We start from the raw sequence: 206,814 nt of genomic DNA, 5'->3' as shown, positions 1-206,814 counted from the left end.
AGGTGCAGGTCAGGCTCGCACCCGGCGCGAGGTCACCGGTGGGGCAGGTCACCGTGACGGCCGGACCGGCCGGGGCGACGAGCTGGTCCGCCACCGTGATGTTGTGCAGGGTCACGGTGCCGGTGTTCTTCACCACGAAGCTGAAGGTGATCTGGTCACCGACGCCGGCCTTGGCGTCATTGTTCGCATCCGTGGTCAGGGCCGCGGACTTCACCAGCGACAAGCCGGTCGACGTCGGGGTCGGAGTCGTCGTCTGGGACTGGTTCGACGGCACATCCGTCCCACCAGGCGTCAGGCCGTGCGCGGTCGCGGTGTTGGCCACCGACCCGGCGTCGACGTCGGCCTGCGTCACCGTGTAGGCGCTGGAGGTGCAGGTCAGGCTCGCACCCGGCGCGAGGTCACCGGTGGGGCAGGTCACCGTGACGGCCGGACCGGCCGGGGCGACGAGCTGGTCCGCCACCGTGATGTTGTGCAGGGTCACGGTGCCGGTGTTCTTCACCACGAAGCTGAACGTGATCTCGTCAGCCACGCCGGCCTTGCCATCGTTGTTCGCATCCGTGGTCAGGGCCGCGGACTTCACCAACGTCAGACCCGTCGAGGTGGGCGTCGGCGTCGTCGTGCCGGACGGGTTCGACGGCACATCCGTCCCACCAGGCGTCAGGCCATGGGCGGTCGCGGTGTTGGCCACCGACCCGGCATCCACATCAGCCTGCGTCACCGTGTAGGCGCTGGAGGTGCAGGTCAGGCTGGCGCCGGGGGCCAGGTCGCCGGTGGGGCAGGTGACCGTCACCGAAGGACCCGCTGGGGCGACCAGCTGGTCCGCCACCGTCACGTTGTGCAGCGTGATCGTGCCGGTGTTCTTCACCACGAAGCTGAACGTGATCCGGTCAGCCACGCCGGCCTTGCCATCGTTGTTCGCATCCGTGGTCAGAGCCGCGGACTTCACCAACGTCAGACCCGTCGAGGTGGGCGTCGGCGTCGTCGTGCCGGACGGGTTCGACGGCACGTCCGTGCCACCCGGGGTCAGGCCATGGGCGGTCGCGGTGTTCGCCACCGAACCAGCGTCGACGTCAGACTGGGTCACCGTGTAGGCCGAGCTGGTGCACGTGACCGAGGCGCCCGGGGCCAGGTTCCCCGACGGGCAGGTCACCGTCACCGCGGGACCGGCCGGGGCGACCAGCTGGTCCGCGACGGTGATGTTGTGCAACGTGATCGTGCCGGTGTTCTTCACGAGGAACGAGAACGTGATCCGGTCACCCACCCCGGCCTTGCCGTCGTTGTTCGCATCCGTGGTCAGAGCCGCGGACTTCACCAGGGACAGGCCCGTGCCTGTCGGGGTCGGGGTGGTGGTGCCCGAGGGGTTAGACGGCACGTCAGTGCCACCCGGGGTCAGGCCGTGCGCGGTCGCCGTGTTCGCGACCGACCCGGCATCCACATCCGCCTGCGTCACCGTGTACACCGAGCTCGTACAGGTCACCGACGCACCCGGTGCCAGGTCACCGGCCGGGCAGGTCACCGTCACCGCGGGACCGGCGGGGGCGACCAGCTGGTCCGCGACCGTGATGTTGTGCAACGTGATCGTGCCGGTGTTCTTCACCACGAAGCTGAACGTGATCCGGTCACCGACGCCGGCCTTGCCGTCATTGTTTGCATCCGTGGTCAGCGCTGCCGACTTCACCAGCGACAGGCCCGGACTCGCCGGCGGCACGGTCACCGTGCACTTGGGGTCCGTCGAGCCAGTAGCACAGTTCGTGTTCGGATTCGAGGACACGATCGTGTTGGTCAACGGGGCGGACGTCGAGGTCGCCGTGCTCTTCACCGTCACCGAGTAGGTGATCGTCGCCGTCGCCCCAGCAGCGAGCGCCCCACTCCAGCTGAGCACGGGGGCCGTGTAGGAAACGGTGCCGCTCGATGCCGTCGCGTTGCTGTTGTACGTCGCGTTGGCGAGGACGTTCGTGAGGTCGTCCGTGAAGGTGGCCGGGTTGGAGGAGGTCCAGTCCGCCGTTCCGGTGTTCTTCACCGCGACGGTGTACGTGACGGTATCCCCTGGTCCGTACATCGACTTGTCAGCCGTTTTCGTGAACGCCAGCGAGCAGGCGGAGGCCGGAGAGGCGATCGTGAAGGTAGCGGTGCCGGATGAGACGCCGATCGGCCCGTCGGTGGCCCCCCCGGGAATGGTCGTCACCGCGTTCGCCACGTCGGGTGCGGTGGTTCCGGTCGTGACACAGGTCTTGGGCACCGTCGTCTTGAAGCAGACCTGCATCGGGTCGCCGTTGTAGTTGAGGGTCACGGTCGGCTTCGCCGTTGCGTCGGCATTCAGAAGCTTGACCGATACCGTCAGCGAGGTCGTCGTCCCGGAATAGGGGATGGAGGAGAGGTCGACGACTTGTTGGGTGTTGCTCAGGGTGACGCCGGTAAAGCCGGGCAACGGGTTCCCGTTCGCGTCGGACACGGTGAAGGTCGCGCCCGTGTACTGGCTCGACGTGAGACCGCTGATGGTGAAGTTCTTCCACCCGGTGACGTGGTTCGAGCCGCCATCACAGTAGTAGGCAGCGGGCCTGACGCTCACGCTTCCCGTTGAGGTTGTACAGGGGGCACCAGTCTTCTCATTGAAGAACTGCAGGACACCGGCGTCGCCGTCCTCGACGAGGCACCCCGGGAAGCTGCTCACCGAGCTGATCGTGTAGGCCGAGACACCGATCGGTGTGCCGCCGTTCAGCGTGGTCGAGGTCGGGTTGGTGAACCCAGAACAAGACCCACCCGACCCACCATTGAGTGACCAGTCCCAGCAGGTGTAGGTCGTGACTGCGGTGCTTTGGTTGTTGTAGGCCATGAAGACCTTGGTCCCGCTCACATACACGCCGCCGGGGCCTGCGGAGCTGTTGTTGAGGTATCCGACCCAGCCGCTCGCCTGCTGCGGGTAGGACTGGCTCATCACCTGTCCGGAGGTGTTCCAGCATGTCCAGGCGTTCGCCGTCCCGGGCGCCGTTTGGAGGCAGGCGCCGGTCACGCTCCCGGAGCTGTTGAGCACCGGCGCCATCGCCGCACTTCCGCCGCTGGAGACGGTCGTCTTGATCGGCGTGAAGCACGCCGAGTTGGTCACCGTGTTGTAACAGCCGAGGTAGACGCTGCCGTCCGCCGGGTTGAACGTCGTCGCCCAGACGTACGTCGACGAGCCGAAGGTCTGGACGTTGCCGCTGTATCCGAGGAACGCCAACGACGTGGTTCCCTGGCTCCACGGGAACAGCTGGAAGGAGGGCGGCGTGCAAGCCGCCTTCGTGGTGACATCGAAGCAGTCGAGGAAGCCGGAGGAGTCGAGGAAGTAGAGCTTGCTGCCGATGATCCCCAGGCCCACGTTGTTGGTGGTGTAGATCCCGCCGCCGGCGTTGCTCGTGCCGTTGGTGTAGTTGAGGTAGAACCCACACGAGGTATTCGTCGTGGTGTCGAAGCATGCCATGCCGTAGGTCTTGGTTCCGCTGATCGAGGCCGCGAACCAGATCTTCCCGGTAGCCGGATCCAGGTAGCTCCAGTTGTAGGTGCCGGTGACCAGGTCGCCGCATCCGTTGGTGGTGCAGGGGGAGCTACCCGACGTGGACTGGATGTTGCCGCCTCCGCCAGAGAAACCCGGACACTGTGCACCCGAGATCAGGTTGTAGCAGTCGAGCTGGCGGCCAGCGCCGCCTCCCGCGCTCGGCGTGAAGTGGTGGTGGTTGAGGTAGACGTTGCCGTTGTAGGTCAGAGCCTGCCAGCCGTCGCCACCTGTCGTGCTGGTCTTGAAGCTCGAGGTCGGGGCGCCGAACGGGCTCGTCGCTCCGGTCGTCCCCGGCCCGACGCTGCCTGTCGCGCCCACGGCGTTGACCCCGGACGCGGGCTGCGTCGTGGTGTAGCTGGCACCTCCGTTGGTGGAGTACTGCCCCGTCATGCCCGGCGGGACCTGGAGCGAGCCGGGGACGTAGGCCTGGTCACCGGTGATCGGGTCGGTGATGTTCGCGTTCACCGACGTGCTCTGCGTGTTGGAGTAGTTGAGCACCCACTGGAGGGTGTCGCCGGGGTTGGCGGTCCCCGAAGCCCCGCCCGCCACGGCCGTGCTGCCGTTGGTCAGGTCCTTGCCAGTCTTCGTCAGCGTCCCGAGCCCCGTCGTTGCGGCGCTGGCGCTGCTCGCCGTGGCGATCGCAACCCCACTGAAGACCAGGGCCATCGCAACCAGAGCGCTGATCAGCGAGAACCGGCCATCAGTCCCCCAACGGAAGAGCCGAGAGTGATGATGCGCAGAGTGGGAACGCGGCACGCGAGACCTCCAGGACGATCGCGCCAGCACGGATGGCGCAATGGATGGCGAGCCGTGACAGCCGGCCCAAGTGAGAGACGGGTCAGTCGCGCAAAGATGACGCGACCTCGGTGAGAAACTTTTCGGCGCCCGTTCCTCGCCACGCGGCATACGGCAGACTGACGGGGTGACCACGACGGAAGGCCGGCGCGAGCTCACCGTCGGCATGGGCGCAGGCGGCCTGGCCACCGCCGACATGGTGCTCAACATCGGTCCGCAGCACCCCGCGACGCACGGCGTCCTGCGGCTGCGGATCGTGGTCGACGGGGAGCGGATCGTCTCGGCCGAGCCCATCGTCGGCTACATGCACCGCGGTGCCGAGAAGCTGTTCGAGGTCCGCGACTACCGCCAGATCATCGTCCTGGCCAACCGGCACGACTGGCTGTCGGCGTTCTCATCCGAGCTGGGCGTGGTGCTCGGCGTCGAGCGGATGCTGGGCATGGAGGTGCCCGAGCGGGCCGTCTGGGCGCGCACGCTGCTGGCCGAGCTCAACCGGGTCCTCAACCACCTGATGTTCCTGGGCTCCTACCCGCTCGAGCTCGGCGCCATCACGCCGATCTTCTACGCGTTCCGCGAGCGCGAGGAGCTCCAAGCGGTCATGGAGGAGGCGTCCGGCGGGCGGATGCACTACATGTTCAACCGCGTCGGCGGGCTGAAGGAGGACCTCCCAGCCGGCTGGCTCGACCGCGTCGCGTATGCCGTACAGGCAGTCCGTGGGCGGCTCCCCGACCTCGAGGCGCTGATCGTCGGCAACGAGATCCTCGAGGCGCGGACGCGCGGCGTCGGCATCGTGACGCCGGAAACCATTGCGGCGTATGGGGTTTCGGGTCCCATCGCGCGTGCGGCGGGGGTCGACATGGACCTCCGGCGCGACGAGCCCTACCTCGCTTATGGCGAGCTGTTCGCGGACAGCGGTCCCGGTCGAGTGGTGACCCGCACGGCCGGCGACTGCCTGGCGCGCCTGGAGGTGCTGCTCGAGCAGGTGCACGTCAGCCTCGACCTCGCCGAGGCCTGCCTCGACCGGTTGCGGACGCTCCCGCAGGGCCCGGTGAACGTCAAGCTCCCCAAGGTGCTCAAGGTCCCCGAGGGCGACCTCTACACCGCGACCGAGAACCCGCTGGGCTTCAACGGCTACTACCTGGTGTCCCGCGGGGAGAAGACCCCGTGGCGGCTCAAGCTGCGCTCCGCGTCGTTCAACAACGTGGCGGTGCTGGCGGAGGTGCTGCCCGGCAACCTCATCGCCGACATGGTCGCGATCCTCGGCTCGATGTTCTTCGTGGTCGGCGACGTCGACAAGTAGGGGTGCAGTCACCAGACGGGTCGAGGTATTCGCCGACCCGGATCCGGTAGCGGATTACCTCGAACCGGCGGAGTCGTTCGGTGGGTCGACGCGGCACATCCGCTGGGTGAGCATGCCGGCACCCGCGAGCACCAGCGACGAAGCGGTGAGGGCGAGCAGCCGCCACAGCAGCGCGCGGTAGCCGGGCAGGTCGACATCGGCCAGGGCATGCGCCACCTGTGCGGCATACCAGCCCAGCACGGCCGACCCCGTCAGTGCGGCCGCCTGGGCGAGCACCAGCGTGCGGGCGGCGCGGATCGGGCTGAGCGTCTTGCGGGCCTCGCCCCGCAGGAAGCGGCGCACCGGCAGCCCGGCCCCGATGACCAGGATCGCCATGGCGACGATCAGCACCGAGGAGACCCATGAGGCCGGTCCGAGGAGGTGCCCCGCGTTGAGGTAGAACCGCCAGCCGATCCAGGAGAGCAGGCCGACCACGAGGGCGAGCGCCGCGAGCTGTGACCAGCGCAGGCCGCGGCCGTCGTTCACCACGGGCCCTCCAGGAGGTCGACGTCGGGTCCGGGCCGGACGCCGGACACGTCCATGCCGCTGACGAGGTCGGCGACCCGGCGGACCTGGCCCTCGACGCGCAGCACGGCCTCGCTGTCCGCCCGCAGCCACGGCACCAGCACGAAGCCGCGCTCGTGCGCCCGAGGGTGGGGCAGGGTGAGCGTGGGGCTGTCCATCACGACGTCGGTGTCGAAGACCGGGTCGCCGTACTGGATCAGGTCGAGGTCGAGCGTCCGCGGGCCCCAGTGCACCTCGCGGGTGCGTCCGTGGGCCCGCTCGATGTCGTGCAGCCCGGCCAGCAGCGACGAGGGCGCCAGGTGGGTCGTGCCCGTCACCACCGCGTTGAGGAAGACCGGCTGCTCGGGTCCACCGACGGGGTCGGTCTCGACGGGGGCCGAGACCTCGATGATGTCGATCAGGCCGTAGAGAGAGATCGCGGCGTCGTGGAGGGTCTCGACCGAGTCGCCGACGTTGGAGCCCATCGCGATGACCACGTGGGACTGCCGCTCCCTCGTCACCCGGACCTGCACGTCGGTGAACGGGTGCCCCACCGGGGCCTCCGGCTTGTGCACCACGACCTCGACCGCTTCGACGAGCGGCCTGGCCAGCACCCGGTCGGCGATCCGCGAGGCGAGCGCCTCGATGAGGTCGAGCGGGTCGCCCTCGATCAGCGCCACGACGTCACCGGCGACCTCGGCGTAGTTGACGGTGTCGGCGAGGTCGTCGCTGGCGCCGGCGGGAGCGAGGTCGACGTGCATGGTGACGTCGACGACGAACACCTGCCCGTCGCGCTTCTCGAAGTCGAGCACGCCGTGGTAGCCCTTGGCCGAAATGCCCTTGAGCACGATCTGGTCGGTCACTGCTGCCCCTCTGTCCTGGTTGCGGTCGTCACGGGGCACCCTCGCCGGCCGACCCATCGGCCGACCCGCCGGCCGACCCGTCGGCCGACTCGATGGCCTGGGCGACCCGCATCGCATCGAGGGTCGAGGGCACGTGGTGCACGCGCACGCCCCACGCTCCCAGACGGGCCGCGTGCATGGACGTGGCAGCGGTGACCACGTCGCGGTCGAGCGGAGGCCGCGGGTCGCCACCGGGCGCGACACCCACCCGGCCGAGGAAGGTCTTGCGCGACGTGCCGACGAGGAGGGGGTGGCCGAGCTCGAGCAGCCGGTCGAGACCGCGCAGCAGGGACCAGTTGTGGGCGGTCAGCTTGGCGAACCCGAACCCGGGGTCGAGCACGATCCGGCTGGGCTCCAGACCCGCTGCGACGAGCTCCCGCGCCCGCTCGGAGAGCTCGGACACCACGTCTGCGACCACGTCGTCATAGACCGCCTTGGACTGCATGTCGGCGCTGTGCCCCCGCCAGTGCATCGCGACGAACGGAGCACCGGCGCCTGCCACGACGCCGACCATGCCCTCGTCTGCGAGGCCACCGCTGACGTCGTTGACGATCGCGGCACCGGCCCGCAGGGCTTGCGCCGCAACCTCGGCGCGCATCGTGTCGACCGAGACGAGCGCACCTTCGTCGGCGAGCGCCGACACGACCGGCAGCACCCGACGGAGCTCCTCGGCCACCGTCGGTCGCTCGGCCCCGGGACGGGTCGACTCGCCGCCCACGTCGAGGATGTCTGCGCCCTGGGCCAGCAGCTCGCGGCCGTGCTCGATCGCCGCCGCGGGCTCGAACCACTGGCCGCCGTCGCTGAAGGAGTCGGGGGTCACGTTGACCACGCCCATGACGACCGGGAGCCCGTCGGCGCGGCGAAGGGGCCACTCGAAGGCGCTGGCACCCGGTGCGACGGTCACGCGCCACCCCCGAGGCGACCCAGCTTGGGCCAGGTCAGGAACGCCTCGGCCTCCAGCGCCGCCAGCCCGACCCGGGGCAGGTCGGACCCCGACGGGTAGACCAGGAACCGGGGCTGCCACTGCGGCTGGAACTTGGCGTTGAACCGGTAGAGGCTCTCGATCTGCAGCCACCGCGACGCGAAGAGCAGCACCCGCCGCCAGGCCTTGAGCACCGGCCCGGCACCGAGCTTGCCGCCGCGCTCGAGCACGGAGCGGAACGCCGCGAAGTTGAGCGAGACCCGCTGCACGCCGAGCCCCGGGGCCGCCGCGAGGGTCTCGGTGATCATCAGCTCGTTGACGCCTGCGTCGGCCGTCGCGTCGCGACGCATGACGTCGAGCGACATGCCGTCGGGGCCCCAGGGGACGAACTGCAGGAACGCGCGCACGACCCCATCCTGCCGTGCTGCCACGAAGACGCACTCGGGATCGCTCTCCTCGAGCAGCCGGCCGAGCGCCATCGAGAACCCACGCTCGGTGGCGCTGGACCGCCAGGCCGCCGCGTCGGCGAGGGCCTTGTCACGCACCTCGGCGGTGACGTCGCGGACGCGGCACACCTCCACGGCATACCCGGCCCGCGCGACGCGGCCGACCATCTGGCGCACGTTGCGCATGGGACGACCAGCGAGGGTGAAGGCGGAGGCGTCGACGACGGCCTCGTCGCCGAGCTCGAGGGCGGTGAAGCCGGTCTCGCGCACCCAGATGGTCCCGGCGTGCTCGGAGCAGCCGAGGACGGCGGGGGTCCAGGCGTGCGCGCGGGCCTCGGCCAGGAAGGCCTGGATCGCGCCCGGCCACGCCTCGGGGTCGCCGACGGGGTCGCCGCTGGCGAGCATCACGCCCGAGACGACGCGGTAGGCGACGGCCGACTTGCCCGACGCGGACCAGACCACCGACTTGTCGCGGCGGGTGTTGAAGTAGGCGAGCGAGTCGCCGTGCAACCCGACCAGCCGTCGCAGCGCCACCTCGTCGGCGTCGGTCAGCGAGGGCCTCGGCTCGGGCGGGCGCAGGGCGAGGTAGACGGGCGTCAGGAGCGTCATCAGCCCGAGCCCCAGCAGCAGGAACCCCACGATGTCTGCCGCCCGGTCCTGACTGAACTCGACCGGTCCGTCCAGGCCGACCATCCCGAGCCCGAGCTCCTGAACCAGGTCGCCCAGGCCCGGGAAGCCACCCACGAGGTCGCGGCGGTTGAGCCACAGCACGAAGCCGCCGATGACGACGGAGACGACCAGGAGCAGCACGAACGCCCGCACCGCCCGCCACCTCGTCGTCGGGTCGCCGAGCGCCCGGAACTCCGCCCGGTGCCGCACGAGCAGGCCCAGCCCCACCAGGGAGATGAGGGCCGAGGCCGGTTCGGTCTTGATGGCGTGCAGGACCACGGACAGGGTCAGCAGCGCGACCGCCGCCCGCCAGGCCCGCCGCTTGCGTCGCTTGAGCGAGTGGCCGAGCACGATGAGGAAGATGCCGGAGACGACGGTGGCCGCCGCTGCCGCGTCGGAGAGCGCGCCGGGCAGCACCTCGGTGAGCCCGTGCAGGTGCACCCGCCAGGAGTGCAGCAGGCCGGTCAGCAGGTCGAGGGTGCCGACGACATAGGTCAGGGTGCCGAGCAGCCGTGGCGCCCGCGAGGCCGTGAGTATGCCGGGGAGCTTGGGGGTGGTGGGGCGCGCGAGATCGCGTCCGGTCACCGCTTGCCACCCAGGAGCAGCGCCATCGCCTCGGCCCGGGTGGCTGCGTCCCGCAGCTGCCCGCGGACCGCCGACGTGATGGTGCGCGACCCGGGCTTGCGGATGCCGCGCATCGACATGCACAGGTGCTCGCACTCGACGATCACGATGACCCCTTGGGCGCCCAGGTGGGTGCACAGAGCGTCCGCGACCTGCGTCGTGAGCCGCTCCTGCACCTGGGGCCGACGGGCGTACATCTCCACGAGCCGGGCGATCTTGGACAGCCCGGTGACCCGGCCGTCCTTGGCGGGGATGTAGCCCACGTGGGCGACCCCGTGGAAGGGGACGAGGTGGTGCTCGCACATCGAGTAGACCTCGATGTCGCGCACCAGGATCATCTCCTCGTGGTCGATCTCGAACGTCTTGGAGAGGACCTCCGCCGCATCGAGGGACAACCCCGCGAAGAACTCGCCGTAGGCGCGGGCGACCCGGGCCGGCGTCTCGGTGAGCCCGTCACGGTCGGGGTCCTCACCGATGGCGATCAGCAGCTCACGCACCGCAGCCTCGGCACGGGCCTGGTCGACCACGTGCCTCCCGCGCTCAGTGGGCATTCGGATCGACCTGGCCACCCTCGGGGATCTCGATCACCTGGGTGGGCGGGTGCTCCTCCGGAGCCTTCATCGCACCCGCCTCGGCAGCCTTGTCGATCGCCTCGGCGGTGGCGCGGTCGGTGCCCGCGGCCTCCAGCGGCGCCGCTGAGCCGTTCTGCGCGGCCTTCTCCGCCGGCGTGAGCACGGGGGGCTGGTCGGACAGGAACCGGGTCTCGCTCGACAGCCAGGTCGGGCGGAGCGGCCGCTTGCGGATCGGGGCGAAGATCGTCGCGAGCTCCTTGGCGTTGAGGGTCTCGTGCTCGAGCAGGTCGAGGACGAGCTTGTCGAGGATGTCGCGGTTGTCGTTGATGACGTGCCACGCCTCGTCGTGCGCCGCGTCGATGAGCTTGCGCACCTCCTCGTCGACGACCCCGGCGACCTCCTCGGAGTAGTCGCGCTGGTGGCCCATGTCGCGGCCGAGGAACACCTCGCCCTGCGGCTGGCCCAGCTTGATCGCGCCGATCCGCTCGCTCATCCCGAACTCGGTGACCATCTTGCGGGCCATGCCGGTGGCCTTCTCGATGTCGTTGGAGGCACCGGTGGTGGGGTCGTGGAAGACGACCTCCTCCGCGACGCGCCCGCCCATGGCGTAGGACAGCTGGTCGAGGATCTCGTTGCGGGTCGTGGAGTACTTGTCGTCGGTCGGCATCACCATCGTGTAGCCGAGGGCCCGACCGCGGGGCAGGATCGTCACCTTCGTCACCGGGTCGAGGTGGTTCATCGCCGCGGCGACGATGGCGTGGCCGCCCTCGTGGTAGGCCGTGATCTTGCGCTCCTTGGCCGACATGATGCGGGTGCGCTTCTGCGGGCCGGCGATCACCCGGTCGATGGCCTCGTCGAGCGCGGCGTCGTCGATGAGCTTGCCGTCGCTGCGCGCAGTGAGCAGGGCCGCCTCGTTGAGGACGTTGGCCAGGTCGGCGCCGGTGAAGCCGGGCGTGCGGCGGGCGACGGCGAGCAGGTCGACACCGGTGGCCATCGGCTTGCCCTGCGAGTGCACCTCGAGGATCCGGTGGCGACCGATCATGTCGGGCGCCTCGACCGCGATCTGGCGGTCGAACCGGCCGGGGCGCAGCAGCGCCGGGTCGAGGATGTCGGGGCGGTTGGTCGCCGCGATGAGGATGACGTTGGTCTTGACGTCGAAGCCGTCCATCTCGACCAGCAGCTGGTTGAGGGTCTGCTCGCGCTCGTCGTGGCCACCGCCGAGACCCGCACCACGGTGCCGGCCGACGGCGTCGATCTCGTCGACGAAGACGATGGCGGGGGCGTTGGCCTTGGCCTGCTCGAACAGGTCACGCACCCGGGACGCACCCACGCCGACGAACATCTCGACGAAGTCCGAGCCGGAGATCGAGTAGAACGGCACGCCCGCCTCGCCGGCGACGGCGCGCGCGAGCAGGGTCTTGCCGGTGCCGGGAGGGCCGTAGAGCAGGACGCCCTTGGGGATCTTGGCGCCGACCGCCAGGAACTTGGCCGGCTCGGCCAGGAACTCCTTGATCTCGTGGAGCTCCTCGACGGCCTCGTCAGCGCCGGCGACGTCGGCGAAGGTGACCTTCGGGGTGTCCTTGGTGGCGAGCTTGGCCTTGGACTTGCCGAACTGCATGACGCGGGAGCCGCCGCCCTGCATCTGCGTCATGAGGAACCAGAACAGCCCCAGCAGGATGATGATCGGCAGGAGCGAGCCGAGCAGCGAGAGCAGCGGGTTGGTGTCCTTGTTGACCTGGTTGATGCGGCCGGGCGGGGTGTTGTCCTCGAGCAGCTTGATGAAGGTCGGACCGGCCGCCTCGACGTACTCCGTGCGCACCTTGGTGGCGTTCTTGACGTTCTTGCCGTCGGAGTAGGTCTCGCCCTTCTTCAGGTCGAGGTCGACGATCTCGTTGTTGGTGACGACCGCCCGCTCCACCTTCTTCTCGGCGATGAGCTGCTGCGCCGCGGAGGTGTCGATCCGCGTGTAGCCACCTGCGTCGCTCAGGCTGAAGACCATCAGCGTGATCGCGATGACGGCGATGACCCAGAACAGGGGTGCCCGAAGGATGCGCTTGAAATCCATGTGTGTAGCGGGGCTGGCCGCCCCGTTCCTCCTGCTCGCTCACGCTCTGTGCCGTGCCCGGCCTGGGCACGGCTCTGCCACGACGGTACTACGCGGTACCGGGGTGGTTCGTGCTGGACAACGACCCGGATGGGCCCGGTGTTCCGGCTACGCCTCAGGCGTAGACGTGGGGCGCGAGGGTCCCCACTTCGCGCAGGTTGCGGAACTTCTCCGCGTAGTCGAGGCCGTAGCCCACGACGAACTCGTTGGGGATGTCGAATCCGACCCATTTCACGTCGATCTCGACCTTGGCCGCCTCGGGCTTGCGCAGCAGGGTGCAGATCTCCACCGAGGCCGGGGAGCGCGACTCGAGGTTGGACTTGATCCACGACAGCGTGAGCCCGGAGTCGACGATGTCCTCGACGATCAGCACGTGCTTGCCGGTGATGTCGGTGTCGAGGTCCTTGAGGATGCGCACCACACCGGACGACTTGGTGCCGGAGCCGTAGGACGACACCGCCATCCAGTCGACGGGGGCCGTGCCGGGCAGCGCGCGCGACAGGTCGGCCATCACCATGACGGCGCCCTTGAGCACCCCCACCAGCAGGAGGTCCTTGCCGTCGTACTCCGCCCAGATCTCCGTGGCCAGCTCGTCGAGCCTGGCGAGGATCTCCTCCTCGGTGATGAGGACCTTCTCGAGATCGGCTCCCATGTGGGCAGCGTCCACGGCTCAAACTCCCTCAGTTGTCGGCTCGGGGTGCGGGGCTATTCAACCCGAGCGGGTGTGCCGATGGATACCCGGCCGTCCGAGCGGGTGGCCTGCAGTGGTCCCGGGAGGCTCACCGGGCCCTGTCCGTGCCAGTCCGTGAGCAGTGCGTCGCACGCCTCGGTATGCCGCGTGCTCACCTGTCCGGCCGGCGCTCCGGCGGCGACGACGAGCCGACGCCACACCCGGGTGCGCACGGGTCGGGCCAGCGCGAGCATCGCATCGACCGCCACCCACACCCCGGCACCCTCCGGCCGGTTCGATGTGAACCCGCCGGGGATCTCCGGCGAGTTCACATCGAACCGGGAGAGGGCCGCGTCGGCGAGCGCATCGAGGTGGTCGGCGTCCTCCCTCAGCTGGTCGGCAGTGCGGGCCAGCGCGGCGGCGACCCCCGGTCCGAGGTCGCGCTCGAGGTCGACCAGCGCCCGACGGGCCCGGACCCTGGTGAACGCGGGGTCGTCGTTCATCGGGTCGTCCCACCACGTCAGCCCCTCGGCCACGCAGGACGCCCTGGTCTGCTCCCTCGTCACGCCCAGGAGGGGACGTCGGAAGCGGCCGCGAGCCCGCGGCATACCGGCGAGGGAGCGGGCCCCGGAGCCACGGGCGAGGCCGAGGAGCACCTGCTCCGCCTGGTCGTCGAGGGTGTGGCCGAGCAGCACCAGCCGGGCCCCGTGCAGGTCCGCGGCAGCGGTGAGCGCTGCGTACCGGGCGTCGCGAGCGGCCGACTCGAGCCCGTCCGCACCGGCGTCGACCTCGACCCGGACGGTGCCCACCGGCGCCAGCCCCAGAGCCGAGCACTGCCCGCCGGCCCGCTCGGCCACGGCCGCGGAGCGAGGATCGAGGCCGTGGTCGACGACGACGGCACCGGCCCGGACGGCGAGCTTCGACGCCTCGAACGCCACGGCGGCCGCGAGCGCGAGTGAGTCCGCTCCCCCGCTGCAGGCCACCAGGGCGAGGTCGCCCGGGTCGCACTCGCCAAGGACCGCGCGGACGGTGAGCCGGATCGCCGCGGTCGCCGGGTGGGGACCGGTCACGGTCAGCCGTGGACCCGGGCGACCCAGGCCGACGGCGTCTCGATCTCGGTCGGCTTGGGCAGCGTCTCGGGCGACTCCCAGACCCGGTTGAAGCCGTCCATGCCGACCTGGTCGACCACCGAGCGGACGAAGACGGCGCCGTCGCGGTACTGCCGCATCTTGGCCTCGAGGCCGAGCAGTCGGCGCAGCACCCGGTCGAACGCACCCACACCCTTGCGGCGCTCGTTGAAGCGGCTGCGGATCTGCGCGACGGAGGGGATCACCTGCGGCCCGACCTCGTCCATGACGACGTCGGCGTGACCCTCCAGCAGGGACATGACGGCGGTGACCTCGGCGAGCTGGGCGCGCTGCTCGGGCGTCGCGATCAGGTCGGTGAGTCCCGCACCGCCACTCCTGAGCGACTCCGGCAGCTGCTTGCCGAGTCGCGACAGGGTCTCCTGCAGCGACTCGGCGTCGGGCACCATGTCGGACGCCAGCGTGCGCACCCGGTCGATCATGTGGTCGCGCAGCCACGGCACGGCAGTGAACTGCACGCGGTGGGTCTCCTCGTGCATGCAGACCCAGAGGCGGAAGTCGGCCGGGTCGACCTTGAGCTCGCGCTCGACCTGGACCAGGTTGGGGGCGACCAGCATGAGCTGGGGTGTGCCGCCGGGGGCGAGGTCGTACTGACCGAGGACCTTGCTGGACATGAACGCCAGCAATGCCCCCGCCTCGCCGCCGGTGACCTTGCCGCCGATCGCCTGCACGGTCTGGTTGGGCACGGACTTCTGCGCGTCGACGAGCTTGCCGAACACCGGGTCCATCAGCGCCGACATCGAGTCGGCGTTGAGCGAGATCCAGGTGCGGCGGTCGACGACCACGGGACCCGGGGCATCTCCGGGCGCGTGCAGCCGGGCGGTCTCGGCGACCGGCTGCTGCGCGGCCAGCGCCGCTGCGCGCACCGAGGCGACGACCTCGGCGGCCTCCGCCCCGGTCACCTTCGGTCCGGCCGGGACGAGCCGGGCGCCGGTGGACTTGGCGAACTGCCAGTCGACATAGCGGGTGACGTGCGGTGCTGCGGCGTCGGACACGGTCATCCCCTCACGGTAGGTCAGGGACACCCGCAGGTCGCGAGCACCGCCACGAAGCGGTCCAACGCGGCCCGTGCGTCGAGGGTTCCGGCGCCTCCCGGGAGTCCGTCGGCCAGCACGACGTAGGACAGCACCCGGCCGTCGGCATCCATCACCGTGCCGGCCATCGCACTGGTCCCGGTGAGGGTGCCGGTCTTGGCCCGGGCGAGCCCGGCCACGGCGTGGGTGTTCTTCGTCTGGAACCGGGTGGCGAGCGTGCCGGTCAGCCCCGCCACCGGGAGCCTCGAGAGCGTGTCCTGCAGCGCGGGCACCGAGCCGTCGGCCCCCAGCTGGAGCACGTCGGACAGCACCTGGGGCGGGATCGCCTGACCCGCGGTCAGCCCGCTGGTGTCCTTGAGCCGCACCCCGGTGAGGTCCACACCCTGGGCCTGGACCGCCTTCCGCACGAAGGCGACCGCCGCGGCGAACGTGGCCGCGCTCCCCTCCTTCACCGCGGCCTGGCGGGCCAGGCCCTCGGTGAGCGCGTTGTCGCTCTCGTCGAGAGCCAGCGCGAGCAGGTCACCCACGGGCGCGGACTCCACCCGCCCCAGCTCGGCGGCGCCGGCCGGCACGGGCGTCGACCAGGTGCTCTCGCGGGTCAGCGTCGCGCTGATGCCGACCTTGCCGAGCGCGGCCACGAACGCCGCACCGGTGACCGCCTCCGGGTCCCGCGGCGCCGGACGGTAGGGAATCGCCCGCTGGCCGGCGAGGCCGAGCATGGACACGCCACCGGTGAAGCCGGCGTTGACGTCGGCCTGGCTCCAGCCGGGCGCCCAGCGGGCTCCCTTGGCGTAGGTGGTGTCCAGCCGCAGCGTGACCTTGGTCGTGCCGGAGGCCTGCAGGGCGGCTCCGACCTGGGCGGCGAGGTCGCCGAGCCCGGCCCGTCCCTCGACGGCAGTGGGTGAGCCCTTGCCCCTGGCCAGCATCGTGTCGCCGCCGGCGACCAGGACCACCTCGCCGGGCTGGGTCCCCTGGACCACCCTGGTGGGGAGGGTCGACAGCGGGTCGAGCGTGGTCCCGACCGCCAGCGCGGTGAGCAGCTTGGCGGTCGAGGCTGGCACCCGCGGGGTGGTGGCGGCCTTGGTGAACAAGGTCTGACCGGTGAAGGCGTCGCGGACGACGACTCCGGGCCCGGGACGCAGTGCCGGGTCGGCGACCACCGGCGCGAGGACCGTCGCCAGCCCGGCGGGGGTGGGGATGGGGGCGCTGGCCGAGGCGGGCTGGAGCGGCTGGGCAGCGGGGTCGACGGTGGGGACCGCCACGGTGGTGGGCGTCGCGGTGCCGGTCGGCGTGGGTGTGGTGGCAGCCGCCTGCGGCTGCGCCCTGGTGAGGATCCCCGGGACGACGTCGAAGACGTCCAACGCGGCGTACGCGACGGCGAGGAGGACGACGGCCAGCAGGGCGGCCAGGAATCGACGCACTCGACCCCCTCAGCGCTGGACTTGCGTCATACGGAACACTTAGCCGCGAGCCTAGGTCATCAGGCACGCGCACCAAGCCCAGGCATCGCACTACGGAAGGGACATCGTCGTGGAGTTCGACGTCACCATCGAGATCCCGAAGGGTCATCGCAACAAGTACGAGGTGGACCACGAGACCGGCCGCATCCGGCTGGACCGCCTGCTGTTCACCTCCACCCGCTACCCCGCCGACTACGGCTACGTCGAGGACAGCCTCGGCGAGGACAGCGACCCGCTCGACGCCCTGGTGCTCCTGGAGGAGCCCACCTTCCCCGGCTGCCTGGTGCGGGTCCGCCCGATCGGGATGTTCCACATGCGCGACGAGGCCGGCGGCGACGACAAGATCCTCTGCGTGCCGGCCGGTGACCCGCGTCAGGCCCACCTCGTCGACCTCGAGCAGGTGAGCAGCTTCGACCGGCTCGAGATCCAGCACTTCTTCGAGACGTACAAGGACCTCGAGCCCGGCAAGTCCGTCGAGGGCGCCCACTGGGCGGGCCGCGAGGAGGCCGAGCGCGTGGTGCGCGAGGCGATCCAGCGCGCCAAGGAGGCCGGCATGACGACCGCTCGCTGGCGCATGCCCGACGTCTCCGCGGAGCCGATGTCCGAGGCCAAGCCCCCCACCGACTGACCCTTCGCGCTGCGGCGCGCACGCGGCATACCCGAGCCCCCAGACGACCTCGCGTCGACCTGGGGGTTCGGTGCGTTGCTCAGGTCAAAGTCATTGCTACACCACGAGTTTCGTGACGAGCTCACCCTCGCAGAGAGCCGCCCGCGTAACGCGGCGAGCACGACGCGCGTCTTCATGGTGATGTTCCCCCGGTGCCGCAGGCACACCGTCACCAGACAGCGCCCCACGTGGGCTGAAGGAGACCGCCATGTCCACTCGCAGGGCAGTCCTCAGGCGGATGGGCGTCGGCGCCCTCGTCACGACCGGCGTCACGCTCGCAGGGGCCTCGCCGTCGGGCGCAGCAGTCGCGTCCGCCGGCGACGAGATCCTCCTCGACTCCTATGCGGGCACCGACGACCAGAAGCTCACGGCCACCCTCGCCGCCGCCAAGGCCTCCACCCCACGCAGGCCTATCCGGCTCGCGGCGCGGAGCCACACCTTCAGCCTGACCCGCACGACCTTCAGCGGCCTGCGGATCCTGGGGCCCAACATCGGCTGGCAGAACCCCGAGATCGGCGGGAGCAACGGCGCCCTGCCGCAGTGCACCGTCACCCTCAACTGTGGCTCCGGCGCCAGCGCGTGGCTCGTGGGGACCGCGACCACCTACGACGTCACGGTCGCCGGGATCTGCTTCCTGTCCTCCAACGGGGTCACGCAGTTCTACCACCACCCCTTCAGCGCGGGGACGTCCTACGCGACGCGCCTCGACACGCTCACCTTCTTCGGCTTCAAGCACGTCCTCGGCACCCCAGCCGACCCGTTCTCGGCGACCCTCAACACGTGGGCCGGCGACTGGACCCTCGTCGGCGTGCAGGACACCCAGTTCTCCCTGCGCGGCTCGGACAACTGGTTCGTCCCGTCGTCGATGAACTACGGCTGGGCCGGAGCCAACGGCGGCAAGTACCTCATGCGCTTCTCCAACGTGGCCAAGTCCAGCGTCAAGCACCTCTACCTGACGGCGCGAGGGGGATCCCGCGGGGTCCTCGTCGAGGGGACGGCGTCGCAACAGGGCGGGCTCGCGTTCTCCGATTGCGTGATCGAGGGCCAGAACGCCGGCGACCCGGCCATGGGCGCGCTGATCGTCGTCAAGGGTGGGGGCGTGTCGTTCACGAACACCCGCCTCAACTTCGGGATGGCACGCCCCAGCGACTTCACCGACCAGCAGGACACCGCCCTGGTCATGGTCACGGGCGGGGTGTGCCTGCTCACCCACACCTGGGTCAACCGGGCCACCGCCACGGCCGAGTCGGTCCCCGTCGTGGCGGTGTCCGGCGGCCAGGCGCACGTCTCGACCCTGATGGGCATGGGCGGCAACTGGACCGGCAAGCCGAAGACGACGCGGACCGGTGGGGTTCTCGTGGCTGACTCGACGGTCACCGCGGCCTGAAGCCTGCACGTCCCCTAGGGGCGGCCGCCGTAGGGCACCAGGTCCGAGCGGTAGATCGAGGCGTAGCGGACGTTGGCGCCGGTGTAGGGCGCCTCGATCATCTGGCCACTGCCGACGTAGAGGCCGACGTGGTGGCTGTCAGCACCCGAGCTGCCGTAGAAGACGAGGTCGCCGGGTCGCAGGTCGCTGATCGCGACGCGGGCGGTCTCACCCCACTGGGCACCGGTGTAGTGCGACAGGTTCACCCCGGCCCGCTGCCAGGCGCGCATCGTGAGGCCGGAGCAGTCGAAGCTGTTCGGGCCGTCGCCGCCCCACTGGTAGGGCTTGCCGATCTGGGCGCGGGCGTACGCGAGGACCGCGGACACACCACCGTTGGTCGAGGGCGGCGGGGGCGGCGGGTTCTCCGGCTGGGGCTGGGGACGCGGCTTGTTCTGCGAGGCGGCCGCCTCGGCAGCCTCGGCAGCGGCCTTCTGGCGCGCCGCCTCCTCCGCCGCGCGGGCGGCCGCGGCGCGGGCGGCGCGCTTGGCGGCGGCAGTCTTGGCGGCCTGTGCGCGCTCGGCGGCGAGCCGGGCCTGCCGGGCGGCCTCGGCGGCGGCAGCGCGCGCCGCAGCGGCGGCGGCCAGCCCGTCCTGGCGCTGCCGCTCCAGGGTGACCGACGTCTTGCGGAGGGTGGCCAGCTGCGCGGTGAGCGAGCTCTGCTGCTTCTGGATCTGGGCTGCTGCTGACTTCGCCTCGTCGGCCTGCGACTGGGCGGCGTTGCGGGCCGCCTCCGCGGCCTGGGCGGCCTTGGCCTGCGCGGCCTCGGCCTGCGCGGCCTGCTGACGCATCGTGTCGGCCACGATCGAGGCGGCGTCGGCCTTCTGGAGGCTCTGCGCGCGGGCGTCGCTCACGGCCTCCAGGGCGGTGGCGCGGTCCATCAGGTCCTGCGGACCGGTGCTCGACAGGTAGGCCTCGAGCTCACCGAGGTTGCCGCCCTGCTGGTAGACGCTGGCGGCGTAGCGGCGCACCTGCAGGCCGGCCGAGTCCGCGACGTCCTGGGCCTGGGCCGCGCGCTTCTTGGCGGCGGTCGTCTCGGCCGAGCGCTGGTCGAGCTCGTAGCGGGCCCCGTTGTAGGCCTCCGCGGCCGCTGCGGCCCGGTCCTGCACCTGGGCGAGCCGGGCGCTGGCGGCCACGTACTGCGCGTCGAGGCTGGCGATCCGGCCGCTCGTGGTCGCGACCGCGGTCTTGGCCCGGTCCACCTGGGACTTCGACGGGTACACCGGGTCAGCAGCTGCCGAGAGCGAGAGGGACACCGCGAGGACGCCGACCATCGACAGCGTCGCGCCGGTGCGCAACGCGCGGCGTGCGGGGAGGGCCTTCGGCACTGGGGGATGCCTCTCGAGTGGGTGTCCGGGGTGAGTAGGTGACAGCCGGACGAGACTAGAGCCGCCGTTTCACTCAAAACCCTTTGGTCACACAAATCCCACGCCTTACAGGCCGTTCCGGGAAATGACATCCTTGTGATTACCGGAGTTACACCAATGTCTTTCAGCAGGTAACGACGCTGCTTCGATCAGGTGTCCAGCAATGGTCTCGAATCGGTAACGAAATCGGCGTTTTCGCAGGTGAGAGCACCTGAGGAGCAGGTTTGGCCGATTCCGCCCAGTCGTCGGTTTGACCCGGTTTCCGGCTCGGTGGAGGTGCCTCGGCGACGAATTCCCGGCGGGTGCCCCTCGACCCGGCGCGGGAGCCGGCGTCAGGGGGTGATGGACTCGCCCGAGCGAAGCGCCTCGTAGGCCTCCGGATCGCTCTCGCGCAGCCCCCGCCGGGTCTTGCGCCGGTAACGCAGGATCTGCACGACGCCGGCCCCCCAGACGAGGTACTGGACCGACATCGCAGCCCGGAAGGTGTCCACGTCGTAGGTGCTCGGACCGCCCGGCGCGACCCGGTCGAGGATGATGCCGATCAGCGTCACGGTGGACAGCGAGGCCAGGAAGCCGCCGACGTTGACGATGCCGGTGGCGCTCCCGAGCCGGGTCGGGGGGTTGAAGGTCCTGGCCAGGTCGAAGCCGACCAGCGAACCCGGGCCCCCGACCGCCGTGATGACGACGAGCACCACCAGCAGCGGCAGCGGCGCCCGCCCCGGCCACAGCAGCACCACCGCCCAGACCGACATGATGGCGAAGACGATGCCGAGGATGAGGGTCGAGCGCGAGAACGGGTACTTCGTCACGAACCCACCGATCAGTGGGCTCGACACCACCGTCGTCACCGTCATCAGCATCAGCAAGGTGCCGGCAGTGGATGGCGAAAGTCCTTGTCCCGCAACGAGGAACGGATAGCCCCACAGCAGGGCGAACACCGTCGCACCGAACTGCGCGGAGAAGTGCGACCAGAGGCCGAGCCTGGTGCCGGGCGTGCGCCAGGCGGCCCGGACGCTCCGGGCCAGGGCCCGGACCTTGATCTGGTCGAGCTCGTGGTCGGGGTTCGGGGAGTCCCGCACGACGACCAGGACGATCGCGGCGAGGGCGACTCCGAACAGGGCGGCTCCCCGGTAGGACGGCGTCCAGCCCCAGGTGTGCAGCGCGTAGACCAGCGGCGTGGCCGCGACCAGGGCACCCAGCTGGCCGAGGAGGCCGGTCAGCTGGGACACCATCGGGATGCGTAGCGGCGGGAACCACAGGGCCACGATCCGCAGCAGCGGGATGAAGATCATGGCGTCGCCGATCCCGACGAAGACCCGCGCCAGGATGCCGATGGCGAACGAGTCGGCATACGCGAACCCCAGCTGGGCCACCGTCATCAGGGTGACGCCGCACAGCAGCAGCCGTTTGGACCCGAAGCGGTCGAGCAACGCCCCCACCGGGATCTGCATGGCGGCGTAGACGAGCAGCTGCACCATGGTGAACACCGACAGCTGGGTGGCCGCGATGTCGAACCGTTCGCTCGCGAGCAGGCCGGCCACGCCGAGCGAGCTGCGGTGGAACACCGCCAGCACGTAGACCGACACCGACGCGGCATAGACGATCCAGGCCCGCCGACCACCGAGGGGGAACTGGGGGGCGGGCTTGGTCACGCCCCATTGTCCCGCACCCCCACGTCCGGTCCCGCCGGGGTGAGCGCCGGGTAGGTTCGCGGGGTGCAGGAGTTCACCCGAGACGGCCTGGTCTTCGACGTCAGCGACAGCGACGCAGACCGCGACCGGGGCGACCCCTCGTCAGAGCTGGTGCTGCTCCTGCACGGCTGGCCGCAGGACCGCCACACGTGGTCGCAGGTGACTCCAGCGCTCGTCGAGGCCGGCCTGCGGGTCGTGGCGTTCGACCAGCGCGGCTACTCCCCCCGCGCGCGACCTCGTGGACGCCGGGCCTACCGGATGGAGGAGCTGGTCGCCGACGTCCTCGCCCTGCTCGACGAGCTCGGGACCGCGCGGGTCCACCTGGTCGGCCATGACTGGGGTGGCTCGGTCGCGTGGGCCTTCGCCGAGCGTCACCCCGAGCGGCTGCGCAGCCTGACCGTGCTGTCCACCCCGCACCACCACGCCATCGCCTGGGCGATGCGTCATGGCGACCAGGCGCGGCGCAGCTGGTACCTCGCCGCGTTCCAGCTCCCCACCATCCCCGAGCTGGTCCTGCGGCGCCGGCTGGTGCCGGCCTTGCGCCGCTCCGGCCTGCCCGAGCACCACGTGCAGAGGTATGCCGCGCGCTTCCGTGAGCCGGGCGCGGCCAGTGGCGGCCTGGCTTGGTATCGAGCAATTCCCTTGCGGCGCAAGGGTTCCCGTGATTCCATCGCACGCCGGATATCCACCCCCACCGCGTACGTCTGGGGTCGGGACGACCCCGCGCTCGGGCGGGCGGCCGCCGAGCGGACCCGTGCCCACGTCGCGGCCGACTACACCTTCACCGAGCTCGACGCGGGTCACTGGATCCCCGAGACCCACCCCGGCGAGGTCGCGGCTGCGATCCTCGAGCGGCGACGCACCCTCCCGCAGTAGATTCTCGCCAGGAGGTGGGTGATGACCGCTGGCACGGGCCTGGCGCAGGTGGCCCAGTACGCGCAGGACCTCGACCGGGCGGCAGCCTTCTACGAACGCCTGCTCGGCGCACCACCGCTGGCCCGCTTCGACCCGCCAGGGCTGCTGTTCTTCGCCCTCGGCGGCGGCACCAGGCTCCTGCTCGAGGAGGGTGCCAGCTCCGCGCTGCTCTACCTGAAGGTGGACGACGTCCCCACCCGCATCGAGGAGCTCCGGGCTGAGGGCGTGGTCGTCGAGGCCGAACCGCACATCATCTTCAGCCACACCGACGACAGCCTGGGACCGGCGGGACACGATGAGTGGATGGCGTTCATCCGGGACAGCGAGGACAACCTCGTCGGGCTCGTGAGCCACGCCCCGAGGGCAGAGAGCTGACCGCAGCGGCACCCCTCCCCGACCACGCGCTGGTCGTGCTGGTCGGGCCCAGCGGTTCGGGCAAGTCGACCTGGGCGGCGCAGCACTACCGGCAGCAGGAGGTGGTGTCGTCAGACGCCCTGCGGGCGGTGGTCGGCAGTGGCGAGTTCGACCTCGACGCCTCGGCCGACGCCTTCGCCCTGCTCCACCAGATCGTGGCCGGCCGGGCCCGGCGTGGTCTCACCGTGGTGGTCGACACCCTCGGCCTCGACCCGGACCTGCGCGACCGGCTGCGCGAGCAAGGGCGAATCGCCGGGCTGCCCTGCGTCGCAGTGCTCTTCGAGACACCGGAGTCCGTATCCCGCCAACGCAACGCCACCCGCGACCGTCCGGTGCCGGCGAGGGTCCTGGCCCAGCAGCACGCCGCCTTCGCACGGGCCCGCGAGGCAGTCGCCGACGAAGGCTGGGACGAGGTGCGTGTCGTCGTGGACTCCCCTGCTCCGGCTCAGGGCGCTGACGTCGTGGACGGTCCGGTACCGCGCCCGGCGAGCGAGGCTCACGGCGTTCGACAGCAGGCCTGGCCGGAGGTCGTGCTCCAGGTGTCCCGGTTCCCCTGGGGTGCCGATCCGGCCGGCTGGCTGCGCTCGATCGCAGTCGCCGCGGACGAGCACGGCTTCGCCGGGATCGCGCTGATGGACCACCTGATCCAGATCCCCCAGGTGGACCGCGCGTGGGAGCCGATCCCCGAACCCTGGGTGACGCTGGGGATGCTCGCCGGGCTCGACACCCGCCTGCGGCTCGGGACCCTGGTCTCGCCGGTGACCTTCCGTGCGCCGGGGATCATTGCGAAAACCGTTGCCACCCTTGATGTGCTGTCGGGTGGACGGGCCTTCGTCGGGCTCGGCGCGGGGTGGTGGGAGCGGGAGCACCAGGCGTTCGGCCTCCCCTTCCCGCCCGCCGCCGAACGGCTCGACCTGCTGGAGTCGTGCATCGAGACGCTCCACGCGTTGTGGGACAAGGGCACCAAGGCGTATGCCGGGACGCGCGTCACCCTGCCCGAGACCACGGCATACCCGCGGCCCGTGGGGCGACCACAGGTGATCGTGGGCGGCTCCGGGGAGCGGCGCACGCTGCGGATCGCGGCCGCGCAGGCGGACGCGTGCAACCTCCCCAGCAACGAGGACGTGCTCGCCCACAAGCTGGCCGTGCTGCGGGCGCACTGCGCGGAGGTCGGCCGCGACCCCGCGGAGGTGGCCGTGACCGTGCTCGACCTCCCCGTCGTGGGGACCGACCGCGACGACACCTGGCGCAGGGTCGAACGGTTGCGGGGCCGGACCGCAGCAGCAGCGTTCGCCAGGCGTCACCACGCCGGCGAGGCGAGGAGCCACCGCGACCGGTACCGCCGCCTCGCCGACGAGTTCGGGATCAAGACGGTGTTCGTCGGGCTGCCCGACCTGGCAGGCCCGGACGACGTCGCCCGCCTCGCGCCAGTGCTCGACCCGGGCTGACCGCTCCCACCCACGACGGAGCCCGGCAGCCCCATGGGCGGCCGGGCTCTGTCGATGGTGTGGGGTCAGGCCGAGGCCTTCACCCCGGTGAGCTGGGTCAGGGCGAACTCCGTGATCCGCACCAGCGCCTGCTTGGCGGACTCGCGGTCACGGGCGTCGACCTCGATGACGGGGATGTGCGACGGGATGGCCAGTGCCTCCCTGATGTCGTCGGGGCCGAACTCCTGCGAGCCGTCGAACTGGTTGAGCGCGACGATGAACGGCAGGCCCTTGGCCTCGAAGTAGTCGACGGCGGCGAAGCTGTCGTCGAGGCGACGGACGTCGACCAGCACGACGGCACCGATGGCACCCTTCACCAGGTCGTCCCACATGAACCAGAAACGACGCTGGCCGGGGGTGCCGAAGAGGTAGAGCACGAGGTTCTCGGCCAGGGTGATGCGGCCGAAGTCCATCGCCACCGTGGTGGTGTGCTTCTGCTGCACCTTGGAGATGTCGTCCTGGCCCTCGGACTCGTTCGTGACGAGAGCCTCGGTGCGCAGGGGGTCGATCTCGGAGACGGCACCAACGAAGGTGGTCTTGCCGACGCCGAAGCCGCCGGCCACGACAATCTTCGTCGAGGCGCTGCTGCGGTTAGAGGGCGCGTAGTCCACTGAGTGTCCTTTCAATCAGTTCACGTCGTTCGTCGGATGTCGTGTTTTCGGAGATGGTCGTGCGGGTCTTCAGGTGACCCGCGGTGACCAGGTCACCCAGGAGAACCCGAGCGACGCCGAGCGGGATGTGCAGCTTTGCCGAGACCTCGGCCACCGACTCGGTCGCCGCGCAGAGCTCGATGATCCGGCCGGAGAGGTCGCCCTCGGGCCAGGTCGTGGAGCGGCCGGACGGCAGCACCTCGAACGTGGCCTCGATGGGGAGGTCGACCACGGACTCGGTCCGTCCTGACGTCAGCGCGTAGGGCCGGACCAGGCGGGGGCCTGCCGACACGTCGCGTCCGTCTGGCGCCATGGGACTAGCCCGTCATGGGGGTCCGGGCAGACGCGTCGATCATCTTGCCGACGCGGTCAACCAGAACCGCCATCTCGTAGCCGACCTGACCGATGTCAGAGTCGGTGCTGGTGAGTGCTGCCAGGTGCGAGCCGTCTCCGACACTCATGAGGAGCAGGTAACCCAGCTCCATCTCGATGACGGACTGGAGGACCGTGCCACCCTGGAACAGGCGAGCCGCACCAGAGGCGAGGCTGGCCATGCCCGAGGCCACGGCTGCCATCTGCTCGGCCCGATCCACGGGGAGCTGCTCGCTGGCGGCCATGGGAAGCCCGTCGGCCGAGACCAGGATGGCGTGTGACACGCCAGGGGTCTCCGTCGCGAACTTGGCCACGAGCCAGTCGTACTCGCCCTTGGGCTGGGCCATGGCGTCAGTGGTGAACATCGGCTTCCTCTCGGTGTGTTCCATCTTGTGCCTCGGTGCGAGCGGAGCTCACACCGTTCTTGTGGCGGTTGAGGTTGCGGCGGATCGCTTCGGGATCGCGTCGCGATGCTGCGGGGGCAGCGGGCTTCTCGTCGGCCTCGTCGACCGCACCGGGGATCAGGTAGTTCCCGGGGCGTCGCTTGGGGAGACCGGCTGCTGACTCTTCCAGGGGTTGGGTCTCCTCGATCCGTGCTGCGGCAGACCAGGCCTGGTCCGCCTCGTTGGTGGACCACGACGTCGCCGCGGCTGCCGAATCGCTGTCATCCGTCAGCCAGCGGGACATCATCGCCCGGAAGATGGGGGTGTCGTTGAGGTTGCCGCTGGGCGCCTCCGCCAGCTCGGCCTCCGGGTCGACGTCGGCCTCGGCCTCGGCCACGACCGGCACGACCTGCTCCGGCTCCGACTGCTCGGCCTCGAAGGGCTCGGGCTCGACGTGCTCGGCCTCGACCTGCTCCGGCTCGACGTGCTCGGCCTCGACGGCGACGTGGACCTCGGCGGGCTCCTCGGCGGGCTCCTCGGCGACCTGCTCGGTGACCTCGGCGGCGGGCGCCACGGTCTCCTGCTCGACTGCCGCGGTCTCCTCGGCGACCTCGGCCGACTCGATGACCTCGGCGACCTCGGCCGACTCGTTGACCTCGGCGACCTCGGCGACGGGCGCCTCGTCGACCAGGACCTCGACTGCCGGCTCCTCGACCACCGGGGTGGCCTCGACAGCCGCCACGTCGCGGGCCCGGCGAGCGCCGAAGAACGACGTGTTGTGGGCTCGCACCCGCGGGCGGGAGCTGGGGGCCTCGGTCTCCTGCAGGCCAGCGGTCGCGGAGGCAGTCGCCCCCGGGATGCGGGTCGGGAGGTGACCGGCCTCGGTGACGGGCGCCTCGAGGACCTCGGTGCTGTCGGCCGGTGCCGCGACCTCGGTCTCGACGGTGTCCACCGCAGCGTCCGCCACGACGGCCTCGGCGGCGACCTCGGGGGTGGCTTCCGCGGCGTCGGCCTCGGCCTCGGCCACCCACTCGGCGGGCACGTGGATCTCGGTGCCGGAGTCGGGCGTGGCGTCGGTCGCGTCCGTGGAGTCGGTGCTGCCGCTGGTCGCGGGGGCCTCGGTCGGGGCGTCGGCACCGAGCTCGCGAGCCTTGGAGGCCTCGACGATCTTGGCGCGGTGCTCCAGCCAGGCGGACAGGTTCGACGGCATCTGGCGGGGCTCGTTGGCCTCGGCCTCGGCCTCGAGGCGGGCCGCCTCGGCTGCCGCCTTGGCGCGACCCGGGAGCCAGCTGAGCCGGCCACCCCTGGCTGCGGGGAGGTCTGCCTTCCCGGCGCCCTTGTCGGGAGTCGCGTCCTGCTGCTCCGTGGACGGGGCGTCCTCGAACTCGCGGTACTCGGTGATCCCGGTGGCGCGCGGCGTGCGGACCGGCAGGCCGGCCGCAGAGCGCTGCGGCTCGGTGGCCTCAGCCTCCGGCGCGTCAGTCTTCGCGTCAGCCTTCGCGTCAACCGCGTCGACCTGCGGCTCCACCGGAGCGTCTGCCTTCGGGTCACCCGTGGCCTCCGCCTTCGCGTCGACCGTGGCGGCCTCGTCCTCGACGTCCTTGGCCGCTGCGTCCTTGGCCCCGACGGCGGCCGGCGCCTCCGCGGGGGCGGAGCCGTTGACCGGGGCGTCGGAGACCTGGTCGGCCTTGGCCGCGTGGCCGTTGACCGGCTGGGTCTCGGCGTGGCCGTTGGTGGCTGCCTTCTCCTCAGCGGCCTCGGAGCCCTCGATGACGGGCTTCGCCGGCGGCGCCTGGATGGCGTTCGCGGCCGTGGGGCCGTGCGCACCGGGCGTCCGGGTTGGCAGCTTCTTGGCGGCGTCGGCCACGGGGCTGGGCGTGGCGCCACTGGCTCCGCGGACCCGGGTGGGCAGGCCGGCCTTGGTGGTGCCACCGACGGCGGACGTCGGCGTCGTGGGGGCGGGAGCAGCCTCCGCGGGAGCGGCAGCGGCAGCCGGACGGACCGGACGCTCGCCCTTGGCGCTGTCGGCCAGCAGGCCGGCTGGCAGGTGGATCGACACGGTGACGCCCTGCTTGTCGTCGCCGTTGCGACGCAGGCGGACGGCGATGCCGTGCCGCTTGGCGAGGCTTCCCACCACGAACAGACCCATGCGGCGCGCGGTGTCGGCGGTGATGTCGCCGCCGTGCGCGAGCTGGTCGTTGAGGGTCGCGAGGTCCTTGGGCGGCATACCGAGGCCACGGTCGGCGACCTCGATGAGGAGCCCGCCTTCGGGCGTACGGGCACCACGGATGGCCACGCGGGAGGTGGGCGGGGAGTAGGACAGGGCGTTGTCGACGATCTCCGCGACCAGGTGGATGAGGTCGGAGCCCACAGCGCCGAGCACGTGGTCGTTCGAGGTGTCGCCGATGTCGATGCGCTCGTAGTTCTCGACCTCGGACACGGCCGCACGGACGGCGTCGGAGACCGAGACCGAGCCGGACATGCCACGACGGGTCGAGGTGCCGGCGAGCACCAGCAGCGAGTCGCTGTTCCGGCGCATACGGGCGGCGAGGTGGTCGAGGCGGAAGAGGCTCTGGAGGCGCTTCGGGTCTTCCTCGTCGCTCTCCAGGCGCTCGATCAGGCTGAGCTGCTGGTCGATGAGGGAGGTGCTGCGGCGTGACAGGGTCTCGAACATGTGGCCGACCTGGACCCGGAGGCGGGCCTGGTCACCAGCCAGCGTGCGGGCCTGGGTGTGGAGGTCGTCCACGGCGCGGGCGAGCTGGCCCATCTCCTCGGTCGTGTGGACCGGGATCGGGACGAACTCGGGGAGCTCCTCACCATCACGCATCGCGGCAACGGCCTCGGGGAGGCGAATGTTCGCCACGTCGAGGGCGCCCTGACGCACGGCGCGGATGGGGATGAGCAGGGAGCGGATGAGGGCGACGACCAGGCCGAGGGCGGCGGCGAGCGCGAGGACCACGATCGCGGCGTTGAGGATTGCCTCGGCGCGGTGCTGGGCGGCGCGGTCACGGAGGTTGGCCTCCAGGGCCTGCAGCTGGCCGTCCATCAGCGTGGCGTAACCGGCGTTGCTCGACTCGATCACGATGCCGAGGCCAGCGATCTGGGCCTTGTCCGGGGGCTGCTGCTGGAGCGTGTAGTTGCGGCGGCCGTTCTCGTTGAGGAGCTGGCGGGCCTGGCTGACCTGGTTGGCCGGCGCGGTCGAGAGGAGTCGCGTGAGGGCGGCGGTCTCGGCTCCGACCTGACCGATCGCGCGCAGGTTGGCGGACGCGTCGTCGGTGTTGGAGAGGTTGAGCTGCTCACCGGTCATGGCGCGCTGGGCGGCGATGGAGTCCTGGAGGGCGACGACGATCTTGGCCGAGGCCGAGTCGTCGCTCAGGCCCAGGTCGCTCACGGCCGAGGACATGAGGGTCGCGATGTTGCCGGACTTGTCGATGACGATGTCGGAGAAGGGGCTCTGGGTCTTCGCGGTGCGGACCGCCTGGCCGAGGGCGAGGGCGCTCTGGCCGCTGGCCTTCACGGACTCGGGGACGCCTTCGGCCTTGAGGGCGATGCGGAGGTCGGCCGCCGCGGACTCGTACTTGGTGATCGCCGCGATGACACCGCCACCGCCGACGCTCTCCGCGGCGGCGAGCCGCTGGACAGCGAGGTTGTAGTCGACGACGGGGCGGATGACCAGAACCGTGTCGGCAGCCTGGGTGAGCTGGCGGGAGGAGTCGAAGTCGTTCTTGACGCGCAGGCCACCGAACACGAAGGCGAGGACCACGGGCAGGACGATCGCGGCTGCAAGCTTTCGACGCAGGGGCCAGTGACCGAACGACCAGCGTTGGGGGACACGGCCAGCCGCCGACTGCAGTCTGGACACGGAGCCACCTTTCCTCACGACACGAAAACTTGAATGAACGGAAACATACGGGTGCCTACACGGAGGCTGGATAGACCTCGGAGGCCACTTGGCACGTTTGGCCTGCGCACAACTGACCGAACGGACTAGACCACCTCGGAGAGCCGAACCAGCATGCCATCGGGGTCGGCGGTATAGGGGAGATCGGGCGCCGGAAAAGTCGACCCCCTCGCACCGTTTGACTTCGGTTGCCTGCGACGAGTTCCAGTGGCAGCAGGGGCAGCCCGTCCGGGCAGCCCGCGAGGTCAGTCGGCCGACACGACCAACCGATACCCCTGACCCGGCTCGGTCACGAGGTACCGCGGGACGGCAGGGTCCGGTTCGAGCTTGCGCCGGAGCTGGTTGGCATACACCCGTAGGTAGTTCGACTCGCGGCCGTAGCCGGGACCCCACACCTCACGGAGCAGCTCACGCTGCGACACGAGGTGTCCCGGGCGCCGGGCCAGCACCTCAAGGAGGCTCCACTCGGTGGGGGTCAGCCGCACCTCGGCGCCGGCCGCCACGGCACGCCGCTCGGCGAAGTCGAGGGTGAAGTGCGGGGTGCGCACCGCCGCGACCGACGACCCGCCGTCCGCCGCCCGGCGCCGGAGCGCCACCCGGACCCGGGCCAGCAGCTCGTCCATCGCGAAGGGCTTGGTGACGTAGTCGTCTGCGCCCAGGTCGAGGGCCTCCACCTTGTCCACCGAGTCGGTGCGCGCGGACAGCACGATGACCGGCACGTCCGAGACCTGCCTGACCCGTCGCAGCACCTCCACCCCGTCGAGGTCAGGGAGTCCGAGGTCGAGGACCACCAGGTCGGGGGGCGCGTCGTGGAACGACTGCAGGGCGGTCCGCCCGTCGCCCGCCGTCTCGACGGTGTAGTCGCGCGCCCTGAGGTTGATCGCGAGCGTCCGCACCAGGTGGGGTTCGTCGTCGACGACGAGGATGGAGCTCACGGCGCCATCCTCGCAGTGGCGCCGGTCGGGCCACCGTCCTGCGCCGCGACACCGTGGCCGTGGCGCACGAGCTCGATCACCACGGTGAGCCCTCCGCCCGGGGTGTCCTCGGCGACGATCGACCCACCCATCGCCTCCACCAGGCCCCGGGCCACCGCCAGCCCCAGACCCACGCCAGTGCCGCGAGGAGTGTCACCGAACCGTTGGAACGGCGCGAAGATCGTCTCCTTCGCGCCCTCGGGCACGCCCCTCCCCCGGTCGACGACACGCACCTGCACCCGGCTGCCGGTGGCTGCGGCCTGCACGACGACCTCTGCGCCGGAGTGCTTGAGGGCGTTCTCGAGGACGTTGGCCAGCACTCGGTCGAGCAGGCCGGCGTCGGCCTCGGCAGGGGGCAGGGTGGCGTCCATGCTGATCCGCACGCGGTCGGCACCGAGGAGCGGTGCGGAGGCGACCGCGACAGCACCCTCGACGTCGACCGCGCCCAGCCTCGGCACCACCGAGCCGCTCTGCAGCCGTGACATGTCGAGGAGGTTGGCGACCAGCCCGGTCAGCCGGTCGGTCGACTCCTCGATGGTCTCGAGCAGGTCCGCCCGGTCGTCCTGGCTGAAGACGACGTCGGGTTGCCGCAGGCTCGATGCTGCTGCCTTGATGCTCGCCAACGGGGTGCGCAGGTCGTGCGAGACGGCTGCGAGCAGGGCGGTCCGGGCGCGGTTGTCCTTGGCGAGCACCTTGGCCTCCCTGGCCAGCTCCACGAGCTCGTCGCGGTGGAGGATCGCCCCGGCCCGCGAGGCGAACGCGGACACCAGGCGCCGGTCTGCCCCCGAGAGGGTCCGACCGGTGAGCACCAGCACCCGCGTGTCGTCCACCGGGGCCCGCACCGAGGCCGTCGCCACAGTCGTCAGGTCGAAGCCCTCGGTCGCCGCCACCACGGTCCACGGCGAGCGCACGTCGTCGCGCGAGAGGACTGCTGCGGCGTCGACCGCGAAGAACTCGACCGCCTGGCGCAGGAGGGCAGGCATCGGGTCGCGTTCACCCAGGAGGGTCTCCGCCGTGGCCGCGAGCGCGTCGGCCTCGCGCCGGGCAGAGCCGGCCGCTGCCGCCCTCCGCTCGCTGACGTGCACGACCGACGAGACGGCCGCGGCGACGACGACGAAGACGAGCAGCGCGACGAGGTTCTGGGGGTCGCTGATCGTGAGCGTGTTGACCGGCTCGGTGAAGAACCAGTTGATGGCCAGGCTCCCGAGGACCGCCGAGGCCAGCGCGGGCCACAGCCCACCGACGAGGGCGGTGACGACCGTGACCAGGAGGAAGAGGAGCACCTCCAGGGGCAGGTCGTGCCACCCGGGCGTGGCCCGGAGTATGCCGGCCAGTGCGCCTGTGCCGAGCACCGCCAGCGCCCAGCCGAGCGCCGAACGCCGCGCGCCGAGAGCCGGGCCGAACCGCAACGGCGCGCGCACCGTGCGGGTCAGCTCGTGCGTGACCAGGTGCACGTCGATGTCGCCCGAGCCCTCCACCACCCGCTGACCGACACCGGTGGACAGCAGCTCCTGCCAGCGTCGGCGACGTGAGGCGCCGATGACCACCTGCCGCGCGGAGACACCCCTGGCGAACTCGAGGAGGGCGGCCGCGATGTCCTCGCCCTTGATGGTGTGGAAGGTGCCCCCGAGCTCGACGGTGAGCTGGCGCAGGTCGGCGAGACCCTCGAGCTTGGCGTCGACCAGGCCGTCGGGAGGGGTGACGTAGACGGCGAGCAGCTCGCCGCCGGCCCTCGAGGCGATCTGGGCGCCGCGACGCAGGAGCGTCCGGCCCTCCTGTCCACCGGTGAGCGCGACGACGACGCGCTCCCGGGTCGGCCACAGCTCGGTGATCTCGTGGTCGGCCCGGTAGCGGTCGAGCCCCTCCTCCACGCGGTCCGCCACCCACAGGAGGGAGAGCTCGCGCAACGCGGACAGGTTTCCCTCGCGGAAGTAGTTGGCCAGCGCGGCGTCGACCTGCGCGGCGGCATAGACGTTGCCGTGGGCGAGGCGGCGGCGCAGGGCCTGCGGAGACATGTCAACGAGCTCGATCTGGTCAGCCGACCGGACCACGTCATCAGGGACCGTCTCCTGCTGCCGGACGCCCGTGATGGCTTCGACGACGTCGTTCAGTGACTCGAGGTGCTGGACGTTGACCGTGGAGATCACGTCGATGCCCGCGACCAGGAGCTCCTCGACGTCCTCCCAGCGCTTGGCGTGGGGGCTCCCCGGGGCATTGGTGTGGGCGAGCTCGTCGACGAGCACGACCTCCGGTCGCCGGGCCAGGACCGCTGCGACGTCCAGCTCCTCGAGGGCACTGCCGCGGTGCGACACCGCGCGCAGGGGGATCCGCTCGACCCCTTCCATGAGACCCGCGGTGAACGCCCGGCCGTGGCTCTCGCAGACGCCGATCACCACGTCGGTGCCGCGTTCGCTCCTGCGCCGGGCCTCCGAGAGCATGGCGACGGTCTTGCCGACGCCTGGCGCGGCGCCGAGGTAGACCCGCAGCACTCCCCTGCTCATGAGCCGATTGTCGTCCCTCGCACTCGGCCGGCACCGGTCGGGCGGCTCATCGCTGCGTCTCGTCCTCGAGCGCGAGGTTGAGCTCGAGCACGTTGACCCGTGGCTCACCGAGGAAGCCCAGCGAGCGTCCTTCGGTGTGGGCGTCGACCAGCCGCCGCACGACGGCGTCGCTCAGCCCGTTGGCGGCTGCCACCCGGGGCACCTGCGCGATCGCGTTGGCCGGCGACACGTGGGGGTCGAGGCCGCTGCCCGAGGCGCTCAGGGCGTCCGGCGGCGCAGCCCCCTCACCCACTCCGGCCCACGCGGCCTGACGTTCGCGCACGGCCTCGACCTGGGCTTGCGACGTCGCGGCGAGGTTCGAACCACCACTGACGGCACCGGCATACGCGCTCACGGAGGGGCGCCCGTGGAACCACTGCGGGCCCCTGAAATCCTGGCCGAGGAGGCTCGAGCCGACCACCACGCCGTCCCGGCTGACCAGGGAACCGTCCGCGCGGTCGGACAGCCCGACTCGCCCGACGCCCCAGACCACGGCCGGGTAGAGCACGCCCAGGAGCACGGTGAGGACGAGCAGCATCCGCAGGGACGCGACGAGCTGGCGTGGTGAGGACATCTGATCAGGCCAATCCGGGGAGGAGGGAGACACCGAGGTCGAGGAGCTTGATGCCGATGAACGGGGCGATGACGCCGCCCAGGCCGTAGACGAGCAGGTTGCGACGCAACAGCTGCGCGGCGCTGGAGGGTCGGTAGCGAACTCCCTTGAGTGCCAATGGGATCAGCGCAAGGATGATCAAGGCGTTGAAGATGACCGCCGACAGCATGGCCGACTCCGGTGACGACAGGCGCATGACGTTGAGGGCACCCAGGCCGGGGAAGAGCGAGATGAACATCGCCGGGATGATCGCGAAGTACTTGGCGATGTCGTTGGCGATCGAGAAGGTCGTCAGGGCCCCGCGGGTGATCAACAGCTGCTTGCCGATCTCGACGACCTCGATCAGCTTGGTCGGGTCGGAGTCGAGGTCGACCATGTTGCCCGCCTCCTTGGCCGCCGAGGTGCCGGAGTTCATCGCCACGCCGACGTCGGCCTGCGCGAGCGCCGGGGCGTCGTTGGTGCCGTCACCGGTCATCGCGACGAGGCGCCCGCCCTCCTGCTCCTTCCTGATGAGGCGCATCTTGTCCTCCGGGGTCGCCTCCGCGAGGAAGTCGTCGACTCCTGCCTCCTTGGCGATCGAGGCGGCGGTGAGGGCGTTGTCCCCGGTGATCATCACGGTGCGAATTCCCATGGCACGCATGACATCGAACCGTTCACGCATGCCTGGCTTCACCACGTCCTTGAGGTGGACGACACCCAACGCACGAGCCGGGGTCGAGCCGTCCTGGCGGGCCACCACGAGCGGCGTGCCGCCGCAGCTGCTGATGTCGTCGACGAGCACCCGCACGCGGTCCGGCACGGCACCCCCGGACTCCTCCACCCAGCGACGCACGGCCGACGTCGCACCCTTGCGGATGTGGGTCCCGTCCGGCAGGTCCACCCCTGACATGCGCGTCGTGGCGCTGAACTCGACGAACTCCGCGCCGTCGCGCACGAGCACCTGGGCGGAGCGGCCGCCGTTGACGGCGTACTCGGCGGTGGCGAGGTCCACGATCGACCTCCCCTCGGGCGTGGAGTCGGCCAGCGACGACAGGTATGCCGCGTCGGGCAGCTCGTGCTTCGTCCCGCCACCGAGCGAGAGGAGCTCGGTGGCGCGACGGTTGCCGAAGGTGATCGTGCCGGTCTTGTCCAGCAGGAGCGTCGAGACGTCGCCAGCTGCCTCGACGGCGCGCCCCGACATGGCCAGGACGTTGCGCTGCACCAGGCGGTCCATGCCCGCGATACCGATCGCGGAGAGCAGCCCGCCGATGGTCGTCGGGATGAGGCAGACGAGGAGGGCGACGAGGACCACCACCGGCTGCCCGTGGCCGGAGTAGACGGCCAGCGGCTGGATGGCCATCACGGTCACGAGGAAGACGATCGTCAACGTGGTGAGCAGGATCGTCAGGGCGATCTCGTTGGGCGTCTTCTGCCGTTGGGCACCTTCGACGAGGGCGATCATCCGGTCGATGAAGCTCTCGCCCGGCTTGGTCGTGATCCGGACGACGATGCGGTCGGACAGCACCGTCGTGCCACCCGTGACCGCGCTCCGGTCGCCGCCCGACTCACGGATGACGGGTGCGGACTCGCCGGTGATGGCGGACTCGTCCACGGTGGCGACGCCGTCGACGACCTCGCCGTCACCCGGCACCACCTGGCCGGCCTCGACCACCACGGTGTCGCCGATGGTCAGCTCGCTCCCGGGCACCGACTCCTCGGCGCCGTCCGGGCGCAGGCGACGGGCCATCGTCTCGCGCTTGGCCGCTCGGAGACTGGCCGCCTGCGCCTTTCCCCGGCCTTCCGCGACGGCCTCAGCGGCGTTGGCGAAGAGCACCGTCAGCCAGAGCCACCCGGCCACGGACCAGCTGAAGACACCGGGGTCGGCCAGGGCCAGACCGGTGGTCAGGGCCGACCCCACCCAGACCACGAAGATGACCGGGGAGCGGTAGACGTGTCGGGGGTCGAGCTTGGCGAACGCCTGCGGGACGACGGGCAGCAGCGATCGGGTCATGACAGTGCCTCCGCGACGGGACCGAGGGCAAGTGCCGGGAAGAAGGTGAGCCCGGCCACGACCAGGGCGATGCCGGTGGCGAGACCGACGAAGAGCGGGGTGTGGGTGGGCATCGTCCCGACCGTGGCAGGTCGGGTGGGCTGCTCGGCGAGATGCCCCGCGAGCCGCAGCACCAGCAGCATCGGGACGAACCGGCCGAGGAGCATGCACACCGCCAGGGTCAGGTTGTACCAAGGGTTGTCGGCGGTCAGGCCGGCGAAGGCGCTGCCGTTGTTGTTCGCCGCAGAGGCATAGGCGTACAGCACCTCGGTCAGCCCGTGCGGTCCGGTGGCGAGCATCGCGGACCGGGGTCCGTCGCTGGCGAGTGAGCTGCCGGTGGACACCAGGACCAGGACGGGCATGACGAGGACGTAGAGGGCCGCGCAGGTCACCTCGCGACGGCCGATCGTCTTCCCGAGGTACTCGGGTGTCCGACCCACCATCAGGCCTGCGACGAAGACGGCGAGCAGGGCGACGACGACGATGCCGTAGAGCCCGGAGCCCACGCCGCCCGGTGACACCTCGCCGAGGACCATGTTGGCCAGCACCGTCCCACCACCGAGCGGGCTGAAGCTCTCGTGCATCGAGTTCACCGCGCCGGTGGAGGTGCCCGTCGTCGAGGCGGCGAAGATGCTCGAGCCCCAGACGCCGAAGCGCTGCTCCTTGCCCTCCATCGAGCCGGTCAGCCCTCCCGAGGCGGACACCTCCGCCCAGCTGGTCACAGCCACTCCGCCGGCCCACAGCAGCGCCGCGAAGCCGCCGAGCGCCCAGCCCTGCCGACGGTCGCCGACCATCAGGCCGTAGGTGCGGGTCAGGGCGAACGGGATGACGAGCATCAGGAAGATCTCGAAGACGTTGGTGAGCGGGTTCGGGTTCTCGAAGGGGTGGGCGGAGTTGGCGTTGAAGTAGCCACCGCCGTTCGTGCCGAGCTCCTTGATGGCCTCCTGCGAGGCCACCAGGCCGCCACGGATCACCTGGTCGGCCCCCGACAGGGAGTGGATGACGGTGGGACCCTGGAGGTTCTGCACGACGCCACCGACCAGGAGCAGGACCGCCGCGGCGACGGAGGCCGGCACGAGGATCCGCACGATCCCGCGGACCAGGTCGACCCAGAAGTTCCCGATGGCCGCGGCCGACCGGCGAGCCAGGGCGCGGACCAGGGCGACGGCCACGGCCAGTCCCACCGCCGCTGACACGAAGTTCTGGACGGTCAGGCCCACGGTCTGGAGGACCGGGCTCGCCCCCACCTCACCGGCATACGACTGCCAGTTGGTGTTGGTCACGAACGAGATCGCCGTGTTGACCGCCGTCGTCAGCCCCATCCCGTCCGAGCCCTGCCGGCCCGGCAGGTGGGTCTGCCCGACGACCAGGCCGAACAGCGCCACGACCCCGACGGCCGAGAAGGCCAGCACGCTGGCGGCATACGCGCGCCAGCCCTGTTCCGAGTCAGGGTCCACGCGCACGAGGCGGTAGACGACCCTTTCGACGGGCCAGTGCCGAGGGTCGGTGAACACCTTCGCCATCCACGCCCCGAGCGGGTGGTAGCTCATCGCGAGGAGCAGGACCAGGAGGCCGATCGTCAGCAGACCGCTGAGGTCGTCCGACATCAGAACCGCTCCGGGCGGACAAGTGCGTAGACGAGGTATCCCAGCAGCGCGAGGCCGAGGACTGCGGCCACGAGGTTTTCGATCACGTTGTCAGTCAACGACTTCCGTCGAAGCGCAGGCACTCCCTTGACGGGCCCCTGACGACCCTTGACGCGATCTTGACGGCGCGGCGTTCAGATCGCGTCAAGGATCTTGACCGGGGCCCGTGGCGCGAGGCGTGATGCAGAGATGCAGATCGACCAGCTTGCGTCCCGACGTCGCCCCTGGGTCGTCACGGCTGCCGCCGTCGCCCCGCTCGTCCTCTGCGCGGCGATCGGTGCAGCCGACGACAGGGTGCCCGATGCGAGCGCCGCGGTGGGTCTCGTCCTCGTCATCGTCGCTGCCGCGGCGACCGGGATCCGCGCCGCCGGCCTGGTCGCAGCAGTCTCGGGTGCGGTGGGTTTCGACTTCTTCCTCACCCAGCCGTATCGGAGCCTGGCCATCGACAGCGCCGAGGACGTCGAGGTGGCGCTGCTGCTGCTGGTCGTGGGGGTCGCCGTCACCGAGCTGGCCCTCTGGGGTCAGCGGCAGCGGGCCGACGTCGGACGTCAGCGGGGCTATCTCGACGGCGTCATGGCCACGGCCGAGTCCGTGGCGCGGGACGGCGACCTGGCGAGGGTGACGACCTCGGTGGCCGCGCGCATCCGGGAGGTGCTCGACCTCGACCGCTGTGACTTCGTGGCCAGTGCCCGGCTCCCCGGCGGACCCGTCCTCGAGCGCGACGGCTCGGTCACCCGCGGGGGCACGTCGCTCGACGTCGAGCGCTCCGGGCTCCCGGTCGACCGCGTGGTCCTCCTGCCCGTGCACGCGGGGCCCGCGCCGCGCGGCTACTTCGAGCTCACGAGCGCCTCGCACGTGGCGCGCCCGACCCGGGACCAGCGACGGGTCGCCGTCCTCCTCGCCGACCAGGTGGCCGCGGCGCCGCCGGCCTGACCGTGGAGCGCGTCACAGTTTCCGGCCCGCCGTGTCTTATCGGGTGACCGGCTCACCCTCCGGTCGAACCAACGGCACCCGCCGGCGGAGCACCTCCACGTCCACCGCCGGCGGGTGTCACCCCGAGCTCCACCACCAGCCCCAGACACCCTCGCCCGAAGGACGCGTCACTTTCCGTGACCCACACGCGTCTTGAGGGTGCTGCGAAGAACCCCTGTGCCCGCCCGCAGCGGGGATCCCAGCGCGCGACTGCGAACCCCGAGCGCGCTGGGATCCCACCTCGGGACACGAGGGACCGACGCAGCAACGACCAGCGGAAGCCCCGGGCGACCCACCGTCACGCCCGAGGACGCCGACGCGCCTCGGGCTCAGGCACGAGAGAGACCGTGATGACCGACCACCGCACTCCGGCGCAGCTGTGGCGCAAGCACCGGATGCGCCAGGTGATGCTCTTCGTCACCGTGCCCGGGGTGCTGCTCGGGACCGCCAGCATGACCGCCGCCTACTCGGCCGGGTGGATGACCCCACCGACCCCGAAGCCGGTGTGCCGCCCGGTCGTCGCGCCAGCGCCCGCGCGGGCGTCGTTCACGGTCAACGTCATGAACGCCACCGGCCGCACCGGCGTCGCCGCGCAGGTCGCCGCCGGCCTGGCAAAGCGCAAGTTCTCGGTCGACGGGATCAGCAACGCCCCCGAGTCCTGGTACGTCACCCAGTCAGCGGTCGTGCACCACGGTCCCGACGGTCTCGACCAGGCCCTGCTCACCGCCTCCCAGATCCCCGGCGCGAAGCTGTTCGCCGACTCGCGCAAGGGCACCTCGGTCGACGTCGTCATCGGGCTCGGCTACGAGTCCCTGGGGCCGGTGCCGTCCGAGGTCGAACCGGCCGCAACCGGTGGCGCGGCGGCCGACTCCGTCGTCACGGTGACCCGACCCTGTCCGTGACCCACGGCAGGTAGGTCAGGCCTTCATGAGCGTGCTGATGAGCCAGGCCGACTCGGTGCGCAGACGCTCCGCGGCGCCCGCGTCGCCCGCGAGGTGCCGGATGAGGGAGTTCTCGAAGAGCCCGTCGAAGACCGAGTAGGCGGTGACCGACGGCACGGCCGGCACGGTGTCGCAGAGCTCGGCGTGCCGGGAGACGACCCGCCAGATCATCTCCTCCAGCTGGTGGTCGAGGTCGACGACGGTCGGCTGCAGGGCCGTCTCGAACATCGCCTGCGAGCGCATGTCGTACCAGAGCCGGTGCATCGCGGTGTCCTCGAGCATCGTGCCCACGAGGGCGTCGGCGAAGAGCCCGGCGAGCTCCTCGCCACTCGCCGCCTGCTCGACGATCTCGTCGTAGCGCGTCACGCAGTGCTCCTTGTAGCGGCGCACGCAGTAGGTGATCAGCTCGATCTTGTCGCGGAAGTAGTAGTGCAGGACGCCGTGGGAGAAGGCGGTCTTCTGGGCGATCTCGCGCAGGCTGGTGCGGGCGAACCCGAGCTCACCGAGGGTCTCCAGGGTCGCATCCGCCAGCTCGCCGCGGCGGGCCTCGAACTTGTCGACCCGGACCCGGTCGAAGCGGTCGGTCTGCGGCTCCACGACCTGCGTCACGCCCACCCCCTCCTTCCGTGTCGGAACGTCCCTCACCGCGACGGCGTGAGCTTCCTGAGGAGCTCCGCCTGGCTGCCGAGCATAGCGACCGCGGTTGTCTTGACGAGTGTCAAGGAAACTCTTGACAGGTGTCAAGGGCGAAGAGCACGCTGAGCCCACGTCGGCTGGCTGCAGTCCCTGATGCGCAGCCGGCCGGCGTACCACCGGGCGGTCGACCCACGCCGCCCCGCAGGCAAAGGAGCCCGCCATGACCTCGATCGACCTCACCGGCCGCAAGGCGCTCGTCACGGGAGGGGCCCAAGGCCTCGGAGAGGGCATGGCGGCCGCGTTGGCCGCGGCCGGGGCGACCGTGATGATCGCCGACATCCAGGACGAAGGTGAGCAGACCGCCAAGCAGCTCGGCGACCAGCACGGCTTCGTGCGGCTCGACGTCACCGACGACGCCAACTGGGAGTCGGCCGTCGCGGAGACGGTCGAGCGCCTCGGGGGGCTCGACATCCTGGTCAACAACGCCGGCATCGAGATCACCAGCCTCATCACCGAGGTCGACGCGGACGACATCCGCAAGATGCTCGACGTCAACATCCTCGGCACGACCCTCGGCCTGAAGCACGGGCTCCGGGCGATGCGTCCGGGCGGCGCCGCGGGTCAGGGCGGCAGCATCACCAACGTCGCCTCGGTCGCGGCCACGATCGCATTCCCCGGCATCTCGGTCTACTCCGCCACGAAGTCCGCCGTCGACCGACTCACCCGCGTGGCGGCCATGGAGTCCGGCAAGCTCGGCTACGGCGTACGGGTCAACTGCATCTACCCCGGACTCGTCCCGACCGCCATGGGCGCCGGGCTGGCCAACGACGTGGCGGCACTGGGCCTCTTCCCGTCCCCTGAGGCCGCGGTCGGCGCGGTCATCGAGCTCACCCCCTCGGGCCGGCTCGGCCAGGTCGACGACATGGCCGACGCCGTCGTCTTCCTGTCCTCCGACGCCGCCAAGTTCATCACCGGCGCCGGCCTGCCGGTCGACGGTGGCATGGGCATGTGACGCCGGCGTCCTCGACGCTCCGACGCCCTCACGACGTACCGCCGCCACGCGGCATACCCCTCCTTGAGTTCGACTGTCCTGAAAGGCATTTGGCATGAGCGACAAGCCCGTCATCGTCTATGGAGCGTCCGGCTACACCGGTCGACTGATCTGCGAGTACCTCCGCGAGTACAACGTCCCCTTCACCGCGGCCGGCCGGGACGCCGGGAAGCTCAAGACGTCGATGGAGACCAACGTCGCGGGGATCGAGACCGCGCAGTACGAGGTGGCGACGACCGAGCACACCGTCGAAGCGCTTACCGAGCTGTTCCGCGGCGCCTCCGTCGTCTGCAACACGGTGGGCCCGTTCGCGCGCTACGGCCCCGAGGTCGTCGAGGCCTGTCTCGCTGCCGGCGTCCACTACCTCGACACCACCGGCGAGCAGGACTGGGTCATCACCTGCGACGAGAAGTACGGCGCCGACTTCGCGGCGGCCGGCCTGCTCCTCGCGCCCGGCGTCGCGCAGATGTACACCACCGGTGAGATCGCCGCCCAGCTCTGCCTCGAGAAGCCGGGCCTCGACACCCTCGACATCGCCGTCTTCTGGGGAGGCAGCCCGACCATCGCCTCGACGCAGACGATCCTCGTCAACGCCGCCATGTCGGCCGCGCACTACCTCGAGCAGAACACCTACCAGCCGTGGGACCCCGAGGCCGGCCTCTACCAGCTCTCCATCCCCGGCCAGCACGAGCTCGCCCTGGCCCTGCCGTGGGGGGGCACCTCCCACCCGGTGTGGTTCCGGAAGGACCCGCGGGTCGCCACCGTCCGCGCCCTCGGAGGCGTGTTCAACCGGCCGCTCATGCTCGGGGTGCCGCAGATCGTGGCAGCCGCGCTGGAGGCCACCAAGGACATGGACCTCGACGCCAAGTACGACGCCCTCGACGCGACCGCGGCCCAGGTGATGAACCAGATGCCACCGCGCGAGAACCCCCGGGTCAACAAGTCGCTCGACTCCGTGCACGCCTCCGGCCCGCTCGGGCGCGCGCACTGCGTCATCCACGGCAACAGCAACTACAAGCAGACCGGCCTGCTCCAGGCGTATGCCGCGTACTCGCTGCTGCAGCAGGCTCCCAGGACGGTGGGCTTCGCATCCGCGTCCCAGGCCTTCGGTCACCGCGAGCTGCTGGGTGCCCTGCGGGCCTTCGGCCTGGTGATGGAGCCGGTCCTCACGGTCGAGAGCTGACCCGCATGCGGGTCGTCGACTACCTCGACAAGGGCGCTTCCCTCGACCCCGGGGCGGCCTGCCTCACCACCGACGGCCAGACCATGACGTATGCCGCGGTGCAGGCGTTGTCGCACCGCGTCGCCTCCGCGCTGCGCGCCAGTGGGGTGGAGCCGGGCGACAAGGTCGCCATCCTGTCGGCGAACGACCCGGTCGCCTTCACCTGCGTCTTCGGGATCAGCCGGGCGGGCGCGGTGTGGTGCCCGATCAACCCGCGCAACGAGGCCGCCGAGAACCGCGAGCTGCTCGACCTGTTCGACTGCACGGTCGTCGTGTTCCAGGAGTCCTTCGCCCCGCTGGTCGAACGGATCCGCGCCGACCTGGCGAAGGTGCACACCTGGGTGTGCCTCGACGCCGCACCAGGCGACCCCGTCGCCGGAGCCCTGGGCTGGGACGAGTTCCTGGCCCGAGGCGCCGCCGCCGCCGAAACCGACGACACCGAGCCAGACCTGCCGGCCGTCGACGACCTGGCCATGATCGTCGGCACTGGCGGCACGACCGGGCGCCCCAAGGGTGTGATGCTCACCGGCACGAACCTCGAGACCATGACGGCGTTGACCTTGATGGGCTACCCGTTCGATGGCCGACCGGTCTACCTGGCGCTCGCGCCGCTCACCCACGCGGCCGGCGTGCTCTGCTTCCCGATCCTCTGCCGTGGTGGCGAGGTCGTCATCATGCGGCGCCCCGACGTGGGTGGCTTCCTCCAGCTGCTCGAAAAGCATCACGTCACCCACACCTTCCTGCCGCCGACACTGATCTACATGGTGCTCGGCCACGACGCCCTCGACGCGACGGATCTCTCGTCGTTGCAGTGCTTCTGGTACGGCGCGGCACCGATGTCGGCCACGCGGCTCGAAGAGGCGCTGACTCGCATCGGGCCGGTGATGGCGCAGCTCTTCGGCCAGACCGAGGCGCCGATGATGGTGTCGATGATGCCCCCAGCCGACCACTTCCGACCCGACGGCTCGGTCGCGGTCGAACGGCTGTCCTCGGCCGGCCGGCCGGCACCGCTGGTGACCGTCGCCATCATGGACCTCGACGGACGACTGCTGCCCCGCGGTGAGCGCGGCGAGATCGTCGTGCGGTCCTCGCTCGTGATGCCGGGGTACTACCGCAACCCCGACGCGACGGCGGAGGCCTCGCGGTTCGGCTGGCACCACACCGGCGACATCGGCTACCTCGACGACGACGGCTTCCTGTTCATCGTCGACCGGGCCAAGGACATGATCATCACCGGTGGCTTCAACGTGTACTCGACGGAGGTGGAGCAGGCCCTCATGCAGCACCCCGACCTCCAGGACTGTGCCGTCATCGGGCTGCCCGACGACAAGTGGGGCGAGCGTGTCGAGGCGGTCGTCCAGGCCCTGCCCGACCGCACCGTCGACCCTGCCGAGGTCATCGCCTTCGTCAAGGCGCGGATCGGCGGCGTCAAGGCTCCCAAGGCGGTGCACGTCTGGGCCGAGCTGCCCCGCTCCAAGGTCGGCAAGGTGCTGAAGAGCGAGATCAAGGCCGAGCTGGGGACGCCGGTCGACGGCTAGCCGACCGCACCGGCGACAGCCGCGCCCGCGCTCGGGAACCGTCACGATCGAGCGGGTGCCGCGTCTCTTGGTGCATGCCCGCACCCCAGACCACGACCCACGCCAGCCCTCCCCGTTCTCGGTACCGCCTTGGGTCGGATGCGCGGTTCAGGCAGCGCATCGGCGACATCACCCTGAGCCCTGACACCGTGGCGACCCCCAGTGGCTTGTCGTCGACCAAGCAGGTCGAGTGGCAGATCGACGACGGCAGCACCCCGGCGCACGCCTCGGAGGCCGACCCCAGCGGAGCCCCCGGCGTCGTCGGTACGGTGCGGGTCACCGCGACCGGCCCCGGGTGGAAGCACGTCACCGCCGTGCCGGTGTCCACGCTGGACGAGGTCACCGCCATCTACGCCAAGGTCCTGCACGCACGGCGGCTGGCCTACCAGCGCTGAGCCGACCCGTAGCGGGGGCTCAGCTCCTCCGTGACGGACCAGGTCAGTCACGCTCCGTCACGTCCGAGCTCCTGCGACGTCCCTCGAGGAAGGAAGCTCGACGAGAGGAGTGCGGGTGCGCGCCGTGGGGGACCCGGGGGTCGACAAGGTGGACTGGCCCCCCGAGCTGAGCATCTTCAAGACCGCGGACACCACGCACTACGTGGTCGCGACGGCGACCTCGGCCCGCAGCTGCGCCACGTGTTCGGGGCCGTTCGACAGCAGCGACCGCAGGTCCCTGACCGTCGAGGTGCGGGTCCCCGACCCACCCCCGCCCGAAGCCGGCTTCCGGTACCGGCAGTTCTCGGCCGAGGTCCACCACCGGTCCTGCCAACCACCCCGGCTGCAGGTCGTCACCGCGCCCGTCGACGCGACCACCGCCGACCCCTACACCGGGGAGTCGGACATGCACTACGCCCTGCTCCCGCCCTCCGGCACCGACGGCGACGACCTGCCAGGTCTGGTCTTCACGACGTCGGATCCCATCGTCCACCGCGAGCTGGAACAGGCGGAAGGTCGCTCGGCCTGGATCTCGACCTACCTCGAGCTGGGGTTCGAGCTGTTCGCCATCGACGAGCTCGGCTGGATCACCGCGCACGCGCCCATCACGGCCACGGTCCAGGGCGCCCTCGACGGCGCGCTCTTCTCGCTCACCGGCACCGTCGACGGCCGGGAGGTGTCCCTCCTGGAGTGGACCCGCAGCGGTGACCACCCGGCATACCGGCGGTGGCGGCGAGCCGTGACGGCCGCCGGCGCGCTCTTCGTGCTCTATGGCGAGTACGTCCACGTCGACGCGGACTCGGGGGCCGTCGACCTGGCGCCGGGTGGCCGGCTCGGGGACATCGTGGCCGCCGTGGTGCGCGTCGACGTCGTGCCGCGCAGCGGCGCGGCCGACCGCCCGTGCGGGTCTGGATGGTCACCGTGAGTGAGTCGCGCGGATCGACCTGACGTCGTCGCGTCACACTTCGGCCGATGAGCCGTCTCCACCATTGACCTGTCATCGGGGGATGCAGGTTGCCGGAAACGGCGGGCGGGCCTGCAACCGCCCGCCGTTTCCTACCCCGCCTCGGGGAGTGCAGGGTCGGTCTAGGCGGGGCGCCCAGCCAGGAGGCGCCGCACGGGGGGTGCCAGCCCCGCGGGGCAACCGCTCCTGACGACCCGGCCCAGGATGATGGTCGCCCCACAGTCCGCGGCCCGCTCCATCCCCCGGACACTGCCGAAGACCTCGAGCGAGTGCCTGAAGCCGCCGTAGCGGATCTGCCTGACGTGGATCGCCTCGTGGGCCATCACCAGCTTGGTCTTCGACCAGGTCATCCCCGGCTGGATGTAGACGGTCGACCGCGCTGGTCCAGAGCTCTGGAACACGGTCAGTCCCCGGACGTTCCCGCGGGTGTGCCTGCGCGCGTGGTCCATCGTCCATCGGGCGTTCCCCGCCGGGTCGATGGCGCGGACCCAGGCGCTGAAGCTTCCCAGTCCCGCACGCGCGGCCTTCGAGCCGCCCGCTGGGCAGGTGACGGACAGGGAGATCCAGCGGGCCGCGCGGATCCGCAGCCACCCCCGGGTCGTCGTCCCGCGTACCGTCGTCCCCCGCTTCAGGGTGGTCACCACGCGGTGGGAGAGACCGGAGCCGGAGCGCACGTTGGCCACGCGCACGCAGACGCGACGGGCCTGCCGGGCGGAGGAGGTCGAGGCCAGCTGCCCCGTGGAGTCGCGGGTCACCGGCTGGTCCGGGTCGGCCGAGGTCGCCCAGCCCCCTGACGTCGCCGACACCGCCGCGGCCGCCGACACCGCCGCGTCCGCCGACACTGCCGAGGTCGCCGAGGTCGCTGAGGTCGCCGGGGCGCCCGCCTTCGCGGCATCGAACGACGGGACGGAGAGGGCCACGGCCACGGCCGCGGCGCAGTACGAGCCGCGCAGGCGTCGCCGGGTTGAGCGGCGGTGGGATGAGTGGTCGTGGTGCTGGTGCGGAGCGAGCGGGCGATCGGCCCTGCAGGTCCTGGTTGACGCGAAGCTCATGCGAAGTCACACCTCTTCCAGGCATAGCGAACTCCCTCGAGAGCTGGTCGCCCACGAGAGCCGTGCTGACCCCGCTTCGCCCAGCGCCGCACCATGCCTGCCGCGACTGACGAGAGGGAGCACCTGGCGGGGACCGGAGAAAACGAGCGTCACTGCCTAGACAGCCTGGGTCAGTCGGGCATTACGGGACCCGGGTCCTGACCTCGATCCGGGTCGGGGGTGGCGGCGTCATGAATCGATCGCTGGGGAGTCTTGATGCGTGTAGGGCAGGCTCTTTCGGCGAACGAGGATGTGGGTAGGTGAGTGAGTCGCAGTTTCCGCACGGCGCGGGCGACATGGAGCGCATTGCGCGAATCATGTACTCGATGGAGATCGACGAGATCGACATGCCCCACGTCGTCGTGACCAACATCCACGGGTGCACGCTGGCCACCTACTCCGGTCCGTACGCCAACGGTCTCGCCGCCCTCGCGGTCGCCGAGGCCGAGCGTCGTGCGGATGTCGCGGCCGGGGAAGCCGGCGACGTCCACTTCAGCGTGGCGCCCCTCTATCCGGGTTTGGACCTCCACGAGCTGCAGGAGCAGCCCGCCGCCCGCGCCGAGCCCGAGGCGGGCCCCGACTGTGGATGACCCGGAGGACCAGACTCCCGACGCAGTCCTGCTGGACCGCCTCCGAGCCGGCGACCGCGAGGCTGCCGTCGACCTCTGGACCAGGCACTACCCTTCCGTGCTGCTGGCTGCCCGACGGGTGACACGACAGCCGCGCGACGCCGAGGAGATCGCCTCGGACGCCTTCTCCGGGATGCTGTCCGCCCTGTCCGGCGGTGCCGGACCCACGACATCGGTCCGCGCCTACCTCGTGACCTCGGTGCGCAACCTGGCGGCGAGCCGGGCCACGCGCTCTTCGGCCGGCGACGTCATGACCGACGACGTGGCCCTCTTCGACAAGCCGACCGCTGACACGACCGCCCACATGAGCGAGCTCCAGCTCGTCCGCGTCGCCTTCGCCGAGCTACCCCAGCGGTGGCAGATCGTGCTGTGGCGCACGGCGGTCGACAAGGACAGCAACATCGAGGTCGGCCGAGCCATGGGACTGTCACCCAACGGTGTCGCAGCGCTGGCCAAGCGCGCCCGACGCGGCTTCCGGCTGTCCTACCTGCGCGCCCACCTCTCCGACCGAGGGGTAGAGGCCCAGTGCAAGCCCTTCATCGACGGGCTCGCGGACCTGTCCATCTCCGACGTGGACGCACCACCCGCGCTGGTGGCCCACGTGGCGAGCTGTGTCGCCTGCACGCGCCGCATCGACGAGCTCCGGGTGGTCAACCTCAACTTCGCCGGCATCGTCGGCCCCGCCGTCCTCGGCCTCGTACCGTCAAAGCTGCTGGTGGCAGCGGCGGGCGTCGGAGCAGCCGGCGTGGGAGCAGGCGGGAGCGCAGGCGCCCTCGTCGGGGCCCAGGGGCCGTCGTTGAGTGTCTCGGGCTTCCGGCCGGGCGCTCGCTGGGCGGTGGGCTCGGCCGCCCTCGCCGGAGCCGTCGTCGCGATCCTGCTCGCCGGGCGACCCGAGGCAATGACCGCGCCACCGGTCGCACAACCCCTGCAGACCGTGCCGCTCCCTCCGGTCACCTCGCTCACCACCACGGCTCGACCGAAACCGACCCCGAGCACGACAACACGAACGAGGTCGTCCGCCCCGGTGCCGTCGGTCGCGAAGCCTTCGCGCCCGGGGCCGGCGCCCACCCCGGTCGCCGCCACGTCACGTCCCCCTGTTGTCACCTCCACGACCACCAGTCCGGCCCCGCGCACCAGCCCGCTGACCGTCGACCTCGCCCTAGCCGGCCCCCGGTCCGACACGTCGATCGGTGTGTCCGCGTCGGCCCAGGGCGTCGAGGGTCCGGTACGCCTCACCCTTCAGCTTCCCGGCGGAGTGACCATGGCGGGGGTCGGCGGCGACTGGGGTTCCTGCACGCAGAATCAGGATGTCGTGACCTGCACCGCCGGCCCGGCTTCAGACGGTCGATGGAGCGGCACGATCCACACCGTCTGGGCTGCGGATGCCCGCGGTCAGGTGCGCGCCACCGTGGAGGGCACCTACGCCAACGGGTCGCCTGCGACGGGCACGGTCGGGACCACATGGCCGCCGTGAGGCCCTGCTCTCGGCGCACGTTCTCGTCGCCGCCCTGGTCGCGGTGGACGCGTCGCACCCAGGGAGGGCGGCATGCAGTCATCTGATCGGACGTCGGTGTCGGTCCAGGACCTGGAGTCCCTGAAACGAGCTGTCGAGTGGGCGAGCTTCCTCAACGCTGACTCCACCGGGTCCGACCTCATGGATCCGTGCTGCATGCTCGAAGCCCTGTCGGACGTCTACGCCGCCGCCTACCACATGGTGCACGAGACCACCCAGTGGGGCGCGAACCTGGCCTCGGACTCGGCCCCCTGACTCGCTCGTCCAGAGCGCCGCGGACCACGAGGCGGCCGGTTCCGAAGTCGGAGCCGGCCGCCTTGTCGTGGCAGACGCAGGTCAGCTGACCTCCCGGGTCACGTGGGCCGAGCAGTCCAGCCCCTTGCCACTGGACTTGCCGAGGTCGGCAACATCCAGCTGGGCCTGGCCCGGGGCATCGACCGTCCCCTGGGACGGGCGGCGTGATCCCCTGCGACCACGCCGCCCACTCCTAGGACGTCCAGCTGGCCGACTCGTGACGCGAGGCGTCCGCAGCGACTCCAGAAGCGCGGCCAAGGTGGGTATGCCGTGGGCACGTCAGAACGACGGGCGCCCCCGGGGTGAGGGGGTTGGGGCGCCCGCCGCTCGTGACCGACGGCGGCCCACTTGGTCCGGGGGTGGACTGGTGGGTGCCGTCCGCGACCGACCACTGGCTGGGTGGCTCCGGTCAGCTACTAGGACGCGCCGACCCCGACCCGCCTTACGCGACGCCTGGTCAACGCGACAAGAGTTCACCTGTTCGTCACGCGCTTCACCCTCGCGGAGGGCCCAGCCGGGCCGGGGTCACGACGGGGACGACCCGGGGGAGGCTAGGCCAGACGGCGAAGCGCGACGGCGGCGACGTCGTCGTCCTGCGTCTCGTCCCGGACCAGTGCGACAAGGCGGCCGAGCGCCGTGTCCAGGCCCTCCTCGGCGAGAGCGTCGAGCGCCCCGGTGAGCCGCGCTCGACCAGCGTCGATGTCCTCCGTGCGCCGCTCGATCAGACCATCGGTGAAGAGCAGGACCGTGTCGCCCGGGCAGAAGGCGACCCGGTGGTGTTGACGGGCGCCCGCGGGGATCCCGAGGGGGCCTCCGTCAGCGGAGGGGAGCTGTGCGACCGAGCGGTCTGCTCGGAGCAGGGACGGCGCCGGGTGGCCTGCGTTGGCCACCAGGAGCGTGTCCGTCGAGGGATCGGCGAGCAGGTAGACCAGCGTGACGAGCTGGTCCTCACCGTAGGCGGCCATCATCAGGTCGAGCTTGCTGAGCACGCCGTCCGGCTGCGGGTCGACCGCGAGGTAGGCCCGCACCGAGGCCCGCATCTGAGCCATCGCCGCCGCGGCCTCGACTCCTCGCCCCATCACGTCACCGACGAAGAGTGCTACCCGTCCACCAGGCAGGGCGAGCACGTCGTAGAAGTCGCCACCGACACCGGTCCGACCCGAGGCCGAGTAGTACGCCGCGACCTCGCACCCCTCCAGCACGGGTAGGGCGAGAGGGAGAACGGCGTGCTGGAGTCGCACCGACACGGCCAACGTCTGGCTGTGCAGATCCGAGTTGTCGATCGACACAGCGGCCCTGCGCGCGAGCTCCTCGGCGAAGTCGACGTCGTCCTGGGAGTAGCGGATCTGCGACTCTGCCCGGACCCACGAGATCACGCCGATGGTCCGTCCGCGGGCGATCAGTGGCACGGTGATCGCACTGTGCAGTGTCAGCTCCCGGGCAATGCGCAGGTGTTCCTCGTCGCGCGCCGCTGCGACCAGCATCTCGTCGGTGATCTGCGCAATGAGCTCGCTGCGGCCCGTCCTCATCACCTGCCACGCGCCGGCCCCTGAGTCCGGGTCGCTCGGGTAGCGCTCGGCGAGCTCGTGGGCGAACTCGACCTTGGCCGGGTCGACGTGGGCCACGGCGAGACGGCGCAGGCGGTTGTCCTTGACCAGGTCGATCGCGCACCAGTCCGCGAACGTGGGGACCGCCAGCTGCGCCACCCGCGCCAGGGTGGACTCGTAGTCCAGGCTGCTCGCGAGCTCCGCCGAGGCCTCCGCCAGGAACGACAGCTGCGCCTGCCGGTCGGTGGCCCGGTCCTCGGCCTGGATGCGGAGGAGAGCCTGGGCGCAGCTGTCCGCGAGGATGTCGAGGAAGTCCAGCTCCGCCGCCTCGAACTGGCGCTGCCCCGGAAAGGAGAGGCCGATGGCGCCCAGCGTGCCGCTGGCGGTGTTCAGCGGGAGCGCGAGGATGGAGCGCTCACCTCGGTCGATCCGGGGCAGGTCGGGGTAGGCACGAAGGATCTCCTCCCGACCGACGAGCACGAGGCGTCGTCGCGAGCGGATGACATCCGTGGCGGGCGTTGAGGTGCTCAGCGGGTACGAGGCGTAGGTCTCGGCATCGCCATCCATCCCGCCCCAGAGTCCGGCGAGCCGAACCTCGTCGGGTTCAACTCGAAGGCTCAGGGAGGCGATGGTGGCTCCCACGGCCGCCGCGCTGTGCTCGACGACGATCTTGGTGACTGCGTCTGCCGTGGTTGCCTGGATCAGCTCCGCCGTGACCCGGGCCAGACCCATGAGCCGGTCGCCCAGAGCGTCGCCGGGTGCCGAGGTCATGCCGAATGATTGCAGCACGGGGTCCCCAGAACTGGACCTTTGGCAGAAACTGGACGCCGGCGAGCAGGTCGACGACGTCCCCGTCCTTTTCGTCAGCCGCTCCGATGACGTGGGCGGCGCCGTGCCTCAGCGACTGAGCTGGGCCGCGGCGCCCATGACGACGACCGGACGCGCCTGCGGTGACAGGTGGAGCAACAGGTAGCGCATGGCTGCCCTGGGCACCGAGACACAGCCGTGTGTGGGACCGCCGTGGTCGACGTGCAGCCAGATGCCACCCCCACGAACGGCACCGAGAGGTCGGGTGAAGTCGAGCGGCGTCCTCCCCGCCGCCCGGTTGTAGTTCACTGCGATGACGTAGTCGAACGCGTCCGCCGTCGAGTCACCGAAGCCCGCCTGCGGCGCAGGAGGCGTGAACGCGGTCGACTGGTCATAGGGCAGCTTCGACCCCGGGTCGGCCTTGCGCCCGCCCGCGTCCGTCAGGCCGAACGTGCCGACCGGCGTCCTGAGGTCGCCCTCGACGTGGTGGGTGCTCCAGCCGCGCTTGCCGACATGCCCCTGCCAGGTGGCCCGGGGCACCCAGTCCGCCCCGACCCGCTCGTAGAACTGGATCGTGGCGGCGTTCGACCCCGTCGTCGTCCCACGGACGATGACGACCTGGCTCGTCGTGTCGGCAACGGTGCCGAGCGTGCGCGCCCCGAGTGGGAGGGTGCGTGGGACATCAGCTCCCGTGCTCGGGGACGGTGGTGTGGGGTCGGGCACGGCTGAGTTGGCACCACTCGTGGGCGTGTCCTGCGACGTCGCGTCAGCGGTCGCTAGGGCGGATGCCTGATGCCCTGCAGGAGGCGGCGCATCGCGGAACGGTCCCAGCCCGAGACCGGCAAGGGCGCCGACAGCAACAGCCGACCCGGTCGTGAGGGTCACGGCCAGTCGAACCGGCCGCGGGACCTCGAGCCACCGCGGGCCAGGGGGTCGGTGGCCCGGTCGGTGGCGGCCCCGTCCGCTCGACGCGGAGCGTCCGTCACGCGACATGGGCCGAGTGTATTGCGCGGGGCTGGGCACGGGGCCCACCGGAGCCGGCTGCGAAAGCTGCGTCCTGAAGGCGGACGCAGATCGTCCGCAACCGCCCCTAGCGTGAGGGCATGACCGACATCCTCCTGCTCCACCACATCCAGGGGCTCACGCCCGGCGTCATCGAGCTCGCCGACCGGCTGCGCGAAGGCGGCCACACCGTCCACACACCCGACGTCTTCGCGGGCCGCACGTTCGACTCGATCGAGGACGGCGCGGTCTACTGCCGCGAGGTCGGGTTCGACGAGATGCGCCAGCGCGGCATCCGCCAGGCCGCAGACCTGCCAGAGCGGATCGTGTATGCCGGCCTGTCCCTGGGCGTGATGGCCGCCCAGTGGCTCGTGCAGAACCGTCCCGGAGCGCTGGGTGGGCTGTTCTACCACGGCGTCATCGACCCCGCGGAGTTCGGCGCCTGGCCGGACGGCACGCCCGCCCAGGTGCACGCGATGGATGCCGACCCTGAGTTCATCGACGCCGGCGACCTCGAGATGGCGCAGCCGTTCCTCGACTCGCACGACGAGGTCGAGCTGTTCCTCTACCCCGGCAACGGTCACCTGTTCACGGACAGCTCGCTCGCGGCATACGACGAAGGGGCCACCAAGCTCGTCGTCGAACGCTCCCTGGGCTTCCTCGACCGCGTCGGCTAGAGCCCTACGACTGGGTGGCGACCAGCGCCGCGCCCAGAGCGTCGAGGGCCTCGAGGCGCTGAGCGCCGCGGCCGAGGTCGCTGGTCAGCAGGATGTACTCGTCGACACCGACCTCGGCATAGGCGGCGATCCGCTCGGCGACCTCGGCCGCCGATCCGGCGATCGCGGCCCGTCCGCTCGTGCCGTGTTCCTCGAGGAACGCCTGAGCCCGACCCGGGTCGTCGGTGACGCACACCATCGACTGCGTCGACCGCTCGATGCTCCTCGGGTCGCGGCCGATCCGCTCGCAGTGCGCATCGAGGACGGCGGCCTTGTCGGCCACCTGCGCGGGGCTCCCCCACATGTTCCACCGGTCGGCGTGCTCGGCGACGACGCCCAACATCCGAGGGCCCTTGGCCCCCACCAGGATCGGGACGTGGTCCTGGTGGGGCTTCGGCTCGCAGGCCGCGTCCCGGACCTGGAAGAAGCGGCCCTCGACCGTCGTCCGCGGCTGGGTGAGCAGTCCCTGCACGACGGCCAGCCCCTCGACGAACCGGTCCACCCGCTCTCCGGGCGATCCCAACCGCAACCCGTATGCCGCGTGCTCGTGCTCTTCCCAGCCGGCACCCAGGCCGAGCACGAGCCGGCCGGCGCTGAGCTGGTCGACGGTGGCGGCCCAGTTGGCGATCACAGCGGGGTGTCGGTAGGTGACGGACAGGACCAGGGTGCCGAGGCTGATCCGCTCGGTCGCCGCCGCGAGGGCAGCGAGGGTCCCGGTCGCCTCCAGGAGCGGTGACTCCGGCGCGGAGTGGGTGATGAAGTGGTCCTCGACGTAGACCGTGTCCCAACCGGTGAGGTCGGCGTGCGCCACCAGGGCCCGCAGCTCGGGCCAGGGTTCGTCGAGGTCAGGCCAGATCGAGAACCGCATGCCGGCCAGCATCGCACGGCGCCGCTGGCGCTCAGGCCGCCTGGTGCTCGCGGGTGACGGACCACCTGACGTGGTGGCCTCGAGGGCGAACTCGCCGAGCGAGTCGGCGAGCCTCCTGGGGGCGGGGGTGGCGACCTGCGCCCCTACAGGCTCGCACCACGAAGTCACGAGCCGTGCGGGGAGTGGCTCATCGGTCTTGGGACCTTCGCCCCTGACGGCGCGCGCGGGCGGGCGATGAGGTGGTGGGCGTACTGCTCGACCACCACGAACACCAGAAGGAGAACTGCCATGAAGGCAGCTGTCGTCACCAGCTTCGACGCACCCCTTGCCTTCGAGGAACGCCCCGTGCCCACCCCGGCTGCCGGGCAGGTTGTCGTCCAGATCGAGGCTTCGGGCCTGTGCCACACCGACATCCACGCGGCGCACGGCGACTGGCCCGTGAAGCCGACTCCGCCGTTCGTCCCGGGTCACGAAGGTGTCGGCCTCATCACCGCCGTCGGCGCCGACGTCACCCTACGCTCGGTCGGTGAACGCGTGGCCATCGCCTGGCTGGGTCATGCCTGTGGGCACTGCGACCACTGCATCAGCGGGTGGGAGACGTTGTGCGAGCAGCAGCGCAACAGCGGCTACTCGGTCGATGGCGCGTTCGCCGAGTATGCAGTCGCTGACGCCGACTACGTGGTGCCGGTACCTGCGGAGGTCAGCGCCTTCGACGCCGCACCGCTCACCTGCGCCGGGGTGACGACCTACAAGGCGATCAAGGTCGCCGACATCGTGCCCGGCGAGCGCGTCGCCATCTTCGGCGTCGGAGGACTGGGTCACCTCGCGGTGCAGTACGCCCGCCTGGTCGGCGCCGAGGTCATCGCCGTCGACCTGACCGAGGAGAAGCTCCAGCTGGCCCGCGAGCTGGGTGCCGACCACACGGTGAACGCCGCGACCACTGACCCGGTGCCGGCCATCGCCGAGCTCGGCGGCGCCGACGTGGCCGTGGCCCTGGCGGTCACTCCCAAGGCCTTCGAGCAGGCCTTCGCGACCCTGCGTCGCGGTGGCCGCCTGGTGTGCGTCGCCCTCCCGCCCGAGAGCGACGGACCCATGCACCTGCCGATCTTCGAGACCGTCCTCAAGGGCATCTCGGTGATCGGTTCGATCGTCGGCACCCGCCAGGACCTGGCTGAGGTCTTCAGGCTGCATGCCCTCGGCCGCACCCGGGTCATCGCCGAGAGCCGCAAGCTCGACGAGGTGAACGAGGCGATCGAGGACGTCCTGCACGCCCGCACGGCCGCGCGGCTCGTCTTCCAGTTCTGAGCGACCGCCGCCAGTCGCACATGAGCGCAGCAACGGCCCCCCAGTCCCTGGGGGGCCGTTCGCTGAGCCTCCTATCGGAATCGAACCGATGACCTATTCATTACGAGTGAATCGCTCTGGCCGACTGAGCTAAGGAGGCGGGTGCCCGAAGGCACGGACGATGAGTATACGGATGACCCGGCAGATTTCCGAACCGGCTCGACCGGCCCGTGGAACCGAGCCACGCGGCATACCGTCCCACCCCCATGAGCACCCAGCAGATGTCCCGTGGAGCGGTCGCCGCGGCGACCGCGGCGATGCTCGGAGCGGCCTTCTGGGTCGGCTCCCACTCCGGCCGGGAGGCCTCGGCCGCACCCCTCGTCTCCTACCCGATCGCGACCAACCCCGGCACCCCCGGCTACCCGACGAGCACGCCCGGCATCACCGTCACCGGCACCTCCGAGGTCGCTGGCAAACCGGACACACTGCGCCTGGACCTCAGCGTCCAGACCCGCGGTGACACCGTGGCCAAGGCCCTCGAGTCGGCCAACACCATCACCGCGCGGGTCCAGTCGTCCCTGACGAGGAACGGCGTGGCCGGCAAGGACGTCCAGACCTCCAACCTCCAGGTCCAGCCCGAGTACTCCTACCCCACGAACGGCAGCCCGGTGGTCAAGGGCTACACCGTCAGCGAGGGCGTCACCGCTACGCTCCGCAACCTCGGCAAGTCGGGCAACGCGATCTCCGCCGCCGTCAGCGCCGGCGGAAATGCCGTGCAGGTCAACGGGATCAGCCTCGACCTCGAGGACAACGGCAAGCTCCTCAGCACCGCCCGCGACCGCGCCGTCGCCAACGCGAAGACCAAGGCCGAGCAGTACGCGAAGGCCTCCGGACGCGACCTCGGCGCGGTCGTCAGCATCTCCGAGACGATCTCCGACCCGCCGCCGGTGGCCTACGACGTGCGCGCCATGGCCAGCAAGGACAGCGCGTCACCGGTGCCGATCCAGCCCGGCAGCGAGAACGTCGGCGTGACGGTCACCGTCGTCTACGCCTTCCGCTGAGCCCAGCGGCATGCCCCTCAGCACTTCGTGTTGTCGGCCGGGATCTTGCCCTTCGTGTAGTAGTCGTTGACGGCGTTGTCGATGCACTTGTTGGACGAGGTGTAGGCCGTGTGGCCGTCGCCATCGAAGGTCAGCAGCCGTGCGTTGGCCAGCTGGTCGCGCTCGCGCACCGCCCACTCGTAGGGCGTCGCGGGATCGCGGGTCGTGCCGATCACCACGATCGGACCACTGCCCTCGGCACTGATCTTGCGCGGACCCGGGCCGGCCTTGACCGGCCAGCTGCTGCACGTGGCGGCACCCCAGGCCAGGGCCGGGCCGAAGACAGGGGCCTTCACGCTCGCCTTGGCGACGAGGTCCTCGTAGTACTTCGGGTCCGGGCTGCCCGGGTTGTCGAGGCAGCTGATGGAGTAGAACGCCTCGAGCAGGTTGGAGGTGTACTTGCCGGTGGGGTTGCGCCGGGCGTACTGGTCGGAGAGCAGCATCAGCTTGGTGCCGTCGTCCTGGGTGACGACTTGGCGCAACGCCTCGGTGAGCGGCTTCCACAAGCGGGTGTCGTACATCGCCTGGGCAACCCCGAGTGTGGCCCAGCCCTCGGTGAGCTCGGACTCCCGGGCGTCGCGCATCGGCACGGGAGTGGCATCGAGCCGCTTCAGCAGGTCGCCCAGCCCCGACATCACCGCGGACTCCGAGTCACCGAGCGGGCAGCCGCCCCGCCTCACGCAGTCCTTGGCCCACGAGTGCGCCGCGCGCTCGAACCCCTCCGCCTGGCCGACGGCCGTCTCCTCCCAGGTGAGGTCGGGCGGCAGCACCCCGTCGAGGACGAACCGCCCGACCAGCTGGGGGAACAGCCCGGCGTAGACCGCCCCGAGCTGGGTGCCGTAGGACTTGCCGAGGTAGTTGAGCTTGGCGTCGCCGAGGGCCGACCGCAGGATGTCCATGTCCTTGGCCGTCTCGACCGTGGAGATGTGGCCGAGGAGGGGGCCGGTGCGCTGGAGGCAGCCGTCGGCGAGCACCTTCATCGAGTCGAGGTACTTCGTCACCTCGCTCGAGTCGTCGGGCGTGGGGTCCTGGGCGAGGAAGCCGTCCATCTCCTCGTCGGACAGGCAGTCGACCGGGCTCGAGCGCTGCACTCCCCTCGGGTCGAACCCGACGACGTCGAACCGCTGCCGCACCGGCCTGCCCGCGATCACGTCCGCCGCACGGGCGTAGTCGATGCCGGACGCGCCGGGACCCCCGGGGTTCACGACCAGCGAGCCGAGCCGCTGGGACTTCTTGGTGGCCCGCATCCGCACCACCTGCACGGTGATCGCCTCGCCGGCGGGCTTGGCGTAGTCGAGCGGGACGGACAGCCCGGCGCACTCACCCAGGACACAGCCCTTCCAGGACAGCGTCTGCCCGTAGAACTTCGCGAGCGCCTCCGACCCGGCTGGGGGTGTCCTTGCTGCGCTGGGCAGGGGCGTGACGGCGGGCTCGGAGTCTCCGCCGGGCAACAGGGAGCAGCCGGACAGCCCCATGGTCAGCGCAGCGGCCACGGCCACCAGGACTCGTCCCCTCGCAGTCATGCGCTCGACCGTATCCCGAGCGGCTGGGGAGAACTCACCGCGGCACGCGCAGCGAGATCGCCATGGCCTCCAGGGCGAGCAGTGGGGCGACGTTGAGGCCGATGCGCTCACGGGCCGTGCCGATGGCGTCCATCGCCTGGAGCAGCTGTTCGGCGCTCATCGACCGGGCGACGCCCTGCACGATCGGCAGGCTGTCCTGGTTGACCAGCCCGAGGGCGGCCCCGCTGTGCAGGATCAGCGCGTCGCGGTAGACCGACAGCAGGTCGACGAGCGACCGGTCGAGCACGTCGCGAGAATGTCGGGTGGCCCGCGCCTTCTGCTCCTTCTCGAGGCCCGAGAGCTGGCTGCGGATGTGGGGCGGCTGGGTGCGCGCGGACGGGTCGGCCCCCAGCACCTCCATCAGCCGCTGACGCTCCGCCGTGTCGCGCTCGGCGGCGGCGGCCGTGGACTCCTCGTCGGCGATCGACGCCAGGTCGGCGGCGGCACCGATCGCGTCGCCCACGCCGTGGATCCGGCCCGCGAGGCTGATCACGTCGCGGCGACGGATGCGGGCACCCTCGTCGCGAGCCAGCCGACGCGCGAGGCCGACGTGGCTCTGGGCCGCTCGCGCGGCATACATGGCCATCGGCATCTCGACGCCGTCGCGACGGTGGAGGAGCTCGGCGACCGCTTCGGCGGGAGGGGTGCGCAGGCGCACGTGGCGCGACCGCGAACGGATCGTGATCACGACGTCCTCGAGCGAGGGGGCGCAGAGGATCCAGACGGTGCGGGGCACCGGCTCCTCGATCGCCTTGAGCAGGGCGTCGGCCGCCCGCTCGGTGAGCCGGTCGGCGTCCTCGACGATGATCACGCGCCACGGCCCCACCGAGGGCCGCAGCGCCGACATGGCAGCCAGCTCGCGGGCCTGCTCGACCTTGATCGAGAGCCCCTCGGTGGCGATGACGTCGACGTCGGCGTGGGTCCCCTCGACCGCCGTGCGGCACTCGCGGCACTCCCCGCACCCGCCCCGCGGACACTCCAGCGCGGCCGCGAAGGCGCGGGCCGCCACGGAGCGCCCGGACCCCGGTGGACCCGTGAGCAGCCAGGCGTGCGTCATCGACGCGGGGTCGGTGACGGCGCGCTCGAGCGTGGCGACGGCCGAGTCCTGGCCGATGACGTCGCGCCAGACGCTCACGGCAGGACCCCCATGCCGCGCAGCCGCTCGACGACCCGGGCGTGGATCTCGTCGGGGCTGAGGGTGCCGTCGACGACGACGTAGCGCTGCGGGTTGCCCTGCGCCATCGCGAGGTAGTGGGCCCGGATCGCCTCGTGAAAGGTGTCTTCCTCGGCCTCGAGCCGGTCGTGCACGTCTCCGCGCCGGCGCCGCCCCTCGGCCGCCGAGACGTCGACCACCACGGTCAGGTCGGGCACCAGGTCGTCGACCGCCCACATGTTGAGGTCGTGGATCTCCTGGGCCCCGAGATCGCGCCCGGCCCCCTGGTAGGCCACCGACGAGTCGGTGTAGCGGTCGGTGAGGACGACCTCGCCCCGGTCGAGCGCCGGCCGGATGAGCTGGTCGACGTGGTGCGCCTTGTCGGCGGCGAACAGCAGGGCCTCGGCCCGCGGGGCGACGTGGTCGCCGTGGAGCACGAGGTCGCGGATCTCACGACCCAGCGTGGTGCCGCCCGGTTGGCGGGTCACCGTCACGGTGCGGCCGGCGGCCTCGAGGGCTTCGCGCAGCAGGGCCACCTGGGTGGACTTGCCTGCGCCGTCGCCGCCCTCGAAGGCGATGAAGAGTCCGTCGGTCACGGGCCGAGCCTAGGCCAGCGGACGGACAGGACCTGCGCGCGAGGTGTGCCGCGTGGCCGACTGGGCCACGCGGCACACCTCGACGGGTGGTGGAGCGGGTGGGTCAGGAGGTGCGGCGACGGACGCCGTAGGCACCCGCACCGACCAGCACCAGGGCGGCCCCCAGGCCGGCCAGGGGCAGGTTGTCCGAGCCGGTCTCGGGCAGGGTCGGGCGGGCTGCTGCGGCGGCCGGAGCCGCGGCCGGGGCCGGGGCCGGGGCGGCGACAGCGGCGGCGAGGACGGTGAAGTCACCGACGCCGAACGCGGTCGGGAACTCGTCCGAGTCGGGGTCGCTGAGGGCGGCCTCGAGGTCCGAGATGCCACAGGCGACCACGGCGAAGGCGTTGCCGGTCTCGGCGCTCTTGGGGACGGTGCCGGTGTAGGTGATGTCGCCGTTCGCGGCGGGGACGACGCTGTCCATCAGGAACGGCTCGTCGGCGTCCTCGTTGCCTGCGGCGACCGCGGCGACCTCGGTGCCGGCCGGGCAGGTGGCCTCGATCGTGAGGCGGGCACCGATCCGGACCTTGGACGGCGAGACGGTGACGTCGATGACCTCGAGGTCGGGGAGCGCGAGGATGAACACGTCCTCGGAGGCCGTGCCGACCGAGTCGCCGTCGGCGTAGACGAAGCAGTCGACCGTGACGGTGGCGTCGCCCTCGGCGTCGGACACGTCGAGCGTGGACTCCCACGTGAGGTCGGTGGCGACGTCGACGGAGTCCTCGGCGACGACGTCGTCCTCGACCGTGACGGTGACGACGGCAGAGGTGCTGCCGTCGGCGCAGGTGCCCGAGGACTCCAGGGGCTCGTCGGCGAAGACGACCCCGTCCTCGGACTGGACGACGATGGTGGTGTCGGTGGCGGCGGCCTGGGCGGCGCCGCCGGACAGCAGCACCCCACCCAGGGTGAGCGCGGCGACAGCGGCAGTGGTGCGGAGACGAGCAGAGAGCACGGTGGAGTTCCCCCGGTGGTGTGGTTGTTGACCCTTCGACCGCGAAGGCTAGCGATCGTGACGCGCAGACCCACCCACTTCGGGAAAGTCTTCGGGGTGTCGCGGACAAACCCACCCAAAGGGACGAGATCAGCCGGTTGCGGAGGCCGCGCAGCCGGCGCTGACCAGCGGCTCCAGGGCCCGGGTCGTCTCCGGGGTGACGAAGGCGAACGGGACCGCGGTCCCCTTGGCCCGAGCCGGCACCGTCACCTGGCGGCCGGCGGCCAGCGCATCCTGCAGGGACCGCCCCAGGGCGACCAGGCCGACCGGGCCGAGGTCGGCGTCCCGGCGCAGCCGCGGACCCACCGACCAGGCCGCCCGCTGGAGCGTGACCGGGTCATCGAGGCGCGCGGCGACCTGGGTGAGGACGTCCTTGGCGTGGGCGGTGCGGGTCGGGTCGGCCGTGGTGTCGCCGACCCACCGGCCGTCGACGAGGACCTGCGGGCTCCGCGAGCGCACCCAGGCGAGCGCCCCCCGGCCGTCGAGGTGGTGCACACCGGAGTTGGACAGGTCGAGCCGCGCGCGGACGTCGCGCGTCGGCCGGTCGACCCGGACGGTGACCCCGCCCGTCGCGTCGACCAGCTGGACGAGCGCCGCCATGTCGACGACCAGGACGTGGTCGACCCCGATCCCCAGGTCCTGGCACAACGAGTCGACCAGCGACTGAGGCCCGTCCTGCAGGGCGAGGCCGAGGCGGTGCGGGGACCCGCGCCGCTGGCCGACGTAGAGATCTCGCGGCAGGGAGTAGAGCGTCGCGCGGCCCTGGGCGTCCCCGCGCAGCAGGAGCACGAGGTCGGCGCGCTCCCCCGACGGCTGGTGGCGGTCGGCGTAGCGGGCCCGGTCCGCGGTGGCCAGGCGGTCGCGCGAGTCGGACGCGGCGAGCAGGTAGGTCGTGCCGTCGTCGGAGCCGGGCGCCGTGACGGCGACGGTCGGCACCCGATGAGTCACCACGAGGCCGTCGACCACCGCGGTGAGGAGCAGGAGGACGACCACTCCCGCCACTGCGAGGAGCAGCGTGCGGGGTCGGGGACGTCGGGACACAACGGACAGTGTGACGGACGAACCGCGCCCCCCCCGCAGCCCACGCCACTCGTGCAGCAACCTTTGCTAGCAAAGGCTGCGAGCTCACGGACAGGTTGCAACCCGTCCTCCAACCAGTTTCCTTTGCTAGCAAAGCTTGCGGGCAGAGGGGTATGCCGCGTGGCCGGCTCGGGCACGCGGCATACCGCGGCGTTGGTCAGGCACCGAGGTGCGCCCCCTCGGCGTGCTCGCGCTCGCCGCCTCGCCCGGCTACGACGAGCGGGATGCCGCCCACTCCGCCGCGGTCACGGCATACAGGTAGTCGTCCATGCGGGGGTGTCCCCCGCCCTCGCTGCCCGCGGTGGTGACCCCGATCCGACGCAGCCCCACCTTCTCGAGCACCCGCTGCGACGCGACGTTGGGGACGAAGACGTCGGCCTGCACCATGGCCACTCCCAGCTCGGTGAAGCAGAGCCGCACGAGCGCCTCGGCCACCTCGGTGGCCAGACCCCGGCCGGCGCTCGCGGGGTGGAGGGTGTAGCCGATGAAGGCCGTCCGCATGCCGTTGTCGTCGGGCTCGAACCGGACCATGCAGTCCCCGACCACGGCGCCCTCCACCTCGATCACGAGTCCCAGCAAGGGGCGCGGGTGCCCGGGCCGGGAGCGCTCGAGGTTCTCGGCGATCCGCTCGTCGACGTCGGACGGGCTCATCGGCCCGCGCCCGAGGTAGGTCGTGACGTCCTCGCGGCCGCGGTAGGCGTGCACCGCGTCACGATCTTCCGGAGCGACCGGCCGCAGCGACGTGCGGCGGGTCCGGACCGGCCACGTCAGCGCAGCGAAGCCGACCGGTCCGGAGCCCATCCTCCGAGGGTAGGCCAGCGCCGGCCCCTGCTGCCCCCGGCGCCGGCGCCTCCCGCGGCCTCCCCCGGCCCTCCCGCGGCGCTCCCGCGGCCTACTGCTCCTGGCGGTCTGCGTTGGCGTAGATGGCGTCGCGGACGTAGAGCGCCATGCCCGGTCGGATCTCGTCGTAGGTCGCCGTGAACCTCGGGTCGCTCGTGTACATGTCGGCGAGGTTGCGGTGGAACTGGGGCGAGCAGTCGTAGAACCGCTCGTTGATGTTGCGCCGGTGGGCTTCGGCGGCATCCATCGCGGCGACACTGGTGGGCGGCTCCCCGGCGTCCATCGCGTCGGTGAAACCCCGGTGCAGGGCGTCGCTCTCGGCCTTCACGGCGGCCCAGTCGGCCTTCGTGTAGCTCTTGGTGCGCCGCTGCGACTCCTGCCACGCGTCGCTGTCACCCCACCGCTGCTCGGCCTCGGCGTGGGCGTCCTCGAACCCGTCGCCGAAGAGCTCCTTCAGGTCCTCGGTGGTGGCTTGTTCGTCGTTCATCGCTCTCTCCAGTGCTCGGTCGATGGCTGTGACGAGGTCGCTGATCTCGTCGAGCCGTTGCTGGACCGCTGCGCGCTGACGCCGCAGGTGCTGCTCGACGCTCTCGGGGTGGTCGAGGAGGAGGGCGATCTCCTCCAGGGCGAACCCGAGCCGGCGGTAGACCACCACGTGCTGCAGGCGCGTGAGGTCACCGTCGGTGTAGAGCCGGTAGCCCGCCCGCGATCGCTCGCTCGGCTGGACCAGCCCGATCTCGTCGTAGTGGTGCAAGGTCCGCACGGTCACGTCGAGCCGGTCGGCCACCTGTCCCACGGTGAGCAGGGTCTGCGTCCGCTCGGTCATGCGACCACTGTGCCGCCTCACGCCGCGTGAGGGTCAAGCCCCATTCCGCCCGGTCGCCCCCCGGCGGAGGGGTATGCCGCGTGGCGGCGGGTCAGCGGCTGCCGACCGACGGGATCGAGGAGACCACCCGCAGGCCCCACAGTGCCGCAGGCAGCAGCAGGAGACCCAGCGCCGCATAGCCACCTGCGACCCCGAGGCCGGCCACGGCGAAGCCACCGAGGCCACTGGCGGCGCCGACGCTCCACGACATGAACGAGCCCACCGCCACGGTCTCCGAGGCCGGGGTGTGCTCGGTGAACGCGGCGATCATCCCGAGGAACCAGACCCCTAGCCCGCCGATCAGGGCGTTGGCCGCGACGCCGTAGAAACCCCGTCCGAGCGAGTCGGCAGGGTGCTGGAACGCGACTCCCATCCCGGCGCCGAGGATCATCAGCGACACCGCCGACGCGACCGCGAGCCGGAGGCTGCCGCCCAGCCGACTGAACAGCCCGATCTTCGTGGCGATCAGCGCGGCGATCGCACCGCCGGCGGGGGACGCCGCCATCACGAACGGGAGGAGCGGGCCACTCGTCACGGCCGGGCTGGCGGCCTCCGGCACGCTGGCCACGAGCGCTCCGATCCAGGTCACCACCGCGAGCATCCGCAGCACGGGGCTCGACCACACGACCCGGGCCGCGTTGCCGAAGGTCTCGGCGGTGCCCTGGCCGATCGGCCGGGCCGCCATCGGCCCGAACCTGATGGTGGCGATCACCAGGCCGGCCACCGTGAAGCTGAGCGCGTCGATGACCAGCGCGGACCGTGGGCTCAAGGATGCCGCGAGCGCCCCGCCGGCGGCCAGGCCGAAGACCTGGACCGCTTGGGTGAAGGACCCCACCGTGCCGTAGAAGCGGGCCCGGACCGCGTACGGGACGGCCTCGGTGAGGGCAGCCATCTGCACGCCGCGAGCGGCCACCCCGGTGGCGCCCAGCAGCGCCGCCGCCAGGACGGCGGTCGCGGCGCCCGGCGCGATGATGGCCGGCACGAGGGAGAGCACCCCGATGAGGTTGAGGACGAGCAGGACCCTGCGCCGCTGCCGGTGCTGGAGCCGCGGCGCGACGACCAGGGTCACCAGCAGGCCGGGCAGGATGTGCGCGGCCAGCACCATCGCCGTGCCCACGAGCTGGGTGGCGTTGTAGCCGACGACGAGCAGCGCGGCGAGCCCGACGTAGGTGCCGAGGCCGTCGATGACGTTGGCGATGGCCAGTCGGTAGGCATCCGGGTGGTTGCGCAGGCGGCTGGCGTCGGCCTCGTCAGTCACGCTGCTCCGAGGGTGGTCCCTCACGGTAGTGATCGGCCTGCAGGGCACGGTATGAGGCACGAGTGGTGGTCCGGTTGCTGCGGGCCAGCACGAACCGGTCCCACGCCTCGTCCGACCAGGCGTCGATCCCGGCGCCCGAGGTCCGGACGGGAGCGTTCTCCTTGGCGTAGCCGGCGACGGCGACCGGGTGGATGACCGCCATGGGCGAGTTGCGCGTGAAGCGCGCCACGGAGCCTTCAGAGCGCAGCCGCACCATGACCGGCAGCACCGTGCCGGACCAGGCCGTCTCGACGACGCCCTCGACGATCTCGTACTCGCCGCCCACCCGGGGCCAGTTCGGCACCGAACGGACCAGCATGGCCCAGCCGGGAGCGGTGACGCCGACGATCCCGCTGAGGTACTGGAACTCGCGGGGGTCGCCGAACGGGCTGGGGTCGATCAGGGGCATCTGGTCGAGGTCGATCTGCTCCGCCGCCGCCCGCCGCGCCGCGTCCTTGATCTCGAGGACCTCGTGCACCCGGGGGTGCCGTGGCCCGTCACCGATGATGGGCGACCAGGGGCCGATCTCGCTGCTCTCGTCGTCGATGTACGCCATGTCGAGGGCGTCACCCTGCCACCGCACGGCGAAGGACACCGCCGGGGTGAGCACCCAGCCGATGGAGGACGCGGTCGTGATCGGGGGACAGCGCTGGACGGCCACCAGGGGCAGCGCGTTGGGAAGGACCTCCCGCGCGGGACGAGGCAGGGGCGCGTCGGGGTAGAGGCTGTAGAACTCGGCGTCAGGACCGCGCTGGGGCAGCGCGGAACGCCGCGGCGCTTCCTGGCGACTTTCGCCGTTGTCGTGTTGCACAGACCCTCATTTCGCTGACCCCCGTGAGAATGACTGACGGTGCAGCGAGGTGCAACCTGACACGTCCCTCTAGAGCGAACCGACTCTAACCCAGGCCGTCAGGAGTCGCGGGACGTGCGACGCCTGCGGAGCCAGGAGTTCAGGCCGTTGCGGGCCGTGCCCCAGATGCCGTGCCTGAAGGCCAGCACGATGACGACGAAGATCGTGCCGGTGACGATGCCGATGCCGTTGAAGCCCGACGACGCGAGCTGGTCCTCGAGGGTCACCACCAGGGCGGCGCCGACGACCGCACCCCACAGGGTGCCGATCCCGCCCAGCACCGTGATCAGCACGACCTTGCCGGAGGTGGTCCAGATCAGCTCCTGCAGCGACGCGAACCCGTGGCTGATCGAGAAGACGCCACCGGCGAGCCCGGCCAGCCCGGCCGACAGCACGAACGCCATGATCTTGTAGCGCTCCACGTCGTAGCCCAGGGCCCGCGCACGCGCCGGGTTGTCGCGGATCGCCACCAGGACCCGGCCGAACGGGCTGTTCACGGTGCGCCAGGCGATGAAGACGCCGAGCAGGATGATCGGCAGCGCCGCGTAGTAGAAGTAGAACGAGTCGGCGTTGATGGTGTCGGTGGCGGGGCCGAGGTTCTTCGGGATGCCCTGGAGCCCGTTCTCACCACCGGTCACCGAGCGCCACTGGTTGGCGATGAAGTAGACCATCTGGGCGAAGGCCAGCGTCACCATGGCGAAGTAGATGCCGGTGCGCTTGACCGACAGGTAGCCGATCGGCACGGCCAGCACCATCGCGGCGACCGCGCCGCCGAGCACGGCCAGCGGGCAGGGCACGCCGACGTGGGTGGCGATGAGGCCGGTCGTGTAGGCCGAGGTGCCCCAGAAGGCGGCGTGCCCGAACGACAGGAGGCCTGTGTAGCCCAGCAGCAGGTCGACCGAGATCGCGAACAGTGCCCACGCGGCGATGTCCATCGCCACCGGCGGGTAGATGAACCACGGCAGCGCGAGGGTCACCACCAGGCCGACCGCCAGCATCGCCCACCGGACGACGGGGCGGCGGGCCGCCACCACGGGACCGGCGGGCAGCTCGACGTCGACCTTGCGCTCCAGCTGCGCACTCATGACGCGGCCTCCTCTCGCCCGAACAACCCGGAGGGCCGGACCAGGATCACCAACGCCATCAGCATGAAGATGAACACCTGGCTGAACCGGCCGGCATACCCCTGGCCGTACGCCTCCACGAGGCCCACCAGGAAGCCCGCGACGACGGCGCCGAGGATCGAGCCCAGTCCGCCGATCACGACCACCGCGAACAGGATGATGATGAAGAAGCTGCCCATGTCGGCGGTGACCGAGCCGGTGGGCGCACGCAGCACTCCCGCCAGCCCCGCCAGGGCGATGCCGAAGCCGAAGACCGGGGTCACCCAACGGCTCACGTTGATGCCGAGCGCCCGGGACCGCTCGGCGTCCTCGGTGGAGGCTCGCACGATCATGCCGACCCGGGTCTTGGTCAGCACCAGCCAGACCGCGAGGCAGACGCTGATCGAGAAGACCGCCGCGAACACCTGGTAGGTCGACAGCGACACCGCCCCGAGGGTGATCCGGCCGTCGAGCCCGGCCGGCAGTGGGTAGGGCAGACCGGAGACCCCGTACTTGCGCTTGACCACGTCGACGAGCAGGAGGGTGAGCCCGAAGGTGAGGAGGAAGTTGTAGAGCGGGTCGAGCCGCAGCAGCCACTGGACGAGCAGCCGCTCCATCAGCACCCCGAACAGGAACATCGCGATCGTCATCAGCGGCAGCGCCCACCAGAACCCGAGGCCGGTGGCATCCAACAGGACGGCCGCGCCGACCGCGCCGAGCATGTAGCAGGCACCGTGGCTGAAGTTGACCACGCCGAGGACACCGAAGATCACGGCCAGTCCCAGCGCGGCCAGCGCGTAGAAGCCACCGAGGGCCAGGCCCTGGAGCGTGTACTGGATGAAGGCGGTCATGTGGCTTCCCGTGGTCGGTGCGGTGCGGTTGTTCTCGAGCTTCGGCCCGGCGCGGTATGCCGCCCGCTCGGGGCGAGCGGGCGGCATACCTCGCGCTCGTGTGGCGGCGTCAGCCCATCTTGCAGGCGGGGTTGGCCGGGCCGTAGGCGTCGGCGGCGGGGATGGTCTTGACGACCTCCTCGTAGTCCCACTCCTCCTTGACCTGGTCCTTGCTCTTGACCTTGACCTGGTAGACGTCGTGGATCACGTTGTGGTCGGCCGCGCGGACCTCACCGTTGCGCAGGAACATGTCGTTGATCTTCTTGCCCTCGAGCTGCTTGACGATGTCGTCGGACTTGTCGGTGCCGGCAGCCTGGACGGCCTCGAGGTAGTTGAACGCGGCGGAGTAGTTGCCGGCGTGGGCGAACGACGGGCGGGTGTTGGTCTTGGCCTTGAACTTGTCGGCCCAGGCCTTGTTCTGGGCGTCGAAGTTCCAGTACCACGCGTCGGTGAAGGTGGTGCCCTTGAACTGGTCGACCCCCAGGCTGTGGATGTCGGTGATGAACATCAGGCCGACCGCGAGCTTGGCCTTGTCGGCCATCCCGGCCTGGTTGTACTGCTTCACGAAGTTCACCAGGTCACCACCGGCAGCCATGATCCCGATGACGTCGGGCTTGGACGAGCCGGCCTTGGTGATGAAGGTCGCGAAGTTCTCGTTGGGGAACGGCGTGGCGATCTTCTGCTGGACCGTGCCACCCGCGCGCTCGACGGCCGCGGTGAACGACTTGGTCATGTCCTGGCCGAAGGCGTAGTCGGGGTAGACGATCGACCAGTTCTTGCCGCCACCCTCGACCAGCGCGGCTCCGGTGCCAGAGGCGAGCATGTAGGTGTCGTAGGCCCAGTGGAACGTGTACTTGTTGCACTGGGCGCCGGTCAGCGCAGTGGTGCCGGCGCCGATGTCGATGAACAGCTTCTTCTTCGCCTTGGCCTGGGTCGCGACGGCGAGCGCCGCCGACGAGGTCGGCACGTCGAGGATGATGTCGGCCTTGTCGCGGTCGTACATCTCCTGCGCCTTGGTGTTGGCGACGTCGGGCTTGTTCTGGTGGTCGGCCGCGACGATCTCGATGTCCTTGGCGACGGCCTTGTCGCCGTACTTGGCCTTGTAGTCGTCGATCGCCATCTGGATGGCGACCTTCGAGTTGGGGCCGGACAGGTCCTTGTAGACACCGGACTGGTCGTTGAGCAGACCGATGACGACCTTGCCGTCACTGATCTTGCCGCCGCCGGAGCTGGGGCCGCCGGCCCCGCCGCACGCGGCGAGCACGAGGCTGCCGGTGACAGCAGTGGCCAGGACGGCCAGGGTCTGTCGGGACGTGGTGCGCTGCATGTTCCCCTCCTGGGGTGTGGAGCCGGACGAGCGGGATGGTTCAGGTGGTCTGGTGACGCGGGGCTGCTCAGTGGGACGCGTTGGGGCTCACATGCCGAGGTACTCGAGGAGCTCGGAGGTGCGGGACTGGAAGGAGTCGTTGTCGCGCGACTCCACGACACGGCCCTGCGCGAGCAGGTAGTGGCGGTCGGCGACGGTGGCGGCGAACTTCACGTTCTGCTCGACGAGCAGCACCGAGACGCCCTGGTCCTTGATCTGGCGGATGATGTCGCCGATCTGCTGGACGATGACCGGCGCGAGCCCCTCGGACGGTTCGTCGAGGAGCAGCAACCGCGAGCCGGTGCGGAGCACCCGGGCGATGGCGAGCATCTGCTGCTCACCGCCCGACAGCTTGGTGCCGGGGAAGTCGCGGCGCTCCTGCAGCACGGGGAACTGCTCGTAGACGCGCTCGAGGCTCCACGCGTCGGCCTTGCTGGTGATCGGGGGGAGGAGCAGGTTCTCCTGCACGGAGAGCGTCGCGTAGATGCCGCGGTCGTCGGGCACCCAGCCGATGCCGGCCTTGGCCCGCTTGTCGGCACTCGACCGGCCGAGCACCTGGCCGGCCCACGAGACCGAGCCCTCGACCTGGCGGTGCAGGCCCATCACCGAGCGCAGCAACGTGGTCTTGCCGGCGCCGTTGCGTCCGACGAGCGTGACCACCTCACCCGGCGCGACGCGCAGGTTGACGTCGGTCAGCACCCGCGCTTCGCCGTACCACGCGGACAGGCCGTCGACCTCGAGGATCTCGCCGGGCACCGGGGTCACCCGGCCTGTCCGAGGTAGGCGGTGACGACGCGCTCGTCGTGGCGCACCTGGTCGTAGCTGCCCTCGGCGAGCACCTGCCCGGACTGCAGCACGGTCACTGTGTCGGCCAGTGACCCGACGACGTGCATGTTGTGGTCGACGAACACGACGGTGCGGCCCTCCGAGACCTTCTTGACGAGCGCGATGGTGCGGTCGACGTCCTCCAGGCCCATCCCTGCAGTGGGCTCGTCGAGGAGCAGGAGCTGGGGGTCCAGCGCGAGCGCGAGGGCGAGCTCGAGGGCCCGCTTCTGCCCGTAGGCCAGCGACCCGGCTGCTGCGCCCGAGCGGTCCGCGAGACCGACCTGGCCGAGCAGGTCCATGGCCCGGTCGCGGAACTGCCGCATCTGCGAGGACGACCGCCAGAAGCGGTAGCCCAGCCCGGTCGGGGAGGCCAGCGCCAGCTCGACGTGGTCGACGGCGCTCATCTGGTCGAACAGGCTGGTGATCTGGAACGAGCGCGCGATGCCGAGGTGGGCGATCTGCTCGGGCTGGCGGCCGGTGATGTCCTCGCCGCGGAAGAGGATCTGGCCCGACGTCGGCGACAGGAAGCCGGTCAGCAGGTTGAACAGGGTGGTCTTGCCGGCACCGTTGGGGCCGACGAGCGCGTGGACGGTCCCCTCGGCGACGCTGAGGCTGACGTCGGAGACGGCACGGAAGCCGCGGAACTCCTTGGTCAGCTCACGGGTCTGGAGCAGTGCTCCTGGCGCGGGCGCGCTGGCGTCGCTGGGCACCGGCACCTCCTCGTGCGGTTCGGTGCGACGGTGGGGGATCCGTCGCGCTGTGCAGAACCCTAGGGCGACCGGAGTGGGCCGGACATGTCCGGGTTCGCCACACAACCGTGCCAGAACATGTCCTCGGCACACATCCTGCCGGTGTCACGGTTTGGCATGTTTTCGGGCAGTTGGATGACGGGGTATGCCGCGTGGTTCAGTGCCAGCCGTCCGGGTGGACGTCACCCGGGATGTCGGCGGCAGGGTCGTAGGGCGTCCGGCTCAGCCGGAAGGACCCCAGGTCGAGGTGGCCGGGGCGTCCGTCGGCGTCCCGGACGACGGTCAACGGCTCACCCTCGAAGTATCCGTCGAGCCCCACCCACCCGGTCTCGGTGGGGCGCAGCCGGGTGCCCCGGAGCTTGCCCGGCTCACCGAGCAGGAGGTGGCCGTCGGGGGCGAGCCGCAGGTCGTAGCCGGTGGTGCCCCAGTACCAGTCGCCGACCAGCTCGAGCGCCGCCGACTGCTCGGCGTCCGCGTGCCAGGGCTTGACCTCGCGAGGCTCCGCGGCGAGCAGCTCCAACAGGTCGAGACCGAGCGGGCCCATGCCCGAGGTCGCGTTCGCGAAGAGGACGAAGCCGTCGCCGGTGGCCAGGTTGACCCGCAGCCCGGCCAGGAAGCCGGGCATCGAGCCGCCGTGTCCGGCGAAGCGCGCGCCGTCGACGTTCCAGACCTGCCAGCCGAGGCCGTGCGCCCCGGTCCAGGCCTGTTCGGGCGTGTCGTTGACGACGAGCGGCAGGCACATCTCCTCGAGGGTGGCCGGCTCGAGCAGCCCGGCCGTGTCGCCGGCCAGGAAGGTGGCCCAGCGTGCGAGGTCCTCGACCGTCGACCACAGCTGCCCGGCCGGGGCCATCGCCCCGGCGTCGTGCTCGGGCTCGACGTGGAGCAGGTCGGCCATCGGGTGCACGCCCCAGCCGGGCGCCGACGGGGCAACCGGCCGGGTCGTCGTCCGGGACAGGCCGAGCGGCTCGAGCAGGTTCGCGGTCACGACCTCCTGCCACGACGCACCCCGGAGCCGCCCCACCAGCTCGCCCAGCACGGCATACCCGGTGTTGGAGTAGTGGAACCGCGCGCCGGGACGGAACCGCAGGGTCGGCCGGCTCGCCAGCAGGTCGCCCCAGCTGCCGCCCTCGACCCGCTCCCACCACGGGCCCGACGTCTCGGCCTGGAGGCCCGACGAGTGCGAGAGGAGCTGGGCGACCGTCACCGCTGCGAACTCGGCGTCGGCGGTCTCCGGGAGCAGCGAGTCGATCCGGTCGTTCAGCTCGAAGCGGCCCTCGTCACGCAGCCGCATGACCTCCACCGCGACGAAGGTCTTGGTGATCGAGCCCATCCGGTACTGCGTGTCGGTGCTCGACGGCTCGCCGTCGGCGCGACCGGAGAGCGTGCCGACCGCACCCGACCACACCAGCTCGCCGTGGCGGACCAGGCCGGCCGCCACCGAGGGCAGCCGGCTCTGCGACTGCTCGGTGGCCAGGCGCAGGTCCAGCTTGCGGGCCGTGGTGGGGTCGATCGGCATGCGGCTACGCCTTCTTCGTCGCGGCCTTCTTGGCCGTCTTCTTCGCAGCCGTCTTCTTCGTGGCGGCCTTCTTGGTCGTCTTCTTCGCCGCCCGCTTGCGCGTGGTGGGGCCCTTGGCGCGCTTCTCGGCCAGCAGCTCGGCGCCACGCTCCGGGGTGATCGCCTCGGGGTCGTCGCCCTTGCGCAGCGTCGAGTTGGTCTCGCCGTCGGTGACGTAGGGGCCGAAGCGACCGTCCTTGACCACCATCGGCCGACCCGACACCGGGTCGTTGCCGAGCTCCTTGAGCGGCGCCGAGGACGCGCGACCGCGCTGCTTGGGCTGGGCGTAGATCGCCAGCGCCTCTTCGAGAGTGATGTCGAAGAGCTGCTGCTCGGAGGTCAGCGAGCGCGAGTCGGTCCCCTTCTTGAGGTAGGGACCGTAGCGGCCGTTCTGCGCGGTGATCTCGACCGGGGTGCCGTCCTCCTCGGTCGACATCCCGACGACGCGGGGCAGGCTGAGCAGCTTGAGGGCGGTGTCGAGGTCCATGGTCGCGAGGTCCATGTCCTTGAACAGGCTCGCGGTGCGCGGCTTGACCTTGGCCTTGCCCTTGAGCGCCGCGGTCTCCTCGTCCAGCACCTCGGTGACGTAGGGGCCGTAGCGACCGGCCTTGGCGACGATGTCGCGCCCGGTGTCCGGGTCCTGGCCGAGCACCCTGCCGTCGTCGGCGGACTGGTCGAGCAGCTCGCGGGCCTTGGCCGGGGTCATCTCGTCGGGTGCGATGTCGTCGTTGATGGTCGCGCGGCGCGGCGTGGTGGCGGCGTCGTCGCTCATCTCGCCGGTCGACAGGTCGACGCCCTGCGGGACGGTCTCCTCGACGTAGGGGCCGTAGCGCCCCACGCGCACGACGATGCCCTCGCCGATCGGGATGGTGGAGATCTCGCGGGCGTCGATCTCGCCGAGGTCTTCGACGAGGTGCTTGAGCCCTTGGCCGGAGCGACCGATGTTCGGCAGCCCGCCGGGTGAGCCAGTCGTGGCGCCGTCAGCCAGCCCCTCACCGCTGAGCCCTTCACCAAAGTAGAAGCGCTGCAGCCAGGCGGCGCGCTGCTCGTCGCCCCCGGCGATGCGGTCGAGGTCCTCCTCCATCGAGGCGGTGAAGTCGTAGTCGACCAGCTCGGTGAAGTGCTCCTCGAGCAACCGGGTGACCGCGAAGGCCAGCCAGGTGGGGATGAGGGCGTTGCCGCGGGTGTTGACGTAGCCGCGGTCCTGGATGGTGCCGACCGTGCTGGCATAGGTGGAGGGTCGACCGATCCCCTTCTCCTCCATGGCCTTCACGAGAGTCGCCTCGGTGTAGCGCGGCGGGGGCGAGGTCTCGTGGCCGTCGGCGTCGGCGCGCAGCGTGGTGATCGCCACGCCCTCGCTGAGCTTGGGGAGGCGACGCTCCTCGTCGGCCTCCTGGGCGCGGCTGATCTGCTCCTCGTCGCGGCCCTCCTCGTACGCCGCGAGGAACCCGCGGAAGGTGATGACCGTGCCGGAGGCACTGAACTCCACGACCCGGCCGTCCTCGAGCGTGCCGCCGAGCTTGACCGTGGCGGTCGACCCGCGGGCGTCGGCCATCTGCGAGGCGACGGTGCGCTTCCAGATCAGCTCGTAGAGCGCGAACTCGTCGCCGCGCAGCTCGCCGGCGACCTGCGCCGGGGTGCGGAACCGGTCACCGGCGGGGCGGATGGCCTCGTGCGCCTCCTGGGCGTTCTTGACCTTCTTCTCGTAGCGGCGAGGGGCGTCGGGCACGTACTCCGCGCCATACAGGTCGCGCGCCTGCTGGCGGGCGGCGGTGAGGGCGGCCTCTGACAGCGTGGTGCTGTCGGTGCGCATGTAGGTGATGTAGCCGTTCTCGTAGAGCCGCTGGGCGACCCGCATCGCGTTCTTCGACGAGAGCCGCAGCTTGCGCGACGCCTCCTGCTGGAGGGTGCTCGTCGTGAACGGTGCGGACGGACGCCGCGTGTAGGGCTTCTCCTGGACGCTGGTGACCTTGACCTGAGCCGAGATCACCTGTCGCGCAATGGAGTTCGCGGTCTCCTCGTCGAGGTGGACGACGTTCTTCGACTTGAGCGTGCCGTCGTCGGCGAAGTCGCGGCCGGTGGCCACGCGGGCGTCGTCGACCGCGGAGAGGCGCGCGCCGAACTGGTTGGACGTGCCGTCGGGCGTGAAGTCACCGACGACGTCCCAGTAGGACGCCCGGACGAACGCCATCCGCTCGCGCTCGCGCTCGACGACCATGCGGGTCGCGACCGACTGCACGCGGCCAGCGGACAGACCAGCCTTGACCTTGCGCCACAGCACCGGGCTGACCTCGTAGCCGTAGAGGCGGTCGAGGATGCGGCGGGTCTCCTGCGCGTCGACCATCGCGACGTCGAGGTCGCGGGTGGTGTTGGCGGCCCGCTGGATCGCTTCCTTGGTGATCTCGTGGAAGACCATCCGCTTGACCGGCACCTTGGGCTGGAGCACCTCGAGCAGGTGCCAGGCGATGGCCTCGCCCTCGCGGTCCTCATCAGTGGCGAGGTAGAGCTCGTCGGCACCCTTGAGCAGCCGCTTGAGCTCGGAGACCTTCTTCTTCTTGTCGGCGTCGACGACGTAGTAGGCCTCGAAGCCGTTGTCGACGTCGACGCCGAACCGGCCGAACGGGCCCTTCTTGATGTCGGCGGGCATCTCCGACGGGGTGGGGATGTCACGGATGTGGCCGACCGACGCCTCGACGTCCCAGTCCTTGCCCAGGTAGCCGCCGATCGTCTTCGCCTTGGCCGGCGACTCGACGATGACGAGCTTGCGCCCCTCACTCATGGTTCAACCTCAGTTCCTGATCCCATGTGCAGCGGATTCGTCGCTGCATGGACACGGCATCGCGGATGACGGTATCCGAGCGCGTCAAGTTCGCGTCGCACCGCCCGGCGTTCGGTCCGTGGCTTCCGGAGACTAGTTGAAGGTTCAAGTAAACCTTTGCTATCCTCGTGCCATGAGCGAGACCACGACCACCCGCCAGCCCGTGCTGTACCTCAGCCACGGCGCCCCGCCGCTGGCCGACGACCCGGTGTGGACCGACCAGCTCTCGACGTGGTCGACGCAGTTCGACAAGCCGGCGAACATCCTCATGGTCTCCGCGCACTGGGAGGAGGCACCGCTGTCGCTGTCCGCGACGACCGGCGACGTCCCCCTGGTCTACGACTTCTACGGCTTCCCGCGGCACTACTACGAGGTGACGTATGGAGCCCCGGGTGCACCTGAGCTCGCCGCCGACGTCGCCAAGCTCGTGCACTCCACCGACACCCCGGTCCACCGTGACGAGACCCGCGGCCTCGACCACGGCGCCTACGTGCCGCTCGTCGAGATGTACCCCGAGGCCGACATCCCCGTCCTGCAGATGTCGATGCCGACGCTCGACCCGAGGGCGTTGTTCGACCTCGGCCGCAAGCTCGCTCCCCTCCGCGACCAGGGCACCCTGATCGTCGGCTCCGGCTTCACCACGCACAACCTGCGCTGGTTCAACCCGGCCGGCGGCCCCGACGGCACGCCGCCCAGGGCCTCGTCGGAGTTCGACAACTGGGCCGCCGAGGCGCTCGAGCGCCAGGACGTCGACGCCATCCTCGACTTCATGCAGAAGGCCCCGGCCGCCCGTGAGGCGCACCCGCGCACCGAGCACTGGGCGCCGTTGTACGTGAGTCTCGGCGCGGCATACGAGTCCGGCAGCCTCGACAACAAGAGCGTCATCGACGGCTTCTGGTTCGGACTGAGCAAGCGTTCCTGGCAGTTCGCCTGACCCGCCCCCTCTACCCCGCACTTGTTGCGCGCTCGTGGTCACCGAGACCCGGTTTCCCCGGCCTTGTGACCACCTGAGCGCAACAAGTCCGGCTTGGGTCAGGGGATGACCACCGACTTGCCCCTGGCGTGGAACTCGCCCTGCACGCGCAGGGCCTCGGGGGCGTCGGCGAGCGCCCAGCGCCGGTCCATCACCGGAGTCACCAGCCCGCGGGCCACCAGGTCGACCACGAGCTCGAGGTCGGCCCGGTTGCGCGACGCCACCTTGAACGCCGGCGCCCGCTGGCTGCCGAACGCGAAGTAGACCGGCACGCTGAGCATCCGCGGCATGGGGTGCAGCCACTTCGACTTCGGCGAGGTGACCATCACGTAGCCGCCCCCGGGTGAGACCAGGCGGCGGCTGTCGCGCAGGGTCAGGCTGCCGGCGTTGTCGAAGAACAGGTCGAAGGTCTCCCCCAGCGCCCGGACGTCCTTGCGGGTGTAGTCGACGACGCGGTCGGCGCCGGCTCGGCGGGCCGCCTCGACGTTGCCGGTGCTGCACACCGCCGTCACGTGGGAGGCCCCCAACGCCTTGGCGAGCTGGACCGCGAAGCTGCCGACACCGCCCGAGGCGCCGTTGACCAGCACCCGCTGACCCGGCTCGAGCCGACCCCAGTCGCGCAGGCCCTGGAGCGCGGTCTCGGCGGCGACACCGATGGTTGCGGCAGTCTCGATCCCCACCCCCTCGGGGACTGGCACCAGCCAGTCGGCCGGCGCCACGACGTACTCCGCGAACGCCCCTCCGGACACCTCACCGAAGACCCGGTCGCCCGGCTGGAACCGCGTGACCGCCGACCCGACGGCCTCGACGACCCCGGCCACGTCGGCGCCGGGCACCTGGCGCTTGGGGCGACGCAGGCCCAGCGTCGGGCGGGCGAACATCGGCAGCCCGGTGACGTAGTGCCAGTCGAGGGCGTTGACCGACGCGGCCGCGACCCGGACGAGCACGTCGTCGGGCCCCACCTCCGGCACCGGCACGGTCTTGACGACGACGACCTCCTCCGGGTTGCCGTAGCGCTCGTGCACCGCCGCGCGCATCGTCGTGGGCCTGGGACCGGTATGCCGCGGGGCGGGCTCGGTGGCCACGCTCGGCGGCGCCGCGGAAGGGCTGGTGTGGTCGAGGTCGGTCATGGTGGCTCCTGGGTGGGGTTGAACTTACGGTGTAAATATACGGTGTAAGTTAGCCCTACGCCGTAAGTCTGTCAACGGCCGAGAGCTAGCATTCGTGAGGACCGCCCGCGTGCCCGACCCCAGCCGACCGGAGGGACCCGTGACCGACACCGTCGAGAGCGACACCAGCCGTGACCCGGCCGGCGCCACCACGAAGGGCACGCCGCGCACCCCGCTCAGCCGCGAGCGCGTCATGCGTGCTGCGGTCGACGTGGCCGACGCGGAGGGCATCGCGGCGGTCTCGATGCGGCGGATCGGGCAGGAGCTCGGCGTCGAGGCGATGTCGCTCTACAACCACGTCGCCGGCAAGGAGGCGATGCTCGACGCGATGGTGGAGCAGGTCGCCACCGAGCTCGTCGCCGCCGTGGCATCGCTCGACTCCCCCGACCCGGCGGCCGACTGGCGGGGCGCGCTGCGGGCCCGGGCCCTGGCCGCCCGTGAGGTGATGCTGCAGCACCGGTGGGCCCCGGGCGTCCTGGAGACCCGCACCACCATGAACCTCGACATCGTGCGCTACTACGACGGGGTCGTGGGGATCCTGCGGGCCGGCGGGTTCAGCCACGACCTCGCCCACCACTCGCTGCACGCCCTCGGCAGCCGGGTCATCGGCTTCTCGCAGGAGCTCTTCGACCCCGGTGACGCCGCGGCCGGCGACGCCTCGGAGGAGATGCTGGCCGCGATGGCGAGCCAGATCCCGCACCTGGTCGAGATGCTCGGTGAGGTGGCGCACGACGACCCCGGCTCGACGCTCGGGTGGTGCGACGACCAGACCGAGTTCGAGTTCGGGCTCGACGTCGTGCTCGACGGGCTGGAGCGGCGCCGGGCTTCTACCGTGGTCCCATGATCACCGCACTGCACACCTTGGTCTACGCGCACGACCCGGCCGCAGCCCGCGACTTCTTCCGCGACGTGTTGCGCTTCCCCGCCACCGACACCGGCGGTGGCTGGCTCATCTTCCGCACCGGGCCGAGCGAGCTCGGCGTGCACCCGTCCTCGTGGGACCACGGTGGCGAGTCCGACGGTGACAGGCAGGTGGGAGGCACCGACCAGCGGTTCGACCTGTCGCTGCTGTGCGACGACCTCGAGGCGACCATGGCCGAGCTCGGGGAGCGCGGCGCCGAGTTCGACGGTGACGTGACCGAGCAGTCGTGGGGCACCACGGTGCAGCTCGTCGTCCCAGGTGCCGGCACCATGACGCTCTACCAGCCGCGCTACCTGCCGCCGGCGCTGGGCACCTCCGAGCTCGAGGCGATGTGGTGAGGTGGGTCCAGTGGTGACGCACGGCCGGTTCGGCAGGCGGGGCCGTGTGGTGACGCTGGCGTGAGGGATCTCCCCGGCTGGGTCCGGTGGCTGCTCGTCGGCCGGTTCGTCAACGCCCTCGGCTCGATGGCCTGGGTCTTCATCCCGCTCTACCTGGTCTCCGACCGCGGCCTGAGCGAGGGCGCCGCAGGGTCGATCGCGGCCGTCTGGGGCCTGGGCATGATCGCCGGCAACCTCGCCGGCGGCTCGGTCGGCGACCGCTTCGGACTGCGCCCGACGCTGGCGCTGGCGTCGCTCGCCTCGGCCGTCGGCTGCCTGCTCGTCCCGGTGACGCCGACTCCCGCCCTGCCCGTCGTGCTGGCGCTCATGGGCGCGCTCGGCGGGGTGGGCCGACCGGTGTCGTTCGCCCTCGTCACGAGCGCCCTGCCGACCGAGCACCGCCGTCAGGCGACCGCGTGGATGCGGGCGGTCAACAACGCCGGCACCGTCCTCGGCCCACCGCTCGGAGGCCTGCTGGCCGTGCACCACTTCGGCGCGATCTTCGTCATCGACGCAGTCGCGAGCCTGATGATGCTCGGCGTCGTGATGTTCGTCGTGCCGACCGCCGCGCGCGTCCCGCTGCCCGACGGCACGCCCACCCGGCTGCTCGCTGCCCTGCGCCAGGACCCGCGCTTCGTCCTGCTGCTGCTGACGGTCGTCGCCGCCGACACGGCCTACCGGTTCGCCTACTCCGCCGTGCCCTGGCAGCTCGACGCCCTCGGCGCCGCCCCGTGGATCTACGGCACGACGATCTCGCTCAACTGCGCGCTGATCGTGCTGTTCGAGCCGTGGCTCGCGCACCGGCTCCGCGACCGCGCCCCCGAACGCCTGATCGCCCTCGGCTTCCTGCTCGTCGGCGTCGGCTGGGTGGTGGTGGCTCCCTCGCCGGGCATCGTGGTGGTCCTCGTCGCCGTGGCCGTCGTGACCGCCGGCGAGATGCTCTACAAGCCGACGGCCACCGCGCACGCGTCGGACCGCGCACCCGACGGCATGCACGGTCGCTACCAGAGCCTCTACGGCGCGGCCTCGATCGGCGGCACGGTCATCGCGCCACCGCTCGCCGGGGCGCTCTTCGAGCTCAGCCCCCGGCTGATGTGGGTGTGCGGAGGCGCGCTGGGCATGGCCGCCGCGGCGGTCCTGGCCTTCACCGGCAGCCAGGCCCTGCGTCGCCAGCCAGTCCGCGAGACCCACTGACCGGTATGCCGGGTGGTGACCACCCGGCATACCCCGCCGTGGGGGTCTGCGGCTAGTGGCCGCCGGGGCGGCGCCGCGGTGCAGGTCGGGTCGGGTCGTCCTCGACCCGCTCGACGTCGGCGGGGACGATGATCGGCTTGAGCCGCGCCCACACGAGGAAGACCGCGCCGGCGACGGCCAGCGCGAGGCCGGTCCAGAGGTTGGCGTTGACGCCGCCGGTCTTGGCTTCCTCGGTGTCCATGAAGAGCCCTGCGGCAAGCAGCAGCACGCCGTAGATGGCGAGCAGGGCCCCGATGATGTTGCGGATGTCGAACGCACCGGCGGTGTGGCCGCCGGATGCCTCGGCCGAGGTGTCGGTCTTCTTGTCGGACATGTGCAGCCTCCTTAGAACGCGAAGTTGAGGACGAGGACCATGACGAGTGCGATGCCTGCGAGGGGCAGGGTGCGTTGGTACCAGGGGAGACTCGCCTCTTCGGGGTCGACGAGGTCCTCCCTCGGCGTCTCGGAGTAGACCAGCCCCTTGAGCTCGGAGGCCGGTTTGGGCTGGGTCGCCAGGCTGACCACGACGCTGAGGACGATGTCGACGACAAAGGCCGTCGAGGCGGCGACGAAGCTCGCGCCCTGCCCCGAGAGGGGGATGACCCCTTGGCTGAGGGAGCCGAACGCGTCCTCCGAGAGGAAGGCCACCAGCACTGCGGAGAGCGTGCCGCTCGCGAGGCCCACCCAGCCTGCGGTGGCGGTCATCCGCTTCCAGAACATGCCGAGGATGAACGTCGCGAACAAGGGCGCGTTGAAGAACCCGAACAGTGTCTGGAGGTAGTCCATGATGTTCGAGAAGCTGCTCGCCAGGGTCGCCGTGAAGATCGCGATGAGGGTCGCCGCCACCGTGGCCAGCCGGCCGATCCGCAGGTAGTAGTCGTCGCTGTGGTCCTTGCGGATGTAGCGCTGCCACAGGTCGTAGCTGAAGACCGTGTTGAAGGCCGAGATGTTCGCCGCCATGCCGGCCATGAAGGCAGCCAGCAGTCCGGCGATGGCCAGGCCCAGCAGACCGTTGGGGAGGATGTCGCGCATCAGCAGGAGCAGGGCGTCGTTGTACTTCACCCCTTCGCCGGAGGCACCTCCCGGCGGGCTGCCCCCGCCCTTGAGGTCGATGATCTCCTTGACCAGGACTGCCGACACCATGCCGGGGAAGATGACGAGGAACGGCACGAACATCTTGGGGAAGGCACCGATGATGGGCGTCTTGCGAGCCGCCGAGATCGACTTGGAGGCCATCGCGCGCTGCACCTCGACGAAGTTCGTCGTCCAGTAGCCGAAGGACAGCACGAAGCCGAGCCCGAAGACGATGCCGACCACCGACCAGAACGGCGAGTCGAAGCCGGACAGCGCCTGGCCCGGCCAGGACTCGAGCTGCTGTGCCGCCGGAGCCACCTTGGAGCCAGCCGGTTGGGACTCGGCGAAGGCCGTGATCTTGTCCTTGAGGCCACCGTACCCACCCACGCGGTGCAGGCCGATCAGGGTCAGTGGCAGGAGCGAGGCGACGATGACGAAGAACTGCAGGACCTCGTTGTAGATCGCTGCCGACAGGCCGCCGAGGGTGATGTAGGACAGCACGATCGCCGCGGCCACGATGAGCGCGACCCAGAGCGGCCAGCCGAGCAGCGCGTGCACGATCGACCCGAGGAGGTAGAGGTTGACGCCGGCGATGAGCAGCTGGGCGAACGCGAAGCTGATCGCGTTGACCAGGTGGGCTCCCTTGCCGAACCGCCGGAACATGAACTCCGGGACGGAGCGCACCTTGGAGCCGTAGTAGAACGGCATCATCACGACGCCGAGGAACAGCATCGCCGGGATCGCCCCGACCCAGAAGTAGTGCACCGTCGGCAGCCCGATCTCCGCACCGTTGGCCGACATGCCCATGATCTCGACGGCACCGAGGTTGGCCGAGATGAACGCCAGGCCGGTCACCCACGCGGGCAGCGAACGCCCCGACAGGAAGAAGTCGATCGAGTCGGAGACGGACCGTCGGGCCATGACGCCGATGCCGAGGACGAACGCGAAGTAGATCGCGACGAACGTGTAGTCGAGCCAGTTGGCATCGATCAGGGGTTCGGCAGCGGGTAGGGCGAGGTGGGCGAGGGCGTTCATCAGCGACTCCTGGGGTACGTCTGCGGACCTCACGACAACCTAGGGCGTATGCCGCGAATCGGCACCCGGGCAAGCGTCGCCCTACGGCTCCGAGGCCGCGCCGCCCCGGCTCCCCATCGTCCCGGCGTACGCCGATGGATCGTCCCGCGAGTTCTATCGAATCGGCTTGAGCGCCAACACGTCTGGCATCTCGGTCTACGTGCTGGGTCTCGACGACAAGACCTTCCTCCAGCGCACCTACGGCGAAACGATCGGCAAGGTGAGCGTGACGGGCTACTGCATCAGGTTCAAGCGCCTGGCCGACATCGACGCCGACGTCCTCCAAGCAGCCATCCGCCACGGCATGACAGCATCCGCCTGATGCATTGACAGCACCCATGACGGGTGCCATGGTCATGTGCACCGAACGACTAGTGCTGACCCGGACCCTGCAGCGCATCGCCGCGTAGCAGCTGCGCAGACAGGGTCCTCCTCATGCACCGACCGATTGACCCGCCAGTCGCGGATGAGTCCTGTGCCTGAGCGTCCACCTCCCACGTCGCTCAGCCATTCCGTTGCCGCGGCCGTCGGCTCCACGCGCTTGCTCGCAGGCGCGTCGTTCGAGCAGATCCTGGTCATGTCCCCGGCTTTGGCGATCCGGGCCATTCCCCTGACGGACCGCGCAGAACTCCGGGTGACCAGACCGGGGGACCCCGGTGTCGCTGCGTCGACTGCCGACCGCGACGCCACCCGGCCCGGAGCGCTCAGTCGCCCGGGCTCCCACGTCGTGTGCCTGCCCATTGCCCTTCTGGATCGGGCAGGAGCGGGAGAGCTCCGACTGTTCACGGGTGCGACCGGCGGATTCGATGCCGCGGCCGTCGTGGTGGCGGAGATCGTGGCCAGCCAGATCGAGGCGGCCTTGGACCAGGCCTTCGTGGACGGGAACCCGGGCCCCGCGTGGGGGAACGAGGCCACGATGGGCCGCCGCCGTTCCTACGACACCGGTGTGGCCACCGGTCTGGTCATGGCCAGCCATGGGTTGGATCGGGAAGCGGCGTACGAGGTGCTGCGCGGCATAGGACAGAACACGAACCGCACGGTCGCAGAGGTCGCCGCGCAACTCATCCAGGTCGCCGAGTCGGGAGCCCATCCGCCCCAGCTTCGCCTCGTGGACTCGACGCGAACCATGAACCCGAGGCCCCGCCGTTGAGCGACGGGGCTCAGACCTTGGCGACGGCCAGGTCTGGCGCGGGCGCCTCACCTGTGTCGACGTCCACGGCCGCGCCGCTGAACTGCGCCGCATAGAGCTCGGCGTAGGCGCCGCCGCTCGCGAGCAGCTGCTCGTGCGAACCCTGCTCGACGATCTGGCCGTCGCGCATCACGAGGATGACGTCGGCGTCGCGGATGGTGGACAGCCGGTGGGCGATGACGAAGCTGGTCCGGTCGTGGCGCAGCGCCGACATGGCCTGCTGCACCAGCAGCTCCGTGCGGGTGTCGACCGAGCTGGTGGCCTCGTCGAGGATCAGCAGCGCCGGGTCCGACAGGAACGCCCGCGCGATGGTGATGAGCTGCTTCTCGCCCGCGCTGATGTTGCCACCCTCGGCGTCGAGCACCGTGTCGTAGCCATCGGGGAGCGAGTGCACGAACCGGTCGACGTAGGTGGCCTTCGCCGCGGCGATGACCTCGTCCTCGCTCGCACCGGGCCGTCCGTACGCGATGTTGTCGCGGATCGTCCCGCCGAACAGCCAGGCGTCCTGCAGCACCATGCCGATCTCGCTGCGCAGGTTGTGCCGGGTCAGGTCGGTGATGTCGACGCCGTCGAGGGTGATCCGGCCGGCATCGAGCTCGTAGAACCGCATGATCAGGTTGACCAGGGTGGTCTTGCCGGCACCGGTGGGCCCGACGATCGCCACCGTCTGGCCCGGCTCGACGCTGAGGTCGAGGTGCTGGATCAGCGGCTTCTCCGGGTCGTAGGAGAACGACACGTCCTCGAACTTCACCAGCCCGTGCGGGTCGTCGAGGGTGGTCGGGGCGACTGCGTCAGCCCGCTGCTCAGGCGCGTCGAGCACGTCGAAGACCCGCTCGGCCGAAGCGACCCCGGACTGCAGCAGGTTCGCCATCGAGGCCACCTGCGTGAGCGGCTGGGTGAACTGGCGCGAGTACTGGATGAACGCCTGCACGTCGCCGAGGCTCATCGATCCGCTCGCCACCCGCAGGCCACCGACGACGGCGATCACCACGTAGTTGAGGTTCCCGATGAACATCATCGTCGGCATGATGATGCCGCTGATGAACTGCGCGCCGAAGCCGGCGTTGAACAGGTCGTCGTTCTTCGCCTTGAACGATTCACGCACCTCGTCCTCGCGACCGAAGACCTTGACCAGCTGGTGGCCCGTGAAGGTCTCCTCGACGATGCCGTTGAGCTCACCGGTGCTCTTCCACTGCTGCACGAAGTGCTTCTGGGACCGCTTGCCGATGGTCGCGGTGACGACCATCGAGACCGGGATCGTGACGAGCGCGATCACCGCCAGCAGTGGCGAGATGTAGAGCATCATCGCGACCATCGCGACGACGGTCAGCAGCGACGTCAGCATCTGGCTGAGCGTCTGCTGCATGCTCTGCGCGACGTTGTCGATGTCGTTGGTGACGCGGCTGAGCAGCTCGCCACGCGGCTGGTTGTCGAAGTAGGGCAACGGCAGTCGGTTCAGCTTGTCCTCGACGTCTCGCCGCAGGTTGAAGATGGTGCGGTTGACGGCGCCGGTGAGGATCCAGCCCATCGCCCACGACAGCACGCTCGCGACGGCGTAGAGGGCGAGCACGAACAGCAGCACCCGCCCCACGGCACCGAAGTCGATGCCGAAACCGGGCCTGAGGTGGTCCATCTTCGCGATCAGGTCGGCCTGCTTGTCCTGCCCCTGGGCGCGCAGTCCCTGCACGACCTGGTCACGCGTAGCGGTGGACGGCAGCTGCTTCCCGACGAACCCGGCGAAGATCAGGTCGGTCGCCCGCCCCAGGATCTTGGGCCCCACGGCGTTGAGGGCAACGCTGGCCACGGCCAGTGACAGCACGGCATACAGCGACGTCCGCTCGGGCTGGAGCAGCGAGAGCAGCCGCTTCGCCGACGGCCCGAAGTTCTGCGACTTCTCGGTCGGCATGCCCAGCGACATCGGACCGCGCCGCTGGGCAGCATTCGCACCCGGGCCACGACGGGCCTCGGCGGCCTTCTCCTCCTCGGTCTTCACACCTTCGGCAGTCATGCCGCGGCCTCCTCTGCAGATCGTTGCGACTCGACGATCTCGACATACGTCGGACACGTCTCCAGCAGCTCGTCGTGGCGGCCTGCGCCGACCACCTTGCCGTCGTCGAGGACGACGATGTGGTCGGCGTCGATGATCGTCGAGACCCGTTGGGCCACGACGATGACTGCGGTATGCCGCGTGACCGGCCGCAGCGCGGACCGGAGCCTCGCGTCCGTCGACAGGTCGAGGGCCGAGAAGCTGTCGTCGAAGAGGAACACCTCGGGCTTGGCCACCAGGGCTCGGGCGATGGCGAGCCGTTGCCGCTGACCACCCGAGACGTTGGTGCCACCCTGGGCGATGGGCGAGTCGAGGCCCAGCGGCATGGCGCGCACGAAGTCCTCGGCCTGCGCGATCCGCAAGGCGTCCCAGAGCTCGTCGTCGGTCGCCTCGGAGTCGCCGTACCTCAGGTTGGACGCGACCGTGCCGGTGAACAGGTAGGGCTTCTGCGGCACCAGCCCGATCCGCGACCAGACGTCCTCGAGGGCCGCATCGCGCACGTCCACCCCGCCCAGGCGCACCGACCCGCCGGTCACGTCGTAGAGGCGCGGGATGAGGGACACCAGCGTGGACTTGCCTGCGCCCGTGCTTCCGATGATGGCGGTGGTGCGGCCCGGCTCGGCGGTCATCGAAACCCCTTGCAGGACAGGCACGTCCGCCCCCGGGTAGCAGAACTCGACGTCACGCAGCTCCACCGTGGTGCCGGTGCGCGGGATCGCCACGGGCGCAGACGGCTGGACGACCGTGGAGTCGGTGTCGAGAACCTCGGTGATCCGCCCGGCGGAAACCGTCGCGCGCGGGATCATCATCGACATGAAGGTCGCCATCATGACCGACATGAGGATCTGCATCAGGTAGCTCATGAAGGCGGTGAGCTCGCCGATCTGCATCTGACCGTTCTCCACGCGGTGCGAGCCGAACCACAGCACGGCCACGGTCGAGGCGTTGAAGATCAGCATGACGATCGGGAAGATCATCGCCATCAGCCGGCCGACGGCCAGCGCGGTGCCGGTGTACTGCGTGTTGGCCTCGGCGAAGCGATCCTGCTCGTGCTCCTCGCGGACGAAGGCGCGCACGACGCGGATGCCGGTGATCTGCTCCCGCAGCACGCGGTTCACCCAGTCGACCGACTCCTGCATGAGCCGGAACTGCGGGATCATCTTGCGGATCACCAGCGCGACCGACAGCGCCAGCGCGGGCACGGCGACGGCCACGAGCCAGGACAGCCCGACGTCCTCGCGCAGCGCCATGATGATGCCGCCGACCATCATGATCGGCGCCGACACCATCATCGCCGCGCCCATGAAGACGACCGTCTGCACCTGGGTGACGTCGTTGGTGTTGCGGGAGATCAGGGTGGGGGCCCCGAACCTCGAGACCTCCTGCGCGGAGAAGTCGCCGACCCGCGCGAAGATGCCGGCCCGCAGGTCGCGGCCCAGGCCGGCAGCCGACTTGGCCCCGAGGTAGGTGGCGGCGACGGTGGCGACGATCTGCACGAGCGACACCGCGAGCATCCACCCGCCGGTGCGCACGATGAAGCCGGTGTCGCCCTTGGCCACGCCCTCGTCGATGATTGTGCCGTTCAGGCTGGGCAGGTAGAGCGAGGCCATCGTCCCGATGAGCTGCAGCCCGACGAGCACGGCGACCAGACCGCTGTATGGCCTGAGGTAGTCGCGGATGATCCGGATGAGCACTAGTTCTTCCCCCTCGTGGTGGTTGGTCGGGCCAGCGCGCCCTCGAGCACGACGTCGACGAGCTCGGAGGCCGTCGAGTCCTGGCCGTCGAGCATGGGGTGCACGCTGGAGAGCGTGAGCATCCGCAGGTAGCCGATGAAGTTGAGCACCGGGATCCGCAGCCGCTGCGCGTCGTCGCCGATCAGGTCGGTGAAGGCCTGGTCGAGCTCGGCGGTCCCCTCCTGGCGACGGCGCAGCGCCTTGGCGTCCATCGGACGGTGCAACGGCTGGCCGGACGACTGCAGCACGCTCATCAGCGCGAAGATCCCCTGGAGGTGCTTCTGCATCACGGTGACCGCCGCAGCCAGGCGGTCACGCAGCGGCAGGTCGCGGTCCACGGCCGCCAGCTCGGCCTTGACCGCCGCGGTGTCGAACGCCTCGTGGACGCAGGCGTGGATGATCTCGTCCTTGCTGTCGAACACCCGGAAGATCGTGCCCTCGGCGATGCCGGCCGCCTTGGCGATCTCCTTGGTGCTGATGCCGCGGCCCTTGTCCCGCAGCAGCGGGATCGTGGCGGCGATGATCGAGGCCCGCCGGTCGTCGGGGGCCATCGCGGGAGCGCGGGGTGACATGGGAATCAGTATGAGTGAGTGAGCACTCACTCACAACCACGTTTTCCACCTGCACAAACGGACCCACTCATGACAGATGTCCCGGCGGTCACTCACTCGGTTCGAGGCCGCCACCCCACTCGGTTCGATGTAAACCCGCCGGGATTCGCCGGCGGGTTTACATCGAACCGGATGGAGAAGACGACTCAGACGAGCAGGCCGTCGGCCACCAGTCCCCGGAGCAGCGGAACGGCCGAGTCGCGGACGGCCGCCGCGTCCTCGCCTAGCAGCTCCGCGATCGCATCCAGGGCCAGCCCTGCAGGCAGCGTCCCGTCGCACACGCTGACCAGCGCGGCGCCGACCGTGTCGAGCCGGATCGTGCGTCCCAGGCCCACGCCCTGGCGCAGCTGGATCACGGCAGGCTCTTCGTCACCCGGTCGCCCGTGTCGCTCCTCCACCACGTCGTCGGCACACCGCCAGGCCACCGCGAGCAGCTCGGCGTCGTCGTGCTCGGCCAGCCAGGTCCGGGCGCGCAGTCCCGACAGCACGTGCGGCCCCATCGGTGCCGTGACCGGACCGGTCACCTCGGTGAGGTCGACGAAGGGCTCCCGCTCCCCCACCGGCTTCTGGAGGGTGATCACCCCGAACCCGATCGCGCTCACGCCGCGCGACGCGAAGTCGTCGAGCCACGCGGCATACATCGTCGTGAACTCGGTCGTCGCACTGTGGTGACCGCCGTCGCGCGACCAGGTCTCGGCGTACTCGGCAGGGTCCTGCAGGTCGCGCTGCACGATCCAGGCGTCGAGGCCGGTGCCGGCCACCCAGCCGCGCACCCGCTCGCGCCAGTCGCGGTCGCCGACGACCTCCCAGTTGCCGAGGAACTGGGCCACGCCACCCGGCTCGAGGTGGTCGCCGATCGACCGCACGAGGTCGGCGACGATGCTGTCGCCCGCCTGTCCGCCGTCGCGGTACTCGAAGAGCGGGACATCGGGGGTGCGTGGCGTGATGACGAAGGGCGGGTTGCTCACGATCAGCCCGAACTGTTGTCCCGCAACGGGATCCAGCATCGACCCCTCCACCACCTCCCATTCGAGGCCGTTGAGGGCGGCGTTGAACCGGGCGAAATCAAGGGCCCGCGTCGAGATGTCGGTGACCGTGACGTGCTTGGCGTGGGCACCCAGGTGCAGCGCCTGCACCCCGCAGCCGGTGCCGACGTCGAGGGCTCGCTCGACGGCCGGGCGCGGCGTCCACGAGGCCAGCGTGGTCGACGCCCCGCCGATGCCGAGGACGTGGTCCTCGCGCAGGGGTGCACGGGTGGCGAGCTCGGTGAGGTCGGAGGCGACCCACCAGGCGTGGCCCTCCTCGCCGTAGGGGCGCAGGTCGCAGGTCGCGACCACGCCGGGGCCCTGCTCGCGCACGAGCCGCAGCGCACTGGCGCCGTCGAGGCCGAGGGTGGGCAGCGCGGCCGCCGCCTCCTCCGTGTCGACCGCGTCGCCGAGTCCGAACAGCCGCACCAGGGTGGCCAGCGGCCCGTCGGCGCCGGCCGTCACGCGCTGGGCCGGGATCACCTGCTCGCGGCCGAGCGCCGCAGCGGCCAGGGGTCCGAGGAGCGCAGCCACCGCCTCGACCGTGTATGCCGCGGCCTCGAGGTCCGCGCGCAGGCGGGCGACGAGCTCGGGGTCGGCTGCCGGGGTGGGAGCGCTCATCCGTCGAGCAGGCCGCCGAGGTTGAAGCCGCCACCCCCGCCGCCACTGCCACCCGCGGCCGGCGGGGTCCACTCACTGGGCTGGACGATGACGAAACCGGGGCCGGAGAAGGCGTACTGGAAAGCCTCGCCCGAGCCACCGCGGAGCATCGACCGGACGTTCATGCTCGACACCACCTGGGGCACGAGGTTGGCCGACCAGCCCACGCAGGCCTGCACGTCGACGTAGGTGGGCTGCTGGCTGCAGTCGAGGATCACCGGCTGCCCGACGGTGTGGATCGCGACGGTGCCGGTGCCATGCAGGGTCGTGTTGAACAGGCCGCCGCTGAGCATCCCGGCGCCCTGCACCCGCTTGATGTCCCAGTCGATGGTGGAGTCGAAGGCCAGCAGGTTGCGGGCGTTGACGCTCAGGGCGTCGCCGGTCAGCTCGACGAGGAAGACGAACCCGGCCTCGGACGCGAAGAAGACGTCGCCCTCGCCGGAGACCCGCATCAGCGAGACGTCCTCGCCCGTCACGACCTTCTTGAAGAGCTTGCCGACACTGCCGGCCTTCTCGTGGTCGAAGCGGATCTGGCCCTGGTAGGAGACCATCGCGCCCTTGACGGCCAGCACGTCGCCGCCGAGGTGGACGCGGAGCATCTGCGGGTTCTGCAGCGCGAACCGCTGCTGCGCCTGGACTTCGAGGTTGGCCTGGTCAAAGAGCGGACTCTGCATGACTCCAGCCTAGGTCGCCGGACCACCGGTGGGCAGGCGATAGGCCAACCAGGTCCCGGCCCGGTCGGCCAGCCCGTCGTACAGCCGCTGGGCGGTCTCGTTGTCCGGCGCGGTCTCCCAGGCCAGCGCCCCGATGCCGCGCTCGGCCGCCAGCTGCCGGCAGGCCTCGACCAGCGCCGCACCCACGCCCCGTCCACGGGCGGCCTCCGTGACGAAGAGGTCCTCCATCACGGCCAGCCGTTGGCCCAGGGTGGTGTCCCAGCTCGAGAGCAGGGTCGCGTGGCCGAGGGCCCGTCCGGAGTCGTCCCGGGCGATCAGCTGCGTGCCGCCCGACCCCTCCTCCAGGAACGCGGTCGCCAGGGCACGGAGCTCGTCGTCAGCCGGGTCGCTGTCGTAGAACGTGCAGTAGGCCCGCATCAGGACCAGCAGGTCCGGCAGGTCGTCCGCCGTGACCCGCGTGACCTTCACCGCCGCATCGCCCATGGCGTGACCCTACGCGCGGAGGGCCGGCTCACCCGTGTGGGTGAGCCGGCCCGCCTGGCGTATGCCGCGTGGTGCCTAGCGGTTCACGGGCTCCTCGACGACGTCGGTCGCCTCGTCGACGGCCTGACCGGGGGCGGTCTCGGCCTCGCCGGCGTCGGGCGCGACCGCGTCCACGCGAGCTGCGCTCTGGCCGTCCTCGTCGCCACCGATGGCCAGGTCACGCGCCTTGGAGACGGCGACCGCGGCGATCACGATGATGATCGCCGCGGCAGCGATGCCGTAGCGGGCGACGTTGTTCTTGTCGCCACCGATCGACAGGGTCACGATCGCCGGGGCGATGAGCACCGAGACGAGGTTCATCACCTTGATCAGCGGGTTGATGGCCGGGCCGGCGGTGTCCTTGAACGGGTCACCGACGGTGTCACCGATGACGGTCGCGGCGTGGGCCTCACTGCCCTTGCCACCGTGGGTGCCGTCCTCGACGATCTTCTTGGCGTTGTCCCACGAGCCACCGGAGTTGGCGAGGAACACCGCCATGAGGCAGCCGGTGCCGATGGCGCCGGCGAGGAAGCCGGCGAGCGGACCGATGCCGAGGCCGAAGCCGACGGCGACCGGGGTGAGAGCGGCCAGCAGACCAGGCGTCGCGAGCTCACGCAGCGAGTCCTTGGTGCAGATGTCGACCACGCGGCCGTACTCGGGCTTCTCGGTGTAGTCCATGATCCCGGGGTGCTCGCGGAACTGGCGACGCACCTCGAAGACGATGGCGCCGGCCGCGCGGGTCACCGCGTTGATGGCCAGACCGGAGAACAGGAAGACCACGGCCGCACCCAGCAGCAGTCCGACGAGCACGCTCGGCGTGACGATCTGGAGGTCGAACGGCGCGTTGGCCTTCTGCAGGATCGCGGTGTACTGCGCCTGCGCCGCCTCCTGCGTCAGGGTGCCGCTCTGGATCTTGGCCACCAGGTCCGCCTCGGTGGACTTGGCCAGAGCCTGGATGATCGGCTCGAACTTCGCCTTCCACGCATCGGAGTAGGAGCCGAACAGCGCGGTCGCCGCGAGGACGGCCGTCGCGATCGCGATGCCCTTGGTGATCGCCTTGGTGGTGTTGCCCACCGCGTCGAGGTCGGTGAGGATCTGCGCGCCCTCGCCGTCGACGTCGCCGGACATCTCGGCGATGCCCTGGGCGTTGTCGGAGACCGGGCCGAAGGTGTCCATCGCCACGATGACGCCCACCGTGGTCAGCAGGCCACAGCCGGCCAGCGCGATGAGGAAGAGCGACAGGATGACCGAGCCGCCACCGAGCAGGAACGCCGCGTAGACGGCCGCGCCGATGATGACCGCGGTGTAGACCGCCGACTCGAGGCCGACGCCGATGCCCGAGAGTACGACGGTCGCCGCACCGGTGAGCGACGTGCGGGCGACGTCCTTGGTCGGGCGCTTGTCGGTGCCGGTGAAGTAGCCGGTCAGCCAGAGGATGACCGCAGCCAGCACGATGCCGATGATGACCGCCAGCACGGCGACGCGGCGCGGGTCGCCCGACAGGGCGGTGATGCCCGCGTCGGCCGACTTGAGGGCCGCGAAGGTGTCGGGCAGGTAGACGTACGCGGCCACGCCGGAGAGGACGGCCGCGATGCCGGCCGAGATGTAGAAGCCGCGGTTGATGGCGGACAGCGCGTTCTCGCCGGGCTTGACCCGGGTGATGAAGACCCCGATCAGCGCGGTCACCGCACCGATGGCCGGGACGATCAGCGGGAACACCAGGCCGTACTCGCCGAACGCGGCGGAGCCGAGGATCAGCGCGGCCACCAGCATCACGGCATACGACTCGAAGAGGTCGGCGGCCATGCCGGCGCAGTCGCCGACGTTGTCGCCCACGTTGTCGGCGATCGTCGCGGCGTTGCGCGGGTCGTCCTCGGGGATGCCTGCCTCGACCTTGCCGACGAGGTCGGCGCCGACGTCGGCGGCCTTGGTGAAGATGCCGCCACCGACACGCATGAACATCGCGAGCAGCGCGGCGCCGAAGCCGAAGCCCTCGAGCACCTTCGGGGCGTCGCCCTTGTAGAGCAGGACGACGACGGAGGCGCCGAGCAGGCCGAGGCCCACGGTTGCCATGCCGACGGTGCCACCGGTGCGGAAAGCGATCCGCATGCCGAGGTCACGGTCACCGCCACGCGCGGCGGACGCCACGCGCACGTTGGCCTTCACGGCCAGGCTCATGCCGAAGTAGCCGATCGCGGCGGAGAACAGCGCGCCGACGACGAAGAAGGCGGACCGCCCCCAGCGGACCTCGGTGGTGTCGGCGGGGAGCAGGAGGAGCAGGCCGAAGACCAGCACGACGAAGACGCCGAGCGTCTTGAACTGCCGAGCGAGGTAGGCCTGGGCGCCCTCTTCGACGGCAGCGCCGATCTCCTGCATCTTGTCGGTGCCGGGGTCGGCCGCCAGGACCTCCCGGCGGAAGAACGCACCCATGACCAGCGCGATGATGGCAATGGCCAGCACCGCATAGACCAGGGTGAGATTGGTGCCGTCCAGCTGCAGGTCAGCAGCTGTGGCGGCAGGCGCGAGGCGCGACATTCCATCCTCCTCGATGGGGAAACATTCAGGACCGCCCACGGGCGCGCCACGATGGCGCACCGCAGAGGGGACGTTGCGTGCGAGGGTAATGCACGTCACAGGGTTTGTGACGCCGGGTGAGGATCGTCACAGAGAATTCGTCAGGCGTTCGATGCTGCAGCAGCCTCGTCGACCGTGGGGTAGATGTGGAACACCTTGTCCAGGCCGGTGATCTTGAAGACCTTGAGGATGCGCTCCTGGGCGCTGACGATGCGCAGGGTGCCGTTCTGGCCGCGCACCAGCTTGAGGCGGCCCACGAGCACGCCCAGACCGGTCGAGTCCATGAAGGTGACTTTCTCGAGGTCGACGACGAGGTCGGTCCGGCCTGCGGCCACCTGCTTGTCGAGGACCTCGCGCAGCAACGGGGCGGTGTAGACGTCGATCTCGCCCGCGACGTGCACGATCGTCACCGCACCCTGCTCACTGCTGGAGACCGAGAGGTCCACGTCCACCCTTTCACCTGCGTACACCGGTGAGCAGGCGGTCGGACCGTCTGCTCTCGGGATTACGGTAGCGGCAATGTCCACCTCCGGCCCCACCCCACCCGGTTCCGCGGGGTCTCGCCGCGTCGCCTTCGACCCGGTCACGGCGCTGGCGGGCCTCGCAACCGGGACCAGGAGCGAGCGGCTGCTGCACGTCCACGAGGTGCCGGCCCGCGCTGCGGCGCTCGTCCCGTGGCCCACCTGGGTCGATCCGAGCGTGTATGCCGCGTGTGCCGGTGCCGGGGTCACCTCCCTGTGGTTCCACCAGCGCGCGGCAGCCGACCTCGCCCACGACGGGTCACACGTGGTGATGGCCACCGGCACCGCGTCGGGCAAGAGCCTCGGCTACCTCCTGCCGGTGCTGTCGGCCCTCGTGGAGGGGTCCGCCGCCCCCTCCGGCCGCGGCGCGACAGCCCTCTACCTGTCCCCGACGAAGGCCCTGGCGGCCGACCAGCTGGCCCGGGTGCAGGCAATGGCCGTGCCGGGCGTGCGGGCGGCGACCTACGACGGCGACACGGCCACCGAGGAACGCCGCTGGATCCGCGACCACGCCCAGCTGATCCTCACCAACCCCGACCTGGTCCACCACTCGCTGCTGCCCCTGCACGAGCGGTGGGCACCGTTCCTGCGGGCCCTGCGCTACGTGGTCATCGACGAGTGCCACACCTACCGTGGGGTGTTCGGCTCGCACCTCGCGGCGCTGGTGCGCCGCCTGCGCCGGGTCTGCGCCCGCTACGGCGCACACCCGACCTTCATCCTCGCCTCCGCGACCGTGCGCGACCCGGGCCTGCACGCCGCCCGCCTCGTCGGTATGCCGGTCGTGCCGGTCACCGAGGACGGCTCGCCCCGGGAGGCGATGACCTTCGCGATGTGGGAGCCGGGCCTGCTCGGGGAGGGCGACGGCCGTCGCTCGGCCACGTCCGAGGCGGCCGACCTGCTGGCCGAGCTGGTCACCCAGCGCGTCCAGACGGTGGCCTTCGCCAAGTCGCGCGCCGGGGTCGAGGCCCTGGCCACCAGCGCCCGCCGCACGCTCACCGAGGTGTCGCCGGGGCTGGCCAGTGCCGTCGCGGCATACCGGGGTGGTTATCTGCCCGAGGAGCGGCGCGAGCTCGAACGCTCCCTGCGGGCCGGGTCGATCATCGGGCTGGCGGCCACGAACGCCCTCGAGCTGGGCATCGACATCAGCGGGCTCGACGCGGTGCTGCTGGCCGGCTGGCCGGGCACCCGTGCCTCGTTGTGGCAGCAGGCCGGCCGCGCGGGTCGTGCCGGCACGCGGTCGCTGGCGGTGTTCGTCGCGGCGGACGACCCGCTCGACACCTACGTCGTGCACCACCCCGAGGTCGTCTTCGGGCAGCCCGTCGAGGCCACCGTGCTCGACCCGGACAACCCCCACGTGCTGGGCCCGCACCTGGCCGCCGCGGCGGCCGAGCTGCCGTTGAAGGAGGACGACCTCGCGCTGTTCGGTGACCAGGCCCGGCCGCTCGTCGACGCTCTCGTCGCCCGCGGGATCCTGCGGCGCCGGCCGACCGGGTGGTACTGGGCGCGCACCGACCGTGCCTCCGACCACGTCTCGCTGCGTGGCGCCGGTGAGGTCGTCGGCATCGTCGAGCAGCGGACCGGTCGGGTGCTGGGCACCATCGACGAGGCGTCGGCCCACACCCAGGTCCACACCGGTGCCGTGCACGTCCACCAGGGCGACACCTACGTGGTGACCGAGCTCGACCTCGAGCACGGCACCGCGACAGCCGTGCGCGGTGACCCCGGATGGAGCACGTTCGCGCAGTCGGTGAGCGCGTTCGACATCATCGGGGCGCAGCGCAGCATGGCCTGGGGGCCGGTGCAGGTGTCCTTCGGGACGGTCCACGTGCACACCCAGGTCACGTCCTTCCTGCGACGGCTGCCCAGCGGCGAGGTGATCGGCACGCACCCGCTCGACCTCCCCCAGCGCACGCTGAACACGCGGGCGGTCTGGTGGACCATGCCGGTGGACTGGCTGGCGGCGGCCGGCGTGGCGGAGGTCGACATCCCCGGCTCGGCCCACGCGGCCGAGCACGCGGGGATCGGCATGCTGCCGCTGGTGGCGACGTGCGACCGGTGGGACATCGGTGGCGTGTCGACGGCGCTGCACCCCGACACCGGGCTGCCGACGATCATGGTCTACGACGGCCACCCCGGCGGGGCCGGCTTCGCCGAGCGGGCCTACGAGTCGTTCGAGGAGTGGCTGCGCTCGACGCTGGAGACGGTGAGTGCCTGTCGCTGCGAGAGCGGCTGCCCGGCCTGCGTGCAGTCACCCAAGTGCGGCAACGGGAACGAGCCGCTGGACAAATCGGGCGCGATCCGACTGCTGCGAGCGGTGCTCGCGGGTGCTCCGGACCAGCCCGCCGGGGCCGCGACACCCACGGGTCCGTCACCGTTTCCGATGGTGACGAATGGGGCAAACGCGCAGGCCAGCGGCTAGGGTCGAAGGCGGACGGTGCACCACGCACCCCTCATCGTCGGAGGTTTCTTCCGTGATCGTGCTCGGCCTGATCCTCGTCCTGCTCGCCGTGGGAGCAGGTGTCATCCTGTTCCTCACCACTGACTCGCTCACCACCCCGGTCGACCTCGAGTTCGCCGGCTACAGCTGGGGAATGACCCCGCTCGCCCTGCTCATCACCGGTGCAGCCGTGCTGCTGATCCTGTGGCTCGGGCTGGCGATGATCCGCAGCTCCGCCAAGCGCCGACGTCGCCCGGCCCGCGAGGCCAAGGAGGCCGAGCGCCAGGCCAAGATCGAGGAGAGCATCCGCGCGGACGAGCGCGCCCGCGCCGAGGAGTCGCACCACAGCGCCCTGGCCGAGCGCGACCGGGTGCGCGACGAGGAGTTCGAGGCCCGCCAGGCCGAACGCGACCGCGAGCGCGAGACCGAGTTCGCCACGCGGCAGCAGGACGCCGAGGAGCGGGCCCGCGCCTACGAGCGCAGCCGGCTCGAGGAGGAGTACGCAGCCCGACGCTCGACCTCGGGCGAGCCTGCGACCGCTGCCGCCGTCGGCGCGGGAGCAGGGGCCGGAGCCGGGATCGCCGCCAGCCAGGGCGACGACACCGACGACGAGCGCCACGCGACCGGAGACGACTTTGCCGCTCGCCACTCAGCGGACGCACCAGCCGACTCCGGCGCCACCGCTGGCACGACCACCGCTGACGACTCGGCGACCACGGACGACGCGACCACCGACGACGCCTCTGACGGCGCGACCACCGGTGACTCGACCCGCGTGATGGCGGCTGACGACTCGGCCACCCCGACCGACGGCGACGCCTCTGACGACCCGAACCACCCGGGCTACCGGACCGTTGCCGACAAGATCATGGGTCGCGACCCCGCTGGCTCTGCCGACTCTGGCGACGCGACCGACGACGCCGAGACGGCTGGCACGGGCGACCGCACCGACGGTGTCGATGACGTCGAGGCCGACCGGACCGAACGGGGCGACCGCTCCGTCCGCGAGTGACCCGCGACTGAACCGCTGGCGCCGACTCGCTCGGCAGCAGCTCCATCACGGCGACGGCCCGGCTCGGGCCGTCGCCGTCGTGGTCCGACGCCCGGTCCCCGGCAGGATGAACGACGGCCGCGCCACCGCCCGGCACGTCACCGAACCGTCTTGCCCCACGGCGCACCGAGCGGACTCAGCGCCGTTCCGCGAGGCCACCGAGACGCCTGACGCGGACGCCGCGGTCGGGTCGACGCCCCGTTGGAGGGCTTGGGCCGCAGCGAGGGCAGCGAGGTCCGCCGCTGACCGGGCCCGGTGGGTCGCGACCACGGCGCTGCCCAGGGCCAGGCCCGCGACGAGGACCACGAGCAGCACTCCGAGCGCCGCCAGCACCAGCACTGTCGCCGCCCCTCTGTCACCGCGCCGGGTCACCGGATCCCACCGTCTCCATGGCGGCCACCGCGCGACCTGTCGGAGTCGCCCGCGACCCGAGCCACCCGAGCCCCGGCGCCGGCCGCCCTCGCACCACTACCGTGACCTCCACCCCCGAGCCTGATCCGGCGGCCGAGACCGCGAACGCGGCGCCCGGTGGTGCCAGCGGCTTGCCTACGGCCAGGGCCGACGCCTGGTCGTCGCCTCGAGCCAGGGCCCGGGCCGTCGCCCTCGCAGCGTCGACGCAGCGCACCTGGTCGGTGACGGTCGCGACCGCCGACAGGGCCACGAACAGCACCAGGACCAGCGTGGGGATGGCGACGGCGAGCTCCGCCGTCGCCATCCCGCCCTCGCCGGCTAGCCGACCGAGCCCAGCGCGGCGGTGATGACGGACGCCAGTGCCGACTTGACGGTGCCGGACCGGACGATGGTGAGCAGGACGGCGGCGAACGCGCACGCGGCCAGCGTGCCCACGGCATACTCCGCTGTCGTCATGCCGGCCTCGGCCCTGCGTCGGATCGTCGAAAACCTTGTGACCAGTGTGCATTTCACGCTGTGCTCCTCGAATGGGTGACGGGCGCTCGGCCCGGTTCGCCCCTGAGTCCACCGGACCTCGCGCGGGGTCGCCATGCCACTCCGGCCGGCCTGTGGACGACCACGGAGGCAGGGGGTGCGTGTGGACGAAGGGCCAGCCTGCGTGGGCGGTTCCGGCAACGCACCCGCCGCCCACACAGAACTCGGGCCCTCACCTGAGGGAATGGTGAGGGCCCGAGCCCGGTCAGCGCACGGTCAGGGGGACGTGCGCGGGGTCAACCGACTTCCGGCTGGCACCGGGAAGGGAAAGCCGAGGGTGGCCAGACGTCCCTGCACCTGGTTCTGTGCGCTGCAGGCTCAAGACCTCCTCCTTCAGCGCCACGGCGACCCCACTGCTCAGCCTCAGGCCGCGGTAGTCGGGCACCTTGCTGGCATGGACCGGAGTGAACCGGCCGCCGGTCAGGTCCAGCTCGTTGGCCGCCCCGGTGAAGGCCTGATTCAGCACGGCGAAGTCGGAGCTGCGCACGTCGAACCGGGTGTCGCGGCCCCGCACACCGAATTTTTACCGAGCTGGGCGGCCGGGATCGTGGTGCGGATGCGGTCCGCCCCCACGGCAGGACGGTGGCCCCTGTTGTGAGGTTCAACAGCCGGTAGCCGCCGTTGACGCAGCCAGGCGACCCTCCCGACGAGCCTTACGGCTCACGAAGCCCCCGCGAGGATCCCCGAGGCGAGGGTGACCACCACCGGTACGACCGCGGTGCAGGCGAAGGCCGGGAGGAAGCCCAACCCCAGCGGCAGCACCAGCAGCACCCCAGCCCGCGCGGCAGCGCGTTCGCGGGCTCGCTCACCCTGCTCACGCATCCGGGCCGCCGCACCCTCGAGGAGCTCGGCCGCCGCCGCACCGGTCTGCTCGGACAGGTGGGTCGCGGTCGCCGCCTGCCGCCACCGGGCACCCGCATGGGCCCAGGCCTCCTGCGCCGACAACCCCCACCGCAGGGCAGCCACGACGGACGCGAGGTCGTCGCGCACCACGCCGGTGGCCCCCGACTGGACGTGGTGCAGCGCGGTGGTCAGCGGCAACCCGGCACGAAGGCAGAGTGCGACGAGGACGAGGGCATCGGCGACGTCACCATCGGCTGCCTGGTCCTGCCGACGGCCACGCCAAGGCACCCAGCCACCCAGGGCCCTCCCCCACGCTCGGGTCCTTCCAGGGCGAACGAGCATCGGCCCGGGTGGCACCCTGGCCGGCCACAGGACGGGGACCAGACCCGCCAGCATGCAGACCAGCAGGGTCGTCACGCGGCCCTCCGGAGGATGCGCCAGCTCCACAGCCACGCGCTCAGCCCGAGACCGATGCCCAGGACGAGGCTGGCAGTGGCCACGGACGAGGAGAGGTAGAGCGTCACCGGGTCCACACCCATCAGGGTCCCCACGACAGGGCCCGAGGCCGGCAGGAGGCACAGGACCGCCATCGACGCCTTGGGGCCAGCCGCTGCCGCCGACAACCGCTCGCGCGACCTGGCCCGGTCGCGCAGCACCTGCTCACCACAGGCCAGGGCGTCGGCCAGGGGCGCGCCGGTCAGCTCGCTCAGGGCCCACGCCTGGGCCACGAAGGACAGATCGGGACTCTCGTGGATCCGGGCGTGCCAGCGCCACACGTCGGCGAGCGGAGCACCGCGAACGGCAGCCGCCGAGAGGTCGTCGAGGAGCGGACCGAGCGCCTGGTCGGCAGGAAACATCGGCGCAGCCGCAGCCACCGCGACGGCTGGCGGCACCCCGGCTCGAAGCGGTGCGGCGAGTGCCGCAACCAGGTCGGCGAGAGCGCGCTCGCGAGCCGCTCGTCGTCCGGAGGCGCCCACCGTACGTCGCGGCGCGACCGTGGGCCGTGAGCCGGCGCCGTCCCGCACCCGACCCACCGGCCGAGCGGAGACCGAGCCACCGCCGGCACCGGGCAGCCGTTCAGTGCCCGCTGGCCACAGGGCCGCGGCCGCCACCACCAGGACCAGCACCGCGACGAGCAGGGCCGCAGAGGTCGGCGGGCCGGCAAGCGTCACTGGTCGACCCCGGCCAGGGCAGTGAGCGCCGGCCAGCCCGGGCCGACGATGTCGGCGGCAGCGTCGAGGGCGAGGTCGCAGGCGGTCTCGGAACCGGTCCACCGCAGCACCGAGATCGAGGCCACCCGCCGCCCCCCGCCCTCGCGCCCGAGGTGCACGACGGCTTCGACGGCACTGGCCAGCTGGGTCTGGATCGCGTCGCGAGGCAGCCCGGCCAGGGCGCCCAGCGCGTCGAACCGGCGGGGCACGTCGGCAGGCGCATTCGCGTGGAGCGTGCCGCAGCCACCGTCGTGCCCGGTGTTGAGCGCCGCGAGCATCTCGCGGACCTCGGCGCCACGCACCTCGCCGACGACGAGCCGGTCGGGCCGCATGCGAAGCGCCTGACGGACGAGGTCGACCAGCCCGACAGCTCCCTGACCCTCCACGTTGGCGCCCCTGCCCTGCAGTCGAACCACGTGGGGATGGTCGATGGCGAGCTCGCGAACGTCCTCCACGACGACGATGCGCTCGCCGCCCGTCACCTCGGACAGCATTGCCGCGAGCAGGGTCGTCTTGCCGGTGCCCGTGCCACCGGTGACCACGAACGAGCGGCGGCGACGCACCAACGCGCGGAGCAGCTCCTCGACCCTCGGTCCGAACATCCCCCGGGACCCCAGCCCGGCCAGCCCGGTGCCGACAGCCCGAGGGACCCGAAGGCTCAGGTGGGCACCGCCGTCGACCAACGGGGGAAGGATCGCGTGGAGCCGGATCCCCCCGGGGAGCAGCCCGTCCACCCAGGCCTGGCTCTCGTCGAGCCGGCGGCCGGCCAGAGCCGCCAACCGGACCGCCAGTCGTCGCGCCTCCGACGGCTCCAAGGCGAGGCCGCCCGGAGCCAGCGCTCCCTCGCCGCGGTCCACCCAGACGGACCCGTCGCCGTTGACCAGGACGTCGGTCACCCGCGGGTCGCGCACACACGGCTCGAGCGGACCCAGCCCGAGCACCTCTGAGGCCAGGAGGGCGCGGGCCGACTCGACGCCGGCCTCCCCGAGCCGAGCGGCGTCGGCAGCCGCGATCTCCCGCACCGCGCCGGGATCGGGCGCCTCGCCCCGGCGGATCCGGTCGACGATGAGGGCGTCGCGCCTCATCGTCGGACCAGCCACGGCGGCGGTGCGGACAGCAGCGAGTCGACAGCCCCGGCCAGGGCCCCCGACCCACGGCTGCCCGGTGGTCGCCCACGGTCCGCGTCGACGGGCACCCGGGGGTCGTCGCGCATGATGCCGGCCAGTGGGAGGTCGAGGTGCGCAGCGACCTCCTCCGGACCCAGTGCGTCGCCCCGGTGGGGGCGCAGCACGAGGGCGGCCGGCACCCCGAGGTCGTGGAGACGCTCAGCCGCCCCGGCGCCGTCGGCCAGCTGGCGGGCGCTCGACCCGACCACGAGCAGCAGGTCGCTGCACTGCTCCGCCAACCACGTCGAACACCCCAGGTCGACGACGGTCAGCCCACACACCCTGGACAACCCGGACACGGCCGCACGCACGACCTCGTCCGGAGGCGCCGGCCCTCGTCCGGCCAGGACCCGTGCCGAGCCTTCGGCGGGAAGCTCCCGGAGCAGCGCCGCACCGTCGATGTTGCCCTCGGCCTCGACCAGGTCCGCCCAGCGCAGCCCCGTGACGTGCTCGACGCAGGCCGTGACGTCGAGCGCGCCCCCGCCAGGCGCGCCGTCGACCGCCACCGTGGCGCCCACCCGGCCCACGGCGCGCACGGCGAGGGCGACGGCGAGGGTCGACACCCCCAGGCCGCCCGACGCCCCGATCACTCCCAGCACGCGATGGTCCATGCCGCCAAGCCTGCGGTGGCCCACGGCGCTGGGCGAGCGGCCGACGCCACGCCTGTGGAGCGGGGTCAGCCGATCACGGAGCTGTGGACGACGGACACCGCATCGGGACCAGTGCGGCACGACGGCGATGCGGGAACGGCGGGTCGAGGTATTCGCCTACCAGGATCCGGTCGCCGAATACCTCGAACCGGGGGAGCAGCCACGAGAACCTGGCTGGAGAAAGGGGACGGCCCCGGTCGGGGGGACAACCGGGGCCGTCGACGCGCCAAGCTCCGGGGGGGAGGAGCCGGTGCGCCGATCCGCTCTACCCACAAGGGGGAGCGGACGCCTTCATCGTGGACCATTAAGTGTTCAACCGCAACTCGTTCGTGACGCGTTTTGCCCACGAGATTCGAGTATTTCCGCGGACATGGCCGTCCATTCCGGACAAACCGCCGCCGCAGGGGGATGGCACCCCGCGTTGCGGGGTGCCATCGGCCGTGATCCGCCACGGGTTACCAGGCGTGCATTCTGTAGTTGTCGCACCGGGACAAGCCCGTCACGATCGGTCCACCAGTGGACTGCCCGCGCGTGGGTGCCCGATGGGGTCACGGTGGCCGTCGGACTCTCGTACGTCGACTTGCCCCCATGTCTACCCCCGCTCGGGAGCAAAGGAAACCCTTGACTTTGAGCCGCAGGTGGGCGTCCGGCGTTTCCCTCGACACCTGGAGGAGATTGGGTCAGGTGAGCCGGCCGGCACGCACCGCGTCGCAGATCTGGACCCCCTGCGCCGCGCCCGCGACCACCGCGTCGGCACAGTGCCCGATCCAGAGCCCCAGCCCTTCGGGCGTGCCCGTCCCGTATGCCGCGAGCGCGCCGAGGTAGGCCGGCCCACCCTGGGTGGCGTGCCCGGCCTCGGTCACCACGACCCCCGTCGGGTCGAGCCCGATGGCCTGCACCAGGGCCCGCTCGACAGCTCGCGCGACCACCCCGTTGGCCCGCACGAAGGGCCGGGCCGTCGCGATCTCGGCGTGCGCCACGGCAGCCACGACGAGGCCGGGCACGGCAGAGCCCGCGGTCATCACGGTGACCAGGAGGTCGAGCCGCTCGCGCAGGGCGTCCGACACCGGGGCCTCGCCGAGGTCGCGGAACTCGGCGCTGGTCTCGCCGGCCACCCTGGGTCGCCCGACCTGCTCGGCCGGCAGCAGCTCGGCGGCGGCGGCCACGTGCAGCCGCGCCAGCGCCTGCAGGGGAGCCTTCGTCACGAGACCCCTGACGTGCTCGCTCTCGGCCGTGGCCGTGACGGCTCCCCGCGCGACGAGCTCGACCGGGTCGGGTTGCAAGGGCCACTCGGCAGCCCCGCGCATCACGTCGCGGACCAGGTCGAGGGGGACCGTCGCCCCCTCGAGGGCGGCGCTCGCCTGCGCACCCCGCACCCGGGACTCCGCGGACGCCTCGGGGATGCGGCGGCGCAACGCCTCGTGCCAGCGCAGCTGCTCGCACGCATCGCGGGCGGCGGCGATCCGCTCGGGCACGCCCGGCAGCTCGGCAAGGGCGCTCAGCGAAGCGATGACGTCGACCACGCAGTGCAGCCTAGAGTTCGCCCTGTGTCGGGCAGCTTCCACCTCCCCACCGCGATCCTGGTCGCGGGGTCCCTGGGACTCCTCTATGCCCTCGTCCGGCTGGTCCGGCACGGTCGCAGCGCCTCGCGAGGCTTCGTCTCCGAGGTCGACCAGGCCACGCACGCCACGCTCCACACCGCGTCGCTCGCGGCCCGGCACCTCCAGGACGGGCTGACCGAGGACGGCACGGCCCGGGCCGCCAAGCACCTGCGCGAGCTGCTCGGCTCGTCGGCGGTGGCGATCTGCGACGGGGGCGGGCTGCTCGCCTGGGACGGCGCGGCCGACCACCACGCGGCGGATGCCCCCGGGCACGCCCAGGAGGTGCTGCGCACGGGGCGGACGATCGTCCTGCGCGCTGGTCAGGTCCAGTGCCCGGACCCCGACTGCCCGGTCCGCTCGGTGGTGATCGCCCCGGTGGTGACCGATGACCGCGTGGTCGCGGCGCTCGCGGCATACGGTCCCAACGCCTCGGCGGGGCTCGCCCGCGCGACGGAGGAGGTCGCGGGGTGGATGGCCACCCAGGCCGAGCTCGCCGACCTCGGCCACCAGCGCACCCGCACGATGGAGGCCGAGCTGCGCGCCCTGCGCGCGCAGATCAGCCCGCACTTCATCTACAACTCCCTGGCCGCCATCGCCTCGTTCGTGCGCACCGACCCCGACCGGGCCCGCGACCTGCTCCTGGAGTTCGCGGACTTCACCCGCTACGCGCTGCGCCGCGGCGGGGTCTTCACGACCTTGGCCGAGGAGCTCCGCAACGTCGAGCGCTACCTCGTGCTCGAGCAGGCGCGGTTCGGCGACCGGCTGCAGATCTCTCTCCTCATCGCGCCGGAGGTCCTGCCGGTCACGGTCCCCTACCTGGCCATCCAGCCCCTGGTCGAGAACGCCGTCCGGCACGGGCTGGCGACCAAGGAGGGCGGTGGCCACGTGAGCATCACCGCCAGCGACGAAGGGGCCGAAGCCGTGATCACGGTCGAGGACGACGGGGTCGGGTCGGACCCCGCCGCGATCCGCACCATCCTCGACGGCCATGCCGACGGCGACAACGTCGGCCTCGGCAATGTCGACGCCCGGCTCCGCCAGGTCTACGGCGACGACTTCGGGCTGGTCGTCGAGACCGCTCCCGGGGCGGGCACCAGGGTGACTTTCCGGGTGCCCAAGTACGCCCCCGGCGTCCACGCGACGACGTAGTCTCTCCCCCATGGCTGGCGCCCTCTCCGGCGACCCGGAGCACCGCCGCCCGCAGGACGCCACCGGCGGCTCCACGGGTGCAGCCCTGCGTGCCCTCGTCGTGGACGACGAGGCGCCGGCCCTCGAGGAGCTCAGCTGGCTGCTGCGCCAGGACGAGCGGATCGCGGAGGTCGTGACGGCGTCGAGCGGCGCAGACGCCCTGCGGTCGCTCGACAGCGGCGACATCGACGTCGTCTTCTCGGACATCTCGATGCCCGGCCTCGACGGCATGGAGCTGGCCCGCGTCATCGCCCGCTTCGTGGAGCGCCCCCAGGTCGTCTTCGTGACCGCCCACGACCAGCACGCCGTCGACGCGTTCGCCGTCGACGCCACCGACTACGTGATGAAGCCGGTGCGCAAGGACCGCCTCGCTGAGGCGGTGCGCAGGGTGGTCGCCGCCGTGGAGCCGGGAGGGGCCGCGCCGCAGGCGGCGGGAGAGCCCGAGGACGAGACGATCCCGGTGGAGCTCGCCGGCGTCACGCGGTTCATCACGCGCAGCCAGGTCCGCTACGCCCAGGCCCAGGGCGACTACGCACGGCTGCACACGGCCACCGGCAGCCACCTCGTCCGCATCCCGCTCAGCACCCTCGAAGAACGGTGGGCCGCAGCGGGATTCGTGCGGATCCACCGGAGCACGCTGGTGTCGCTCACGCACGTCAGGGAGGTGCGCATGGAGCACGGTCGGTGCAGTGTCATGCTCGACGACACCGAGCTCCAGGTGAGCCGACGCCACACCCGGGAGCTGCGCGACCGCCTGCTGCGCGCGACCCTGCGCACCTCGTCGTGAGCTCGACGTGGTGAGCTCCGGCACCGGCCCGCCCGGCGAGCCGCACGAACCCACGCCGCCGGTCCCTTCGCGGGTCAGGGTCACGAGCACCCGCCGTGATGCCGCCACCCGGCGCGACCTGCGCCCGCTCACCCGTGACCTCGACGAGCAGAGCACGCTCGGCGAGGTCTACATGGCGGGGTTGATGTCCGCCCAGCTGCGACTCGCCCTGCGGGTGCTCGCCTTCGGGGCCGTGGGTCTGGGCGGACTGCCGCTGCTGTTCCTGCTGGTGCCCGCCACGCGGACGATGGAGATCGGGCGGTTCCCGCTCCCGTGGATCGTGCTCGCCGTGGTCGTCTACCCGGTCGCGATCATCGTGGCGCGCGTCTACGTCCGGGCCTCCGAGCGGATCGAGGCCAAGTTCTCCGACACGGTGCGTCGCCGGTGAACCCGGCCTACGGCGTCGTCGCCATCGTCCTGGTCTGCACGGTGACGCTCGCGATCGGCGCGTTCGGGCTCCGGCTGTCACGCACGACCAGCGACTTCTACGTGGCCGGGCGCACGGTCACCCCCTACCGCAACGCCAGCGCCATCGGCGGTGAGTACCTTTCCGCCGCAAGCTTTCTCGGCATCGCGGGGCTGGTCTACACCAACGGCCTGGACATGCTGTGGTTCCCGGTGGGCTACACCGTCGGCTACGTCGTCCTGCTGGTCCTGGTCGCCGCGCCACTGCGGCGCTCCGGCGCCTACACGCTGCCCGACTTCGCGGAGGCGAGGCTCGAGAGCACCGTGATCCGGCGGCTCTGCTCGGTGCTCGTGGTCGGCATCGGGTGGCTCTACCTCCTCCCCCAGCTGCAGGGCGCGGGTCTGGCCCTGGGCACGGTGACCGGGGCGCCGACGTGGGTCGGTGGGCTGATCGTGGCGGTGGTGGTCGTCGCGAACGTCGCCGCCGGCGGGATGCGTTCGATCACCCTGGTGCAGTCCGTGCAGTACTGGGTGAAGCTCACCGCCATCGCCGTCCCCGCCTTCGTCCTGCTCGGCGCGTGGGTCGGCGACGGCGCTCCGGGCCCGGCCGCCGCCCAGGAGACCAAGTGGATCGAGCCGCTGAACGGACTGGCGGGACAAGGACATCCGGTCTACGCCACCTACAGCCTGCTGCTCGCCCTCGGCCTCGGCACGATGGGCCTGCCCCACGTGCTGGTCCGCTTCTACACGAACCCTGACGGCAGGGCTGCCCGGCGGACGACCGTCACCGTCGTCGCCCTGCTCGGCGCCTTCTACCTCTTCCCGCCCGTCTACGGCGTGCTCGGCCGCGTCTACCTGCCCGACCTGGCGAGCGGAACCGCCGACACGCTCGTGCTCAGGCTGCCCGGCGCCATGGTGCCGGACCAGCTCGGCGAGACGCTGTCGGCGGTGCTCGCGGGTGGTGCCTTCGCCGCCTTCCTGTCGACGGCCTCCGGGCTCACCATGTCGGTGGCAGGGGTCATCGACCAGGACCTGCTGCGCCGTCGGCTGGGCCGGATGACCGGTGACGACTTCACCGTGGCGCAAGGCTTCCGGCTCGCGACCGTGCTGTCCGTGATCGTCCCGTATGCCGCGTCGAGACTCATCGAGCCCGTCGGCCTCGCGACGATGGTGAGCCTGGCCTTCGCGGTCGCCGCGTCGACGTTCTGCCCGCTGCTGGTGCTGGGGTCGTGGTGGCGCGGACTGAGCACCGTCGGCGCGGCCGCCGGGCTCGTGGTCGGCGGCGGCCTCGCGGCCACCGCGGTCGCCTTGACGATCTTCGCCGGCCCGATCCCCGGGTGGCCGGGGGCGCTGCTCGGCCAGCCGGCGGCGTGGACGATCCCGATCTCGTTCGCCACGGCGGTCCTCGTGTCCCTGGCCACGCCCGGCCGGATCCCGCGGCACACGGCCCGCACCATGGTCCGGCTGCACACGCCCGAGGACCTCGCCCTCGACCGCAACTGAGCTAGGGGATCTGCGACCAGGGCTCGACCGATTCCTCGAGCCTGTGAGAGATGTCGGAGATCTCGGGCAGCTCACCCGTCGCCACCGCGATCACGAGGTCGTAGGCCGCATCGTTGGTGAGCCGGAGCTGCAGACCGTTCGCGCCGTAGAAGGCCAGCATGGAGACGAAGCCCAGCCTCTTGTTGCCGTCGACGAGAGGGTGGTTGTTGACGATCGACTGGAGGAGTGCCGCTGCCTTCTCGTGGACCGTCGGGTAGGCGTCCTCGCCGAAGACGGTCGTGGCCGGGCGGGCTACGGCGCTCTGGAGGAGACCGGCATCACGCACCTGCACCTCACCCAGGACGCGCTCTGCGATGTGCAGGACGTCAGCAAAGGTCAGCAGGATCACTGGCCGAGTCGCTCGATCGCGTCGGCGAAGCGGACCAGCTCACGGTCGAGGACCGCGTCGACGATCTGTCGCCGGCTGGCCTGCTCGAGATAGCTCGACACGGCGTCGCGGGCCACCTCCTGCATCGAACGACCCTCTTCCTTGGCCCGTCGGCGCAAGGCCTCCGTCTCGTCCTCACTCAGTCTCAGGGTCATGGCCATGGTGCGATGGTATCACCGGTGACACCACTTGCGGCGGGCGGCCAGACGACGGCCGCGGCCGTTGGGCGCACGAGGGCGACCGTTCACCGCAGCAAACCCGGCCACCCGGCGACCGCACCCCTCCGCACGGCGCGCGGCCACGCGGCATACCTGCTGCTCAGGGGGCTGCGGGAGCACAGTGGCGACGACCGCGGGACAAGCCCGCGCCATCACTGGAGGTGTCCCGTGAGCAACGACGCTCGCACGGAGCACGACCCGTACGTCGCACTCCAAGACTCCGCGGACTTCGCAGACCTCAGGTCCCGGTTCCGCAGGTTCGTCTTCCCGATGACCGGCCTCTTCCTCGCCTGGTACTTCCTCTACGTGCTGCTGTCCGTCTACGCCTCGGACTTCATGAGCACCAAGGTGTTCGGCAACATCAACATCGGCCTCCTGCTCGGCCTCGGCCAGTTCGTGTCGACCTTCGTCATCACGATCATCTACGTGCGCTGGGCCGACCGTGAGTTCGACCCGCGCGCCGCCGCACTCGCCACGACGATCGGGGAGGACCACCGATGAGCCTGCCCACCCTCGCCCCCGCTGCCACCGAGGTCGGCAGCCCGGCGCTCAACATCAGCATCTTCGGCGTCTTCGTCCTGATCACGCTCGCGATCGTCATCCGGGCGTCGCGCAACAACCGCAGCGCCGCCGACTTCTACGCCGGTGGCCGCGCCTTCACCGGACGCCAGAACGGCATCGCCATCGCCGGTGACTACCTCTCGGCGGCCAGCTTCCTCGGCATCGCCGGAGCCATCGCGCTCAACGGCTATGACGGCTTCCTCTACTCGATCGGGTTCCTCGTCGCCTGGCTGGTGGCGCTGCTCCTGGTCGCCGAGCTGCTGCGCAACGCCGGCAAGTACACGATGGCCGACGTCCTGTCGTTCCGGCTGAAGCAACGCCCGGTCCGCATGGCTGCCGCCATCTCGACCCTCGCGGTCTGCTTCTTCTACCTGCTGGCTCAGATGGCCGGAGCCGGTGGCCTGGTGGCCCTGCTGCTGGGGATCGACGACAAGGCCGGGCAGTCCGTCGTCATCGCCGTCGTCGGCGTCATCATGATCACCTACGTGCTCATCGGTGGCATGAAGGGCACCACCTGGGTGCAGATCATCAAGGCCGTCCTGCTCATCCTCGGGGCCGGCGTGATGTTCCTGTGGGTGCTCGGCAAGTTCGGGCTCAACCTCAGCTCGCTGCTCGGTGACGCCGTCGAGGCCTCGGGTGGCAAGAAGGTGCTCGACCCCGGGCTGCAGTACGGCAAGACCGGCACCACCAAGATCGACTTCATCTCGCTGTCGCTGGCCCTGGTGCTCGGCACCGCCGGCCTGCCGCACGTGCTGATGCGGTTCTACACGGTGCCGTCGTCGAAGGAGGCCCGGAAGTCGGTCGAGTGGGCCATCTGGCTGATCGGCATCTTCTACCTCTTCACCCTGGTCCTCGGCTACGGCGCCGCCGCCCTCGTCGGACCCAAGGTGATCGCCGCCGCCCCCGGCAAGGCCAACTCCGCTGCACCACTGCTCGCCTATGAGCTCGGCGGAGAGCTGCTGCTGGGACTCATCTCGGCGGTGGCGTTCGCGACGATCCTCGCGGTCGTCGCCGGCCTCACCATCACGGCGAGCGCCAGCCTCTCGCACGACATCTACAACTCCGTCATCAAGGAGGGCACCGCCTCCCCGGAGGACGAGGTCCGGGTCGCCCGCATCACTGCGGTCGTGATCGGCATCTTCGCCATCCTCGGTGGCATCCTCGCCAACGGGCAGAACATCGCGTTCCTCGTCGCCCTCGCCTTCGCCATCGCGGCGTCGGCGAACCTCCCGACGATCCTCTACTCGTTGTTCTGGAAGCGGTTCAACACCCGCGGTGCGCTGTGGTCCATCTACGGCGGGCTCATCACGGCGCTGACGTTGATCGTCTTCAGCCCGGTCGTCTCCGGCAAGCCGGTCGACCCGGCCACCGGCAAGTCGCTGTCGATGCTGCAGGGCACCGACTTCCACTGGTTCCCGTTGGACAACCCCGGCATCATCTCGATCCCGCTGGCCTTCATCCTCGGCTGGCTGGGCACCGTGACGAGCAAGGAGTTCAACGCCGCCAAGTACGCCGAGATGGAGGTGCGGTCGCTGACCGGCCACGGCGCCGAGAAGGCGGTCGCGCACTAGGCCACCACCCGGCATACCCCGGAACCACGGTGCCGTGTCCCTGCAGGAGGGGGCACGGCACCGTGCCGTTCCGGCCCGGGAGCAATTCGTGTGGCGCGGGCTTTTCGGTGACACAGCCGACCTTTCGTGACGACACGGTCACGTTCACGGCCGAGGTCAACCCGGCGGTCGCGGTGCACGTCAGTGCGGTGTCCGGAAGGAGGACGCCATGAACATCACCCGCACCGCGATCGTCCGATCGCTCCTCGTCGCCGCACTCGTCGGGGCCGTCCCGGCCACCACGGCCACCACCTCGGCGCAGGCCGCTCCGTACTGCGGCATCACCTGGGGTTCGCTCGCCAAGACGAAGGCGTTGGCCCCGACAGGCTCCGTCACGGGCGTCCGCTCCGGCCGGCACGCCTGCTTCGACCGCCTGGTCATCGACCTCAAGGGCAAGTCGCCCGGCTACACCGTCAGGTACGTCAAGACGTTCACCGGGCAGGCGTCCGGGCTGCCGATCTCGCTGCGCGGCGCCGGCAAGCTGCAGGTCACGGTCAACTCCCCCGCCTACAACCCGGCCACCGGGGCTCCTACCTACACCCCGCGGAACCCGAACGAGATGGTCAACGTCACGGGCTACACCACCTTCCGCCAGGTCAAGTGGGACAGCAGCTTCGAGGGCTACACCAGCCTGGGCCTGGGCGTCCGGGCGCGGCTCCCCTTCCGCGTCTTCACGATCCAGGACGCCACGACGAGCCGACTCGTCATCGACGTGGCCCACCACTGGTGAGCCGAGCGGGGTGAGCGGTCGGGTCCGAACGGGTCCGGCCGCTCAGCCACGTCGATCGGTTGGACACCCACGCGGGCCGGCCGGTCAGCTCCGGCGGGCGATCCGCTCCTCGTCCAGTGCCGCGGCCTTCCGCTTGCGGTCGGCCACGAGACGGGCGGTCACGACCCGCACGACGACGAGCACGACCGCCACCCCCAAGGCGAGCCAGAGCCAGGGCAGCAGGTCCTGCAGCCGCGCCTGGGAGTAGGTCCACCACTGGGTGCGGACGAAGTCCCAGGCAGGTTCGGCGACGCGCCTGGCCTGCTCGCGCAGGGTCAGCCCACCGCCGGTCCCGGGGCGGAGCACGTCCCAGCCGTGCTGCAGGGCACGGGCGAGCAGGGCGAAGAGCAGCCAGGTCACGACCAGCCGGGCCACCGAGAGGATGGTGGGGGCGACCCGCTGCCACGTGGCGACGGCGAAGGGAAGGGCGAGCGCCACGGCGACGGCCGCCTCGGTCGGCCAGGAGGCCGGCGACAGGCCAGCGACCACGACCAGCACGGTGGCAGCAGCCACGGGGCCTTTGGACCCACGAGCGCCGAGCACGACGCCGAGGAACGCGGCTGCCCCGAGCAGCACCGCGAGGACCACCCTCTCGTGCGGGTACTCGTCAGCCGCCGGGGCGTCGAGCAACCACCCGAGACCGCTGAGCACGACCACGATCGCGAAGCGGGGCCACGGCGAGCGCACCAACAGCGAGACCGAGGCTGCCGCAGCGGTCGCGCCCAGGAAGAGCACGTCACCGTCGAAGACGCTGAGCGGCAGGTGCAGCCACGAGGTCACTCCCGCGAACCCGACCGGCCACCAAAGCAGGGCCGCGAGCAGCAGCGCCACCTCGGGCCAGACCTTGCCGGCCAGGGCCCGCCCCCGGTCGAGGGGGTGCTGGGACGGGGCGCCGGAACCGGCAGCCGGGGTGGCGCTCGTGGGGGTGCTCACGGCGCCCAAGGCTAGCCGTTGGCCGCTCGCAGCGTCCGCCGACCGATCATCGCGACCACTCCCCTTGATGCGCGGGCCGGATGCAGGTTGGCTGGGGTGGTCACCGCGACCTCGAACGCACTGCCGCGAGAGTTGCCTGCCGATGCCGCCAGGAGGAACCACCGTGTCCGAGCCCACGACGACGAGCCACACCGAGGGTCTGGACCTCGCCCCCACCCCCGAGTTCGCCGCACAGGCCAACGGCAAGGCCGACCTCTACGACGCGGCCGCCGCCGACTTCGAGGGGTTCTGGGCCGACCAGGCCCGGCAGCGCCTGAGCTGGGCCAAGGACTTCGACCAGACGCTGGACTGGAGCGGGGCGCCGTTCGCCAAGTGGTTCGTCGGCGGCGAGGTCAACGCGGCCTACAACTGCGTCGACCGACACGTCGAGGCCGGGAACGGCGACCGGGTCGCGATCCACTTCGAGGGCGAGGGTGGCGACACCCGCACGGTCACGTATGCCGACCTGCAGCGTGACGTCGCCAAGGCCGCCAACGCGCTGGAGTCCCTCGGGGTCGCCAAGGGCGACCGGGTCGCCATCTACCTGCCGATGATCCCCGAGGCGGTCGCGGCGATGCTGGCCTGCGCCCGGATCGGTGCACCGCACTCAGTGGTGTTCGGCGGGTTCTCGGCCGACGCCCTGCGCACCCGCATCGCCGATGCGGAGGCCAAGGTCGTCATCACCGCCGACGGTCAGTTCCGTCGCGGCAAGAGCGCCCCGCTCAAGCCCGCGGTCGACGCCGCGGTCGAGGGCGAGACCACCGTGGAGAAGGTCCTGGTCGTGCAGCGGACCAAGGACGCAGTCGACTGGAACGACGACCGCGACGTCTGGTGGCACGACGTCGTCGACTCGGCCAGCGACCAGCACGAGGCCGTCGCCCACGAGAGCGAGCACCCGCTGTTCATCCTCTACACCTCGGGGACCACGGGGAAGCCGAAGGGCATCTTCCACACGACCGGCGGCTACCTGACGCAGGCGGCCTACACGAACTCGGTCGTGCACGACGTGCACCCCGAGACCGACGTCTACTGGTGCACCGCCGACATCGGCTGGGTGACCGGGCACTCCTACATCGTCTACGGACCCTTGGCCAACGGCGCGACCCAGGTCATCTACGAAGGCACTCCCGACACCCCGCACCAGGGCCGCTGGTGGGAGATCGTCGAGAAATACAAGGTCTCGATCCTCTACACCGCACCCACCGCGATCCGGACCTTCATGAAGTGGGGCGACGACATCCCCGCGAAGTTCGACCTGTCGTCGCTGCGGCTGCTCGGCTCGGTCGGCGAGCCGATCAACCCCGAGGCGTGGCTCTGGTACCGCAAGAACATCGGCGGCGGCAGCGCCCCGATCGTCGACACGTGGTGGCAGACCGAGACCGGCGGCATCATGATCAGCCCGCTGCCCGGCGTCACCGACCTCGAGCCCGGCTCCGCGCAGAAGCCGATCCCCGGCATCAGCGCCGAGATCCTCGACGACGAGGGCCAGCCGCTGCACGACCCCGAGGCGGTCGGCTACCTCGTGCTGACCAAGCCGTGGCCGGGCATGCTGCGCGGCATCTGGGGCGACCCGGAGCGCTACAAGGAAACCTACTGGAGCCGGTTCGGCGAGAAGTACTACTTCGCCGGCGACGGCGCGAAGTACGACGCCAAGGGCAACATCTGGCTGCTGGGCCGCGTCGACGACGTCATGAACGTCTCCGGCCACCGGCTCTCCACCGCCGAGATCGAGTCCGCCCTCGTGTCCCACCCGACGGTGGCCGAGGCGGCCGTCGTGGGCGCCACCGACGAGACCACCGGCCAGGCCGTCGTGGCCTTCGTCATCCTGCGCGGGGGCGCCGAGGACCACGGCGACGACACAGTGCAGGAGCTGCGCAACCACGTGGCCAAGGAGATCGGGCCGATCGCCAAGCCGCGCTCGATCATGGTGGTCTCCGAGCTGCCCAAGACCCGCTCGGGCAAGATCATGCGCCGCCTGCTGCGCGACGTCGCCGAGAACCGCGAGGTCGGCGACGTCACGACGCTGGCCGACTCCTCGGTCATGAACCTCATCAAGGAGGGCATGTCCACCGCCAAGGAGGACTAGCTGCTGACCGCCGAACGATCAGGTCGCGCGTCGTCCGGCGGCGGTGAGCACGGCCCTGGCGCCTGACCGACCGAGCTGATCGTTCGGCGGCAGGCGGCAGGCGGCCGTCGGCTCGGGTGCGGCCGTCAGCTGGTGCAGAGGCAGAACGGGTGGCCGGCCGGGTCGAGCATGACCCGGAAGGTCGTGCCCGGCTGCTGCGCGTGCTTCGTCGCGCCGAGGGCGATCACGGCCGCCTCGGCGGTGTCGAGGTCGTCGACGACGACGTCGAGGTGCATCTGCTGCGGCACGTCCTGACCCGGCCAGATCGGCGCCTTGTAGTCCTCGACGCCCTGGAACGACAGGCACTGGCCGTAGTCGGCCTTCACGTCGATCCACCCGTCCGACGCGTCGAAGTTGGCGGTGTCGACCGCCCAGTCGAGCATCGCTCCGTAGAAGGTGGCGAGCGCCAACGGGTCGGGACAGTCGAGGACGATGCTGGGGAAGCGTGCGATGGCCATGCCTCGCACGCTACCGGCGGTTGCGGACGATCCCCGTCCTGATCGGCTCCGCGCCCGTCGCGTCCCTGCCCCGTGGGGTTTGGGAGGGGACGGTGCGGGTAGGCCCCCGGTGAAGTGCCATCACCGATCAAAGGAGAACGAACCATGTCTGCTGACGAGAAGGTCGCCAAGGACCTCGTGGAGACCCTCAAGGACGGCCGGAAGGGCTTCGCGTCCGCAGCCGAGAAGCTGCGTGACAGCGACAGCCCCGAGGTCGCCGCGACGTTGGAGCGTCTCTCCGAGCAGCGCGCCGCCTTCGCCCGCGACATCGTGGCCATGGGTCACGCCTACGGTGAGGACGTCGACGAGAGCGGCTCGGTTGCCGGCACCCTGCACCGTGGGTGGCTCGCACTCAAGGACGCGCTGACCGGCGACGATGCCTCCGGCGTCCTCGGGGCCGCTGTCACGGGCGAGGACCACGCAGTGTCGGAGTACGAGAAGGCGCTCGCGGAGGACGACCTCAGCGACGGCTTCCGCGCCGTGGTCCAGCAGCAGCACGCGGCGATCGTGACCGCGCGCGACGAGGTCAAGGCCCTCCAGCGCCTGACCTGAGCGAGGTCCAGCATTGCTCCGAGCGCTCGTCCCACCAGTGGGACGGGCGCTCGGGCGTTGCGGCCTCAGCCGGCCAGCGAGCCCCGGGCGGCGGAGGTGGTGGGTGAGACCGGCATCGGGATCCACTCGCCGCGCGCGACGAGCACCTCGCGCAGCAGGTCCGGTCGGTCGGTGATGATCCCGTCCACCCCGGCATCGAGGAGCCGCACCATCGAGGGCTGGTCGTTGACCGTCCAGACCACGACCTTGACCCCGATCCCGTGCGCGCCCGTCACCAGGCGTTCGACGAACACCTGCACCCGCCCCAGCCGGTCCGGCACGTGCAGGAACTCTGCGGTCGCGAACCGGCGAGCGGGCGGCATACCGGCACGCGCGCAGGTGACCACTGCGGCCAGCGCGCGCCAGCCCAGGGCGGTCCGCACGCCCGGCACCTGCGCGCGCACGACGTCGAGGCAGCCGTCCCAGGCGCCCGCAATGCAGACCCGCTCACGGAAGTCCTTGTGCTGCAACACCTTCGTGAGTGCGCCAACGGCGGACCGCTCCTTGAGGTCGACCGTGAACCTGGCGTCGGGGAAGGCTTCGAGGGCCTCGGTCAGCGTCGGGATCGGTTCGCGCTCCAGGACGCGCAGCTGCCGCAGCTGCGCGAGGGTATGCCGCGCGACCGGGCCACGTCCGTCCGTGACCCGGTCGAGGGTCGCGTCGTGGAAGCAGGCGAGCTGACCGTCGGCGGTGATGCGGACGTCGGTCTCGAGGTAGCGGATGCCGAGGGCGGTCGCCAGACCAAAGGCGGTCAGCGTGTTCTCGGGCGCGAGGGCGGCACCTCCGCGGTGGGCGAGGGCGATGGGTCCGAGCTCGGAGCCGTAGGCCATGACACCAGCGTGCCGGGTGCGGGAGGCCAGAAGCGCGGAAAACGGCCTCTGGCACCACTGTTCACCCCACGGAAGGCAACCGTTCGCCCGATGCTGACCTCCGGTCACCGACCGCCCTGTTGGTAGCGAAACTTCCCGAAATCCGGGTGTTTCGCTACCAACAGGGCGGCAGCGGTCGGGGCTAGGCCGTCGCGCCCCGCATCTCCGCCGAGATCGCTGCCGCCACGGCGTGCATCGGGCCGGCCGCGCCCTCGACGAACGAGTCGGTCATCCGCGGCAGCGGACCGGACACCGACAGGGCCAACGGCTGCGGCGAGCCCGGGATGGCGACGGCGACGCAGCGCACGCCGACCTCCTGCTCGCCCTCGTCGAGGGCATAGCCGCGCTCGCGGGTGCGCCCCAGCTCGGCCGCGAAGGCCTCGGGGTCGGTGATCGTGTGCTCGGTACGGGCCGGCATACCGGTGCGGGCGAGGATCGCCTGCACCGCCTCAGGGTCCATGCCGGCCATGATCGCCTTGCCGACCCCGGTGGAGTGCGGCAGCACCCGGCGACCGACCTCGGTGAACATGCGCATCGAGTTGCGGCTGGCCATCACCTGGCCGATGTAGACCACCTGGTCACCGTCGAGCATCGCGAGGTTGACCGACTCACCGAGCTCGTGGGCCAGCCGCTCCATGTGGGGCCGCGCCCACCGGCTGACCATCCGCGAGGTCGTCTCCCCGAGGCGGATCAGGCGCGGTCCGAGCGAGTACTGGCGCGAGGCCTCCTGCCGGACGTAACCGAGGTCGACGAGGGTCCGCACGAGGCGGTGGATGGTCGGCAGGGGCAGCTGCGCGTCGTTCGCGAGCTGCGACAGGCTGATGACGCCGCCGGCGTCGGCCATCGTCTCGAGGATGGCGAACGCGCGCTCGAGCGACTGGACGCCACCGCCGGTCCTGGGGGCAGGCGTCGAGGCGTCCTCGACGGTCGGTTCGGTGCTCATATATCTCTCCCCAGTCCTTCCCGAATGAGAAGAAGATTTCGTATCATGGAACAATCCTAGTCCGTGAGCCGCCACCGCGGCACGCGACACCACTGACTTCTCCCGAGGATGCGCATGTCCGAGTCCAGCACGCCCACCAGGCAGTCCGCGCCCAGCGTCGTCGTCGACGCCCCCCACGAGGTCGAGCGGAGCGCTTACATCCTGAGTCCGGAGGCGCTGGCCTTCCTCGGTGAGCTGCAGGTGCGGTTCGGGCCCCGCCGCGACGAGCTGCTCCAGGCCCGGCGGTCGCGTCGCGCGGAGGTGTCCCGGACCGGACGGCTCGACTTCCTCGAGGAGACCCGCGCGGTGCGCGAGGGTGACTGGACCGTCGCCCCGGCGCCCGCCGACTTCGCCGACCGCCGGGTGGAGATCACCGGGCCGACCGAGCGCAAGATGGCGATCAACGCCCTCAACTCCGGCGCCAAGGTGTGGCTCGCCGACCTCGAGGACGCCAACACCCCCCACTGGGACAACGTGATCGGCGGCCAGGTCAGCCTATACGACGCGGTCCGCCGCACCATCGAGCTCACCGCCCCGAACGGCAAGCACTACGAGCTCAAGGACCCGGGCGGCATACCCGTCATCGTGCCGCGACCCCGCGGCTGGCACTTCGACGAGGAGCACCTGACCCTCGACGGGCGGCCGCTGGTCGGCGCCCTGGTCGACTTCGGCCTCTACGTCTTCCACAACGCCGCCGAGCTCATCGCGCGCGGCAGTGGCCCCTACTTCTACCTCCCCAAGATGGAGTCCCACCTCGAGGCCCGGCTCTGGAACGACGTCTTCACGTTCGCGCAGGAGTCGTTGGGCATCCCGCACGGCACGGTCCGCGCGACGGTGCTGATCGAGACGATCCCCGCAGCCTTCGAGATGGACGAGATCCTCTACGAGCTGCGCGACCACGCGGCCGGGCTCAACGCCGGGCGCTGGGACTACCTGTTCTCGATCATCAAGTACTTCCGGGACTCCGGACCGTCGTTCACCCTCCCCGACCGCAACGCCGTGACGATGAACGCGCCGATGATGAAGGCCTACAGCGACCTGCTGGTGCAGACCTGCCACAAGCGCGGGGCGTTCGCGATCGGCGGCATGGCGGCGTTCATCCCGAGCAAGGACCCGGCGGTCAACGAGGCCGCCTTCGCCAAGGTGCGGGCCGACAAGGAGCGCGAGGTCGGTGCCGGGTTCGACGGGTCGTGGGTCGCGCACCCCGGCATGGTCGAGCTGTGCAAGGAGATCTTCACCGGCGTCCTCGGTGACTCCCCCAACCAGCTCGCGAAGCAGCGCGACGAGGTCTCGGTCAGCGGCGACGACCTGCTCGACGCGGCCTCGACGCCGGGCGACCGGACGCTGGATGGCTTGCGGGGCAACGTCTCCGTCGGCATCCAGTACCTCCAGGCGTGGCTGCTCGGCAATGGCGCGGTCGCGATCCACAACCTCATGGAGGACGCTGCGACGGCCGAGATCTCGCGCAGCCAGATCTGGCAGTGGCTCAACTCCGGAGCCACCCTCGCCACGGGCGAGACCGTCACCCGCGAGCTCGTCGACGAGGTGGTGGAGAGCGAGTATGCCGCCCTGGTCGAGTCCGTCGGCGACGACGAGGCGGCACGGGGTGCGTTGGAGACTGCGCGGCGGCTGTTCGTCGAGTGCGCATTGGACCCCGACTTCCCCGACTTCCTGACGCTCCCGGCCTACGCCGAGGTCCTCAAGGCCGAGCGCGCCTGAGCGGTTCGATGTGAACACGCCGGGGTTCCCCGGCGTGTTCACATCGAACGGGAAGCAGGATCGTCAGGTGCGGCGGGGCATCCGCCAGCGACCGGCGGCGATCTGGTCGCCCCCGACCCACACGCCGCCGATGTCGGAGGTGGTGCCGAGCGCGAAGACCTTCGAGAGCGCGTCGTCGGCCGACTTGGCGTTCCCGAGCCCGACGGCCAGCGGGTCGCCGGCCTCGGGCAGCAGCCAGATCGCGTCGAACTGCTTGCCCACCGACAGGTCGCCCACCTCGTGGTCGAGCCCGAGCGCACGAGCCCCGGCCGAGGTGCACAGCCAGAGCAGGTGCGCCGAGGTGAGGGGCAGTCCTTCGTCACCCAGCAGGCGCTGCATGAAGTAGGCCTGCAGACCCTCCTTGAGCATCGAGAAACCGGTGCCCGCACCGACATCCGACCCCATGGCGACCTGCACGCCCGCCTCGACGTGACGGCGCAGGGGGAAGAGCCCGCTGCCGAGGGCGGAGTTGCTGGTCGGGCAGTGCGCGACGGAGGCCCCTCGCGCGGCGAGGGTGGCCAGCTCGGGGTCGGTCGGGTGCACGTTGTGGGCCAGCACCGAGCGCGGCGTCACGAGTCCGTGGCGGTCGTAGGTGTCGACGTAGGAGGCGCCGCCGAACAGCTCGGCGACCTCCTTCACCTCGGCGGTGTTCTCGTTGACGTGGGAGGTGAACCAGGAGCCGTCGACCTCGCCGAACGTCGCGGCGCAGGACTCGAGGATCGCGTCGCTCGCAGACAACGAGAAGCGAGGTGTCACGGCATACCGGAGGCGACCCTTGCCGTGCCAGCGTGAGGCGAGGTCACGGGACTCCTGGTAGGCCCGCTCGGGTGTGGTGAGCAGCGGCTCGGGCAGGATCCGGTCGGAGGTGACCAGCCCGGTGGTGACCCGCAGACCCCACAGGTCGGCCGCCTCGAACATCACGTCGACCGCGGAGGCGAAGTGCGACCCGAACACGAGGGCCGTGGTGGTGCCTGCGTCGACGAGCCCGGTGACGAAGTCCCGGGCCACTCCACGGGCCATGTCGACGTCGGCCAGCCGCATCTCCTCGGGGAGGGCGCACTGGTCGAGCCAGTCGAGCAGCGGCATCCCGAGGCCACCGATGACCCGCACCTGCGGGAAGTGGACGTGGGTGTCGACCAGTCCGGGCAGGACCATGCCCTCACGCAGGTCGAGGACGTCCTCGTCGGGGTGCTCTGCCCGTAGCGTCACGAAGTCGCCGCGAGCGACGATCACGCCACGCTCGACGAGCAGCCCGCAGTCGTCCTGGGCCCGGAGCGACCCACCCTCGAAGGGGTCGTCCGGGGTGTCGAGCACGGTGGCCCGGAAGAGCGTCATCGGGCGACCTTCGACGTCTCCGACTCGAACACGCGGACCAGGTCGGCAGCGACACCCAGCGCGATCGTGGCCGGGTCCTTGCCAGTGAGGTCGGGGAGCCCGATGGGGGTCTGGATGCGCGAGAGGTCGGCGTCCGAATGTCCCTCTGCCGCAAGGCGCTGACGGAAACGCGACCACTTGGCAGACGAGCCGATGAGCCCGATCGACCCGAGGTGCGCGCAGCGCAGGGCGCCGTCGCACAGGGCCGCATCTTCCGCGTGGTCGTGCGTCATCACCAGGACGTGCGTGCCCTGGGGCACCTGGCCGAGGACGAGCTCGGGGACCGGCGCGTGGTGGACGTGCACCCGGGCCGTCGAGTCGTCGAGCACGCCGAGCCGGTCGTGACCCAGCTGGTCGGCGCGGGAGTCGACGAGGTGCAGCTCGAGGTCGTGTCGGGCGAGGATGCGGGCGAGCTCGAGACCGACGTGGCCGATCCCGAAGATCGCGACCGCAGGCACCACCGCGAGCGGTTCGAGCAGGATCTGCACCTCGCCCCCGCAGCACTGTTGGCCGTGCTCGGCTGGCGCCTTGTCGTTGAGGGACAACGAGATCTGCTCGGGCGCGGCCGCCCCCTCGGCGAGCATCGCGCGAGCCCTGGTGACCGCGGTGGCCTCGAGGTTGCCCCCGCCGATGCTGCCCCACGTCGCACCCACGCCGACGACCATCTTGGCTCCGGCCTCGCGCGGCGAGTGCCCCCGCACCGACGTCAGCGTCACCAGGACACCGGGTCGGCGCTCACGGCGCAACCGCTCGACGGCAGACAGCCACTCAATGGTCACGTCCCCGCCCTCGCCGGCTGGGCGGCCTGCTCGGAGCGCGGTCGCAAGGGCGCGGCGTCGGCGCCGGGCTGGTCGGGCACGACGCCAGGGGCACCTTCGACCATGGCGGTCATGTGCGGCGGTTCGGCGCCGCCCCGCGCCTCCTGGACGGCCCAGAAGACCGCCTCCGGGGTCGCCGGCGAGGCCAGGTCGACGGACGTCCCGGCCGGACCGAACGCGGCCGCGGCCTCGCGCAACGCCTCGCGCACCGAGAACGCCAGCATCAGCGGCGGCTCGCCCACCGCCTTGGAGCCGTAGACCGCGCCGTCCTCGTGGGCGCGCTCCAGCAGCGCCACGTTGAAGACCTCGGGCATCTCGGAGAAGCTCGGCAGCTTGTAGGTGCTCGCCGCCTGGGTGGCCAGCCGACCACGCGACGGCCGGTCCGACTCGTCCCAGCGCAGGTCCTCCAGCGTCAGCCAGCCGGCACCCTGGACGAACGCGCCCTCGACCTGGCCGATGTCGACCAGCGGCGAGAGCGAGTCGCCGACGTCGTGCACGATGTCGACCTGCCGCAGCCGGTAGGCGCCGGTGAACTCGTCGACCTCGACCTCGCTGGCTGCCACGCCGTAGGAGAAGTACTTGAACGGCGACCCGTGCATGGCCGACGAGTCCCAGTGCAGTCCCTCCGTGCGGTAGAAGCCGGCCGCCCACAGCTGGATCCGCTGGAAGTAGGCCTGGTTGACGAGGTCGGCCCACGGCACGGTGGCGCCACCGCCGACCTTGCCGACGTGGCCGTCGCTGAACCGCACGTCGGCCGGGTGCACCCCGAGCCGACCGGCGGCGACAGCCCGCAGCCGCTCGATGATCTGCTCGCAGGCGTCCTTGACTGCCCCACCGTTGAGGTCGGCCCCGGAGCTGGCCGCGGTGGCCGAGGTGTTCGGGACCTTGTCGGTGCGGGTCGGTGCGAGCCGGACGGTCGACAGCGGCACCCCCAGGGTGGTGGCCGCGACCTGGAGCATCTTGGTGTGCAGCCCCTGGCCCATCTCGGTGCCACCGTGGGTGATCAGCACCGACCCGTCCTTGTAGACGTGGACGAGTGCGCCGGCCTGGTTGAACGACGTGAAGTTGAACGAGATCCCGAACTTCACGGGCGTCATCGCCAGGGCGCGCTTGGAGTGCTCGTGCGAGGCGTTGTATGCCGCGATGTCGGCCTTGCGCGTCGCGACGTCACCGGTCGTGAGCACCTGCTCCCAGCAGATCGCGACCCGCTCGGGGTGGCGGACCGGCTGGCCGTAGGGAGTCGACTGCCCGTCGACGTAGAAGTTGCGGGACCGCAGCTCGATCGGGTCGATGCCCAGCTGGGGCGCGCACCGGCCGAGGATGTCCTCGATGACGAGCATGCCCTGCGGCCCGCCGAATCCGCGGAACGCGGTCTGCGACGTCTTGTGGGTCTTGGCGATCCGGCCGTTCACCCGCACGTTGGGGATCCAGTAGGCGTTGTCGATGTGGCAGAGGGCCCGGGCCAGGACGGGCTCGGAGAGGTCGAGGCTCCAGCCACCGTCGGAGGTGAGCGTGGCATCGAGGGCCTGCAGCCGACCGGTGTCGTCGAAGGCGACCCGCCACTGGGCGTGGAACCCGTGCCGCTTGCCCGACATGGTCATGTCCTGGGTGCGGTTGAGCCGCAACCGCACCGGACGCCCGGTGAGCGTCGACCCGAGGGCCGCGATCGCGGCATACCCGTGGGGCTGCATCTCCTTGCCCCCGAAGCCGCCGCCCATCCGCAGGCACTGGACGGTGACGGCGTGGCTGGGCAGGCCGAGGACGTGGGCGACGATGTCCTGCGTCTCGGTCGGGTGCTGCGTCGAGCTCTGGACGAAGATCTGGCCGTTCTCGTCGACCAGCGCGATCGAGCAGTGCGTCTCGAGGTAGAAGTGCTCCTGCCCTGCGAACTCGAACTCGCCGCTGTAGACGTGCGCCGCACCGGCGAACCCGGCCTCGATGTCACCGCGCTCCATGTGCGGCTGCCCGCCCTGGAAGCTGCCCGCCTCGATCGCCTCGTGCACCGTCACCAGCGACGGCAGCGGCTCGTAGTCGACCTCGACCGCGAGCGATCCCAGCCGGGCGGCCTCGAGCGTCTCGCCGAGCACCCAGCACACGGCGTGACCGAAGAACATGACCTCCGACGGGAACAGCGGTTCGTCGTGCTTGACCCCGGCGTCGTTCACGCCGGGGACGTCCTCAGCGGTGAGCACCCGCACGACTCCCGGGACCTCGAGCGCGGGCGACGGGTCGAGCCTCGTGATGCGGGCATGGGCGTGCGGGGCCTGCACCGGGTGGGCGTGCAGGATGCCGTGCGTGCGGACCGCGAGGTCGTCGGTGTAGAGCGCCTCGCCGGTCACGTGCAGCGACGCGGCCTCGTGGGGGATCTCCTGCCCGACCACGGGATTGGCTGGGCGTTCGGACAGGGCGCTCATGCTCCGACCTCCTGCTGCGTCGCGGTCTCGGCATGGAGCTTCAGGAGCGCGGTGCCGAGCGTCGCCGTGCGGTATGCCGCGCTGGCGCGGTGGTCGTCCATGGGCGTGCCTTCGGCGCGCATCACCGCTGCCGCCTCTCGGACGACGTCAGCGCTCCACGCCCGGCCCTCGAGCGCGGCCTCGGTGGCCAGCGCCCGGATGGGGGTGGCGGCGACGCCGCCGAGGCCGATGCGCGCCTTGGTGACGACCCCCTCGCGGAGGTCGAGCGCGAAGCCGACCGCCACGCTGGAGATGTCGTCGAACCGGCGCTTGGCGATCTTGTGGAAGGCGGTGACCTCACTGAGCGGCAACGGGATCCGCACGGCGCGGATGAGCTCGCCCTCGCGCTTGACGGTCTGGCGGTAGCCGGTGAAGTAGTCGGCCAGGGGCACCTCGCGCTCGCCGTCGGCCGACGCGAGCACGACCAGGGCTTCCAGCGCGAGCAGCGCGGGCGGGGTGTCGCCGATGGGAGACCCGGTGCCGAGGTTGCCGCCGATGGTCGCGCCATTGCGGATCAGTCGAGAGGCGAACTGCGGGAACATCTTGTCCAGCAACGGGACCCGCCCCGCCAGGCCGCGCTCGACCTCGCTCAGGCTGAGGGCGGCGCCGATCTCGACGGAGTCGTCACCGACCGACAGTGTCCGGAGCTCGGGCAGTCGGTCGATGCCGATCGCGAACGGGGTGCGCGCGCCCCGGATGTTGACCTCGACGCCCCAGTCGGTGGCGCCGGCCACGAGGACGGCGTCGGGGTGGTCGGCCAGGAGGGAGAGCGCCTCGGTGAGGTCCCCGGGGCGCGCGTAGGTGCCCGTGGCGCCGTCGAGCCGGGTGGCACGGGCTGCGGGCGGGGCGGCGGCCAGCCGCGCGGCATACGGGTCGTCGTCAGCGGGCGCGCCGAGGGCGTAGGCGGCGTCGCGGATCGGCCGGTAGCCCGTGCAGCGACAGAGGTTGCCCGACAGGGCGTGCAGGTCGAACCCGTTGGGTCCGTGCTCGTGGTCCGGTGCGTTGCCGGGGTCGTTTGCCGTGGCGGCAGGCTCGTGGCCGTTCTGAGACGGGTCCGGAGTCGCGGCAGTAGGGGCGCAGCGACCCTCGCGGTAGTACTCAGCGGCCATGCTGCAGATGAAGCCCGGCGTGCAGTAGCCACACTGCGACCCGCCGCGGACCGCCATCTCGCGCTGCACCGGGTGGAGCGCGTCGGGACGGCCGAGCCCTTCGGAGGTGACGACCTCCTGGCCGTCGAGCGCGGCGACCGGCACGAGGCACGCGTTGATGGCCGTCCACTGGGTGCCCGACCCCTCGGTGGGACGAGCCACCATGATCGAGCAGGCGCCGCACTCCCCCTCGGCGCAGCCCTCCTTGGCACCGGTCAGGCCCTGGGCCCTGAGCCAGTCGAGGATCGTCGTGCTCGGGTCGGTGCCGTCGAGCGCGCGGGGCGCGCCGTTCACCGTGACCCGGTGCTCTCCAACAGCGTGAAGCTCGTCAACAGCGTGGGTGTCGGCTGGCGCCATCTCTACTCCCGTCGCCCCGTCCTTGGGGACCATCATCCCCCAGGCGTCACCGCCAGGGGGCATGGTTGCTGACAGGAGTGGGTCCGCCGGTTATCCATGCCGAACGACGGCCCTGTCGTTGGTTCCTGAACACGATACTTCTCAACAAACTGTTGAATCAAGGGTTTGGGGCGACTGTTTCACCCACTGGTTCGAGGTAAACCCGCCGGGGATCCCCGGCGGGTTTACCTCGAACCCAGTGGGTCAGGTGCGACCGAAGCCGCTGAGCACCCCGGTGTAGGCCTTCGGGGGTGGCGGGGCGAGCTCGCCGTGCGTCGAGGGGTGCAGCCCCAGCCGCACGACGCTCTCGGCCAGCAGGGTCCCGGCCGCGACGCCGTCGACGACCGGCACGCCCAGCTGCTCGGTGAGCAGCTCGGGCAGGCCGGCCATCCCCGCGCACCCGAGCACGATCGCGTCGGAGCCGTCGGCCGCGAGGGCGTTCTTCGCGAAGGCGAGGATCACGGCATACGTGCGGTCGCGGTCCTCCTCGAGCTCGAGGACGGGGATGTCGCACGCGTGCACGCCCGCGCACTGGCGCTCCAGGCCGTAGGTGCGGGTGAGGTCCCAGGCGCGACCCACCGTGCGGCTCATCGTGGTGACGACCGAGAAGCTCCGCCCCAACAGCGAGGCGGTCTTCATCGCCGCCTCGGCGATGCCGATGACCGGTCTGGACGCCGCCTCCCGGGCGGCGTCCAGACCGGGGTCCCCGAAGCAGGCCAGGACGAAGGCGTCCGCCTGCTGGTCTGCGCGGATGACCTCGAGCAGCCCGGGCACGGCGAGGGCCTCGTCGTAGTGGCTCTCGATCGAGGCCGGCCCCATCGACGGTGTGCGAGCCGTGACGACGGTGTCGGGGCCGGCCACCCGCCGCGCCTCGGCCTCGATGAGCGCGGTCATCGACTCCGTGGTGTTGGGGTTGACGACGGTGAGACGGACGGTCACTTCACACACGTCTTCGCGTCGAGCGGGCTGTCGCTGACACCCATCCGCGGCGCGAGCAGGGCGTAGGCCGCGAAGCCCAGGCCGCAGCCGATGAACCACGAGTAGTCGTCGAACCGGTTGATGCCGGGGACGAACACCGCCGCCACGGCGCCGGCCGCAGCGATCGCGGTCGCCCAGATCGCGGGCGGGTTGTAGCCCCGCTTGTAGTGGTAGGCGCCGCCCTCGTCCATGGTGAACAGGTCGTCGACGCACACCCGCTGCTTGTGCACGACGTAGTAGTGCGCGATGAGGACCCCGAACAACGGGCCGATGAAGGCGCCCAGGGTGTCGAGCGTGTAGTGGATCGTCTCAGGGCTCTTGTAGAGGTTCCACGGCGTCAGCAGGACCGAGCCGACCGCGGCGATCATGCCGCCCATCCGCCAGCTGATCTTCTGCGGGCTCACGTTGGAGAAGTCGAACGCGGGCGAGACGAAGTTGGCGACGATGTTGATCCCGATCGTGGCCGTCGTGAAGGTCAGGGCGGCGAGGACGAGGGCGAAGGTGTTGTCGATGTGGCCGACGGTCTCCACCGGGTCGGTGATCAGCTTGCCGTAGACCGGCAGGGTGGCCGCGGCGGTGAGCACGGTCAGCAGCGAGAAGAAGACGAAGTTGATCGGCAGGCCCCAGAAGTTGCCCTTCTTCACGGCCTGGAAGGTGCGGCCGTAGCGGGAGAAGTCACCGAAGTTCAGCATCGGCCCGGAGAAGTACGAGACCACCAGGGCGGTCGCCGCGAGCATCGTCGTGAAGACCTTGCCACCGGACAGCTCGTGGTCGGAGAGGTTGAGGTTGACGCTCCAGCCGGCCTTCGAGAGAAGGTAGACGCACAGCGCGATCATCACGACGTAGACGGCCGGGCCGGCGAAGTCGATGAACTTGCGGATCGTGTTCATGCCGGTCCAGAAGACCGCCGCCTGCGCCACCCACAGCAGCGCGAACGTCGCGTAGCCGAGCGTCGACAGGCCGAGGAACCCGTGCTGGCTCACGTCGGCGTACGGCTCGAGCCCGGGCCACATCCGGACCAGCAGGATGTCGAGCGACGCCGAGGCGAGGTAGGTCTGGATGCCGTACCAGGCCACTGCGATCAGCCCGCGGATGATGGCGGGGATGTTGGCGCCGAGCACCCCGAACACCGACCGGCAGATCACCGGGTAGGGGACGCCGGTGCGCTGGCTGGGCATCGCGACGAGGTTGCAGAAGAACAGCACGATCGTGATGCCGACGATCAGGCACACGAACACCTGCCAGCTGGTGAGGCCCAGCGCGAAGAGGCTGCCGGCGGTGATGTAGCCACCGACGCTGTGCACGTCGGACATCCAGAACGCGAAGATGTTGTACCAGGACCAGGTCTGGTCCTTCAGGGGCGCAAGGTCCTCGTTGGTCAGCCGCCGGTCGTAGCTGGGTTTGATCAGACCCGTGCCCGCCCCGTGGTCGTGCTCACCGTGGTGCGTGGCGAAGCCTGCCTCTGCGGCAGCTTCCTCGGTCAATGGTGTGTCAATGCCGGCCATCGGTCCTCCAAGGTTTCTGTGTTACGAGAACCTTAGGGAGACAACAGTTTCCGGCATATGTCCTGAACCGTATATCTGCGTATATCCGGCAACACTGCGTTAACGTCGACAGGTGCGCACAGGCCGCGTACCCACCCGCACAGCGGGTGGCGGGTGCAGACGCACAGGGGGCCGGGTCAGTCGTCGCTGAGGCTGGAGATGCAGGCGGTGAGCCGGCTGTGGTGTGCCGCCGCGACGGCTGTGAGCCAGGCGGCGTCACGAGCGACGAACGCTTTGAGCATCTCCTCGTGGTCCGCGCGCAGCTCTGCCCTGTCCTCGGCACTGACCCGCATCATCGTCTGCACCGGCTCGGTGAGGTTCCACGCGATCTCGAGCATGTGGAGCAGGCGCGGCATGTGGCACGGCGAGAGCAGGGCCTCGTGGAACTCGCGGCTGGCGCGCTGGAAGCCGGCGGCGTCCTGGGCCGCCACAGCCGCGCCCAGCCCTTGGTGGACGGCCCTGGCGCGGGCGTCGTCGGTGGGAGTCGCCTGGCGCACGGCCGCCTCCAGCGCGGCCGCCTCCAGGGCGCCGCGCACGATGTAGAGCTCGTCCAGCTCTGCCTGCGAGAGCGCGGTGACGGTGTAGCCGAGTCGCGGCTGGTGCTCCAGCAGCCCCTCACCGAGCAGCGTCTTGAGCGCCTCGCGCACGGGGATCAGGCTCACGCCGAAGAAGGCAGCCACGTCGTCGAGCGGGATCGGGCTCCCCGGCGGCACAGCACCGGACGCGATGACGCGGCGCAGCTCGGAGAGCACCTGCGGTCCGGAGACGTAGGCGTCCTCACGCGTCAGGAGGCTGACGATCCCCGACTGCCGCCGCGGCTGCGCCATGGTGCACCTACACGAACTGGCGGCTGAGGACCGCGTGCCGGTTGACGTCCTTGTAGAGCAGGTAGCGGAACCGGCCCGGCCCTCCGGCGTAGCAGGCCTGCGGGCAGAAGGCCCGCAGCCACATGAAGTCACCCTCCTGCACCTCGACCCAGTCGTTGTTGAGCAGGTAGACCGCCTTGCCCTCGAGGACGTAGAGGCCGTGCTCCATCACGTGGGTCTCGGGAAACGGGATCGCCCCGCCCGGCTCGAAGTTCACGATGTTGACGTGCATGTCGTGTCGCACGTCGGTCGGGTCCACGAACCGCTGCGTGGTCCACACCCCGTCGGTGCCCGGCATCTCGCCACCCTCGACGTCGGACTCGTTGGTCACGAACGCCTCGGGCACGTCGACCCCCTCGACGACCTGGTAGGCCTTGCGGATCCAGTGGAACGTCGCGGTCGCGTCGCCGCGGTTGTGCAGCGTCCACGCCTGGCCCGGCGGGAGGAACGCGTAGCCGCCGGTGGCCAGCTCGTGCCTCTCCTCCCCCAGGGTCAGGGTCAGCCCGCCCGCGACGACGAAGAGCACCCCCTCGGCTCCCGGGTCCGCCTCGGGCCGGTCGGAGCCACCGCCCGGGGAGACCTCGACGATGTACTGCGAGAACGTCTCCGCGAACCCCGAGAGCGGTCGGGCGATGACCCACAGCCGGGTGCCGTCCCAGAACGGCAGGTTGCTCGTGACGATGTCGGTCATCGTCCCGCGCGGCAGGACGGCGTACGCCTCGGTGAACACCGCCCGGTCCGTCGTCAGCTGGGTCTGCGGCGGCAGCCCACCGGCTGGGACGTAGTAAGGGGTGGTCGGGTAGCGGGGCGTGGTCATCGCTGTCCTCTCGTCATGACGTTCTCGTGAGCAGCCGACCGCGCGGGTCGGCCTCGATGTCGACCGGTGTGCCGTGCAGCCAGGTCTGGCGCACCGCCCCGGTGAGCGTGCGGCCGGCATACGCCGACACGGGGTTCTTGTGGCGCAGGGACGCGACGTCGACGGTGAACGACTCGTCGGGTGCGAAGACGACGAGGTCGGCGGTGGCGCCGACCGCGATCCGCCCGCGGTCGGTGAGGCCCACCTGGTCGGCCGGCCCCTCACCCATCCAGCGCACGACGTCGACGAGCGAGTGCCCTCGATCGCGCGCCTCGGTCCAGACCGCCGGGAGGCCGAGCTGGAGGCCGGCGATCCCGCCCCACGCCTCGCCGAAGTCGCCGGAGTCGAACCGCTTGAGGTCCTCGGTGCACGGCGAGTGGTCGGAGACCACGGTGCGGATCACACCGTCCTCGAGCCCGGCCCAGAGCCGGTCCTGGTTGTCGTGCTCACGGATCGGCGGGCAGCACTTGAACTGCGTCGCCCCGTCGGGGATCTCCGCGGCGTCGAGGGTCAGGTAGTGCGGGCAGGTCTCGACCGACAGCCGCAACCCCTCCGCCTGGGCCTTGGCGATCAACGGGATCGCGTCGGCGTCGGACAGGTGCAGGATGTGCGCCCGGCCACCGGTCTCCCGCGTCGCGTCGATGACCTCGGCGATGGCCCGCTCCTCGGCCTCCTTGGGACGTGAACCCAGGAACCCGGCATACCCCTGGCCGTGCGGTTGCGGTGCGGACTCGATGGTCTGCTCGTCCTCGGCGTGCACGATGACGAGGCCGTCGAAGGTCGCCGTCTCGGCGAGCGCCTCGCGCAGCTCGGCCGCCGACAGGTGGGGGAACTCGTCGACGCCGGAGTGGAGCAGGAAGCACTTGAACCCGAAGACGCCGGCCTCGTGGAGCGGTCGCAGGTCGGGCAGGTTGCCGGGCACGGCACCGCCCCAGAACCCCACGTCGACGTAGGCCTGGTCGCGGGCGACGGCCCGCTTCTCCTCGAGGGCCGCCACGTTCACCGTCGGCGGGATCGAGTTGAGGGGCATGTCGATGATCGTCGTGACGCCACCGGCCGCCGCCGCCCGGGTGGCGCTGGCGAAGCCCTCCCAGTCGGTGCGGCCCGGCTCGTTCACGTGGACGTGGGCGTCGACGAGGCCGGGGAGCAGCACCTCGTCGTCGGCCAGCTCGACCACGCGGGCGCCGGGCACCTCGGTGTCGTAGGGGTCGATCGCGACGATGCGTCCGCCCGCGAGGGAGACCGCGACCGCGACCTCTGCACCGTCGACCACCGCCCGCCTCGCCCGCAGGACCACCTCTGCCGTCACGCCCGACCTCTTCCCGGAGCCGTCCACCGAACCTGTCATGACCGTAATCCCTGACTCAGCTCGCCGCTGCCGGTGTGGCCGAACGGGCGTGGTCGACGACCCGGCTCCGGTGGCTCCCGAGGACTCCCCCGTCGACGACCACGACGTCGCCGTGGCGCAGGTAGGGGCGCGGCTCGGGTTGGCCCATGGCCACTCCGGCCGGGGTGCCGGTGATGACCAGGTCACCTGGCTCGAGGGTCATCAGGCCGCTGACGTAGCAGAGCAGCTCACCGACGGAGAACAGCATGTCGCCGGTCGACCCGTCCTGGCGGGGGCTGCCGTTGACCGACAAGCGCAACCTGACGTCGCCGGGGTCGCCCAGCTCCTCGGGCGTGACCAGCCACGGGCCGACCGGGCAGAAGGTGTCGGCCGACTTGCCCTTGGTCCAGGTGCCGCCACGCTCGAGCTGGAGCGCGCGGTCGGAGACGTCGTGGGCCAGCACGTAGCCGGCGACCGCCTCGAGCGCGCGGTCGTGGTCGCGCTCGTGCGTGAGCGGGGCACCGAGGACGACGCCGAGCTCGACCTCGTAGTCGGTCGTGACCGACTGGGGCAGCAGCCGGATGTCGTCGGTGGGGCCGCAGACCGCCGTCGGCGCCTTGAGGAACACGACCGGCTCGGCGGGCAGCGGCACCCTCGCCTCGGCAGCGTGGTCGCGGTAGTTGAGGCCGATGCCGACCACCTTGCCGGGGCGGGTCAAGGGCGCACCGAACCGCAGGTCCTCGCCCCGCGAAAGGCGTGGCAGCGCAACAGTATCGACCGTGTCGAGCCGGCCGAGGAAGGCCGCGTCGATGTCGGGTGTCACCCTCGACAGGTCGAGGAGAGAGCCGTCGTCGGCGACGACGACGGGACGCTCGGCCCCCGGTGGGCCGACCCTGGCGAACCTCACAGCGCACCTCCGAGGTGCTCGCGCGCGATGCGCGCGCCGATCCGTTGGAGCAGTGGTCCCGGTGCGTCGAGCGCCTCCTGGCGCGTGGCCGCTTCGTCGACGAGCGCGTATGCCGCGTGCAGGCCTGCCGCTCCCAGCTCGGCAGGCGTGAGCGTGACCTGACCGGCCACCGCCACGGCCGGCACGCCCTTGTCGCGCGCCAGCGCGGCCACGGCGGCCGGGGCCTTGCCGTGCAGGGTCTGGGCGTCCAGCGATCCCTCGCCGGTCACGACGAGGTCGGCCCCGGCGACGGCGTCAGGGAGGCCGGTCAGCTCGAAGACGAGCTCGGCCCCTGGTCGGGTCGTCGCGCCGAGCACGGCCAACAGCGCGAAGCCGACCCCTCCGGCGGCTCCTGCTCCTGGTGCGTTGCGCTGGTCGCGACCGGTGGCCCGCGCCACCAGGTCGGCCCACCGGGTCAGGGCGGAGTCCAGCAGCTCGACGTCCTCGGGGCCGGCGCCCTTCTGCGGGCCGTAGACCGCGGCCGCACCGCGGCTCCCCGTGAGGGGGTTGTCGACGTCGCACGCCACGACCAGCTCCGCCCCGGCCAGGCGGCGGCGGAGCCCGCTCAGGTCCAGCCGGGCGGCGTCGAGCAGCCCGGCTCCCCCGGGGCGCACCTCGCTCCCGGTCGCGGTGCGGATGGTGGCGCCGAGCGCCTGGAGCAACCCGGCCCCGCCGTCGGTGCACGCGCTGCCGCCGATGGCGACGACCACGCGACGCGCGCCCGCGTCCAGGGTGGCGGCGATCAGCTCGCCGGTGCCCCTGCTGGAGGCCTCGAGCGGGGCGGCCCGGCCACCCGGCAGCTGCGCGAGCCCGGAGACCTCCGCCAGCTCGACCACGGCCTCGGCGCCGCGGACCCCGTAGGCCGACTCACACGGCATACCCGTCGGGCCGGTGGCCCGCACCGGCACCCGCGTGAACCCCGCAGCCACCGCTGCGGCGAGGGTGCCGTCGCCCCCGTCGGCGACGGGGACGACGACCACCTCGACGTCGGGGCGGACCGAGCGCAGGCCGTCCGACAGGTGCCCCGCGACCTCAGCGGCCGTCAGGGTGCCCTTGAACTTGTCGGGGGCGAGCAGGACGCGGGGCATCGGCAGCCCTAGTCCAGGTTGGCGAAGAGCGCGGTCGGGGCGTCGGCGCCGCCGGCGGCCAGCTCCTCGAACTCGGTGACGCCGTCGATGGACAGGCCCATCGAGACGTTGGTGACCCTCTCCAGGATGACCTCGACGACGACCGGCACGCGGTACTCCTGCGCCATGGCCTTGGCCTTCTCCAGCGCGGGCGCGATCTCCTCGGGGTCGAAGACGCGGATCGCCTTGCAGCCCAGGCCTTCGACGACCTTGACGTGGTCCACGCCGTAGCCGCCGACCTCGGGGCTGTTGATGTTGTCGAACGACAGCTGGACGCAGTAGTCCATGTCGAAGCCGCGCTGCGACTGCCGGATCAGGCCGAGGTAGGCGTTGTTCACCAGGACGTGGATGTAGGGGATGTTGAACTGCGCCCCGACCGCCAGCTCCTCCATCATGAACTGGAAGTCGTAGTCACCGGAGAGGGCGACGACGGTCTCGTCCGGGACCGCTGTGGCGACCCCCAGCGCGGCCGGGACGGTCCAGCCGAGCGGGCCGGCCTGCCCCGCGTTGATCCAGTGCCGGTCCTTGTAGACGTGCAGCAGCTGGGCTGCCTGGATCTGGGACAGGCCGATGGTCGAGACGTAACGGACGTCCTTGCCGAACGCGCGGTTCATCTCCTGGTAGACCCGCTGCGGCTTGACCGGCGTGACGTCGAAGTTGGTCTTGCGCCACATGGTCGCCTTGCGGTCGCGGCAGGACTGCGCCCACGCGGTGCGGTCGGCCAGGCGGCCGGCCTCGCGCCGCTCGCGGGCCACCTCGACGAAGAGCTGGAGGGCTGCCTTCGCGTCGGAGACGATCCCGTAGTCGGGCGCGAAGACGCGGCCGATCTGGGTCGGCTCGATGTCGACGTGCACGAACGTGCGGCCCTTCGTGTAGGTCTCGACGTCACCGGTGTGGCGGTTGGCCCAGCGGTTGCCGATGCCGAGGACGAAGTCCGACTCGAGCATGGTGGCGTTGCCGTAGCGGTGGCTGGTCTGCAGCCCGACCATGCCGGCGTTGAGCTCGTGGTCGTCGGGGATGGTGCCCCAGCCCATGAGCGTCGGGATGACGGGCACCCCGGTCAGCTCGGCCAGCTCGACCAGCAGGTCAGCCGCGTCGGCGTTGATGATGCCACCGCCGGCGACGATCAGCGGTCGCTCGCTGGCGGCCAGCAGGTCGAGCGCCTTCTCGACCTGGGGACGGGTGGCAGCCGGCTTGTAGGTCGACAGCGGCTCGTAGGTCTCGACGTCGAACTCGATCTCGGCCATCTGGACGTCGATGGGCAGGTCGATCAGCACCGGGCCCGGGCGTCCCGAGCGCATCAGGTGGAAGGCCTGCTGGAACGTGCCGGGGACCTGGGCCGGCTCGAGGACCGTGACCGCCATCTTGGTGAGCGGCTTGGCGATCGAGGCGATGTCGACGGCCTGGAAGTCCTCCTTGTGCAGCTTGGCGACCGGCGCCTGGCCGGTGATGCACAGGATCGGGATCGAGTCGGCGCTGGCCGAGTACAGCCCGGTGATCATGTCGGTGCCGGCGGGACCGCTCGTGCCGACACAGACGCCGATGTTGCCGGCCTTGGCCCGGGTGTAGCCCTCGGCCATGTGGGAGGCGCCCTCGACGTGGCGGGCCAGCGTGTGGTGCAGGCCGCCGTTGGTCTTCATCGCCTTGTAGAAGGGGTTGATCGCTGCTCCGGGCAGGCCGAAGACGTTCGTCACCCCTTCCTTCTTGAGGATCTCGACGGCCGCTTGGGCCGCGGTCATGCGTGCCATGGTGGTGCTCCTGGGTTTGCTGTCCCCGGTTCGATGTAAAGGCGCCGGTGAATCCCGGCAGGTTTACATCGAATGGGAGGAGTGGAAAGGAAGTTCGGGAAGGGTCAGGGGGTCTGACCGGAGAGGCGCTGGACGCCGCGCAGCAGGGCCGAGTGGTCGAGGCCGCCGTCGCCGTTCGCCCGGGCCGAGGCCATCAGCTGGGCGACGAGCCCACCGAGGGGTACGACCACCCCCGCCTCACGCGCGGCGCTGGTCACGATCCCGAGGTCCTTGTGGTGCAGGTCGATCCGGAACCCCGGCTCGAACGACTTCTTGGCCATGTTGTCGCGCTTCTGGTCGAGCACCTTGGAACCGGCCAGACCGCCGCCGAGCACGTCGAGGGCAGGTCCGAGGTCGGCGCCGTACGCCTCGAGGAAGACCACCGCCTCGGCCAGCGCCTGGATGTTGGCCGCGACGATGAGCTGGTTGGCGGCCTTGACGGTCTGTCCCGCGCCGTTGCCGCCCACGTGGACGATGGTCTTGCCGACCGCGTCGAAGAGCGGCTTGGCCTCGGCGAAGTCCTCGGCCGAGCCGCCGACCATGATCGACAGCGCGGCGTTCCTGGCGCCCGCCTCGCCGCCGGAGACCGGGGCGTCGAGGAGCCGGAACCCCTTGGCCTGTGCGGCCTTCGCGAGCTCGACCGTGACGTCCGGGCGGATGCTGGAGAAGTCGATCACCAGCGTGCCCTCCTTGGCGTTGGCGAAGACGCCGTCCTCGCCGAGCAGCACGTCCTGCACGTCGGGGCTGTCGGGCACCATGACCGCGACCACCTGGGCGTCGCGCACGGCATCGGCGACCGATGCGGCTGCGGTCCCACCGGCGTCCACGAGCGGCTGGGTCTTGTCGGGGTGCAGGTTGTAGCCGATGACGTCGTGCCCGGCGTCCTGGAGGTGGACGGCCATGGGGCTGCCCATGATGCCGAGTCCGATGAAGGCGATGGTGGTCATGTCGTGCTCCTTGGTCGTGCGGTTCGAGGTATTCGGGGACCGGAATCCGGTAGGTGATTACCTCGAATGCGTGGGAGGGGGTGGTGGCGAGGGTCAGGCGCCGCGGCGTTCGCGCGGCAGCCAGCCGAAGCTCTCTGGAGTGGTCGCGGTGGTGGGCTTGTACTCCAGACCCACCCACCCGGCATACCCGCTCGCGGCGAGGGCGCCGAGGTGGCCCTGGAGGTCGAGGTCACCCGAGCCGGGCTCGCCGCGACCCGGCGCATCGGCGATCTGCACGTGAGCCGTGTGGCCCGTGTATGCCGCGATGGCCGCGTCGAGGTCGTCGCCGTTGGCGGCCAGGTGATAGAGGTCGAGCAGGAAGGCGACGTTGCTCGCTCCTGTGGCCCGCACGTCGTCGACGACAGCCACGGCGTCCGCCGCGGTGCGCAACGGGTAGGGCTTGGGGCCGCTGACCGACTCGACGAGGACGGTCGCCCCGATCCGGTCGGCTGCCTTGGCGGCGAACGCGATCGACTCGCGGCCGAGCTCGTCCTGCTCCTGCGCCGACACCCCCTCGACCCGGTTGCCGAAGAGGGCGTTGCAGGCCGAGACACCCAGTCGCTCGCCGAGGCCCACGGTGACGTCGACGTTGTCGCGGAACTGCTGCACGCGGTCGGGGATGGAGAGGACTCCACAGTCCGGCCCGGCCAGGTCGCCCGCGAAGAAGTTCAGGCCGACCAGCTGCACCCCGGCGTCCTCGACGGCGCCGGCGAACGCGTCGACCTCGCGGTCACCGGGCACCGGCTGGTCGGGCCACGGCCACCAGAACTCGACGGCGTCGAAGCCTGCGGCCTTCGCGGCGGCGGGCCGCTCGAGGAGCGGCAGCTCGGTGAACAGGATCGAGCAGTTCACCTCGTAGCGCAGTCCGTGGTCCGTCACGATGATCTCCTTTTGGCGTTCACGATAATTCCGTATTGTGGAAGTCATTTTCCAACTAGTGAGAGAGTAAGACTCATCCCGTCGAGGCGTCAAGACCGGGCAGGCTGGCGTCTCAGCGGGTGGCGGAGATATATCCGGCCGAGTCGCGGTGCCGGGCGAGCAACCGCTCCCCTGCCGAGACCGCCTGTGCCGCAAGCGATTCCTCGTCGGCCGTGACGAGCCGGTCGCGGGACACGACGGGTCTGCCGCCGACGAGCAACAGCTCCAGTGGGGGCTGCGAGCCGAGCACGAGGGCAGCCACCGGGTCGACGACGCCGGCATGACCCAGGCCGTCGAGCCGCCAGAGGGCGATGTCGGCCTGCTTGCCGACCTCCAGGGAGCCGATCTGGTCGTCCCAGCCGAGCACCCGGGCGCCACCGATCGTGGCGAGCTCGAGTGCGTCACGCACTCCGAGCGCCTCCGGGCCGCCCCTGGCGCGGGCGAAGAGCAAGGCGTGACGCGCCTCCTCGACCAGCGAGGACGCCTCGTTCGATGCCGCGCCGTCCACCCCGAGCCCGACCGGCACTCCAGCATCACGCAGGTCGCGGGTGCGGGCGATGCCGGCGCCGAGGCGGGCGTTCGACGACGGGCAGTGGGCGACGCCGGTGCCCGTGGCCGCCAAGGTGCCGATCGCCGGGTCGTCGAAGTGGATGCCGTGCGCGAGCCACACGTCGTCGCCGAGCCAGCCGAGCGACTCCAGGTAGGCCAGCGGGCTGAGCCCGAACCGCTCCGCGCAGTAGCGCCCCTCGTCGACCGTCTCGGCCAGGTGGGTGTGCAGCCGCACCCCACGGTCGCGGGCCAGGGCCGCCGACTCGCGGAGAAGGTCTGCGGTCACCGAGAAGGGCGAGCACGGGGCGACCCCGATCCGCAGCATCGAGTCGGTTGACGCGTCGTGGTGGGCGTCGACCGCGGCCGCCGTCGCGGCCAGGATCGTGTCGAGGTCCTCGACCACGTGGTCGGGCGGCAGCCCGCCCTGGCTCTGACCGAGGTCCATCGAGCCCCGGGTCGCCAGGAACCGCAGGCCGATTCGCCGCGCAGCCTCCACCTCGGCACCCAGGACGTCACCACCCTGGGCGGGGAAGACGTAGTGGTGGTCCATCGACGTCGTGCAGCCGGTGCGCGCGAGCCAGCCCAGGCCTGCTGCTGCAGCAGCACCCACGACGTCCTCGTCGATGCCGCCCCAGACCGGGTAGAGCTCCGTCAGCCAGCCGAAGAGCGTGGCATCGACCGCGAGACCGCGCGTGGCCCACTGGTAGAGGTGGTGGTGGGTGTTGACCAGGCCCGGAGTGGCCAGGCAACCCGTGGCATCGACCACGTCTGCTTCGCTGCCATCGTCGACATAGCGACCCGCAGCGACGGCGACGATGCGCGTCCCTTCGACGACGAGGTGGCCGACGGCGTGCTCCGTGCGAGCCGGGTCCATCGTCACCACCGTGCAACCGTCCAGGACCTTCCGGGGGACGGCCGACATGGTCACGACCCCCGGTAGGTGGAGTAGCCGAACGGGTTGAGCAGCACCGGCACGTGGTAGTGCTGGTCGGCGTCGGCGATCGTGAACACCACGACCACCTCGGGGTAGAACGCCTCGACCCCACGCGCCGAGAAGTAGCCACCCGAGGCGAACCTGAGCCGGTAGTCGCCAGCTTCCAGGCGCTCCGGGCCGATGCTGCCGACCCGGCCGTCCCCGTCGGTGATGCCGTCGCCGAGCACGTCGTTCGAGAGGCCCGTTCCCGCAACGGACTCCAGCACGACCGTGATGCCGGCGGCCGGCTTCCCGAGACTGGTGTCGAGGACGTGCGTGCTGAGGGTTCCCATCAGGAGGCCACCTGTCGGAGTCGGAGCAGCGCGATCTCGCGCAGCTGGGTCACGGTCTCTTCACGCTCGGTGTCGTCGTCGTTGCCGAGCCGACGGTCGAGCTCGGCGAGGATCTCGGGCGCGGAGCGACCTGCCGCCCGGATGAGGAACACCCGGTCGAAACGTGCTTCGTATGCCGCGTTGCCGGCCGCGAGAGCCTGCGCCACCTCGGCGTCGGCCGGGTCCACCCCGGCCTGCTCCCGCGCGCTGGCGGCCGCGTTGTGGTGCGGGCTGGCGGCGCGTTCGCCGATCCGCGGGTGGCCGGCCAGCGCCGCCTCCAGCTCCTCGTCGTCGAGGTGCTGGGCGGCGGCGCCGGCGGTGGCTTCGAGGTCCGGCCACGCGGCATACGGTCGGCCGTCGCGGACGGCGGCCACCCACCTGGGCACCGGGAGGCACGCGGTCAGCTGCTCCTCCAGCTCGGACGCGGGCAGCGCGTTGAGGCGCTCCAGGGTCATCGACCCTCCACGAAGCGGGTCCGGGCTGAGTGGATCGGGTTGGCGTCGGCCACGAGGTCATCAAACCGGTAGCCGGCGATCTTGGCGATCTCGACGAGGGCCGAGGCGTGTTCCTGGGCCTGGGAGTTGTTGAGCCGCTCCCACCCCGTGCGCACGACCTGGTCGAACGAGTCGCGGTCGCGCACACACGTCACGAGGGGGAAGCCGAACCGGTCGCGGTACTGCGAGGTGAGCTCGGCCAGCTCGCCGTGGCCCTTCTCGTCGAGCCGGGTGAGCCCGAGCGAGGACTGGTCACGCAGGGAGTCGGGCCCCTCGTCGCCCTCGGCCACGCTGTCGGCACCGAGGTCGGGGTAGGAGTCGATCAGCTGGCGCTGCTCGTCCTCGTTCGCCGAGAACAGCGCCTCCTGGAAGGCCCGCCGCAGGTCGCTGGTGTCGCTGAACGGCCGCGAGTCGTAGGCGCGCTCGACCACCCACCGCGGGCCCTGGAAGAGGCTGCCGAAGGTGTCGGCGAAGTCCTCACGGGACATCTGGTTGACCTCGTTGAGCCGCACGAGCGCACCGGGCGCACCGGCCACGGCCGGACCACGGCTCGAGCCGACGTGGTGGAACAGGAAGTTGAGGACGATGGCCGTGATCGAGCCGAGCGTGATGCCCGAGCCCAGGATGATCTGGGCCCAGTCCGGCACCGCCTTGGCGACGTCGGGCTGCGCGGTGACATACATCGCGAGGCCGACCGCGGTCGCCACGATGACGACGTTGCGGTGGTCGTGGAAGTCGACCCGCGACAAGGTCTGGAAGCCCACCACGGCGACGGTCGCGAACATCGCCAGCGCGGCGCCGCCGAGCACCGGGTGCGGGATACCCGCGACGATGGCACCGGCCTTGGGGATCAGGCCGATGATGATCATGATCAGCCCGGCGGTGGCGACGACGTAGCGGCTCTTGACCCGGGTCAGTCGCACCAGGCCGACGTTCTCGGCGAAGCAGGTGTAGGGGAAGGAGTTGAAGACGCCACCGATCGTGGTGGCCAGGCCGTCGGCGCGCAGGGCCCGGGCGATGTCCTCCTTGCCGACCCGCTTCTCGACGATCTCTCCGGTGGCGAACACGTCACCGGTGGTCTCGACGGCGGTGATGAGCATGACGACGATCATCGAGATGATCGCGGCCGCCGAGAACTTGGGCCAGCCGAAGTGGAACGGCGTGGTGACCCCGACCCAGCCCGAGCCCGACACAGAGTCGAAGTGCGCGTCGCCGAGGATCCACGCGATGACGGTGCCGACCACCAGTCCGATGAGGACGGCCACGGTCGCCATGAAGCCCTTGAAGATCCGCTGGATCGCGACGATGAGGGCCAGCGTCCCGAGGGCGTAGGCGAGGTTTCGTCCGCTCGACGGGTCGAGGGTCGGGCCCGCGCCACCAGCCGCATCGGCGGCGGCGACCGGCAGCAGTGCCAGGCCGATGATCGTGATCACCGAACCGGTGACCACCGGCGGGAAGTAGCGGATGAGCTGGCTGAAGTAGGGAGCCACGAGGAAGGTGGACAGCCCCGCCACGATCACCGCCCCGTAGATGACCAGGAGGCCGTCGGTGCCGCCCCCGGCGGCCATGCCGATGGCGATCATCGGCGAGACGGCGGTGAACGTGACCCCTTGCAGGAGAGGCAGTTTCACGCCGACCTTCCAGAACCCGACGGACTGGATGATGGAGGCGATGCCGCAGGTGAAGAGATCGGCGTTGATCAGGTGGATGAGCTCCTGGGTCGACAGGCCGATGGCGCTGGCCAGGAGGATCGGCACGATGACCGCGCCGGCGTAGAACGCCAGCACGTGCTGGAAGCCGTAGATCGCGAGCTTCGGGATGGGCAGGACCTCGTCGACCGGGTGGCGGGAGGCGCGCTGGGACTGGGGTGTTGCGGTGGCTGCGCTCATGACAGGCACCTTTCGGGAGGCTCCGGGAGGAGGGGGTGCAGGAGGAGGGCGTGCGGGAGAGGGCGTGCTGGACGTCGTGACCGGCCGGTGGGGGTCCTTGCGGCTGTGACGCGACGCGGGCGGTCAGGACGTGGTGCGGTGCTGTGGTGCTGTGGTGTGGCGCGGTGGTGTGGCGCGTTGGTGCGTCAGTGCATCAGCAGAAGCCGGGCACGGTGAGCCAGGCGTCGCCGGCGTCGGAGCCGTTCTCGCGCTGGACGGTGGCCTCGATCAACCCGTAGGGACGGTCGGCGGCGATGAACACCTCACCCGGGTTGTCCAGCCCGAACGGGGCGAGGTCGACCAGGAAGTGGTGCTTGTTGGGGGCGGAGAACTTGATCTCGGCGACCTCCGGGTGGGCCGCCAACACGGCGGAGCCCATCGCGTAGAGGCTCTCCTGCAGCGCGCGGCTGTAGGTGGTCGCGAACGTCTCGAGGAGGAGGGACCGCACGTCGTCGAACGACTTGTTCCAGTCCACGCCCTCGGTGGTCTCGTAACGCCACCGCGCCACGAGCGAGGTCGCGAGGATGCGGTCGTCGGTCTCCTTCAGCGTCGTGTACTCGTCCTTGAGGTAGCCCTTGAACTCCGAGCCGGTGGACTTGAGGACGACGAGGTCCTTCACACCGGAGACGACCCAGGCGCGCGGCTCGGCACCGCTGCGGTCGCGGGTGACGACGGTCGTGCGTACCTCGCCACCCCGCTTCACGAATGCGTGGTCGTGACCGGTGCCGCCGACCTCGATGCGGTCCCAGGCGTACTCCTCGACCTCGATCCGGCTGGCGCTCGCGGCGGGTGTCACGTCGAGGAAGCGCTGGCCGAGGGTGAGGGCGTAGTCCTCCGGGGAGGTGACGCCGTGCTCCTTGGCGAAGGCGAAGGCGGTGTTCTTCTGGGTGTCGGTGGGCAGGACGTTGGCCTGGTCACCGGTGGTGTGCGCCTCGGTGAAGTCGCCGCGCAGGGCGGTCGACACGTTGAGGTCGCGGATCTCGTGGCGGGCGGTGTCGCGGTAGACGCGGACGACTCGGTTCTCCGCCTTGCCGTACTGGTTGGGTCCGAGGACGAAGCTCATGGTGCTCCTTGCGGTGCCCGTCGACCCTGGCGGGTCAGGCGTGGGTGGCGCGGATGGCTTCCCGAGCGATTCGAAGATCTTCCGAATGGTGGAAACCTGTTTACGAATGATGGAACCATAAATGCGATGGTGTGACCCAGTCAACAGTTTGTTGAAAAGTTGTCGCCTCAAAAGTTCGGTGCCCTTGCGACGAGCGGTCGCCGAGATCCCAGGGATGGGTATGCCGCGTCAGCCGGTGGGCTCGGCCGCCGAGTCGCGGATCCGGTTCAGGTAGTTGTAGACGGTGAAGCGGGTCAGGCCCAGCGCCTCCGCCACGGTCTCCGCGCTACGGCGCATCTCGAACGCCCCGCGCTCCTCCAGCAGCCGCACGGCGTGCTGCTTCTCGGCGCGTGGCAGGGTGGCCAGCGCGCCACCGAGCTCGCGCTCGACGTCGGCGATGAGCCGCGACAGCCCGTCGGTGAAGTCCGTGGCACCAGCGACCGGCGCAGAGGCGGTGACGGCGTCGACGTCCCCCAGGGTGAGCGTCACCCGGGTCGCTCCGTGGGACATGGCTTCCTTGAGCGCCGCGGCCACGGCGTCGACGACCACGTCGGCCTCGCCCTCCACGGACGTGCCGAGCGGTCCCAGGTCGGGTGACAACCCGGCATACCTCAGCGCGTCGGCGGACGCGGTGACGTGCGCCGGCAGCTGGTCGTCCTCGCCATGGAACGGCTCGGTCGTGAACTCCACCCGCACGCGCATGCGGCCAACCTACCCGCGCGCCCCGCTGAGGTCAGCGACGTGGCGTCAACGAGGCGAGGAGGGACGCCAGGCGGTCAGGCGGGCGAACGACGGGCCAGGCGGTCGATGGCAGCGCGGTCCAGGCCGGTCAGGGCCTGCACCTCCTGTTCGTCCGTGGCACCACAGTCGAGCGCCCGGACCACGAAGTCGGAGAGGGCACGTGCCGTGGCCGGCTCGTCCATGACGCCCGAATCCACTTGTCCCACATAGTTCTTCAGGCGCTGGCCCGCCGCCGGCAGACCTTCGCGGTAGAAGGCGTAGGTCGCGAGGAACCGGCTCGGCAGCTGGGCCGGGTGCAGGTCCCAGCCCTGGTAGTAGCCGCGCTCGAGCGAACGTCGCACCAGCCGTCCGTGCAGCCGCCAGGCCGCCACGACCTGCTCGTGGTCGCCGACGGGCAGCACGTTGGTCGAGCCGTCGGACAGGTGCACGCCGGTCCCCGCAGCGGCGACCTGCATGACCGCCTTGGCATGGTCAGCCGCTGGGTGCTCCATCGACTGGTAGGCCGCCGCGATGCCGCAGGAGGCGGAGTAGTCGTAGGTGCCGTAGTGCAGCGAGGTGCAGCGGCCCGACGAGGCGTGCACCATCCGGGCGACCAGGGCCGTGCCGTCCGGCCCGCCGATGGCCTGGGGGGTCTCGACCTGGATCTCGAACCGGATCGCCCCGGGGGCCAGCCCGACGCCCTGCTCGAGCTGCTCGCAGGCGACCACCATCGCCTCGACCTGGTCGACGGACGTGACCTTGGGGAAGGTCACCACGAACCCGTCCGGCAGCCGCCCGTCGCGGGTCACCGCCTCGACGAACCGTGCGAACGTGCGCAGGCCGCGCTGCCGGGTGGGGGCCTCGAAGCTCTTGAACCGGATGCCGTTGAAGGCGGTCGCGGTCCCTGCGTCGACGGCGCGCAGGAGCGCCGCGGCCGCGGCGTCGACGGCCGCGTCCTCCTCCTCGTCGGACCGCGCGCCGTAGCCGTCCTCGAAGTCGATCCGCAGGTCCTCGATGGCCTCACGCTCGAGCTTGTCCCGCACCCGCTGGAGCAGGTCGGCAGCGAGCGTCGGGGGCAGCCCGAACGCGCCTGCCACCCCGTCGGCGCCACCGCCGTGCTCGTCGAGGGAAGCGACCGCCTCGGTCCGCCAGCGCCCGACCAGCTCGGAGTCGTAGCGGTCAGCCGGCACGTAGACCGTGTGGACCGGCTGGCGCACCGGTCGCTCGCCGGGGAAGCGCGTGGCGAGGTCGGCATCGGCGTGCCGCAGGCGCTCGTCGAGGGTCGCGCCCAGGGCAGCCAGGTCGACGGTCACCGGGTCGCCGCCTCGCGGCTCGTGGCGGAGCCGGTATGCCGCGCGGCCTGGTCGGCGTGCCGCCCTCCGGCCGCCTGTCGCACCGCGGCGGCCACGGCTGGCGCGACGTCGGCGTCGAAGACACTGGGCACGATGTAGCTGGCGTTGAGCTCGTCGGGGTGGACGCAGTCGGCGATCGCCGCCGCCGCCGCGATCATCATCTCGTCGGTGATGTCGCGGGCACCGGCGTCGAGCAGTCCGCGGAAGAAGCCGGGGAAGGCAAGGACGTTGTTGATCTGGTTGGCGTAGTCGGAGCGGCCCGTGGCGACGACCGCGGCGTGGTGGCTTGCCGCCACGGGGTCGACCTCGGGGTCGGGGTTGGCCATCGCGAAGACGACGGCCCGGTCGGCCATGCCCGCGATGTCGTCGCCGTCGAGCAGGTTCGGCGCCGAGACGCCGATGAACACGTCGGCCCCGCGCAGCACCTCCTTGAGCGTCCCGGTCGTGCGGGAAGGGTTGGTGTTGCGGGCGATCCAGCCGCGGAACTCGTCCGCGTGGTCGGCCTCGGGATCCAGGGCGCCGCGGCGGTCACACCCGATGATGTCGGTGGCACCCTGGGCGTCGAGGAGCCGGACGATGGCGTGTCCGGCGGCACCCACCCCGGAGACCACGATCCGCACCTCCTCCAGCTTCTTGTCCACGACGCGCAGGGCGTTGCGCAGGGCGGCGAGGGTGACGATCGCGGTGCCGTGCTGGTCGTCGTGGAAGACCGGGATGTCGAGCTCGTCGCGCAGCCGGGCCTCGATCTCGAAGCACCGCGGCGCCGAGATGTCCTCGAGGTTGATGCCGCCGTAGACCGGGGCGATCGCCTTGACGATCATGATGATCTGCTCGGTGTCCTGGGTGTCGAGGCACACCGGCCACGCGTCGACCCCCGCGAACTGCTTGAAGAGCGCCGCCTTGCCCTCCATCACCGGGAGCGCCGCAGCAGGCCCGATGTTGCCGAGCCCCAGCACCGCGGAGCCGTCGGTGACCACGGCGACGGTGTTGCGCTTGATGGTGAGGCGGCGGGCGTCCTCGGGGTTCTCGGCGATGGCCAGGCAGACGCGGGCCACCCCGGGGGTGTAGGCGCGGGACAGGTCGTCGCGGTGCTTGAGCGGCACCTTCGGCACGACCTCGAGCTTGCCGCCGAGGTGGAGCAGGAAGGTGCGGTCGCTGACCTTGCGCACCGTCACCCCAGGGACGGCGGCGATCTGCGCAGTGATCTGGTCGGCGTGGTCGGCGTCGGAGGCATTGCAGGTCACGTCGACGACCAGGTGGTCACTGCGCGACTCCACGACGTCGAGGGCGGTGAGCGCCCCTCCGGCCGCGGCCACCGCTGCGGCGATGACACCGGTGGTGTCGATCGCGACAGGCGCCTGGGCCCGCACGGTGATGGAGTATCCCGGACTCGGTGCTGACATCACTCGACCTCAATCTTCCACAATGCGGATTTCAATTTCTGTTCAACGGAACTCTAGAGCGATTCGGGCCCTCAGAACAACCCTGTCCCCGGCCAACAGCTTTATCGGGTCTGGCAACAACGTTGATCTTCGCTCGACTTCTGAACCGGAGTGAAGGTCAACGTTCCTCCTAGACCCGATAAAGCTGCGAGGGGGCCGGATAGATTTCGTCCGTGACGACGACCGAGCTCGATGGTGGCACCGAGCGGGGACCCCTGCCGCCGCGGGCGCTGATCGTCACGCTGCTCGGGCTCTACGTCCGCGAGTTCGGCGGCTGGATCAGCGTCAGCGCCCTGATCCGGCTGATGGCCGCGGCCGGGGTCGACGACCAGGCCGTGCGCTCGTCGCTGTCGCGGCTCAAGCGCCGGGGGATCGTCGAGGCCGAGCGCAGGGACGGCGTCGCCGGCTACGCCCTGTCGGAGTACGCCCGCCACGTGCTCGAGGTGGGCGACCGCCGCATCTTCGCCCGCCCCGAGCCACAGTCCCGCGACTGGGTCGTCGTGGTCTTCTCGGTGCCCGAGTCCGAGCGCCAGAAGCGGCACGCCCTGAGGGCCCGGCTGGCCTGGCTCGGCTTCGGCACCGTGTCCTCCGGCGTGTGGATCGCTCCCGGCCACCTCGCCGACGACGCGCGGGACGTGCTCGTCGCCAACGGGCTCGACCTGTACGTCGACCTGTTCCGCGCCGAGTACGTCGCGTTCGGCGACCCTGCCGACAAGGTCGCCCAGTGGTGGGACCTCGACGCGCTGGGCCAGCTCTACACGGACTTCCTCGACGCCCACGAGCCCGCGCGAGCGAGCTGGGCTGCGCAACCCGAGGTCGAGCCCGGGCCCCAGGCGTTCGCCGACTACATCCGGGCACTCACCGCGTGGCGACGGCTGCCCTATCTCGACCCCGGCCTGCCGACCGACCTGCTGCCCGCCTCGTGGTCGGGCACTCGGGCGGCTGAGACCTTCTTCGAGCTGCACCGCCTCCTCGCAGAGCCGGCGCACGACTTCGTCACCGCGCAGACCGGAGCCGCTCGTCCGGGATGACCGCGACGCCGACGATCTCGATCAGGGCCTCGGGCTGCCAGAGCGCAGTCGTGCCGATGCCGGCCATCGCGGGGTAGACCGGGCCGGCCAGCTCACGCCAGGCGCGACCGATCTCACGCCCGTGGGCCTGGTAGTCGGGGATGTCGGTCAGGTAGATCGTGATGCTGACGAGGTCCTCGGGGATCCCGCCGGCCTCGGCCAGGGTGGTGAGGACGTTGGAGAACGCCTGCCGGAACTGCTCGACGATGCCGCCCGGCACGATCTGCATCTGCGCGTCGAGGGCGGTCTGCCCACCGAGGTAGAGCGTGTTGCCGCTCAGCGTGCCGTGCGAGTAACCGCTCGGTGCGGCCAGGGACGCGGGGTTGACGGGTACGGGGGTCAGCGGCTGGGCGGACATCGAACCTCCAGGGTCGGGCTGGGCGTGCTTCGAGCCTAGCCCATCTATTGACCTTTGGCGACGATCGTGAAAATCTCGCTATATGCAGTTCGGCACCGTCGCCCACGAGGGGACCACCCATGCCGCGGCCCGCACCGCCGACGGCTGGCGGGCCCTCCCGGCCGCCGACCTGTCCGCCCACCTCGCCGCGGGCGGCACCCTCGGCCCGGACACCCCGCTGGGCGAGCTGCTCCCCGGGGCCGAGCCGGTCGCCCCGCTCCCCCGGCCCGGCAAGGTGATCTGCTGCGGGCTCAACTACGGCGACCACATCCTCGAGACCGGGCGCGAGCTGCCGAGCCACCCCACGCTGTTCGTGAAGTACGCCGACAGCCTGGTCGGCCCCGTCGACGACGTCGCGCTGCCCGCCGGCACCGACGTCGACTGGGAGGCCGAGCTCGCCGTGGTGGTCGGGGCGACGATCCGGGGCGCCGACCGCGCGACGGCCGCCGCCGCGATCGCCGGCTACACGGTCGCCAACGACGTGTCGGTGCGCGACTGGCAGTACCGCACGCTGCAGTGGTTCCAGGGCAAGGCGTGGGACGACTCGACCCCGACCGGCCCCGTCGTCGTGAGCCCCGACGAGGTCGACCCCACGCGGGGCCTGACCATCACCTGCCGCGTCAACGACGAGGAGGTGCAGCGCGACACGACGGCCACGCTGGTCTTCGACTCCGCCGACCTGCTCGCCTACATCTCGACCTTCACGGTCCTGCGCCCCGGCGACCTGGTGCTCACCGGCACACCCGGAGGAGTCGGCGTCGCCCGTGACCCCCAGCGGTTCCTCGCCGACGGCGATGTCCTCGAGACCGAGATCGAGGGGATCGGCCTGCTACGCAACACGATCCGCCTGACCAAACCAGCCTGACAGCCCGACCGACCGACCTGTCCGACCGGACTGCCGCCACCGACGAAGGAGAGCCACCCGTGGAACCTGACTTCAGCAAGTACCAGCTCGAGGGCGACAACTCGATGTATGCCGACGCCAGCGGCCTCGTCGTCCCGGTCGTCACCCGCGGTGGGCTGGAGGTCGGCGACACCGGCCAGTCGGAGGGCGCCAGCCGGATCTCCGGCGTGAGCATCCAGCACACCCCGGCGACCCGGCTGTGGTTCGGCAAGGTGAGCAACGAGGCCGGCTACCGCTCGGCACCGCATCACCACGGCGAGGCGGAGACCGGCGGCTACGTCCTCTCGGGCCGAGCCCGCATCTACTTCGGCGAGCGGTTCGAGGACTACCTGGACATGGCCGAGGGCGACTGGGTCTTCGTGCCGCCGTTCATGCCGCACGTCGAGTGCAACCTCGACCGCAACAACCCGCTCACCTGGATGACGACCCGCACCCCCGAGAACATCGTCGTCAACCTCCTCCAGGTCTCCGACGACGAGCTGCGCAACTGGGCGGACCGCCCGTGACGAGCACCCCCGGCGGGGCCCAGGCGCCCACCTCGGAGATCGTGACGAGGGCACTCGAGCTGGAATCCGTTGCAGCACAGCACTTCGACGTCGCCTTCACGGCGACGACGCAGCCCTGCCCGTGGCCCAAGGCGTATGGCGGTGACATGGTCGCGCAGGCCGCAGCAGCGGCGATGCTCACGGTGACCGACGGCAAGAGCATGCACTCGATGCACAGCTACTTCATGCGCCCCGTCGACATCGGCGCGCCCGTCACCTACGAGGTCGAGGTGCTCCGCGACGGCCGCGGCTACGCCACCCGCCAGGTCCGTGCCTTCCAGAACGGCAAGGCCGCCTACACCTGCCTCGCCAGCTTCGCTGCAGGCGAGCCCGGGGGCCGGTATGCCGCGTCGGCGCCTGCCGACATCGCCGTACCGGACACGCTGCCCAGCTCCGCGGCATACCTGCTCGACCGCACGCCGGGCGGCGACTCGACGATGACGGCGGAGTCGAAGGAGTACTGGTCCGGCGGGCGCAGCTTCGACATGCGACACGTGCCTGGACCGGTCTACCTCGAGGTGGACGGCGGCCGCACGCCCCAGCAGGCCTTGTGGGTCAAGCCTTTCGACGCCCTGCGGCCGGTCGACGGGCTCACCGACGCCCAGCGCGACCTGGCCGTCCTCGCCTACGTCTGCGACTACACGATCCTCGAGCCGGTGCTCCGGGTCCTCGACCTGCCCTGGGCGCGGCCCGGTCTGGTCACCGCCAGCCTCGACCACGCCATGTGGTTCCACCGGCAGCCGGCGCCCGGAGCCCTCGACGACTGGCTGCTCTACGCGCAGGAGGCGGTGTCCGCCGACTCCGGTCGTGGTGTCGGCCTCGGCCGCTTCTTCACCCCCGACGGCGAGCACCTCGCGACCGTCGTGCAGGAAGGCATGATCCGCGCCACCACCGGAGGTCAGTGATGTCCAGCTCGCCGGTCGCGCTCTCTCCGAGCGGCTACACCGACACGTTCGCCCGCGACCACCTGCCGCCCGCCGGCGACTGGCCGACCCTGGAGTTCACGACGCCCGAGCTGCAGTACCCCGACCGGCTCAATGCCGCGGTCGAGCTGCTCGATGCGACGATCGCCAGGCACGGCCCCGACCGGCCGGCGCTGCGCACGCCCGACGGCACGGTGTGGAGCTACGGCGAGCTGCTTCGGACCGTCAACCAGGTCGCAGCCGTGCTGACCGACGACCTCGGACTGGTGCCCGGCAACCGCGTGCTGCTGCGCTCACCCAACAACCCCTGGACCGTGGCCGCCTGGCTGGGCACCCTCAAGGCCGGCGGCGTGGTCGTCACGACGATGGCGGCCCTGCGTGCCCGCGAGCTCGGCCCGATCGTCGAGAAGACCAAGCCGTCGATCGCCCTCGTCGACCTGCGCTCCGTCGTCGATGCCATCGAGGTCCGCGACACCCTGGCGCCCGACCTCGTCGTCGTGCCGTACGGCGACGGAGGCCCGAACGACCTGCTGGCCAGCCGCTGCGCCACGAAGTCCGGTGAGTTCACTGCCGTCGCCACCGCTGCGGACGATGTCGCCCTGTTCGGTCCGACCTCGGGCAGCACCGGCGTCCCCAAGATCACGACGCACTTCCACCGCGACATCCTGTCGATCGACAACACCTTCGGACGCCACACGCTGCGGCTCACCGAGGACGACGTCGTCGCGTGCACGGCGCCGTTCGCGTTCACCTTCGGGCTGGGCATGCTCGTGGTCTTCACCCTCCGCGCCGGCGCGTGCGCGCTGGTCACCGAGCAGGCCACGCCGGCGCAGCTCGCCGAGATCGTGGAGGAGCACGGGGTGACGGTGCTCGCGACGGCCCCCACGGCATACAAGCAGATCATGAAGGCCGGCCACCTCCACAAGCTCAAGGGGCTCCGCATCGCGGTCAGCGCCGGCGAGCACATCCCGCAGGAGGTCTGGGAGACCATCCGCTCCGAGCTCGGGCTGGCCATCGTCGACGGCATCGGCGCCACCGAGATGCTGCACATCTTCATCTCCGCCGCCGGCGACGACATCCGTCCGGGGAGCACCGGACGGCCCGTCCCCGGCTACCGCGCCACGATCCTCGGCCCCGACGACCAGCCGGTCGCTCCCGGCACCGAGGGACGGCTCGCCGTGATCGGGCCGGTCGGGTGCCGCTACCTCGACGACGACCGGCAGCACGCCTACGTCGTCGACGGCTGGAACGTCACCGGCGACACCTTCGTGCAGGACGAGGACGGCTACTTCTTCTACCGGGCCCGCACCGACAGCATGATCGTGTCGTCCGGCTACAACATCGGCGCCCCGGAGGTCGAGGCCGCCATCGACGGACACCCAGACGTGGTCGAGGCCGGAGTCGTCGGCGAGCCCGACCCCGAGCGCGGTTCCATCGTCAGCGCGTTCGTCGTGCTCCGCGAAGGAGTGGTCGGCGACGACGCCAAGGCGCGCGAGATCCAGGACCACGTCAAGGCGACGTTGGCGCCGTACAAGTACCCCCGTCGGGTCCGGTTCGTCGACCAGCTGCCACGCAACACCAGCGGCAAGCTCCAGCACTTCAAGCTCCGCGACCTGACCCAGCACCAGCCGGCAGAGCGCGACCAGGCAGAGGAGAGGACCTCATGAGGATCGCGATCGTGGGTGGCGGCCCCGGCGGCCTCTACCTCGCCGCCCTGATGAAGCAGCTCGACGCGGGCCACGAGGTGACCGTCTGGGAGCGCAACGCCCCGGACGACACCTTCGGCTTCGGTGTGGTCTTCTCCGACGAGACGCTCGGCGGGATCGAGAGCGCCGACACCACGATCTACCGGGCGATGGAGAGCCAGTTCGCGCGGTGGACCGACATCGACGTCGCGATCGACGGGCAGTCGTCGACGATCGGCGGCCAGGGCTTCGCGGCGATGAGCCGCAAGGAGCTGCTGCGCATCCTGCAGGGCCGGGTCGCCGAGCTCGGCGTGCAGGTCCACTACCGCACCGTCGCGCCCGATGCCGACGAGCTGCGCGCCTCCCACGACCTCGTCGTCGCCGCCGATGGCCTGAACTCCCAGGTGCGCGGCAGGTACGCCGACGCGTTCGGCCCCAGCCTCGACCCGCGGCACAACAAGTACATCTGGTTCGGCACCGACCTGGTCTTCGAGGCCTTCCAGTTCATCGTGCGCAACACCGAGTTCGGCACCATGCAGATCCACGGCTATCCCTACTCGGACCGGGGATCCACCTTCATCGTGGAGATGCACGAGGACGTCTGGCGCCGGGCCGGGTTCGACCGCACCGAGGACCAGGTGTTCCCGCCCGGGGTGTCGGACGAGTATGCCGTCGAGCGGGTCGCGGAGATCTTCGCCGACGACCTCGGCGGACACCGCATCCTCACCAACAACTCCAAGTGGCTGAGCTTCACGACGGTGCGCAACGCCAGCTGGCACCACGACAACGTCGTCCTGATCGGCGACGCCGCGCACACCGCCCACTTCTCCATCGGGTCGGGCACCAAGCTCGCCATGGAGGACGCGCTGGCCCTGGCCGCCTGCCTGCACGAGCACGACTCCGTCCCGAAAGCCCTTGCCGCCTACCAGGACGAGCGCAAGCCGGTCGTCGAGTCGACGCAACGCGCGGCGCAGGCCAGCCTCGAGTGGTTCGAGAACATCGGGATGTACGCCGACCAGGACCCCGACGAGTTCGTCTTCAACCTGCTCACCCGCTCACGCCGGATCACCTTCGAGAACCTCAAGGACCGCGACACGGAGTTCGCCGCCCGCATCCAGGGCGCGTTCGCGCGACAGGTGGCCGGGGGCGACGAGCTGGCACCGGCGATGTTCCAGCCGGTGCGCATCGGATCCCTGGAGCTGAAGAACCGCGTCGTCCTCTCCCCGATGGACATGTACTCCGCGGTCGACGGTCTGCCCGGTGAGTTCCACCTCGTGCACCTGGGGTCCAAGGCCCTGGGCGGGGCCGGCCTGGTGATGTCGGAGATGACCTGCGTGTCACCCGAGGGCCGGATCACCCTCGGCTGCCCGGGGCTGTGGACCGACGAGCAGCGCGACGCCTGGGCACGGGTCGTGCGGTTCGTGCACGAGCGCAGCACCGCGAAGATCGGGCTGCAGCTGGGGCACTCCGGCCGCAAGGGCTCGACCAAGCTGATGTGGGAGGGCATGGACGAGCCGCTGCCCGAGGACAACTGGGAGGTGGTCGGACCATCGCCGCTCCCCTACGGCGAGGGCTGCCACCTCCCCCGCGAGATGACCCGCGCCGACATGGACCAGGTGGTCGTCGACTTCCGCGACGCAGCCCGGCGCGGCATGGAGGCCGGCTTCGACCTCGTCGAGGTGCACGCGGCGCACGGCTACCTCTTGTCGTCGTTCCTGTCCCCCATCTCCAACCAGCGCACCGACGAGTACGGCGGGTCGCTGGAGAACCGGCTCCGCTTCCCCCTCGAGGTCTTCGACGCCGTGACCGCGGCCGTCCCCGCCCACGTGCCGGTCACGGTGCGCATCTCGGCGACCGACTGGATGCCGGACGGCAACACCGAGCACGACGGCGTCGAGATCGCGCGCGCCTTCATCGCCCACGGCGCCGCGGCCATCGACGTCTCCTCCGGACAGGTCACCAAGGACGAGAAGCCGGCCTTCGGGCGGTCCTACCAGACCCCGTTCGCCGACCGGATCCGGCACGAGGCCGCCCGGCCGGCCGGGGTCGCGGTCATCGCGGTCGGCGCGATCTCGTCGCACGACGACGTCAACTCGATCCTCCTCGCCGGGCGCGCCGACCTGTGTGCCCTCGGCCGGACCCACCTCTACGACCCGATGTGGACCCTGCACGCGGCCGCGGAGCAGGACTACACCGGGCCGGCAGCCGAGTGGCCCGACCCGTGGAAGGCCGGGCGACGCCGGCCGCCCACGGCGCGCACCGACAAGATCCCGCCGCGACTGGCCCTGCTGCGCGAGGGCACCGAGGACGCGGTCCACCTGCGCTGGCGTCCCGGCGCGAGCGAGGCCGCAACGCCGACCCCCACGCCCGTGTCCGCGTGAGCACCGCCGCACCCGGAGCCGACTGGACGGACGGCAACGCGGATGCGCGCCCCGTCCTCGCGTCCGCGACGCTGCGCTCCAGGATCGAGTGGGTCGACACCGACGCCGCCGGGATCTACCACAACAGCACCGTGATCCGGCTCGTGGAGGCCGCCGAGGCCCACCTCGCCCGCGAGCGCGGGATGGACGGATACTTCCCCGTCGCGCCCCGCGTCCGCTACGAGGCGGATTTCGAGGCGCCGCTCTTCTTCGGGCAGGAGGTGACGACGACGGTCTCGGTGGTCGAGCTCGGGAGGTCGTCGATGACCTTCGGGTTCGAGGTGTGGGGCGAGGAGTTCGAGCAGGCCCCGCGCGTCCGGGCCGCGCGTGGTCGCTACGTCACGGTGCACCTCGACCGCAGCGCACCGGGGCGAGCCACCAGCGCGCCGTGGCCGGCCGAGTGGGTCGAACGCCTCGGCGGCGGCCCCGCCTAGGCTTCCGCCATGGCTTCCCCGCGCGTGTCCGTCATCATCGCCAGCACCCGCCCGCACCGGATCGGCCACCAGGTGGCGCAGTGGGTGCTCGACGCCGTGCCCGCGGACCTCCACGTGACGGTCCACGACCTGCGCGAGATCGGGCTGCCCTTCCTCGACGAACCCGGCCAGCCCGCCGACGGCCACTACGCCCACGAGCACACCCGTCAGTGGTCGGCCAAGATGCTGGCGACCGACGCCCTCGTGCTCGTCATGCCGGAGTACAACCGCGGCTACAACGCCGCCCTCAAGAACGCCATCGACTACCTCTACGCCGAGTGGGAGGGCCTGCCGGTGGGGTGTGTCGGCTACGGCTGGCACGGCGCGAGCTACGCCAAGTCGGCGCTGCGGCAGACCCTCGAGCGGGTCAAGATGACGGTGGTCGACGGCCCGGGGCTCGCGTTCGGGAAGACCCTCACCCAGGAGGGCGTGGTCAGTGCCGGCCACGAGGACGACCAGGCCCTCGCCGCGATGTTCGAGGAGCTCCGGGCCAAGGCGCGCACGAAGGTCCCCACCGTCGCCCACGACTAGGATGGGCCGCTGGTGAGCCGGGAAGTCTGGTCGGCGGCGTCGTTCGACGTCCTCCCCGTCGCCGACCCCTGAGGAACCCATGAGCCTCAACCCCCTGCGGCCCCGCCTCTTCGCCCGCACCACGTGGCAGGAGGCGCAGCACGTCGCAGGAGCCCTGCGCACCGAGACGGTCGGCGGTGCGCTGCTCCTCCTGGCCGCCACCGCGGCCCTGGCCTGGGCCAACTCACCGTGGCACGCGGCATACACGGGCTTGCGCGACACCACGATCGGGCCACCCGCGCTGCACCTCGACCTCACCCTCGGGCAGTGGGCTGCCGACGGCCTGCTCGCCCTCTTCTTCTTCGTCGCCGGTCTCGAGCTCAAGCGCGAGTTCCTGGTCGGCGAGCTGCGCACCCCGGCCAGGGCCGCGCTGCCCGTCGCCGCCGCCCTGTGCGGCGTCGCCCTCCCCGCCCTGGTGTATGCCGTGACCGTCACCTTCCTGGGCGCGGGGGGTGACGCGTTGCGCGGGTGGGCGATCCCGACGGCCACCGACATCGCCTTCGCGCTCGCCGTGCTCGCGGTGATCGGCACCCACCTGCCCTCGGCGCTGCGCAGCTTCCTGCTGACGCTGGCGGTCGTCGACGACCTCGTGGCGATCACGATCATCGCGGTCTTCTACACGCAGCGCCTCGACCTCCCGCTGCTCGCCCTCTCACTGGTCCCCCTCGCGCTCTTCGCTGCACTGGTGCAGCGGCGGGTGGCGCACTGGTGGCTGCTGCTCCCCCTGGCTGCCCTGACGTGGGGACTGGTGCACGCCTCGGGCATCCACGCGACCGTGGCCGGGGTGCTGCTCGGGCTGGCCGTGCCGGTGAAACCGCGACCCCGGGCGTCCCGGGTGGCCCGGGTGCCGGCCGTGCGCCCGCTGGCCGCCGACGTCGACGTGGCGCACCGGCTGGAGCACCGACTGCGACCGCTGTCCGCTGGGGTCGCGGTGCCGGTGTTCGCCTTCTTCGCGGCGGGTGTGCCGGTGGTGGTGGGCGGCGGCTTCGGCGACAGCCTGGCCGACGAGGCCGCCCTCGCCGTGGTGCTCGCCCTGGTGCTCGGCAAGCTGGTCGGGGTGTTTGGCGGGACGTGGGTCTTCGCGCGGTTCACCAGGGCCGAGCTCGACGACGACCTCGCCTGGTGGGACGTCGTCGGCCTGTCGCTGCTGGCCGGCATCGGGTTCACCGTCTCGCTCCTCGTGGGAGAGCTGGCCTTCGGTGCGGGCAGCCCGCGAGACGAGCACGTCAAGCTGGCCGTCCTGGTCGGCTCGCTGGCCTCCGCGGTCCTCGCCACCGTGGTGCTGCGCGCCCGCAACCGGGTCTACCGGCGGCTCTGGGAGCTGGAGTCGCGCGACGACGACGACGCATCGGCCGAGGTCACGGGTGTGGACGGCGAACGACGCCGTTAGGGTTGGGAAGCCGGCAGACCGGACACGAGGAAGCGAAGGTGAAGGCGCATGGCTCCCAACCAGCTGAACAGCGACGGCACCGAACGGACCATCGGACAGCTCGTGGCCGATGCCACCCACGACGTCTCGACCATCGTCCGTAGCGAGATCGCGTTGGCCAAGGCCGAGATCGCGGCCGACGCCAAGCGCGCCGGGGCAGGGGCCGGCATGTTCGGGGCGGCTGCGTTCGTCGCGCTGCTCGGGCTGATCTTCCTGTTCCACACCATCGTGGCCGTGATCGACATCTGGCTCCCCGAGTGGGCGGGCTACCTGATCACCACCGGCCTGCTCTTCCTCGTCGCCGCCGTCCTCGCGCTCCTCGGCCGCAGCAGCATGAAGAAGATCAAGGGCAAGCCGGAGCGCACCATCAAGAACGCCCAGGACACCGTCACCGCCGTCAAGTCCGCGTCCTGAGCGCGGCCACCCCCACGCAACCTCCACCCGGCCACCGCGACACCCGACCCATCCACCGACACCCAGCCGAACGGCATACCCAGCCATGAGTCTCGACGCCTCGATGGCCCTCATGGAGGGCCCGTGGGAGCACCGCTTCGTCGCCGCCAACGGCGCGAGGTTCCACGTCGCCGAGCAGGGCGAGGGCCCGATCGTGTTGCTGCTGCACGGTTTCCCGCAGTTCTGGTGGGCCTGGCGGCACCAGATGGCTGCGCTCGCCGAGGCCGGCTACCGCGCCTGCGCGATGGACCTGCGGGGCTACGGCGCGTCCGACAAGCCGCCGCGTGGCTACGACACCCGCACGTCGGCGACCGACGTCGCGTCGGTGCTGCGCTCGCTCGGTGGGTCGCGCGCGGTCGTCGTCGGGCACGGTTGGGGTGGCTGGATCGCCTGGAGCATGCCGACCCTGCAGCCCACCGTGACCCGGGCGATCGCCTCGCTGTCGATGCCCCACCCGCTGGTGTTCCGGAAGGCGTCGTTCGCGAACCTGCGCCAGCTCAAGGCCAACGCCTACCTCGGTGGGCTGCAGCGACCGTTCGTCCCGGAGCGGCAGATGACCGTGCACGGCGGGTACGTCCAGCGGCTGCTGCGCGAGTGGGCCTCGCCCGAGGGCATCTGGCCCTCGCCGGAGGAGGCCCGGATCTACTCCGACGCGATGGCGCTGCCGTTCGTGGCCCACTCGGCGGCGGAGTACTACCGCTGGGTGGTGCGCAGCCAGGTGCGGCCCGACGGGTGGAAGTTCGCCGCCCGGATGAAGACCCCCATCAACCTGCCGGTGCTCCAGCTGCACGGTGAGCACGACGGCGCGGTGCTGGCCGACCCGGCGGCCGGCTCGGCGGCCTACGTGACCGGCCGCTTCGAACGGCACCTGGTGCCGAACGCAGGCCACTTCCTGCCCGAAGAGGCGCCCGACGTGGTCAACCAGCACCTGCTCGACTGGCTCGGCACCCTCCGCTGATCCACCCCTTCTCCCACTTGTTGCCACCTGATCGTCACCAGACCCCTCGAACCGCCGGTCGGTGACCACCAGCGCGCAACCAGTGGGGGAAGTCGGGAGAAGTGTCGGGTGAGAGGGTATGCCGCGGGCGTCAGCCGGCGACGCAGGCGCCGGTGTCGACCGGGGTCGAGGCGCTGGACGCGGCGTCGAGGACCGGCTTGGCCTCGTCCATCGTGAGGGCGTACCCGGTGCTGGGGTCGTCGAGCGACTTGGCGAACACGACCCCGACCACCCGGCCGTCGGTCGACAGCAGCGGGCCACCGGAGTTGCCCGGACGCACCTGCGCGTAGAGCGAGTAGACCTCGCGACTGGTGCCGGGCTGGCCGTAGATGTCCGAGCCTCGGGCGTCGACGACCTCACGGACCCTGGCGGCGTCGAGCCGGTAGGGACCGTCGAGCGGGAAGCCCGCCACCACCCCGCTGTCGCCCCGGGCCAGGTCGGGTCCCTGGCTCAGCGGGTCGGCGGGCAGACCGGGCACGGCGAGGACGGCCAGGTCGCGCTTGGCGTCGAAGATGACCACGCGGCCGACGTAGGACCGTCCGGTGCCGTGGATGCGCAGGGTGGCGGTGTCCATGCCGGCGACGACGTGGGCGTTGGTCACCACCCGCTCCCGGGCGACGACCCAGCCACTGCCCTCCTGGCCACGGTTGCAGGCATCGGCGACCCCGGTGATCTTGATGACCGAGGCCGCAGCCTGTCGTACCCCGGCGGTCTGGGCGACTGAGGGGTCCGGAGGGGCGATCGGCGCGATCCGCTCGCTCTCGAGGCCGTCGAACACGCGGGGGAAGCCCTCACGGTCGAGCACCTCGCGGAACGACGCGAACAACCGAGACGTGCCCGGGGGCACCACGGTGTCGATGGCGCGCAGCACGCGCGACTCACCGATGGCCTTGGCGATCGGGGCCGGGGCGCCACCGCGGAGGGCTCCGGCGATGAACCAGACGAGCACGGCGGCCGAGAGGACGACTGCGACCGCCCCGAGGCTGGCGTCGAACCACTGGGCGGGCTTGATCTTCAGCTTGGACCGCAGCGACCCACCGACCGCCACGGCGATCGCCTGCCCGCTGGACGCGAGGATGAACACCCCGGCGATCAGGACGACCGACCGCAGCAGCGGAGACGACTCGAGCTCGGTCCAGTGCTCGATCCCCTTCGGGATGAGCCACATCGCGAGCGCACCCCCGGTGAGGAACCCGGCGAGCGACAGCACGCTGACCACCAGGCCCTGCCGGAACCCGGTGAAGCCGTAGCTGATGAACAACAGGATCAGCAGGTAGTCGAGGACGGTCAGTCCGAGGAACATCAGGCTCGGCCTTCCGTCGCGGTCCGGGTCAGGGCGTCCTGCGAACCCCCTGGCCGGTAGCGGTCAGGAAGCGGACGCTCGACGCTACGGTCCCACGGAACGGTCAAACCACCGAAATCGAGCACAGCGGACAGGAGTCCCGCCGTGAACCCCCAGACGAACAGCCCGTCGAACTCGAAACCGGGCCCGCGGTAGCCGCTCGGGTGCGACACGGTGAACCGGGCGGCCGGGTCGAGCAGGTCGGCCAGCGGCGCCCGGACGGCCCGGTGCACCTCGATGGGGTCGACCGTGTCGAGGGGGCTCGGCTCCCGCCACCACCCGAGCACCGGCGTGACGACGAACTGGCGTGGGCTCAGGTAGATGTCGGGCAGCTCGGCCACGACGTCGATGGTGGCGGGGTCGATCCCGACCTCCTCCTGCGTCTCGCGCAGGGCAGCGGCAGCGTCCGAGGCGTCGGACGGCTCGCGCTTGCCGCCGGGGAAGGAGATGTCACCGGGCTGGGTGCGCAGCGTGTGGGCGCGCTCGGTGAGCACCACGTCCTCGCCCCCGCCCTCGGACGGCCCGAACAGGATCATCACGCTGGACCGCCGACCACCCTCCGGCGGCGGGGCGAACGTCTCGAAGTACCCCCGGTCGGCAGCGGCGATCGCGTCGCGGGCGCGGTCGATCCAGGCGGGACGAGCGACGGTCACGGCGCGAGGGTCCCGGTCGCCGCGGCATACGGGTTGGTCGCCCCGGGCGCGAGCTCGAACTTGAGCAGCTTCTCGGCCTTGACCGGGTCGGTCTCACCCACCCCGTAGGAGGGGCACAGCCGGGCGACCGGGCAGGCGCCGCAGGCCGGCTTCTTGGCGTGGCAGGTCCGGCGACCGTGGAAGATCAGGACGTGCGACAGCATCGTCCACTCCTTGCGCGGGATCAGCGCCCCGACCGCGTGCTCGACCTTGACCGGGTCGTCCTCGGTGGTCCAGCCGAACCGGCGCACCAGCCGGCCGAAGTGGGTGTCGACCGTGATGCCGGGGATGTCGAAGGCGTTGCCGAGCACGACGTTCGCGGTCTTGCGACCGACGCCGGGCAGCGTGACGAGGTCCTTCATCCGCGGTGGCACCTCACCGTGGAACCGCTCGACCAGGTCCGCGCCGAGCTTCATCACCGAGTTGGTCTTGGCCCGGAAGAAGCCGGTCGGCTTGAGCAGCGTCTCCATCTCCTCGCGGTCGGCACCGGCGAGGGCCGCGGCGTCGGGGTAGCGCGCGAACAGCTGCGGCGTGACCTTGTTGACCATCACGTCGGTGGTCTGCGCGGACAGGACGGTCGCCACCAGGAGCTGCAGCGGGTTGTCGAAGTCGAGCTCGCAGTGGGCGTAGGGGTAGTGCTCGTGGAGCAGCCGGTACATCCGCCGGGCACGTCGGGTCAGGGCGACGGGGGACTCGTCGCCAGCGGCGCGCGCGGGAGCTCCAGACACCAGCACAGACTACGGGGCGGCACAGACATCCGACGTGGCACACTGTCGCCCGTGGATCACGACGTGGTGAAGAAGGCCCCGCTGTTCGCAGCGCTGGACGACGAGGCGTCGACGACGCTGATGGCCTCGATGACGCAGACCCGCCTCGAGCGCGGCGACGTGCTCTTCACGGAGGGTGACCAGGGCGACCGGCTCTACGTCATCCGCGAGGGCAAGGTGAAGCTCGGGCGGCGCAGCGCCGACGGCCGCGAGAACCTCGTCGCCATCCTCGGCCCCGGCGAGATGTTCGGCGAGCTCAGCCTCTTCGACCCCGGCCCGCGCACCATGACCGCGACCGCCGTCGCCGAGACCCAGCTGCTCGGCATCGGCAACGACGACCTCAACGGCCTGCTCGAGGGCCGCCCCAGCGTCGCCAAGGTCCTGCTGGCCGCGCTCGCCAAGCGCCTGCGCCGCACCAACGAGAACCTGGCCGACCTCGTCTTCACCGACGTCCCCGGTCGCGTGGCGAAGGCACTGCTCGACCTGTCGGCCCGGTTCGGCCGCCCGGTCGAGGAAGGCATCCTCGTCGCCCACGACCTCACCCAGGAGGAGCTCGCCCAGCTGGTCGGCGCCTCCCGCGAGACGGTCAACAAGGCGCTCGCCGACTTCGCCACCCGCGGCTGGCTGCGGCTCGAGGCCCGTGCGGTGCTGCTGCTCGACGTCGAGCGCCTCAAGCGCCGCGCCCGCTGACCTCGGCCCCTTCCCGCCTCTCTTCGCCGGTTCGATGTAAAAACGCCGGTCTTTCCCGGCGCGTTTACATCGACCCGCAGGAGTGTCAGCCGCGCGCCCGGAGGTAGTCCAGGTGGGCCGCCACGCTCTGGGCCGCGGCCGGCCAGACCTCGCGGGGCACGTCGGCATACACGCGCTCGACCACGGCCAGCACCGGGTCGGCTGCGGTGGCCGCGCCGTCCGCGAGCGCCTGGCGCACCTGCTCGAGCCGCTCGGCACGGTGGGTGCGGTAGAACGCGACCATCGCCGACGCGTCCGGCACGACCGGCCCGTGCCCGGGCAGGATCGCGGTCACCTCGCCGTCGCCCGTGAGCCGGGCGATCCGCTCCAACGACGCGAGGTATGCCGCGAGCTCACCGTCAGGGTGCGCGACCACCGTGGTGCCGCGGCCCAGGACGGTGTCGCCGGTGAGGAGGGCATGGTCGGCGGCGAGCGCGAAGGACAGCGAGTCAGAGGTGTGCCCGGGCGTGGCGACCACTCGCAGGTCGAGGCCACCGGCGGTCACGACGTCGCCGTCCGTGAGGTCGTCGTGGCCGCGACCGACCGCCCGGGTCGGGGCACCGGTCAGCTCGGCGAAGCGGCCAGCTCCCTCGGCGTGGTCGGCGTGGCCGTGGGTGAGGATGGTCTGCGCGACACGGGCACCCCGCGCGCTGACCGCGTCGACGACTGCGCGCAGGTGGCCCTCGTCGAGGGGGCCGGGGTCGATGACGACGGCGTCGGTCGAGCCGGGCTCGAGCAGCACCCAGGTGTTGGTGCCGTCGAGGGTCATCGGGCTCGGGTTGGGGCAGAGGACGCAGAGGGCCCGCTCGGTCACCTGTCCGCCGTGCCAGTCGCCGAAGGCCGCCGACGGCTCGGGCGCCTGCGCCATTCCTGAGGTCATCGGGGGAGGTCCGCCCGCATCACCAGGCCGTCGCCGGTGTCGACCAGCTCGGGCTGCACCGGAGCGATCACCGGGGTCTCCGCGATGAACGCCGCGGCCGACGTCGCCGCAGCGACCTCCTCCACCGCCACGACGGTGGGCGGCAGCATCAGCGCCCGCCCGTCGCGCCAGGCCTCGAGGAGGTCGGCCGGACGCACCCAGTCGGCGACGTCGGCCTCGGTGGTGTCGTCGTCGGCGCGCTGTCCCTGCGGCACGGCGGCGCTGAAGAACCGGGTGTCGTAGCGACGCACCTCGAACTCGGGGGTGATCCAGTGCGCGCGGTAGCCCAGCAGGTCGGAGCGCAGCAGCAGACCGTGCTCCTGCAGGACCTCGGAGAGGGACGCCTCGCGGTCGAGCAGTCGGCGACGCTGTTCGTGCCAGTGGTCACTGCTGACGTCGGAGATCACCTCGTCGGGTGACGTTCCGGCCAGCAGCACGCCGGACTCCTCGAACACCTCACGCACCGCAGCCGCGACCAGCACGCGGGCGGTCGGCTCGTCGACCTCCAGACGGTCGGCCCACTCGGCTGGGGTCGGTCCGGCCCACGGCAGCGCCGCATCGGCGTCACGCGGGTCGACCCCGCCGCCGGGGAACACCATCATCCGCGGGGCGAACTCCATGCTGGCGACCCGGCGCAGCATGAACACCTCGACCCCGGCCGACCCGTCACGCACGAACATGACGGTGGCGGCGCGCTTGGGCGGCACCGGTCCCGACGGGTCGGGCGCACTCAGCCAGGCGTCCGCCCTGGCCCGCAGCGACGGGGAGTCGGCGATCGGGAACTCGCGCCTGACCACCCCGGGGCTACTCGTCGGCGAGGGCGACGACGATCTCGACCTCGACCGGCGCGTCCAGCGGCAGCACGGCGACCCCGACGGCCGACCGGGCGTGGATGCCGGCGTCGCCGAAGGCCTTGCCCATCAGCTCGCTGGCGCCGTTGATCACGCCGGGCTGACCGGTGAAGGCCGGGTCCGAGGCGACGAACCCGACGAGCTTGACCACCTGGGTCACCTTGTCGAGGTCGCCCACGATGCTCTTGACCGCGGCGATCGCGTTGAGCGCGCAGATCTCCGCGAGCTTCTTCGCGTCCTCCGGCGGCACCAGCCCGTGGCCCTCGCCGACCTTGCCGGTCTGCACGATCGCCCCGGACACCATGGGCAGCTGACCGGAGGTGTAGATCCGGCGCCCGTCCTGGATGGCCGGGACGTAGGCGGCCACGGGCTTGGCGACCTCGGGCACGGTCAGGCCGAGCTCTGCCAGACGGTCCTCGACTGCGCTCATCAGGCCTTCTCCCGCTTCAGGTAGGCGACCAGGCCGTTGCCGTCGGGACCGGTGAGAACCTGGACGAGCTCCCAGCCGTCCTCGCCCCACTGGTCGAGGATCTGCTTCGTCGCGTGGACGATGAGTGGCACCGTCGCGTACTCGAACTTCTTCATGGGTGGCAGCCTAGCCACCGCTGGCAGGATGGCCGCATGGCCCGTGACCCGATCCAGATGCTCGACGAGCAGGCCGCCCCGCCGACCCGCACGACGCAGTACGGCGACGACCCCGCCCAGGTCTACGACGTGCGCCTTCCCGAGCGGGTCACGCGACGCCTCACCGTCGTCGTCGTCCACGGCGGGTTCTGGCGGCCCGAGTACGACCGGGCGCATGCCGGCCGCCAGTCCCAGGCGTTCGCCGACGCCGGCTACCCGACCGCGGTCCTCGAGTACCGCCGCCCCGGCATGCCCGGTGGCGGGTGGCCCGGGACCACCGAGGACATCGCCGACGCCGTCACGGCGGTCCGCCGCGACCCCGACCTCGACCAGCCCTGGGTGCTCGTCGGCCACTCCGCCGGCGGCCAGCTGGTGACCTGGGCCGCGGCGCAGTCGTGGGCCCACGGCATACGCGGGGTCGTGAGCCTCGCCGGAGTCCTCGACCTCGCCCACGGCGTCGAGCACGGCGTGGGCGGCGACGCGATCACGACGTTCCTCGGCGGCCGGCCGGCCGACGTCCCCGACGCCTACGCCGCGGCCGACCCCGCGCGGCTCGCACCCGCCATCCCCACGCTGTTGGTGCATGCGCGCGACGACGACGTGGTGCCGTTCGAGCTGAGCGAGCGGTATGCCGCGGCGCACCACGGGCCGCACGTCCGCCTCACGCCCGTGGACGGTGGGGGCCACTACGGGCTGATCGACCCCGAGCACCCGGCGTTCGCCAGGGTCCTCGAGGCGGTCGACCTGCTGGCCTCCTAGGCTGAGGTCATGCCCGAGGCTCCCGACCTGTCGAAGGTCCGCCTGCACGTCGTGACCGGCAAGGGCGGCACGGGCAAGACGACGGTGGCCGCCGCGCTGGCGCTCGCGCTGACCCGGCAGGGCAAGCGGGTGCTGCTGGCCGAGGTCGAGGACCGGCAGGGGATCTCGCAGACATTCGACGTGCCACCGCTGGGCCACACCGAGACCCGGATCCTGCACGACCGCAGCGGCGGCCAGCTGTGGGCGATCTCGGTCGACGCCAAGGACTCCCTGCGCGAGTACCTCCAGAAGTTCTACAAGGTCGGCAAGGCGATGACGGTGCTCGACCGGTTCGGGGCCGTCGACTTCGCGACGACGATCGCGCCCGGCGTGCGCGACGTGCTGCTGATCGGCAAGGTCTACGAGGCTGCGGGGAGGCGGTCCGGCAAGGGTCCGGCCGCCCCGACGTACGACGCCGTGGTGCTCGACGCCCCGCCCACCGGTCGGGTCGTGCGGTTCCTCAACGTCAACGCCGAGGTCGCCGACGTCGCCAAGGTGGGCCCGATCCGCTCGCAGGCCGACTCGATCACCCGGATGCTGCGCAGCCACACCACGGCGGTCCACGTGGTGACGCTGCTCGAGGAGATGCCGGTCCAGGAGACCGTCGACGCACTGGCCGAGCTGCGCCGCACCGACCTCCCCCTCGGCGCGATCGTCGTCAACCAGCTCCGCGACCCGCTCCTGACCGACAAGGCGCTGTCCTCGGTGCGGCGCTCCCGCAACGCGAGGCTGGCCAACGGCGTCGCGGCCGACCTCGCCACCGTCGGGGTGAAGGTCACCGACGGCCTGGTCGCCGGACTGTTGGCGGACGCGGGCCACCACGCCGACCGGATCGCCCTCGAGCGTGAGCAGGACGCCATCCTGGCGGAGGAGGGCCGGCTGACCGTGCGCCTGCCGTTGCTCGCCGAGGGCACCGAGGGTGGCGGCATCACCGTGCTGGCCCAGGCCCTCACCGAGCAGGGGATGGTCTGATGCCTCCCCGCACCCGGTCCGCCAAGGCCGCCTCCTCCTCGCCGTCCACCGCCCGCCCCGGAGCCCCGGGGCTCGACCTCGCCGCCCTGCTCACCGACCCCGGGACGCGCATCGTCGTCTGTTGCGGCGCTGGTGGCGTGGGCAAGACGACCACTGCCGCCGCGCTGGGCCTCTGGGCCGCCGAGCACGGCCGGCGCGTCGTCGTCCTCACCATCGACCCGGCCCGCCGGCTCGCCCAGTCGCTGGGGCTCACCGAGCTCGACAACACCCCGCGCCCGGTCGCCGGAGGGGGCGGCGGCACGGGCGGCTCGGACGGCTCGCTCGACGCCATGATGCTCGACATGAAGCGCACCTTCGACGAGGTGGTCGAGCAGCACGCCACCCCCGAGAAGGCCGCCCAGATCCTCGCGAACCCGTTCTACCAGGCGGTCTCGAGCTCGTTCGCGGGCACGCAGGAGTACATGGCGATGGAGAAGCTCGGGCAGCTCCGGGCCGAGGCCGGGCGATCCGGGCGCTGGGACCTCATCGTGGTCGACACTCCCCCGTCACGGTCCGCGCTCGACTTCCTCGACGCCCCCAAGCGGCTCGGGTCGTTCCTCGACGGGCGGTTCATCCGGCTGCTCTCCGCCCCGGCCAAGGCCGGCGGTCGGGCCGGCTTCAAGGTGTTCAGCGTCGGGGTCAATGTCGTCACGAGCACCCTGTCGCGGGTGCTGGGCGGCCAGCTGCTCCAGGACGTGCAGACCTTCGTGGCGGCCCTCGACACCATGTTCGGCGGCTTCCGCGAGCGCGCCGACCAGACCTACGCGCTGCTCAAGGCCCCCGAGACCGCGTTCGTCGTGGTCGCCGCCCCCGAGCGCGACGCGCTGCGCGAGGCCTCCTTCTTCGCCGGTCGCCTCGACGAGGAGGGTATGCCGCTCGCCGGGCTCGTCGTGAACCGGATCCAGCGCGTGGCCGCACCCTCCCTGACGGCCGCGCGGGCTCTGGCCGCCGCCGAGCAGCTGGCCGACGCGGAGACCCGCTCGACCACGGCCGCCACCACGCAAGGGCTGCTGCGGCTGCACGCCGCGTTGGCAGAGACCGCCGATCGGCAGGAACGGCTGGCGGCGCGGTTCACGGCCGGACACCCCGGCATACCCGTGGTGGAGGTGCCGGCCTCGGCCCAGGACATCCACGACCTGGCCGGCCTGCGCGAGGTGGCCGCCGCCCTCACCACCCCGACCCCCACCTGATCCCCACCCCCACCTGATCCCTCCTGACCCCACCCGCCCCAGCTTTATCGGGTCTAGGGAGAAGGTTGTGCTTCACCCCGGAACGGTTCCGGGGTGAAGGTCAACCTTCCGGGGTGAGGCCTTCCAGGTCACCCGACCCGGTGTCCGAGGAACGACGAAGCCCCTGACCCGCGGGGGATGGGTCAAGGGCTTCGTTCGGGGGGTCCGCGATAGCCGCGGCGTCTCATGAGTGCAGAGGAGGTCAGGCGCTCTCCGCCTCGGAGGGGGTCTGGCTGCGGGCCTGCGCGAACAGGGCGGCCCAGGAGGTGATGTTGGGACGACGCTTGAGCAGGGCCCGGCGCTCACGCTCGGTCATCCCACCCCACACGCCGAACTCGGTGCGGTTGTCGAGGGCGTCGGCGAGGCACTCGGCGATCACGGGACAACGCTGGCAGACGACCTTGGCGGTCTGCTGGGCAGCACCCTGGACGAAGAGTGCATCAGGGTCTGACTTGGAGCAGGAGCCCAGCGGGGCCCAGTCATCCATCCACACGGTCCCTGCGGGCCCGCTGGGCCGCTCCGGTGCGATAGTCATTGTCAGTGCCTCCAGATACTCCTGCTTCAGACGCTTCACCGTGCGTCTTATGTCCGTATCGACGTGTGGAAACGATAGGAACTGAAGGCACTCCGACGACATGGCCCATTCGTGTGGTTCTGGCATGACCAAAGGGACTAGTCACTCCGAGCCATCGCGGCTCGCTCCAACGGGCGGTGCGAAAACTAGGACGTAATCGGGCGCAAACACCCCATACAGCTGCCCAACTCGCGGGAAACGGGCTGCTCAAGGTTCGGCAGTTACCCTGTCGGCATGCAAGGACGCGCCACCAACCTCGGAAATGTCGTCAGCCTGCTCGGAGCCTTCGTCGCCACGGCGATGGTCATGGGCCTGCTGACGGCTGGTCTGCTCATCCCCGCGGTGGGCGCCACGGGCAGCGCGGCGACCTCCGGCGTGAAGATGTTCGATGACCTTCCCGGCGAGTTCACCGCCACCCAGCTGTCGCAGCAGTCGACCATCAAGGACGCCCGCGGCGGCATCCTGGCGACTCCCCAGCAGGAGAACCGCATCATCGTCAACCTCAAGCAGGTCGCGCCGATCATGCAGAAGGCGCAGATCGCGATCGAGGACAGCCGGTTCTACGAGCACGGCGGGGTCGACCCCCGAGGCATCTTGCGCGCCGTGGCGTCGAACGCCCAGGGCGGCGACGTCCAGGGCGCGTCCACGCTGACCCAGCAGTACGTCAAGCTGACGCTGCAGGAGAACGCGCTGCGGAACAACGACGAGGAGGCCGCCCAGGCGGCCGTCCGCAAGAGTGCAGCGCGCAAGATCCAGGAGATCAAGTACGCGGTCACGCTCGAGAAGGAGATGACCAAGGACCAGATCCTGCAGGGCTACCTCAACCTGGCCTACTACGGCGACCTCGCGTACGGCGTCGAGGCCGCCGCCCAGCACTACTTCAGCGTCAGCGCGTCGAAGCTGAACATCCCCCAGGCCGCCCTGCTCGCCGGTCTCGTGCAGAACCCGGGCAAGACCGACCCGCGCAACTACCCCGAGAAGGCCCAGGCCCGTCGCGACGTGGTCCTCGACCGGATGTACGCCCTGGGGATCATCACCGCCAAGCAGCTCAAGTCCGCGAAGGCCATCCCGGTCAAGAAGATGCTCAAGCTGAAGAACCCGCTGAGCAACTGCGCCGCGTCGTCCGAGCCGTACTTCTGCAACTACGTCATGGAGTACCTCAAGGACATGGACAACCATGCCCTCGACGTGCTCGGCAAGACCCGTCCGGAGCGGATCAAGAACATCACCGGCGGCGGCCTGACCATCCAGACCACGCTCGACCCGCAGGTGCAGGAGCAGTCGCTCAAGGACCTGACCAAGCGGGTGCCGTTCGGCAACACCGCGATGGGCAAGGACTCCAAGGACAAGACCAAGGCGGGCTACTCCAGGATGGTCGGCAGCGCCGGCACGATCATCGAGCCCAGCACCGGCCGGGTGCTCGCCATGGTCCAGAACACCAAGTACCCGACGACGAAAGCCCAGCAGAACGCCTACGGCTACACCGAGGTGAACTGGAACGTCGACGAGAAGTACAACGGCACGGCGGGCTTCCAGTTCGGCTCCACGGCCAAGATGTTCGCGATCGTGCGGGCCCTCGAGACCGGCACGCCGGTCAACGGCACGGTGCCGTCGAAGTTCGCCAGCACGACGCGGGGCGCCGTCTACACCCCGCAGGAGATCGGTTCCTGCGCCCCGGGTGGGCCCTACACGATCCACAACGACTACGCGATCGGTGGCAAGCCGCTGCCGCTGAAGAAGGCGACCGCCGACTCCATCAACACCGCGTTCGCGTCGCTGACCTTCAAGCTGGGCACCAGGAACGTGCTCAACACGATGACGAAGATGCACCTGCACACCGGCTCGGGAACGAACCTCCCGTGCTACGCCAGCACCGTCCTCGGCACCGGTGACGTCACCCCGATGACCCTCGCCAGCTCCTACGCGATCCTGGCGAACAACGGCAAGTACTGCCCCCCGAACCCGATCCTGTCGATCACCACCGCCGACCGGAAGCCGCTCAAGATCGGCGCGACCAGCTGCAAGCAGGTCATCGACCCCGACGTCGCCAAGGGCGCGACCGAGCTGCTCACCGGCGTGATCAAGGACGGCACCGGCAGCCGGGCCCGGCTCGGCTCACGTCCCGCAGCCGGCAAGACGGGTACCACCGACAAGCACGTCGAGTCCTGGTTCGTCGGCTACACCGCCCAGCGAGCCGCCGCGGTGTGGGTCGGCACGCCCTACTCGCAGAACGGGATGAACGGCATCCAGCTCGGCGGCAACTACTACCGGGGCGTCTTCGGTGGTGACATCGCGGCTCCGATCTGGAAGAACCTGATCGAGAACGCGTCGCAGGGTCTGCCCGAGCGCCAGTTCGACGACCCGAGCAACAAGATCGTCAACGGCGACCGCATCTCGGTGCCGTTCGTCGGCGGCATGTCGATCGCGGAGGCCACCGCGAGGCTCAAGGAGGCCGGCTTCCTCGTGCAGGTCGCCGGACAGACCAACAGCGGCTACCCGCAGGGCATCGTGGTCTACACCAACCCGAGCGGCTCGGCGCTGCGCGGGTCGACCGTCGGCCTCTACGTCTCGAGCGGCTTCAACCCGCCGCCCAAGCCCGACCCGACCAAGACACCCGACCCGAAGCCGACCAAGACCAAGCCACCGCCCGGTCATCGGTGACAGACGAAAGGGCCCCGCACCATCGGTGCGGGGCCCTTTCGTCTCGAGGTATGCCGCGGAGCCGGCTCCGCGGGCAGCTCACCACGGCAGGGTCAGCCCTTGGTCAGCGCCGCCTTCACGGCGGCGGCCACGCGACCACCGTCGGCGCGGCCGGCCACGACGCCCTGGGCGACCTTCATGACCTGGCCCAGCTGCGGCATACCGGTCGCCCCGGTCTGCTCGATCGCGGCGGCGACGATGGACGTGAGCTCGTCGTCGGAGAGCTGGGCGGGTAGGTAGGCCTCGAGGACCGCGAGCTCGGCCTCCTCCTTGGCGGCGAGCTCGGGGCGCCCTGCACCGGCATAGGCGGTCGCGGCCTCCTTGCGCTTCTTGGCTTCCTTCGCCAGCACCTTGAGCACCTCGTCGTCACTGAGCTCGCGCGCTTCCGTCCCCGACACCTCTTCGTTGGTGATGGAGGTGAGCGCGAGGCGGAGCGTGCCCGACCGCACCGCATCCCGCTGGCGGATGGCGTCGGTGAGGTCGCTCTGGACGGTGGCCTTGAGGCTCTGCTCGGTCATGCCCCCAGTCTCGCAGGCGGGTGGTGGTCCGACCCACCGAGATCCGGTTTGCAAGGATGACGGGGATGAACACTCCCCTGGGCGCCGCGCTGGGCACGGTCGCTGGTGTCGCCGCGCTGGGCGTGGCGGGCGTCGGCTACGCCAGCGTGGTTGAGCGCAACTGGTTCGCCCTGCGGCGGTTCACCGTGCCGGTGCTCGCGCCCGGGTCGCGGCCGCTGCGCGTCCTCCAGGTCTCCGACCTCCACCTCGTGCCCCGCCAGCGTCGCCGCATCGAGTGGGTGCGTGGCCTCGCGGCGCTGGAGCCCGACCTGGTGGTCAACTCGGGTGACAACCTCGCTGCCCTCGACGCCGTGCCGGGGGCGCTGCACGCGATGGAGCCGTTGTTCGCGTTCCAAGGCGTGTTCGTCATGGGCTCCAACGACTACTACGCGCCGGTGCCGAAGAACCCGGCCCGCTACCTCACCCGTCGGCACGCCCACGCTCCAGCGGGACGGGTGCGCCTGCCGGTAGAGGACCTGCGCGCCGGCCTGCGCGACGGCGGGTGGGTCGACCTCGACAACGCCCGCACCACCCTGTCGGTCGGTGGGGCCGAGGTGGAGCTCGTCGGCACCGACGACGCCCACATCCGGATGGACGAGTATGCCGCCGTGGCCGGGCCGGCCTCGACCTCCGCCGCCGTGACGATCGGCGTCACGCACGCCCCCTACCAGCGCGTGCTCGACCCGATGGCCGCGGACGGAGCCCGGCTCCTGATCGCGGGCCACACGCACGGCGGCCAGCTCGCGCTGCCCTTCTACGGCGCGCTGGTCACCAACTGCGACCTGCCGACCGACCGGGCCAAGGGGGTCTCGCGCTGGTGGCCCGGGGCCGGGTCCGCCCCGTCGTCCGCCGCGCCCCCGGACGCCGCGTGGCTGCACGTGTCGGCGGGGCTGGGCACGTCGCCCTACGCCCCCGTCCGGTTCTGCTGCCGCCCCGAGGCCACGCTGCTCACCCTGGCGCCGCGCTCCTGAGCCACCTGGCGTCGATCCGTGCCACTGTGGCCAAGGATGGAGGTGCTTCGTCCGGATCGGCGTCGATCCGTGGCGCTGGCGCCGATTGTCGGTGACCCGACCACCGGCCGCGAGCACGCGGCATACCGATTGGGAGCGGCCGGGTGAGGTGGGCTATCCTTCACTGTCGCTGCTCCCGTCGAACTGGCGTGGGTGGCGATTGCCACGGGGTGTGGCGCAGCTTGGTAGCGCGCTTCGTTCGGGACGAAGAGGCCGCAGGTTCAAATCCTGTCACCCCGACGCACTGAGGGCGGTTCTTCGACGGAGTCGAAGGAGCCGCCCTCCTGCGTCTGTGCAGCGGTTGCGGAGACTGACCGCGGGGCACGCCCCTAGAGGGCCCTGCCCCGCCGATGCCAGTCACTACCGGGGTTTCCGCGGATCTCCCGCAGCAGGCGCAGGTCGTCGCGCAGCTGGTGCGGCACCGGCAAGCGGCGCGCGACCAGCTCATCCGCATAGAGCTCCATCACGCGGAGCAGCTCCCGACGGGCCGAGAGCAGGCTGGTCTGGGTCACCGGAGACATCCGCCGCGCCGCGACCTCCCCGCGTGCCGTGCGCACGTCCTCGGCCAGCTCGGCCAGGGTGCGTCGTGGCTCTGGGACGGTTGGTGCGGTGTCGTTCGGCATGGCGGGACGACCTCAGCTCGGCGCGGACCCAACGGGCCCCAGCGCGGCAAGGGTGACACTACGCCGAATATCCCTTTGATCGGGTATGCCCCGATCGCCAGGGTGCTGGCGGGCAGCGGCAAACCGACTCAGCGGACGATCTTGAAGTTGAAGGTGGGCGTGCCGAGCGCGCCCATCAGCCGCAGCCAGACGGGGAGCAGCATCTCCGGACCGCGTGCGGTCGTGATGTCCCCGAGGTCGATGACGTCGGTGTGACCGAAGCTCTGGAGCAGCTCGGTGACGGTGGCCTTGGCCGCGTCGTCGTTGCCCGAGACGAAGACCGACGAGTCCGCGCCGAGGTCCGCGGGGTTCACCATCAGCGCGGCGGTGAGGGTGTTCAGGGTCTTGACGACGCGGGCCTGCGGGAAGGTGCGCTGGATCTGCTCGGCGAGGGAGTCGGTGTCCTTCACGAACAGGGTGGGCGGGAAGCCGGCCGAGAAGTCGAGCGGGTTGGAGATGTCGATGACGACCTTGCCGGCCAGCTGGTCGGCGCCGGCGGACTCGAGCGCCGGGAGGGCGCCGGGCCCACTCGTCGCGTTGACGACGAGCTCCGCGGCTGCGGCCGCCTCGGCGAAGGTGGCCAGGCTCGCGTCGCGATGGGCGTCGTGCCAGGCGACGAAGGACTCGCTGCGGCTGCGGGTGGCCTCCGGGTCGCGGGTGCCGACGACCACGTCGTGGCCGAGCTCGAGGAGGCGGCCGGCGAGGGCCTGCCCCACGCTGCCGGTGCCGAGGACTGCGATCTTCATGGTGACTCCTGGGTGCGGCGCTTCGCGCGAGATGGACAAGGGTGCCTACCTCGACCCGCAACGCGCCCTCACCCCGTTCTATGCCCGCCCGCGCCGGGCTGTGCCCGCCCGCGCAGCCGGGCGCGCGGCATACCGGGCAGTGGGTCTGGACGCCGGGCTCGGCGCACCGTTGGGCTGACCCGGCCGACCATGCGTCACAGTGGTCGGCCGGATCAGGACTGGAGGGCCGCCTCGGTCGCGGCCACGGCCCCGCGCTCGTGCAGGTCGGCGAGCGCGCGGGTGTAGGCCTCGGTGAACCGCGGCTGGTCGGCCAGGTCACCGAACAGGTCGGGGTCGCGCAGGAACGCGCAGGGGTCCTCGTGCTGGCGTGCGGCCCGGGCCACGACCGCGTCCTTGCGCCGGTCGACGACCTCGATCGGGTTGCCCTGCTCGTCCGTCCCCTCCGCATACCGGGCCCAGGACGCCACGATCAGCGCGGAGATGTCGACCGCCCCACCGGCGCCGAGGTTGTGGCGGATGACGGGCACCAGCCACTTGGGGATGCGGTCGCTGGACTCGGCACACAGCCGGGTGAGCGGGTCCCGGATCTCGGGGTTGGCGAACCGCTCGAGCAGCTGCCGCCGGTACTCCGCGAGGTCGACACCCGGCACCGGCTGGAGGGTGGGGCTGGCCTCCTGCTCCATGAAGGTGGCGAGCATGCGGACGAACAGCGGGTCCTGGCAGACCTCGTGCGCGTACCGGTACCCGGCGAGGTAGCCGAGGTAGCACATCGCCTGGTGGCTGGCGTTGAGCAGTCGCAGCTTCATCAGCTCGTAGGGCACGACGTCCTCGACCAGCTGCACCCCGGCGTCCTCCAGTGGCGGGCGGCCCTGGGTGAAGCTGTCCTCGAGCACCCACTGGCTGAACGGCTCGCAGACCACCGGCCACAGGTCGGTCACGCCGAACTGGTCGGTGAGCCGCTCGATGTCCTCCTCGGTCGTGACCGGCGTGATCCGGTCGACCATGCTGTTGGGGAAGGCGACGTTGGCCTCCATCCAGTCGGCGAGGTCGGGGTCCTTGAGCCGGGCGAACGCGCAGATCATCCGCTTCGCGACGTCGCCGTTGTCGGGCAGGTTGTCGCAGCTCATCACCGTGAACGGCTCGCGACCCTCGGCGCGGCGGCGGGCCAGCGCGGCGACGACGTACCCGAACACGGTGTGCGGCACGGCATCCGGCTCGAGGTCGAGCCTGATGTCGGGGTCGTCCGCGTCGAAGTCACCCGTCTCCTGGTTGACCAGGTAGCCGCCCTCGGTGATGGTCATCGACACGATCCGGGTCCGCTCGTCGACCAGGCGGTCGACGACGTACTCACGGTCCGCGGGGGCGAAGACCACCTCCACGATCGAGCCCACCACCTTGGCGGACCACTTCCCGTCAGGGTGCTTGACGATCAGCGTGTACAGGCCACGCTGGGCGTCGAGGGTGTCGATGACGCGTCGGTCGTGCGGCAGCACGCCGACCCCGCAGATGCCCCAGTCGAGCGCCTGCCCCTGGTTCATCAGGGTGTCGAGGTAGACGGCTTCGTGCGACCGGTGGAAGCCGCCGACGCCGAAGTGGACGATAGAGGCCGTCACCTGCGAGCGGTCGTAGGTGGGTTGGGCGACCCATTCGGGCACGACGGGGAGCAGGGTCGCCCCGGCCGCGGCACGGTGGTGGACGGTGGGTTCGTGTGTCACGGAATTGGTCCTGGCCGTCGGTTACTTGATGGCGCCCATGGACAGACCGCGCACCAGCTGCTTCTGCGCGACCCACCCGGCGAGGATGACTGGCAGCGCCGCGATCGTCGCGGCCGCGGAGAGGACCGCGAGGAACTGTCCACGTCCGTCGACGAAGCTGCCGAGGAACGGGGGCGTGGTCCGGGCCGCGTTGCTGGTCAGCAGGGTGGCGAGGAAGTACTCGTTCCAGCTGAAGATGAAGCTGATCAGCGCAGCCGCGGCAACGCCGGGGAGCACCAGCGGCAGGACGATCCGCACGATCTCGCGGTAGAGGCCGGCGCCGTCGACGCGGGCTGCCTCCACGATCTCGAACGGCACCTCGAGGAAGAACGACCGCATCATCCACACCGTGACGGGCAGGTTCACCGCGCCGTAGACCACGGCCAGCATGTAGATGTTGTCGAGCAGGCCGAGGTTCTTGAGGATGATGTACAGCGGCAGCACCACCGCGGCCATCGGCATGAAGCGGGTGGAGATGAAGAACGAGAGAGCACTCTCGACGTTCTTCACCCGCCGGATGCTGAGCGCGTACGCCGCGGGGATGGCGAGCACCACGGCGATGATCGTCGCGGTCACCGACGCGGTGATGGAGTTGATCAGGTAGCCCTTCATCCCGCGGTCCATCGCGAGCTGGTAGCCGGTGGTCACCGGACTGAAGAACACCTTCGGGTGGATGGACGAGGCGATCGCCTCCGGCTTGAAGCCGTTGATGATCATCCAGAAGACGGGAAAGAAGAAGACCAGGACGAGCACCCACGTGAGTGTGGTGACGAGGCCTCCCCGGACGCTGCGTGTCATCGACTTCCTCCAGCCATGAAGACCTTGAACAGGGTGCGGAGCGCGATCGTGGCCACGATGATCGTGAGCACCACGGTGATGACTCCGTATGCCGCGGCCTGACCGACGTCGAGGCCGATGAAGGCTCGCTCGTAGAGCAGGTAGGCGAGCGTCTTGGTGCCGCCGGTGCCCTTGGTCAGGATCGCGATCGGGTCGAAGACCTGGATGATGATGACCGCGCCCAGCAGGACACCGATCTCCACGTACATCCGCAGGTGCGGCAACGTGATCCAGGTGAAGATGCGCCACGGGCCGGCGCCGTCGACCTGGGCCGCCTCGAGGATTCCCGTGTCCTGGCCCTGGAGCCCAGCCAGCAGGATCAGCATCATGAACGGGGTGAACTCCCACGTCAGCACGATGATCACGGCCAGGAGCGGGTGCTCGGTGCTCCACGAGATGACCGGCAGGTGCAGCGTCCGCGAGAGCCAGTTGAGGATGCCGATGTTCGTGTCGAACATCGAGTACTTCCAGATCAGCGCCGAGGCCGCAGGCATGATCAGGAACGGCGTGATCATCAGCGTGCGGGCCACCGCCCGCCCGCGGAACTGACGGTTCAGCAGGAGGGCGAAGATCATGCCGAACAGGAGCGAGAACACCACGGCCAACGCGGTGATCACGACGGTGGCGACGATCGACGGCCACAGGTCGCCGGACGACAGCGCCGTGCCGTAGTTCTTGAACCAGGTGAAGCCGCGGTCGTTGGGGTAGAGGAGGTTCCACCGGATCGTTGAGTAGCCGACGGTCGTGAGGAACGGGATCTGGGTCAGCAGGATGAGGAAGAGGACGGCCGGCAGCAACAGCCACCGTGCGGTCCACACCTCCTTGGAGGTGGTCTTGACCCGCCGCTTGTCGGTCGCAGTCTGCGCGACGACGGTGTCGAGCTCGGTGACGGCCATGAGGAAACTCCCCTGGTTGTGGCTTGGACAGGTGGTGTTCGGGGGATGTGAGCAGGAGATCTGCGCGACGGGCGGGAGGACCTGGGGGAGGGTGCCGGAGCCGGATGGGAGTCACGACCCCGGCACCCTGTCTTCCGTCCGTGCGAGTTCGGACGGAGGTCCTCAGGACCGGGCGGGGACTACTTGTGCGCGTCGCCCGCCTTCTTGGCGATGCCCTGGCACTTGCCGAGTGCGTCGTCCACCGTGCCGCGGTTGGCGAGGTAGTCGGCGATCAGCTGGGCGCACTGGTTGCCGACGTCCTGGAACTCAGGGATCGACACGTACTGGATACCGACCCAGGGCTGCGGGTTCACGCCCGGCTGCTTCGGGTTCACCGACTTCATGACGTCCAGGGTGATGGGCGCGTAGGCCGCGGCAGCCTGCTTGTACTCGGGCAGGTCGTAGGTCGACTGACGGGCACCCGGGGGCACCAGGGACCAGCCGAGCTTCTCGCCCACGAGCTTGTGGTAGTCCTTGCTCGTCGCCCACTTGATGAAGTCGATCGCGGCGTCCTTGTTCTTCGTGGTCGCCGGGACCGCGAGGTTCCAGCTCCACAGCCAGCCCGACTCCTTGGTCTTGTCGACAGGCATGTGGGCGTAGCCCATCTTGCCCTTCACCGGGGAGTCGTCGGCCTCGAGCATCGAGGCGGCCACGGAGGCGTCGGCCCACATGGCGGCCTTGCCTTCCTTGAGCGCAGTCAGGCACTCGTTGAAGGAGTAGGAGACCGGGTCCTTCTCCCCCGAGGTGTCGAGCAGCGTCTTGTAGAACGTGACCGCCTGCTTCCACTCCGGCGTGTTGACCGTGGCGTTCCAGCTGGTGTCGTACCAGTTGCCACCGAAGGTCTGCACGACCGTGGTGAGCGGCGCGAAGAGGTCACCCCAGCCGGGCTTGCCGCGCATGCAGATGCCGGCCCGTGAGGAGGTGTTGACCTTCTTGGCCGCGTCCGCGACCTGCTGCCAGGTGGGGTTGGCGGAGAGGGTGACACTCGCCTTGTCGAGGATCTCCTTGTTGTACATGAGGATCGACGACTCGCCGTAGAACGGGACGGCATACTGCTTGCCGTCGTTGGAGATCGCCTCGCGCACCGGCGCGAGGAGGTCGTCGACGTCGTATGCCGCGTCGGACTTGAGCGGTCCGGTCAGGTCGACCAGCCAGCCGTTCGCACCCCACTGCGGGGTCTCGTACGCGCCGATGGTGACGATGTCGTACTGGCCGGCCTTGCTGGCGACGTCGGCGGTGACCGCTGCGCGGAGGTCACCCTCCTCCATGACCTGGAAGTTGATCTTGGTGCCGGGGTGAGCAGTCTCGTACTCCCCCTTGAGCTTCTCCATGTCCTTCATCTGGCCGTTGTTCACGGTGGCCAGGTTGAGGGTGACGTTCTTGCCGTCGCCTCCGCCGCCGCCACTGGACACTGCGCCCGACGAGCAGGCCGCCATGGCGAGCGCGGCTGCCACCACGCCCGCACCCGCGGTCAGGGCGCGCTTCGAACAGAGCATGCCTAACTCCTTTGGTAGGTGAGCCTTTGGTACTCGAGTCCCGCCGTTCGCAGGGGACGAGGTGGGGCTCACCTGGTCCTGGCCGCGGTGCCGGGATGACCTCAGCGTGGCCGCGAGGCAGGCAACCGGACAATGACGCCTTCGCCAGAGTTTCGATACTTTCCCATCCCGCTCATCTGAGCAGGGCCCTTCACGCCTGAGCATTCGTGCGGCAGACTGAGGTCTCGATCGGCTCTGACCGCACGCTGGAGCAGATGGAGGTGAGGACTTCGTATCAGTCGACGGGCACGCCGAGGCGCCCCCTCGCGCGCTTCGCGCCCCCGGAAGTGGTCGAGCTCCCCTCGGCCCACCGCCCCGGCAGCCCCTACCCAGCCGCCCCTCGCCGTGAGGTGATCCCCCCTCACCCGCAGCACGCCTTCCGTGCGCTCACCCACGACTTCCCCAGTGAGATCTGTGGGTGGGGCGCCCACCCCGAGTACGAGATCCACCTCATCACCAAGACCCACGGCAGCTTCATCGCCGGCGACCACGTGGGCACCTTCGCCCCCGGACACGTCAGCATCATGGGCCCGCTGCTGCCCCACGACTGGGTGAGTGACCTGCCCCCGGGGCAGGTGGCCCCCGACCGCGACGCCGTCATCCAGTTCACCGACGAGTGGGTGCGGGAGTGCATGCGGCTCATCCCCGAGCTGCAGGAGATCGACGACATCCTCGCCCAGTCGGCGCGAGGCATCGTCTTCTCCGGCGCCACCGCCTGGCGGGCCGCCGAGAACATCCTCGAGGTCGTGCGCACCGAGGGCACCGAGCAGGTCGCAAGCCTGTTCCGCCTGCTCTCGATCTTCGCGCGCGCCCCCCAGGAGGAGCGCGAGGTCGTGGCCAGTGAGTGGCTCGGCCGCCCCACCGACCCGAACTCGCTCAACGCCGTCGAGGCGGGTCTGGCCTACATCTTCGAGAACCTCACCGACGACATCCGGCTCTCCACGGCGGCCAAGCTCGCCTACATGTCGGAGCCGACGTTCTCGAAGTACTTCCGCAGTGCCACCGGCATGACCTTCAGCAACATGGTCAAGAAGCTGCGGATCGCGCACGCCCGCCGCCTGCTCGACACGACCCCGGCCTCCATCGCGCAGGTGGCGGAGCTGAGTGGCTACCGCAACATGGCCAACTTCAACCGCCAGTTCCTCGCCGAGGTGGGCGCGACCCCCACGGCCTACCGCAGGCTCGAGTCCTCGCAGAAACCTCCCGCCGAGGTGTTCAGCCTCGGCCTGCGCGCCCGCATCGGCGCCGGCAACCACGCCTGAGCCTCCCGCGGAGGCAAGAAACGATCGAAGGCCGCACGGTTCATACCGATGGCCGCCCGAAACTCGATGTCGCCGAGGGTCATCGGGCTGGTAGACATCCGGGGTGCACACGACGCCGGAGTTCCCCGACCTGCTGCGACTGATCGACGAGCGATCGACCGCCTTCCTTGCCCTGGTGGCCGCGGCGCCCGATCTCGACGTCCCGGTGCCGACCTGCCCCGGGTGGACGCTGTTCGACCTCGCCGAGCACATCGGCCAAGGGCGACAGCGCTGGGCGACGATCGTGGCGTTCGGCCCCTCCGACGAGCGACCGGCGGGCACGGCCCCTGGGGATGGCGCGGACGCGCCCCGGGACCGCGATGCCCTGCAGGCCTGGCTGGCCGACTCGGTTGCCGAGCTGGACACCACCCTGCGGGACGCCGGACCGGACCGGGGGAGCTGGGCCTGGTGGGATGTCTCGCAGTCGCCACTGACGGCCGGGGCGGTCGCCCGACACCAGCTGCAGGAGGTCGCGGTGCACACCTATGACGCCCAGGTCGCCCTCGGCGCACCGCAGCCCATCCCCGACGAGGCAGCAGTCGACGGCGTCGAGGAGTTCCTCTCCTCCTGCAACGCCACCACGTACGCCTGGCCGCACGAACCGGCGACGCTCGACTACGTGTCGACCGAGGGCCCCGCCTGGCGGCTCTGGCTCGACGGTGACGGCGCTCGCTTCGCCCGCCTCCCGGATGGTGGCGACTCGACGGACCCTGCGACCATGACGGGCCGGGGTTCGGCGAGCGAGATCGTCCTCACGATGTACGGCCGGATCCCGTTGGAGACACTGGAGATCACCGGCGACCGAGCCGTGCTCGACGGTCTCGTCGAGTGGGTCCCGGGCGCCTAGGTCGTGCGTACCTCCTAGGCCTTGCAGAGCACCAGGGGCGGAGGGCCCTTGGGGCTCAGCTCGAACTGCTGCACCTTGGTCAGGCCGAACAGCCCCCACCGGATCGGGACGACGTCGAGTGTCGAGGTCACACCCGGCTCGCAGGGCGGCTTGGTGGCGGTGACCCACATGGCGACCTCCTCGCCCGGTCCAACCCGCATCGAGGTGGCCTCCGGGTCGGGTCGCACCCCGCCGAAGGTGTTGCCCGGTCCCAACACCGGGGCCCAGCGCACGTCGACGATGTCGGCCTGCGTCCCGTCGGCGCCGGGAGCGAAGACCGTGACCGGGAGGTGACCGTCGTTCCGGACCGAGTAGACGACGGTCGCGGTGCTGCCGGCCGGTCCATCGAGGACCGCGGCGGACCCGAAGAGTGGATCGTCGACCAGGGTGACACCTGTTCCCCCGGGGCCGACGTAACCGTTCCACGTCAGCGGTTCGTAGAACCGCACGCCCACTGCGCCCACCACCAGCAGGACCCCCGCGAGGACAGCCCCGAGGACAGCCACCCTCGACCGCGCAGCCGTCTGCTGCGACGTCATCACACCGGCTGCTGACACGGCATCCCCTTCATCGGCCCGGACGCTACCAAGTCGCCGGACACCGTGGGGGCGAATCGGGACTACCGGCGCAGGGCGTAGACGTAGGCGCGGACATCCTCACCGGTGTGCAGGTGCACGGTCGTCAGCACCCGGTCGTAGCCCTCGCCCTCGAACGCGTCGAGCCGGTCCCAGTGGGCCGGCAGGTCGTCCGACCGGAACAGCAGCCCGGGCACCTCGGGCCCTTCGTCATCGAGCACGATCGCGGGGTAGCCGGCGGCCGCACCCCACCCGTCCGGCAACAGGTCGCCGCGCGCGACGGCCGGCTCCCAGGTGCCGACCATGCCGTCCATCTCGTGCGCGTTGGGTCGCCCGGGCGCGAGCGTCCCGTAGACGAAGAGCCCGTGGGTCATCAGCCGCGGAGCACCTTGTCCATCGGCTTGCCCTTGGCCAGCTCGTCGACGAGCTTGTCGAGGTACCGGATCTTCTGCATCAGGGGGTCCTCGACCTCCTCGACCCGGATCCCGCAGATCGACCCGGTGATCAACGACGCGTTGGGGTTCACCGTCGCGGCGGCGAAGAAGTCCTCGAAGGTGGTCTCGTCGGCGAGGTGTCGCGTCAACGTGGGCTCGTCGAACCCGGTCAGCCACTCGATCACCTGGTCCAGCTCGGCGCGGCTGCGGCCCTTCTTCGCCACCTTGTTCACGTAGTGGGGGTAGACCGCGGCCACGCTCGTCGTGAAGATCCGGCTCACCTGCGCGAGCCTAGCCGCGATGGGTGAGGATGGGGGTATGCCGGACATCGCACCTTCCCCGGGCGGCGTGCGCGTCGCGCGCATCGTCACCGCAGGCACCTTCGACCGACCCGAGGGCGCCTTGACCCTCGAGAACAACACCTGGGTGATCGGCGACGACACAGAGTGCCTGGTCATCGACGCGGGCCACGACGGCCGGGCGATCGTGAAGTCGATCCCGCGCGAGCAGCGCGTGCAGGGCGTCCTCATCAGCCACGGCCACTTCGACCACATCGACGCGGTGGGCGAGGTCTGCGACGGCACTCGTGCGCCCGCGCACCTGCACCCGGAGGACCGCTTCCTGTGGGACGAGCTCTACCCGGTCACCCCCGACGCGGCCCTGGCCGACGGCCAGGTGCTGACGGTCGGTGACGTCGAGCTGCACGTCATCCACACCCCGGGCCACACGCCGGGGTCGTGCTGCTTCCACGCCCCAGCGCTCGGGGTCGTCTTCACGGGCGACACGCTGTTCCCGGGCGGGCCGGGAGCGACCCGCCACGACTACAGCGACTTCGACACCATCATCGAGTCGGTGCGCACCCGGCTGTTCACCCTGCCCGCAGACACGGTGGTGCTGCCCGGCCACGGCGACTCGACCGTCATCGCGGACGAGCTGCCCCACCTCCAGGAGTGGGTCGACCGACGCTGGTGACCCAGTGATTCCACCTGTGTTGGAAGTGAAACGCCCGGATATCCGGTAGTTCCACCTTCAACAGGGCGGAGATCTGGGGGTGACGGGGTCAGGCGAAGAGCAGCAACCCGGTCAGGACGAGCAGCACGGCTGCACCATAGATCATCAGTGCGGCGGCCGCGACGGCCACGAGGCTGTGGCTCAGCCACCACTTCGGTTCATGGTGGGCTACGTGCGGGTGGGGAACGTGCAGGTGGGCGAGTGTTGTGCGCATGGCGCACCCCCTTTGTCGGGTTCCGGCCTACTTCGAGAGTAGAACCCTTCGCTGAGGTGTCCAGTCCGCCGCGCCGAACGCCGGGTGAACGGCGGGTGGCTCAGCCCCGGTAGTTCTCCACGATGCGTGCGTCCCGCACCTCGGCAGCGGAGGGGTCCTCGCCGAACTCGCGCTTGGCGCGACGCTGGCGCAGCAGGTCCCAGCACTGGTCGAGCTCGACCTCGATGGTCTGCAGGCGCTGGTTCTCCTCCTCGACGCTGATCTCGCCGGCGCCGAGCTTGCCGCGCAGGCTGTGCTCCTCGTCGATGAGTCCCTTGATGTGCTGCTGGATGTCGATGTCGTCGGCCACGTCCTCACTATGTCATCGGCCCCTGTCGCTGGCGAGGGCACGCTGGTTACATGGACGGGTGGCACCCCGAGGCGTGCCGAGCCGGGACCCGCTGGCCTGCATCGTGGTCGGCGGTGGGGACGTCGATGCCCTCGGCCCGGCGGTCACGGCCCTCGCCCCGGAGCTCTCCGGCGCCGCCGTCGTGCTCGTGCGGCTGCGCCAGCCCACGCCGGTCGCCTCGAGCGTGGTCCACGCGCTGGTGGACCTGTTGCAGGACAGGGGATGCAGCCCCGTCGTCGTCGGCGCGACCGTGCAGGCGTACGACCGCGACCGCGGGCACGACTCGGTGCAGGAGCTGGCTCGGCTCGCGGGTCTCGGTGGCCGCACGGCGACCGGCACGCGCTATGACGTGGTCGACCTCGGCCGCGACCTGGTCGCCGCACGGGTCCCCGACACGAGCGTGCTGTCCGGTCACCTCGCGTCCCGCGCGTGGGTGGAGGCGCCCACGCGGGTGGTGGCCGCCCGCGCGGTCACCGACCTGGTCGACGGGTATGCCGCGGGCCTCACGACGCTCCTCGGCGCGGCTCCCGAGGTGGCCGGTGCCGAAGCCGCGGACGTCGCTGCCGACCTCCTGGCCCACCTCGCACCGACGCTGGTCGTCGTCGACGCCCTCGAGGCGAGCGTGGGACCGGACGGCGGCCGGCTCGCCCAGACGCTCGACAGCCGCACCCTCGTGGTGGCCACCGACCTGCTCGCGGCTGACAGCGCCACCGCGGCGCTGCTCGGGCTCGACCGGTCGACGTCAGCCTTGTTCGAACGCGCCCTGCTCGCCGTCGGCCCCTCCCCGGGACGCACCGAGGGCCGCCTGACGATGCTGGAGGGCGCTCATGCGGCCCATCCGCTGGCCCGCGGCGCGGCGCGGTCGGTCGCGGTGGAGCCGCGCCTGGCGCGGGTCCTCAGCGCCGCCACCGGTGGGCCGGACGAGGGCGCGTCGCCCGCCGACGCGGTGCTGTCGACCGTGCGGGCTCTCCTCACCCCCTTGGTCGTCGCGGCCGACGACCCCGCCGGCCACCTTCCCCTCACGGCCGTCCTCGGTGCGGTCGGCGCCGCCCGACAGGGCGCGCTCGCCTGGTCCACCGGAGTGGACAAGGACACCGTCGACCGCCGTGAGGTACCCCTCGGATTCGACCCCGCGGCATACCCGGTCAGCGCCTATGACGGGCTGCCGGCGTTCTTCGCGGCGTTCGACGCGCTGGTGGAAGGGATCCCGGAGAACGCCGATGGGATGCGCTGGCGGCTCGTGGACGGGGCAACCGTGTTCGAGGTGGGCCGCGAGGTCCGGGCCGACTTCGACGAGTGGGTCGCCCGGGTGGACGTGGCCGCGGGCATCAGCCTGATGGCCGACTACCTCGGTGGGCGCCGGGTGACCGTCTCGTCGGCGCCGTCCTCCACCGGCACCACTCGCACGCGTCAGGCCGAGCGGAACCTCTACCTGCCCCAGCCCAACTACCTGGCAGCGTGGGGTGGTGAGCCGATCGACGTCTGCAAGATCGAGCTGGTCGAGCGGAGCCCGGACCGGCACCGGCTCACCTGGCGAACTGTCAGCAGCCCCAACGGTTCTGCGGAGTTCGACGACGGCAGCCTGACCTTCACCCGCACCCCGTCGGGCACCCTCGTGGTGGTGCGCGGGCGACAGCTCTTCGCCCTCCCCGCGACGTGGGCGGGCATCGACCTCGCCGCGGTGCCCGAGCTGCGGAACCCGTTGCTGGAGGAGGCCTACCGACGCTTCTTCACGACGACGTTCGACAACCTGGAGGCCTGCTTCGAGGGTCGCGGGTTCCGGATCGGACGACCGCCCATGGACCCCGCCGAACCCCTCCTGACGCAGGCCCTCGACCTCGTCCTCGGTGCGGTCACCGACTGGCTCGGCGACCGCCCGGGCAGCCCGGCCGGTCCCGACCCCACCGGGGGCGCCGCGAGGGCGACCGGTCCCGAGGTCGACGCGCAGGGCTTCCGCCACGTCCGGGGTGCGCGATGAAGGTCGCGGTCACCGGCGCCACCGGCATGGTGGGGGGCCAGGTCGTGGCGGCCGCCCTCGCGGCGGGGCACGAGGTGCTCGCGATCGCGCGGCCCGACCCCGAGCACCGCAGGACGCAGGTGAAGGTCGGAGTCCACACGGTGCCCGTCGCGACCGCGGCCCTCACCGACCCGCCCGCCCTCCGCGCCGCCATGCAGGGGTGCGACGCCGTCGTCCACTGCGCCGCGGTCTACGCCTTCGGTGCCGCCCGGGCCGCCGAGGTCGACCAGGTCAACACCGACGGCACCCGGGCCGTCCTCGAGGCAGCCGCCGCGGCCGGGATCGCGCGTGCCGTCGTCACCTCGTCGTCGGTGACCCGCGGGTCGAGCCTGCTCCCCCGGGCGCGGTCCGAACGAGACCACCTCGGGTCCGAACCAGCGCCGGCCTACTACGCCAGCAAGGTCGCCCAGGAGGAGATCGCCCTCGAGACCGGTCGCCGGCTGGACCTCGAGGTCGTGCTGGCCCTGCCCACCGTGGTCCTGGGTGGACCCTTCACCCGGCTCGCCCCGAGCAACGCCATCGTCCTGCGCTACCTGCTCGACCCGACGCGCAGCACCTTCCCCGGCGGGTGCAACGTCGTCGACGCCCGTGACGTCGGCGCAGGCCACGTGTGCCTGCTCGAGCGCGGGGTGGCCGGTGAGCGCTACCTGCTCGGCGGCGAGGACGTCAGCTGGCGCATGCTCCACAGCCTCGTGTCCGACCTCGCCGGGCTGCCCGGCCCCTTCGCAGAGATGGACGCGGGCAGCGCGTGGGCCGTCTCGGCCGCGACCGAGTGGTGGGCCCAGCTGCGGGACGCGACCCCGCTGACCACGCGCGAGGAAGCCTCCACCGTGGGCCGGTTCTACTGGTACACCTCGACCAAGGCCCAGGGCCTCGGGTATGCCGCGCGGCCGGCTCGCGCGTCGGTGGCCGCCTCACTGGCGTGGCTGGCGGTGAGCCCCGACCTGCCCCGATGGGCGCGTGAAGGACTGCGGTTGCACCCCGAGGTGCGCGCCGCCCGGGACCTGGTCGCCGCACCCCTGACGGATCCGGGGGAGGTCAGTCCGCGACCTCGACGGTCACCTCCAGCATGGCCTCGTCGCCGCCGCTGACGGTCACGCTCCCCACGTACTGCTGACCCGGCTGCACGACCGCCTCCTCGAGGTCGACCGAGATCCGGACCTGGTGCTCCTCCCCGGCCGGGATCGTCACGTGCTCGGGCTCGACCTCCAGGCTGAGCGCGACCACCGTGCCGGTGGCGTCGCGCAGGTCGCTGGGCTCCAGCTCGACGCGACGGGCGCGTGGGTGCCGGTTGACGACCGTGACCGTGCCCTGGGCGGTCTGCCCCACGGCCGCTCGCAGGTGCACCCGTGAGCGGCGGACCCCGTCGTCCGGCTCGGCCGGCGGCGCCGGCGGAGCGCCGGTGCGCGAGGTGGTGGTGCCGCGACGCACCCGCGTGCCGCCGGCAGCGGAGGCGTCGCTGATGATGCGGGCCGCACTCCGGGTGCCCAGCGCCATGAGCTCGCTGGCGTAGTCGAGGCCCAGGGCGCTGGCCTCACGCCAGTAGCGCGCGCCCTCGCGGCTCACGGCGTCGAGGTAGGCCTTGCTGGTGGTGGACCGGTCGACATCGCCGGACAGGGCCGCCCGGCCCAGCTCGAGCGACTGCTTGGCCAGGGTCGACTGTGACTGCAGGGCTTGGCGCGCCAGCTCGGTGATCCGGGCCAGCGTCTCGTCGGTGCTGTTCGTCTCCGTCATGACACTCCTCCTAGCAGCAGCATCCGCAGTCGCAGCCCAGGTCGACCGCGTCGCACTCCGCGGGCAGCACCACGACGGCGACCCGCTGCGGGCGCGCGCAGCCCTCGAAGCGGACGTCCGCATAGGCACTCACGCACGAGTCGACGTCGGCGGTCCGGCTCCTCGAGGCGACCACCACGTCCACGGACTCACGCGCCGCAGCTGCGGCTGCGGCCGCCTTGGTGGGCTTGGTGGGTGCGTCCGATGCCGGGTCCTTGGGCTCCGCCTTGTCGACCACGTCCGCGGACCTGCTGGTCGACGAGCCGTCGCCGCGGGTCGACACCAGCAGCCGGACCACCCTGTCCTCGCACGGCTTCAGGACGACCTTCTCCTCCTCCAGGACCGCGCGGATCTCGAGGTCGTCACCGTCGCAGCCGTGCCAGGGCCCGACCTCGAGGGACACCTCGCGCTCGCGACGCCAGGGGTTGTGGAGCCTGAAGGGCACCACGCGCACCTCACCGGCCCGGGCGTGGACGATCACGTCCGCCGCCGGCACGCAGCAGTCACACACATCGCCGCACCCGCACCGGTCGTGACAGCCGCACCCCTGGTGGTCGTGCCCGTGCTCGTGGTGGTCGTGCCCGTGCTCGTGGTGGTCGTGCCCGTGCTGGTGGTGGTCGTGCCCGTGCTCGTGGTGCTGGTCGTGGCCGTGGCCGTGGCCGCGCGCACCCTTCGACCGGCGACCGGGGGCTGTGCCGGGAGCACCCGGCATACCGAGCCCTGCTGCCTCGACGACCGGCGACCAGGCCTGCTGCCACTGGTCCCAGGCGGTCGTCGACTGGTCCACCCACTGCTGCACGGCATCGGCGAAGCCGTCGCGCAGGGAGGTGAGGTACTCGGGTGCGGTGGTGCTCATGGTGATCACTCCGATGGGTCGCGAGGCAGGATGATGACGTCGAGGTCGGCCGTGCCGACCGGGACCCGTGCGGTGTGCCGACGGGTGGGGTCGAGCTCGTCGGGGACGCTGAGGCTGCCCCGGAGCACGGAGGTGGTGCCCGGCGCGGCAGTCGTCGCGTCGGTCAGCGTGAGGGTGACGTCGGGGCCCGGGTCGGGTCCGCCGTCGTCGGTGCGGGCGCGCACGACGGCGGCCAGCGGGATCGGGAGGTTGCCGTCGTTGGTCACGGTGATCGTGACCGCCGAGCCGCCCACCTCGGCCATCACCCGCCGTGGCGAGACGTGCATCGAGAGGTCGGGCTCGACCCGTAGGACCGCCTCCCGACGGATGCCGCCCACCTCCACCTCCGCCGGGTACTCACCCGGCGGGGTGTCCGGCTCGAGTCGGAAGGAGACCGGGACCTGGGCCGTGGCACCCGGGGCGATCACGGCCGCGCCGGCGCCGGCGAGGGCCTGCTGCCCGCTGCGGTGCAGGGTGAGTCCCCGCACCGCGACGCGCTGGTCGACGGCGTTCTCCACCGAGACGGTCGCCCTGAGCAGACCGGGCGGCCCGGTCAGCACGATCGCGTCGGATGACGGCTGCGCTGCTGTGACCTTCGCGGGTGTGGCCTTCGCGGCCGTGGCCTTGGCGGCTGTGGCCTTCGCTGGTTTGCGGCGGGCGGTGGTCACGACGGGCTCACAGGTCGATCACGACGGGGCCGTGGTGCTCGGGCCGGATGTGCGCCGTGGCACTGCCGCGGACGGTGAGCGCGAACAGCTCCAGGCCGAGCACCGACCACCCCCACGTCTGCTCGTAGGGCGTGCAGACCTCGGTGGCTGGTGGCGGTCCGAGCTCGAGCCGCACGCAGGTGTCGACCGCCACCGGCTTGAGGTCGACGCTCGACGTCGTCGCGACGTTGGCGTTGGACGTGACGTCGGAGCTCGACTCGATGCTCGAGGTCGTGTTGACCGTCGACGTCGTCGTGACCGGCTCGAGGGTGATGGTGGCGTCACTGTGGACGGTGTTCTCGCCGTTGTTCGTGTTCGTGGTGCCACCCGCGAGGGTGAGCTTCATGTTGTCGAGCCCGGTGAGGCTCGAGGTCACGTCCGCAGTGACGTCGGAGCTGAACGTGTTTCCGCCGAAGACGGTGGTGTCGATCGTGTAGTCGGCCATCAGTGGGCTCCTGCGGGACTGGGTGCCTCGGACGAGGCGGCGTCGGGGCTGACGAGGTAGGAGTGGTGGAACCCGAGTCGGGGGTCACCCCACGCGGCCAACCGTGGGTCGAACTCCTGGAGCTCCGGCATGACGATCCGGTCGCGGACCGCCAGGGACGGGTAGTCGTAGACTGTGATGTGGTTCTGGCCGCGGTTCGCGGTGAACAGCAGGGTCTGGTCGGCCGAGAGCTGGCACGCATAGATGCCGTCGACCAGGGCGCCGCGGCTCACCCGCAGCGACTCGGCATAGAGGTTGGAGTTGCTGAAGAAGTTGCCGCGCATGACCGACTCGGCGACGGTGTTGGCCGACTGACGGGTGAGGGCGAGGCTCTCCAGCGCGCCCGGGTGCTCGTCGATGAGCCGGTGCTGGCTCAGCGTGAGCAGGTCGACAAAGACGACCGTGTGGCTGCCGCCGGTGCAGAAGATCAGCTCGGAGTCGGAGATCGTCACGTCGGAGTTGATGTGGGCCGGCAGGTCGCGGTCGGCGGCCCAGTGCCGCACCACCCGACCGTCCTCGGCGTCGATCTCGAACGCGTACTGGCGCAGCCAGGCCATGCCCCAGTGCTCGTAGTCCGAGCGGTCGGCGGCGTTGACCCTGAACGAGATCGCGTAGAAGACGTCGAGCACCGGATGGCAGACGACGTGCCAGCAGGTGGTCGGCAGGGTGATCCGGCGGACCTCGCCCGTCACGGTGTCGAGGATGCCGACCTCCTTGGCCTCACCCCTGGTCGGGTGGTCCATCCCGCCGTAGACGATGTAGCGGCCGGAGGCGGTGCGCTTCATCGCGTGCGGGATCTTCAGCCCGTGGGGTGCGACCTGCTCGGCCTTGGTGAGGCGGTTGACGTCGAACTTCCACAGGTGCTCGCCGATCGACGTGACGAACTGCGTGTCGTCGAGCCAGACCACGTGGGTGCTGCCCTTGATCGTGGTGTCGGGCACCTCGAACCGCAGGGTCGAGACCCGGTCGGCCTCCTCCAGCGTCGCGAGGTCGTAGAAGAGCAGGTGCTGACCCGTGTTGCCCAGGAAGCCGATCCGCCGGCTGGGGTCGACACTCGGCGCGTGCCCACCGGACGCTCCGCCGAAGTACGTGACCTTGTAGGCGTGGTCGCCGGTGACGGGGTCGTAGTGGAACAGGCACACGCCCGCCCGGCCCTCGAGCCCGTTCAGTCCGTTGCCGTCGAGGGCGACGTGAAACGCATATGGGTAAGTCCGCACTGGCAGCCCCGGCCCGCTCTGATACCCCAGCGGACCCGGCGGACCGCCGATTTCACGGTACTCGGGGTCCAACGGCCTCGAAAGCCCTCAACGACCATCCACTGAGACCAACCACGCCCACCGGAACCCAGATGCCCGTAATGGCCGGAATGCCCTACCAGCGCAGCGATCCCGCACCGCACCGATCAGGTGTCGGGCCAGATCATCGCCCAGCGCGAGGCCAGCGCCTTGCGGGTGCGCGCCGAGAGGCTGAGCCCGACGATCTCGGGCAGTGTCCACCACAGGGCCGACGACGTGCCGTCGGTGCGCAGCAGCGAGGGCTCCGCCCCGCACTCGAAGACCAGGTGCACGACGTGCAGGCCGTCCTCGACGAGGCTCTCGAGGTCGATCACCTCGACCCTGGTCGCGGCGATCGCCCCTGCGTCCGACACCAGCCGGCGCGCCCTGACCACTGGGTCCTCGCCCGGCGCGACCACGGCCCCGGGAAGGCCCCAGACGGGCTCCGACGGCGGGCGGGCGCGGTCCAGGAGCACGCGACGGTCCGGGTCCACGCCGAGCACGTGGACGGCGATACGCGTCGTCAGCGGCACGGCAGTGGCCAGCCCATTCATGCCTTCTCCCACGGTGGTTCGGCCTGTGAGCAGGCCACGTGTTGGTCGGCGGGCGCAGTCCCCGGCTCCCGTTCGACCCGAAGATGCTAGAGGAGCAGCCGGCCTGAGCCAACGACGGATGTCACCCGTGGGACGCGGACGTGCGGGAGGTGCCGAGGAGGTGCAGAGGAGGTGTGGAGGAGGTGCAGAGGAGGTGCAGAGGAGGTGCAGAGGAGGTGCAGAGGAGGTGCAGAGGAGGTGCACGGGGAGGACCGCGCGCCCGCCTCAGGACTTGAGGTCGGGGAACTGGTCGTCGCGGAACTCCTCGGACAGCGAGGTGCCGCCCTCGAAGGCGTGCTGCTCGCGGTCGCGGAGCTCCACCCGCCGGATCTTCCCCGAGATCGTCTTGGGGAGCTCGAAGAACTCGAGCCGGCGCACGCGCAGGTAGGGAGCGAGGTGGCCCCGGGCGTAGCCGAGGATCGCCTTGGCCGTCTCCGCATCGGGCTCCCAGCCTGGCGCCAGGGCGATGTAGGCCTTGGGCACCGCCAGCCTGGTCGGGTCGGGAGCCGGGACCACCGCCGCCTCCGCCACCGCCGGGTGCTCGATCAGCACGCTCTCGAGCTCGAACGGCGAGACCTTGTAGTCGCTCGCCTTGAACACGTCGTCGGTGCGACCGATGTAGGTGATGTAGCCGTCGGCGTCCCGCTGCGCCACGTCACCCGTGTGGTAGTAGCCACCGGCCATCGCCTCGGCCTGGCGCTCGTCGTCGCCGAGGTAGCCGGTCATCAGGTTGACCGGGTGCTTCGAGAGGTCGAGGACGATCTCCCCCTCGTCGGCGAGCTCACCGGTGAGCGGGTCGATCAGGGCCACCGGCACGCCCGGCATCGGCCGGCCCATCGACCCGGGCTTGAGCGGCTCGCCGGCGATGTTGCGCACCTGCAGGGTCGTCTCGGTCTGCCCGTAGCCGTCCCGGATCACCAGACCCCACGCCTTCTCGACCTGCGTGATCACCTCGGGGTTGAGCGGCTCCCCGGCCGCGAGCAGCTCGCGGAGCTCGCCCTTGCCGCCACTGAGGTCGGCCTGGATCAGCATCCGCCACACCGTCGGGGGCGCGCAGAAGGTCGTCACCTCGGCACGGCGGATCTGGTCGAGCAGGGCGGCCACGTCGAAGCGCGTGTAGTTGAAGACGAAGATCGTCGACTCCGCGATCCAAGGGGCGAAGAAGCAGGACCACGCGTGCTTCGCCCAGCCCGGGGAGCTGATCGCGAGGTGGACGTCGCCCGGCCTGGCACCGATCCAGTACATCGTCGACAGGTGACCCACTGGGTACGAAACCTGCGTGTGCTCAACGAGTTTCGGCTTGCTGGTCGTCCCAGAGGTGAAGTAGAGCAGCAACGGATCCGTGGCGGCGGTGGTGGTCTGGAACTCATGACCCACCACCGCATAGGCGTCGGCGTACGTGTGCCATCCATCGACCGCGCCGACAACCACGCGGAGGTAGTCGCCGGGCACCTCGTCGAACTTCGGGGCGTCGGCAGCGTTGGCCACGACAACCTTTGCCTCACCGCGGTCCACGCGGTCGCGCAGGTCGGCCGGCCCCAGGGCTGCCGTGGTCGGCATGATCACCGCGCCGAGCTTGAACACCCCGAGCATCGTCTCCCACAGCTCCACCTGGTTGCCGAGCATGAGCAGCACCCGGTCGCCCTTGCCCACTCCCAGGGATGCCAGCCAGACCGCGATCTGGTCGGACCGCAGGGCCAGCTCGTCGAAGCTCAGCTTGAGCTCGGACCCGTCTTCCTCGACGATCCACAGGGCGGTGGCGGTGTTGTCGCGGGCGATCTCGTCGAACCAGTCGACCGCCCAGTTGAACCGCTCCCCCACGTCGGGCCAACGGAACTCGCGCACCGCGCGCTCGTGCTGTCCACTGAGCGCGACGAGGGTGTCACGAGCTTCCCGGTATGCCGCGGTGCCGGGCCCTGTGGCGCGGGCAGAGGTGTCGTCGGGCGAGGTGGGTGCCATGCACCCGACCCTGCTACGACTGGCCGAGGTCGGCAAGCAGTGTGCTGTACCAGTCCGTCGTGGGGTCGAACGCCTTGCCGCCCTTGATCCGCTCGAACTCGATCGCCCGCAGGGCGTCGTCCTGGTCCTCGTCGTGTCCGACGACACCGGACTCACCCCGCAGGGCCGCGTCCACGGCATACGTCGTGCAGTCCTTGATCAGCGCGAGGTCGGCGTCGTTGGCTGCGGCGGACCGCGAGAAGTAGCCGCTCTTCTGCACCAGCACCTTGTCTGCCCCGAGCTGGTCGGCGAACTGCTTGGCGAACCACGCCCCCGGGTTGACCTTGTCGAGCTGCACGTGGCCGAACGGGTCGCGCGGCACGTCCTGCCCCGCGGCCTCCATCTTGGCCACGATCTCCGCGACGCCGGCGCCCTCGGAGATGAAGAGGTTCACGCCGTCGAACTCGTCCATGACGGTGCGCAGGCGGTTTGCCTCGCGGTCGATGTCGAGCGGTTGCTCGGGCACGTAGACGCCGTGGACGTCCCAGCGCTCGGCCGCGTTCTCCACCCAGCCGCTGAACTCGGCACCCTGCACCCACTGGTGGTGGGCCTGCGCGGTGGCCGCGGTCAACCACCCGCAGTTGCGTCCCATCACCTCGTGGACGATGAGCATGCGTGGGTTGGCGGTGTGCTCGGCGATGACGTTGCGGGCGAAGACCGCACCCTGCTCGGCCGCCGTCCAGGCGCCCAGGGACTGGCGGATCGGGATGACGTCGTTGTCGATCGTCTTGGGCAGGCCGACAACCGTCAGCTCGTAGCCGTTGGAGTGCAGGTATGCCGCGAGGTCGGCTGCGGTGCCGTTCGTGTCGTCACCGCCGATCGTGTGCAGGACGTCGACACCGTCGCGGGTCAGCTGCTCGGCCGCGACGTGCAGGGGGTCCTGCCCCTCCTGGACCAGCCCACGTTCGACGCAGTCCTTGACGTTGGTGAGCTTGACCCGGCTGTTGCCGATCGGGCTGCCCCCGAACCGGTGCAGCAGGTGTGCGTTGGCGCGCACCTCGTCGGTGACCTCCACCGAGTCACCGGTGAGCAGACCGGCATATCCGTTGCGGTAGGCCATGATCCGCACGTCGGGGGCAACCTCGGAGTAGCGCTCGATGAGGCCACCCACGGCGGACGACAGGCACGGGGCGAGGCCACCGGCGGTGAGCATGGCGACGGTCTTGACGGTCATGCGCCCACTCTGCCGTGTCGGGGGTGCCACTTCCACCGTGGTCTGAGGAGTGGGCTCAGCTGATCGACATGACGGCTCCCGAGCGTTCCCACCGGAGCACCGCGAGGAGCGCCGAGGTCGGCAGCGAGACGCAGCCCGCGGTGCCACCGCCGGTGTCGACGTGGAAGAAGATCGCCGAGCCCTTGCCCGGGGTGCGCGACTCGTTGTAGCCGATCACCTGGGCGTAGTTGTATGCCGGCGTGTTGAGCAGGTTCTCCGCCGAGTCCCAGCGACCGGAGACCGGCTTGCGCTGGTGGGTGTTGTAGAGGCTCGACTGGCTGTCGTCGACCCAGACGTCGTTGCTGTCGACGCGGAACCAGCCCTGCGCCAGGCCCGGGTTCGCCCTGGCACCGAAGCCGCCGCGCAGGGGGTAGGTGCCGGCGGGGGTCTTGAGGTCACCCTCGCGCTTGGACCAGCTCACGCCGTTGCGTCCGACGTGGCCGTAGAACGGACCGAGCTCACGAACGTAGCCAGTCGCCGTGCGACGACAGGCGCGCACGGCTGCGCTGGAACCGGACGACGTCACCAGGACGACCTGCGCCGCCCGCACCCCCGAGGGCACCCGGCAGGTCGGCGGCTTGGGCCTGGAGGTCGGCTTCGGGCTCGGCTTCGCCGTCGGCTTCGGGGTGGCCTTGCGAGTGCTGGTGACGGGCTTGGGGACCGGCTTGGTCGTGGTCGTCGCGGTGGTCGTGGTGCCCGTGGTGGTCGACGAGGGCGTGGTCGCGGTTGTGGACGACGAGGTGGGGGCGGCCGCCTCGGGGTCGGCACCACCGCAGCCGGCCAGGAGGACCGCGGCGACCACACCGAGCGCGCCGAGCACGGGACGTCGGGTCATCCAGCGCCGGCTCATCGGTCGAAGTGCTGGTAGTCGGGGTTGTTCCAGAGGCCGCCCCAGCGCAGGCCCTGGCTGGTGAAGGCCCGCACGGCTGCGCTGCCACTGGAGGAGAAGACCCCGGGGGCGGGGCCACGACGATGCAGCCAGTAGCGGTCGGGGTAGACCGTGCCGTCGTCCGCAACGTAGGGGTTCTCGAAGTCGTTGACGTCGATCGCCGTGCCGTAGGCGTGCTTGCTGTAGACCTTGCTGGCCTCCTCGCCGCCGACGTAGCGACAGTTGAAGGCAGAGGTGTTGTCGGCCTCCATGGCGGCGTAGTCGTTGGCCCCCGGGCCCTTGGGGTTCTTGCCCCAGGTCGAGTCCATCGGCTTCATCTGGCGGATCCGGAACTGCAGCGAGTAGAGCCGCGCGAAGGCCGCGGCGGTCTCGTCGGCGATGGACGCGTTGACCACGAGCGAGCCGCGCGAGCGCTTGCCGTCGAAACCCCAGAAGTTGACGCGGACGTAGCGCAGCTGGGAGCGGCCGACCGGGCAGCCCTGGGTCCACGAGACGCCGACCATGCGGTTCCAGACCGAGTCCGGCACCCGCGCGACCGATGCGTTGGCCCCCGAGCCGACGGCGGGTTCGTTCTTCGGGAACCGGACGGTCGGCTCGGCACCGGCCCGCGGCACGGGGGCGAGCGCCGTGACCGGCTTGGGCTTCGGCGGCGCCACGGTCGTGCTGCGGGACGGCGTGGCCTTGGTCGTGGTCGTCGAGGGCTTCGTCGTCCGGCTGGCTGTCGCCGTGGTCGTCGGGGGGGCCGTGGTGGTGCTCGTGGTGGTGGGGGCCACCGACGTGGGGGCGGCGGAGCCGCCCGGGTCACCCGCGCACGCCGCGAGGGCGAGGCACACGAGGGAAGCCAAGGACACGGCATACACGGGGCGAGAGGTCATCGGGCACCCACTGTGCCCTGTTCGTCCCCCTCGAATCCAGTCCGGGCGTGCCGTGCTCTCAGGTGCTGGTCACGTGCAGGGGCGGGCGACCGTGGGCGTGGGCTGTTTCGGGCGGGCCGGCAGGGGCGGGACCTCGCTGGTCGGGGTGAGGGCGGTGTAGGCATTGCCGATGACGAGGTCGAGCGTGGCGTCGAGGCGGTCGTCCTTGACCAGCTGTGCCCCGGGCACGTGGCCCTTGAGCAGGGCTGCGGCGAGGTCTCCCTGCTCGCCGTAGCGGATCACGGCGGTGCCGAGCTGCATGGTGCGCTGGGGGTCGTTGGAGACGTCCTTGACCTTGAAGCCGCGGCCGGCGATGTCGTCGGCGACGACCTTGGCCAGCCCGGTCTTGTAGGTGGTGTTGTAGACGTTGACCTTGACCTCGCTCGGGATCGGCTTGAGCCGTGGCGGGATGGCGACCATGTCCTTGTAGGCGAGCCCGACCACGACGTCGACCGAGGTGCCTTTGCGCGAGTCGGCGAACAGCTTCGCGCCGGGGATCTGGGAGGCGGTGAGCAGGGCCTGGTCGAGACCGTCGGGACCGTGGTGCACGACCGCCGACTGGGTGACGTACCAGGACTCGGGGGCGTTGCTGATCCCTCCGACGGTGAACTTCCGCTTGCCCAGCCCGGACGCGACCTGCCCGGCGACGCCGGTGCGGCCGGTGGCGTTCATGACGTTGACCGTGAACGAGGCCCTGGCCGGGGCGGGCACGACCACCGGGTTGCACGCCGGCTTCGGCGTCGGCGGGGTCATCCACCCGGCCGAGTAGGCGGCGGTGATGCTGGCGGTGCCCAGGATCACGCCGGGGATGGTGACGAACAGCATCACCTGACGCATCCGGTGCTTGCGCCACAGCTGTGTCGGTGTGAGGTTCTCGTCCTTCATGGCTGCCCCCTGGCTCGCGCTCCCGTTGAGTCCCAATAGTCACATCAGTCACATCTGTCACAGGTCAAGCGACACGCTGACGACCCGTTTCGTCACCGCTCTGTGATGGACACCCGGCCGTGATCGCCGCAGCCGCGGGACGGCGGTGCGCGAGGATGTCGCCCCATGACCTCCCCCGCCCACCTGACCCAGCGAGCGCGGCCCGGCGCCGTCCCGAGGGGCCGCCGGCTGGCCGCCGCCACGGCCGTGCTGCTCACCGTCGCGGTGGCCGTCGCGCTGGCCGCCCTCGCGGGCTGCGGTGGACCGGACCACCTCGAGGGCAAGGTCGTCGCGGTCGACGACACCGGCAAGGGCGACCGACCGCTGGCCGGCGGCTGGGTGGCCGTGTTCGAGGACGACGCCCTGCTCGGGTTCCTCTCCGGGGCCGGCATCGACGTGCCCAGCACCGGAGACCTGCCCTACGTGGGCGGGCGAGTGCTCCACGACGACGTCACCAGCGCCGGGGGGTCGTTGGCGAGCATCGACGCGGACGGGACGTTCGCGCTGACCGCGACCGGGCGGCATACCGTGTGCCGGCTCGTGGAGGCACCGCAGGTGGACGTCCTCAAGGGCTGTGCCGTGGTCGACCTGCCCGCGAAGGGCAGGCTCCAGCTCTCGGTCGGGGCGGCCGGCCTGCGGGCCACCCTCGACGACTGAGGCTCAGCGAACGACGGCGAGGTCCTTCGCGACGAGCTCGGCGACCTGCACCATGTTGAGCGCGCCGCCCTTGCGCAGGTTGTCGCCGCAGATGAAGAAGTCGAGCGTGTTCGGGAAGTCGAGCGCCTGCCGCAGGCGCCCGGCGAACCGCGGGTCGGACCCCACGATGTCGGACGGCGTCGGGAACTCCAGGCTGTCGGGGTCGTCGAGCACGACCACGGCCGGGGCCTCGACGAGCGCCTGGCGCGCCTCGGCGACGTCGATACGGCGCGCGAAGGTCGCGTGGACGGCCACCGAGTGGGTGGTGATGACCGGCACGCGCACGCAGGTCGCGGAGACGCGCAGGTCGGGCAGCCCCAGCACCTTGCGGGTCTCGTTGCGGATCTTCAGCTCCTCGGACGTCCAGCCGTCCTCGGCCGCGGTGCCGATCCAGGGCACGACGTTGAGGGCCAGCGGCGCCGGGAAGGGCGACAACGTGCCGAGCTCGTGCTCGATCAGTCGTCGCACGTCGCCGGACTGGTGCCCCAGCTCGCGGTGCCCGGCCACGACCTCCAGCTCGTCGTAGAGCCGGGCCATCCCGACGCGACCTGCTCCGGAGGCGGCCTGGTAGGAGGCGACGACCAGCTCGGTCAGCTCCCACCCGGCGTGCAGCACCCCGAGGGCGTCGATCATCGTCAGGGTCGTGGCACCGGGGTTGGCGATGATGCCCTTGGGCCGGTTGCGGATCTGCAGGGGGTTGACCTCGGGCACGACCAACGGGATGTCGGGGTCGCCGCGCAGGGCCGAGCTGTTGTCGATGACGACCGCTCCGCGCGCGGCCGCGATGGGCGCCCAGTGCGCCGCCACGGGGGGCGGCACGTCGACCAGGGCGATGTCCACGCCGTCGAAGAACTCCGCCGACAGCTCCTGCACCACCACCTCACGGCCACAGACGGTGAGCACCGTCCCGGCATCCTCGGGCGCAGCGGCAGCGCGGATCTCGCCCCAGATGTCGGCTCGCATCGCGAGCACCTGCTGGGTCACCGCCCCCACGGCTCCGGTGGCACCGACCAGGGCGAGGGTCGGGCGCGGGGCCTTCGAGGCGAGTGAGGTCACCGGCCGGTGCCTCCGTAGACCACGGCTTCGCCTTCCGAGGAGTCCAGCCCGAACGCCGAGTGCACGGCCCGGACGGCGTCGTCGAGCACGTCGGCCCGCGTGACGACCGAGATGCGGATCTCCGAGGTGGAGATCATCTCGATGTTAACGCCGGTGTCGGCCAGCGCCTTGAAGAAGGTCGCGGAGACGCCGGGGTGCGAGCGCATGCCGGCCCCCACCAGTGACAGCTTGCCGATCTGGTCGTCGTACTGGATGGACGCGAAGCCCACCGACTCCTGGACCTTCTTCAGGGCGTGCACGCCGGTCTGCCCGTCGGTCTTGGGGCAGGTGAACGAGATGTCGGTCAGGCCGGTCTCGGTCGCCGACACGTTCTGGACGATCATGTCGATGTTGATCTCGGCGTCGGCGCAGGTCTGGAAGATCGCGGCTGCCATGCCCGGGTGGTCCGGGACGCCGACGACGGTGATCTTGGCTTCGCTGCGGTCGTGTGCGACACCGGCGATGATCGGGGCTTCCACGGTGTCTCCTTCGGCTGGTTTGTCCGTGACGATGGTGCCCTCCTTCGCTGAGAAGGAGCTGCGGACGTGGATCGGGATGTCGAAGCGGCGGGCGTACTCGACGCTGCGCAGGTGCAGGACCTTGGAGCCGGAGGCCGCCAGCTCGAGCATCTCCTCGTTGGAGATGCGGTGGATCTTCTTGGCAGACGGGACGATTCGCGGGTCGGCGGTGAAGACGCCGTCGACGTCGGTGTAGATCTCGCACACCTCGGCGTTGAGGGCTGCGGCGAGCGCGACCGCGGTGGTGTCGGTGCCACCCCGACCCAGGGTGGTGATCTCCTTGGTGTCCTGGCTGACCCCCTGGAACCCGGCCACGATGACGATGTGCCCCTTCTCGAGCGCGTCGGTGACCCGCCCGGGGGTGACGTCGATGATGCGCGCCTTGCCGTGGCTCGAGTCGGTGATGACCCCGGCCTGGCTGCCGGTGAAGGAGCGCACGGTGTAGCCGAGGTCGGCGATCGCCATGGCCACCAACGCCATCGAGATGCGCTCGCCCGCGGTCAGGAGCATGTCCATCTCGCGCGGGGGCGGCTGGGGGCTCACCTCGTTGGCGAGGTCGAGCAGCTCGTCGGTGCTGTCGCCCATGGCCGAGACCGCCACGCAGACGTCGTTGCCGGCCTTCTTCGCCTCGACGATCCGCCGGGCGACGCGCTTGATGCTCGCGGCATCGGCGAGCGAGGAGCCGCCGTACTTCTGGACGACGATGGGCACGGTGCTTCTCCTGGGACCACGGCGGGCAGGTGCGGGTGGGACGGGCGGTCAGTCTATCTGCGGTCCTCATCGTGGGACGCGGGTGTCGTATGCCGGACGCGCGAGTGAGTACGAAAGCGGAGGTCAGGAGGTGGCTGCGCCGCTAGCCTTCGCGCATGAGCATCGAGGTGCAGGGGGTGCGGCGGGCGTTCGGGGACGTGCTCGCCGTGGAGGACATCAGCCTCACGGCTGAACCGGGCGAGGTCACCGCCCTCATCGGTCCCAACGGGTCCGGCAAGACGACGCTGTTGCTGATGTTGGCGACGCTGCTGGTCCCCGACCACGGGCAGATCAGAGTCGACGGGCTCGACCCGGTCACCCAGCCGACCGAGGTCCGGGCGAAGATCGGCTGGATGCCCGACGGCTTCGGCACCTGGGACGCGCTGACGGTGCGCGAGGTGCTGCTGACCATCGCCGCGGCATACCGGATCGCGCCCGACCAGGCGCGCACCCGCGCCGACGAGCTGCTGCACACCGTGCACCTGGACGACCTCGCGGACCGGCGCGCCCGCGTCCTGTCGCGAGGGCAGAAGCAGCGGCTCGGCCTGGCCCGCGCGCTGATCAACGACCCCTCGGTCCTGCTGCTCGACGAGCCGGCGTCCGGGCTCGACCCGCGCAGCCGCATCGAGCTGCGGGACGTGCTCCGGGGCCTGGCTGCCGAGGGCAAGACCGTGCTGGTCTCGAGCCACATCCTCACCGAGCTGCAGGAGGTGGCCGACCGCGCCGTCATCGTGGCGCGGGGGCGCAGCCTGGAGACGCAGAGCCTCGACGCTGGGTTCATCGCGACCGCCACGGCCTCGTGGCGGATCGACTCGCTCGACCCCGAACGGCTCGCGACCTGGCTCGAGGAGAGACACGTCCCCGCCACCAAGGTCGGTGGCGGCCTCACCGAGGTGGAGGTCGCCGGCGAGGAGAACGCAGCCCGCCTGCTGGCCGACCTGGTCGGGGACGGCATCCGCGTGATCGCGTTCGCCCCGAGCCAGGGTGCCCTGGAGTCCGCCTACCTCGCAGCGACGGAGGACCGGCGATGAGCTGGCACGGGATCAAGACCATCGCAGCGCTCGAGCTGCGTCAGCGCCTGCGCACGTCGCGGTGGCCGATCGTCTTCGGGATCTGGGTGCTGCTCATCGCGGGCATCAGCTTCCTGTCCTACTGGGCCACCAACGACCCCGACCTCCAGTCGGGCTCGGCGATGTACGACATCGTCGTGTTCTTCGTCCTCGGACTGTCGATGCTCATCGTCCCGTCGCTCACGGCGACCTCGGTGAACGGCGACCGCGAGCACGGCGTGCTCGCCACGCTCCAGACCACCCTGCTCACCGAGTGGGACATCGCGCTCGGCAAGCTGCTGTCCGCGTGGGTGGTCGCGCTGGCGTTCCTGGCGACCGCGCTGCCGTTCCTGGCGTGGGCGTGGGCCGAGGGCGGTGTCTCCGGCGGCCGGATCGTGCTGTCGCTGTTCGTGCTGGTGCTCGTGCTGGCCGTCGTCTGCGCCATCGGCCTGATGTTCTCGACGCTCACGGCCCGCCCGGTCTCCTCGGCGGTGCTCACCTACCTGACGATGGGCGCGCTCGTCTTCGGCACGACCATCGGGTTCGGGCTGAGCGCGTTCCTCGTGACGCAGCAGGAGAAGCAGCAGGTCTACGGCATCCCGGACACCTGGTGGGAGCAGCACCAGCCGCCGGCCTTCGACCCTGCCGACCCCAACCTGACTCCCGAGCAGCTCGAGGAGATCCAGAAGAGCCAGCGGCAGCCGACCCGCGCGGACTGCACCACGTTCACCCGGACCTCGACGGTCGCGCACACCGAGCGGATCTGGTGGATGCTGCCGCTGAACCCGTTCGTGGTCGTGGCCGACGCCGCACCCTCGGAGGCACGCAAGGACAACGGCCTGTACGCCAGCGGGTTCACCCCGATGCGGTGGATCAGCGCCGGCGTCCGAGCCGCCCGCAACGGGCCGAGCGACGTGCACGACGAGTGCACCGGCTACATCGTCAACGAGCCGCTGCAGGGCTCGGACGAGGGCGTCGACGACCCGTTCTCGAAGGCCCTCGACACCGCGCCGGTCTGGCCGTACGGGCTGGCCTTCCTGCTCGTGGCCGGTGCGGGTGCGACGGTCCTGGCCGGCAGCCGGCTGAAGACGCCGATCCGGCGCCTGCCCAACGGCACCCGCATCGCCTGACTGCGCACCACTGCGAGACGGTATGCCGCGTGGCCGAGGTGGCCACGCGGCATACCTCCCGTCGCTCGAGCCTTCGTGGCGTCGAGGTCAGCCGAAGTAGTCGGCGAGCACCTCGCAGAAGTCGACGTAGAACGCCGGGTGACTGCCGTGGTCGGCCAGCAGCTCGAAGCTGCCCTCGATGAACACGTCGTTGTCGAGGTCGTTGTCACCCTTGGTGTCATCGACGAACGTGGTCTTGAGGAGGCCGTGGTCGCGGAAGAGGATCGCACCGGTCTCGTCACGAGCCACGAACGGCTGGCCCGACTCCATGGCCTCGAAGCGGTAGGTCGTGCCCGAGATCAGCGTCGCGTGCAGGTCCTTGTACAGGCCCTGGTGGTCGATCGTCATGGTCCTGCCGTTGGCGGTGAGGACCTCCTGGACGTCGTAGTTGTCGAAGTATCGCGGTGGGTAGCCCGGCTTGGTCGGCGCCTTGAGCATGAACACTCCTTCGAAGGTGACCTCCTCGTGGATGAGCGGGCCACAGTCGTCGAAGTCGAAGGAGTCGGAGCCGCTGTAGTTTTCGCGCTCCAACGGTGCGGCGTGGGCCGGGAGGGCCATCGCGAAGGCCAGGACCAGGACGCCACAGGCAGAGATCAGCAACTTCCTCATGGGACTTCCCTTCAGTCGTCCCTGCGGTGCCCACGATCCCCTCGACGACCCGCGCCGCGAACCTGCGATTGGACTAATCCACGTCGCTGGTCAGGCGCGGCGCGTCCATCTGGGGCACTGGCGTCACCGATCGACGCCCGCAGCCCGAGGTCCGGTCCGTCCGTGCCGCCGAGGGCACAGATGTGCCTCACCGTCGACCTGGGACCTGACCGGGTCAGGCCAGCGGGTCAGGGGTGGAGGGCGTCGAACTCGGCCTCGGAGATGGTCTCCTCGTCGGCGTCGAGCCGGATGTGGCCGAGCAGGGACTGGAGCACCCGCAGGGCGGAGGCGGCCCGCTCACCCCAGTCGGACAGGTAGCTGAACTGCCACCACCACAGCGCTTCTGAGATGCGTCCCTGGTCGTAGTGCCGCAGGCCGTGCGAGAGCGCTCCGGCGACCACCGTGATGTCGTTGGAGAGCGAGCCGGTCGTCAGCTCGGTCGAGGTGACGGGGTCGACCAGGTCCGCGTACTCATCCAGACCCTCGAAGAGGTTGGCCACCCCCGTGCGCAAGGGGTCGAGCTCGGCCTCCACGGTGTCGGTCTCGAACCGCTCGACCGGCACGATGTCCTCGATCGCCCCGAGCCGCGCGCCCATGACCAGCACCTGCGACAGGGCCAACAGGGTCATGGGTATGGCGGCGTCGGGAGCCGAGCCGGACGCGACCTCGGTCAACGTCGTGAGGTAGGCGCGGGCGTCGAGGGCCGACTCGTCGGCCAGCACCTGCAGGTCGTCAGACATCGAGAAGCCTCCTGCCTTCGAACGCGCGACCGAGGGTGACCTCGTCGGCATACTCCAGGTCGCCACCGACGGGCAGGCCCGAGGCGAGCCGGGTGACCCGCAGACCCATCGGGCGCAGGAACCGGGCGAGGTAGCTCGCCGTCGCCTCGCCCTCGAGGTTGGGGTCGGTGGCGATGATGACCTCGGTGACCTCGGCGGACGCGAGCCGGGTCATCAGCTCCTTGATGCGCAGGTCGTCGGGGCCGACGCCGTCGATCGGGCTGATCGCCCCGCCGAGCACGTGGTAGCGACCGCGGAACTCACGAGTGCGTTCGATGGCCACCACGTCCTTGGGCTCCTCGACGACGCAGATCGCGGTGCCGTCCCGGCGCGGGTCGGCGCAGATGCGGCACTGCTCGGACTCTGCAACGTTCCCGCAGGTCTCGCAGAACCGCACCTTGGCCTTCACCTCGGTGAGCACCTCGACCAGGCGCTTGACGTCGATCGCGTCGGCCTGCAGCAGGTGGAAGGCGATCCGCTGGGCACTCTTGGGACCCACGCCGGGCAGCCGGCCGAGCTCGTCGATCAGGTCCTGGACCACACCTTCATACACATCGGTGAGCCTATGCCCTCGGGGTGTCACCACCCACGACGCCGCCCCGAACGCGCTCGCGCAGCCCCGCAGCCAGCCCGACTACGGTGAGCTGGTCGACCACCCCGCCAAGGTGTTCGCCCATCGCCGCGGTCAGGGTCCTTCGTCGATGACCTTGCCGCCGAGGAGCCGCTCGATCACGGGGCGGCCCACCTCGCCGAGCTCGGCGATGTCCTCGTCGTCGGCACTGGCCGCACTGTCGTCGGCGACGTAGGTGTCAGGGGTGCGGGCCGGTGCCTCCGCCGCCACCGCGGCCTTCGCGGCGGCCAGCCTCGAGCCCGTGCCCGGCTCGGCGGGCGCACCGGGCTCGGGCGCAGCCGCCGTGGCCGGACCTCCCGGGGCGTCGTCACTGGCCCAGCTCGGGCCGCTCGACGGACCCGACGACGCGGTCGCCCAGCCGCCGCCGGTCTCCGGGGGCGGGCTCGAGGCCGCGATGCCGGCGTATGCCGCGGGGCCGGCTCCGCTGCCCGCCGCACCGCCATCGGTGCTGCCTCCTCGGCCCGATGGCGCCGGGTTGTCACCCTTCACTGCCGGGTCGTCGGACGGGTAGCGGTTGGCCGGGACGACGGTCGGGTGGGACTCCCCGCTCGGGGCGGACTGCCCAGCATCGGGAGTCGGGATGCCCTCGACGCGGGCGTCCACGCCGAGGACGTCGATCAGGGCCTGGCGAACCAGGTCGGCGTGCGGACCGTGGCGGAAGGTGTTGGCGATGCCGACGGTGGAGATGCCGAGCACCACCTTGGAGCCGTCGTAGTCGTGGACGGTGGCGTGCTCGGACAGCAGCGTCCAGGTCGTGCGCTTGTGCTTGAAGATCCATCCGAGGATGTCTGGCCAGGCGCGCCGGATGGCCGCGACGTCCAGGCCACCGGTGATGGCTCCCGGCTGCCCACCCGCAGCGGCCGGCGCGGGCTCCTCCACCGGTCCGGCGTCCGCAGCGACAGGCGCAGCCACCGGCTCGGCGGGGGCGACCGGCTCGGCGACCGGCTGGGGCGCCACGGGCGCAGCGGCTGCTGGCTCGGCTTCGGCCGGCTCGGGTGACCCAGCTGCACCCTGCTCGGACGGGGCGTCCTGCGGTGCGGGCGTCGCCTCCGCCGCGGCGCTGGAGGAGGGAGCGGCGCCAGGTGGTTGCGCGGCAGCCGGTGCTGGCGCGGCAGCCGGTGCTGGCGCGGCAGCCGGTGCTGGCGGGGTCGGCGCAGCCGCGCGAGCGGCTGACGGCACGCCCTCCACGTCGAGGCGGCGTTCGAGGCGGTCGAGCCGGGCGGCATACCCACTCTCGCCGGAGGCGGCGGGGAGCAGGACACGCGCGCAGATCAGCTCGAGCTGGAGCCGCGGTGCGGTGGCGCCGGTCATCTCGGTGAGCCCGGCGTTGACGATGTCGGCCGCCCGCGACAGGGCACCCCCGCCGAACGCTGCGGACTGTTGGCGCATCCGCTCGAGCTGGTCCTCGGGCACCCCGCGCAGCACCGACGAGGCGCCGTCGGGGACGGCGGCCACGACGATGAGGTCACGCAGGCGCTCGAGCAGGTCCTCGACGAACCGGCGCGGGTCGAGCCCGGTCTCGATCACCCGGTCGACCTGGTGGAAGACACCCGAGGCATCGGCGGCCGCGAACGCGTCGATGATCGCGTCGAGCAGCTCGGCGTCGGTGAACCCGAGCAGCGCCGCGGCCCCTTCGTAGGTGAGGCCCTCGTCGCCCGAGCCGGCGATCAGCTGGTCGAGCACCGAGAGCGAGTCACGCACCGACCCGCCGCCCGCGCGGGTCACGAAGGACAGCACGCCCGGCGCGACGGCGACCTTCTCCTGCTGGCAGAGCGAGGCCATGTAGTCGGACAGCTGGCCGGGCGGCACGAGGCGGAACGGGTAGTGGTGGGTGCGGGAGCGGATGGTGCCGATGACCTTCTCGGGCTCGGTCGTCGCGAAGACGAACTTCACGTGCTCCGGCGGCTCCTCGACGATCTTGAGCAGGGCGTTGAAGCCCTGCGGCGTGACCATGTGGGCCTCGTCGATGATGTAGATCTTGTAGCGGCTCTGGGCCGGACCGTAGGACGCCCGCTCGCGCAGGTCTCGGGCGTCGTCGACACCACCGTGGCTGGCCGCGTCGATCTCGATGACGTCGACGCTGCCGGCGCCACCGCGGGCCAGCGCGACGCAGGAGTCGCAGGTGCCGCAGGGGGTCGGCGTCGGGCCCTGCTCGCAGTTGAGGCAGCGGGCCAGGATGCGGGCGCTGGTCGTCTTGCCACAGCCTCGCGGACCGGAGAACAGGTAGGCGTGGTTGACCCGGCCCGTGCGCAGCGCCTGCATGAGCGGCTCGGTGACGTGCTCCTGGCCGATCACGTCGGCGAACGACTCGGGCCGGTAGCGGCGGTACAGGGCGGTGCTCACCTCGGGAACCCTAGTCGCCCCGGATGACATCCGCGTCCCCCTCCCACAGCCCCTCCCACAGTCCCTCACCCCGGCCCCGGCGGGCGCGGGACGAGCCCGGTGGCAGACTGGCGCGGACGAGGGAGGCAGATGTTCGCACGCCGCAGACACGACACCACCGAGCCGCCCCCCGGCGGGTCCGAGAGCGCTGCACCCATCCGGCTCGAGGCGACCGGGGTCGGCAAGCACATCGACGGAAACGTGCTCCTGTCCCCCATCGACCTCGCGGTCTCCTCGGGCGAGTGCGTCGTGGTCCGGGGTGAGAACGGCAGCGGCAAGACGACCCTCCTGCGCATCCTGGCAGGCACGCTCGAGGCGTCCGAGGGCAGCGCGACCCTCGACGGCGGCTCCATCGACGAACGCCACCCGGGCACCCGCGCCCGGGTGGCCGCGCTGATCGGCTACCCCACGGCATACCGCGACCTCACCGTGGTCGACCACCTCGTCCTGATCGACTCCACGTGGGGTGGCGCGATCGGCACCGCGGACGAGCGGGCCGACGACCTGCTCGTCAGCCTCGAGATCGACCACCTCTCCGAGCGGTTCCCGCACGAGCTGTCGTCGGGGCAGCAGCACCTCTTCCACCTCGCGCTGGTGCTGTTCCGCCCTTCCCGGGTGCTGCTCCTCGACGAGCCCGAGCAGCGCCTCGACACCCACAAGCGCGGCCTGCTCACCGAGAGCCTGGTGGCTCGCAAGGCGGCTGGTGACGCGCTCGTCGTGGCCTGCCACGACCCCGAGATGACGGCGGCGATCGCCGACCGCGTCATCGACGTGGTCGCCCCGTGAGCTCGACGCCGACCCAGGAGGCCGGGCCCACGAGCGACCGCGAGCGCCTCGACCAGGCGCGCCGGGTGATCCGCGGCGGCTTGCCCGAGGAGGGCAACGGCAACGTCGTGTATGCCGCGTACGTCGCCGTGATCGCCGCCCTCACCTACGGGGTTCCGGCGTCGCGGGCGTTCTTCATGTTCGTCGACCCGGCCTGGATCTCGCGGCACCTGACCGGGGCCCAGGGCGTGCTGGTCGTGGGCGTCCTCGTCGCCGCCGTGTGGCTGGTCGGGCACCGGCTGGGATCGCTCCGCGGACCGGTGGTGCCGGACCTGCCCTACCTCGACCACGTCGCCGTCAGCTCGCTCGACCGCGCCGTGGTGCTGCGTCGCTGGTGGCGGCTGAGCCTGCTCGGCTGCCTCATCGGCGGCCTGCTCACCGGCGCGGTCGTCGGCACCGGCATGGTCGTCGCGGACGTGTCCTCGCCGTGGGCGCTGCTGCCGTCGAGCCTGGGTGGCCTGGTGGCCGGGCTCGGGTTCGCCGGGTCGTGGCTGTGGGGCCAGGTGCGGTCGTGGCCGACCGGACCACGCGGTGCCTCGACGGTGCTGCGGGGCGCCCGGTCGTTGCGGGCGCTGCACCACGTCGGTCTGCGGACCCAGTCGTCGCGGGCGGTGACGATGGGTGGTGCGGT

At 71.0% G+C, this 206,814-nt stretch carries 194 protein-coding genes, 2 tRNA genes and 2 pseudogenes (1 of these 198 only partly in view); 66 read left to right on the top strand and 132 right to left on the bottom strand.

Translation table 11 applies throughout. The features are described from left to right. Positions 1-4,198 (bottom strand): annotated as a pseudogene (locus tag ASG91_RS06510) (DUF11 domain-containing protein); the annotation flags it as partial. 295 nt (positions 4,199-4,493) lie between these two features. Here ASG91_RS06510 and ASG91_RS06505 point away from each other — a divergent pair. Next, positions 4,494-5,627, top strand: coding sequence for an NADH-quinone oxidoreductase subunit D (locus ASG91_RS06505; RefSeq protein ID WP_056921844.1), 1,134 nt, complete (start codon positions 4,494-4,496; stop codon positions 5,625-5,627). 54 nt (positions 5,628-5,681) lie between these two features. Here ASG91_RS06505 and ASG91_RS06500 read toward each other — a convergent pair whose 3' ends face one another. The 10 genes from ASG91_RS06500 to ASG91_RS06455 form a co-directional block, all read right to left on the bottom strand. Continuing rightward, the gene (locus tag ASG91_RS06500) at positions 5,682-6,152 is read right to left on the bottom strand and encodes a DUF3180 domain-containing protein (protein ID WP_162257509.1); all 471 of its coding nucleotides are present in this window, start codon (positions 6,150-6,152) and stop codon (positions 5,682-5,684) included. Continuing rightward, the gene (folK, locus tag ASG91_RS06495; RefSeq protein WP_056921753.1) at positions 6,149-7,033 is read right to left on the bottom strand and encodes a 2-amino-4-hydroxy-6-hydroxymethyldihydropteridine diphosphokinase; all 885 of its coding nucleotides are present in this window, start codon (positions 7,031-7,033) and stop codon (positions 6,149-6,151) included. The genes ASG91_RS06500 and folK overlap by 4 nt, the downstream gene beginning before the upstream one ends. Positions 7,034-7,061: 28 nt before the next feature. Beyond that, positions 7,062-7,907: a dihydropteroate synthase gene (gene folP / locus ASG91_RS06490; RefSeq protein WP_056921843.1), complete on the bottom strand. Its 846-nt coding sequence runs from the start codon at positions 7,905-7,907 to the stop codon at positions 7,062-7,064. Between the two features lie 65 nt (positions 7,908-7,972). Continuing rightward, a complete protein-coding gene (locus ASG91_RS06485) occupies positions 7,973-9,694 on the bottom strand; it encodes a phosphatidylglycerol lysyltransferase domain-containing protein (RefSeq protein ID WP_056921752.1) in 1,722 nt (573 codons plus the stop codon). Then, entirely contained in the window at positions 9,691-10,284 is a 594-nt protein-coding gene (gene folE / locus ASG91_RS06480) for a GTP cyclohydrolase I FolE (RefSeq protein ID WP_056921751.1), read from the bottom strand. The genes ASG91_RS06485 and folE overlap by 4 nt, the downstream gene beginning before the upstream one ends. After that, a complete protein-coding gene (ftsH, locus tag ASG91_RS06475; RefSeq protein ID WP_056921750.1) occupies positions 10,274-12,370 on the bottom strand; it encodes an ATP-dependent zinc metalloprotease FtsH in 2,097 nt (698 codons plus the stop codon). The genes folE and ftsH overlap by 11 nt, the downstream gene beginning before the upstream one ends. 154 nt (positions 12,371-12,524) lie before the next feature. Beyond that, positions 12,525-13,061, bottom strand: coding sequence for a hypoxanthine phosphoribosyltransferase (hpt, locus tag ASG91_RS06470; RefSeq protein WP_369820398.1), 537 nt, complete (start codon positions 13,059-13,061; stop codon positions 12,525-12,527). A gap of 53 nt (positions 13,062-13,114) precedes the next feature. Further along, a complete protein-coding gene (gene tilS / locus ASG91_RS06465; RefSeq protein WP_056921748.1) occupies positions 13,115-14,149 on the bottom strand; it encodes a tRNA lysidine(34) synthetase TilS in 1,035 nt (344 codons plus the stop codon). A 2-nt stretch (positions 14,150-14,151) separates the two neighbouring features. Beyond that, positions 14,152-15,225 carry a zinc-dependent metalloprotease gene (locus ASG91_RS06460; protein WP_056921842.1) on the bottom strand — a complete coding sequence of 358 codons (1,074 nt, stop codon included), beginning with the start codon at positions 15,223-15,225 and terminating at the stop codon, positions 14,152-14,154. A gap of 14 nt (positions 15,226-15,239) precedes the next feature. Beyond that, a complete protein-coding gene (locus ASG91_RS06455; protein ID WP_056921747.1) occupies positions 15,240-16,679 on the bottom strand; it encodes a D-alanyl-D-alanine carboxypeptidase/D-alanyl-D-alanine-endopeptidase in 1,440 nt (479 codons plus the stop codon). A gap of 109 nt (positions 16,680-16,788) precedes the next feature. Between ASG91_RS06455 and ASG91_RS06450 the strand changes: the two genes are divergently transcribed. After that, on the top strand, positions 16,789-17,346 hold the full coding sequence (locus tag ASG91_RS06450; protein ID WP_056921746.1) for an inorganic diphosphatase: 558 nt from the start codon (positions 16,789-16,791) through the stop codon (positions 17,344-17,346). A 247-nt stretch (positions 17,347-17,593) separates the two neighbouring features. After that, positions 17,594-18,772 carry a hypothetical protein gene (locus ASG91_RS06445; protein WP_157606131.1) on the top strand — a complete coding sequence of 393 codons (1,179 nt, stop codon included), beginning with the start codon at positions 17,594-17,596 and terminating at the stop codon, positions 18,770-18,772. A 14-nt stretch (positions 18,773-18,786) separates the two neighbouring features. Here ASG91_RS06445 and ASG91_RS06440 read toward each other — a convergent pair whose 3' ends face one another. Together ASG91_RS06440 and ASG91_RS06435 are read right to left on the bottom strand one after the other, a co-directional pair. Next, the gene (locus ASG91_RS06440) at positions 18,787-20,136 is read right to left on the bottom strand and encodes an NlpC/P60 family protein (RefSeq protein ID WP_056921744.1); all 1,350 of its coding nucleotides are present in this window, start codon (positions 20,134-20,136) and stop codon (positions 18,787-18,789) included. A 371-nt stretch (positions 20,137-20,507) separates the two neighbouring features. Next, positions 20,508-21,827: a nitrate/nitrite transporter gene (locus ASG91_RS06435; RefSeq protein WP_056921743.1), complete on the bottom strand. Its 1,320-nt coding sequence runs from the start codon at positions 21,825-21,827 to the stop codon at positions 20,508-20,510. A 63-nt stretch (positions 21,828-21,890) separates the two neighbouring features. Between ASG91_RS06435 and ASG91_RS06430 the strand changes: the two genes are divergently transcribed. From ASG91_RS06430 to ASG91_RS06420, 3 genes are read left to right on the top strand one after another with little or no spacing between them, the layout of a single operon-like run. Further along, positions 21,891-22,742: an alpha/beta fold hydrolase gene (locus ASG91_RS06430; RefSeq protein ID WP_056921742.1), complete on the top strand. Its 852-nt coding sequence runs from the start codon at positions 21,891-21,893 to the stop codon at positions 22,740-22,742. 21 nt (positions 22,743-22,763) lie between these two features. After that, the gene (locus ASG91_RS06425) at positions 22,764-23,156 is read left to right on the top strand and encodes a VOC family protein (protein ID WP_056921741.1); all 393 of its coding nucleotides are present in this window, start codon (positions 22,764-22,766) and stop codon (positions 23,154-23,156) included. Positions 23,157-23,191: 35 nt separating this feature from the next. Next, positions 23,192-24,643 (top strand): LLM class flavin-dependent oxidoreductase, encoded by a 1,452-nt coding sequence (locus ASG91_RS06420; RefSeq protein ID WP_235545447.1) that lies wholly within the window; start codon positions 23,192-23,194, stop codon positions 24,641-24,643. A gap of 65 nt (positions 24,644-24,708) precedes the next feature. On the opposite strand, the gene ASG91_RS06415 is transcribed toward ASG91_RS06420, so the two are convergent. From ASG91_RS06415 to kdpF, 10 genes are all read right to left on the bottom strand, one after another. Continuing rightward, positions 24,709-25,293 carry an ATP/GTP-binding protein gene (locus ASG91_RS06415; RefSeq protein ID WP_056921740.1) on the bottom strand — a complete coding sequence of 195 codons (585 nt, stop codon included), beginning with the start codon at positions 25,291-25,293 and terminating at the stop codon, positions 24,709-24,711. Beyond that, positions 25,274-25,645: a DUF742 domain-containing protein gene (locus ASG91_RS06410; protein ID WP_056921739.1), complete on the bottom strand. Its 372-nt coding sequence runs from the start codon at positions 25,643-25,645 to the stop codon at positions 25,274-25,276. The genes ASG91_RS06415 and ASG91_RS06410 overlap by 20 nt, the downstream gene beginning before the upstream one ends. A 4-nt stretch (positions 25,646-25,649) precedes the next feature. Continuing rightward, positions 25,650-26,051 carry a roadblock/LC7 domain-containing protein gene (locus ASG91_RS06405; RefSeq protein WP_056921840.1) on the bottom strand — a complete coding sequence of 134 codons (402 nt, stop codon included), beginning with the start codon at positions 26,049-26,051 and terminating at the stop codon, positions 25,650-25,652. Between the two features lie 4 nt (positions 26,052-26,055). After that, positions 26,056-29,949, bottom strand: coding sequence for an ATP-binding protein (locus ASG91_RS06400; protein ID WP_157606127.1), 3,894 nt, complete (start codon positions 29,947-29,949; stop codon positions 26,056-26,058). 284 nt (positions 29,950-30,233) lie between these two features. Continuing rightward, entirely contained in the window at positions 30,234-30,923 is a 690-nt protein-coding gene (locus tag ASG91_RS06395) for a response regulator transcription factor (RefSeq protein WP_056921737.1), read from the bottom strand. Continuing rightward, positions 30,920-33,463 (bottom strand): DUF4118 domain-containing protein, encoded by a 2,544-nt coding sequence (locus ASG91_RS06390; RefSeq protein ID WP_056921736.1) that lies wholly within the window; start codon positions 33,461-33,463, stop codon positions 30,920-30,922. The genes ASG91_RS06395 and ASG91_RS06390 overlap by 4 nt, the downstream gene beginning before the upstream one ends. Positions 33,464-33,509: 46 nt before the next feature. Beyond that, positions 33,510-34,076: a potassium-transporting ATPase subunit KdpC gene (kdpC, locus tag ASG91_RS06385; RefSeq protein WP_056921735.1), complete on the bottom strand. Its 567-nt coding sequence runs from the start codon at positions 34,074-34,076 to the stop codon at positions 33,510-33,512. A gap of 4 nt (positions 34,077-34,080) precedes the next feature. Further along, on the bottom strand, positions 34,081-36,105 hold the full coding sequence (gene kdpB / locus ASG91_RS06380) for a potassium-transporting ATPase subunit KdpB (protein ID WP_056921734.1): 2,025 nt from the start codon (positions 36,103-36,105) through the stop codon (positions 34,081-34,083). Further along, positions 36,102-37,751, bottom strand: a complete 1,650-nt coding sequence (kdpA, locus tag ASG91_RS06375) for a potassium-transporting ATPase subunit KdpA (protein ID WP_056921733.1) — start codon at positions 37,749-37,751, stop codon at positions 36,102-36,104. Before kdpA ends, kdpB begins: the two co-directional genes overlap by 4 nt. Next, positions 37,751-37,849 (bottom strand): K(+)-transporting ATPase subunit F, encoded by a 99-nt coding sequence (gene kdpF, locus ASG91_RS06370; RefSeq protein WP_235545444.1) that lies wholly within the window; start codon positions 37,847-37,849, stop codon positions 37,751-37,753. Before kdpF ends, kdpA begins: the two co-directional genes overlap by 1 nt. Before the next feature lie 130 nt (positions 37,850-37,979). Between kdpF and ASG91_RS06365 the strand changes: the two genes are divergently transcribed. Both ASG91_RS06365 and ASG91_RS06360 read left to right on the top strand, forming a co-directional pair. Next, the gene (locus ASG91_RS06365; protein WP_056921731.1) at positions 37,980-38,723 is read left to right on the top strand and encodes a DUF4118 domain-containing protein; all 744 of its coding nucleotides are present in this window, start codon (positions 37,980-37,982) and stop codon (positions 38,721-38,723) included. 389 nt (positions 38,724-39,112) lie between these two features. Beyond that, positions 39,113-39,664 (top strand): LytR C-terminal domain-containing protein, encoded by a 552-nt coding sequence (locus ASG91_RS06360; protein ID WP_056921730.1) that lies wholly within the window; start codon positions 39,113-39,115, stop codon positions 39,662-39,664. A gap of 15 nt (positions 39,665-39,679) precedes the next feature. Here the strand turns inward: ASG91_RS06360 and ASG91_RS06355 are convergent, their stop codons facing one another. Next, entirely contained in the window at positions 39,680-40,312 is a 633-nt protein-coding gene (locus ASG91_RS06355; protein WP_056921839.1) for a TetR/AcrR family transcriptional regulator, read from the bottom strand. 247 nt (positions 40,313-40,559) lie between these two features. On the opposite strand from ASG91_RS06355, the gene ASG91_RS06350 reads away from it, so the two are divergent. From ASG91_RS06350 to ASG91_RS06330, 5 genes are all read left to right on the top strand, one after another. Further along, positions 40,560-41,351, top strand: a complete 792-nt coding sequence (locus ASG91_RS06350; protein ID WP_056921729.1) for an SDR family NAD(P)-dependent oxidoreductase — start codon at positions 40,560-40,562, stop codon at positions 41,349-41,351. Between the two features lie 94 nt (positions 41,352-41,445). Next, complete coding sequence (locus tag ASG91_RS06345) at positions 41,446-42,573, top strand: DUF5938 domain-containing protein (protein WP_056921728.1); 1,128 nt, start codon at positions 41,446-41,448, stop codon at positions 42,571-42,573. Between the two features lie 5 nt (positions 42,574-42,578). After that, positions 42,579-44,150 carry a long-chain fatty acid--CoA ligase gene (locus ASG91_RS06340; protein WP_056921727.1) on the top strand — a complete coding sequence of 524 codons (1,572 nt, stop codon included), beginning with the start codon at positions 42,579-42,581 and terminating at the stop codon, positions 44,148-44,150. Positions 44,151-44,224: 74 nt separating this feature from the next. After that, on the top strand, positions 44,225-44,584 hold the full coding sequence (locus ASG91_RS06335) for a hypothetical protein (protein WP_056921726.1): 360 nt from the start codon (positions 44,225-44,227) through the stop codon (positions 44,582-44,584). Positions 44,585-44,699: 115 nt separating this feature from the next. Further along, positions 44,700-45,548: a hypothetical protein gene (locus ASG91_RS06330; protein WP_056921725.1), complete on the top strand. Its 849-nt coding sequence runs from the start codon at positions 44,700-44,702 to the stop codon at positions 45,546-45,548. 161 nt (positions 45,549-45,709) lie between these two features. On the opposite strand, the gene ASG91_RS06325 is transcribed toward ASG91_RS06330, so the two are convergent. Beyond that, positions 45,710-46,639, bottom strand: a complete 930-nt coding sequence (locus ASG91_RS06325) for a hypothetical protein (RefSeq protein ID WP_157606121.1) — start codon at positions 46,637-46,639, stop codon at positions 45,710-45,712. A 299-nt stretch (positions 46,640-46,938) separates the two neighbouring features. On the opposite strand from ASG91_RS06325, the gene ASG91_RS20870 reads away from it, so the two are divergent. The 3 genes from ASG91_RS20870 to ASG91_RS06310 all read left to right on the top strand — a co-directional run bounded on the left by ASG91_RS20870 (position 46,939) and on the right by ASG91_RS06310 (position 49,075). Beyond that, positions 46,939-47,268 carry a hypothetical protein gene (locus tag ASG91_RS20870; RefSeq protein WP_162257508.1) on the top strand — a complete coding sequence of 110 codons (330 nt, stop codon included), beginning with the start codon at positions 46,939-46,941 and terminating at the stop codon, positions 47,266-47,268. After that, positions 47,261-48,781: an RNA polymerase sigma factor gene (locus ASG91_RS06315; protein ID WP_056921722.1), complete on the top strand. Its 1,521-nt coding sequence runs from the start codon at positions 47,261-47,263 to the stop codon at positions 48,779-48,781. Before ASG91_RS20870 ends, ASG91_RS06315 begins: the two co-directional genes overlap by 8 nt. Positions 48,782-48,853: 72 nt before the next feature. Continuing rightward, positions 48,854-49,075, top strand: coding sequence for a hypothetical protein (locus tag ASG91_RS06310; protein ID WP_157606118.1), 222 nt, complete (start codon positions 48,854-48,856; stop codon positions 49,073-49,075). Between the two features lie 590 nt (positions 49,076-49,665). On the opposite strand, the gene ASG91_RS06305 is transcribed toward ASG91_RS06310, so the two are convergent. Further along, positions 49,666-51,432, bottom strand: coding sequence for a GAF domain-containing SpoIIE family protein phosphatase (locus ASG91_RS06305; protein WP_056921720.1), 1,767 nt, complete (start codon positions 51,430-51,432; stop codon positions 49,666-49,668). Positions 51,433-51,558: 126 nt separating this feature from the next. Further along, positions 51,559-52,191: a L,D-transpeptidase family protein gene (locus ASG91_RS06300; RefSeq protein ID WP_056921719.1), complete on the bottom strand. Its 633-nt coding sequence runs from the start codon at positions 52,189-52,191 to the stop codon at positions 51,559-51,561. Between the two features lie 380 nt (positions 52,192-52,571). On the opposite strand from ASG91_RS06300, the gene ASG91_RS06295 reads away from it, so the two are divergent. Beyond that, on the top strand, positions 52,572-53,147 hold the full coding sequence (locus tag ASG91_RS06295; protein ID WP_056921718.1) for a dienelactone hydrolase family protein: 576 nt from the start codon (positions 52,572-52,574) through the stop codon (positions 53,145-53,147). Positions 53,148-53,151: 4 nt separating this feature from the next. On the opposite strand, the gene ASG91_RS06290 is transcribed toward ASG91_RS06295, so the two are convergent. Together ASG91_RS06290 and ASG91_RS21350 are read right to left on the bottom strand one after the other, a co-directional pair. Then, the gene (locus ASG91_RS06290) at positions 53,152-54,054 is read right to left on the bottom strand and encodes an LLM class flavin-dependent oxidoreductase (RefSeq protein ID WP_056921838.1); all 903 of its coding nucleotides are present in this window, start codon (positions 54,052-54,054) and stop codon (positions 53,152-53,154) included. Positions 54,055-54,218: 164 nt separating this feature from the next. After that, positions 54,219-54,344, bottom strand: a complete 126-nt coding sequence (locus ASG91_RS21350) for a hypothetical protein (protein WP_256363718.1) — start codon at positions 54,342-54,344, stop codon at positions 54,219-54,221. Between ASG91_RS21350 and adhP the strand changes: the two genes are divergently transcribed. After that, a complete protein-coding gene (gene adhP, locus ASG91_RS06285; RefSeq protein WP_056921717.1) occupies positions 54,343-55,359 on the top strand; it encodes an alcohol dehydrogenase AdhP in 1,017 nt (338 codons plus the stop codon). The genes ASG91_RS21350 and adhP overlap by 2 nt on opposite strands. 65 nt (positions 55,360-55,424) lie before the next feature. Here the strand turns inward: adhP and ASG91_RS06280 are convergent. Further along, positions 55,425-55,498: transfer RNA gene (locus tag ASG91_RS06280), tRNA-Thr, on the bottom strand. 106 nt (positions 55,499-55,604) lie between these two features. Here ASG91_RS06280 and ASG91_RS06275 point away from each other — a divergent pair. Beyond that, the gene (locus tag ASG91_RS06275; RefSeq protein WP_056921716.1) at positions 55,605-56,399 is read left to right on the top strand and encodes an SIMPL domain-containing protein; all 795 of its coding nucleotides are present in this window, start codon (positions 55,605-55,607) and stop codon (positions 56,397-56,399) included. Positions 56,400-56,416: 17 nt separating this feature from the next. Here the strand turns inward: ASG91_RS06275 and ASG91_RS06270 are convergent, their stop codons facing one another. From ASG91_RS06270 to topA, 16 genes are all read right to left on the bottom strand, one after another. Next, complete coding sequence (locus ASG91_RS06270; protein ID WP_056921715.1) at positions 56,417-57,961, bottom strand: alpha/beta hydrolase; 1,545 nt, start codon at positions 57,959-57,961, stop codon at positions 56,417-56,419. 34 nt (positions 57,962-57,995) lie between these two features. Continuing rightward, complete coding sequence (locus ASG91_RS06265; RefSeq protein WP_056921714.1) at positions 57,996-59,135, bottom strand: DNA polymerase III subunit delta'; 1,140 nt, start codon at positions 59,133-59,135, stop codon at positions 57,996-57,998. Then, complete coding sequence (tmk, locus tag ASG91_RS06260) at positions 59,132-59,749, bottom strand: dTMP kinase (RefSeq protein ID WP_056921713.1); 618 nt, start codon at positions 59,747-59,749, stop codon at positions 59,132-59,134. The genes ASG91_RS06265 and tmk overlap by 4 nt, the downstream gene beginning before the upstream one ends. Positions 59,750-59,852: 103 nt before the next feature. Further along, complete coding sequence (locus ASG91_RS06255) at positions 59,853-60,737, bottom strand: LPXTG cell wall anchor domain-containing protein (protein WP_056921712.1); 885 nt, start codon at positions 60,735-60,737, stop codon at positions 59,853-59,855. A 129-nt stretch (positions 60,738-60,866) separates the two neighbouring features. Continuing rightward, complete coding sequence (locus ASG91_RS06250; protein ID WP_157582255.1) at positions 60,867-61,817, bottom strand: LCP family protein; 951 nt, start codon at positions 61,815-61,817, stop codon at positions 60,867-60,869. Between the two features lie 249 nt (positions 61,818-62,066). After that, positions 62,067-62,657 carry a GNAT family N-acetyltransferase gene (locus ASG91_RS06245; RefSeq protein ID WP_056921710.1) on the bottom strand — a complete coding sequence of 197 codons (591 nt, stop codon included), beginning with the start codon at positions 62,655-62,657 and terminating at the stop codon, positions 62,067-62,069. A gap of 91 nt (positions 62,658-62,748) precedes the next feature. After that, positions 62,749-63,522, bottom strand: a complete 774-nt coding sequence (locus tag ASG91_RS06240) for a MerR family transcriptional regulator (protein WP_056921709.1) — start codon at positions 63,520-63,522, stop codon at positions 62,749-62,751. Positions 63,523-63,613: 91 nt separating this feature from the next. Then, on the bottom strand, positions 63,614-64,819 hold the full coding sequence (locus ASG91_RS06235; protein ID WP_056921708.1) for a hypothetical protein: 1,206 nt from the start codon (positions 64,817-64,819) through the stop codon (positions 63,614-63,616). Next, positions 64,812-65,669 carry a DUF6065 family protein gene (locus tag ASG91_RS06230; RefSeq protein WP_056921707.1) on the bottom strand — a complete coding sequence of 286 codons (858 nt, stop codon included), beginning with the start codon at positions 65,667-65,669 and terminating at the stop codon, positions 64,812-64,814. The genes ASG91_RS06235 and ASG91_RS06230 overlap by 8 nt, the downstream gene beginning before the upstream one ends. Positions 65,670-65,767: 98 nt before the next feature. Next, positions 65,768-66,793 carry a branched-chain amino acid ABC transporter permease gene (locus tag ASG91_RS06225; RefSeq protein ID WP_056921706.1) on the bottom strand — a complete coding sequence of 342 codons (1,026 nt, stop codon included), beginning with the start codon at positions 66,791-66,793 and terminating at the stop codon, positions 65,768-65,770. Further along, positions 66,790-67,749, bottom strand: coding sequence for a branched-chain amino acid ABC transporter permease (locus ASG91_RS06220; RefSeq protein WP_235545442.1), 960 nt, complete (start codon positions 67,747-67,749; stop codon positions 66,790-66,792). The genes ASG91_RS06225 and ASG91_RS06220 overlap by 4 nt, the downstream gene beginning before the upstream one ends. 22 nt (positions 67,750-67,771) lie before the next feature. Then, a complete protein-coding gene (locus ASG91_RS06215; RefSeq protein ID WP_056921705.1) occupies positions 67,772-69,028 on the bottom strand; it encodes an ABC transporter substrate-binding protein in 1,257 nt (418 codons plus the stop codon). Positions 69,029-69,115: 87 nt separating this feature from the next. Next, on the bottom strand, positions 69,116-69,832 hold the full coding sequence (locus tag ASG91_RS06210) for an ABC transporter ATP-binding protein (RefSeq protein WP_235545440.1): 717 nt from the start codon (positions 69,830-69,832) through the stop codon (positions 69,116-69,118). Then, positions 69,829-70,602, bottom strand: a complete 774-nt coding sequence (locus tag ASG91_RS06205; protein ID WP_235545439.1) for an ABC transporter ATP-binding protein — start codon at positions 70,600-70,602, stop codon at positions 69,829-69,831. The genes ASG91_RS06210 and ASG91_RS06205 overlap by 4 nt, the downstream gene beginning before the upstream one ends. Before the next feature lie 196 nt (positions 70,603-70,798). After that, the gene (locus ASG91_RS06200) at positions 70,799-72,157 is read right to left on the bottom strand and encodes a serine hydrolase (protein WP_056921704.1); all 1,359 of its coding nucleotides are present in this window, start codon (positions 72,155-72,157) and stop codon (positions 70,799-70,801) included. A 4-nt stretch (positions 72,158-72,161) separates the two neighbouring features. Continuing rightward, positions 72,162-74,975, bottom strand: coding sequence for a type I DNA topoisomerase (gene topA, locus ASG91_RS06195; protein ID WP_056921703.1), 2,814 nt, complete (start codon positions 74,973-74,975; stop codon positions 72,162-72,164). Positions 74,976-75,147: 172 nt separating this feature from the next. Between topA and ASG91_RS06190 the strand changes: the two genes are divergently transcribed. Beyond that, on the top strand, positions 75,148-75,948 hold the full coding sequence (locus tag ASG91_RS06190; protein WP_056921702.1) for a dioxygenase: 801 nt from the start codon (positions 75,148-75,150) through the stop codon (positions 75,946-75,948). 98 nt (positions 75,949-76,046) lie between these two features. Here the strand turns inward: ASG91_RS06190 and ASG91_RS06185 are convergent, their stop codons facing one another. Then, complete coding sequence (locus ASG91_RS06185) at positions 76,047-77,117, bottom strand: NAD(P)-dependent alcohol dehydrogenase (protein WP_056921701.1); 1,071 nt, start codon at positions 77,115-77,117, stop codon at positions 76,047-76,049. 109 nt (positions 77,118-77,226) lie between these two features. Here ASG91_RS06185 and ASG91_RS06180 point away from each other — a divergent pair, with 109 nt between their 5' ends. The 3 genes from ASG91_RS06180 to ASG91_RS06170 are packed head-to-tail and all read left to right on the top strand — an operon-like array spanning position 77,227 to position 79,649. Continuing rightward, on the top strand, positions 77,227-78,000 hold the full coding sequence (locus ASG91_RS06180) for a TetR/AcrR family transcriptional regulator (RefSeq protein ID WP_235545437.1): 774 nt from the start codon (positions 77,227-77,229) through the stop codon (positions 77,998-78,000). Next, positions 77,997-78,416 carry a VOC family protein gene (locus ASG91_RS06175; protein ID WP_056921700.1) on the top strand — a complete coding sequence of 140 codons (420 nt, stop codon included), beginning with the start codon at positions 77,997-77,999 and terminating at the stop codon, positions 78,414-78,416. Before ASG91_RS06180 ends, ASG91_RS06175 begins: the two co-directional genes overlap by 4 nt. Positions 78,417-78,476: 60 nt before the next feature. After that, positions 78,477-79,649 (top strand): MFS transporter, encoded by a 1,173-nt coding sequence (locus ASG91_RS06170; RefSeq protein ID WP_056921699.1) that lies wholly within the window; start codon positions 78,477-78,479, stop codon positions 79,647-79,649. Positions 79,650-79,701: 52 nt separating this feature from the next. Here the strand turns inward: ASG91_RS06170 and ASG91_RS06165 are convergent, their stop codons facing one another. Both ASG91_RS06165 and ASG91_RS06160 read right to left on the bottom strand, forming a co-directional pair. Then, complete coding sequence (locus ASG91_RS06165) at positions 79,702-80,022, bottom strand: hypothetical protein (protein WP_056921698.1); 321 nt, start codon at positions 80,020-80,022, stop codon at positions 79,702-79,704. A gap of 11 nt (positions 80,023-80,033) precedes the next feature. Beyond that, a complete protein-coding gene (locus ASG91_RS06160; RefSeq protein ID WP_056921697.1) occupies positions 80,034-81,797 on the bottom strand; it encodes a sodium:solute symporter family protein in 1,764 nt (587 codons plus the stop codon). Between the two features lie 166 nt (positions 81,798-81,963). Here ASG91_RS06160 and ASG91_RS06155 point away from each other — a divergent pair, with 166 nt between their 5' ends. Further along, positions 81,964-82,158, top strand: a complete 195-nt coding sequence (locus ASG91_RS06155; RefSeq protein ID WP_235545435.1) for a DUF1801 domain-containing protein — start codon at positions 81,964-81,966, stop codon at positions 82,156-82,158. Between the two features lie 513 nt (positions 82,159-82,671). Beyond that, positions 82,672-82,986, top strand: coding sequence for an ANTAR domain-containing protein (locus ASG91_RS20865; protein ID WP_162257507.1), 315 nt, complete (start codon positions 82,672-82,674; stop codon positions 82,984-82,986). A gap of 10 nt (positions 82,987-82,996) precedes the next feature. On the opposite strand, the gene ASG91_RS06145 is transcribed toward ASG91_RS20865, so the two are convergent. From ASG91_RS06145 to ASG91_RS06110, 8 genes are all read right to left on the bottom strand, one after another. After that, positions 82,997-85,033, bottom strand: a complete 2,037-nt coding sequence (locus tag ASG91_RS06145) for an ABC transporter ATP-binding protein (protein WP_056921695.1) — start codon at positions 85,031-85,033, stop codon at positions 82,997-82,999. Further along, a complete protein-coding gene (locus ASG91_RS06140; protein ID WP_056921694.1) occupies positions 85,030-86,766 on the bottom strand; it encodes an ABC transporter ATP-binding protein in 1,737 nt (578 codons plus the stop codon). Before ASG91_RS06140 ends, ASG91_RS06145 begins: the two co-directional genes overlap by 4 nt. Continuing rightward, positions 86,766-87,377: a TetR/AcrR family transcriptional regulator gene (locus tag ASG91_RS06135; protein ID WP_082592874.1), complete on the bottom strand. Its 612-nt coding sequence runs from the start codon at positions 87,375-87,377 to the stop codon at positions 86,766-86,768. Before ASG91_RS06135 ends, ASG91_RS06140 begins: the two co-directional genes overlap by 1 nt. 185 nt (positions 87,378-87,562) lie before the next feature. After that, positions 87,563-89,062, bottom strand: a complete 1,500-nt coding sequence (locus ASG91_RS06130; RefSeq protein ID WP_056921692.1) for a class I SAM-dependent methyltransferase — start codon at positions 89,060-89,062, stop codon at positions 87,563-87,565. Next, positions 89,059-89,775 (bottom strand): AIM24 family protein, encoded by a 717-nt coding sequence (locus ASG91_RS06125; protein WP_056921691.1) that lies wholly within the window; start codon positions 89,773-89,775, stop codon positions 89,059-89,061. Before ASG91_RS06125 ends, ASG91_RS06130 begins: the two co-directional genes overlap by 4 nt. 9 nt (positions 89,776-89,784) lie before the next feature. Further along, complete coding sequence (locus tag ASG91_RS06120) at positions 89,785-90,258, bottom strand: GNAT family N-acetyltransferase (protein WP_056921690.1); 474 nt, start codon at positions 90,256-90,258, stop codon at positions 89,785-89,787. Positions 90,259-90,333: 75 nt separating this feature from the next. Then, a complete protein-coding gene (locus ASG91_RS06115; protein ID WP_056921689.1) occupies positions 90,334-92,832 on the bottom strand; it encodes a sodium-translocating pyrophosphatase in 2,499 nt (832 codons plus the stop codon). Positions 92,833-92,972: 140 nt separating this feature from the next. After that, positions 92,973-93,317 (bottom strand): anti-sigma factor antagonist, encoded by a 345-nt coding sequence (locus tag ASG91_RS06110; protein ID WP_056921833.1) that lies wholly within the window; start codon positions 93,315-93,317, stop codon positions 92,973-92,975. 73 nt (positions 93,318-93,390) lie between these two features. Between ASG91_RS06110 and ASG91_RS06105 the strand changes: the two genes are divergently transcribed. Both ASG91_RS06105 and ASG91_RS06100 read left to right on the top strand, forming a co-directional pair. Next, positions 93,391-95,811: a DEAD/DEAH box helicase gene (locus tag ASG91_RS06105; RefSeq protein WP_082593947.1), complete on the top strand. Its 2,421-nt coding sequence runs from the start codon at positions 93,391-93,393 to the stop codon at positions 95,809-95,811. 52 nt (positions 95,812-95,863) lie between these two features. Next, complete coding sequence (locus ASG91_RS06100; protein WP_056921688.1) at positions 95,864-96,841, top strand: hypothetical protein; 978 nt, start codon at positions 95,864-95,866, stop codon at positions 96,839-96,841. Positions 96,842-96,886: 45 nt separating this feature from the next. Here the strand turns inward: ASG91_RS06100 and ASG91_RS06095 are convergent, their stop codons facing one another. From ASG91_RS06095 to ASG91_RS20570, 9 genes are all read right to left on the bottom strand, one after another. Then, on the bottom strand, positions 96,887-97,252 hold the full coding sequence (locus tag ASG91_RS06095; protein ID WP_056921687.1) for an Rv3654c family TadE-like protein: 366 nt from the start codon (positions 97,250-97,252) through the stop codon (positions 96,887-96,889). Beyond that, positions 97,236-97,595 carry a TadE family type IV pilus minor pilin gene (locus tag ASG91_RS06090; RefSeq protein ID WP_056921686.1) on the bottom strand — a complete coding sequence of 120 codons (360 nt, stop codon included), beginning with the start codon at positions 97,593-97,595 and terminating at the stop codon, positions 97,236-97,238. The genes ASG91_RS06095 and ASG91_RS06090 overlap by 17 nt, the downstream gene beginning before the upstream one ends. A gap of 14 nt (positions 97,596-97,609) precedes the next feature. Next, positions 97,610-97,747, bottom strand: a complete 138-nt coding sequence (locus tag ASG91_RS21145) for a DUF4244 domain-containing protein (RefSeq protein WP_235544038.1) — start codon at positions 97,745-97,747, stop codon at positions 97,610-97,612. A 283-nt stretch (positions 97,748-98,030) separates the two neighbouring features. Continuing rightward, positions 98,031-98,312 (bottom strand): hypothetical protein, encoded by a 282-nt coding sequence (locus ASG91_RS06085; RefSeq protein WP_162257506.1) that lies wholly within the window; start codon positions 98,310-98,312, stop codon positions 98,031-98,033. 173 nt (positions 98,313-98,485) lie between these two features. Then, on the bottom strand, positions 98,486-98,956 hold the full coding sequence (locus ASG91_RS06080) for a type II secretion system F family protein (RefSeq protein WP_056921684.1): 471 nt from the start codon (positions 98,954-98,956) through the stop codon (positions 98,486-98,488). Positions 98,957-99,081: 125 nt separating this feature from the next. Continuing rightward, entirely contained in the window at positions 99,082-99,840 is a 759-nt protein-coding gene (locus ASG91_RS06075; protein ID WP_056921683.1) for a type II secretion system F family protein, read from the bottom strand. Continuing rightward, entirely contained in the window at positions 99,837-100,964 is a 1,128-nt protein-coding gene (locus ASG91_RS06070; RefSeq protein ID WP_056921682.1) for a TadA family conjugal transfer-associated ATPase, read from the bottom strand. Before ASG91_RS06070 ends, ASG91_RS06075 begins: the two co-directional genes overlap by 4 nt. Next, the gene (locus ASG91_RS06065) at positions 100,961-101,656 is read right to left on the bottom strand and encodes a hypothetical protein (RefSeq protein ID WP_157582264.1); all 696 of its coding nucleotides are present in this window, start codon (positions 101,654-101,656) and stop codon (positions 100,961-100,963) included. Before ASG91_RS06065 ends, ASG91_RS06070 begins: the two co-directional genes overlap by 4 nt. A 719-nt stretch (positions 101,657-102,375) precedes the next feature. Next, entirely contained in the window at positions 102,376-103,218 is an 843-nt protein-coding gene (locus ASG91_RS20570; RefSeq protein ID WP_056921680.1) for a hypothetical protein, read from the bottom strand. Positions 103,219-103,242: 24 nt separating this feature from the next. Between ASG91_RS20570 and ASG91_RS20565 the strand changes: the two genes are divergently transcribed. Genes ASG91_RS20565 through ASG91_RS06040 form a run of 4 tightly spaced genes read left to right on the top strand, consistent with a single transcriptional unit; the run spans position 103,243 to position 107,218 of the window. Next, positions 103,243-104,445: a histidine kinase gene (locus ASG91_RS20565; protein WP_157582267.1), complete on the top strand. Its 1,203-nt coding sequence runs from the start codon at positions 103,243-103,245 to the stop codon at positions 104,443-104,445. Between the two features lie 10 nt (positions 104,446-104,455). After that, positions 104,456-105,271, top strand: a complete 816-nt coding sequence (locus ASG91_RS06050) for a LytTR family DNA-binding domain-containing protein (RefSeq protein ID WP_082592884.1) — start codon at positions 104,456-104,458, stop codon at positions 105,269-105,271. A 10-nt stretch (positions 105,272-105,281) separates the two neighbouring features. Further along, positions 105,282-105,698, top strand: coding sequence for a hypothetical protein (locus tag ASG91_RS06045; protein ID WP_056921829.1), 417 nt, complete (start codon positions 105,282-105,284; stop codon positions 105,696-105,698). After that, a complete protein-coding gene (locus tag ASG91_RS06040; RefSeq protein ID WP_056921679.1) occupies positions 105,695-107,218 on the top strand; it encodes a cation acetate symporter in 1,524 nt (507 codons plus the stop codon). Before ASG91_RS06045 ends, ASG91_RS06040 begins: the two co-directional genes overlap by 4 nt. Position 107,219: 1 nt before the next feature. Here the strand turns inward: ASG91_RS06040 and ASG91_RS06035 are convergent, their stop codons facing one another. Both ASG91_RS06035 and ASG91_RS06030 read right to left on the bottom strand, forming a co-directional pair. Beyond that, positions 107,220-107,606, bottom strand: a complete 387-nt coding sequence (locus ASG91_RS06035; RefSeq protein WP_056921678.1) for a type II toxin-antitoxin system death-on-curing family toxin — start codon at positions 107,604-107,606, stop codon at positions 107,220-107,222. Continuing rightward, positions 107,603-107,806 carry a ribbon-helix-helix protein, CopG family gene (locus ASG91_RS06030; protein WP_200961232.1) on the bottom strand — a complete coding sequence of 68 codons (204 nt, stop codon included), beginning with the start codon at positions 107,804-107,806 and terminating at the stop codon, positions 107,603-107,605. Before ASG91_RS06030 ends, ASG91_RS06035 begins: the two co-directional genes overlap by 4 nt. A 225-nt stretch (positions 107,807-108,031) precedes the next feature. On the opposite strand from ASG91_RS06030, the gene ASG91_RS21140 reads away from it, so the two are divergent. The 3 genes from ASG91_RS21140 to ASG91_RS06015 all read left to right on the top strand — a co-directional run bounded on the left by ASG91_RS21140 (position 108,032) and on the right by ASG91_RS06015 (position 110,764). Beyond that, on the top strand, positions 108,032-108,364 hold the full coding sequence (locus ASG91_RS21140) for a DUF485 domain-containing protein (RefSeq protein ID WP_056921677.1): 333 nt from the start codon (positions 108,032-108,034) through the stop codon (positions 108,362-108,364). Further along, positions 108,361-109,995 carry a cation acetate symporter gene (locus ASG91_RS06020; protein ID WP_056921676.1) on the top strand — a complete coding sequence of 545 codons (1,635 nt, stop codon included), beginning with the start codon at positions 108,361-108,363 and terminating at the stop codon, positions 109,993-109,995. The genes ASG91_RS21140 and ASG91_RS06020 overlap by 4 nt, the downstream gene beginning before the upstream one ends. Positions 109,996-110,203: 208 nt before the next feature. Continuing rightward, positions 110,204-110,764 carry a hypothetical protein gene (locus ASG91_RS06015; RefSeq protein WP_056921675.1) on the top strand — a complete coding sequence of 187 codons (561 nt, stop codon included), beginning with the start codon at positions 110,204-110,206 and terminating at the stop codon, positions 110,762-110,764. Positions 110,765-110,848: 84 nt separating this feature from the next. Here the strand turns inward: ASG91_RS06015 and ASG91_RS06010 are convergent, their stop codons facing one another. Further along, a complete protein-coding gene (locus tag ASG91_RS06010; RefSeq protein WP_056921674.1) occupies positions 110,849-111,736 on the bottom strand; it encodes a hypothetical protein in 888 nt (295 codons plus the stop codon). 142 nt (positions 111,737-111,878) lie between these two features. Between ASG91_RS06010 and acs the strand changes: the two genes are divergently transcribed. Further along, positions 111,879-113,861, top strand: coding sequence for an acetate--CoA ligase (acs, locus tag ASG91_RS06005; RefSeq protein WP_082593945.1), 1,983 nt, complete (start codon positions 111,879-111,881; stop codon positions 113,859-113,861). A gap of 125 nt (positions 113,862-113,986) precedes the next feature. Here the strand turns inward: acs and ASG91_RS06000 are convergent, their stop codons facing one another. Continuing rightward, positions 113,987-114,358 (bottom strand): VOC family protein, encoded by a 372-nt coding sequence (locus ASG91_RS06000; RefSeq protein ID WP_056921672.1) that lies wholly within the window; start codon positions 114,356-114,358, stop codon positions 113,987-113,989. 144 nt (positions 114,359-114,502) lie between these two features. On the opposite strand from ASG91_RS06000, the gene ASG91_RS05995 reads away from it, so the two are divergent. After that, complete coding sequence (locus ASG91_RS05995) at positions 114,503-114,949, top strand: PA2169 family four-helix-bundle protein (RefSeq protein ID WP_056921671.1); 447 nt, start codon at positions 114,503-114,505, stop codon at positions 114,947-114,949. Between the two features lie 65 nt (positions 114,950-115,014). Here ASG91_RS05995 and ASG91_RS05990 read toward each other — a convergent pair whose 3' ends face one another. Further along, the gene (locus ASG91_RS05990; RefSeq protein ID WP_056921670.1) at positions 115,015-115,818 is read right to left on the bottom strand and encodes a glycerophosphodiester phosphodiesterase family protein; all 804 of its coding nucleotides are present in this window, start codon (positions 115,816-115,818) and stop codon (positions 115,015-115,017) included. Positions 115,819-115,999: 181 nt separating this feature from the next. Further along, positions 116,000-116,800 carry an IclR family transcriptional regulator gene (locus tag ASG91_RS05985; RefSeq protein WP_056921669.1) on the bottom strand — a complete coding sequence of 267 codons (801 nt, stop codon included), beginning with the start codon at positions 116,798-116,800 and terminating at the stop codon, positions 116,000-116,002. A 108-nt stretch (positions 116,801-116,908) separates the two neighbouring features. Between ASG91_RS05985 and aceB the strand changes: the two genes are divergently transcribed. Next, entirely contained in the window at positions 116,909-118,558 is a 1,650-nt protein-coding gene (gene aceB, locus ASG91_RS05980; RefSeq protein ID WP_371262032.1) for a malate synthase A, read from the top strand. 63 nt (positions 118,559-118,621) lie between these two features. Here the strand turns inward: aceB and ASG91_RS05975 are convergent, their stop codons facing one another. From ASG91_RS05975 to ASG91_RS05870, 22 genes and pseudogenes are all read right to left on the bottom strand, one after another. Continuing rightward, positions 118,622-119,932, bottom strand: a complete 1,311-nt coding sequence (locus ASG91_RS05975) for a guanine deaminase (protein ID WP_056921668.1) — start codon at positions 119,930-119,932, stop codon at positions 118,622-118,624. Then, the gene (gene xdhC, locus ASG91_RS05970) at positions 119,929-120,744 is read right to left on the bottom strand and encodes a xanthine dehydrogenase accessory protein XdhC (protein ID WP_056921826.1); all 816 of its coding nucleotides are present in this window, start codon (positions 120,742-120,744) and stop codon (positions 119,929-119,931) included. Before xdhC ends, ASG91_RS05975 begins: the two co-directional genes overlap by 4 nt. 2 nt (positions 120,745-120,746) lie before the next feature. Then, entirely contained in the window at positions 120,747-123,203 is a 2,457-nt protein-coding gene (gene xdhB / locus ASG91_RS05965) for a xanthine dehydrogenase molybdopterin binding subunit (RefSeq protein WP_056921667.1), read from the bottom strand. Continuing rightward, positions 123,200-124,747 (bottom strand): xanthine dehydrogenase small subunit, encoded by a 1,548-nt coding sequence (locus ASG91_RS05960; RefSeq protein ID WP_056921666.1) that lies wholly within the window; start codon positions 124,745-124,747, stop codon positions 123,200-123,202. Before ASG91_RS05960 ends, xdhB begins: the two co-directional genes overlap by 4 nt. Before the next feature lie 243 nt (positions 124,748-124,990). Next, positions 124,991-125,725, bottom strand: a complete 735-nt coding sequence (locus tag ASG91_RS05955; RefSeq protein ID WP_235545433.1) for an aspartate/glutamate racemase family protein — start codon at positions 125,723-125,725, stop codon at positions 124,991-124,993. Further along, entirely contained in the window at positions 125,722-127,269 is a 1,548-nt protein-coding gene (locus ASG91_RS05950; protein WP_082593943.1) for an NCS1 family nucleobase:cation symporter-1, read from the bottom strand. Before ASG91_RS05950 ends, ASG91_RS05955 begins: the two co-directional genes overlap by 4 nt. Positions 127,270-127,445: 176 nt before the next feature. Continuing rightward, complete coding sequence (locus tag ASG91_RS05945; RefSeq protein WP_056921665.1) at positions 127,446-128,135, bottom strand: GntR family transcriptional regulator; 690 nt, start codon at positions 128,133-128,135, stop codon at positions 127,446-127,448. A gap of 7 nt (positions 128,136-128,142) precedes the next feature. Beyond that, on the bottom strand, positions 128,143-128,991 hold the full coding sequence (locus ASG91_RS05940; protein ID WP_056921664.1) for a bifunctional allantoicase/(S)-ureidoglycine aminohydrolase: 849 nt from the start codon (positions 128,989-128,991) through the stop codon (positions 128,143-128,145). 13 nt (positions 128,992-129,004) lie between these two features. Next, entirely contained in the window at positions 129,005-130,378 is a 1,374-nt protein-coding gene (gene allB, locus ASG91_RS05935) for an allantoinase AllB (RefSeq protein ID WP_056921663.1), read from the bottom strand. 16 nt (positions 130,379-130,394) lie between these two features. Further along, positions 130,395-131,264: a fumarylacetoacetate hydrolase family protein gene (locus ASG91_RS05930; protein ID WP_056921662.1), complete on the bottom strand. Its 870-nt coding sequence runs from the start codon at positions 131,262-131,264 to the stop codon at positions 130,395-130,397. Continuing rightward, complete coding sequence (locus tag ASG91_RS05925) at positions 131,261-132,391, bottom strand: glycerate kinase (protein WP_056921661.1); 1,131 nt, start codon at positions 132,389-132,391, stop codon at positions 131,261-131,263. Before ASG91_RS05925 ends, ASG91_RS05930 begins: the two co-directional genes overlap by 4 nt. An 8-nt stretch (positions 132,392-132,399) precedes the next feature. Next, positions 132,400-134,178, bottom strand: coding sequence for a glyoxylate carboligase (gcl, locus tag ASG91_RS05920; RefSeq protein WP_056921660.1), 1,779 nt, complete (start codon positions 134,176-134,178; stop codon positions 132,400-132,402). Between the two features lie 104 nt (positions 134,179-134,282). Continuing rightward, positions 134,283-135,176, bottom strand: a pseudogene (locus ASG91_RS05915) (2-hydroxy-3-oxopropionate reductase); the annotation flags it as partial. Between the two features lie 81 nt (positions 135,177-135,257). Then, positions 135,258-136,067, bottom strand: coding sequence for a hydroxypyruvate isomerase family protein (locus tag ASG91_RS05910; RefSeq protein WP_200961245.1), 810 nt, complete (start codon positions 136,065-136,067; stop codon positions 135,258-135,260). Between the two features lie 127 nt (positions 136,068-136,194). After that, complete coding sequence (locus tag ASG91_RS05905; RefSeq protein WP_056921657.1) at positions 136,195-137,592, bottom strand: 8-oxoguanine deaminase; 1,398 nt, start codon at positions 137,590-137,592, stop codon at positions 136,195-136,197. Between the two features lie 2 nt (positions 137,593-137,594). Next, complete coding sequence (gene uraH / locus ASG91_RS05900; protein WP_056921656.1) at positions 137,595-137,936, bottom strand: hydroxyisourate hydrolase; 342 nt, start codon at positions 137,934-137,936, stop codon at positions 137,595-137,597. Beyond that, the gene (gene uraD, locus ASG91_RS05895) at positions 137,936-138,430 is read right to left on the bottom strand and encodes a 2-oxo-4-hydroxy-4-carboxy-5-ureidoimidazoline decarboxylase (RefSeq protein ID WP_056921655.1); all 495 of its coding nucleotides are present in this window, start codon (positions 138,428-138,430) and stop codon (positions 137,936-137,938) included. The genes uraH and uraD (ASG91_RS05895) overlap by 1 nt, the downstream gene beginning before the upstream one ends. Then, positions 138,427-140,358 (bottom strand): 2-oxo-4-hydroxy-4-carboxy-5-ureidoimidazoline decarboxylase, encoded by a 1,932-nt coding sequence (gene uraD / locus ASG91_RS05890; protein WP_056921654.1) that lies wholly within the window; start codon positions 140,356-140,358, stop codon positions 138,427-138,429. Before uraD (ASG91_RS05890) ends, uraD (ASG91_RS05895) begins: the two co-directional genes overlap by 4 nt. Positions 140,359-140,551: 193 nt before the next feature. Further along, positions 140,552-141,460: a factor-independent urate hydroxylase gene (gene pucL, locus ASG91_RS05885; RefSeq protein ID WP_056921653.1), complete on the bottom strand. Its 909-nt coding sequence runs from the start codon at positions 141,458-141,460 to the stop codon at positions 140,552-140,554. Between the two features lie 228 nt (positions 141,461-141,688). Continuing rightward, entirely contained in the window at positions 141,689-142,201 is a 513-nt protein-coding gene (locus ASG91_RS05880; RefSeq protein WP_056921652.1) for a helix-turn-helix domain-containing protein, read from the bottom strand. Between the two features lie 74 nt (positions 142,202-142,275). After that, positions 142,276-143,532, bottom strand: coding sequence for an aldolase/citrate lyase family protein (locus tag ASG91_RS05875; RefSeq protein WP_056921651.1), 1,257 nt, complete (start codon positions 143,530-143,532; stop codon positions 142,276-142,278). Further along, a complete protein-coding gene (locus ASG91_RS05870; protein ID WP_056921823.1) occupies positions 143,529-144,974 on the bottom strand; it encodes an NAD-dependent malic enzyme in 1,446 nt (481 codons plus the stop codon). The genes ASG91_RS05875 and ASG91_RS05870 overlap by 4 nt, the downstream gene beginning before the upstream one ends. 212 nt (positions 144,975-145,186) lie before the next feature. Here ASG91_RS05870 and ASG91_RS05865 point away from each other — a divergent pair, with 212 nt between their 5' ends. Next, a complete protein-coding gene (locus tag ASG91_RS05865) occupies positions 145,187-146,044 on the top strand; it encodes a PaaX family transcriptional regulator C-terminal domain-containing protein (protein WP_157606109.1) in 858 nt (285 codons plus the stop codon). Here the strand turns inward: ASG91_RS05865 and ASG91_RS05860 are convergent. Next, positions 146,010-146,441, bottom strand: a complete 432-nt coding sequence (locus ASG91_RS05860) for a RidA family protein (RefSeq protein WP_056921649.1) — start codon at positions 146,439-146,441, stop codon at positions 146,010-146,012. The two genes, ASG91_RS05865 and ASG91_RS05860, sit on opposite strands and share 35 nt — an antisense overlap. An 82-nt stretch (positions 146,442-146,523) precedes the next feature. Here ASG91_RS05860 and ASG91_RS05855 point away from each other — a divergent pair, with 82 nt between their 5' ends. The 10 genes from ASG91_RS05855 to ASG91_RS05810 all read left to right on the top strand — a co-directional run bounded on the left by ASG91_RS05855 (position 146,524) and on the right by ASG91_RS05810 (position 156,840). Further along, on the top strand, positions 146,524-147,345 hold the full coding sequence (locus ASG91_RS05855; RefSeq protein WP_056921648.1) for a fumarylacetoacetate hydrolase family protein: 822 nt from the start codon (positions 146,524-146,526) through the stop codon (positions 147,343-147,345). A gap of 104 nt (positions 147,346-147,449) precedes the next feature. Continuing rightward, positions 147,450-147,890 (top strand): cupin domain-containing protein, encoded by a 441-nt coding sequence (locus ASG91_RS05850; protein WP_200961243.1) that lies wholly within the window; start codon positions 147,450-147,452, stop codon positions 147,888-147,890. After that, complete coding sequence (locus tag ASG91_RS05845) at positions 147,887-148,834, top strand: acyl-CoA thioesterase II (RefSeq protein WP_056921646.1); 948 nt, start codon at positions 147,887-147,889, stop codon at positions 148,832-148,834. Before ASG91_RS05850 ends, ASG91_RS05845 begins: the two co-directional genes overlap by 4 nt. Then, a complete protein-coding gene (locus ASG91_RS05840; protein ID WP_056921645.1) occupies positions 148,834-150,519 on the top strand; it encodes an AMP-binding protein in 1,686 nt (561 codons plus the stop codon). The genes ASG91_RS05845 and ASG91_RS05840 overlap by 1 nt, the downstream gene beginning before the upstream one ends. After that, the gene (locus tag ASG91_RS05835; RefSeq protein ID WP_056921644.1) at positions 150,516-152,918 is read left to right on the top strand and encodes a bifunctional salicylyl-CoA 5-hydroxylase/oxidoreductase; all 2,403 of its coding nucleotides are present in this window, start codon (positions 150,516-150,518) and stop codon (positions 152,916-152,918) included. Before ASG91_RS05840 ends, ASG91_RS05835 begins: the two co-directional genes overlap by 4 nt. Beyond that, positions 152,915-153,391 carry a thioesterase family protein gene (locus tag ASG91_RS05830; RefSeq protein WP_235545431.1) on the top strand — a complete coding sequence of 159 codons (477 nt, stop codon included), beginning with the start codon at positions 152,915-152,917 and terminating at the stop codon, positions 153,389-153,391. The genes ASG91_RS05835 and ASG91_RS05830 overlap by 4 nt, the downstream gene beginning before the upstream one ends. A gap of 9 nt (positions 153,392-153,400) precedes the next feature. Further along, positions 153,401-153,961 carry an NADPH-dependent FMN reductase gene (locus ASG91_RS05825; protein ID WP_056921643.1) on the top strand — a complete coding sequence of 187 codons (561 nt, stop codon included), beginning with the start codon at positions 153,401-153,403 and terminating at the stop codon, positions 153,959-153,961. A 79-nt stretch (positions 153,962-154,040) separates the two neighbouring features. Further along, a complete protein-coding gene (gene nhaA, locus ASG91_RS05820; protein WP_056921642.1) occupies positions 154,041-155,390 on the top strand; it encodes a Na+/H+ antiporter NhaA in 1,350 nt (449 codons plus the stop codon). 48 nt (positions 155,391-155,438) lie between these two features. Further along, positions 155,439-155,843, top strand: coding sequence for a phage holin family protein (locus ASG91_RS05815; protein WP_056921641.1), 405 nt, complete (start codon positions 155,439-155,441; stop codon positions 155,841-155,843). A gap of 85 nt (positions 155,844-155,928) precedes the next feature. Further along, positions 155,929-156,840, top strand: coding sequence for an alpha/beta fold hydrolase (locus ASG91_RS05810; protein ID WP_056921640.1), 912 nt, complete (start codon positions 155,929-155,931; stop codon positions 156,838-156,840). Positions 156,841-156,970: 130 nt separating this feature from the next. Here ASG91_RS05810 and ASG91_RS05805 read toward each other — a convergent pair whose 3' ends face one another. The 3 genes from ASG91_RS05805 to nth are packed head-to-tail and all read right to left on the bottom strand — an operon-like array spanning position 156,971 to position 159,572. Continuing rightward, the gene (locus tag ASG91_RS05805; protein ID WP_056921639.1) at positions 156,971-158,182 is read right to left on the bottom strand and encodes a MarP family serine protease; all 1,212 of its coding nucleotides are present in this window, start codon (positions 158,180-158,182) and stop codon (positions 156,971-156,973) included. Further along, a complete protein-coding gene (locus ASG91_RS05800; RefSeq protein ID WP_235544059.1) occupies positions 158,182-158,874 on the bottom strand; it encodes a CoA pyrophosphatase in 693 nt (230 codons plus the stop codon). Before ASG91_RS05800 ends, ASG91_RS05805 begins: the two co-directional genes overlap by 1 nt. Then, the gene (gene nth / locus ASG91_RS05795; protein WP_082593942.1) at positions 158,871-159,572 is read right to left on the bottom strand and encodes an endonuclease III; all 702 of its coding nucleotides are present in this window, start codon (positions 159,570-159,572) and stop codon (positions 158,871-158,873) included. Before nth ends, ASG91_RS05800 begins: the two co-directional genes overlap by 4 nt. 120 nt (positions 159,573-159,692) lie before the next feature. On the opposite strand from nth, the gene ASG91_RS05790 reads away from it, so the two are divergent. After that, the gene (locus tag ASG91_RS05790) at positions 159,693-160,370 is read left to right on the top strand and encodes a Crp/Fnr family transcriptional regulator (protein WP_056921638.1); all 678 of its coding nucleotides are present in this window, start codon (positions 159,693-159,695) and stop codon (positions 160,368-160,370) included. 85 nt (positions 160,371-160,455) lie between these two features. On the opposite strand, the gene ASG91_RS05785 is transcribed toward ASG91_RS05790, so the two are convergent. The 4 genes from ASG91_RS05785 to ASG91_RS20560 are packed head-to-tail and all read right to left on the bottom strand — an operon-like array spanning position 160,456 to position 162,764. After that, the gene (locus tag ASG91_RS05785; protein WP_082593941.1) at positions 160,456-161,289 is read right to left on the bottom strand and encodes an MBL fold metallo-hydrolase; all 834 of its coding nucleotides are present in this window, start codon (positions 161,287-161,289) and stop codon (positions 160,456-160,458) included. After that, positions 161,286-162,125 carry an NUDIX domain-containing protein gene (locus ASG91_RS05780; RefSeq protein ID WP_056921636.1) on the bottom strand — a complete coding sequence of 280 codons (840 nt, stop codon included), beginning with the start codon at positions 162,123-162,125 and terminating at the stop codon, positions 161,286-161,288. The genes ASG91_RS05785 and ASG91_RS05780 overlap by 4 nt, the downstream gene beginning before the upstream one ends. Before the next feature lie 7 nt (positions 162,126-162,132). After that, positions 162,133-162,609, bottom strand: coding sequence for a RidA family protein (locus ASG91_RS05775; RefSeq protein ID WP_056921635.1), 477 nt, complete (start codon positions 162,607-162,609; stop codon positions 162,133-162,135). Beyond that, positions 162,609-162,764 (bottom strand): DUF4177 domain-containing protein, encoded by a 156-nt coding sequence (locus tag ASG91_RS20560; RefSeq protein ID WP_157582273.1) that lies wholly within the window; start codon positions 162,762-162,764, stop codon positions 162,609-162,611. Before ASG91_RS20560 ends, ASG91_RS05775 begins: the two co-directional genes overlap by 1 nt. 36 nt (positions 162,765-162,800) lie before the next feature. On the opposite strand from ASG91_RS20560, the gene ASG91_RS05770 reads away from it, so the two are divergent. Genes ASG91_RS05770 through ASG91_RS05760 form a run of 3 tightly spaced genes read left to right on the top strand, consistent with a single transcriptional unit; the run spans position 162,801 to position 165,802 of the window. Continuing rightward, positions 162,801-163,562: a S9 family peptidase gene (locus tag ASG91_RS05770; RefSeq protein WP_056921634.1), complete on the top strand. Its 762-nt coding sequence runs from the start codon at positions 162,801-162,803 to the stop codon at positions 163,560-163,562. Between the two features lie 9 nt (positions 163,563-163,571). Beyond that, positions 163,572-164,573 (top strand): ArsA-related P-loop ATPase, encoded by a 1,002-nt coding sequence (locus ASG91_RS05765; protein WP_056921633.1) that lies wholly within the window; start codon positions 163,572-163,574, stop codon positions 164,571-164,573. After that, the gene (locus ASG91_RS05760) at positions 164,573-165,802 is read left to right on the top strand and encodes an ArsA family ATPase (RefSeq protein ID WP_056921632.1); all 1,230 of its coding nucleotides are present in this window, start codon (positions 164,573-164,575) and stop codon (positions 165,800-165,802) included. Before ASG91_RS05765 ends, ASG91_RS05760 begins: the two co-directional genes overlap by 1 nt. A gap of 241 nt (positions 165,803-166,043) precedes the next feature. Here ASG91_RS05760 and ASG91_RS05755 read toward each other — a convergent pair whose 3' ends face one another. Next, on the bottom strand, positions 166,044-166,376 hold the full coding sequence (locus ASG91_RS05755; RefSeq protein WP_082593940.1) for a WhiB family transcriptional regulator: 333 nt from the start codon (positions 166,374-166,376) through the stop codon (positions 166,044-166,046). 273 nt (positions 166,377-166,649) lie between these two features. On the opposite strand from ASG91_RS05755, the gene ASG91_RS05750 reads away from it, so the two are divergent. After that, positions 166,650-169,076, top strand: coding sequence for a transglycosylase domain-containing protein (locus tag ASG91_RS05750; protein ID WP_056921630.1), 2,427 nt, complete (start codon positions 166,650-166,652; stop codon positions 169,074-169,076). 92 nt (positions 169,077-169,168) lie between these two features. Here ASG91_RS05750 and ASG91_RS05745 read toward each other — a convergent pair whose 3' ends face one another. Next, positions 169,169-169,633, bottom strand: a complete 465-nt coding sequence (locus ASG91_RS05745) for a GatB/YqeY domain-containing protein (protein ID WP_056921629.1) — start codon at positions 169,631-169,633, stop codon at positions 169,169-169,171. Between the two features lie 65 nt (positions 169,634-169,698). On the opposite strand from ASG91_RS05745, the gene ASG91_RS05740 reads away from it, so the two are divergent. Continuing rightward, positions 169,699-170,643, top strand: coding sequence for a metallophosphoesterase (locus ASG91_RS05740; protein WP_056921628.1), 945 nt, complete (start codon positions 169,699-169,701; stop codon positions 170,641-170,643). A 205-nt stretch (positions 170,644-170,848) separates the two neighbouring features. Continuing rightward, a tRNA-Pro gene (locus tag ASG91_RS05735) sits at positions 170,849-170,922 on the top strand. Between the two features lie 89 nt (positions 170,923-171,011). On the opposite strand, the gene ASG91_RS05730 is transcribed toward ASG91_RS05735, so the two are convergent. Beyond that, complete coding sequence (locus tag ASG91_RS05730) at positions 171,012-171,305, bottom strand: hypothetical protein (RefSeq protein ID WP_056921627.1); 294 nt, start codon at positions 171,303-171,305, stop codon at positions 171,012-171,014. Between the two features lie 128 nt (positions 171,306-171,433). After that, positions 171,434-172,090, bottom strand: a complete 657-nt coding sequence (locus ASG91_RS05725) for an NADPH-dependent F420 reductase (RefSeq protein WP_056921626.1) — start codon at positions 172,088-172,090, stop codon at positions 171,434-171,436. On the opposite strand from ASG91_RS05725, the gene ASG91_RS20555 reads away from it, so the two are divergent. Further along, complete coding sequence (locus ASG91_RS20555) at positions 172,089-172,268, top strand: hypothetical protein (protein ID WP_157606106.1); 180 nt, start codon at positions 172,089-172,091, stop codon at positions 172,266-172,268. The two genes, ASG91_RS05725 and ASG91_RS20555, sit on opposite strands and share 2 nt — an antisense overlap. 34 nt (positions 172,269-172,302) lie before the next feature. Here the strand turns inward: ASG91_RS20555 and ASG91_RS05720 are convergent, their stop codons facing one another. The 4 genes from ASG91_RS05720 to ASG91_RS05705 all read right to left on the bottom strand — a co-directional run bounded on the left by ASG91_RS05720 (position 172,303) and on the right by ASG91_RS05705 (position 177,112). After that, entirely contained in the window at positions 172,303-173,805 is a 1,503-nt protein-coding gene (locus ASG91_RS05720) for a mannitol dehydrogenase family protein (RefSeq protein WP_082593939.1), read from the bottom strand. Between the two features lie 21 nt (positions 173,806-173,826). Then, complete coding sequence (locus tag ASG91_RS05715) at positions 173,827-174,642, bottom strand: carbohydrate ABC transporter permease (RefSeq protein WP_056921625.1); 816 nt, start codon at positions 174,640-174,642, stop codon at positions 173,827-173,829. Then, the gene (locus ASG91_RS05710) at positions 174,639-175,577 is read right to left on the bottom strand and encodes a carbohydrate ABC transporter permease (protein ID WP_056921624.1); all 939 of its coding nucleotides are present in this window, start codon (positions 175,575-175,577) and stop codon (positions 174,639-174,641) included. Before ASG91_RS05710 ends, ASG91_RS05715 begins: the two co-directional genes overlap by 4 nt. Positions 175,578-175,756: 179 nt before the next feature. Continuing rightward, entirely contained in the window at positions 175,757-177,112 is a 1,356-nt protein-coding gene (locus ASG91_RS05705) for a sugar ABC transporter substrate-binding protein (protein ID WP_056921623.1), read from the bottom strand. Positions 177,113-177,366: 254 nt separating this feature from the next. Between ASG91_RS05705 and ASG91_RS05700 the strand changes: the two genes are divergently transcribed. Next, complete coding sequence (locus ASG91_RS05700) at positions 177,367-178,413, top strand: AraC family transcriptional regulator (RefSeq protein ID WP_082593970.1); 1,047 nt, start codon at positions 177,367-177,369, stop codon at positions 178,411-178,413. A 103-nt stretch (positions 178,414-178,516) separates the two neighbouring features. Continuing rightward, positions 178,517-179,299: a maleylpyruvate isomerase family mycothiol-dependent enzyme gene (locus tag ASG91_RS05695; protein ID WP_056921622.1), complete on the top strand. Its 783-nt coding sequence runs from the start codon at positions 178,517-178,519 to the stop codon at positions 179,297-179,299. A gap of 14 nt (positions 179,300-179,313) precedes the next feature. On the opposite strand, the gene ASG91_RS05690 is transcribed toward ASG91_RS05695, so the two are convergent. From ASG91_RS05690 to ASG91_RS05680, 3 genes are all read right to left on the bottom strand, one after another. Beyond that, positions 179,314-179,895: a hypothetical protein gene (locus ASG91_RS05690; protein WP_157606103.1), complete on the bottom strand. Its 582-nt coding sequence runs from the start codon at positions 179,893-179,895 to the stop codon at positions 179,314-179,316. A 62-nt stretch (positions 179,896-179,957) separates the two neighbouring features. Then, positions 179,958-180,287, bottom strand: a complete 330-nt coding sequence (locus ASG91_RS05685; RefSeq protein ID WP_056921620.1) for a gamma-glutamylcyclotransferase family protein — start codon at positions 180,285-180,287, stop codon at positions 179,958-179,960. Next, entirely contained in the window at positions 180,287-180,628 is a 342-nt protein-coding gene (locus ASG91_RS05680) for a DUF2200 domain-containing protein (RefSeq protein ID WP_200961231.1), read from the bottom strand. Before ASG91_RS05680 ends, ASG91_RS05685 begins: the two co-directional genes overlap by 1 nt. A gap of 37 nt (positions 180,629-180,665) precedes the next feature. Between ASG91_RS05680 and ASG91_RS05675 the strand changes: the two genes are divergently transcribed. Then, complete coding sequence (locus tag ASG91_RS05675) at positions 180,666-181,319, top strand: MBL fold metallo-hydrolase (protein ID WP_056921619.1); 654 nt, start codon at positions 180,666-180,668, stop codon at positions 181,317-181,319. Positions 181,320-181,407: 88 nt separating this feature from the next. Here the strand turns inward: ASG91_RS05675 and ASG91_RS20550 are convergent, their stop codons facing one another. Both ASG91_RS20550 and ASG91_RS05670 read right to left on the bottom strand, forming a co-directional pair. Then, the gene (locus ASG91_RS20550) at positions 181,408-181,572 is read right to left on the bottom strand and encodes a hypothetical protein (RefSeq protein ID WP_157606100.1); all 165 of its coding nucleotides are present in this window, start codon (positions 181,570-181,572) and stop codon (positions 181,408-181,410) included. A 100-nt stretch (positions 181,573-181,672) separates the two neighbouring features. Further along, positions 181,673-181,921: a DUF2630 family protein gene (locus ASG91_RS05670; protein ID WP_056921618.1), complete on the bottom strand. Its 249-nt coding sequence runs from the start codon at positions 181,919-181,921 to the stop codon at positions 181,673-181,675. Between the two features lie 58 nt (positions 181,922-181,979). On the opposite strand from ASG91_RS05670, the gene ASG91_RS05665 reads away from it, so the two are divergent. Together ASG91_RS05665 and ASG91_RS05660 are read left to right on the top strand one after the other, a co-directional pair. Further along, complete coding sequence (locus tag ASG91_RS05665) at positions 181,980-183,938, top strand: DUF362 domain-containing protein (RefSeq protein WP_162257505.1); 1,959 nt, start codon at positions 181,980-181,982, stop codon at positions 183,936-183,938. Next, a complete protein-coding gene (locus ASG91_RS05660) occupies positions 183,935-185,068 on the top strand; it encodes an NAD-dependent epimerase/dehydratase family protein (RefSeq protein ID WP_056921616.1) in 1,134 nt (377 codons plus the stop codon). The genes ASG91_RS05665 and ASG91_RS05660 overlap by 4 nt, the downstream gene beginning before the upstream one ends. Here the strand turns inward: ASG91_RS05660 and ASG91_RS05655 are convergent. The 11 genes from ASG91_RS05655 to ASG91_RS05605 all read right to left on the bottom strand — a co-directional run bounded on the left by ASG91_RS05655 (position 185,016) and on the right by ASG91_RS05605 (position 195,602). After that, positions 185,016-185,711, bottom strand: coding sequence for a hypothetical protein (locus tag ASG91_RS05655; RefSeq protein WP_056921615.1), 696 nt, complete (start codon positions 185,709-185,711; stop codon positions 185,016-185,018). The two genes, ASG91_RS05660 and ASG91_RS05655, sit on opposite strands and share 53 nt — an antisense overlap. Before the next feature lie 10 nt (positions 185,712-185,721). Continuing rightward, positions 185,722-186,606, bottom strand: coding sequence for a hypothetical protein (locus ASG91_RS20995; protein WP_200961230.1), 885 nt, complete (start codon positions 186,604-186,606; stop codon positions 185,722-185,724). A gap of 5 nt (positions 186,607-186,611) precedes the next feature. Beyond that, positions 186,612-187,313, bottom strand: coding sequence for a hypothetical protein (locus ASG91_RS05645; RefSeq protein ID WP_056921613.1), 702 nt, complete (start codon positions 187,311-187,313; stop codon positions 186,612-186,614). Positions 187,314-187,320: 7 nt separating this feature from the next. Continuing rightward, on the bottom strand, positions 187,321-187,797 hold the full coding sequence (locus tag ASG91_RS05640) for a hypothetical protein (protein WP_056921612.1): 477 nt from the start codon (positions 187,795-187,797) through the stop codon (positions 187,321-187,323). After that, complete coding sequence (locus ASG91_RS05635) at positions 187,797-189,053, bottom strand: hypothetical protein (protein ID WP_056921611.1); 1,257 nt, start codon at positions 189,051-189,053, stop codon at positions 187,797-187,799. The genes ASG91_RS05640 and ASG91_RS05635 overlap by 1 nt, the downstream gene beginning before the upstream one ends. Before the next feature lie 185 nt (positions 189,054-189,238). Next, positions 189,239-189,664: an NUDIX domain-containing protein gene (locus ASG91_RS05630; protein ID WP_056921610.1), complete on the bottom strand. Its 426-nt coding sequence runs from the start codon at positions 189,662-189,664 to the stop codon at positions 189,239-189,241. 264 nt (positions 189,665-189,928) lie between these two features. Then, the gene (locus ASG91_RS05625; protein WP_056921609.1) at positions 189,929-191,662 is read right to left on the bottom strand and encodes an AMP-binding protein; all 1,734 of its coding nucleotides are present in this window, start codon (positions 191,660-191,662) and stop codon (positions 189,929-189,931) included. A 13-nt stretch (positions 191,663-191,675) separates the two neighbouring features. Beyond that, positions 191,676-192,875, bottom strand: coding sequence for a pyrophosphate--fructose-6-phosphate 1-phosphotransferase (locus tag ASG91_RS05620; protein ID WP_056921608.1), 1,200 nt, complete (start codon positions 192,873-192,875; stop codon positions 191,676-191,678). Between the two features lie 55 nt (positions 192,876-192,930). Then, complete coding sequence (locus ASG91_RS20990; protein WP_056921607.1) at positions 192,931-193,749, bottom strand: L,D-transpeptidase; 819 nt, start codon at positions 193,747-193,749, stop codon at positions 192,931-192,933. Positions 193,750-193,760: 11 nt separating this feature from the next. Continuing rightward, positions 193,761-194,678 carry a M15 family metallopeptidase gene (locus ASG91_RS05610; RefSeq protein WP_082593935.1) on the bottom strand — a complete coding sequence of 306 codons (918 nt, stop codon included), beginning with the start codon at positions 194,676-194,678 and terminating at the stop codon, positions 193,761-193,763. A gap of 69 nt (positions 194,679-194,747) precedes the next feature. Continuing rightward, positions 194,748-195,602 carry a LytR C-terminal domain-containing protein gene (locus ASG91_RS05605; RefSeq protein ID WP_056921605.1) on the bottom strand — a complete coding sequence of 285 codons (855 nt, stop codon included), beginning with the start codon at positions 195,600-195,602 and terminating at the stop codon, positions 194,748-194,750. A gap of 165 nt (positions 195,603-195,767) precedes the next feature. Here ASG91_RS05605 and ASG91_RS05600 point away from each other — a divergent pair, with 165 nt between their 5' ends. After that, positions 195,768-196,298, top strand: a complete 531-nt coding sequence (locus ASG91_RS05600; RefSeq protein ID WP_056921604.1) for a hypothetical protein — start codon at positions 195,768-195,770, stop codon at positions 196,296-196,298. A gap of 3 nt (positions 196,299-196,301) precedes the next feature. Here ASG91_RS05600 and ASG91_RS05595 read toward each other — a convergent pair whose 3' ends face one another. Then, a complete protein-coding gene (locus ASG91_RS05595) occupies positions 196,302-197,393 on the bottom strand; it encodes an aspartate-semialdehyde dehydrogenase (RefSeq protein ID WP_056921603.1) in 1,092 nt (363 codons plus the stop codon). After that, positions 197,390-198,661, bottom strand: a complete 1,272-nt coding sequence (locus ASG91_RS05590; RefSeq protein ID WP_056921602.1) for an aspartate kinase — start codon at positions 198,659-198,661, stop codon at positions 197,390-197,392. Before ASG91_RS05590 ends, ASG91_RS05595 begins: the two co-directional genes overlap by 4 nt. Positions 198,662-198,816: 155 nt before the next feature. Between ASG91_RS05590 and ASG91_RS05585 the strand changes: the two genes are divergently transcribed. Next, positions 198,817-199,731 carry an ABC transporter ATP-binding protein gene (locus tag ASG91_RS05585; protein ID WP_056921601.1) on the top strand — a complete coding sequence of 305 codons (915 nt, stop codon included), beginning with the start codon at positions 198,817-198,819 and terminating at the stop codon, positions 199,729-199,731. After that, positions 199,728-200,879 (top strand): ABC transporter permease, encoded by a 1,152-nt coding sequence (locus ASG91_RS05580; protein WP_056921600.1) that lies wholly within the window; start codon positions 199,728-199,730, stop codon positions 200,877-200,879. Before ASG91_RS05585 ends, ASG91_RS05580 begins: the two co-directional genes overlap by 4 nt. Positions 200,880-200,966: 87 nt before the next feature. Here ASG91_RS05580 and ASG91_RS05575 read toward each other — a convergent pair whose 3' ends face one another. The 4 genes from ASG91_RS05575 to ASG91_RS05560 form a co-directional block, all read right to left on the bottom strand. Beyond that, entirely contained in the window at positions 200,967-201,527 is a 561-nt protein-coding gene (locus tag ASG91_RS05575) for a hypothetical protein (protein ID WP_056921599.1), read from the bottom strand. A 227-nt stretch (positions 201,528-201,754) separates the two neighbouring features. Beyond that, a complete protein-coding gene (locus ASG91_RS05570) occupies positions 201,755-202,306 on the bottom strand; it encodes a DUF5063 domain-containing protein (protein ID WP_056921598.1) in 552 nt (183 codons plus the stop codon). Further along, on the bottom strand, positions 202,299-202,898 hold the full coding sequence (recR, locus tag ASG91_RS05565) for a recombination mediator RecR (RefSeq protein ID WP_056921597.1): 600 nt from the start codon (positions 202,896-202,898) through the stop codon (positions 202,299-202,301). The genes ASG91_RS05570 and recR overlap by 8 nt, the downstream gene beginning before the upstream one ends. Before the next feature lie 132 nt (positions 202,899-203,030). Further along, a complete protein-coding gene (locus ASG91_RS05560; protein ID WP_056921596.1) occupies positions 203,031-205,319 on the bottom strand; it encodes a DNA polymerase III subunit gamma and tau in 2,289 nt (762 codons plus the stop codon). A 129-nt stretch (positions 205,320-205,448) separates the two neighbouring features. Between ASG91_RS05560 and ASG91_RS05555 the strand changes: the two genes are divergently transcribed. Both ASG91_RS05555 and ASG91_RS05550 read left to right on the top strand, forming a co-directional pair. Then, on the top strand, positions 205,449-206,144 hold the full coding sequence (locus ASG91_RS05555) for an ATP-binding cassette domain-containing protein (protein ID WP_082593934.1): 696 nt from the start codon (positions 205,449-205,451) through the stop codon (positions 206,142-206,144). Next, positions 206,141-206,814 carry the 5' portion of a hypothetical protein gene (locus tag ASG91_RS05550; RefSeq protein ID WP_056921595.1) on the top strand. 733 nt of this gene lie beyond the right edge of the window, so only the first 674 of its 1,407 coding nucleotides appear in the window; its start codon is at positions 206,141-206,143; its stop codon lies beyond the right edge, outside the window. Before ASG91_RS05555 ends, ASG91_RS05550 begins: the two co-directional genes overlap by 4 nt.

Source organism: Phycicoccus sp. Soil802 (genome assembly GCF_001429605.1).
Classification (GTDB): Bacteria; Actinomycetota; Actinomycetes; order Actinomycetales; family Dermatophilaceae; genus Pedococcus.
The sequence above is the reverse complement of the archived record's forward strand: the minus strand, read 5'-3'. Positions and strand labels throughout refer to the sequence as shown.

Excerpts from the sequence above, each read along its gene's own strand:
- ASG91_RS06505 (WP_056921844.1), top strand. The coding sequence starts at position 4,494 with ATGGGCGCAGGCGGCCTGGCCACCGCCGACATGGTGCTCAACATCGGT.
- folP (WP_056921843.1), bottom strand. The coding sequence starts at position 7,907 with ATGGGCGTGGTCAACGTGACCCCCGACTCCTTCAGCGACGGCGGCCAG.
- folE (WP_056921751.1), bottom strand. The coding sequence starts at position 10,284 with ATGCCCACTGAGCGCGGGAGGCACGTGGTCGACCAGGCCCGTGCCGAG.
- ftsH (WP_056921750.1), bottom strand. The coding sequence starts at position 12,370 with ATGGATTTCAAGCGCATCCTTCGGGCACCCCTGTTCTGGGTCATCGCC.
- hpt (WP_369820398.1), bottom strand. The coding sequence starts at position 13,061 with ATGGGAGCCGATCTCGAGAAGGTCCTCATCACCGAGGAGGAGATCCTC.
- ASG91_RS06460 (WP_056921842.1), bottom strand. The coding sequence starts at position 15,225 with ATGACCGTGTCCGACGCCGCAGCACCGCACGTCACCCGCTATGTCGAC.
- ASG91_RS06445 (WP_157606131.1), top strand. The coding sequence starts at position 17,594 with ATGTCCACTCGCAGGGCAGTCCTCAGGCGGATGGGCGTCGGCGCCCTC.
- ASG91_RS06425 (WP_056921741.1), top strand. The coding sequence starts at position 22,764 with ATGACCGCTGGCACGGGCCTGGCGCAGGTGGCCCAGTACGCGCAGGAC.
- ASG91_RS06410 (WP_056921739.1), bottom strand. The coding sequence starts at position 25,645 with ATGGCGCCAGACGGACGCGACGTGTCGGCAGGCCCCCGCCTGGTCCGG.
- ASG91_RS06405 (WP_056921840.1), bottom strand. The coding sequence starts at position 26,051 with ATGGCCCAGCCCAAGGGCGAGTACGACTGGCTCGTGGCCAAGTTCGCG.
- ASG91_RS06390 (WP_056921736.1), bottom strand. The coding sequence starts at position 33,463 with ATGAGCAGGGGAGTGCTGCGGGTCTACCTCGGCGCCGCGCCAGGCGTC.
- kdpC (WP_056921735.1), bottom strand. The coding sequence starts at position 34,076 with ATGTCCTCACCACGCCAGCTCGTCGCGTCCCTGCGGATGCTGCTCGTC.
- kdpB (WP_056921734.1), bottom strand. The coding sequence starts at position 36,105 with ATGACCCGATCGCTGCTGCCCGTCGTCCCGCAGGCGTTCGCCAAGCTC.
- kdpA (WP_056921733.1), bottom strand. The coding sequence starts at position 37,751 with ATGTCGGACGACCTCAGCGGTCTGCTGACGATCGGCCTCCTGGTCCTG.
- ASG91_RS06365 (WP_056921731.1), top strand. The coding sequence starts at position 37,980 with ATGCAGATCGACCAGCTTGCGTCCCGACGTCGCCCCTGGGTCGTCACG.
- ASG91_RS06360 (WP_056921730.1), top strand. The coding sequence starts at position 39,113 with ATGACCGACCACCGCACTCCGGCGCAGCTGTGGCGCAAGCACCGGATG.
- ASG91_RS06350 (WP_056921729.1), top strand. The coding sequence starts at position 40,560 with ATGACCTCGATCGACCTCACCGGCCGCAAGGCGCTCGTCACGGGAGGG.
- ASG91_RS06345 (WP_056921728.1), top strand. The coding sequence starts at position 41,446 with ATGAGCGACAAGCCCGTCATCGTCTATGGAGCGTCCGGCTACACCGGT.
- ASG91_RS06340 (WP_056921727.1), top strand. The coding sequence starts at position 42,579 with ATGCGGGTCGTCGACTACCTCGACAAGGGCGCTTCCCTCGACCCCGGG.
- ASG91_RS06335 (WP_056921726.1), top strand. The coding sequence starts at position 44,225 with ATGCCCGCACCCCAGACCACGACCCACGCCAGCCCTCCCCGTTCTCGG.
- ASG91_RS06325 (WP_157606121.1), bottom strand. The coding sequence starts at position 46,639 with ATGAGCTTCGCGTCAACCAGGACCTGCAGGGCCGATCGCCCGCTCGCT.
- ASG91_RS06310 (WP_157606118.1), top strand. The coding sequence starts at position 48,854 with ATGCAGTCATCTGATCGGACGTCGGTGTCGGTCCAGGACCTGGAGTCC.
- ASG91_RS06305 (WP_056921720.1), bottom strand. The coding sequence starts at position 51,432 with ATGACCTCGGCACCCGGCGACGCTCTGGGCGACCGGCTCATGGGTCTG.
- ASG91_RS06295 (WP_056921718.1), top strand. The coding sequence starts at position 52,572 with ATGACCGACATCCTCCTGCTCCACCACATCCAGGGGCTCACGCCCGGC.
- ASG91_RS06290 (WP_056921838.1), bottom strand. The coding sequence starts at position 54,054 with ATGCGGTTCTCGATCTGGCCTGACCTCGACGAACCCTGGCCCGAGCTG.
- adhP (WP_056921717.1), top strand. The coding sequence starts at position 54,343 with ATGAAGGCAGCTGTCGTCACCAGCTTCGACGCACCCCTTGCCTTCGAG.
- ASG91_RS21350 (WP_256363718.1), bottom strand. The coding sequence starts at position 54,344 with ATGGCAGTTCTCCTTCTGGTGTTCGTGGTGGTCGAGCAGTACGCCCAC.
- ASG91_RS06275 (WP_056921716.1), top strand. The coding sequence starts at position 55,605 with ATGAGCACCCAGCAGATGTCCCGTGGAGCGGTCGCCGCGGCGACCGCG.
- ASG91_RS06270 (WP_056921715.1), bottom strand. The coding sequence starts at position 57,961 with ATGACTGCGAGGGGACGAGTCCTGGTGGCCGTGGCCGCTGCGCTGACC.
- ASG91_RS06245 (WP_056921710.1), bottom strand. The coding sequence starts at position 62,657 with ATGGGCTCCGGACCGGTCGGCTTCGCTGCGCTGACGTGGCCGGTCCGG.
- ASG91_RS06240 (WP_056921709.1), bottom strand. The coding sequence starts at position 63,522 with ATGACCGAGCGGACGCAGACCCTGCTCACCGTGGGACAGGTGGCCGAC.
- ASG91_RS06225 (WP_056921706.1), bottom strand. The coding sequence starts at position 66,793 with ATGAGTGCGCAGCTGGAGCGCAAGGTCGACGTCGAGCTGCCCGCCGGT.
- ASG91_RS06220 (WP_235545442.1), bottom strand. The coding sequence starts at position 67,749 with ATGCCGCCCGCTCGCCCCGAGCGGGCGGCATACCGCGCCGGGCCGAAG.
- ASG91_RS06215 (WP_056921705.1), bottom strand. The coding sequence starts at position 69,028 with ATGCAGCGCACCACGTCCCGACAGACCCTGGCCGTCCTGGCCACTGCT.
- ASG91_RS06200 (WP_056921704.1), bottom strand. The coding sequence starts at position 72,157 with ATGCCGATCGACCCCACCACGGCCCGCAAGCTGGACCTGCGCCTGGCC.
- topA (WP_056921703.1), bottom strand. The coding sequence starts at position 74,975 with ATGAGTGAGGGGCGCAAGCTCGTCATCGTCGAGTCGCCGGCCAAGGCG.
- ASG91_RS06190 (WP_056921702.1), top strand. The coding sequence starts at position 75,148 with ATGAGCGAGACCACGACCACCCGCCAGCCCGTGCTGTACCTCAGCCAC.
- ASG91_RS06185 (WP_056921701.1), bottom strand. The coding sequence starts at position 77,117 with ATGACCGACCTCGACCACACCAGCCCTTCCGCGGCGCCGCCGAGCGTG.
- ASG91_RS06175 (WP_056921700.1), top strand. The coding sequence starts at position 77,997 with ATGATCACCGCACTGCACACCTTGGTCTACGCGCACGACCCGGCCGCA.
- ASG91_RS06165 (WP_056921698.1), bottom strand. The coding sequence starts at position 80,022 with ATGTCCGACAAGAAGACCGACACCTCGGCCGAGGCATCCGGCGGCCAC.
- ASG91_RS06160 (WP_056921697.1), bottom strand. The coding sequence starts at position 81,797 with ATGAACGCCCTCGCCCACCTCGCCCTACCCGCTGCCGAACCCCTGATC.
- ASG91_RS06145 (WP_056921695.1), bottom strand. The coding sequence starts at position 85,033 with ATGACTGCCGAAGGTGTGAAGACCGAGGAGGAGAAGGCCGCCGAGGCC.
- ASG91_RS06135 (WP_082592874.1), bottom strand. The coding sequence starts at position 87,377 with ATGTCACCCCGCGCTCCCGCGATGGCCCCCGACGACCGGCGGGCCTCG.
- ASG91_RS06130 (WP_056921692.1), bottom strand. The coding sequence starts at position 89,062 with ATGAGCGCTCCCACCCCGGCAGCCGACCCCGAGCTCGTCGCCCGCCTG.
- ASG91_RS06125 (WP_056921691.1), bottom strand. The coding sequence starts at position 89,775 with ATGCAGAGTCCGCTCTTTGACCAGGCCAACCTCGAAGTCCAGGCGCAG.
- ASG91_RS06120 (WP_056921690.1), bottom strand. The coding sequence starts at position 90,258 with ATGGGCGATGCGGCGGTGAAGGTCACGCGGGTCACGGCGGACGACCTG.
- ASG91_RS06115 (WP_056921689.1), bottom strand. The coding sequence starts at position 92,832 with ATGTCGCGCCTCGCGCCTGCCGCCACAGCTGCTGACCTGCAGCTGGAC.
- ASG91_RS06105 (WP_082593947.1), top strand. The coding sequence starts at position 93,391 with ATGTCCACCTCCGGCCCCACCCCACCCGGTTCCGCGGGGTCTCGCCGC.
- ASG91_RS06090 (WP_056921686.1), bottom strand. The coding sequence starts at position 97,595 with ATGGCGACGGCGGAGCTCGCCGTCGCCATCCCCACGCTGGTCCTGGTG.
- ASG91_RS21145 (WP_235544038.1), bottom strand. The coding sequence starts at position 97,747 with ATGACGACAGCGGAGTATGCCGTGGGCACGCTGGCCGCGTGCGCGTTC.
- ASG91_RS06070 (WP_056921682.1), bottom strand. The coding sequence starts at position 100,964 with ATGAGGCGCGACGCCCTCATCGTCGACCGGATCCGCCGGGGCGAGGCG.
- ASG91_RS06065 (WP_157582264.1), bottom strand. The coding sequence starts at position 101,656 with ATGGACCATCGCGTGCTGGGAGTGATCGGGGCGTCGGGCGGCCTGGGG.
- ASG91_RS06050 (WP_082592884.1), top strand. The coding sequence starts at position 104,456 with ATGGCTGGCGCCCTCTCCGGCGACCCGGAGCACCGCCGCCCGCAGGAC.
- ASG91_RS06030 (WP_200961232.1), bottom strand. The coding sequence starts at position 107,806 with ATGGCCATGACCCTGAGACTGAGTGAGGACGAGACGGAGGCCTTGCGC.
- ASG91_RS06020 (WP_056921676.1), top strand. The coding sequence starts at position 108,361 with ATGAGCCTGCCCACCCTCGCCCCCGCTGCCACCGAGGTCGGCAGCCCG.
- ASG91_RS06015 (WP_056921675.1), top strand. The coding sequence starts at position 110,204 with ATGAACATCACCCGCACCGCGATCGTCCGATCGCTCCTCGTCGCCGCA.
- acs (WP_082593945.1), top strand. The coding sequence starts at position 111,879 with ATGCCGCCAGGAGGAACCACCGTGTCCGAGCCCACGACGACGAGCCAC.
- ASG91_RS06000 (WP_056921672.1), bottom strand. The coding sequence starts at position 114,358 with ATGGCCATCGCACGCTTCCCCAGCATCGTCCTCGACTGTCCCGACCCG.
- ASG91_RS05995 (WP_056921671.1), top strand. The coding sequence starts at position 114,503 with ATGTCTGCTGACGAGAAGGTCGCCAAGGACCTCGTGGAGACCCTCAAG.
- ASG91_RS05990 (WP_056921670.1), bottom strand. The coding sequence starts at position 115,818 with ATGGCCTACGGCTCCGAGCTCGGACCCATCGCCCTCGCCCACCGCGGA.
- ASG91_RS05985 (WP_056921669.1), bottom strand. The coding sequence starts at position 116,800 with ATGAGCACCGAACCGACCGTCGAGGACGCCTCGACGCCTGCCCCCAGG.
- aceB (WP_371262032.1), top strand. The coding sequence starts at position 116,909 with ATGCGCATGTCCGAGTCCAGCACGCCCACCAGGCAGTCCGCGCCCAGC.
- ASG91_RS05975 (WP_056921668.1), bottom strand. The coding sequence starts at position 119,932 with ATGACGCTCTTCCGGGCCACCGTGCTCGACACCCCGGACGACCCCTTC.
- xdhB (WP_056921667.1), bottom strand. The coding sequence starts at position 123,203 with ATGAGCGCCCTGTCCGAACGCCCAGCCAATCCCGTGGTCGGGCAGGAG.
- ASG91_RS05960 (WP_056921666.1), bottom strand. The coding sequence starts at position 124,747 with ATGGCGCCAGCCGACACCCACGCTGTTGACGAGCTTCACGCTGTTGGA.
- ASG91_RS05950 (WP_082593943.1), bottom strand. The coding sequence starts at position 127,269 with ATGGCCGGCATTGACACACCATTGACCGAGGAAGCTGCCGCAGAGGCA.
- ASG91_RS05945 (WP_056921665.1), bottom strand. The coding sequence starts at position 128,135 with ATGGCGCAGCCGCGGCGGCAGTCGGGGATCGTCAGCCTCCTGACGCGT.
- ASG91_RS05940 (WP_056921664.1), bottom strand. The coding sequence starts at position 128,991 with ATGACCACGCCCCGCTACCCGACCACCCCTTACTACGTCCCAGCCGGT.
- allB (WP_056921663.1), bottom strand. The coding sequence starts at position 130,378 with ATGACAGGTTCGGTGGACGGCTCCGGGAAGAGGTCGGGCGTGACGGCA.
- ASG91_RS05925 (WP_056921661.1), bottom strand. The coding sequence starts at position 132,391 with ATGCCCCGCGTCCTGCTCGCCCCCGACAAGTTCAAGGGCACCCTGACG.
- gcl (WP_056921660.1), bottom strand. The coding sequence starts at position 134,178 with ATGGCACGCATGACCGCGGCCCAAGCGGCCGTCGAGATCCTCAAGAAG.
- ASG91_RS05905 (WP_056921657.1), bottom strand. The coding sequence starts at position 137,592 with ATGTCGGCCGTCCCCCGGAAGGTCCTGGACGGTTGCACGGTGGTGACG.
- uraH (WP_056921656.1), bottom strand. The coding sequence starts at position 137,936 with ATGGGAACCCTCAGCACGCACGTCCTCGACACCAGTCTCGGGAAGCCG.
- uraD (WP_056921655.1), bottom strand. The coding sequence starts at position 138,430 with ATGACCCTGGAGCGCCTCAACGCGCTGCCCGCGTCCGAGCTGGAGGAG.
- uraD (WP_056921654.1), bottom strand. The coding sequence starts at position 140,358 with ATGAGCGCAGCCACCGCAACACCCCAGTCCCAGCGCGCCTCCCGCCAC.
- pucL (WP_056921653.1), bottom strand. The coding sequence starts at position 141,460 with ATGAGCTTCGTCCTCGGACCCAACCAGTACGGCAAGGCGGAGAACCGA.
- ASG91_RS05880 (WP_056921652.1), bottom strand. The coding sequence starts at position 142,201 with ATGCGCGTGCGGGTGGAGTTCACGACCGAGCCGTTCCATGGCGAGGAC.
- ASG91_RS05870 (WP_056921823.1), bottom strand. The coding sequence starts at position 144,974 with ATGTCAGCACCGAGTCCGGGATACTCCATCACCGTGCGGGCCCAGGCG.
- ASG91_RS05860 (WP_056921649.1), bottom strand. The coding sequence starts at position 146,441 with ATGTCCGCCCAGCCGCTGACCCCCGTACCCGTCAACCCCGCGTCCCTG.
- ASG91_RS05855 (WP_056921648.1), top strand. The coding sequence starts at position 146,524 with ATGCAGTTCGGCACCGTCGCCCACGAGGGGACCACCCATGCCGCGGCC.
- ASG91_RS05850 (WP_200961243.1), top strand. The coding sequence starts at position 147,450 with ATGTATGCCGACGCCAGCGGCCTCGTCGTCCCGGTCGTCACCCGCGGT.
- ASG91_RS05840 (WP_056921645.1), top strand. The coding sequence starts at position 148,834 with ATGTCCAGCTCGCCGGTCGCGCTCTCTCCGAGCGGCTACACCGACACG.
- ASG91_RS05835 (WP_056921644.1), top strand. The coding sequence starts at position 150,516 with ATGAGGATCGCGATCGTGGGTGGCGGCCCCGGCGGCCTCTACCTCGCC.
- ASG91_RS05825 (WP_056921643.1), top strand. The coding sequence starts at position 153,401 with ATGGCTTCCCCGCGCGTGTCCGTCATCATCGCCAGCACCCGCCCGCAC.
- nhaA (WP_056921642.1), top strand. The coding sequence starts at position 154,041 with ATGAGCCTCAACCCCCTGCGGCCCCGCCTCTTCGCCCGCACCACGTGG.
- ASG91_RS05815 (WP_056921641.1), top strand. The coding sequence starts at position 155,439 with ATGGCTCCCAACCAGCTGAACAGCGACGGCACCGAACGGACCATCGGA.
- ASG91_RS05810 (WP_056921640.1), top strand. The coding sequence starts at position 155,929 with ATGAGTCTCGACGCCTCGATGGCCCTCATGGAGGGCCCGTGGGAGCAC.
- ASG91_RS05805 (WP_056921639.1), bottom strand. The coding sequence starts at position 158,182 with ATGTTCCTCGGACTGACCGTCCTCGACTACCTGCTGATCCTGTTGTTC.
- nth (WP_082593942.1), bottom strand. The coding sequence starts at position 159,572 with ATGTACCGGCTGCTCCACGAGCACTACCCCTACGCCCACTGCGAGCTC.
- ASG91_RS05785 (WP_082593941.1), bottom strand. The coding sequence starts at position 161,289 with ATGACCTCAGGAATGGCGCAGGCGCCCGAGCCGTCGGCGGCCTTCGGC.
- ASG91_RS05775 (WP_056921635.1), bottom strand. The coding sequence starts at position 162,609 with ATGAGCGCAGTCGAGGACCGTCTGGCAGAGCTCGGCCTGACCGTGCCC.
- ASG91_RS20560 (WP_157582273.1), bottom strand. The coding sequence starts at position 162,764 with ATGAAGAAGTTCGAGTACGCGACGGTGCCACTCATCGTCCACGCGACG.
- ASG91_RS05770 (WP_056921634.1), top strand. The coding sequence starts at position 162,801 with ATGGCCCGTGACCCGATCCAGATGCTCGACGAGCAGGCCGCCCCGCCG.
- ASG91_RS05765 (WP_056921633.1), top strand. The coding sequence starts at position 163,572 with ATGCCCGAGGCTCCCGACCTGTCGAAGGTCCGCCTGCACGTCGTGACC.
- ASG91_RS05760 (WP_056921632.1), top strand. The coding sequence starts at position 164,573 with ATGCCTCCCCGCACCCGGTCCGCCAAGGCCGCCTCCTCCTCGCCGTCC.
- ASG91_RS05755 (WP_082593940.1), bottom strand. The coding sequence starts at position 166,376 with ATGACTATCGCACCGGAGCGGCCCAGCGGGCCCGCAGGGACCGTGTGG.
- ASG91_RS05750 (WP_056921630.1), top strand. The coding sequence starts at position 166,650 with ATGCAAGGACGCGCCACCAACCTCGGAAATGTCGTCAGCCTGCTCGGA.
- ASG91_RS05745 (WP_056921629.1), bottom strand. The coding sequence starts at position 169,633 with ATGACCGAGCAGAGCCTCAAGGCCACCGTCCAGAGCGACCTCACCGAC.
- ASG91_RS05740 (WP_056921628.1), top strand. The coding sequence starts at position 169,699 with ATGAACACTCCCCTGGGCGCCGCGCTGGGCACGGTCGCTGGTGTCGCC.
- ASG91_RS05730 (WP_056921627.1), bottom strand. The coding sequence starts at position 171,305 with ATGCCGAACGACACCGCACCAACCGTCCCAGAGCCACGACGCACCCTG.
- ASG91_RS20555 (WP_157606106.1), top strand. The coding sequence starts at position 172,089 with ATGGTGACTCCTGGGTGCGGCGCTTCGCGCGAGATGGACAAGGGTGCC.
- ASG91_RS05725 (WP_056921626.1), bottom strand. The coding sequence starts at position 172,090 with ATGAAGATCGCAGTCCTCGGCACCGGCAGCGTGGGGCAGGCCCTCGCC.
- ASG91_RS05715 (WP_056921625.1), bottom strand. The coding sequence starts at position 174,642 with ATGACACGCAGCGTCCGGGGAGGCCTCGTCACCACACTCACGTGGGTG.
- ASG91_RS05710 (WP_056921624.1), bottom strand. The coding sequence starts at position 175,577 with ATGGCCGTCACCGAGCTCGACACCGTCGTCGCGCAGACTGCGACCGAC.
- ASG91_RS05705 (WP_056921623.1), bottom strand. The coding sequence starts at position 177,112 with ATGCTCTGTTCGAAGCGCGCCCTGACCGCGGGTGCGGGCGTGGTGGCA.
- ASG91_RS05700 (WP_082593970.1), top strand. The coding sequence starts at position 177,367 with ATGGAGGTGAGGACTTCGTATCAGTCGACGGGCACGCCGAGGCGCCCC.
- ASG91_RS05685 (WP_056921620.1), bottom strand. The coding sequence starts at position 180,287 with ATGACCCACGGGCTCTTCGTCTACGGGACGCTCGCGCCCGGGCGACCC.
- ASG91_RS05675 (WP_056921619.1), top strand. The coding sequence starts at position 180,666 with ATGCCGGACATCGCACCTTCCCCGGGCGGCGTGCGCGTCGCGCGCATC.
- ASG91_RS20550 (WP_157606100.1), bottom strand. The coding sequence starts at position 181,572 with ATGCGCACAACACTCGCCCACCTGCACGTTCCCCACCCGCACGTAGCC.
- ASG91_RS05660 (WP_056921616.1), top strand. The coding sequence starts at position 183,935 with ATGAAGGTCGCGGTCACCGGCGCCACCGGCATGGTGGGGGGCCAGGTC.
- ASG91_RS05655 (WP_056921615.1), bottom strand. The coding sequence starts at position 185,711 with ATGACGGAGACGAACAGCACCGACGAGACGCTGGCCCGGATCACCGAG.
- ASG91_RS20995 (WP_200961230.1), bottom strand. The coding sequence starts at position 186,606 with ATGAGCACCACCGCACCCGAGTACCTCACCTCCCTGCGCGACGGCTTC.
- ASG91_RS05640 (WP_056921612.1), bottom strand. The coding sequence starts at position 187,797 with ATGGCCGACTACACGATCGACACCACCGTCTTCGGCGGAAACACGTTC.
- ASG91_RS05630 (WP_056921610.1), bottom strand. The coding sequence starts at position 189,664 with ATGAATGGGCTGGCCACTGCCGTGCCGCTGACGACGCGTATCGCCGTC.
- ASG91_RS05625 (WP_056921609.1), bottom strand. The coding sequence starts at position 191,662 with ATGGCACCCACCTCGCCCGACGACACCTCTGCCCGCGCCACAGGGCCC.
- ASG91_RS05620 (WP_056921608.1), bottom strand. The coding sequence starts at position 192,875 with ATGACCGTCAAGACCGTCGCCATGCTCACCGCCGGTGGCCTCGCCCCG.
- ASG91_RS20990 (WP_056921607.1), bottom strand. The coding sequence starts at position 193,749 with ATGACCCGACGTCCCGTGCTCGGCGCGCTCGGTGTGGTCGCCGCGGTC.
- ASG91_RS05610 (WP_082593935.1), bottom strand. The coding sequence starts at position 194,678 with ATGACCTCTCGCCCCGTGTATGCCGTGTCCTTGGCTTCCCTCGTGTGC.
- ASG91_RS05605 (WP_056921605.1), bottom strand. The coding sequence starts at position 195,602 with ATGAAGGACGAGAACCTCACACCGACACAGCTGTGGCGCAAGCACCGG.
- ASG91_RS05600 (WP_056921604.1), top strand. The coding sequence starts at position 195,768 with ATGACCTCCCCCGCCCACCTGACCCAGCGAGCGCGGCCCGGCGCCGTC.
- ASG91_RS05585 (WP_056921601.1), top strand. The coding sequence starts at position 198,817 with ATGAGCATCGAGGTGCAGGGGGTGCGGCGGGCGTTCGGGGACGTGCTC.
- ASG91_RS05580 (WP_056921600.1), top strand. The coding sequence starts at position 199,728 with ATGAGCTGGCACGGGATCAAGACCATCGCAGCGCTCGAGCTGCGTCAG.
- ASG91_RS05575 (WP_056921599.1), bottom strand. The coding sequence starts at position 201,527 with ATGAGGAAGTTGCTGATCTCTGCCTGTGGCGTCCTGGTCCTGGCCTTC.
- ASG91_RS05570 (WP_056921598.1), bottom strand. The coding sequence starts at position 202,306 with ATGTCTGACGACCTGCAGGTGCTGGCCGACGAGTCGGCCCTCGACGCC.
- ASG91_RS05555 (WP_082593934.1), top strand. The coding sequence starts at position 205,449 with ATGTTCGCACGCCGCAGACACGACACCACCGAGCCGCCCCCCGGCGGG.